This window comes from Hydrogenophaga soli (assembly GCF_054777695.1).
Genome location: NZ_BAAHAK010000003.1, coordinates 1 through 226,692 on the forward strand (window position 1 = coordinate 1; position 226,692 = coordinate 226,692).

210 protein-coding genes, 3 tRNA genes, 2 pseudogenes and 1 riboswitch (1 of these 216 only partly in view) are annotated in these 226,692 nt (G+C 65.0%); of the genes and pseudogenes, 84 read left to right on the plus strand and 131 right to left on the minus strand.

Annotation, left to right across the window (positions count from 1 at the left end; all coding sequences use genetic code 11):
* From ACYVB7_RS05820 to ACYVB7_RS05830, 3 genes are all read right to left on the minus strand, one after another.
* A partial coding sequence (locus tag ACYVB7_RS05820) for a methyl-accepting chemotaxis protein (protein ID WP_460505716.1) occupies window positions 1-1,045 on the minus strand: 1,045 nt, incomplete at its 3' end.
* Between the two features lie 223 nt (window positions 1,046-1,268).
* A complete protein-coding gene (locus ACYVB7_RS05825) occupies window positions 1,269-2,054 on the minus strand; it encodes a LytR/AlgR family response regulator transcription factor (protein ID WP_460505718.1) in 786 nt (261 codons plus the stop codon).
* Window positions 2,051-3,094, minus strand: coding sequence for a sensor histidine kinase (locus tag ACYVB7_RS05830; protein ID WP_460505719.1), 1,044 nt, complete (start codon window positions 3,092-3,094; stop codon window positions 2,051-2,053). Before ACYVB7_RS05830 ends, ACYVB7_RS05825 begins: the two co-directional genes overlap by 4 nt.
* A gap of 86 nt (window positions 3,095-3,180) precedes the next feature.
* Here ACYVB7_RS05830 and argH point away from each other — a divergent pair, with 86 nt between their 5' ends.
* Entirely contained in the window at window positions 3,181-4,638 is a 1,458-nt protein-coding gene (gene argH, locus ACYVB7_RS05835) for an argininosuccinate lyase (RefSeq protein ID WP_460505720.1), read from the plus strand.
* Window positions 4,639-4,658: 20 nt separating this feature from the next.
* On the opposite strand, the gene ACYVB7_RS05840 is transcribed toward argH, so the two are convergent.
* The 9 genes from ACYVB7_RS05840 to ACYVB7_RS05880 form a co-directional block, all read right to left on the minus strand.
* A complete protein-coding gene (locus ACYVB7_RS05840; RefSeq protein ID WP_460505721.1) occupies window positions 4,659-6,587 on the minus strand; it encodes a methyl-accepting chemotaxis protein in 1,929 nt (642 codons plus the stop codon).
* Window positions 6,588-6,709: 122 nt separating this feature from the next.
* Complete coding sequence (locus ACYVB7_RS05845; protein WP_460505722.1) at window positions 6,710-8,080, minus strand: hypothetical protein; 1,371 nt, start codon at window positions 8,078-8,080, stop codon at window positions 6,710-6,712.
* Window positions 8,081-8,317: 237 nt separating this feature from the next.
* Entirely contained in the window at window positions 8,318-8,581 is a 264-nt protein-coding gene (locus ACYVB7_RS05850) for a helix-hairpin-helix domain-containing protein (protein ID WP_460505723.1), read from the minus strand.
* A 61-nt stretch (window positions 8,582-8,642) separates the two neighbouring features.
* A complete protein-coding gene (locus tag ACYVB7_RS05855; protein ID WP_460505725.1) occupies window positions 8,643-9,581 on the minus strand; it encodes an alpha/beta hydrolase in 939 nt (312 codons plus the stop codon).
* Between the two features lie 22 nt (window positions 9,582-9,603).
* The gene (locus tag ACYVB7_RS05860) at window positions 9,604-10,335 is read right to left on the minus strand and encodes an ABC transporter ATP-binding protein (protein WP_460505726.1); all 732 of its coding nucleotides are present in this window, start codon (window positions 10,333-10,335) and stop codon (window positions 9,604-9,606) included.
* Window positions 10,332-11,126: an ABC transporter ATP-binding protein gene (locus ACYVB7_RS05865; protein ID WP_460506259.1), complete on the minus strand. Its 795-nt coding sequence runs from the start codon at window positions 11,124-11,126 to the stop codon at window positions 10,332-10,334. The genes ACYVB7_RS05860 and ACYVB7_RS05865 overlap by 4 nt, the downstream gene beginning before the upstream one ends.
* A gap of 10 nt (window positions 11,127-11,136) precedes the next feature.
* Window positions 11,137-12,114 (minus strand): branched-chain amino acid ABC transporter permease, encoded by a 978-nt coding sequence (locus ACYVB7_RS05870; protein ID WP_460505728.1) that lies wholly within the window; start codon window positions 12,112-12,114, stop codon window positions 11,137-11,139.
* A 7-nt stretch (window positions 12,115-12,121) separates the two neighbouring features.
* A complete protein-coding gene (locus ACYVB7_RS05875) occupies window positions 12,122-13,036 on the minus strand; it encodes a branched-chain amino acid ABC transporter permease (RefSeq protein WP_460505730.1) in 915 nt (304 codons plus the stop codon).
* A 24-nt stretch (window positions 13,037-13,060) separates the two neighbouring features.
* Window positions 13,061-14,266, minus strand: coding sequence for an ABC transporter substrate-binding protein (locus tag ACYVB7_RS05880; RefSeq protein WP_460505733.1), 1,206 nt, complete (start codon window positions 14,264-14,266; stop codon window positions 13,061-13,063).
* A gap of 108 nt (window positions 14,267-14,374) precedes the next feature.
* Here ACYVB7_RS05880 and ACYVB7_RS05885 point away from each other — a divergent pair, with 108 nt between their 5' ends.
* The 5 genes from ACYVB7_RS05885 to ACYVB7_RS05905 all read left to right on the plus strand — a co-directional run bounded on the left by ACYVB7_RS05885 (window position 14,375) and on the right by ACYVB7_RS05905 (window position 18,305).
* The gene (locus tag ACYVB7_RS05885) at window positions 14,375-14,896 is read left to right on the plus strand and encodes a hemerythrin domain-containing protein (protein ID WP_460505735.1); all 522 of its coding nucleotides are present in this window, start codon (window positions 14,375-14,377) and stop codon (window positions 14,894-14,896) included.
* Between the two features lie 145 nt (window positions 14,897-15,041).
* Entirely contained in the window at window positions 15,042-16,199 is a 1,158-nt protein-coding gene (locus ACYVB7_RS05890) for an alpha-hydroxy acid oxidase (RefSeq protein WP_460505737.1), read from the plus strand.
* 176 nt (window positions 16,200-16,375) lie between these two features.
* A complete protein-coding gene (locus ACYVB7_RS05895) occupies window positions 16,376-17,308 on the plus strand; it encodes an exopolyphosphatase (protein ID WP_460505739.1) in 933 nt (310 codons plus the stop codon).
* 11 nt (window positions 17,309-17,319) lie between these two features.
* Window positions 17,320-17,757 (plus strand): large-conductance mechanosensitive channel protein MscL, encoded by a 438-nt coding sequence (mscL, locus tag ACYVB7_RS05900; protein ID WP_460505740.1) that lies wholly within the window; start codon window positions 17,320-17,322, stop codon window positions 17,755-17,757.
* 89 nt (window positions 17,758-17,846) lie between these two features.
* Entirely contained in the window at window positions 17,847-18,305 is a 459-nt protein-coding gene (locus tag ACYVB7_RS05905) for a DUF3617 domain-containing protein (protein ID WP_460505742.1), read from the plus strand.
* 4 nt (window positions 18,306-18,309) lie between these two features.
* Here the strand turns inward: ACYVB7_RS05905 and pdxA are convergent, their stop codons facing one another.
* From pdxA to ACYVB7_RS05920, 3 genes are all read right to left on the minus strand, one after another.
* The gene (gene pdxA, locus ACYVB7_RS05910) at window positions 18,310-19,392 is read right to left on the minus strand and encodes a PdxA family dehydrogenase (RefSeq protein WP_460505743.1); all 1,083 of its coding nucleotides are present in this window, start codon (window positions 19,390-19,392) and stop codon (window positions 18,310-18,312) included.
* Window positions 19,393-19,395: 3 nt separating this feature from the next.
* A complete protein-coding gene (locus tag ACYVB7_RS05915) occupies window positions 19,396-20,190 on the minus strand; it encodes a Nif3-like dinuclear metal center hexameric protein (protein ID WP_460505744.1) in 795 nt (264 codons plus the stop codon).
* Between the two features lie 99 nt (window positions 20,191-20,289).
* Window positions 20,290-20,442 (minus strand): DUF3149 domain-containing protein, encoded by a 153-nt coding sequence (locus ACYVB7_RS05920; RefSeq protein ID WP_460505745.1) that lies wholly within the window; start codon window positions 20,440-20,442, stop codon window positions 20,290-20,292.
* Window positions 20,443-20,620: 178 nt separating this feature from the next.
* Between ACYVB7_RS05920 and ACYVB7_RS05925 the strand changes: the two genes are divergently transcribed.
* The 10 genes from ACYVB7_RS05925 to ACYVB7_RS05970 all read left to right on the plus strand — a co-directional run bounded on the left by ACYVB7_RS05925 (window position 20,621) and on the right by ACYVB7_RS05970 (window position 31,157).
* The gene (locus ACYVB7_RS05925) at window positions 20,621-21,259 is read left to right on the plus strand and encodes an L-threonylcarbamoyladenylate synthase (protein WP_460505747.1); all 639 of its coding nucleotides are present in this window, start codon (window positions 20,621-20,623) and stop codon (window positions 21,257-21,259) included.
* A gap of 30 nt (window positions 21,260-21,289) precedes the next feature.
* Window positions 21,290-21,958, plus strand: a complete 669-nt coding sequence (locus ACYVB7_RS05930; RefSeq protein WP_460505748.1) for a site-2 protease family protein — start codon at window positions 21,290-21,292, stop codon at window positions 21,956-21,958.
* A 77-nt stretch (window positions 21,959-22,035) separates the two neighbouring features.
* Window positions 22,036-23,340: a tryptophan--tRNA ligase gene (locus tag ACYVB7_RS05935; RefSeq protein ID WP_460505750.1), complete on the plus strand. Its 1,305-nt coding sequence runs from the start codon at window positions 22,036-22,038 to the stop codon at window positions 23,338-23,340.
* Between the two features lie 89 nt (window positions 23,341-23,429).
* Window positions 23,430-24,320: a M90 family metallopeptidase gene (locus tag ACYVB7_RS05940; RefSeq protein ID WP_460505751.1), complete on the plus strand. Its 891-nt coding sequence runs from the start codon at window positions 23,430-23,432 to the stop codon at window positions 24,318-24,320.
* Window positions 24,321-24,422: 102 nt separating this feature from the next.
* Window positions 24,423-25,568: an FIST signal transduction protein gene (locus tag ACYVB7_RS05945; RefSeq protein WP_460505752.1), complete on the plus strand. Its 1,146-nt coding sequence runs from the start codon at window positions 24,423-24,425 to the stop codon at window positions 25,566-25,568.
* Window positions 25,565-28,510: an EAL domain-containing protein gene (locus ACYVB7_RS05950; protein ID WP_460505753.1), complete on the plus strand. Its 2,946-nt coding sequence runs from the start codon at window positions 25,565-25,567 to the stop codon at window positions 28,508-28,510. Before ACYVB7_RS05945 ends, ACYVB7_RS05950 begins: the two co-directional genes overlap by 4 nt.
* Window positions 28,511-28,910: 400 nt before the next feature.
* Window positions 28,911-30,287, plus strand: a complete 1,377-nt coding sequence (locus tag ACYVB7_RS05955; protein WP_460505754.1) for an integrase arm-type DNA-binding domain-containing protein — start codon at window positions 28,911-28,913, stop codon at window positions 30,285-30,287.
* A 19-nt stretch (window positions 30,288-30,306) separates the two neighbouring features.
* Window positions 30,307-30,630, plus strand: coding sequence for a type II toxin-antitoxin system RelE/ParE family toxin (locus ACYVB7_RS05960; RefSeq protein ID WP_460505755.1), 324 nt, complete (start codon window positions 30,307-30,309; stop codon window positions 30,628-30,630).
* Window positions 30,627-30,902, plus strand: coding sequence for a helix-turn-helix domain-containing protein (locus ACYVB7_RS05965; protein WP_460505756.1), 276 nt, complete (start codon window positions 30,627-30,629; stop codon window positions 30,900-30,902). The genes ACYVB7_RS05960 and ACYVB7_RS05965 overlap by 4 nt, the downstream gene beginning before the upstream one ends.
* Before the next feature lie 9 nt (window positions 30,903-30,911).
* On the plus strand, window positions 30,912-31,157 hold the full coding sequence (locus ACYVB7_RS05970; RefSeq protein WP_460505757.1) for a hypothetical protein: 246 nt from the start codon (window positions 30,912-30,914) through the stop codon (window positions 31,155-31,157).
* 672 nt (window positions 31,158-31,829) lie between these two features.
* On the opposite strand, the gene ACYVB7_RS05975 is transcribed toward ACYVB7_RS05970, so the two are convergent.
* The 7 genes and pseudogenes from ACYVB7_RS05975 to ACYVB7_RS06005 all read right to left on the minus strand — a co-directional run bounded on the left by ACYVB7_RS05975 (window position 31,830) and on the right by ACYVB7_RS06005 (window position 37,369).
* Window positions 31,830-33,470 carry a YfjI family protein gene (locus tag ACYVB7_RS05975; protein WP_460505758.1) on the minus strand — a complete coding sequence of 547 codons (1,641 nt, stop codon included), beginning with the start codon at window positions 33,468-33,470 and terminating at the stop codon, window positions 31,830-31,832.
* A complete protein-coding gene (locus tag ACYVB7_RS05980) occupies window positions 33,467-33,949 on the minus strand; it encodes a CHC2 zinc finger domain-containing protein (protein ID WP_460505759.1) in 483 nt (160 codons plus the stop codon). The genes ACYVB7_RS05975 and ACYVB7_RS05980 overlap by 4 nt, the downstream gene beginning before the upstream one ends.
* Window positions 33,939-34,406, minus strand: coding sequence for a hypothetical protein (locus ACYVB7_RS05985; RefSeq protein ID WP_460505760.1), 468 nt, complete (start codon window positions 34,404-34,406; stop codon window positions 33,939-33,941). Before ACYVB7_RS05985 ends, ACYVB7_RS05980 begins: the two co-directional genes overlap by 11 nt.
* The gene (locus ACYVB7_RS05990; RefSeq protein ID WP_460505762.1) at window positions 34,406-34,660 is read right to left on the minus strand and encodes a helix-turn-helix domain-containing protein; all 255 of its coding nucleotides are present in this window, start codon (window positions 34,658-34,660) and stop codon (window positions 34,406-34,408) included. Before ACYVB7_RS05990 ends, ACYVB7_RS05985 begins: the two co-directional genes overlap by 1 nt.
* A gap of 391 nt (window positions 34,661-35,051) precedes the next feature.
* Window positions 35,052-36,044 (minus strand): hypothetical protein, encoded by a 993-nt coding sequence (locus ACYVB7_RS05995; RefSeq protein ID WP_460505763.1) that lies wholly within the window; start codon window positions 36,042-36,044, stop codon window positions 35,052-35,054.
* 465 nt (window positions 36,045-36,509) lie between these two features.
* Window positions 36,510-36,962 (minus strand): annotated as a pseudogene (locus ACYVB7_RS06000) (JAB domain-containing protein); the annotation flags it as partial.
* Between the two features lie 137 nt (window positions 36,963-37,099).
* Window positions 37,100-37,369 (minus strand): hypothetical protein, encoded by a 270-nt coding sequence (locus tag ACYVB7_RS06005; protein WP_460505764.1) that lies wholly within the window; start codon window positions 37,367-37,369, stop codon window positions 37,100-37,102.
* Between the two features lie 442 nt (window positions 37,370-37,811).
* On the opposite strand from ACYVB7_RS06005, the gene ACYVB7_RS06010 reads away from it, so the two are divergent.
* Together ACYVB7_RS06010 and ACYVB7_RS06015 are read left to right on the plus strand one after the other, a co-directional pair.
* The gene (locus ACYVB7_RS06010) at window positions 37,812-38,066 is read left to right on the plus strand and encodes an AbrB/MazE/SpoVT family DNA-binding domain-containing protein (protein WP_460505765.1); all 255 of its coding nucleotides are present in this window, start codon (window positions 37,812-37,814) and stop codon (window positions 38,064-38,066) included.
* The gene (locus ACYVB7_RS06015; RefSeq protein ID WP_460505766.1) at window positions 38,063-38,407 is read left to right on the plus strand and encodes a type II toxin-antitoxin system ChpB family toxin; all 345 of its coding nucleotides are present in this window, start codon (window positions 38,063-38,065) and stop codon (window positions 38,405-38,407) included. The genes ACYVB7_RS06010 and ACYVB7_RS06015 overlap by 4 nt, the downstream gene beginning before the upstream one ends.
* A gap of 131 nt (window positions 38,408-38,538) precedes the next feature.
* Here ACYVB7_RS06015 and ACYVB7_RS06020 read toward each other — a convergent pair.
* The 4 genes from ACYVB7_RS06020 to ACYVB7_RS06035 form a co-directional block, all read right to left on the minus strand.
* A tRNA-Ser gene (locus ACYVB7_RS06020) sits at window positions 38,539-38,630 on the minus strand.
* Between the two features lie 35 nt (window positions 38,631-38,665).
* Window positions 38,666-40,003 carry a serine--tRNA ligase gene (serS, locus tag ACYVB7_RS06025; RefSeq protein WP_460505767.1) on the minus strand — a complete coding sequence of 446 codons (1,338 nt, stop codon included), beginning with the start codon at window positions 40,001-40,003 and terminating at the stop codon, window positions 38,666-38,668.
* Between the two features lie 68 nt (window positions 40,004-40,071).
* The gene (gene ispH, locus ACYVB7_RS06030) at window positions 40,072-41,031 is read right to left on the minus strand and encodes a 4-hydroxy-3-methylbut-2-enyl diphosphate reductase (protein WP_460505769.1); all 960 of its coding nucleotides are present in this window, start codon (window positions 41,029-41,031) and stop codon (window positions 40,072-40,074) included.
* Window positions 41,031-41,477, minus strand: a complete 447-nt coding sequence (locus ACYVB7_RS06035; protein WP_460505770.1) for an FKBP-type peptidyl-prolyl cis-trans isomerase — start codon at window positions 41,475-41,477, stop codon at window positions 41,031-41,033. Before ACYVB7_RS06035 ends, ispH begins: the two co-directional genes overlap by 1 nt.
* 80 nt (window positions 41,478-41,557) lie before the next feature.
* Between ACYVB7_RS06035 and radC the strand changes: the two genes are divergently transcribed.
* Window positions 41,558-42,232 carry a JAB domain-containing protein gene (gene radC / locus ACYVB7_RS06040; protein ID WP_460505772.1) on the plus strand — a complete coding sequence of 225 codons (675 nt, stop codon included), beginning with the start codon at window positions 41,558-41,560 and terminating at the stop codon, window positions 42,230-42,232.
* Between the two features lie 30 nt (window positions 42,233-42,262).
* On the opposite strand, the gene ACYVB7_RS06045 is transcribed toward radC, so the two are convergent.
* Window positions 42,263-45,370 (minus strand): bifunctional diguanylate cyclase/phosphodiesterase, encoded by a 3,108-nt coding sequence (locus ACYVB7_RS06045; RefSeq protein WP_460505773.1) that lies wholly within the window; start codon window positions 45,368-45,370, stop codon window positions 42,263-42,265.
* 123 nt (window positions 45,371-45,493) lie between these two features.
* Between ACYVB7_RS06045 and ACYVB7_RS06050 the strand changes: the two genes are divergently transcribed.
* Window positions 45,494-46,132: a Smr/MutS family protein gene (locus ACYVB7_RS06050; protein ID WP_460505775.1), complete on the plus strand. Its 639-nt coding sequence runs from the start codon at window positions 45,494-45,496 to the stop codon at window positions 46,130-46,132.
* Window positions 46,133-46,221: 89 nt separating this feature from the next.
* Here the strand turns inward: ACYVB7_RS06050 and ACYVB7_RS06055 are convergent, their stop codons facing one another.
* From ACYVB7_RS06055 to ACYVB7_RS06110, 12 genes are all read right to left on the minus strand, one after another.
* A complete protein-coding gene (locus tag ACYVB7_RS06055) occupies window positions 46,222-46,596 on the minus strand; it encodes a nuclear transport factor 2 family protein (protein WP_460505776.1) in 375 nt (124 codons plus the stop codon).
* A 5-nt stretch (window positions 46,597-46,601) separates the two neighbouring features.
* On the minus strand, window positions 46,602-46,907 hold the full coding sequence (locus tag ACYVB7_RS06060; protein WP_460505778.1) for a hypothetical protein: 306 nt from the start codon (window positions 46,905-46,907) through the stop codon (window positions 46,602-46,604).
* A gap of 541 nt (window positions 46,908-47,448) precedes the next feature.
* On the minus strand, window positions 47,449-47,862 hold the full coding sequence (locus ACYVB7_RS06065) for a group II truncated hemoglobin (RefSeq protein ID WP_460505780.1): 414 nt from the start codon (window positions 47,860-47,862) through the stop codon (window positions 47,449-47,451).
* 24 nt (window positions 47,863-47,886) lie between these two features.
* On the minus strand, window positions 47,887-50,451 hold the full coding sequence (locus ACYVB7_RS06070; protein ID WP_460505782.1) for an ABC transporter permease: 2,565 nt from the start codon (window positions 50,449-50,451) through the stop codon (window positions 47,887-47,889).
* A complete protein-coding gene (gene upp / locus ACYVB7_RS06075; protein ID WP_460505784.1) occupies window positions 50,448-51,083 on the minus strand; it encodes a uracil phosphoribosyltransferase in 636 nt (211 codons plus the stop codon). Before upp ends, ACYVB7_RS06070 begins: the two co-directional genes overlap by 4 nt.
* A gap of 100 nt (window positions 51,084-51,183) precedes the next feature.
* A complete protein-coding gene (locus ACYVB7_RS06080) occupies window positions 51,184-52,080 on the minus strand; it encodes a formate dehydrogenase accessory sulfurtransferase FdhD (protein ID WP_460505785.1) in 897 nt (298 codons plus the stop codon).
* A gap of 2 nt (window positions 52,081-52,082) precedes the next feature.
* Window positions 52,083-52,406 carry a hypothetical protein gene (locus tag ACYVB7_RS06085; protein ID WP_460505787.1) on the minus strand — a complete coding sequence of 108 codons (324 nt, stop codon included), beginning with the start codon at window positions 52,404-52,406 and terminating at the stop codon, window positions 52,083-52,085.
* Between the two features lie 31 nt (window positions 52,407-52,437).
* A complete protein-coding gene (locus tag ACYVB7_RS06090; RefSeq protein WP_460505788.1) occupies window positions 52,438-53,619 on the minus strand; it encodes a formate dehydrogenase subunit gamma in 1,182 nt (393 codons plus the stop codon).
* A 13-nt stretch (window positions 53,620-53,632) separates the two neighbouring features.
* Window positions 53,633-53,905: a hypothetical protein gene (locus tag ACYVB7_RS06095; RefSeq protein WP_460505790.1), complete on the minus strand. Its 273-nt coding sequence runs from the start codon at window positions 53,903-53,905 to the stop codon at window positions 53,633-53,635.
* Window positions 53,902-54,540 carry a formate dehydrogenase FDH3 subunit beta gene (gene fdh3B, locus ACYVB7_RS06100; protein ID WP_460505792.1) on the minus strand — a complete coding sequence of 213 codons (639 nt, stop codon included), beginning with the start codon at window positions 54,538-54,540 and terminating at the stop codon, window positions 53,902-53,904. The genes ACYVB7_RS06095 and fdh3B overlap by 4 nt, the downstream gene beginning before the upstream one ends.
* An 87-nt stretch (window positions 54,541-54,627) precedes the next feature.
* Entirely contained in the window at window positions 54,628-57,588 is a 2,961-nt protein-coding gene (locus tag ACYVB7_RS06105; protein ID WP_460505793.1) for a formate dehydrogenase subunit alpha, read from the minus strand.
* Window positions 57,589-57,610: 22 nt separating this feature from the next.
* On the minus strand, window positions 57,611-57,832 hold the full coding sequence (locus ACYVB7_RS06110) for a formate dehydrogenase (protein ID WP_460505794.1): 222 nt from the start codon (window positions 57,830-57,832) through the stop codon (window positions 57,611-57,613).
* A 371-nt stretch (window positions 57,833-58,203) separates the two neighbouring features.
* Here ACYVB7_RS06110 and ACYVB7_RS06115 point away from each other — a divergent pair, with 371 nt between their 5' ends.
* Window positions 58,204-59,574, plus strand: coding sequence for a sigma-54-dependent transcriptional regulator (locus tag ACYVB7_RS06115; RefSeq protein ID WP_460505795.1), 1,371 nt, complete (start codon window positions 58,204-58,206; stop codon window positions 59,572-59,574).
* Entirely contained in the window at window positions 59,571-61,589 is a 2,019-nt protein-coding gene (locus tag ACYVB7_RS06120) for a sensor histidine kinase (protein WP_460505796.1), read from the plus strand. Before ACYVB7_RS06115 ends, ACYVB7_RS06120 begins: the two co-directional genes overlap by 4 nt.
* A 49-nt stretch (window positions 61,590-61,638) precedes the next feature.
* On the opposite strand, the gene ACYVB7_RS06125 is transcribed toward ACYVB7_RS06120, so the two are convergent.
* The 8 genes from ACYVB7_RS06125 to ACYVB7_RS06160 form a co-directional block, all read right to left on the minus strand.
* The gene (locus tag ACYVB7_RS06125) at window positions 61,639-62,259 is read right to left on the minus strand and encodes a TorD/DmsD family molecular chaperone (protein WP_460505797.1); all 621 of its coding nucleotides are present in this window, start codon (window positions 62,257-62,259) and stop codon (window positions 61,639-61,641) included.
* Between the two features lie 24 nt (window positions 62,260-62,283).
* On the minus strand, window positions 62,284-64,398 hold the full coding sequence (locus tag ACYVB7_RS06130; protein ID WP_460505798.1) for a 4Fe-4S binding protein: 2,115 nt from the start codon (window positions 64,396-64,398) through the stop codon (window positions 62,284-62,286).
* The gene (locus tag ACYVB7_RS06135; RefSeq protein WP_460505800.1) at window positions 64,325-64,942 is read right to left on the minus strand and encodes a DUF3306 domain-containing protein; all 618 of its coding nucleotides are present in this window, start codon (window positions 64,940-64,942) and stop codon (window positions 64,325-64,327) included. The genes ACYVB7_RS06130 and ACYVB7_RS06135 overlap by 74 nt, the downstream gene beginning before the upstream one ends.
* Complete coding sequence (locus ACYVB7_RS06140) at window positions 64,932-65,516, minus strand: DUF3305 domain-containing protein (RefSeq protein ID WP_460505801.1); 585 nt, start codon at window positions 65,514-65,516, stop codon at window positions 64,932-64,934. The genes ACYVB7_RS06135 and ACYVB7_RS06140 overlap by 11 nt, the downstream gene beginning before the upstream one ends.
* A 9-nt stretch (window positions 65,517-65,525) precedes the next feature.
* A complete protein-coding gene (gene apbC / locus ACYVB7_RS06145; RefSeq protein ID WP_460505802.1) occupies window positions 65,526-66,629 on the minus strand; it encodes an Mrp/NBP35 family ATP-binding protein in 1,104 nt (367 codons plus the stop codon).
* A gap of 82 nt (window positions 66,630-66,711) precedes the next feature.
* On the minus strand, window positions 66,712-67,479 hold the full coding sequence (locus ACYVB7_RS06150) for a coniferyl-alcohol dehydrogenase (RefSeq protein ID WP_460505803.1): 768 nt from the start codon (window positions 67,477-67,479) through the stop codon (window positions 66,712-66,714).
* Window positions 67,480-67,497: 18 nt separating this feature from the next.
* On the minus strand, window positions 67,498-68,637 hold the full coding sequence (locus ACYVB7_RS06155; RefSeq protein WP_460505805.1) for an ABC transporter substrate-binding protein: 1,140 nt from the start codon (window positions 68,635-68,637) through the stop codon (window positions 67,498-67,500).
* Window positions 68,638-68,657: 20 nt separating this feature from the next.
* Complete coding sequence (locus tag ACYVB7_RS06160; RefSeq protein ID WP_460505806.1) at window positions 68,658-70,130, minus strand: benzaldehyde dehydrogenase; 1,473 nt, start codon at window positions 70,128-70,130, stop codon at window positions 68,658-68,660.
* Window positions 70,131-70,385: 255 nt separating this feature from the next.
* Between ACYVB7_RS06160 and ACYVB7_RS06165 the strand changes: the two genes are divergently transcribed.
* The gene (locus ACYVB7_RS06165; protein WP_460505808.1) at window positions 70,386-72,203 is read left to right on the plus strand and encodes a sigma 54-interacting transcriptional regulator; all 1,818 of its coding nucleotides are present in this window, start codon (window positions 70,386-70,388) and stop codon (window positions 72,201-72,203) included.
* A 50-nt stretch (window positions 72,204-72,253) separates the two neighbouring features.
* On the opposite strand, the gene ACYVB7_RS06170 is transcribed toward ACYVB7_RS06165, so the two are convergent.
* On the minus strand, window positions 72,254-73,258 hold the full coding sequence (locus ACYVB7_RS06170) for a GGDEF domain-containing protein (RefSeq protein WP_460505810.1): 1,005 nt from the start codon (window positions 73,256-73,258) through the stop codon (window positions 72,254-72,256).
* Window positions 73,259-73,431: 173 nt separating this feature from the next.
* Here ACYVB7_RS06170 and metG point away from each other — a divergent pair, with 173 nt between their 5' ends.
* Window positions 73,432-75,573, plus strand: coding sequence for a methionine--tRNA ligase (gene metG, locus ACYVB7_RS06175; protein WP_460505812.1), 2,142 nt, complete (start codon window positions 73,432-73,434; stop codon window positions 75,571-75,573).
* Here metG and ACYVB7_RS06180 read toward each other — a convergent pair.
* On the minus strand, window positions 75,567-76,520 hold the full coding sequence (locus tag ACYVB7_RS06180; RefSeq protein ID WP_460505814.1) for a DMT family transporter: 954 nt from the start codon (window positions 76,518-76,520) through the stop codon (window positions 75,567-75,569). The genes metG and ACYVB7_RS06180 overlap by 7 nt on opposite strands.
* Before the next feature lie 86 nt (window positions 76,521-76,606).
* Here ACYVB7_RS06180 and ACYVB7_RS06185 point away from each other — a divergent pair, with 86 nt between their 5' ends.
* On the plus strand, window positions 76,607-77,566 hold the full coding sequence (locus ACYVB7_RS06185) for a LysR family transcriptional regulator (RefSeq protein WP_460505815.1): 960 nt from the start codon (window positions 76,607-76,609) through the stop codon (window positions 77,564-77,566).
* On the opposite strand, the gene ACYVB7_RS06190 is transcribed toward ACYVB7_RS06185, so the two are convergent.
* Entirely contained in the window at window positions 77,551-78,186 is a 636-nt protein-coding gene (locus ACYVB7_RS06190; protein WP_460505817.1) for a YitT family protein, read from the minus strand. The genes ACYVB7_RS06185 and ACYVB7_RS06190 overlap by 16 nt on opposite strands.
* Before the next feature lie 163 nt (window positions 78,187-78,349).
* On the opposite strand from ACYVB7_RS06190, the gene ACYVB7_RS06195 reads away from it, so the two are divergent.
* The 8 genes from ACYVB7_RS06195 (at window position 78,350) to mmuM (ending at window position 84,798) form a co-directional block, all read left to right on the plus strand.
* Window positions 78,350-78,562: a DUF3460 family protein gene (locus ACYVB7_RS06195; RefSeq protein WP_460505819.1), complete on the plus strand. Its 213-nt coding sequence runs from the start codon at window positions 78,350-78,352 to the stop codon at window positions 78,560-78,562.
* Window positions 78,563-78,575: 13 nt separating this feature from the next.
* Entirely contained in the window at window positions 78,576-79,397 is an 822-nt protein-coding gene (locus ACYVB7_RS06200; protein ID WP_460505820.1) for a segregation and condensation protein A, read from the plus strand.
* Between the two features lie 50 nt (window positions 79,398-79,447).
* Window positions 79,448-81,067 carry an L-aspartate oxidase gene (gene nadB / locus ACYVB7_RS06205; protein WP_460505821.1) on the plus strand — a complete coding sequence of 540 codons (1,620 nt, stop codon included), beginning with the start codon at window positions 79,448-79,450 and terminating at the stop codon, window positions 81,065-81,067.
* A gap of 10 nt (window positions 81,068-81,077) precedes the next feature.
* Window positions 81,078-81,725, plus strand: a complete 648-nt coding sequence (queE, locus tag ACYVB7_RS06210) for a radical SAM family protein (protein ID WP_460505822.1) — start codon at window positions 81,078-81,080, stop codon at window positions 81,723-81,725.
* A gap of 8 nt (window positions 81,726-81,733) precedes the next feature.
* Window positions 81,734-82,126 carry a 6-pyruvoyl trahydropterin synthase family protein gene (locus tag ACYVB7_RS06215; RefSeq protein ID WP_460505823.1) on the plus strand — a complete coding sequence of 131 codons (393 nt, stop codon included), beginning with the start codon at window positions 81,734-81,736 and terminating at the stop codon, window positions 82,124-82,126.
* 76 nt (window positions 82,127-82,202) lie between these two features.
* Window positions 82,203-83,033 (plus strand): basic amino acid ABC transporter substrate-binding protein, encoded by an 831-nt coding sequence (locus ACYVB7_RS06220; RefSeq protein WP_460506260.1) that lies wholly within the window; start codon window positions 82,203-82,205, stop codon window positions 83,031-83,033.
* A gap of 27 nt (window positions 83,034-83,060) precedes the next feature.
* Entirely contained in the window at window positions 83,061-83,816 is a 756-nt protein-coding gene (locus tag ACYVB7_RS06225; protein WP_460505825.1) for an amino acid ABC transporter permease, read from the plus strand.
* A 25-nt stretch (window positions 83,817-83,841) separates the two neighbouring features.
* On the plus strand, window positions 83,842-84,798 hold the full coding sequence (gene mmuM / locus ACYVB7_RS06230) for a homocysteine S-methyltransferase (RefSeq protein ID WP_460505827.1): 957 nt from the start codon (window positions 83,842-83,844) through the stop codon (window positions 84,796-84,798).
* Window positions 84,799-84,833: 35 nt separating this feature from the next.
* Here mmuM and ACYVB7_RS06235 read toward each other — a convergent pair whose 3' ends face one another.
* The 8 genes from ACYVB7_RS06235 to ACYVB7_RS06270 form a co-directional block, all read right to left on the minus strand.
* Window positions 84,834-86,183 (minus strand): sigma-54-dependent transcriptional regulator, encoded by a 1,350-nt coding sequence (locus ACYVB7_RS06235; RefSeq protein ID WP_460505828.1) that lies wholly within the window; start codon window positions 86,181-86,183, stop codon window positions 84,834-84,836.
* Window positions 86,180-88,099, minus strand: a complete 1,920-nt coding sequence (locus ACYVB7_RS06240; protein ID WP_460505829.1) for an ATP-binding protein — start codon at window positions 88,097-88,099, stop codon at window positions 86,180-86,182. Before ACYVB7_RS06240 ends, ACYVB7_RS06235 begins: the two co-directional genes overlap by 4 nt.
* 26 nt (window positions 88,100-88,125) lie before the next feature.
* Window positions 88,126-89,682 (minus strand): methyl-accepting chemotaxis protein, encoded by a 1,557-nt coding sequence (locus ACYVB7_RS06245; RefSeq protein ID WP_460505830.1) that lies wholly within the window; start codon window positions 89,680-89,682, stop codon window positions 88,126-88,128.
* Window positions 89,683-89,689: 7 nt separating this feature from the next.
* Window positions 89,690-90,424, minus strand: coding sequence for an amino acid ABC transporter ATP-binding protein (locus tag ACYVB7_RS06250; protein WP_460505831.1), 735 nt, complete (start codon window positions 90,422-90,424; stop codon window positions 89,690-89,692).
* Window positions 90,425-90,442: 18 nt separating this feature from the next.
* The gene (locus ACYVB7_RS06255) at window positions 90,443-91,108 is read right to left on the minus strand and encodes an amino acid ABC transporter permease (RefSeq protein WP_460505832.1); all 666 of its coding nucleotides are present in this window, start codon (window positions 91,106-91,108) and stop codon (window positions 90,443-90,445) included.
* 1 nt (window position 91,109) lies between these two features.
* Window positions 91,110-91,847 (minus strand): amino acid ABC transporter permease, encoded by a 738-nt coding sequence (locus ACYVB7_RS06260; protein WP_460505833.1) that lies wholly within the window; start codon window positions 91,845-91,847, stop codon window positions 91,110-91,112.
* 46 nt (window positions 91,848-91,893) lie between these two features.
* The gene (locus ACYVB7_RS06265; RefSeq protein ID WP_460505834.1) at window positions 91,894-92,793 is read right to left on the minus strand and encodes an amino acid ABC transporter substrate-binding protein; all 900 of its coding nucleotides are present in this window, start codon (window positions 92,791-92,793) and stop codon (window positions 91,894-91,896) included.
* 122 nt (window positions 92,794-92,915) lie between these two features.
* Window positions 92,916-93,806 carry a transporter substrate-binding domain-containing protein gene (locus tag ACYVB7_RS06270; protein ID WP_460505835.1) on the minus strand — a complete coding sequence of 297 codons (891 nt, stop codon included), beginning with the start codon at window positions 93,804-93,806 and terminating at the stop codon, window positions 92,916-92,918.
* Window positions 93,807-94,131: 325 nt separating this feature from the next.
* Here ACYVB7_RS06270 and ACYVB7_RS06275 point away from each other — a divergent pair, with 325 nt between their 5' ends.
* Window positions 94,132-96,015, plus strand: a complete 1,884-nt coding sequence (locus ACYVB7_RS06275) for an Ig-like domain-containing protein (protein WP_460505836.1) — start codon at window positions 94,132-94,134, stop codon at window positions 96,013-96,015.
* Window positions 96,016-96,037: 22 nt separating this feature from the next.
* Here the strand turns inward: ACYVB7_RS06275 and ACYVB7_RS06280 are convergent, their stop codons facing one another.
* Window positions 96,038-97,630 carry a methyl-accepting chemotaxis protein gene (locus ACYVB7_RS06280; RefSeq protein WP_460505837.1) on the minus strand — a complete coding sequence of 531 codons (1,593 nt, stop codon included), beginning with the start codon at window positions 97,628-97,630 and terminating at the stop codon, window positions 96,038-96,040.
* A gap of 54 nt (window positions 97,631-97,684) precedes the next feature.
* The gene (locus ACYVB7_RS06285; protein WP_460505839.1) at window positions 97,685-98,119 is read right to left on the minus strand and encodes an EAL domain-containing protein; all 435 of its coding nucleotides are present in this window, start codon (window positions 98,117-98,119) and stop codon (window positions 97,685-97,687) included.
* 31 nt (window positions 98,120-98,150) lie between these two features.
* Between ACYVB7_RS06285 and ACYVB7_RS06290 the strand changes: the two genes are divergently transcribed.
* The 7 genes from ACYVB7_RS06290 (at window position 98,151) to ACYVB7_RS06320 (ending at window position 108,104) form a co-directional block, all read left to right on the plus strand.
* On the plus strand, window positions 98,151-98,948 hold the full coding sequence (locus ACYVB7_RS06290; protein ID WP_460505840.1) for a hypothetical protein: 798 nt from the start codon (window positions 98,151-98,153) through the stop codon (window positions 98,946-98,948).
* Window positions 98,949-98,970: 22 nt separating this feature from the next.
* A riboswitch (TPP riboswitch) is annotated at window positions 98,971-99,096 on the plus strand.
* Between the two features lie 106 nt (window positions 99,097-99,202).
* Complete coding sequence (gene thiC / locus ACYVB7_RS06295; protein ID WP_460505841.1) at window positions 99,203-101,122, plus strand: phosphomethylpyrimidine synthase ThiC; 1,920 nt, start codon at window positions 99,203-99,205, stop codon at window positions 101,120-101,122.
* Window positions 101,119-102,231: a glycine oxidase ThiO gene (locus tag ACYVB7_RS06300; RefSeq protein WP_460505842.1), complete on the plus strand. Its 1,113-nt coding sequence runs from the start codon at window positions 101,119-101,121 to the stop codon at window positions 102,229-102,231. Before thiC ends, ACYVB7_RS06300 begins: the two co-directional genes overlap by 4 nt.
* A 39-nt stretch (window positions 102,232-102,270) precedes the next feature.
* Entirely contained in the window at window positions 102,271-102,507 is a 237-nt protein-coding gene (thiS, locus tag ACYVB7_RS06305) for a sulfur carrier protein ThiS (protein WP_460505843.1), read from the plus strand.
* 4 nt (window positions 102,508-102,511) lie between these two features.
* On the plus strand, window positions 102,512-103,309 hold the full coding sequence (locus ACYVB7_RS06310; RefSeq protein WP_460505844.1) for a thiazole synthase: 798 nt from the start codon (window positions 102,512-102,514) through the stop codon (window positions 103,307-103,309).
* Window positions 103,310-103,392: 83 nt separating this feature from the next.
* Window positions 103,393-104,568: a thiamine phosphate synthase gene (gene thiE / locus ACYVB7_RS06315; RefSeq protein WP_460505845.1), complete on the plus strand. Its 1,176-nt coding sequence runs from the start codon at window positions 103,393-103,395 to the stop codon at window positions 104,566-104,568.
* Window positions 104,569-104,774: 206 nt separating this feature from the next.
* Window positions 104,775-108,104 (plus strand): EAL domain-containing protein, encoded by a 3,330-nt coding sequence (locus ACYVB7_RS06320; protein ID WP_460505846.1) that lies wholly within the window; start codon window positions 104,775-104,777, stop codon window positions 108,102-108,104.
* Here ACYVB7_RS06320 and ACYVB7_RS06325 read toward each other — a convergent pair.
* The 3 genes and pseudogenes from ACYVB7_RS06325 to nadC form a co-directional block, all read right to left on the minus strand.
* A pseudogene (locus ACYVB7_RS06325) lies at window positions 108,051-109,828 on the minus strand (chorismate-binding protein). The gene ACYVB7_RS06320 and the pseudogene ACYVB7_RS06325 sit on opposite strands and share 54 nt — an antisense overlap.
* Window positions 109,828-110,985 (minus strand): quinolinate synthase, encoded by a 1,158-nt coding sequence (nadA, locus tag ACYVB7_RS06330; RefSeq protein WP_460505847.1) that lies wholly within the window; start codon window positions 110,983-110,985, stop codon window positions 109,828-109,830. The pseudogene ACYVB7_RS06325 and the gene nadA overlap by 1 nt, the downstream one beginning before the upstream one ends.
* A 3-nt stretch (window positions 110,986-110,988) precedes the next feature.
* A complete protein-coding gene (nadC, locus tag ACYVB7_RS06335) occupies window positions 110,989-111,876 on the minus strand; it encodes a nicotinate-nucleotide diphosphorylase (RefSeq protein WP_460505848.1) in 888 nt (295 codons plus the stop codon).
* A 126-nt stretch (window positions 111,877-112,002) separates the two neighbouring features.
* Here nadC and panB point away from each other — a divergent pair, with 126 nt between their 5' ends.
* A complete protein-coding gene (gene panB, locus ACYVB7_RS06340) occupies window positions 112,003-112,914 on the plus strand; it encodes a 3-methyl-2-oxobutanoate hydroxymethyltransferase (protein WP_460505849.1) in 912 nt (303 codons plus the stop codon).
* Between the two features lie 6 nt (window positions 112,915-112,920).
* The gene (gene panC, locus ACYVB7_RS06345) at window positions 112,921-113,775 is read left to right on the plus strand and encodes a 4-phosphopantoate--beta-alanine ligase (RefSeq protein ID WP_460505850.1); all 855 of its coding nucleotides are present in this window, start codon (window positions 112,921-112,923) and stop codon (window positions 113,773-113,775) included.
* Here panC and ACYVB7_RS06350 read toward each other — a convergent pair.
* The gene (locus ACYVB7_RS06350; RefSeq protein ID WP_460505851.1) at window positions 113,731-114,876 is read right to left on the minus strand and encodes an AraC family transcriptional regulator; all 1,146 of its coding nucleotides are present in this window, start codon (window positions 114,874-114,876) and stop codon (window positions 113,731-113,733) included. The two genes, panC and ACYVB7_RS06350, sit on opposite strands and share 45 nt — an antisense overlap.
* 76 nt (window positions 114,877-114,952) lie before the next feature.
* Here ACYVB7_RS06350 and ACYVB7_RS06355 point away from each other — a divergent pair, with 76 nt between their 5' ends.
* Together ACYVB7_RS06355 and ACYVB7_RS06360 are read left to right on the plus strand one after the other, a co-directional pair.
* Window positions 114,953-116,557: an FAD-binding dehydrogenase gene (locus ACYVB7_RS06355; RefSeq protein ID WP_460505852.1), complete on the plus strand. Its 1,605-nt coding sequence runs from the start codon at window positions 114,953-114,955 to the stop codon at window positions 116,555-116,557.
* A 25-nt stretch (window positions 116,558-116,582) separates the two neighbouring features.
* Complete coding sequence (locus ACYVB7_RS06360; protein ID WP_460505853.1) at window positions 116,583-118,298, plus strand: acetolactate synthase large subunit; 1,716 nt, start codon at window positions 116,583-116,585, stop codon at window positions 118,296-118,298.
* 4 nt (window positions 118,299-118,302) lie between these two features.
* Here the strand turns inward: ACYVB7_RS06360 and ACYVB7_RS06365 are convergent, their stop codons facing one another.
* From ACYVB7_RS06365 to ACYVB7_RS06380, 4 genes are all read right to left on the minus strand, one after another.
* Complete coding sequence (locus tag ACYVB7_RS06365; RefSeq protein ID WP_460505854.1) at window positions 118,303-119,325, minus strand: NAD(P)H-dependent glycerol-3-phosphate dehydrogenase; 1,023 nt, start codon at window positions 119,323-119,325, stop codon at window positions 118,303-118,305.
* A gap of 53 nt (window positions 119,326-119,378) precedes the next feature.
* Entirely contained in the window at window positions 119,379-119,825 is a 447-nt protein-coding gene (gene secB, locus ACYVB7_RS06370) for a protein-export chaperone SecB (RefSeq protein ID WP_460505855.1), read from the minus strand.
* Between the two features lie 111 nt (window positions 119,826-119,936).
* On the minus strand, window positions 119,937-120,194 hold the full coding sequence (gene grxC, locus ACYVB7_RS06375) for a thioredoxin domain-containing protein (RefSeq protein ID WP_460505856.1): 258 nt from the start codon (window positions 120,192-120,194) through the stop codon (window positions 119,937-119,939).
* 16 nt (window positions 120,195-120,210) lie between these two features.
* Window positions 120,211-120,621 (minus strand): rhodanese-like domain-containing protein, encoded by a 411-nt coding sequence (locus ACYVB7_RS06380; protein ID WP_460505857.1) that lies wholly within the window; start codon window positions 120,619-120,621, stop codon window positions 120,211-120,213.
* Between the two features lie 156 nt (window positions 120,622-120,777).
* Between ACYVB7_RS06380 and gpmA the strand changes: the two genes are divergently transcribed.
* The 3 genes from gpmA (at window position 120,778) to ACYVB7_RS06395 (ending at window position 123,884) form a co-directional block, all read left to right on the plus strand.
* On the plus strand, window positions 120,778-121,521 hold the full coding sequence (gene gpmA / locus ACYVB7_RS06385; protein WP_460505858.1) for a 2,3-diphosphoglycerate-dependent phosphoglycerate mutase: 744 nt from the start codon (window positions 120,778-120,780) through the stop codon (window positions 121,519-121,521).
* Between the two features lie 102 nt (window positions 121,522-121,623).
* On the plus strand, window positions 121,624-123,102 hold the full coding sequence (locus ACYVB7_RS06390) for a S41 family peptidase (RefSeq protein ID WP_460505859.1): 1,479 nt from the start codon (window positions 121,624-121,626) through the stop codon (window positions 123,100-123,102).
* A gap of 5 nt (window positions 123,103-123,107) precedes the next feature.
* The gene (locus ACYVB7_RS06395) at window positions 123,108-123,884 is read left to right on the plus strand and encodes a HesA/MoeB/ThiF family protein (protein ID WP_460505860.1); all 777 of its coding nucleotides are present in this window, start codon (window positions 123,108-123,110) and stop codon (window positions 123,882-123,884) included.
* Here ACYVB7_RS06395 and ACYVB7_RS06400 read toward each other — a convergent pair.
* Window positions 123,869-124,561, minus strand: coding sequence for a YitT family protein (locus tag ACYVB7_RS06400; protein ID WP_460505861.1), 693 nt, complete (start codon window positions 124,559-124,561; stop codon window positions 123,869-123,871). The two genes, ACYVB7_RS06395 and ACYVB7_RS06400, sit on opposite strands and share 16 nt — an antisense overlap.
* A gap of 124 nt (window positions 124,562-124,685) precedes the next feature.
* On the opposite strand from ACYVB7_RS06400, the gene ACYVB7_RS06405 reads away from it, so the two are divergent.
* Window positions 124,686-125,057: a thioredoxin family protein gene (locus tag ACYVB7_RS06405; RefSeq protein ID WP_460505862.1), complete on the plus strand. Its 372-nt coding sequence runs from the start codon at window positions 124,686-124,688 to the stop codon at window positions 125,055-125,057.
* Between the two features lie 9 nt (window positions 125,058-125,066).
* On the opposite strand, the gene ACYVB7_RS06410 is transcribed toward ACYVB7_RS06405, so the two are convergent.
* From ACYVB7_RS06410 to ACYVB7_RS06515, 22 genes are all read right to left on the minus strand, one after another.
* Window positions 125,067-125,507 (minus strand): acyl-CoA thioesterase, encoded by a 441-nt coding sequence (locus ACYVB7_RS06410; RefSeq protein WP_460505863.1) that lies wholly within the window; start codon window positions 125,505-125,507, stop codon window positions 125,067-125,069.
* 30 nt (window positions 125,508-125,537) lie between these two features.
* Window positions 125,538-126,389, minus strand: coding sequence for a DUF429 domain-containing protein (locus ACYVB7_RS06415; protein WP_460505864.1), 852 nt, complete (start codon window positions 126,387-126,389; stop codon window positions 125,538-125,540).
* Window positions 126,386-126,811, minus strand: coding sequence for a BLUF domain-containing protein (locus tag ACYVB7_RS06420; RefSeq protein ID WP_460505865.1), 426 nt, complete (start codon window positions 126,809-126,811; stop codon window positions 126,386-126,388). Before ACYVB7_RS06420 ends, ACYVB7_RS06415 begins: the two co-directional genes overlap by 4 nt.
* Before the next feature lie 3 nt (window positions 126,812-126,814).
* Entirely contained in the window at window positions 126,815-127,516 is a 702-nt protein-coding gene (folE, locus tag ACYVB7_RS06425; RefSeq protein ID WP_460505866.1) for a GTP cyclohydrolase I, read from the minus strand.
* A gap of 55 nt (window positions 127,517-127,571) precedes the next feature.
* The gene (gene clsB / locus ACYVB7_RS06430; protein WP_460505867.1) at window positions 127,572-128,819 is read right to left on the minus strand and encodes a phospholipase D-like domain-containing protein; all 1,248 of its coding nucleotides are present in this window, start codon (window positions 128,817-128,819) and stop codon (window positions 127,572-127,574) included.
* Window positions 128,816-129,553, minus strand: a complete 738-nt coding sequence (locus ACYVB7_RS06435) for an endonuclease/exonuclease/phosphatase family protein (RefSeq protein ID WP_460505868.1) — start codon at window positions 129,551-129,553, stop codon at window positions 128,816-128,818. The genes clsB and ACYVB7_RS06435 overlap by 4 nt, the downstream gene beginning before the upstream one ends.
* A gap of 15 nt (window positions 129,554-129,568) precedes the next feature.
* Entirely contained in the window at window positions 129,569-130,717 is a 1,149-nt protein-coding gene (locus ACYVB7_RS06440) for a diguanylate cyclase (protein WP_460505870.1), read from the minus strand.
* A complete protein-coding gene (locus ACYVB7_RS06445) occupies window positions 130,714-131,874 on the minus strand; it encodes an FIST N-terminal domain-containing protein (RefSeq protein WP_460505871.1) in 1,161 nt (386 codons plus the stop codon). The genes ACYVB7_RS06440 and ACYVB7_RS06445 overlap by 4 nt, the downstream gene beginning before the upstream one ends.
* Window positions 131,875-131,927: 53 nt before the next feature.
* The gene (gene nudB / locus ACYVB7_RS06450; protein ID WP_460505872.1) at window positions 131,928-132,386 is read right to left on the minus strand and encodes a dihydroneopterin triphosphate diphosphatase; all 459 of its coding nucleotides are present in this window, start codon (window positions 132,384-132,386) and stop codon (window positions 131,928-131,930) included.
* 13 nt (window positions 132,387-132,399) lie between these two features.
* Window positions 132,400-132,708 carry a YqjK-like family protein gene (locus ACYVB7_RS06455; RefSeq protein WP_460505873.1) on the minus strand — a complete coding sequence of 103 codons (309 nt, stop codon included), beginning with the start codon at window positions 132,706-132,708 and terminating at the stop codon, window positions 132,400-132,402.
* 16 nt (window positions 132,709-132,724) lie between these two features.
* Window positions 132,725-133,141, minus strand: a complete 417-nt coding sequence (locus ACYVB7_RS06460) for a phage holin family protein (RefSeq protein WP_460505874.1) — start codon at window positions 133,139-133,141, stop codon at window positions 132,725-132,727.
* Window positions 133,142-133,157: 16 nt separating this feature from the next.
* Window positions 133,158-133,478, minus strand: coding sequence for an ElaB/YgaM/YqjD family protein (locus ACYVB7_RS06465; protein ID WP_460505875.1), 321 nt, complete (start codon window positions 133,476-133,478; stop codon window positions 133,158-133,160).
* Between the two features lie 147 nt (window positions 133,479-133,625).
* Window positions 133,626-135,422, minus strand: coding sequence for an aspartate--tRNA ligase family protein (gene aspS, locus ACYVB7_RS06470; protein ID WP_460505877.1), 1,797 nt, complete (start codon window positions 135,420-135,422; stop codon window positions 133,626-133,628).
* Window positions 135,423-135,478: 56 nt separating this feature from the next.
* A complete protein-coding gene (locus ACYVB7_RS06475) occupies window positions 135,479-136,114 on the minus strand; it encodes a DUF502 domain-containing protein (RefSeq protein ID WP_460505878.1) in 636 nt (211 codons plus the stop codon).
* Window positions 136,115-136,134: 20 nt separating this feature from the next.
* Window positions 136,135-136,473 carry an FmdB family zinc ribbon protein gene (locus ACYVB7_RS06480; RefSeq protein ID WP_460505880.1) on the minus strand — a complete coding sequence of 113 codons (339 nt, stop codon included), beginning with the start codon at window positions 136,471-136,473 and terminating at the stop codon, window positions 136,135-136,137.
* A gap of 95 nt (window positions 136,474-136,568) precedes the next feature.
* Window positions 136,569-138,122, minus strand: a complete 1,554-nt coding sequence (gene ubiB / locus ACYVB7_RS06485) for a ubiquinone biosynthesis regulatory protein kinase UbiB (RefSeq protein ID WP_460505881.1) — start codon at window positions 138,120-138,122, stop codon at window positions 136,569-136,571.
* Entirely contained in the window at window positions 138,119-138,718 is a 600-nt protein-coding gene (locus ACYVB7_RS06490) for a hypothetical protein (RefSeq protein ID WP_460505882.1), read from the minus strand. Before ACYVB7_RS06490 ends, ubiB begins: the two co-directional genes overlap by 4 nt.
* Window positions 138,719-138,779: 61 nt before the next feature.
* Window positions 138,780-139,781, minus strand: coding sequence for a Tim44 domain-containing protein (locus ACYVB7_RS06495; protein ID WP_460505883.1), 1,002 nt, complete (start codon window positions 139,779-139,781; stop codon window positions 138,780-138,782).
* Window positions 139,782-139,849: 68 nt separating this feature from the next.
* The gene (ubiE, locus tag ACYVB7_RS06500) at window positions 139,850-140,581 is read right to left on the minus strand and encodes a class I SAM-dependent methyltransferase (RefSeq protein WP_460505884.1); all 732 of its coding nucleotides are present in this window, start codon (window positions 140,579-140,581) and stop codon (window positions 139,850-139,852) included.
* Between the two features lie 17 nt (window positions 140,582-140,598).
* Window positions 140,599-141,012, minus strand: coding sequence for a gamma-butyrobetaine hydroxylase family protein (locus ACYVB7_RS06505; protein WP_460505885.1), 414 nt, complete (start codon window positions 141,010-141,012; stop codon window positions 140,599-140,601).
* 43 nt (window positions 141,013-141,055) lie between these two features.
* Window positions 141,056-141,481 carry an HIT family protein gene (locus ACYVB7_RS06510; protein ID WP_460505886.1) on the minus strand — a complete coding sequence of 142 codons (426 nt, stop codon included), beginning with the start codon at window positions 141,479-141,481 and terminating at the stop codon, window positions 141,056-141,058.
* Between the two features lie 35 nt (window positions 141,482-141,516).
* A complete protein-coding gene (locus tag ACYVB7_RS06515) occupies window positions 141,517-145,494 on the minus strand; it encodes a DUF3683 domain-containing protein (protein WP_460505887.1) in 3,978 nt (1,325 codons plus the stop codon).
* 232 nt (window positions 145,495-145,726) lie between these two features.
* Here ACYVB7_RS06515 and ugpB point away from each other — a divergent pair, with 232 nt between their 5' ends.
* The 6 genes from ugpB to ugpQ all read left to right on the plus strand — a co-directional run bounded on the left by ugpB (window position 145,727) and on the right by ugpQ (window position 151,359).
* Window positions 145,727-147,043 carry a type 2 periplasmic-binding domain-containing protein gene (ugpB, locus tag ACYVB7_RS06520; protein WP_460505888.1) on the plus strand — a complete coding sequence of 439 codons (1,317 nt, stop codon included), beginning with the start codon at window positions 145,727-145,729 and terminating at the stop codon, window positions 147,041-147,043.
* A 122-nt stretch (window positions 147,044-147,165) separates the two neighbouring features.
* The gene (ugpA, locus tag ACYVB7_RS06525; protein ID WP_460505889.1) at window positions 147,166-148,047 is read left to right on the plus strand and encodes an ABC transporter permease; all 882 of its coding nucleotides are present in this window, start codon (window positions 147,166-147,168) and stop codon (window positions 148,045-148,047) included.
* A gap of 84 nt (window positions 148,048-148,131) precedes the next feature.
* Window positions 148,132-148,986 carry an ABC transporter permease gene (gene ugpE, locus ACYVB7_RS06530; protein ID WP_460505890.1) on the plus strand — a complete coding sequence of 285 codons (855 nt, stop codon included), beginning with the start codon at window positions 148,132-148,134 and terminating at the stop codon, window positions 148,984-148,986.
* A gap of 71 nt (window positions 148,987-149,057) precedes the next feature.
* Window positions 149,058-150,080, plus strand: a complete 1,023-nt coding sequence (locus tag ACYVB7_RS06535) for a sn-glycerol-3-phosphate import ATP-binding protein UgpC (protein WP_460505891.1) — start codon at window positions 149,058-149,060, stop codon at window positions 150,078-150,080.
* On the plus strand, window positions 150,077-150,568 hold the full coding sequence (locus ACYVB7_RS06540) for a GFA family protein (protein WP_460505892.1): 492 nt from the start codon (window positions 150,077-150,079) through the stop codon (window positions 150,566-150,568). The genes ACYVB7_RS06535 and ACYVB7_RS06540 overlap by 4 nt, the downstream gene beginning before the upstream one ends.
* Window positions 150,565-151,359, plus strand: coding sequence for a glycerophosphoryl diester phosphodiesterase (ugpQ, locus tag ACYVB7_RS06545; RefSeq protein WP_460505893.1), 795 nt, complete (start codon window positions 150,565-150,567; stop codon window positions 151,357-151,359). Before ACYVB7_RS06540 ends, ugpQ begins: the two co-directional genes overlap by 4 nt.
* Before the next feature lie 36 nt (window positions 151,360-151,395).
* On the opposite strand, the gene ACYVB7_RS06550 is transcribed toward ugpQ, so the two are convergent.
* The gene (locus ACYVB7_RS06550) at window positions 151,396-151,677 is read right to left on the minus strand and encodes a hypothetical protein (protein ID WP_460505894.1); all 282 of its coding nucleotides are present in this window, start codon (window positions 151,675-151,677) and stop codon (window positions 151,396-151,398) included.
* A gap of 60 nt (window positions 151,678-151,737) precedes the next feature.
* Between ACYVB7_RS06550 and hemA the strand changes: the two genes are divergently transcribed.
* Both hemA and prfA read left to right on the plus strand, forming a co-directional pair.
* Window positions 151,738-153,027 carry a glutamyl-tRNA reductase gene (hemA, locus tag ACYVB7_RS06555; protein WP_460505895.1) on the plus strand — a complete coding sequence of 430 codons (1,290 nt, stop codon included), beginning with the start codon at window positions 151,738-151,740 and terminating at the stop codon, window positions 153,025-153,027.
* Between the two features lie 85 nt (window positions 153,028-153,112).
* Window positions 153,113-154,207 carry a peptide chain release factor 1 gene (prfA, locus tag ACYVB7_RS06560; RefSeq protein WP_460505896.1) on the plus strand — a complete coding sequence of 365 codons (1,095 nt, stop codon included), beginning with the start codon at window positions 153,113-153,115 and terminating at the stop codon, window positions 154,205-154,207.
* Between the two features lie 77 nt (window positions 154,208-154,284).
* Here the strand turns inward: prfA and ACYVB7_RS06565 are convergent, their stop codons facing one another.
* On the minus strand, window positions 154,285-156,870 hold the full coding sequence (locus ACYVB7_RS06565; protein WP_460505898.1) for a beta strand repeat-containing protein: 2,586 nt from the start codon (window positions 156,868-156,870) through the stop codon (window positions 154,285-154,287).
* Window positions 156,871-157,113: 243 nt separating this feature from the next.
* Here ACYVB7_RS06565 and prmC point away from each other — a divergent pair, with 243 nt between their 5' ends.
* From prmC to ACYVB7_RS06580, 3 genes are all read left to right on the plus strand, one after another.
* Window positions 157,114-157,974 (plus strand): peptide chain release factor N(5)-glutamine methyltransferase, encoded by an 861-nt coding sequence (gene prmC, locus ACYVB7_RS06570; RefSeq protein WP_460505899.1) that lies wholly within the window; start codon window positions 157,114-157,116, stop codon window positions 157,972-157,974.
* Window positions 157,975-158,076: 102 nt separating this feature from the next.
* Entirely contained in the window at window positions 158,077-158,403 is a 327-nt protein-coding gene (gene grxD / locus ACYVB7_RS06575) for a glutaredoxin family protein (protein ID WP_460505900.1), read from the plus strand.
* Between the two features lie 96 nt (window positions 158,404-158,499).
* Window positions 158,500-159,504, plus strand: a complete 1,005-nt coding sequence (locus tag ACYVB7_RS06580) for a P-loop NTPase family protein (protein WP_460505901.1) — start codon at window positions 158,500-158,502, stop codon at window positions 159,502-159,504.
* Between the two features lie 10 nt (window positions 159,505-159,514).
* Here the strand turns inward: ACYVB7_RS06580 and ACYVB7_RS06585 are convergent, their stop codons facing one another.
* Window positions 159,515-160,144 (minus strand): lytic transglycosylase domain-containing protein, encoded by a 630-nt coding sequence (locus ACYVB7_RS06585; protein ID WP_460505902.1) that lies wholly within the window; start codon window positions 160,142-160,144, stop codon window positions 159,515-159,517.
* Window positions 160,145-160,152: 8 nt separating this feature from the next.
* Window positions 160,153-161,898 carry a proline--tRNA ligase gene (locus ACYVB7_RS06590; RefSeq protein ID WP_460505903.1) on the minus strand — a complete coding sequence of 582 codons (1,746 nt, stop codon included), beginning with the start codon at window positions 161,896-161,898 and terminating at the stop codon, window positions 160,153-160,155.
* A 162-nt stretch (window positions 161,899-162,060) separates the two neighbouring features.
* Between ACYVB7_RS06590 and ACYVB7_RS06595 the strand changes: the two genes are divergently transcribed.
* Entirely contained in the window at window positions 162,061-162,690 is a 630-nt protein-coding gene (locus ACYVB7_RS06595; protein WP_460506261.1) for an RNA pyrophosphohydrolase, read from the plus strand.
* Between the two features lie 3 nt (window positions 162,691-162,693).
* Here ACYVB7_RS06595 and proB read toward each other — a convergent pair whose 3' ends face one another.
* The 4 genes from proB to rplU all read right to left on the minus strand — a co-directional run bounded on the left by proB (window position 162,694) and on the right by rplU (window position 165,636).
* The gene (gene proB / locus ACYVB7_RS06600; protein ID WP_460505904.1) at window positions 162,694-163,851 is read right to left on the minus strand and encodes a glutamate 5-kinase; all 1,158 of its coding nucleotides are present in this window, start codon (window positions 163,849-163,851) and stop codon (window positions 162,694-162,696) included.
* A 46-nt stretch (window positions 163,852-163,897) separates the two neighbouring features.
* Window positions 163,898-164,974, minus strand: coding sequence for an Obg family GTPase (gene cgtA / locus ACYVB7_RS06605; RefSeq protein WP_460505905.1), 1,077 nt, complete (start codon window positions 164,972-164,974; stop codon window positions 163,898-163,900).
* Between the two features lie 80 nt (window positions 164,975-165,054).
* Window positions 165,055-165,312, minus strand: coding sequence for a bL27 family ribosomal protein (gene rpmA / locus ACYVB7_RS06610; RefSeq protein ID WP_460505906.1), 258 nt, complete (start codon window positions 165,310-165,312; stop codon window positions 165,055-165,057).
* Between the two features lie 12 nt (window positions 165,313-165,324).
* A complete protein-coding gene (rplU, locus tag ACYVB7_RS06615) occupies window positions 165,325-165,636 on the minus strand; it encodes a bL21 family ribosomal protein (protein WP_460505907.1) in 312 nt (103 codons plus the stop codon).
* A 159-nt stretch (window positions 165,637-165,795) separates the two neighbouring features.
* Between rplU and ACYVB7_RS06620 the strand changes: the two genes are divergently transcribed.
* From ACYVB7_RS06620 to yacG, 8 genes are all read left to right on the plus strand, one after another.
* The gene (locus tag ACYVB7_RS06620; protein WP_460505908.1) at window positions 165,796-166,779 is read left to right on the plus strand and encodes a polyprenyl synthetase family protein; all 984 of its coding nucleotides are present in this window, start codon (window positions 165,796-165,798) and stop codon (window positions 166,777-166,779) included.
* A 25-nt stretch (window positions 166,780-166,804) separates the two neighbouring features.
* Window positions 166,805-166,881, plus strand: a tRNA-Pro gene (locus ACYVB7_RS06625).
* A 120-nt stretch (window positions 166,882-167,001) separates the two neighbouring features.
* Window positions 167,002-168,741 (plus strand): type IV-A pilus assembly ATPase PilB, encoded by a 1,740-nt coding sequence (pilB, locus tag ACYVB7_RS06630; RefSeq protein WP_460505909.1) that lies wholly within the window; start codon window positions 167,002-167,004, stop codon window positions 168,739-168,741.
* 34 nt (window positions 168,742-168,775) lie between these two features.
* Window positions 168,776-169,990 carry a type II secretion system F family protein gene (locus ACYVB7_RS06635; protein ID WP_460505911.1) on the plus strand — a complete coding sequence of 405 codons (1,215 nt, stop codon included), beginning with the start codon at window positions 168,776-168,778 and terminating at the stop codon, window positions 169,988-169,990.
* On the plus strand, window positions 169,990-170,844 hold the full coding sequence (locus ACYVB7_RS06640; RefSeq protein WP_460505912.1) for a prepilin peptidase: 855 nt from the start codon (window positions 169,990-169,992) through the stop codon (window positions 170,842-170,844). Before ACYVB7_RS06635 ends, ACYVB7_RS06640 begins: the two co-directional genes overlap by 1 nt.
* Entirely contained in the window at window positions 170,844-171,446 is a 603-nt protein-coding gene (gene coaE / locus ACYVB7_RS06645) for a dephospho-CoA kinase (RefSeq protein WP_460505914.1), read from the plus strand. The genes ACYVB7_RS06640 and coaE overlap by 1 nt, the downstream gene beginning before the upstream one ends.
* Window positions 171,447-171,482: 36 nt before the next feature.
* Window positions 171,483-172,238: a cell division protein ZapD gene (gene zapD, locus ACYVB7_RS06650; protein WP_460505915.1), complete on the plus strand. Its 756-nt coding sequence runs from the start codon at window positions 171,483-171,485 to the stop codon at window positions 172,236-172,238.
* Window positions 172,239-172,240: 2 nt separating this feature from the next.
* Window positions 172,241-172,438 carry a DNA gyrase inhibitor YacG gene (yacG, locus tag ACYVB7_RS06655; RefSeq protein ID WP_460505916.1) on the plus strand — a complete coding sequence of 66 codons (198 nt, stop codon included), beginning with the start codon at window positions 172,241-172,243 and terminating at the stop codon, window positions 172,436-172,438.
* A gap of 37 nt (window positions 172,439-172,475) precedes the next feature.
* Here yacG and ACYVB7_RS06660 read toward each other — a convergent pair whose 3' ends face one another.
* The 5 genes from ACYVB7_RS06660 to ACYVB7_RS06680 form a co-directional block, all read right to left on the minus strand.
* On the minus strand, window positions 172,476-172,910 hold the full coding sequence (locus ACYVB7_RS06660; RefSeq protein WP_460506262.1) for an NUDIX domain-containing protein: 435 nt from the start codon (window positions 172,908-172,910) through the stop codon (window positions 172,476-172,478).
* A gap of 31 nt (window positions 172,911-172,941) precedes the next feature.
* Window positions 172,942-173,841 carry an ATP-binding protein gene (locus tag ACYVB7_RS06665; RefSeq protein ID WP_460505917.1) on the minus strand — a complete coding sequence of 300 codons (900 nt, stop codon included), beginning with the start codon at window positions 173,839-173,841 and terminating at the stop codon, window positions 172,942-172,944.
* Entirely contained in the window at window positions 173,838-175,067 is a 1,230-nt protein-coding gene (gene argJ / locus ACYVB7_RS06670) for a bifunctional ornithine acetyltransferase/N-acetylglutamate synthase (RefSeq protein WP_460505918.1), read from the minus strand. The genes ACYVB7_RS06665 and argJ overlap by 4 nt, the downstream gene beginning before the upstream one ends.
* An 18-nt stretch (window positions 175,068-175,085) precedes the next feature.
* Window positions 175,086-177,848: a preprotein translocase subunit SecA gene (secA, locus tag ACYVB7_RS06675; protein ID WP_460506263.1), complete on the minus strand. Its 2,763-nt coding sequence runs from the start codon at window positions 177,846-177,848 to the stop codon at window positions 175,086-175,088.
* A 135-nt stretch (window positions 177,849-177,983) separates the two neighbouring features.
* Window positions 177,984-178,937 carry a M23 family metallopeptidase gene (locus ACYVB7_RS06680; RefSeq protein ID WP_460505920.1) on the minus strand — a complete coding sequence of 318 codons (954 nt, stop codon included), beginning with the start codon at window positions 178,935-178,937 and terminating at the stop codon, window positions 177,984-177,986.
* A 54-nt stretch (window positions 178,938-178,991) separates the two neighbouring features.
* Between ACYVB7_RS06680 and ACYVB7_RS06685 the strand changes: the two genes are divergently transcribed.
* Complete coding sequence (locus ACYVB7_RS06685; protein WP_460505921.1) at window positions 178,992-179,297, plus strand: hypothetical protein; 306 nt, start codon at window positions 178,992-178,994, stop codon at window positions 179,295-179,297.
* Between the two features lie 7 nt (window positions 179,298-179,304).
* On the opposite strand, the gene ACYVB7_RS06690 is transcribed toward ACYVB7_RS06685, so the two are convergent.
* From ACYVB7_RS06690 to petA, 6 genes are all read right to left on the minus strand, one after another.
* A tRNA-Thr gene (locus ACYVB7_RS06690) sits at window positions 179,305-179,380 on the minus strand.
* Window positions 179,381-179,392: 12 nt separating this feature from the next.
* Complete coding sequence (locus tag ACYVB7_RS06695) at window positions 179,393-179,800, minus strand: stringent starvation protein B (RefSeq protein ID WP_460505922.1); 408 nt, start codon at window positions 179,798-179,800, stop codon at window positions 179,393-179,395.
* A gap of 19 nt (window positions 179,801-179,819) precedes the next feature.
* Entirely contained in the window at window positions 179,820-180,431 is a 612-nt protein-coding gene (locus ACYVB7_RS06700; RefSeq protein WP_460505923.1) for a glutathione S-transferase N-terminal domain-containing protein, read from the minus strand.
* Window positions 180,432-180,519: 88 nt separating this feature from the next.
* Window positions 180,520-181,275 carry a cytochrome c1 gene (locus ACYVB7_RS06705; RefSeq protein WP_460505924.1) on the minus strand — a complete coding sequence of 252 codons (756 nt, stop codon included), beginning with the start codon at window positions 181,273-181,275 and terminating at the stop codon, window positions 180,520-180,522.
* 22 nt (window positions 181,276-181,297) lie between these two features.
* On the minus strand, window positions 181,298-182,704 hold the full coding sequence (locus tag ACYVB7_RS06710; RefSeq protein WP_460506264.1) for a cytochrome b: 1,407 nt from the start codon (window positions 182,702-182,704) through the stop codon (window positions 181,298-181,300).
* A gap of 38 nt (window positions 182,705-182,742) precedes the next feature.
* Window positions 182,743-183,339, minus strand: coding sequence for a ubiquinol-cytochrome c reductase iron-sulfur subunit (gene petA / locus ACYVB7_RS06715; protein ID WP_460505925.1), 597 nt, complete (start codon window positions 183,337-183,339; stop codon window positions 182,743-182,745).
* A gap of 161 nt (window positions 183,340-183,500) precedes the next feature.
* Between petA and ACYVB7_RS06720 the strand changes: the two genes are divergently transcribed.
* The 5 genes from ACYVB7_RS06720 to ACYVB7_RS06740 all read left to right on the plus strand — a co-directional run bounded on the left by ACYVB7_RS06720 (window position 183,501) and on the right by ACYVB7_RS06740 (window position 189,194).
* Window positions 183,501-184,358 carry a 3-hydroxybutyryl-CoA dehydrogenase gene (locus tag ACYVB7_RS06720; protein ID WP_460505927.1) on the plus strand — a complete coding sequence of 286 codons (858 nt, stop codon included), beginning with the start codon at window positions 183,501-183,503 and terminating at the stop codon, window positions 184,356-184,358.
* 94 nt (window positions 184,359-184,452) lie between these two features.
* Window positions 184,453-185,043, plus strand: coding sequence for a hemerythrin domain-containing protein (locus tag ACYVB7_RS06725; RefSeq protein ID WP_460505929.1), 591 nt, complete (start codon window positions 184,453-184,455; stop codon window positions 185,041-185,043).
* A gap of 27 nt (window positions 185,044-185,070) precedes the next feature.
* Window positions 185,071-186,474, plus strand: a complete 1,404-nt coding sequence (gorA, locus tag ACYVB7_RS06730) for an NAD(P)/FAD-dependent oxidoreductase (protein WP_460505930.1) — start codon at window positions 185,071-185,073, stop codon at window positions 186,472-186,474.
* A complete protein-coding gene (locus ACYVB7_RS06735; protein ID WP_460505931.1) occupies window positions 186,471-187,997 on the plus strand; it encodes an AMP nucleosidase in 1,527 nt (508 codons plus the stop codon). The genes gorA and ACYVB7_RS06735 overlap by 4 nt, the downstream gene beginning before the upstream one ends.
* Before the next feature lie 9 nt (window positions 187,998-188,006).
* Window positions 188,007-189,194 (plus strand): GGDEF domain-containing protein, encoded by a 1,188-nt coding sequence (locus ACYVB7_RS06740; protein ID WP_460505932.1) that lies wholly within the window; start codon window positions 188,007-188,009, stop codon window positions 189,192-189,194.
* On the opposite strand, the gene ACYVB7_RS06745 is transcribed toward ACYVB7_RS06740, so the two are convergent.
* From ACYVB7_RS06745 to ACYVB7_RS06765, 5 genes are all read right to left on the minus strand, one after another.
* Window positions 189,166-190,368: an acetate/propionate family kinase gene (locus ACYVB7_RS06745; RefSeq protein WP_460505933.1), complete on the minus strand. Its 1,203-nt coding sequence runs from the start codon at window positions 190,366-190,368 to the stop codon at window positions 189,166-189,168. The two genes, ACYVB7_RS06740 and ACYVB7_RS06745, sit on opposite strands and share 29 nt — an antisense overlap.
* A gap of 37 nt (window positions 190,369-190,405) precedes the next feature.
* Window positions 190,406-191,830, minus strand: a complete 1,425-nt coding sequence (locus tag ACYVB7_RS06750) for a bifunctional enoyl-CoA hydratase/phosphate acetyltransferase (RefSeq protein ID WP_460505935.1) — start codon at window positions 191,828-191,830, stop codon at window positions 190,406-190,408.
* A gap of 9 nt (window positions 191,831-191,839) precedes the next feature.
* Entirely contained in the window at window positions 191,840-192,274 is a 435-nt protein-coding gene (locus tag ACYVB7_RS06755; RefSeq protein ID WP_460505936.1) for a hypothetical protein, read from the minus strand.
* 97 nt (window positions 192,275-192,371) lie between these two features.
* Window positions 192,372-193,232, minus strand: coding sequence for a phosphatidylserine decarboxylase (gene asd, locus ACYVB7_RS06760; RefSeq protein ID WP_460505937.1), 861 nt, complete (start codon window positions 193,230-193,232; stop codon window positions 192,372-192,374).
* An 86-nt stretch (window positions 193,233-193,318) separates the two neighbouring features.
* Window positions 193,319-194,605, minus strand: coding sequence for an NAD(P)/FAD-dependent oxidoreductase (locus ACYVB7_RS06765; RefSeq protein WP_460505938.1), 1,287 nt, complete (start codon window positions 194,603-194,605; stop codon window positions 193,319-193,321).
* Window positions 194,606-194,735: 130 nt separating this feature from the next.
* Between ACYVB7_RS06765 and ACYVB7_RS06770 the strand changes: the two genes are divergently transcribed.
* Entirely contained in the window at window positions 194,736-195,686 is a 951-nt protein-coding gene (locus ACYVB7_RS06770) for an ATP-binding cassette domain-containing protein (RefSeq protein WP_460505939.1), read from the plus strand.
* A 6-nt stretch (window positions 195,687-195,692) separates the two neighbouring features.
* Here ACYVB7_RS06770 and ACYVB7_RS06775 read toward each other — a convergent pair whose 3' ends face one another.
* Entirely contained in the window at window positions 195,693-196,367 is a 675-nt protein-coding gene (locus tag ACYVB7_RS06775) for a dihydrodipicolinate reductase (protein WP_460505940.1), read from the minus strand.
* Window positions 196,368-196,395: 28 nt separating this feature from the next.
* Entirely contained in the window at window positions 196,396-197,622 is a 1,227-nt protein-coding gene (gene purT / locus ACYVB7_RS06780) for a formate-dependent phosphoribosylglycinamide formyltransferase (protein ID WP_460505941.1), read from the minus strand.
* Between the two features lie 98 nt (window positions 197,623-197,720).
* On the opposite strand from purT, the gene ACYVB7_RS06785 reads away from it, so the two are divergent.
* A complete protein-coding gene (locus tag ACYVB7_RS06785; protein WP_460505942.1) occupies window positions 197,721-198,554 on the plus strand; it encodes an ABC transporter permease in 834 nt (277 codons plus the stop codon).
* Window positions 198,555-198,640: 86 nt separating this feature from the next.
* On the opposite strand, the gene ACYVB7_RS06790 is transcribed toward ACYVB7_RS06785, so the two are convergent.
* From ACYVB7_RS06790 to ACYVB7_RS06830, 9 genes are all read right to left on the minus strand, one after another.
* Window positions 198,641-199,375: an HAD family hydrolase gene (locus ACYVB7_RS06790; protein WP_460505943.1), complete on the minus strand. Its 735-nt coding sequence runs from the start codon at window positions 199,373-199,375 to the stop codon at window positions 198,641-198,643.
* Window positions 199,372-200,982 carry a methyl-accepting chemotaxis protein gene (locus tag ACYVB7_RS06795; RefSeq protein ID WP_460505944.1) on the minus strand — a complete coding sequence of 537 codons (1,611 nt, stop codon included), beginning with the start codon at window positions 200,980-200,982 and terminating at the stop codon, window positions 199,372-199,374. The genes ACYVB7_RS06790 and ACYVB7_RS06795 overlap by 4 nt, the downstream gene beginning before the upstream one ends.
* Before the next feature lie 56 nt (window positions 200,983-201,038).
* Window positions 201,039-202,085 carry an ABC transporter ATP-binding protein gene (locus ACYVB7_RS06800; protein ID WP_460505945.1) on the minus strand — a complete coding sequence of 349 codons (1,047 nt, stop codon included), beginning with the start codon at window positions 202,083-202,085 and terminating at the stop codon, window positions 201,039-201,041.
* 36 nt (window positions 202,086-202,121) lie between these two features.
* On the minus strand, window positions 202,122-204,323 hold the full coding sequence (locus tag ACYVB7_RS06805; RefSeq protein ID WP_460505946.1) for an ABC transporter permease: 2,202 nt from the start codon (window positions 204,321-204,323) through the stop codon (window positions 202,122-202,124).
* 85 nt (window positions 204,324-204,408) lie between these two features.
* The gene (locus ACYVB7_RS06810; protein ID WP_460505947.1) at window positions 204,409-205,425 is read right to left on the minus strand and encodes an ABC transporter substrate-binding protein; all 1,017 of its coding nucleotides are present in this window, start codon (window positions 205,423-205,425) and stop codon (window positions 204,409-204,411) included.
* 43 nt (window positions 205,426-205,468) lie between these two features.
* Window positions 205,469-206,551: an ABC transporter ATP-binding protein gene (locus ACYVB7_RS06815; protein WP_460506265.1), complete on the minus strand. Its 1,083-nt coding sequence runs from the start codon at window positions 206,549-206,551 to the stop codon at window positions 205,469-205,471.
* Window positions 206,552-206,598: 47 nt separating this feature from the next.
* Window positions 206,599-208,041: a sensor histidine kinase gene (locus ACYVB7_RS06820; protein ID WP_460505948.1), complete on the minus strand. Its 1,443-nt coding sequence runs from the start codon at window positions 208,039-208,041 to the stop codon at window positions 206,599-206,601.
* Window position 208,042: 1 nt separating this feature from the next.
* Entirely contained in the window at window positions 208,043-208,723 is a 681-nt protein-coding gene (locus ACYVB7_RS06825; RefSeq protein WP_460505949.1) for a response regulator transcription factor, read from the minus strand.
* Window positions 208,724-208,863: 140 nt separating this feature from the next.
* Window positions 208,864-213,126 (minus strand): coiled-coil domain-containing protein, encoded by a 4,263-nt coding sequence (locus ACYVB7_RS06830; protein WP_460505951.1) that lies wholly within the window; start codon window positions 213,124-213,126, stop codon window positions 208,864-208,866.
* A gap of 356 nt (window positions 213,127-213,482) precedes the next feature.
* Between ACYVB7_RS06830 and ACYVB7_RS06835 the strand changes: the two genes are divergently transcribed.
* A complete protein-coding gene (locus ACYVB7_RS06835) occupies window positions 213,483-214,460 on the plus strand; it encodes a porin (RefSeq protein ID WP_460505952.1) in 978 nt (325 codons plus the stop codon).
* A 133-nt stretch (window positions 214,461-214,593) separates the two neighbouring features.
* On the opposite strand, the gene ACYVB7_RS06840 is transcribed toward ACYVB7_RS06835, so the two are convergent.
* The 3 genes from ACYVB7_RS06840 to ACYVB7_RS06850 are packed head-to-tail and all read right to left on the minus strand — an operon-like array spanning window position 214,594 to window position 217,839.
* Window positions 214,594-215,712: a glutamate--cysteine ligase 2 gene (locus tag ACYVB7_RS06840; protein WP_460505953.1), complete on the minus strand. Its 1,119-nt coding sequence runs from the start codon at window positions 215,710-215,712 to the stop codon at window positions 214,594-214,596.
* A gap of 24 nt (window positions 215,713-215,736) precedes the next feature.
* A complete protein-coding gene (locus ACYVB7_RS06845; RefSeq protein WP_460505954.1) occupies window positions 215,737-216,942 on the minus strand; it encodes a cation:proton antiporter in 1,206 nt (401 codons plus the stop codon).
* A gap of 21 nt (window positions 216,943-216,963) precedes the next feature.
* A complete protein-coding gene (locus tag ACYVB7_RS06850) occupies window positions 216,964-217,839 on the minus strand; it encodes a class I SAM-dependent methyltransferase (protein WP_460505955.1) in 876 nt (291 codons plus the stop codon).
* Between the two features lie 62 nt (window positions 217,840-217,901).
* On the opposite strand from ACYVB7_RS06850, the gene ACYVB7_RS06855 reads away from it, so the two are divergent.
* Window positions 217,902-218,933 carry a stress response kinase A gene (locus ACYVB7_RS06855; RefSeq protein ID WP_460505956.1) on the plus strand — a complete coding sequence of 344 codons (1,032 nt, stop codon included), beginning with the start codon at window positions 217,902-217,904 and terminating at the stop codon, window positions 218,931-218,933.
* Window positions 218,934-218,942: 9 nt separating this feature from the next.
* Here ACYVB7_RS06855 and ACYVB7_RS06860 read toward each other — a convergent pair whose 3' ends face one another.
* Both ACYVB7_RS06860 and ACYVB7_RS06865 read right to left on the minus strand, forming a co-directional pair.
* Window positions 218,943-221,543, minus strand: a complete 2,601-nt coding sequence (locus tag ACYVB7_RS06860; RefSeq protein WP_460505957.1) for an EAL domain-containing protein — start codon at window positions 221,541-221,543, stop codon at window positions 218,943-218,945.
* Entirely contained in the window at window positions 221,530-222,294 is a 765-nt protein-coding gene (locus tag ACYVB7_RS06865) for an MgtC/SapB family protein (protein WP_460505959.1), read from the minus strand. Before ACYVB7_RS06865 ends, ACYVB7_RS06860 begins: the two co-directional genes overlap by 14 nt.
* Window positions 222,295-222,369: 75 nt before the next feature.
* Here ACYVB7_RS06865 and ACYVB7_RS06870 point away from each other — a divergent pair, with 75 nt between their 5' ends.
* The 5 genes in view from ACYVB7_RS06870 to ACYVB7_RS06890 are tightly spaced (at most 38 nt apart) and all read left to right on the plus strand, a layout consistent with a single transcriptional unit that may run on beyond the window.
* Window positions 222,370-222,606 (plus strand): acyl carrier protein, encoded by a 237-nt coding sequence (locus ACYVB7_RS06870; RefSeq protein WP_460505961.1) that lies wholly within the window; start codon window positions 222,370-222,372, stop codon window positions 222,604-222,606.
* A 5-nt stretch (window positions 222,607-222,611) separates the two neighbouring features.
* Complete coding sequence (locus ACYVB7_RS06875) at window positions 222,612-223,799, plus strand: acyl-CoA dehydrogenase family protein (protein WP_460505963.1); 1,188 nt, start codon at window positions 222,612-222,614, stop codon at window positions 223,797-223,799.
* Between the two features lie 38 nt (window positions 223,800-223,837).
* On the plus strand, window positions 223,838-224,749 hold the full coding sequence (locus ACYVB7_RS06880) for an amino acid--[acyl-carrier-protein] ligase (protein WP_460505964.1): 912 nt from the start codon (window positions 223,838-223,840) through the stop codon (window positions 224,747-224,749).
* Window positions 224,750-224,762: 13 nt separating this feature from the next.
* Complete coding sequence (locus ACYVB7_RS06885) at window positions 224,763-225,752, plus strand: DUF1839 family protein (protein ID WP_460505965.1); 990 nt, start codon at window positions 224,763-224,765, stop codon at window positions 225,750-225,752.
* Window positions 225,749-226,692, plus strand: the 5' portion of a protein-coding gene (locus tag ACYVB7_RS06890; protein WP_460505966.1) for a glycosyl hydrolase 2 galactose-binding domain-containing protein. Its footprint extends 1,609 nt past the window's final position; only the first 944 of its 2,553 coding nucleotides appear in the window; its start codon is at window positions 225,749-225,751; its stop codon lies off the right edge, out of view. Before ACYVB7_RS06885 ends, ACYVB7_RS06890 begins: the two co-directional genes overlap by 4 nt.

Here is a 226,692-nt window from a genome sequence, read left to right on the forward strand (position 1 = left end):
CCACCACTTGGCTCACCACTTCCCCACCTTGCACGGCCACGGTGGAGGCGCTCATGGCCAGTTGGTTGGCCTGGCGGGCGTTGTCGGCGTTTTGTTTGACGGTGGAGCCCAGTTCTTCCATGCTGGAGGCGGTCTCTTCCAGGGCGCTGGCTTGGCTTTCGGTGCGGCCCGAGAGGTCTTGGTTGCCTTGGGCAATCTGCGTGGAGGCCGTGGCCACGCCGTCCGAGCCTTGGCGCACCGAGGAGACCACGCGGATCAGGGATTGCTGCATGCGTGCCAGCGAGGCCATCACGCTGGTGGTGTCTGTGGCAGAGACGTTCAGGCGTTCGCTCAGGTCACCGTCGGCCACTCGGCCCAGGGCGTCGGACAGTTCGGACGGTTCGGCGCCCAGTTGGGCCAGGATGCTGCGAGCCAACAAGAAACCCAAACCACCCGCCAGCACAAACAACCCAATGCCACCAAACATCAATGTGTTGGTGGTGGTGGACGCCGTCGAGTCCAACGCCTTGGAACGGGAGCCAAGCAGTGCGGACTCAGCTTTCTCAAATTCGGCGACCCCTGCGCGAAAGGCATCCATCGCAGCCTTGTCTTTGGCGGCCCCGAACTCTTTCAGAAGGTCCTCCAGAGGAACCTTGCCAGCAGTGACCTCACGCCGCAAGGCAACCAGAGCCCCGGCCACATCCATGAACTGTTTGTGGTTGCCCATCATCTTGTCAAGGCGTCCTTGCTGCGATGGGTTGTCCGAGGTCAGCGCCTTGGCTTCGTTAAAACTGGATGAGAAAGCCAGCTGCCCTTGTTTGAACGGTTCGAGAAACTTGTCGTCGCCACTGGCGACAAACCCACGCAGCCCGGTCTCGATGTTGACCATGGCCAACAACATCTTGTCGGAAGCATCCAGCACCTGGTAGGTGTGGGTGTTCCAACCCACTGTTTCAAGCAACTTGTTGGTGTTGACCAAAGCCACCCCCATCAGCAGCCCGGCCAGCACCAAGATGCTGGAAAACGTGGCGATCAGCTTCTTTTTCAGTGTCCAGTGAGCAAACATGTCCCCTCCAAAAAATGAGACTCAGAATTCAGTGAAAACCGACATCCAGTATAGGAATCCGTACCACTCCAGCCATCCTCTTTTGGCCTTTTAAGAAATCAGTTGCCGGTGCGTGACAGTTTTTTCAGGGTAAACCCGCGAACGCAGTTCTGCCTGGGCAAGGCCGATGACTTTGGAGGGGAAGTAGAAGATTGGCTGACGAGGTCGACGCGTGGTTTTGCCCTCAGGGCCGCGCCAGCGCGTCCCGCACTGCGGGCAGTTGGCGCCGCGACACCGCCAACAACTCGGGCACCCCCTGCACGCGCAAGGCCCAGCCTTCTCCGCCCTCGGCGGGATCGTGGTGCTTTTCCAGCGCCCGGATGGCGTGGCGGGCCACCAGCGCGTTGCGGTGGATGCGCAGCCAGTGCTCGCCATGGCGCTCTTCGAATTCGGCCAGCGAGCCGTCGTAGATCAGGTTGCGCTGCGCGGTGCGAACGGTCACGTACTTGAGTTCGGCCTTGAGGTACAGCACCTCCATCAACGGCACCCGCTCGGTGCGGCCCCGGTCGTGGATGACGATCACATCCCGCGCCAATGACGCCCCTGAATTTGAAGAAAAATCAGGCTCTGGCGCTTTATTCAATTGAACACTTCGCTCTGCTTTTTTAAGCGCTGCCTGCAAGCGCTCCAGCCGCACGGGTTTGGTCAGGTAGTCCACCGCGTCCAGCTCGAAGGCCTGCACGGCGTGCTCGGCATGGGCGGTCACGAACACCACCGCGGGCGCGGGCGTCAGCGCCCGCAGGGTGTGGGCCAGCTTCAGGCCATCGGCCCCGGGCATGTGGATGTCCAGCAGCACCACGTCACAACGCTGCCCAGCCAAGGCGGCCAGGGCCGCCGCCGCATCGCCCGCCTCGGCCACCACGGTGGCCCCCGGTTCGCGGCAGTCGCCCAGCAAGGTGCGCAGGCGCTGGCGGGCCAGGGGCTCATCGTCCACCACACACACGTTCAACACGGTCGTTGGCAAGGTCATGACAAAGGCACCTCCAGGCGGGCTTGAAACACCCCATCAACCTGCGCCGTGCGCAGGCTGGCTTGCAAATCGTGCATCAGCGCCAAGCGCTCTTTCACGTTGGACAAGGCCAGCCCCATGCCCGGCTCGCCGGACCCGGCGGGCACGGTGTTGGTGACCTTGATCAGCACATGCTCCCCACGGCGCTGGGTGCTGATGCGGATGTCGGCCCCCTCAGCGCTGGGTTCCACGCCGTGCTTGACGGCATTTTCCACCAGCGGCTGCAGGATCAGCGGCGGCAACCGGGCGCCGTGGGTGGACGGGTCCAGCGCCAACTCCAGCCGAAGGCGTGGACCAAAACGCACCTGCTCGATGGCCAGGTAACGCTCGGCCAGCTGCAGCTCTTCGGCCAGCGTGGATTCGGTGTGGGGGTTGGCCAGGGCACTGCGGAACAGCTCGCTCAGGTCTTCCAGCATGGCCTCGGCCCGCGCGGGTTCGGCGCGGATGAGGGCAATGGCGCTGTTGAGGGTGTTGAACAAAAAATGCGGCCGAATGCGCGACTGCAACTCGGCCAAACGCGCCGACGTGCCCGCAGGCAACTGCGCCCGCGCCCGCCACACCAAACCGGCCACCAGCACCCCGGCCATCAAGGCCCCGGCCAGCACACAGGCCAGCCAACGCGGCCCGGAGGTCAGCCCCAGCCACACCAGCAGTGCTTGCGCAAACGCCCCGGCCACCGCGCCCAGGCCCACGCCCACCGCGGCCTGTACGGGCATGGACCACCGCCCCAAGCCCTGTTTGAGCAGGCAGGCCGTGGTCAACCACAGCAACACCGCCGTCTGCGCCGACACGCTCCAGGCCAGCAACTCCAGCAGCCCGTCCCACCCCAGGGGCGTGGCAAACAGGCTGCCCACCCCCACCACCGCTTGCACGAACAACACCGCCCGCAGCACCACGCCCACATGGCAGGCGTCAAACACCAAGGGACGCACCGCGCCCACCGCCCAGGCGTTCGGCCCGGGCACGGGGTGCAGCGTCGATAAAATCTCGGTGTCTTTCATGGGGCTCCCGGTCGGGTGCGTGGTGCACAGCAGGATCGTGATCAATTGATTATTGGTCAGACACGCCCCACAAGCCAGCCTACACCATGTCCACCCCCAACCAACTCGACACCAAATCCCAAGCCTGGTCCGCCCTGTTCTCCGAACCCATGAGCGAGCTGGTCAAGCGCTACACCGCCAGCGTGTTCTTCGACAAACGCCTGTGGCAAGCCGACATCCAGGGCAGCCTGGCCCACGCCGAAATGCTGGCTGCGCAGAACATCATTTCTGTAGCAGACTTCTCAGCCATACAAAGCGGCATGGCCCAAATTTCTTCGGAAATTGAGGCGGGCACCTTCGAGTGGAAGCTGGACCTGGAAGACGTGCACCTGAACATCGAAGCCCGGCTGACCCAACTGGTGGGCGACGCGGGCAAGCGCCTGCACACCGGCCGCAGCCGCAACGACCAGGTGGCCACCGACGTGCGCCTGTGGCTGCGCAGCGAGATGGACATCATCAGCGGCCTGCTGACCGAGGTGCAGACCTCGCTGGTGGACGTGGCCGAAAAGAATGTGGACGTGATCCTGCCCGGCTTCACCCACCTGCAAGTGGCCCAGCCCGTGAGCTTTGCCCACCACCTGCTGGCCTATGTGGAAATGTTTGCCCGCGACGCCGAGCGCATGGCCGATGTGCGTCGCCGCACCAACCGCCTGCCGCTGGGCAGCGCCGCTTTGGCCGGCACCACCTACCCGCTGGACCGCGAGCGCGTGGCCCGCACCCTGGGCATGGTGGATGACGCGGGCAACGCCCAGGTGTGCCAGAACAGCCTGGATGCCGTGAGCGACCGCGACTTCGCCATCGAATTCACCGCCGCCGCCAGCCTGTGCATGGTGCACATCAGCCGCCTGAGTGAAGAGCTGATCGTGTGGATGAGCCAGAACTTTGGCTTCATCAAGATTGCCGACCGCTTCACCACCGGCAGTTCCATCATGCCGCAGAAGAAAAACCCCGACGTGCCCGAACTGGCCCGCGGCAAGACCGGGCGCGTGGTGGGCCATTTGATGGGCCTCATCACCCTGATGAAGGGCCAGCCCCTGGCCTACAACAAGGACAACCAGGAAGACAAAGAGCCGCTGTTCGACACCGTGGACACGCTGAAGGACACGCTGCGCATCTTTGCCGAAATGATCGGCGGCCAGCTCAACCCCGCCACCGGCCAGAAGGAAGGCGGCATCACCGTCAACCCCTCACCCATGCGTGCCGCAGCCCAAAAGGGCTATGCCACCGCCACCGACCTGGCCGACTACATGGTGAAAAAAGGCCTGCCCTTCCGCGACGCGCACGAGGCCGTGGCCCACGCCGTCAAGGTGGCCAGCCAGCAAGGCAAGGACCTGAGCGAGCTGACCCTGGCCGAGCTGCAATCGTTCAACCCCGCCATTGAGGCCGATGTGTTCGATTGCCTGAGCCTGGAAGGCAGCCTCAACGCCCGCAACACCCTGGGCGGCACCGCCCCGGTCCAGGTGCGCCAGCAACTGGTGCGGCACCGGGCGCGGCTGGCGGGCTGAAGCGCCCGAACCTTCAACGCTCAATCCCCGGCCAGGCGCCCCAGCAGGGTGATCTGGTCGATGCTTTCGTGCATGGCGTCCATGTTCTTGGCCATGTCCTTCAGGTTGCCCAGGCACACCGCAATGTTGCGGCGCTCTTCTGCCGTGTCCGCGCTCATGGTGGCGATGCGCTCGGCGGCTGAAATGCTCTGCTGAGCCATTTCCTGCGTGGTGTCCACCGTGCTGGTGGCCACGCTGCGGATGCGTGAGATGGCCGCCACCGCCGCATTGATGTCGTTGCGGGTGGCGTCGGCCTGGTCTTTGGACGAGCGGGCCAGGCGGCGCACCTCGTCGGCCACCACCGCAAAGCCCCGGCCCGTGTCACCGGCTCGCGCTGCTTCCACCGCGGCGTTGAGGGCCAGCAGGTTGGTCTGATCGGCAATGCGGCTGATGCCCGAGGTGATCTGGCTGATGCCCTTGGAAATGCGCTCCAGCTCGGTCAGCTCCTGCTCCAGGTGGTCTTGTGCCGCCCGGGTCTGGGTGGCCGACCCGCTGAGCGAGCGAATGCTGTTTTCCGCCACGTCCAGCGCTTGCGATTGCGTCTGTGTGGCGTGTTCCAGCTGCGGCAAGGCCTGCAGCAACGGCGCCACACTTTCCTGGTAGGCCACCACACGCTCCATCATCCCGGCCTGGATGCGGTGCATGGCCTCCCAGCGGTACAGCGCCCGCTGGGTGTAGTGCCCGGCATAGGCGGCGTAGGTGGCCGGAAAGCCTGCCATGGCGCGCACGTCGCGGTCAAAAAACACCAGGGCCGACAGCGTCTGGTTGATGGGCACGCCCAGGATTTCGCCAAAGCTGGAAAAACCCGCCGCCGCAATGCGCTCGAAAAAGCGGGCCTGCCCCACCGCCGTGGCATTGTTGACGCGACGCAGCACACAGTCGTTCAGCAGCAGCCCCACGGGCTGGGGCTTGTGGGCCATGAACTGCGTCCAGTCCTTCTGGGTGCTTTCGGCAAAACCCGTGGCCCGCATCAGGTGCAGGCGGTCGCCAAACTCCAGGTCGCAAAAGAAGGTGATGTGGTCGTCCTGGATGCTGGCCACCGAGCGGATGAAGTATTCGTCATCCACCTTCACGGCAAAGGTGTGCTCATTGAGTTGCTGCGACAGCTGGTCCGGGCGGCAATGGAACTGCTCGCACAACACCTCCACCACCGGACGGGGGCGTTGCTGGGCATCAAACACCGAGGTGACGGTGCGGGCCACTGGGTCGGCCTCGGCCACCAGCCAGCTGTGGGCGGTGGCGGCAAAGTTCTGGCTCTTGAACGGCGCAAACGACTTGCCCTTGGCCATTTCGCAAAACACCAGCAACGCCTTTTGCTGGTGCACCCCAGCCGCGGTGCCGATGTAAGTGGCCTTGAAATCCAGCGAGCCCCCAGCCGACCCGCCAATGGCCAGGCACGGAAAACGCCCGCTGGCGTACCAGGCCTGCATCAAAAAACCCTCGGAGGCGGACAGCCCGTCGCAATACACCAGGGCAAAGGTCCGGTCGGCGGACAGCGGCAGACGCAGTGGCAGGCGGTCCAACTCGCGCTGGATGGCGGTCACGCGCACCTTGGCCGAGGGTGGGTCGTTCACATGCAAGTCCACCAGGTGAACCTCGTGCTGTCCCACCAAGCCCTTGGGCAGCCACAACCAGCTGCCCTCCTGGCCCGAAGCGTCGCAGTAGGTGGACGCCGCGCGGGCACTGCACAGGGCGCCGCTGGACGACAGCGTCAGCACCGTCATGCCCGGCGTGGCCAGCTGCTGCCAGGCACTGTTGACGCGGGCAAAGTCCGCCTGGGGCGGCACAAAGGCCATCAACACCCCACCACCCCCCTTCACCCCCAGGCTGCGCAGCGAGCGGGGCGGTTGGTTGCAGTCGAACGTGCCACTGGCGGGTGATGCGGAAGACAAAAAGGGCAGCAGGGACATGGGCAGGACTCGCGGTGAACCAGACCAGAAAAACCTGGGTTCCACCATGGTTGCGGCCTTGCGCCGGGCGCTCGTTGATTTACGTCAACGGAAACCGCCAACTGTCAAAACGTGGAACACCGTCACGCGGCAGGCGTTGGAGCCGGATCGGCGGGGGGGCTGCGTGGCGTCACCACCGCCGGGCGCGTCTGGTGGTTGAGGTGGGCGGCCTCGTGTCGGATGGCGTCGAGCGTGGCCTGCTTGGTGGCCTGACCCACGCTCAGGTTGTAGGCTTCGCGGCCCGCACCAACGGCCATGATGTCGGCAGACAGCCGCCCGGCCTGGGCGAGGTTCTGGGCGGCGGCTTTCGCAAATTGGGGGCTCACCACCTGCACCTCGTTCCACTCGACATACAGGCTCTGTGCGGGCAGTGCGGCAAGAACGGCCTCGGTGACCACGCGCCCCTCGCCACCGGGCGAAAACTTCTTCTGGGCATCCAGCATCCTGTCCATGGCCTGCCGCCCCGACGTGGCATCGAAGGTCTCCATGGGCTTCATGGCGTCACCCAAGGACGCATAAACGCTGTCGCCACGCCTGACCGCGGGGCCGTTGGCCCAGCTGTCCATCACCACGGGCGGAGGACTTTCCGCAACGTTCTGCGTCGTGCCGTCCTCTTGCTTGTTCCAGCCCGTCCTCGGTCGGCCATGGGCTTCCGAAAACGTGTGGCCGGTGGGGCCGTTCAACGACGCCATGGCGGCTTGATCAAGGTAGACCGTTTGGGTGCGCTCTCCAGGGCGCAGCTTGGGGGCGTGCAGGCGCGAATTGATGCCCCCATGCTGATCGCAGCTGCCAGCTCCATACGCCAGTGCGGTGCCCCAACCGATGTCGTTGCCAAGCCGCTGCTGGATGCCATACGACACCATGGTCCGTTGTGCACTGGCACCCCCGGTCAGCTCGACATCCTGGAGGATGTTGCCGCGCCCGTGCTTGAGCGCCAGGCGCGTCTGATGCATGGTCTGGCTGGCCTGCGCCAGCCGCCGCCGATCCACCGGATGATCGACAGGGTCGCCATTGAGTTTGGCCCCCAGCTGGTAGCCCGCCTGCTGCGCCTCGTGGTGCCGCAGGGGCTGCGTTCGGCTGGGCGAAGCCGTGGCCACAGCCGCCGGGCCGTTCCACTTGCCCGTGGCCACAAAACCCCCGTCGGCGGTCTGGGTTCCCAGATGCATGGCCAACGGGTTGGCAATCGGCTGATTCTTCCCCGCCGTGGTGCGTGGCGGGACGCTCAGCCCGTGCGCCGACAGCGCAACGCGGGGGCGCAAGTCCGCGGGGGCCTGGGGAGGCCCTCCGGCAGACGGCACCACCGTCAGTTGTGCCAGGCGCGGTGCCAGACCTTCAAACCCGGAGCCGCGAGTGGACCGTTCGGGCAATGGCGAGGGGTGGCTCGGCCCGTGCTCGCCATGAACCGCAGGCGGGGTGATACCGGGCGCGGACGCGGTGCGATTGATGACGGTCATGTTCCACCCTGGACAGAAGCACTGCCACGCGTACCGACCGATGGCAAAGGAAATTCAGGCGACTCAGGCAAGCCCCCAGCATCCAGGCATTGGCCCCTGAAGGATCACCCCCAAGCGAAAACACGCATTCGCACGCGAATGCCATGGCCGCATCCGTGTCGCCCGGGACACCCCCACCGGGTTGGCCGTGCTCAACGCCCTGTGGCTGGAAATGCGGCACGAGGAGGCTTGAATGCCTCAGCCCTGGGGCGAACGGGGCGACGCATGCACATGCGCCACCGCCGCCTCAATGGCCGCCTGGATGGCTTTTTTCGCCTGCGGGCTGTTCTTCCAGCAGCTGGAGCCCGTGAGGGCCGCCCCCTGGCGCAGCACATCGGTGGCATCGGCCTCGGCCAGCTGCGCCAGCGACGCCAACCCCATGCTCTCCAAGCGCAGCACCACGGTAGGGCCCACGCCTTTCACCGCCAGCAACACGTTTTTTTCAGCTTCTGAGAAAGGCATTTTTACTCCCAAATTCATAGCTATTTACGCTTTCATAAAAAGCGCCAGGTGCCGTTTTGATTCACAACTTTTCCGCCACCCAGGCGCTCAGGCGGCTGGCGGGTTGGGCCAGTTCCTCCACCACGCTGAAGTGGTTGAGCCCCGGCAGCACCTCGGCCACGGGGGCCGCGGCCTCGCCCCAGGCTTGGCGCAACAGGCCGTTCTGGCGCAGGAATTCTTCACTCTCGTCGCCGCCCACCACCGCGGTCAGCGGTCCGCCGGTGGGCGGGTGGTGGATGGGGCTTTGGGCCTGGGCCTCCTCGGGCGACAACCGCAGGTCGGCCAGGAAGGGCGTGTGTGCAATGGGGGCCAGGTCGAACAGGCCGCTGATGCTCACCCCGTGCCGCACGGGTGACGTGCCCCCCGCCTCCGTCGCCACCCCCAGCGCCTGCCAGTGCGCCAAGGGCGTGGCCAGCAGCATGCCCACCCCATGCCCCCCGGCAGAATGACCCGCCACGGTGATGCGCTGCGGGTTGCCGCCGTGGCGGGCAATGTGCCGCCACGTCCAGGCCACGGCCTGCTGCATTTGCGCGGTGATGGTGCCGACCGTCACCGCCGGGCACAGCGCGTAGTTGGGCACCACCACGATGGCACCCGGGCCAACGGCGGCATTCACCCACGGCGGGGCGATGAAGCTGTGGTCGGCCTTGTCCAGCGCCCGCCAGTAGCCGCCGTGCACAAACACCAGCACCGGCCAGCCCCCGGCAGGCGGCGTGGCGCTGGCGGGCGGGGTGAACACGTCCACCGTCTGCGCGGCGGGGCTCAGGCCGGACTGGTCCATGTAGGGCACATCCAGCACGGCCTGGCCGCGGGCCAGCAACTCGGCGCGGGCGGCGGCGGAGTCGGCGGCCCAGCGCTGGAGGTGCTGCACCGCCTGGGGCACGCGGGCGCGGTTGTTGTACTGGGCGTCCAGCCAGGCAGGGGAGCCGGGGGAATCGGGGGCGGCGGTGGATTCGGTCATGGAGGACTCCAGGGACTGGGCGTCAAACCCCCAGGTAGCGGTGCCACAGCGAGGGGTCGGCGGCCAGCGCGGCAGACGGTCCCTGCCAGGCCACCCGGCCTTTTTCCAGCACGGTGTGGTGGTCGGCCAGCTGGATCAGGCGCTGGATGTACTTGTCGATGACCAGGATGGTCTGCCCCTGCTGGCGAAGCGTGTCCAGGCAGCGCCAGATGTCCTCGCGGATCAGCGGGGCCAGGCCCTCGGTGGCCTCGTCCAGGATCAGCAGGTGGGGGTTGGTCATCAGCGCCCGGCCCACGGCCAGCATCTGCTGTTCACCCCCCGAGAGCTGGTTGCCCATGTGGCCCAGGCGTTCGCCCAGGCGGGGAAACAGGTGCAGCACCCGCTCCAGCGTCCAGGGCGTGGCCTGGGCGCTGACGCCGTTGCGGCGGGCGGCAAAGGCCACCAGGTTTTCGCGCACGCTGAGGTTGGGAAACACCTGCCGCCCCTCGGGCACCACGGCCACACCCATGCGGGCGATGCGGTCGGGGGCCAGGCCGTCGATGCGCTCGCCCAGAAAACGCAGGCTGCCGCCCTCCCGGTGGCCGTTGGACGGCATCAGCCCCAGGATGCTGCGCACCGTGGTGGTTTTGCCCATGCCGTTGCGGCCCACCAGCGTGGCAACCTCGCCCACGCCAATGCGCAGGCTCACCCCGAACAGCACCTGGCTGGGGCCGTAGGCGGCTTCCAGGTCACTGACCTCAAGCAAGGCCGTCATGCGTGTTCCTCCCCCAGGTAGGCGCGTTGCACCTCGGTGTTGGCGCGGATGGCGTCAGGTGTGCCGGTGGCGATGACGCGCCCGCCCACCAGCACCGAGATGCGGTCGGCCAGGCGGAAGACGGCGTCCATGTCGTGCTCCACCAGCAGCAGCGTGGCCTCGCCGCGCAGGTCGGCCAGCAGGTCCACCATGCGTTCGCCTTCCTCGGGACCCATGCCGGCCAGGGGTTCGTCCAGCAGCAGCAGTTTGGGGCGCAGCGCCAGGGCCAGGCCCACCTCCAGCTGCCGCTGTTCGCCGTGCGACAAGGCCCCGGCCAGGGTGTGCAGCGCCGCGCCCAGGCCCACGCGCTCGGCCACCTCGGCGGCTTGCTCGTAGCGTTCGGTGTGTGAGCGGGCGGGTTGCCAGAACTGCCGCAGCAGCCCCCCGCCGGTGCCCCCCGGCCCGGTCTGGTGGGCCTGCACGGCCAGGGCCAGGTTGTCCAGCACCGGCAGGCGGGGGAAGACGCTGGTGATCTGGTGGCTGCGCACCAGGCCCATCAGCGCCCGTTGGTGGATGGGGGTGTGCGTCACGTCCACGCCGTCGAACACCACGCGGCCCGAGGTGGGGGCCAGCGCCCCCGACAGCTGGTGGATGAGCGTGGTCTTGCCCGCGCCGTTGGGGCCGATGAGGGCATGCACCTCGCCCGCCGTCACGGCCAGGTGGGCGTGGTCGGTGGCGCACAGGCCGCCAAAACGCTTGACCAGGTCGTGCGTCTGCAGAATGTGCGGGTGGTGGGGGTGGCCTTGGGTCATGTCGCTCATGTCATTTCCTGGGCATGAGCAAACTCAGCACGCCATTGGGTGCCCGCAGCACCACGGCCAGCAGCACCAGCCCCAGGCCCAACTGCCAGTGGATGGTGTGGGTGGCCAGCAGTTCTTCGGCCACCAGGAACACCGTGGCCCCCACCAGCCCGCCGTACAGGCGCCCCACCCCACCCAGGATGACCATGACCATCAGCATGCCCGACTGGCTCCAGGCCATGCCCGCCGGGCTGACAAACCCGGCCTGGTTGGCCAGCAGCGCCCCGGCCAGCCCGGCCAGCGCACCGCCCAGCGCAAACGCGGTGAGGCGGATGCGCCGCACCGGGTGGCCCAGCGCAGCCATGCGGGTGTCGTTGTCGCGCACGGCTTGCAGGGCGTGGCCGAACGGCGCGTTGAGCAGGCGGTAAAGGCCCAGGAACACGGCGGCCCCCAGCGCCAGCACGGTGTAATAAAAGGCGTTGTCGCCCGCCAGGTCCACCAGCCCCAAGGTGTTGCGGGCGGCCAGCATCAGGCCGTCGTCACCGCCGTACACCTTGAGCGACACCGCCAGGTAGTACAGCATCTGAGCAAAGGCCAGGGTGATCATGATGAAGTACACCCCCTGGGTGCGCAGGCAGATGGCCCCGATCAGCACCGCCGCCAGCCCGCCCACCAGCGCGGCCAGCGGCCACGCCAGCCAGGCCGAGGCCAGCCCGTACTGCATGAGCACGCCCACGGTGTAGCCGCCCAGCCCCACAAACGCCGCATGGCCAAAACTGACCATGCCGCCAAACCCCAGCACCAGGTTGAGGCTGCTGGCGGCCAGCGCAAAAATGAGGATGCGGCTGGCCACACCCACATAAAAATCCTGCTCCAGCGCTTTCAGAACAAGCGGAAGCAGCAACAAAAACAGGAGCAAAACACCCGCCCAGCGGGGGTGCAGGGGGTGGTCCAGCGGGCTGCGCAGGCTCTGCGCAAGGGAAAGGGTTGGTTTGCCCATGCGTGCCTCAACCCTGCGCCGGAAACAGCCCACGCGGCTTGAACACCAGCACCCCCGCCATGAGCACGTAGATGAGGATGCTGGCCACCGCGGGGCCGGCCTGGTCGGCGGCCTCGGGGCCCAGCGCCAGCCCGAACAGCCAAGGCATGGCCACGCGGCCCAGGGTGTCCACCAGCCCCACCATCAGCGAAGCCAGCAGCGCCCCGCGGATGGAGCCGATGCCACCGATGACGATGACCACAAACGCCAGAATCAGGATGTTCTCGCCCATGCCCACCTGCACCGCCAGCAGCGGCCCCAGCAGGCCCCCGGCCACGGCGCACAGGGCCGCGCCCAGCGCGAACACGCCGGTGAACAGCCGGGACACGTTGACGCCCATGGCCAGCGCCATGTCGCGGTTGGACGCCCCGGCCCGCACCTGCATGCCCAGCCGGGTGCGGGTGACCAGCAGGTACAGCCCCAGCGCCACGGCCAGCCCCACGGCGATGATGAGCAACCGGTAGGCCGGGTAGAAAAAGCCGGGCATCAACTCCACCGGCCCGGCCAAGGCCTCGGGCGGGCTCAGCGGCACGGGTTGCGAACCCCACACCATGCGCACGCCTTCGTTGGCCATGAGCAGCAGGGCAAAGGTGCCCAGCACCTGCGAGAGGTGGTCGCGCCGGTACAAGTGGCGCAGCACCAGCGCCTCCAGCACCACGGCCAGCACGGCCGTGCCCGCCACGCCCGCGGCCAGCGCCAGCACGAACGAGCCGCTGGCCCCGGCCACGGCGGCCACCAGGTAGGCCCCCACCATGTAGAGCGAGCCGTGGGCGAGGTTGATCATGTCCATGATGCCGAACACCAGCGTCAGCCCGGCGGCCAGCAGGAACAGCATCAACCCGAATTGCAGGCCGTTGAGCGCCTGCTCCAGCAGCAGCACCATGTCAGAGGGAGTCAGCGCGGTGAATCAAAGGTCGGCGGGCATCTTGCAATCGCCCACGTAGGCATCGCCGTGTTTTTCGAACACCTTGCCCAGCATGCGGTTGGTGATGCGGCCCTGGGTGTCGCGGGTGATGACGCGCAGGTAGTAGTCCTGGATGGGGAACTGATTGGTGTTGAACTTGAAGGCCCCGCGCACCGAATCGAAGCGTGCCGCCGCCAGCGCCTTGCGCACCGCGGCCTTGTCGGCCAGGTTGCCCTTGACGTCGCGCACGGCGGCGTCCATCAGGCGGGCGGCGTCGTAGGCCTGGGCCGCGTACAGGGTGGGCAGGCGGTGGTATTCCTTCTGGAAGTCGGTCACGAACTTCAGGTTGGCCGGGTTGTTCATGTCGTGCGCCCACTGCGAGGTGTTGAACATGCCCAGCATGGGTTCGCCCACGGCCTTGATGACGTCTTCGTCACCCGAGAAGCCGGGGCCGAACAGCGTCATGTCCTTCGACAGACCGGTGCCCACAAACTGCTTGATGAAGTTGATGCCCAGCCCCCCGGGCAGGAAGATGTAGACGGCATCGGCCCCCGAGGCGCGGATTTTGGACAGCTCGGCCCCGTAGTCCAGTTGGTTGAGGGCGGTGTAGGTCTCCAGCACCACCTCACCCTTGAAGTAGCGCTTGAACCCGGCCAGCGCGTCCTTGCCCGCAGGGTAGTTGGGGGCGAGGATGGCGGCTTTCTTGAAGCCCTTGTCCGTCACCGTCTTGCCCACGGCCTCGTGCATGTTGTCGTTCTGGTACGAGGCGCTGAAGAAGTAGGGGTTGCACTGCGCCCCGGCGTACTGGCTGGGGCCTGCGTTGGCGCTCACGTAAAAGGTCTTGCTGGCAAAAATGGGCTGCCCCACCGCCAGCATGATGTTGGAGAACACCACGCCGGTCATGAAATCGACCTTGTCGCGCTTGAGCAGGCGGTCGGCCGTCTGTTTGGCGGCGTCGGGGCTCATCTGGTCGTCGGCCACGATCACCTCAGCAGGCAGCCCGCCCAGCTGGCCGCCGGTGTGTTTGATGGCCAGGTTGAAGCCGTCGCGAATGTCCACGCCCAACGCGGCCCCCGGGCCCGACAGGGTGGACAACAGGCCCACCTTCACCTTGTCAGCCGCCAGCGCGGTGTGTGCGGTACAGGCCAAAACAGCGGCCAGGGCCAACGGGGCAAGTGCAGGAACAGCGCGACGGGCGTCAGACAACATGGGGGCTCCTCAAGGGGTTCAGGCTGGACAAGGGGCAAAGAACACCAAGCTTACCCGCTTGACCGCTGTCAACGGTGGGGCATGGCGCTTGAGGTAACCTTGCAGCGCATGAGCACCGACACCCTCACCCCGCCTGCTGCCCCTGCCACCGCCGCCCAGCCCCAGGGGCTGAACTGGGCCCCCGGCCTGCACACCGGCGATGCGCGCATGGACGACACCCACCACGAATTCGTGGACCAGCTCAACACCCTGCTGGCCACCCCGTTGCGTGACCAGTTGCCCCTGTACCGCGAGTTCCTGGCCCACACCATCGAACACTTTGCCCAGGAAGAACGCTGGATGGTGGCCACTGGTTTTGCGCCGGACAACTGCCACGCCAGCCACCACGCCACCATCCTCGACACCATGCGGGCGGTGGAAGAGCATTACCTGAAAGGCGACAACGAAATCATCCAGCGCCTGGCCGAGGCTCTGGCGGAGTGGTTTCCGCAGCACGCCGCCAGCATGGACGCGGGCTTGGCGCTGCACCTCAAGAGCGTGGGCTTTGACTCCGCCACCGAAACGCTGGCCGACCCCTCGGTCATCCGCCCCGCCACCATGAGCGGCTGCGGCAGCGTCAGTTGCAGCTGAAGTGTCGGCAGTCCGCGCCGCGGCGATGGCCTCAGATCAAATTATTTCAATCCGCCCACGCAGGCTTTCACGCAAGCGAAGACCATCCATGACTAGCATGCCAAGCCACACCTGACTTTCTGGCTTTGCTTTTGGAGACCGCTGCATGACCGTCATCACCCACATCGAGGACCTGCGCGTCCTGGCCCAGAAGCGCGTGCCGCGCATGTTCTACGACTATGCCGACTCCGGCTCGTGGACCGAAAGCACCTACCGCGCCAACGAGAGCGACTTCCAAAAAATCAAATTCCGTCAGCGCGTGGCGGTCAACATGGAAAACCGCAGCACCGCCACCACCATGGTGGGGCAGGCGGTCAGCATGCCGGTGGCCCTGGCCCCCACCGGGCTCACGGGCATGCAGCATGCCGATGGGGAAATCCTCGCCGCCCGAGCGGCCCGCCAGTTCGGGGTGCCCTTCACCCTGTCCACCATGAGCATCTGCTCCATTGAAGATGTGGCCAAACACGCCGGTGAAGGTTTCTGGTTCCAGCTGTATGTGATGAAGGACCGCGACTTCATCGAGCGGCTGATCGACCGCGCCAAGGCCGCCCATTGCGGGGCCCTGGTGCTGACGCTGGACCTGCAAATCCTGGGGCAACGGCACAAGGACCTGAAGAACGGCCTGTCCGCACCGCCCAAGCTCACGCTGGCCAACATGGTCAACATCGCCACCAAGCCCCGCTGGGCCCTGGGCATGCTGGGCACGCCGCGCCGCCAGTTCGGCAACATCGTGGGGCATGTGAAGGGCGTGGCCGACATGGGCAGCCTGTCGTCGTGGACGGCGCAGCAGTTCGACCCGGCCCTGAACTGGGGCGATGTGGAGTGGATCAAGAAGCGCTGGGGCGGCAAGCTCATCCTCAAAGGCATCCAGGACAACCTGGACGCCCGTCTGGCGGTGGACAGCGGGGCCGACGCCCTCATCGTCAGCAACCACGGGGGTCGCCAGCTGGACGGGGCCGAAAGCAGCATCAACGCCCTGCCCCGCATCGTGGCGGAGGTGGGCAACCAGATCGAGGTGCACATGGACGGTGGCGTGCGCAGTGGCCAGGACGTGCTGCGCGCCTGGGCCCTGGGGGCCAAGGGCGTGTACATCGGCCGCCCCTTCCTCTATGGCCTGGGGGCCATGGGTGAGGCCGGGGTCACCAAGTGCCTGGAAATCATCCACAAGGAACTGGACCTGAGCATGGCCTTCAGCGGCCACACCCAGTTGAAGAACGTGAGCCGCGACATCCTGCTGCCGGGCACCTTCCCCACCGCAGGCTGAACCGGCTGCATCGGCTGACGTGGCCTGCGCGCCACCCGTGGCGTGAAACGTGTCACGCCCCCGCCCCCGAGGCCAGCCCCTGTGCTGGCCTCTGGCGTTATGGGGTACGATGATTTGCGCCTTGCAGTCGCGGGGCGAAGCTTTCAGTCCAACAAAACCGCCACCCGAGTATTCCGATGAGCAACCCCAAATACAGACTGGTCACCCGCAGCGACTTTGACGGCCTGGTGTGCGCCGTGCTGTTGAATGAACTGGGCCTGATCGACGAAATCAAGTTCGTCCACCCCAAGGACATGCAGGACGGCAAGATCGACATCACCAACCGCGACATCACCACCAACCTGCCCTACGTGCCCGCGGCCTACCTGGCGTTCGACCACCACGAGTCGGAAACCATCCGCAACGCGGGCCACCACCCCAACCACATCATCTCGGCCACCGCCCCCTCCGCGGCGCGGGTGGTGTACGAGTACTACGGTGGCGCCAAGACCTTCCCCAACATCTCCGACGAGATGATGGACGCCGTGGACAAGGCCGACTCCGCCCAGTTCACCCGCGACGAAATCCTGGAACCCCGCGGCTGGGTGCTGCTGAATTACCTGATGGACTCGCGCACCGGCCTGGGGCGTTTTCGCGAGTTCCGCGTCAGCAACTACCAGCTGATGATGGACCTCATCAAGTACTGCCGCAACCACACCATTGCCGAAATCCTTCAGCTGCCCGACGTGAAGGAACGCATCGACATCTACCACGCCCACGCCGACCTGGCCCACGACCAGCTCAAGCGTTGCAGCCAGGTGCATGGCAACTTGGTGGTGCTGGACCTGCGCCACGAAGACACCATCTGGGCCACCAACCGCTTCATGATTTACGCGCTGTACCCGCAGTGCAACATCAGCATCCACGTCATGTGGGGTGTGCAGAAGCAGAACACCGTGTTTGCCACCGGCAAGTCCATCCTGGACCGCAGCAGCAAGACCGACGTGGGCGCCCTGATGCTGACCTTTGGCGGCGGTGGCCACCAGGCCGCTGGCACCTGCCAAGTGGCCAATGACCTGGCCGAAGGCACGCTGGCCAAACTGATCGACCGCATCAACGCGGACGGCTGAAAGGAACCCTCATGAGCATGCTCAAAGAATTCAAGGAATTTGCCGTCAAAGGCAATGTGGTCGACCTGGCCGTGGGCGTGATCATCGGCGGGGCGTTCGGCAAGATCGTCAGCTCGCTGGTGGACGACGTCATCATGCCGCTGGTGGGCCGCGTGGTGGGCAGCCTGGACTTTTCCAACCTGTTCGTGGTGCTGGGCAAGGTGCCCGACGGCGTGGGCCTGACGCTGGCCGAGTTGAAAAAGGCCGGTGTGCCGGTGCTGGCCTACGGCAACTTCATCACCGTGGCCGTGAACTTCCTGATCCTGGCCTTCATCATCTTCATGATGGTCAAGCAGATCAACCGCTTGAAGCGCGAAGAACCCGCTGCCGAACCCGCGCCCGAGGTGTCACCGCCCACACCGGAAGACATCCAGCTGTTGCGTGAAATCCGGGACAGCTTGAAAAAATAAGAGCATCCTACGCTTGTATGCAAAGCGCTAGAGCCGATTTTCTTTGTTGAAAATCGGCTTTTTTCTTAACCCGGAGAAAGGACAACGCCATGAAACCCGTCGTCTCGCTCATCGGCCTGGGTCTGACCCTGGCCTGCGTCTGGCCCGCCAGCGCGCAGCAGGGGCCGCGCATCAAGGAGATGAAGCCGGGCAAATACGCCTACAGCATCGAGATGCAGAACCCGGGCATGCCCATGAAGATGCCCCCCATGACCTTCACCCAGTGCGTGACGCCCAAGGACATGGACGAAGGCCGCGCCTTCCAGGCCCAGAAGGACGCAGGCGTGGACTGCACCTACAGCAACATGAACAGCAGCGCAGGACGCTTCCAGTTCAGCGCCAGCTGCAAGATGCAGGGCGGCATGTCCATGGAGGCCGACTACGACGGCACCGTGGCCGGTGACGTGGTGACCCTGAACGTCAAGCAAAAAATGCAGGGAGGCCAAATCCCCGACAACATGCGCCACTCCACCATGAAGATGGTGATGACGCGCCAAGGCGACTGCTGAGGCGTCAGCCCGCCTCAGGGTCCGCCTCGGGGCCCGCCTGACGCGCCCAGTCCACCGCCGCCAGAAGGCTGGACGGGTCGGCCCGCCCGGTGCCCGCCAGGTCAAACGCCGTGCCATGGTCGGGGCTGGTGCGGATGAAGGGCAGGCCCAGCGTCACGTTGACGCCCTGCTCCACCCCCAGGTACTTCACGGGGATCAGGCCCTGGTCGTGGTACATGGCCACCACCACGTCAAACTCGCCGCGCCGCGCCCGCATGAACACCGTGTCGGGCGCGAACGGGCCATGCACATCCAGGCCCTCGGCCCGGGCCTGGGCCAGCGCCGGGGCGATGGTGTCGATCTCCTCCCGCCCGAACAAGCCGCCTTCACCCGCATGGGGGTTGAGCCCCGCCACCGCAATGCGCAGCCCCCGGCCCCGGTGCTGCTGCACCGGCTGCAAGGTGCGGTGGGTGATGCGCAGGGTGTCCAGCACGTTGTTGAACGTCACCGCATCCAGCGCCTGGCGCAGGCTGATGTGGATGCTGACCAGCACGGTTTGCAGCTCGGGGTTGGCCAGCATCATGCGCACGGGCACCTGCCCCACCGGCAGGCCCGCATGCTCGGCGGCCAGGGCTTGCAGGTACTCGGTGTGGCCGGGGTGGTGCAGCCCCGCGGCGCTGAATGCCTCTTTGTGAATGGGGGCGGTCACCACGCCCGCGGCCTGCCCGTTCAAGGCCGAACGGGCGGCCCAGGCAATGCTCTCGGCGGCCATGCGGCCCGCTTCGGCACTGATGAGCCCCCACGCGGGCAGCACCCCGTGGGCGGCGGGTGCACACGCCTGCACCACAGGCACGCAGCGCGGGGGCAGCGCCGTCGGCGCACCCAACCCGGCCAAGGCGCTGGCGGGGCCTACGGCGTGGCCCGCGGGTGTGCAGTCGGCCACCGGCAGCAAGCCGCCCACGGTGGCGGCGGCACGGCGCATGACAGCCACGTCACCCGCCACCACACAACCGGCCATGCGCTCGGGCGCATCGCGAAAGGCCAGGGCAATGATCTCGGGGCCGATGCCCGCAGCATCGCCCTGGGTGATGAGCAAGGGAAGGGTCATGGGTCAGGCCGGGTTGTCGATGTCGATGAAGGTGTGGCGCAGGCCCAGCGTGGCGGCCAGGTGGTCCCCCACGGCCTGAACGCCGTAACGCTCGGTGGCATGGTGGCCGCAGGCCAGAAAGGCCACGCCGCACTCCCGCGCGTAGTGGGCCTGGGGCTCGGAGATTTCACCAGTGAGGAAAGCGTCGGCCCCGGCGGCCATGGCCGCCTCAAAGTAGCCCTGCGCCCCACCGGTGCACCAGGCCACGGTGCGCACGGGTCGGTCGGTCTCGCCCACGCAGGTGACGGCGCGCCCCAGGCGCTGCTGCACGCGCTGGGTCAGGTCGGCCACGGAAAAGGTGGCTTGGGCACCATCCCCCACGCGTCCCAGAAAACCCAGGCTCTGCTCGCCAAAACGGCGAAAGCCCTGGGCAGCCCGGGCGTCGTCGGCAGGCAGGTCGGACTCGAACCCCAGCACCCGCGCCAATTGGGCGTTGTTGCCCAGCATGGGGTGGGCGTCCAGCGGCAGGTGGTAGGCCAGCAGGTTGAGGTCGTGCGTCATCAGGGTTTTGATGCGGCGGTGCATCCACCCGGTGATGCGCCCCTCGTACCCCCGCCAGAACAGCCCGTGGTGCACCAGCAGGGCATCGGCCCCCACCTGCACCGCGGCCTCGATCAGCGCCAGGCTGGCAGTGACCCCAGTCACCAGGTGGCGCACCGTGTCTTTGCCCTGCACCTGCAGCCCGTTGGGGCCGTAATCACGAAAAAGGCCCGGGCTCAGGACGTCGTCCAGCCGGGCCAACAGGGTGTCCCGCCCCATGCCGACTCCGCCTGAATGAAGCGAAGAAAACGAAGCCGGTGGGGAGGGTGTTGTGGAATTCATGGGTGGATTGTGCCAAGGGCACCCCACCCGGCCCCATCAGGGCTTGGCTTTGGCCGCGGCTGCAGCGTCTTCGTTCATCTTGCGGGTGAAGTACCGGATGTACCAGCCCGCCATGCCCAGGGTGATGGTCAGCACCACCACACTCAGAAGGCCATAGTCGGTGGAAAACAAATCGACGAGTGCTTTCATGGGATTTCTCCTTCCGTGTCAGTTACACGCCAGCCATTGCACCCCCGTTCCAGGCCCGCCGGATTGACCAAAATCAACCCCACGTTTGACAGGGTTGATCTGGATCAGAAGTCGGGTGAATTGGTTTTCGAACGGCCCCATTTGAGACCTGCCCGTCGGTGTGCGGGACAATACCGCCATGTCCCAGTTTTTCGAAGTCCACCCCGACAACCCCCAGCCCCGCCTGCTCAAGCAGGCTGTGGCCTTGCTGGGCCGGGGCGGTGTGCTCGCCGTGCCCACCGACTCCAGCTACGCGCTGGTGTGCCACCTGGACGACAAGCCCGCCGCAGACCGCCTGCGCCGCATCCGCGGGGTGGACGACAAGCACCACCTCACGCTGCTGTGCCGCGACCTGTCGGAACTGGCCAACTACGCCCGTGTGGACAACCGGCAGTTCCGGCTGCTGAAAGCGGCCACCCCCGGGGCCTACACCTTCATCCTGGAGGCCAGCAAGGAAGTGCCGCGGCGGGTGAGCCACCCCTCGCGCAAGACCATCGGCCTGCGGGTGCCGGACCACCGGGCGCTGCAAGAGCTGCTGACCCTGCATGGTGCGCCCCTGTTGGCCACCACACTCATTCCCCCGGGTGAAACGGACGCCTTGAACGACCCGCACGACATCCGCGACCGCTTCGAGCACGAGCTGGCCGCCGTGATCGACGCCGGGGCCTGCTCGCTGGAACCCACCACCGTCATCGACCTCACCCCCATGGGCCAGGGGGACGAACCCGAGGTGGTGCGCCAGGGTCAGGGGCCGTTGGCCCCGCTGGGTTTGGACTGACGCCACGCCCCAACACCGAAAGCCTTTCGCATGGACTTTGCCGACATCATCCAGACCGTGGCCATTTACGCCCTGCCCGTGCTGTTCGCCATCACGGTGCACGAGGCGGCGCACGGCTACGTGGCGTTCAGGCTGGGCGACGCCACGGCCTACATGCTGGGCCGCGTCACCTTCAACCCCGCCAAACACATCGACCCCGTGGGCACGGTGCTCATGCCGCTGGTGCTGTACTTCGCCACCTCGGGTGCCTTCCTGTTCGGATATGCCAAACCGGTGCCCGTCAACTTTGGCCGCCTGCGCCACCCCAAGCGCGACATGGTGTGGGTGGCCCTGGCCGGCCCGGCGTCCAACTTTGCCATGGCGCTGGCCTGGTCGGTGTTGGCCTATGCGCTGGTGGCCTTGGGGGTGACCGAGCGGTTTTTCCTGGAAATGGGCCGCGCCGGCGTGCTGGTCAACCTGGTGATGTTTGCGTTCAACCTGTTTCCCATTCCACCCTTGGACGGTGGCCGCATCCTGGTGGGCTTGCTGCCGATGAAGGCGGCGCTGGCCCTGTCCCGGCTGGAGCGCTGGGGCTTTTTCATCGTGATGGCGCTGGTGGTCAGCGGCGTGCTGGGCAACCTGTGGATGCGCCCGCTCATGGCCGTCACCGCCGGGGCGCTGGACCTGATGCTCGCCCCCCTTCGCGCCTTGCTGTTTTAGCCCAAAAAAATCAATTTTGATAGCTGCTTTCGCTTGATTTGAAAGCGGTAGAGCCCAATTTTCTTGTTGATTCTGTCATGACCACTGTCCCCACCCGCGTCCTCACCGGCATCACCACCTCCGGCACCCCCCACCTGGGCAACTACGTGGGCGCGGTGCGCCCCTCCGTGCAGGCCAGCCACCGCGCCGGGGTGCAGAGCTTTTACTTCCTGGCCGACTACCACGCCCTCATCAAGACCGGCGACCCGGCACGGGTGCAGCGCTCCACACTGGAGATTGCCGCCACCTGGCTGGCCGCCGGGCTGGACCCCGACAAGGTGCTGTTCTACCGCCAGTCCGACATCCCGGAAATCCCCGAACTCACCTGGTTCCTCACCTGCGTGTGCGGCAAGGGTTTGCTCAACCGCGCCCACGCCTACAAGGCCAGCGTGGACAAGAACACCGCCGCCGGTGCCGAGCCCGACGACGGCGTGACCGCCGGCCTGTTCATGTACCCGGTGCTGATGGCCGCCGACATCATCCTGTTCAACGCCCACCAGGTGCCGGTGGGGCGCGACCAGATTCAGCACATCGAAATGGCCCGCGACATGGCCGCCAGCTTCAACCACCTGTACGGCGAACACTTCACGCTGCCCGAGGTGGTCATTGACGAGCAGGTGGCCACCCTGCCCGGCCTGGACGGTCGCAAGATGAGCAAGAGCTACGACAACACCATCCCGCTGTTCGCCCCGCGCGAACAGCTGCGCAAGCTGGTGATGGGCCTGCTGACCGACTCCCGCGCCCCTGGCGAACCCAAGGACACCGAGGGCAGCGCCCTGTTCCAGATCTACCAGGCCTTTGCCACGCCCGAGGAAACCGAGGCCATGCGCCAAGCCTACGCCAGCGGCATCGCCTGGGGCGAGGCCAAGGAACGGCTGTTCGAACGCCTGGACGCCGAAATCGCACCCATGCGCGCCACCTACGAACACTTCATGGCCCACCCCGAAGCCGTGGAGGCCATCCTGAAAAAAGGTGCCGAAAAGGCCCGTGCCATCGCCACACCATTCTTGCAACGCCTGCGCCATGCGGTGGGTTTGCGCAACCTCGCCCAAGCGGGTGGCAGCACCCAGACGGCCAAGGCCGAGAAAGTGGCCTTGGTCACCTTCAAGCAGTACCGCGAAAAAGACGGCCTGTTTTACTTCAAGCTGGCCGACGGCTGCGGGCAACTTCTGGTGCAAAGCACCGGGTTCGACCAGCCCAAGGTGTGTGGTGCCGCGATTGCCCGCCTGCAGGCCGAGGGCAGCGCAGCACTGGCAGAACTGGGCCAAAGCCTGCAACCCGGCGTCACCGCCCAGGCGCTGGATGCCGCCCTGGCCGCCTTACGCGAAGCCAAGGCCGCGTGACGATGGGCCGCCACCAGACGCCTTGCACACGGCCTTGAAAACCCCGGCCACAGCTCCAGCTGGGGGGTTTGCAGCTTTCCCCCTGTGCAGTGGCTCCTGAACTTGTTTTTGCCCTGATGGGCGCGCTGGTGTTGGCCGCGTTGATCGGCGGCCCCTGGTGGGCCCGCCAACGCCGCCAGCGCCTGGGCAGCACCCCCTTCCCGCCCGCCTGGCGCAAGCTGCTGCGTCGGCAATTCCCCCTCTACAACCACCTGCCACCGCCTTTGCAGCACCGCCTGCAGGCCATGGTGCAGGTGTTTGTGGCGGAAAAACCCATCATCGGCTGCCAGGGCCTGACGGTGACGGACGACATGCGCGTGCTCATCGCCGCCCAGGCCTGCGTGCCCGTGCTGGCCCTGCACGGGCGCCCCGAGCGCCTCAACCCCTACCCCGACCTGCGCCATGTGCTGCTCTACCCCGCGCCGTTTGTGGTGGACGCCAAACACCACCAACCCGGTGGGGTGGTGAGCGAAGGCCGCGAGGTTCGGTTGGGCGAATCGTGGCAAGAGGGCGTGGTGGTGCTGTCGTGGCCCGATGTGCAGGCCGGAGCCCGCTCGGGCCAATGGGCCGCCCCGTTGGGTCGCCCCACCGGGCACGACACGGCGCCAACCGCCCAGGCGCACAACGTGGTCATGCACGAGTTTGCCCACCAGCTCGACCAGGAAAACGGCCCTGCCAACGGTGCGCCCCCTTTGCGCAACGGCCAGTCCCCCACCGGGTGGGCCCGGGTGTTTCAGCGGGCCTATGAAGACCTCCGCTGGCTGGCCGATGCGGGTGAGCCGACGCTGATCGATCCGTATGGCGCACAGGCCCCGGAAGAATTCTTTGCAGTCATCACCGAGACCTTCTTCATGTCGCCTTCGGCGCTGCGGGAACAGCATCCCGACGAATACCATCAACTGCAGGTGTTCTACGGGCTGGACCCAGCCAACTGGACCTGAGCCCCGGCCAGGCCCGGGTCACACCCCTGGCACGCCACACTCGACGCCCGAACCGCCTGTCGCCTAAACTGGGGACCACACGACAGTGGGATGCTTCAGATGATGGCCACAACACAAACCCACGTACCCTTTGACGAGGGTGCCCTGCACAGCGTTCTCGATGCTTGGCGCACCCGGTTTCCCCAGGCGGGCATCTTTGCCCTGGTGGCCGAGGCCGACCGCCAGCACCTGCCGCTGTTGCAAGCGGCGTGCAGAGAGCGCCAGCTGCCTCTCATGGGCGGCGTGTTTCCGGCGCTCATCACCCCCTCCGGCTTCGAGTCGCATGGCGTGTGCCTGTGCTGCTTGGCGCAACGCCCCGAATTTTTTCTGCTGGACCCCGACGCATTGGGTTCGGGAGGAACGGCCATGGCCCAGGCCACGCTGAAAGCGCTGGAGACAACGTCCACTGGCGGTGAGCAGCCCACGCTGTTCATGGTGTTCGACGGTCTGCTGCCCGACATTGCCAGCCGACTGGACGAGCTGTACCTGGAACTGGCAGACCGCGTCAAATACGCAGGCGTCAACGCGGGCAGCGAAACCTTCAGCCCCATCGGGTGCGTGTTCACCACCGATGCATGTGTGGCTGGGGGCATGTTGGGCATGTTGTGGCCCACAGACGTTCAAACCGTGGTCGAACATGGCTACCCGGCCCCGGACAGTTTTGTGCTGGCCACCACCACCGCAGGCAACCGAGTTGCACAGATCGACTGGCGCCCCGCCTTCGACGTATACCAGCAGCTCATCCGCGACCATTACGGCGTGGCATTGACGCCCGACAATTTCTACCAATACGGCGTGCACTTTCCCATCGGACTGGTCCGGGCCAGCGACCAGGTGCTGATCCGCATCCCCGTCGGCCTGGAGCCGGATGGATCGTTGATCTGCATCGGGGAGGTGCCCGAAAACTCCATGCTCATGCTGATGCAGGCGCCCCCTCCGGATGACCCGGCGTGCATGGCCCGGGTGGTCTCCGCCCTCCCACCACTGGCCCCGGACGAGTGCGCCCCACTGCTGGTGTTCTACTGCGCCGGTCGACGCCTGCACATGGCCAACGGTGCGTCACAGGAGTTGGCGACACTGGCCCGGCACACCGGAACCCGCTCGGTGGTTGGCGCACTCACGCTGGGGGAAATCGGCACTGGGGCCCAGGGAGGTTATCCCTTGTTCCACAACGCAGCCCTGGTGATCAGCGTGGGGGCGTGTGCATGAAGCGCGAAAGGGCCCTGGCCGTTCTGTATGACCTGACGCTGACCATCGGTGCGGAAGTCACCCTGGCCCGCTTGTTGCCCCGCGTGCTCCAGCGCTTCCTGTTCCACCTGTCCTACCCGGTGGGCCTGGTGCTGCGACGCGCCGACCCAGGCGCACCCAACTGGGTGCTGGAGCACGCGGTGGGCGACCACACCCTGGCTTTGCGCAAGGGGCAAAACATCCTGACGCCCCCGCAAGGATGGGGACGTCAGGCCCTCAAGATCCAGGACAGCGAGCTGCTGACCCCTTTGTGCCAGCACCGCGCCTACCGACACGCGTTGTGGCTGCCGATTGACGGTGTGCATGGCTTCCTGTTCCTGGCCGAGCACGATCAGCCCTCCGAGCTGCCGCTGACCGAGGTGTTCGCCCCGGTGCTGCGAAACCTGGCACGCGCGATCGAGTTGTGCCAACGCTCTGAAAAGCTCACCCAGGGGCTGGAGCACGACCGGGACGACGCACGGGCCCGGCTGGCCATGGCGCTGGAAGCGTCGGAACGGGAGCGAACCTTCCTGTCCAACCTGAAAAACGCCATCCCGGACCTGATTTGGCTGAAAGACCCGGCGGGGGTCTATCTGGCCTGCAACGCCCGTTTCGAACAGCTGTTTGGTGCCTCGGAAGCCGAGATCGTCGGAAAGACCGACACCGCCTTTGTCAGCCCCGAACTGGCCGAATTTTTCCGCAGCCACGACCTCAAGGCCATGACCGCGGACCAACCCACACAGAATGAGGAGTGGCTGACCTTCGCCGCCAACGGCTACCAGGGCCTGTTTCAGACCACCAAACTGCCCATGCGGGACGAGAAGGGCCAACTGGTTGGGGTGCTGGGGATCGCCCACGACATCACCGAACTCAAGGCGGCCCAGGAACGCTTGCAACTGTCGGCCAGCGTGTTCAGCTCCGCCAGGGAAGGGATCCTGATCACCGGGCCCGACGGCCAGATTGCGGAAGTGAACGACATGTTCACCCAGATCACCGGCTATGAACGGGGTGAGGTGATGGGCCGCAACCCCCGCATGCTCAGTTCCGGCATGCACCCGGCCAGCTACTACCAACGCATGTGGAACACCATCGCCCAACGCGGACATTGGAGTGGGGAAATATGGAACCGCCGCAAGAGCGGCGAGGTGTATCCGCAGCAACTGACCATCAGCGCCGTCAAAACCCCCGCGGGGGAGGTCACGCACTATGTGGCGCTGTTTTCCGACATCAGCGAACTCAAGACCCAGCAACGCGAGCTGGAACGGGTGGCCCACTACGACCCGGTGACCGGGCTGGCCAACCGCGTGTTGCTGGCCGATCGGCTGGCGCAAGGCATGTCCGGGGTGCGCCGCCGCGGGCAGGCCCTGGCCATCGCCTTCCTGGACCTGGACGAATTCAAATCCGTGAATGATCGGCATGGTCACCACGTGGGGGACCTGCTGCTGGCCAAGCTGGCCGACCGCATGTCGTCCGTGCTGCGCGATGGCGACACCCTGGCGCGCTGGGGTGGGGACGAATTTGTGGCGGTGTTCATTGACCTGCCCCATCACGCCCACGGCCAGGCCCTGGTGCAACGGCTGATGGAACAGATCGGACAGCCCGTGACCCTGGAGGGCGTCGCACTGAACGTGACGGCCAGCATCGGCGTGACGTTCTACCCCCAGCACGACGAGGTTGACGCGGACCAGCTGTTGCGCCAGGCGGATCAGGCCATGTACCAAGCCAAACTGGCGGGACGGGAGCGGGTCCATCTGTTCGACTCCCAGGCCGACAAGGAGGCCCGCGGGACCAACGAAACCTTGGCCAATGTCCGCCAAGGACTGCTGCACGACCAGTTTGAGCTGTACTACCAACCCAAGGTGAATTTGCGCTCGGGAGAGCTGATCGGCGTGGAAGCGCTGATCCGCTGGCGTCACCCTGAACGGGGTTTGCTACCGCCAGCCATCTTCATTCCCGTGGTCGAAAACCACCCGATTGCGGTGGAGCTGGGAGACTGGGTGCTGCGCCGAGCCATGCAGGACCTGAAAGCCCTGCACGCCATGGGCATCCACACCCGGGTGAGCGTGAACGTCAGCGCCCTGCAGTTCCAACAGCCTGACTTTGTGGGCCATCTGCTGGACCTCATGTCCAAGCACCCCCACGTCAAGCCCGACGATCTGGAGCTTGAGTTGCTGGAAAGCAGCGCGCTGCGCGACATGGCCCAGGTGTCCGACGTGCTGCGGGCCTGTCAGCGCATGGGCATCTCCAGCGCCATTGACGACTTTGGAACCGGTTACTCGTCCCTCACCTACTTGAAACGACTACCGGCCGAAACCCTCAAGATCGACCAGAGCTTTGTGCGGGGCATGTTGGCCGATCCGGAGGACGTGGCCATCCTTGAAGGCGTCATCGGCCTGGCGGCGGCTTTCAACCGGACACTGATCGCCGAAGGGGTGGAAACCGTGGACCACGGCCTGATGCTGCTTCAGTTGGGCTGCGAACTCGGCCAGGGTTACGGCATCGGACGCCCCATGCCCCTGCAGCAACTGCAGGCCTGGCGAGATGAGTGGAAGCCAGACACCCGATGGAAACACGTCCGCCCCTTGCGTGCGGACGAACGCCCCCTGCTGTATGCAGGCATTGAGCATCGGGCCTGGGTCTTGGCGTTTGAAGACTACCTGCGCGGCACCCGCAAGGTGCCACCGCCGCTGGAAGTCCACCAATGCCAGTTCGGCCAATGGCTGACCGCGAAGCGACGACTGAACACGCGCGAGGCCCAAAACCTGCACGAGTTGGAACGGGTGCACGACCGCATCCATGCCGTGGCCACCGAACTGGTGTCCCTGCTGACCGACAACCGACAACAGGAAGCCCTGACTCGACTGCCCGAGATCCACGACTTGCGCGATCAGCTGCTGACCCTGATCAGCGACCTCCTGAACTGAACGCCTGCCTGTGCGCGGCGCTGGAAGCTCGTGGGCGGACTGAATCAGGGTGACCAAAACCCCTGACATCGTGTTTTAAGGCCACCCCAAAAAGCAAAAAACCCGCTTCATTTCTGAGAGCGGGTTTTCTATGTCTACTGGCGGAAAGAGAGGGATTCGAACCCTCGGTACAGGAGAACCTGTACGCCGGATTTCGAATCGCCCGTACACGGTGTTTTTCTGCATTTGCTTGTGTTGATTAAAGCCCCGTAAAATCAATACAAATCAACAGCTTGCATGCATTTGACGCAAAACATGCGTTGATTTGAATTCGGGAAAATTGGGGGTTTTTGGCTACACAGTGGCTACACCGTGGCTACACAGCCTCCCGGTGTAGCCAAACCCAACGGGAGTAATCAGCATGGCACGGCCCAAGAAAACAGACGCACCAGACACCACCCAGGCCATTGAATTGACGGTGGGCGCAATCGAGCGCCTGACCTGCCGAACCGACACCAAGGCGCAAGCCTTCTTGCGCGACGCCAAGGCCCCCGGGCTGCGGGTTCGGGTCACCAACACCGGGGCCAAGTCGTTTGTGTTCGAAGCCAAGCTGAACCGGCAGACCATCCGTCGCACCATCGGCGACGTGAAATCGTGGACCATCGAGCAAGCCCGCACCGAAGCCCGCCGATTGGCCGTGCTGCTGGACGCGGGCACCGACCCCCGGGAGCTGGACAAACAGCAGAAGGCAGAACGAGAGGCCGAACACCAGCGCCAGCAAGCCGAACAGGCCCGCCAAAGCGTCACAGGGCTGCAAGCATGGGCCGACTACGCCAAAGAGGGCACCGAGGTGGGCTTCACCAGCCGTGGGCCTTGGGGGCAACACCACGCCCGTGACCATGTGGACATGGTGGCCCCAGGCGGTGAGCCCTACCGCCGCAAGCGCGGCATGGTCACCCAGCCCGGCCCCCTGCATGCCCTGCTGGCACAGCCCTTGGTCAACATCGACGCTGACGCCGTGGCCGTGTGGCTCAAGGCCGAATCAGCCGCCCGGCCAGCCCGCGCTGCGCTGGCATTCCGGCTGCTGCGCGGCTTTCTGAACTGGTGTGCAGCCCACCCCGCCTATGGAGCCATTGCCCAGGCCGACGCCCACAAGCCCAAGGACGTGCGCCGCCTGGTGCGCAAGCAGACCCCCAAGACCGACGCCCTGCAACGCGAACACCTGCCCGGCTGGTTCGAAGGCGTGCAACAGCTCAACAGCCCCATGGCCCGCGTGTACCTGCTGGCGCTGCTGTTGACGGGTGCCCGGGCCAACGAGGTTGCCGGGCTGCGCTGGGCGGACGTTGAATTCAAGTTCGGCGGCTCCCTGACCCTGCATGACAAGGTAGAGGGCTTGCGGGTCATACCCCTGCCGTCCTTTCTGGCCCACCACATGGCCACCCTGCCCCGCCGTGGCCCATGGGTGTTTGGCGTGGACGAAGCCCGCCCCACCATTGACAACGATGCCACCTACCACCACCGCAAGGCCCTTGCCGTCACGGGCCTGCCGCATGTGAGCCTGCACGGGCTGCGCCGCAGCTTCAAAAGCCTTGCTGAGTGGGTGGAGTGCCCATCGGGCATCGTGGCGCAAATCATGGGCCACAAGCCCAGCGCCACCGCCGAAAAGCACTACACCGTGCGCCCGGTGGACCTGCTGCGGGTGTGGCACCAGAAGATTGAGGCATGGATGCTGGAGCAAGCCGGGGTGCAGTTCGAAGCCACGGCACAGCCGGGCAAGCTGGCACTTGTGGCCGCGTAAATAGCAAAAAAGCTATATCATGAAAGCGTGGACAGTTGCACTACACCCACAGGCTGAACCTGAGTTGCTGGCCCTGCCGTCAGACATGCAAGCTCGATTCATCCGCATCGCTGAACTGCTTGAGGACATGGGGCCGCAGCGTGTCGGCTTACCGCACATTCGACCGTTGGAAGGCAAACTGTGGGAAATGCGAATGCAAGGGCGAGACGGTATCGCCCGTGCCGTGTATGCCGCTGTTCATGGCCGCCGCTTGTTGGTGCTGCACGTCTTCGTGAAGAAGACCCAAACCACCCCGCGCAGCGCACTGGAAACCGCCCGCAAACGACTGGATGCACTCGAATGAAAACACTGGCTGAACTCAAACCTAAATTGCTGGCCAACCCTGCAACAAAGGCCGAATACGACGCATTGGCCGATGAGTTCGACATGGCCCATGAGCTGATTGCCGCCCGCAACCGCGCAGGGTTGACACAAGCCGATGTGGCCCAGCGCATGGGCACCACACAAAGCGTGATTGCACGGCTAGAAGGCGGCAAGCGTCACCCGTCCATGAGAACCGTGCAGCGGTATGCACAGGCATGCGGTGCGCGAGCAGTGGTACGGCTGGAGATGTGACAGCACCCCATGGCCGACCAGCAACGACACACCAACGCGGCGGACTTCATCATTGATTTGCTCAAGGCAAACCGCAAGCAAACAGCCGCTGAACTCATGAGGCCTTTTTCCCTCGCGGAGCGCACCATCCTCCAAGAGCTTGAGGCAAACCACAAGCTAACAGCCTCTGACCTCATGATGACTATTCCGGACTTCTTCCGCAAACAGGGCATGACTCCAGAGCAAGCGGCAGAGCTGATTAGGCTCATTCGTTGACATGGCCGCCACGGCTGGCATGTCGCCCACCGTGAAGGTGTAGAAGCCGAAGTGACCACACAAACGCACTGGCGGGCAATGGGCAGCTCAGGGACGCAAAGCTGCCATGCAACCCCCTTAGGGACACCCCCAAAACAGTCCGACAGGGCGGCTCGCATTACCCGCGTTGCCCCCCCCAGGAAGAACCTGACCCAGGGGGGCCACCTTCACCACCTGCCCCCTCCCCCCTGCCCATTTCGCGGTTGTGCACACGAAGGGAACCGAGCGGTCTAGGGGCATGAAGGCCCAGACTTTCGACCACCCCCTGCCCCGGTGAGGGTGGGCACTGCATGCACTGCGCAGCCGTCAGGCCAGCCACACACCCTTACCCCCTATGACACATGACATTAATGACGTTTTACCCTTCCATCCCCACAAACACCCCACCAGCACCCGACCGAACATCACCGCCCGACTGCCTGCCCATGCACCTCAGAAGGAAGAACGTCATTAATGTCATGTGTCATAGGGGATAGGCGCTTATTCGCGTAAGTCATTGAAAATAAATAAAATATTCCAAATTTCATTTCTAGGACAAAGCAGACTTTGTGACAGTCCTAAGCCCGCTTTGCCCTGATTCAGCCCGTTCATGGGCTGGGCCTTGGCATTGACCGCCCGCAAAGCCGATTAATGTCATGGAGCCAATGACATTAATCCGGGGTTGACCTGCACCACCGTGGCAGGCTTCTTGGCCCCCTCAGCCCGGCGCTTGACCAGGCGCACACAATCCCACTCCATCAGCTTGACCAAAGCCTTTTGCAGCTTCTCGGACGAACTGAACCTGCTTTGCATGGCCCGCTGCGCGTCTCGCTGGGTGAACTCATGCACTCCGCTGGCCTCCACCGTGGCCCTGACCCACTTCAGCAAGGCCACGGCATCGGCCTCGGTCTTGTCGGCCCCCAGAAGCCCGAATGCGGCCTGTGTGTGGGGCACCAGCAGCCATGCAAGCCTGATGGCATTGCCCATGGCTTCCCATCCGATTTCCCGGGCATCCAGGCCACTGGCGGCCAGTTGCAGCGCCGCAGCCACCCGGGCCACTGCACCGGGCAGCTTGCTGGTCCAATCCCGAATGGCGTCCAACGGCCCGCCTTCGCCATGCTGGTCTTCCACTTGCTGGGAAAACTCAAGCCAAAGCTCCATGGCTGAGTCGCTCAGCGTGAGGGCAATGGGCTTGGTGTCCCCTTGGGTGGGTTGGGCTCCATCGGTCGTGTCTGGAAGGTGCCCCTCCAGCATGGCCAGCACGGCGTTTTCATACTCTGCCTTGACCTCGGGAGGCACCTTGTGGCGGTCGTACACGTTGCGCTTGCCCACGTTGGTAACGGGTACGGCGTACAGGAAACGAGCCATCAGCCCACTGGCCCGGAACTGGTTTGAGCCCGCCAAATCCTTCATCAAGTCGGGCTGAACCATCAGACTCATGCTGACCGCTGGCCGGTCCACGAAGACCGACCTGCTGGCCCGATGCACCTTGAGGGGCGAACCGGCATGGCCCTTCAAAAACACTTCCAAGCTGGCCCCGCCGCTCCCGCTGTAGAGCCCGGACAAGATGCGAAACAAGCCCGGTTCATCGCTCAAAACCCCCATGCGTCCGCCATGGTCGCCCAGCATCTTTTGCAGGCTCTCGGGCGTAATGTCTTCGACAAAAAGCAGGGGAGCCCGCAACTCGTCGGGCATGCTGGTCAGCTCCCGCTCAATGTCACGCCGCAAGGCTTCCAAGTCGGCTTCGCTGGCCTTGGCCGCTTGCGCCTTGAGGTGTTCGACACGCTTCAGTGCCGTCTCACGAATGGCGGTATTGCGGGCAATGGGGCCACGCATTCGGTCAGCCTGCCGCTTTTCCCAGGCCACCAACGGCGCTTGAAATGCAGAGGCCACCCCTGTCTTTCGCGTGCCGCTGGGCGAAACGGAAACCGTCCACAGCGCCAGCGGCTCGGCGAAGGTTTCGAGGTCCACCACAAAACGGCGTTGCAACAGCACACCCAGCACCCCCAGCGCACAGGCCACAGCCATTGCTGGCGGCGTCTGAGTGGAGCGGGAAACGTGTTCGGCCATGGCACCCCACGCACCCGGCAGGATGGTTGCGGGAATTTCAGGCGTGGCCATGACCCCAGGCAGCGAAGGGTCGGGCCAGCCTTCGGGCTCGGGGGGAAGGCCCACCCCGTCTTCAACGGCTGGCTCGGCCTCCCAGGACTCCTGCGGTGGAAATGTGCTGCCCTTGGGCACAGGCCCGGCCTGTGCATCCACCGCGGCCCGCAGTGCGTCAATGTCGCCGCTCATGCGTCACCCTCCCCCAGCGCTGCCCGTGCCACCACGCCAATGCGGGCGCAAGCGGACAGAACCGATTTCTTCGCGGCCTCGTCCACCTGCCCGAGCTGAAACGCCCGGGCAACTTCGATGCCGACCATCAACCCATCGTGGGCCATCAGGCGCAGCGCGTCCCGGGCAGAGAGCCCAGCGGGCCGGAACTGGCGTGCTGGCGCTGATTTCGGGTCATCCACCCAGGCCCCAAGCTGGCGGGCTGCTTCCATGAATACGAGGCTGTGCAGGGCCATGTGAAAGCTCAACGAGTCCCCCCCAGAACCGCAGCCCGCCATGCAACACCATGCGCCCGTGCGGCTGTTGATGCGAAGGCTGGTGCCCCCGTGCCAAGGGCACTTGGCGGTGCGCCACAGCCCGCGTTTTTCGCGGAACTGGAGCCCGGCGGTGTCGGTGTAGTAGCTCAGGGGGTCGGGCAGTCGGTCACGTTCAAAGCCCATGGCGTGCCTCCCCTGCCAGTTCGGCCAGTGGCCCCTCCACGAGAACGCGCCCGGACACGCCGCACACGATGCGGTAAGCCCCATCGGCACTGACCCGCAGCACCTTGCTGCCGTCGGCATCGAAGCTGGCGCGATACAACTCGCAAGGCCCCGTGCCCTCGAAAAGCCGTTTCACCACCGTGGCCAGTTCACGCCCCGTGTCGTGCCCCGAACTCAGCTCGGCCAACTCGCCTTCGATGCACACATGCCCATCGTCCAAATACGCCACGCGGTATCGCCCAGAGGCAAACACCCGCAACAGCATTTGCGCGTCGCCATACCCGAAGTTCAGCCGGAAAAGCTCCCGCGGGGCCAAACCCAGGTACAAGGTGCCAGCTTGCTCGACCAGCTCGGCCCGGCGTTTTGCGCGAGTGGCATCGACTTGCTGCTGGTGAATTTTTTGGGCGTCGGCGTCCATCAGTGCACCGCCTTTCGCCAGGCAGCCACCAGCCGACGCGCACGGCGCGACAGGCTGTACTGCGCCACAGGTTTAGGCCAGCCGCTGACCTCCACCCGAGTGCGGCGCACCTGCCACCCGAGGTAATCCAACTCCTTAACGGTGGCGGCCAATCGCCAGCCGTTGCCCATCGTCAGCCATTCGAGTTGGGTCAGAGCCTTGCGGCTGGCCAGCGTGTGCAGCAGGGCTTCAGCACGGCTTCCGGGGGCTGGCACCGTTGGAGCGAAAGGGGCTGGGATTAGGCCCGGCAGGGTGAACTGATGATGGGTCATGCCGCCACCCCCAACGCCCGCTTGATTTCGCTCACAGGCCAGGCCAGACGGCCATTGACGCGGACAGGTCGAACCGGACCGCTTTCAAAGCATGCCCAGGTGCGAAGCGTTTGCGGTTTGCGCGTGAGGTAGTAGGCAGCTTGGTTCGTGCCCACCGCAGGTCGCGTTTCAGCGTGTAGCGGGGGGTACGGGGTAGACCCCAAGGGGATGATGTTTGCCATTGAAAACCGTCCTTTGCCATCTGGCAGTTGTTGAAGACGGTTCCGAAGTATTCGCACCCCGAACTTTCCCGAGAAAGTCCGCAAAACCCCGAATTTCGGGACGAACGCTAGCCCTACATTCGGTGAACCAGCGAAGGAAAAATTGAACTCCCCAGGTTGCTGGGTGGGGCTTCCTTGTACTTTCCGCGACTCTTGGCCCAAGCAACAGCGGCATTCTTGCGATAACGGCCATGCCCGGCGTGCGCAACCTCTTTCAGCCCATTTCGTGAGGCTTCAGACAAGTCGTTTTCAATGCTCGGCCAACGAGGGCGCAAGGCATCAATCAAGTCCCCCCTCTTCAGAATTTCGTCTTCCGGGTCATCGGCTGGAGCGTTGGATGCAGTGGCAACAGCAGAGGCTTCAGGTTCGCCCTTTTCAGCAGCCTGCCCTGCTGGTCGGCCCCAGCCCCAAAGGCTGTGCGCGGTTGCAAAGTCCACAGCCACCAGACCCGCGCCATGCGGCTCTCGCTCGTAAAACTCGAAAGGGGTTTCGGTGCCCGAGTCGTACTCGGTCGGGAAGCCCGGCGCATTCACGCCCCGAGAGAGTTCACGGGGGTCCATCAACCAGCTTTGCAGGCCATGCACTGAAGCCACGGCAGGCGTGAATTTCTCCAAGTATTCAGCGTCGTGAAAATAGCGGGCACCAGCGTCCCATCCGCTGGGCATGGGCCGGGCGAAATCCACTTGGTCCAACCCATAGGCAACAAAGCCGCTCCCCGCTTGTTCTACCTTGGAAATCACCTGTCGGACCGCCTCGGCAAGAGGCAATTCATGGGGTGGACGCATCAACCATTTGACGACTTCAGCCAAACGCACCAGACGCCCGGCAGGGCCTGCCTTGAACCGCAATGCACGGCCATTCCAGGTTGACACCCACCCTTCCTCTGGCTCAATGGCTGGCGCTGGAATCGCCACCTCTGGGCTTGGTGCCTGTGCCAACACCTGTACTCCTGCCGAAACGCCGCGCAACTTGAACCAATGGGCCACATGGGCGCTGGGTTCTTCGCCTTGCTGCTGGAGCCAGTTTGCGATGGCTTGGGCCTTGATGCGAATGACCTCAATGTCCATGTATTGGGCGGGCTCTGTGTAGGCGTATCTCCGACCATTGCGGGTGTATTTCTCGGGCCATGACCCAAACTCTGAAGGGTGTACGTCTCGTGCTGGCGCTGTTTGCTGCCGATGAGTGGAAATTTCGCTCGGTAGCGCCTTTGTGTGACACGCCTCAGTGATGGCCTGAACGAGCGACGCGCACCTGTTTCGCGCTGTGATGTCGCCTTTGACCCATGGGCGTTGAAGCCGTCCAAGCTGCGCAGGTGTCATGCACAACGGCCATCCACTTTGTCGTTCTTCAGCGGTGAAGGCCCCGCCAGCAACCGCCATGGCATCGTGCCACTTCAAATCAACAACCATGTGCATCCTCCCGAATGCAGCCCCCGTGTGAAAGGAGCCCCGGCAAGTCAGCGGGAGGTCTGACGGTTCGGCAGGATTGCGGCCCTGCCTAGCCGAGGCGAAACCGATGTTACAAGCCCACCATCAAACAAGCCCGAGCTCGGCCAAGCTGGTGGAACCTCCCGCCGACACCACAAAATGGTCCAGCACCTTCACTTCCACCAGCGCCAGCGCGTTTTTCAGGGTCAGTGTCAACTGGCGGTCGGCTGCCGACGGTTGCAGGCTGCCGCTGGGGTGGTTGTGGGCCAACACCACGGCTGAGGCCCCGTGGTGCAGGGCGCGAATGACCACTTCACGCGGGTACACGCTGGTCTGTGTGACCGTGCCGCGAAACATTTCCTCAAACGCCAACAGGCGGTGCTGGCTGTCGAGAAACAGCACCGCGAACACCTCGTGGGGCCGGTCCCCCAGGGCCAAAGCCAGGTAATTGCGCACCGACTGCGGGCATTCAAACAGCGGCCCGCGTGTGCGCAGCCTTTGACCCAGGATGGCCAGGGCGGCATTCACCACAGCCTGTTCATGCGCGGGCATTTCGGGCTCCCCAAACCGATTCACGGGCTTGCCGACTGCAAACGCCGTGGCCACTTCTCGGGCCTCGGCCTTGCGCCGGGTGCGGGGTTTGGCTGTGGGTGTGGCTGGCGCTGGAAAAGGGGCTTCGGTGACTTGTGCCATGGTCAGCCCTCCCCGCCCTGTTGCAGCAGCGTACAGCCCTGCTTCAGGGCACTGAGGCCCCGGTGTGCCTTGGCTGTGGCCGTGGCCCAGCCGCTGGGGCTGCAATCTGGCCCGGTGAGCTGGCGCAGGGCGTGGCCCAGGGCGTTGACGGCCTGCATGTGCAGGTGCACCAGGTCGGCAGGTTGGGGGCTGTGGGCGGGTTGGCGCACGGCGTGGGCCGGGGTGTGTGCGGGCGCAGCGCGGCGGCTGGCCAGGTGAATGACCGTGGTCATGGGGCAGGCTCCTTTTCGAGACTGGAAACCCACTCGGCACCGTGTTCAGCGGCAACGGGTGGACGGGATGTTGAACACACGGGAAAAGCCGTGCCGCCAGCCTTACGGACAGACGCATCCCGCCCAAAACAAACGCGGCAGGGGTAACCCCGGCCACAGCGCCAGCTTTGACCATGGGCCAAGGCAGGCAGTGTTCAGACGTGACAAAACCCCGCTTGTCGGTGGGGGTAGCAACCGCTTTTCCGAAGGTGTGTTCAGCACCGGGCCTTTCGGCTTGCGGGCATTGTGCCATGGGGTGCGGTGGGGGCGTCAAGGGGGTGGGGAGAACGAACCTCTGCCCCCAGCCGCCCCCTTGCTCCCGCCGCACACAGCGCCAGCGGGTGGCCCATGGTTGCAAGGATTGTTAAACTTTGTGCTACTTCAACCAACCAAGGGGCAGCGCATGCACACATCAACACTTCGGGCTGCGGGCGGCTCCATCGCCTTGACCATTCCGCAGCCACTGGCCCGGCTGCTGTCGCTGCACGCTGGTGAAGCCGTCACGCTGGAAGCAGAGGGTGGACGGCTGGTGGTGGCCCCCCAGCGGCGCAAGCGCTACACGGCGTCCGACCTGGTGGCCATGCAGGGCAAGGCCCCGCTGCTGGTGGATGCCGAATGGGATGCCATGCCCGCCACGGGTACTGAGGCAGCGCTTTGACCAGGCGCACGTTTGAACGGGGCGACATCATCGCCTTGGGCTTTGACCCCACCAAGGGCCGGGAACAGCAGGGCACACGGCCTGCCCTGGTGCTGACCCCAAAAGCCATCAACCGACTTGGGTTGGTGGGGGTGTGCCCCATCACCCAGGGCGGCGGCTTTGCCCGGGATGTGGGCATGGCCGTACCGCTGATGGGCGCAGGCACCCAAACGCAGGGCGTGGTGCTGGTGCAGCAGTTCCGCATGATTGACGCCACAGCCAGGGGCGCACGCCTCATTGAACGCGCCCCGGATGATGTGACCGAGGAAGCCCGAGCCCGAGTGGCCGCACTGGTGGACTGACAGCCACCCAGCACCCACACGCCCAAAGAAACCCTGTACTGGCGGCTACACAGTGGCTACACGGCCAAAAACACCCCCAGCAAAAAGCAAAAAACCCGCTTCATTTCTGAGAGCGGGTTTTCTATGTCTACTGGCGGAAAGAGAGGGATTCGAACCCTCGGTACAGGAGAACCTGTACGCCGGATTTCGAATCCGGTGCATTCGACCACTCTGCCATCTTTCCGGGTCGTTTCAGGTAAGCCAGCGATTCTAGCAGCCTCAGGCCTTGAGGACTTCCACGCCGCCCATGTAGGGGCGCAGCACGGCGGGCACGGTGATGCTGCCGTCGGCGTTCTGGTGGTTTTCCAGCACGGCCACCAGGGCGCGACCCACGGCCAGGCCGGAGCCGTTGAGGGTGTGCACCAGCTCGTTCTTGCCCTGGGCGTTCTTGAAGCGGGCCTGCAGACGGCGGGCCTGGAAGGCTTCGCAGTTGCTGACCGAGCTGATTTCACGGTAGGTGTTCTGCGCGGGCAGCCACACCTCCAGGTCGTGGGTGCGGGTGGCACCAAAGCCCATGTCGCCGGTGCACAGCACGATGACGCGGTAGGGCAGCTCCAGCTTTTGCAGCACGGCCTCGGCGTGGGCGGTCATCTGCTCCAGCGCCTCGTGGCTTTTTTCGGGGTGGGTGATCTGCACCATTTCCACCTTGTCGAACTGGTGCTGACGGATCAGGCCGCGGGTGTCGCGCCCGGCGCTGCCCGCTTCGGAGCGGAAGCAGGGGGTGTGGGCGGTGAGGCGGATGGGCAGGTCGGCCTCGGCCACGATCTCGTCACGCACGAAGTTGGTCAGCGGCACTTCGCTGGTGGGGATGAGGTACAGCGCCTGGGTGTCGGGCACCTCTTCGCCGTCCTGGCCGCCCTTCTTGGCGGCAAACAGGTCGCCCTCGAACTTGGGCAGCTGGCCGGTGCCGCGCAGGCTTTCGCCGTTGACGATGTAGGGGGTGTAACACTCGGTGTAGCCATGTTCCTGCGTTTGCACGTCCAGCATGAACTGCGCCAGCGCCCGGTGCAGGCGGGCCACCTGGCCCTTCATCACGGTGAAGCGGGACCCGGCCAGTTTGGCGCCGGTTTCGGGGTCCAGGCCCAGGGGCAGGGCCAGGTCCACATGGTCCTTGGCCTCGAAGCCCAACGGGGCGGGCTGGCCGCCCAGCCCACCTTGGGGTGACCAGCGGCGCAGCTCCACGTTGGCGTGTTCATCGGCCCCCACGGGCACGCTGTCGTGCGGCAGGTTGGGCACGGCCAGCAACAGGGTTTGCAGCTCGGCCTGGATGACGTCGAGCCGGGCGGCAGAGGCTTCCAGCTCGGCCTTGGCGGCGCTCACCTGGGCCATGACGGCTTCGGCCTCGGCGTGCTGACCCTTGGCCTTGAGCCCGCCGATCTGTTTGGACAGGCTGTTGCGCTGGGCTTGCAGCTCTTCGGTGCGCATCTGGAGGGTTTTGCGTTCGGTCTCCAGGGCGGTGAAAGCGGCCACATCCAGGTAGGGCTGTGGGTTCTTGCGGGTCTGGAGTTTGGCGATGACGCTGTCCAGGTCTTTGCGCAGCAGGGAAATGTCGAGCATGGTGAGGTCAGTTTTACAAGGTTTTTTGGCATCCAGCGCTTTCAAATAAAGCGCAAGCAGCTACAAATTCAGGAGTTATCAGGAACCGAGGCCTCGTCGTCGAGTTTCAGCCCCTTGGGCAGGGGAAAGCGCACGGTTTCTTCAATGCCGTCCATTTTGCGCACGGCCACCGCCCCCAGCTCGCGCAGGCGTTGCACCACGCCTTGCACCAGGTGTTCCGGGGCCGACGCCCCGGCGGTGATGCCCACACACGCACGGCCCTCAAACCACTGGGGCTGCAACTGGCTGGCGTCGTCCACCATGTGGGCGGGGGTGCCCAGCTTGGCCGCCAGCTCGCGCAGGCGATTGCTGTTGCTGCTGGTGGGACTGCCCACCACCACCACCACGTCCACCTTGGCGCTGAGGAGCTTGACGGCGTCCTGGCGGTTCTGGGTGGCGTAACAGATGTCCTGCTGCTTGGGCGAGCGGATGTGCGGAAACCGCGCCTTCACGGCGGCGGTGATCTCGGCAGCGTCGTCCACGCTGAGGGTGGTTTGCGTGACCACGGCCAGGCGCTCGGTCTGGCGGGGCTGGACGCGGGCCACGTCTGCCACGTCTTCCACCAGGTGGATGCCCTCGCTCAGCTGCCCCATGGTGCCTTCCACCTCGGGGTGGCCCTTGTGGCCGATCATGATGAATTCAAAACCCTCTTTGGCCAGCTTGGCCACCTCCACGTGGACCTTGGTCACCAGCGGGCAGGTGGCATCAAACACCTGAAAGCCCCGCGCCTCGGCCTCCTGCTGCACGGCCTTGCTGACGCCGTGGGCGGAAAAGATCAGCGTGGCCCCGGGCGGCACATCGGCCAGGTCTTCGATGAAGATGGCGCCGCGGGCCTTGAGGTCGTTGACCACATGGGTGTTGTGCACGATCTCGTGGCGCACGTAGATGGGCGCGCCGAACTTGGCCAGCGCCCGGTCCACGATGTCGATGGCGCGGTCCACCCCGGCGCAAAAGCCGCGGGGCTCCGCAAGCAGAATGTCAACCGCCATCACAGCACCCCAATCAGCTTCACCTCGAAGCGCACCGGCTTGCCGGCCAACGGGTGGTTGAAGTCGAACTGCACGGCCCCGTCGGCACGCACCGCCAGCACCGTGCCGGCGTAGCTGCCCAGGCCGTCGGGGGTGGGGAACTGCACCACGTCACCGGGCTGGTACTGCTCGTGCGGGTCGCCCAGCTGGCTGAGCAGCTTGCGCGCCACCCACTGCACCATCTGCGGCTGGTGTTCGCCAAAGGCCTCGCCCGCGGGCAGTTCGAACACATGCTGGCTGCCTTCTTCCAGGCCCAGCAGGCGTTCTTCCAGCGAAGGCGACAGCTCGCCCGAGCCCAGGCTGAGGGTGGCGGGTTTGTCGGCAAAGGTGTTGACGATGTCACGCCCCTGCGCGTCGGACAGGCGGTAATGCAGGGTCAGGAACGATCCGGATTCAACAAGGGGCATGGTGCAAGGGGGGTGAGGGGGCCGGGCGCGGCAGGCACCTGCCGCTGGCTAAACTGCCGCTATTGTAGAAAGTTGGCCCCATGAACCTCAAAGCCCTGCCCGCCGACGCCCGTCCGCGCGAAAAGCTGCTGGCCCGCGGGCCCGGGGCCCTGTCCGACGCCGAACTGCTGGCCCTGCTGCTGCGCACCGGCATCCAGGGCAAAGGCGTTCTGCTGCTGGCGCAAGACCTGCTGGACCGCTTTGGCGGCATGGCCGGGCTGCTGCACACCTCCACCGACGCGCTCAAGGCCATCAAGGGCCTGGGGCCGGCCAAGCGGGCCGAGGTGGCCGCCGTGCTGGAGCTGGCCCGCCGCGCCCTGGCCCAGACGCTGCACGAGCGCCCGGTGTTCGACAGCCCGCAGGCCGTGCGCGACTACCTGCAGCTGCAACTGGCCGCCCGGCCCCACGAGGTGTTTGCGGTGCTGTTCCTGGACAGCCAGCACCGGCTGCTGGCGTTTGAAGAGCTGTTTCGCGGCACGCTCACGCAGACCAGCGTGTACCCGCGTGAGGTGGTGGTCCGCGCCCTGCACCACCAGGCCGCCGCCGTGGTGCTGGCGCACAACCACCCCAGCGGCAGCCTGCAACCCTCGGTGGCTGACCAGCACCTCACCCAAACCCTCAAGGCCGCACTGGCCCTGGTGGACGTGCGTGTGCTCGACCACTTCGTGGTGGGGCGGGAAGGTGCCACCAGCATGGCCGAGCTGGGGCAGGTGTGACGGCGGTGGGGGCTGCGGGGCCGTGATGCCTCAAGCCGCCCGCAATTCGCCCCACCCCGCCTGCTGAGGCCAGCCCTGCACCCATTGGGGCACATCGGCCGCGGGCATGGGCCGGGCAATGCCGTACCCCTGGCCGTGCACACAGCCCAGCGCCAGCAGCGCCAGGCCGTGCTGCACCGACTCCACCCCTTCGGCAATCACCTGGCAGCCAAAGGCCCGGGCCAGGCTCACCACACCGTCGATGATGGGGCGGTTCTCCGGCTCGTGGGTGAGGGTGCGGACAAAGCCCTGGTCGATCTTGAGCTGCGACACCGGCAACTGCTTGAGGTAGGCCAGCGACGAATACCCCGTGCCAAAGTCGTCCAGCGAGAACTTGACCCCCAGGTCCTGACAACCCAGGATGACGCGCCGCACGTGCGCGGTGTCTTCCAAGGCGCTGGTCTCCAGGATCTCCATTTCCAGGTAGTGGGAGGGCAACTGCGGCTGGGTTTGCAGCAGCGCTTGCAGGCGCTCCAGGAAATCGGGCTGCTGCAACTGCCGTCCGCCCACGTTGACGCTCACCGGCAGGTGCAGGCCTTGCGCCGCCCACTCGGCCGCCTGGGCCAGCGCGGTGCGAATCACCCATTCGCCCAAATCCACCGCCACCAGATCGTCCTCCACCAGGGGAATGAACACGCCCGGTGACAGCAGCCCCTCCACGGGGTGCAGCCAGCGGATCAGCGCCTCCACCCCCACCACCTCCCCGGTGCGCATGTTGACCTTGGGCTGGTAGTGCAGCACGAACTCGTCGCGGGCCAGGCCTTGCTTGACGGCATCCACCCACTGGCGAACCGTGCGTGCCGCCGAATCCTGCGCCAGATCGAACAGGTGGAAGCGGTTGCGTCCGTCCTGTTTGGCCTGGTACATGGCCTGGTCGGCGTGGCGCAGCAGCTGCTCCGGCTCGGAAGCGTCCTGCGGGTACACCGTCACGCCGATGCTGGCCGACACCTGCAAGGTCAGCGGCCCCACCGCGATGGGGGCCGAGGCCGCGTCCAGCAGCCGCTGCAGCACCTGCGTGAAGTCGGCGTGGGCGCCCAGGTCGGTGAGCACGGCCACGAACTCGTCACCCCCCACCCGGGCCAGGGTGTCACCCTCGCGCAGGGACGCGGCCATCTTGCGCCCCAGCGCCACCAGCAATTGGTCGCCCACCTCGTGGCCGTGCTGGTCGTTCACCTGCTTGAAGCCATCCAGGTCCAGGTAGACCACCGCCATGGACTGCTCGTGGCGCTGGCAGCGGGCCATGGCGCGGTTGAGCCGGTCGTTGAGCAGCACCCGGTTGGGCAGATCGGTCAACGGGTCGTAGTGGGCAATGTGCTCCAGCCGCTGCTGATGCTCCTTGATGGAGGTGATGTCGCTGAACAACCCCACGTAACACTGGAGCTTGCCCTGGGCATCGGTGACGGCGTTGATGCTCAGCATCTCGGCATACACCTGCCCGTCCTTGCGGCGGTTCCAGACTTCGCCGTACCAACGCCCGTGTGCGGTGATGTCGCTCCACATGGCCGCGTGGTATTCGGGCGGGTGGAGGCTGGACTGCAACATGCGAGGGTTCTGGCCCAGCGCGTCGTCGCGGGTGTAGCCGGTGATGCGGGTGAACGACTCGTTCACGTCGATGATGACCCCGTCTGGGTCGGTGATCACGATGCCCTCGTGCGCGTGGCTGAACACGCTGGCGGCCAGCTGCTGCTGCCGCTGCGCACGCTTGCGCTCGGTCACGTCGCGGGACGACGCCACCGTGTACGGCTCCCCGCCCATGTCAAACCGATTCAGGCTGACCTCCACCTCCAGCAACTGGCCCGAACGGGTGCGGTGCTGGGTTTCGAACACCTCGGACCCGTTCATCGCCAACCGTTGCTGCCAATTGGCGGGAGGCAGGCGCTCTTCCCACAGGGAGAAGTGAACCCCCAGCAGCTCGATGCGCGAATACCCCAGCATCTCGCAAAAGCGGTCGTTGGCCTCCACCAAATGGCCGCGGCGGTCCAGGATGTGGATGCCGTCACTGGCGTGTTTGAGGATGGCCGCGGTCTTGTCGTACTCCTTGCGCAAGGCCCGCTGGGCCTGATCGGCCTGCACCTGGGCCACCACCAGGGACTTGCGCCGCCCCCAATACACCCAGGCCGCAGCCCCCAGGGCCACACACAGCGCCAACACCGTGCCCCAGACCAGGCGACGCTCCTGCCGCCAGTCGGCCAGGTAATCGAACTCGGACAAGCCCACGTTGACATACAACGGGTAGCGCTGCGAACGCACAAACGACACGGTGCGCTCCACCCCGTCGATGGGGGTAACCGCGCGGTAGGTCCCCACCGTGCGCCCCTCGTCCAACAACGCCTGAAGCTGGGGCGAAATGTTGCGCACCCCCACCGCCTTGCCAATGCCCTCTTTCTCGGGCAGCCGCAGGATCACCCCCATCTGCTCGTCGCGCAGCGACACGGCCCCTTGCTGGCCCACCGGCACCTGCGCCAGCAGCCGCTCCAGTTGCTCCAGGTCCACCGACGCCACCAGCACCCCCAGCAGGTGGCCATTGACATCCACCACCCGACGGGCCAGGTTGATCGACCACCGCCCCGAAATGCGCCCCACCTGGGGCCCGGAAACGGCCAGCTCCACCGCCCCGGACAAGGCCTTGAGCACGTAGTCGCGGTCGGTCACGTCCACATCCACCTCCTGGTAGCCGGTGGACAGCGAGAAGGCATGCCGCAAATGCCCGTCGGGCATCATGAAATAAAACGCATTGGCCTCGGGAAAGTGCCGCCCGTGCTCCGACAGCGTCCAGCGGAAATCCGGCACGCACCCCTTGCGGTCGCCCGCACAAGCGGCCAGATCGGCCGCCATGGAACGCATGCCCAACTCCACCCCGCGAACGGTCAGGGTGATGGACGTTTCCAGCATGCGCGCCGCGCTGGCCGAATCGGTTTCGGCCACCTGGCGGTAGCTGGCCTTGCTGATGTCCAGGCCCAACGTGGCCAGCAGGGCCAGTGCACAGGCACACAACCCCACCCAGCCGCACAGACGCCAGCGCAAACGCGTCAGCTGCTGGGCCACGGCCTGCTCAAGTTCACTCATGTCTTCCCAACGGGTGCGTGTTTTGATCGTCATTTTTTTTTCATATCTCCCCAGACCGGATCATGACACGGTTGCTTCAGCGGATGAAGATACAGTCGCGGACTGGCCACGGATTCACCCGACCGCCCCCTCTTCGCACAGCACATCAGCGCCCCGATGACTTCCGCGATCCAATCGCAACTCAAGCTGATCCGGCAAACCTTGCAGGACCGGGTTCGCGCCCGCGCCGCCGCCCAGGCGGCCGCGCAAGCCGCCGCGCGCGCCGCCCAGGCCGACACCCTGCTGTTCCGCCAGGCCGTGGGGCCGGTTCGTCCCTTGCGCACGCCCACCCGGGTGGTGACCCGCCCCACGCCCGCAGCCCCGGTGGCCCGCCAGCGGGAGCTGGATGAACGCGCCGTGATGCACGAGGCCATTTCCGACGAATTCGACGTGGAAAGCCTGCTCGACACCGACGAAGCCCTGAGCTACCGCCACCCCGGCGTCAGCCCCGAGGTGGTGCGCAAACTGCGCCGCGGCCACTGGAGCCTGCAAGGCCAGATCGACCTGCACGGCCTGCGCTCCGACGAAGCGCGCACCGCCCTGGGCCAGTTCATCCGCGACGCCCAAAAAACCGGTTGGCGCTGCGTGCGCGTGGTGCACGGCAAGGGCCTGGGTTCACCGGGCCGCACCCCGGTGCTCAAAGGCAAAACCCAGCGCTGGCTGGTGCAGAAAAAGGAAGTGCTGGCCTTTGTGCAGGCCCGGGCCTCCGACGGCGGCGCGGGCGCCCTCATCGTGCTGCTGGCGCCCAGCCCCTGAGTGGGGGGTGGCGCACCTGCACACGATACAAAATCAGTAGCTGCTCACGCTTTATCAAAAAGCGCTAGAGCCCATTTTTCTTCAAGTTCTCACCACGGCACCGCCGCGGGCGTGCCTTGGTGGTACAGCAGCTGCCATTGCGCCCCAACCTGCCGCCACACCGACGAACGCAAGGTGTGCAGCGTCAGCCCGCCCTCGGGCGAACGGTGCGCCGAGCGGTAGCTCAACAACACCGCCCCGGGTGCCAGGGGCGTGAGCGCAAAGTGACTGGACTCCACCGCGGGCGGCGACGGCTGTTCGCTCAAGAAGCGCACAACCGTGGCACGGCCATACGCCCGCCCGGAACGCCCCACCTCGTGAAAGTCGGGGTGCAGCAAGGCCTCCAACCGGGCCGCCGAACAGCGAACACCCGGGTGATGCAGTTCGACTTCCAGGGCTTGCAGGGTGGACAGGAGATCGGTCATGGCACTCACCAGAACACACAGGTGGCAAAAAAAACGGCAGCGAACAGAAATGCTCCCCAAAACCATCGTTGCGTCAGCGCGGGAGGCTCGGTGCCAAACACTTGAATACACAGAATGATCCACTCGGGCATGAGCGCTGCCACGACGCCGCCCGCCATGGCGCCAGATTTCACAAGCAAGGCCCATGGCACCGAAACCACTGTGACCTCCGTCCAATGCACCCAGAGTGCAGCCACCGCCAATGTGGCGCAGGCACCCAGCAACGCACCCAAAAGGGCGATCGCACCTCGGTACACCGCTTCATCAAGCATGCTGAATGTCTTGGTCCGCAATCGTCACCTCCCCATCTGAACCCGGTTCGTTCCCCGGGTTGACACATGATGCCCGCTCCCGCCCCGGTTGCAGCACAGGTCAGCATCGACCCAAATACTACAAAATCAATAGCTACTCACGCTTTCATTACAAGCGGTAGACGCCAATTTTCCTCAAAGAATGGCCGCCCTCTGGCCCGGGGCGCGGCGGGCGGGGGCCTGGGCGCTGGCTGGGGGCTTGAATGCTGGCCCCTTCGGGGTTCCCTGCGGAAATAACGGCCCCCACGCTCCCTGCGGTCGCTGCCCCCCAAGGGGGCGTTCACCGCCTTGGGAACGGCCCTGCGGCGGTTCATCGGGCGATGGGAGCGTCGCGGAACTCACGCCGCTTTGCTGCGCAAAGCTCTGTTCAGACAACCGCGACAAGTCAGACCACGAAGCACGCTGCGCGTGCCTCCCGCCACCCTGTGCTTCTCGGCTGCGCATGTGCGCCCCCACCCAGCGCCCAGGCCCCCGCCCGCCGGGCCCCGGGCTCGCCACCGCTTCAGGCACCCGCGCGGTTGCGCATCCAGTCGGCGGTCTGGAAAAAGCTCTGCCGCAGCCGTTGCCGCAGCTCGGGGTCCACGTCCACCTCGCCCATGGCCTGGTCCATGCAGGCCAGCCATTGGTCGCGTTCCAGCACCCCAATGGAAAACGGCATGTGCCGCATGCGCAGGCGGGGGTGGCCAAAGCGTTCCACGTAATGCTGCGGCCCGCCCAGCCAGCCGCACAAAAACCAGAACAGCTTTTGCCGCGCCTCGTCCAGCGTGCTGCCGTGCGCCGCCCGCAGCTCGGTGTAGGCGGGCTCCAGGTCCATCAGGTCATAGAACCGATCCACCAACGCCTGGATGGCCGCCTCGCCCCCGATCCATTCGAACGGGGTGATGCCGGGTTGGGAGGGGGTGTCGTCGTCGGTCATGTCGTTGTGGTCGTCTCGCAGGGGTTACAGCGCAGCCCGGCGCAACGTAGCCACCACCGGGGTGCGCAGCACCGGGCGCAGGGCCCACCAGCCGGCCAGCCAGGCCAGGGCGCCACCGGCCAGCGCGGCCAGCAGCGGCACCAGGGGGGAAGGCCGCCACGCAAACTCGAACACCCAGTGCGCCAGCCCCCAGCCCACGGCCAGGGCCACGCCCGACGCCAACAGGCCCGCCAGCAGGCCCACACCCAGCAGCTCGGCCCGTTGCACCCGGGCCAGCAGGCGCGACGAGGCACCCAGCGCCCGCATGATGGCGAATTCGCGCTCACGCTCGCCCCGTGTGGCCGACACGGCGGCAAACAGCACCACCAGCCCCGCCGTGAGGGTGAAGCCGAACAGGAATTCCACCGCCCGGATCACCTGCCCCAGCACCTGCTGCACCTGGGCCACGGTGGCGCTGGTGTCCACGGCGGTGATGTTGGGAAAGTCGCGCACCAGCGCGTTGTCGAACCGCGCCGTCTGGGCCGATGGCACGGTCTGCCCCGGCACCGACCCGGGGGCGCGGAAGGCGGCGATGTAGGTCACGGGCACTTCGGCGTCGGTGCCCGCGCCCATGTCGGCCACGGGGTACATGACGAAGAAGTTGACGCGCATGCTGGCCCAGTCCACCTTGCGCAGGCTGGTGACGGTGGATTCGCGCAGCACGCCCGCCATGTCGAAGGTGATGCGGTCGCCCAGCTTCAGGCCCAGTTCCTTGGCCAGGCCCTCTTCCACGCTGGCCCCTTGGGGGTCGTTGGCGGTCCAGGTGCCGCCCGCCAGGGTGTTGTGGCCGGGCATCTGGGCGGCGTGCGACAGGTTGAACTCGCGCTCCACCAGCCGTTTGGCCCGGTCGGTCTTGAAGCTTTCGGGCTGCACGGGCTGGCCGTTGAGGGCCACCAGGCGGCCCCGGATCATGGGGTACCAGTCGTGTCGGGCCACACCGCCTTGGGCCAGCGCGGCCTGGAAGGCCTCGGCCTGGTCGGGCTGGATGTTGATGACAAAGCGGTTGGGCGCGTCGGGCGGGGTGGCGGCGCGCCAGCTGTCCACCAGGTCGGTGCGCAGCAGCACCAGCAATACCAGGGCCATGAGGCCCACCGCCAGGGCGCTGACCTGCACCACGGCGTGGGCGCTGCGGGCGCTGAGCTGGCGGGTGGCCAGCGACAGCCACTGCGGCGCGGTGGCCTCGTTGACCAGGCGGCGCAGCAGGCGCACGGCCAGCCAGGCAGCCCCTGCAAACAGCAGCACCGCCCCGCCAAAGCCGCCCACGGCCAAGCCGCCCAGCACCGGGTCACGGCCCACGGCCATCAGCATGGCGGCAAACCCGGCCAGCCCCAGACCCAGCACGCCCGCCGAGGCGGGTTTGAGCCCGCCCACGTCGCGTCGGATGACGCGCAGCGGCGGCACCTGCGCCAGTTGCAGCACCGGCGGCAGGCCAAAGGCCACCATCAAGGTGAGCCCCAGGCCCAGGCCCAGGGCAGCGGGCCACAGGCTGGCGGCGGGCAAGGCCACGTCCAGCAAGCCGCCCAACAGGCCCACAAAGGCATGGTGCACGCCGTAGCCCAGCAGCACGCCCAGGGCGCTGGCCAGCAGGCCCACGCCCAGGAACTCCAGCGCGTGGGCGGTGGCCATCTGCCGTTGCGACAGGCCCAGCACGCGCAGCATGGCGCAGTCGTCCAGGTGGGCCTGGGCAAAACCGCGGGCGGCCATGGCCACGGCCACGGCGCTGAGCAAGGCGGCCAGCAGGGCCACGAGGTTGAGGAATTTTTCGGCGCGGCCCAGGGTTTGCGTCATTTCCGGGCGGCCCGATTCCAGCGACTCCAGCCGCGCACCACGCAGGCGGCCTTGTTCGATTTCGGCCTGCGCCCAGGCGGAAAAACCGCGCACCGCGGCCTCCGGCCCCACCAGGGCCAGGCGGTAGGCAATGCGGCTGGCGGGTTGCACCAGCCCGGTGGCTGGCAGGTCGTCGGCCCGCACCATGACGCGGGGGGCAAAACTCATGAAGCCCGCGCCCCGGTCGGGTTCCTGGGTGATGACGCCGGCAATGCGAAAGCGGGCGTCGCCCAGCCACAGCTCCTGCCCCACCGCGAGGTTGAGGGCGCTGAGCAGCCCGGCGTCCACCCAGGTGGTGCCTGCCGGGGGCACGTCGGCCACGGGCTGGCCTGCCGCCTCGGGCTGGGGGGCCACCTGCAACTGGCCGCGCAGGGGGTAGCCCGGGGCCACGGCCTTCAGGGCCACCAGCCGGGCGGTGCCGCCCTGTTCGTCGGGCGCACGGCCCATGGTGGGGAAGCTGAGGGTCTGCACCGCCTGCAGGCCGCGCTGGCGCAGCTGCTCAGCCACCGCAGGCGGGGCGGGCTGGTCGGAGGCCAGCACCGCGTCCCCCCCCAGCAGCTGGCGGGCGTCGCGCTGCAGGCCGCCTTGCAGGCGGTCGGCAAAAAAGCCCACCGAGGTGAGCGCGGCCACGGCCAGCGCCACGGCCACCACCAGCAGGCGCAGCTCGCCCGCACGCCAGTCGCGCCACAGCGAACGCGCGGCCAGCCGCCAGACGCGGGTCACTTGGTGCCGAAGATGCGGTCGCCCGCGTCACCCAGGCCGGGCACGATGTAGCCGTGGCTGTTGAGGCCGCGGTCCACCGCGGGGGTGTAGATGGGCACGTCGGGGTGGCGGTCGTGGAAGGTCTTGATGCCTTGCGGGCAGGTCACCAGGCAGGCAAAGCGGATGGAGCGGGGGTTGGTTTGTTTGAGGCGGTCCACCGCGGCCACGGCGCTGTTGCCGGTGGCCAGCATGGGGTCGAGCACGATCACGTCACGCTCGTGCATGTCTTGCGGCATCTTGAAGTAGTACTCCACCGCCTGCAGGGTGTCGGGGTCGCGGTACAGGCCGATGTGGCCCACCCGGGCGCTGGGGATGACGTTGAGCATGCCGTCCAGAAAGCCGTTGCCCGCCCGCAGGATGGAGGCCAGCACGATCTTCTTGCCGTCAATGACCGGCGACATCATGGTTTCGAGCGGGGTCTCGATCTCGATGTTGTGCGTGGGCATGTCGCGGGTGATTTCGTAGGCCAGCATGGCGCTGATCTCGTGCACCAGTTGCCGAAAGCTCTTGGTGCTGGTGTCTTTCTGGCGCATCAGCGTCAGTTTGTGCTGCACCAGGGGGTGCTGGATGACGTGGACTTGGGGCTGGGACATGGCAGGCTTTCAGGCAAGGGGGCGGTTTTTCCCGAGGAAAAAGCCGCCCGCAACGGACATGCGCCAAGTGTAGGGGCTGGGAGAAACCCTGAGAGCGCACTCAGGCCACCGACCGTACCGATGCGTCGGCCCCCGTGTCGGGGCGGGTGGGAACGGCGTCGTAAATGAGCCGCTCGGGGTGCGAAAAGCACAGAAAACGCCGGTGTGTGGCCCGTCCAATGGCGCACAAGCCCACGCGCTGGGCCACCTCCAAGCCCATTTGCGTGATGCCGCTGCGCGACACCACCACGGCAATGCCCATCTGCGCGGCCTTGATGACCATCTCGCTGGTCAGGCGGCCGGTGGTGTAGAACACCTTGTCGTCCCCGCGCTGGGTGGCGGCATCCTGCAACCACATCCAACCGGCAATGGCGTCCACGGCGTTGTGCCGCCCCACGTCCTCGACGAACAGCAGCTGCTCGTGCCCGCGAAAGAGTGAACAGCCGTGCACCGAGCCGGCCTCCTTGTACACGCTGTCCTGCAGCCGGATGGTGTTGACGATGGCCTGCAATTGACTCTGCCGGACCTGGGCCTGGTCGGGCAGGCGGATGCCATCCACCGATTCCATCAGACTGCCAAACACGCTGCCCTGGCCGCAGCCGGTGGTGACCACCCGGCTGGCGGTGCGGGCTTCGATGTCGTCGATGCCATGGCGGGTGCGGACGGCGGCGGCACCCACCTCCCAATCCACCGTGATGGACTCGATGTCGTTCACCGACTGCACCAGCCGCTGGTTGCGCAGGTAGCCCAGCACCAGCCACTCGGGCTGGCCCCCCAATGTCATCAGCGTGACCAGCTCGCGCTTGTCCACGTACACCGTCAGCGCCCGCTCTGCCGGAATGGACAGCGAGCTGATGTCCCCCCACTCGTTGACCACCTGGACGGTGCGCGTCAGCGGCGCACGGGCGTGGGTCAGCGTGGGGCCACTCGGCACCAGCTTCAGGTGTTCAGCAGGCATGCTCAGGACTTCTTGGCCGGTTCTTTCGCAGCCGGGGCTGTGGGCGCGGAGGCCGCCGCAGGCACAGGGGGAACGAAAGGCCCCGGATCGGCACACGCGGGCATGGACGGTGCCGACTTGGAATCCTTCTTGGCGGTCTTGAAGTAATGCGCCACGGCCCGGTCCTGGGCCTTGCAGCTCAGATAGGCCTCGACCTTGCTGCCATGGGCCGCCTTGGCAGCGGCCTCGGCGGCCTTGGCCTTGGCTTCGTCGGACGGGGCGGGCAGCTTGGCCCAGGCAACACCGCTGACCAGGGCCAGCGACACGAGGGTGATCGGGAGTTTCATCGCAGGTTCACCTGAAAAAAGGGTTGGGCCTTCAGGCCGAAGCGGCAGACGCCGGGGACTGCGGTGCCTGGGGCGCCGCACCGCCACTGCGCTGCGCCGGGATCTTGCCCGCCTTGATGTCGTCGTACCACAGCTCGTGGTGTTCCTTGGCCCAGCCTTCGTCGACATAGCCGGTCTTCATGGCACCGTACGCCCCCTTGACGCCCACCGTGCCCATGTAGATGTGGCCGATCAGCAGCGTCAGCATCACCAGCGCCGCCACGGCGTGGATCATGTGCGCCACCTGCATGTCGCCCCGCAGCAGGCCGAACCCAGGCACCAGCTTGTCCAGCACCAGGCCGGAGCCCACCACCACCAGGCCGGGGAAGCAAACGCCCCACCAGAACATGCCCTTTTCGCCCGCGTTGAAGCGGTGCGACGGGATTTCGTGGTCGCCCAACATGCCACCGGCCTTGGACAACCAGACAAAGTCGGCCTTGTTGGCGATGTTGTCCTTGACGAACGTGACGATGACGATGATCAGCGACACCGCAAACAGCGGCCCCATGAAGTTGTGCACGTTCTTGAGGACGTAGGTCAGCCAGCCGAACAACGTGCCCCCGATCACCGGCAGGACGAAGAACTTGCCAAAGGCCATGACGATGCCCGACAGGCCCAGCATCAAGAACGCCGCGGCGTTGGCCCAATGGGCCACCCGCTCGAACGGGGTGAAGCGCTCGATCTTGCGGCCCGTGTCAGGCACATGCCCGCCCAGCACGCCTTTGGTCTTGTAGAAAATGCCCAGCGCCAGCAGCGTGATGAGCAGCAGCGACCCGCCATAGGGCAGGATCCACTGGTTGCGCACCTGCCGCCAAGCCTCGCCGGCATTGGTGGGGCGCAGGCCGGGGTAATCCACGGTGGCCTGGATGAGGTTGCCGGCCTCGGGCGCCTGCGTCAGCGGCAAGCTGCTGTAGCCGGTGACCCCAGACCCGACTTGGCGCCACATGGGCGCGTTGTTGCCGGGTTGGACCTTGGCGCGCTCGCCGTTGGTCTGCGTGGCATAACCCGGCTGCTCGCTGGCCTCGGGTTTGACCTCGAAGATGTTGGCGCTTTGCACACCGTTGGTGGCACTCGGGGCCGGTGCCGGGCTGCTGCCCTGCGCCAGGGCCATCGGCGCGGCCAGCGCAACCGCCAGCGACGCGGCCAGCAGCCAGGGGGTGAAACGTGGGCTCATGGGGAACCTCCGTTCAGTTGGTCACGCGCTGGTAGTCGCTCATGCCGTACTGGGCACGGGCCTTGAGCTGCTGGGTCCAGGCGTTGGAATCACCCGCAGCCCAACTGCCCTGCTTGAAGACCGTGGACTCGGTCCCCGTTGCAGGGGAAGCATCTTGCCCAGCAGCCGAGCGCCGCCCTTGAACCTGAGGGGCTTCGCCACAGGCCGCCAGCGCCAGGCACAGGGTTGCCAGCACGGCCACGCCGCCCAGCCGAACCTTGGATGAGGAAGTGTTGCGGACGGTCATGATGCTTTGCCCTCCTTGGCAGGCGTGGCAGCGCCAGGCTTGCCTGCGGTCTGCGAACCATAGGCCGTGCCCCAACCCCAGACCTCGGCCCCCTTGCCACGCTGCACCACGCGGGCACGCAGGATGTCGGCCACCACGTCGCCGTCACCCGCCAGCAGGGCCTTGGTGGAGCACATTTCGGCACAGGCGGGCAGCTTGCCCTCGGCCAGGCGGTTGCGGCCGTACTTCTCGAACTCGGCCTCGCTGCCGTTGGCCTCAGGTCCCCCGGCACAGAAGGTGCACTTGTCCATCTTGCCGCGCACCCCAAAGGTGCCTTGGCCCGGGAACTGGGGGGCGCCAAACGGACAGGCGTAGCTGCAATACCCGCAGCCAATGCACACGTCCTTGTCGTGCAGCACCACGCCTTCGTCGGTGCGGTAGAAGCAGTTGACGGGGCAGACGGCCATGCAGGGCGCGTCGGAGCAGTGCATGCAGGCCACCGACAGGGATTTTTCGCCCGGCAGGCCGTCGTTGAGGGTCACCACCCGGCGGCGGTTGACGCCCCAGGGCACCTCGTGTTCGTTTTTGCAAGCGGTGACGCAGCCGTTGCACTCGATGCAGCGCTCTGCATCGCAAATGAATTTCATGCGTGCCATGGTTCAAGCCTCCTGCCGAGCCGCCTCAAAGGACGCTTGCGCCCCCTCGGGGGGCAGCGAATGAATGTGAGCGTGGGGGTTCATTCTTTACGCCTTCTCGATGTTGCAGATCTGAGTCTTGGTTTCCTGCATCATGGTCACGATGTCGTAACCATATGCGGTGGCGGTGTTGACCGCCTCACCACGCACCACGGGCATCGCGCCTTCGGGGTAGTGGTCCTTCAGGTCCTGCCCTTGCCAACGGCCCGAGAAGTGGAACGGCAGGAACACCGTGTCCGGCCCCACACGTTCGGTCACCAGTGCTTGCACGTTGATGCGCGCCCCGGTGGGCGACACCACCCACACCCGGTCGCCATTGCGGAAGCCGCGTGCCGCCGCGGTGGCCGGGTTGACCTCGACAAACATCTCCTGCTGAAGCTCGGCCAACCAGGGGTTGGAGCGGGTTTCCTCGCCACCGCCTTCGTACTCGACCAGACGGCCCGAGGTCATGATGAGCGGGAACTTCTCGTACAGCTTGTCTTCGACGTTCTTTTTCTGTAGCGACTTGTACAGAATGGGCAAGCGCCAGCGGTTCTTTTGGTCGTCATGGCTGGGGTACTTTTCAACCATGTCGGGCCGCGTGCCAAAAATGGGCTCGCGGTGTTGGGGAATGGCGTCGGGGAAGTTCCAGACCACCGCCCGCGCCTTGGCGTTGCCGAAGGGGTGGCAGCCGTGGTTCTTCATGAACACGCGGATCATGCCGCCGCTGGCGTCGGTCTTCCAGTTCTTGCCTTCGGCCTTGGCCTTCTCGGCATCGGTCAGCTCGTCCCACCAGCCCAGCTTCTTCAGCAGCACATGGTCCAGCTCGGGGTAGCCGGTGGTGATGTCAGCCCCTGCAGAGTGGGAACCGTCTTCCGCCAGCAAGCTCACCCCCTCGCGTTCCACGCCGAAGTTGGCGCGGAAGTTGCCCCCGCCCTCCATCACGTGTTTGCTGGTGTCGTACAGGTTGGGCGAACCCGGGTGCTTGAGTTCCGGCGTGCCGTAGCAGGGCCAGGGCAGGCCGAAGTAGTCCCCGGTCATGTCGTAGCCGGTTTCCTTGTCCACCACGGTGCCCTTGCACTTGAGCGTCTTCACGTCAAAGGCGTGCATGTTGCGCATGTGGGCCTTGAGGCGTTCAGGGCTGTGGCCGGTGTAGCCAATGGTCCAGACGCTGCGGTTGATCTCGCGCAGGATGTCTTCCACCACCGGCTCGTCCTGGCCCTTGACCTTCTGCATCTGGTAGTTCTTGACCAGTTCCTTGCCAAACCCCAGTTTTTCGGCGAACTGGTACATGATCATGTGGTCGGAGCGGCTCTCCCACAGCGGCTCGATGACCTTTTCGCGCCATTGGACCGAGCGGTTGGATGCCGTGCAGGACCCGCTGGTTTCGAACTGCGTGGCCGCAGGCAACAGGTACACCGCCCGGTTGGGGTTGAGGTCTTCGGCCTTGCCGGGCATGGCCGCCATGGCCGCGGTGGCCGACGGGTAGGGGTCCACCACCACCAGCAGGTCCAGCTTGTCCATGGCGCGTTTCATCTCCAGCCCGCGCATCTGCGAGTTGGGGGCGTGGCCCCAGTAGAACACCCCGCGCAGGTTGCTGTCCTGGTCGACCAGCTCGTTTTTCTCCAGCACGCCGTCGATCCAGCGAGACACGGTGATGCCGGGTTTTTCCATCATGCCGGGGGCGTACTGGGCCTTGATCCAGTCGTACTCCACCCCCCAAGTGGCGGCAAAGTGCTTCCAAGACCCCGCGGCCAAGCCGTAGTAACCCGGCAGCGAGTCGGGGTTGGGCCCCACATCGGTGGCGCCTTGCACGTTGTCGTGGCCGCGGAAGATGTTGGTCCCGCCACCGGTCTTGCCGATGTTGCCCAGTGCCAGTTGCAGGATGCACGACGCGCGGACCATGGCGTTGCCAATGCTGTGCTGCGTCTGGCCCATGCACCACACGATGGTGCCGGGGCGATGGTCGGCCAGCATCTTGGCCACCTTGATCATCTGCTCTTCCTTGACGCCACAGACCTCTTCAACCTTGTCCGGTGTCCACTTTTCCAGCACGTCGGCACGCACCTTCTCCATGCCGTACACGCGGTCGTTGATGTACTTTTTGTCTTCCCAACCGTTCTTGAAGATGTGGTGCAGCAGACCGAACAGGAAGGGAATGTCGGTGCCGGACCGGATGCGCACGTACTCGTCGGCCTTGGCGGCGGTGCGGGTGAAGCGTGGGTCCACCACGATCATCTTGCAGCCGTGCTCCTTGGCATGCAGCATGTGCAGCATGGAGACGGGGTGCGCCTCGGCCGCGTTGGAGCCAATGTACAGAGCGACCTTGCTGTTTTGCATGTCGTTGTACGAGTTGGTCATGGCCCCGTAACCCCAGGTGTTGGCCACACCGGCCACCGTGGTGGAGTGACAAATGCGGGCCTGGTGGTCGCAGTTGTTGGTGCCCCAGAAGCTCACGAACTTGCGCAGCAGGTAAGACTGCTCGTTGCTGTGCTTGGACGAGCCGATGAAGTACACGCTGTCCGGGCCGCTGGCCTCGCGCAGGGTCTTCATCTTGGCGGTGATTTCGTCCAGCGCCTGGTCCCAGCTGATGCGCTGGTACTTGCCATTGACCAGCTTCATGGGGTAGCGCAGGCGGTACTCGCCATGGCCATGCTCACGCAAGGCCGCCCCCTTGGCGCAATGGGCACCGAGGTTGATGGGCGAATCGAACACCGCCTCCTGCCGCACCCAGACGCCGTTTTCCACAATCGCATCGGTCGCGCAGCCCACCGAGCAGTGGGTGCACACCGTGCGTTTGACTTCCACCTTGCCCTTGCCAACCGCCGCACCGGCGTTGGAGGCCTGGGCCTTTTTCACCAACGACAGCTGCGTGGCGGCCAGGCCCACCCCCACGCCCAGGCCGGAACGGCGCAGAAACCCCCGCCGATCCATGGTGGGCAGGGCATTGGCCAGGCCACGGCCCAGGTGATGCACCATCGCTGAGGCACCCGCGCGCGCGGTGCCCGAAGACTTTTTGGTCAACAACATGCGTGTCTCCTCTGGCCGGGGCTCAAACCCGGGTGGTTTCGTAGTACTTCTTGACCCGTTCGGTCAGTGCGTAGCCACCGCCCCGCTCCGGAAGAGGCAAAGGCTCCACCACCGCCTGGGTTTCAGGGGCAGAGGGGCGTGACCCGATGGTGGCCACGGCGGCGAGCGCACCGACAGCGCCGGCACCGGCAAAAAAACGACGTCGCTGCACGGTGGGCGCAGCGGTCTGGACGGGTTGGGTCATGTGGAGTCTCCTGAGGACGCAATGAACGGCATCACCCCCGAATCTACGCGCCAACCCCACCCACTCACAAGGGCCTGAAGATCGCCCTCACCCGTTGCCTGCGGCTCAAGCGCCAAGCAGTGCCCCTTGTGTTGGCCAATGAGATGCCCCCAGGCGTTGTCCCAAGCAAATTTCAGACCAGACCACACCACCGACGTATGCACGCTTGTGCCAATGTTCGAGCAAGCGTTGCCACATCGACACCGACAACCCGCCCACGTGTCGCGACAATTTGTCGCACCCCCTTGCGGCACCATTGCAAACGACCTCCTGGGGTTTCCACTGACTCGCCAACCCCAATACCCAAGTAATTTACTCAGCTGAATATCGGCATGAACACCCCCCTCTTCCCCGAAAAATTGGCCGAAGGCTGGCCCGATTGGTCCATCCTCATCGTGGACGACGAGCAGGGCATGCGAAATTTCCTGGTCAAAACCCTGGCCCCGAGATGCCATTTCGTGATGAGTGCGGGCAGCGCCGAAGAAGGCATGGAGTGGTTGAGCAGCCACCATGTGGACCTGGTCATCCTCGACATCTCCTTGCCCGGCCGGGACGGGGTGACCTGGCTCAAGGAACTGCGTGCGCAGGGTTGTTCGGCCGAGGTGATCCTGATCACCGCGTTTGCCGACCTGGACACCGCCATCGAGGCCTTGCGGGCTGGCGCATCCGACTTCATCCTCAAGCCATTCCGCGTGCCGCAAATCCTCAATGCGGTCAAGAAATGCGTGGAGCGCAGCCACCTGCGCCGCGAGAACTACGTGCTGCGCCGCGGGCTGCACGAAGCACAGTCCCAGCACAGTGCGCTGGTCGGCCAATCGGCCTGCATGCAGCAGCTGCGCGACGCCATCGATCGCGTGGCCCAGGTGGACAGCACCGTACTGATCCAGGGCGAGTCGGGCACCGGCAAGGAGCTGGTGGCCCGTGAACTGCATGCCCGCAGCCCGCGCCGGGAGGGGCCCTTCGTGCCGCTCAACTGTGCGGCGCTGTCGCCCGAGCTGATGGAGATGGAGCTGTTCGGGCATGCACACCAGCATGCAAGCCGCGGCATGGAACCCGCCCGCAACGGCCTGTTCTACTACGCCCAAGGCGGCACGCTGTTCCTCGACGAAGTGGCCGAACTGCCGTTGACCGTGCAGGCCACGCTGCTGCGCACCATCGAAGAACTGACGTTCCGCCCCGTGGGCGGTGTGCAGCGCGTGCCGGTCAACGTGCGGCTGATCGCGGCCACCAACCGCTCGCTGGATCAGGCGGTGGCCCAGGGGCGTTTTCGTGCGGACCTGTACTACCGCCTGCAGGTGGTGGACCTTCGCCTGCCCCCGCTGCGCGACCACAAGGAAGACCTCGCCCCGCTGTTCAACCACTTTGTGCAGCAGTTGGCCCCGCGGCTGGGGCAACCGCCTTTGCTACTGTCTGACGCGGAGGCCGCGTACCTCAGCCAATACGACTGGCCCGGCAACTGCCGCGAACTGCGCAACCTGGTGGAACGTTCACTCATCCTCGGTTCGCTCAACGTGTCGGCGCTGTACCCCGGCTCGGGCAGCCCCAAGGCACTTCCCGCCACCACCGACCTGGCCACCCTGGAAAAGCAGCACATCCTGTCGGTGCTGGAGTCTGTGGGCGGCGACAAGACCCAGGCGGCCCGCTTGCTGGGCGTCTCGCGCCGCACGCTGGAGCGGCGGGTGGCCGACTGGAGCCAGGCATGACGCCCCCTCCCCATCGCCCCAGGGGGGCCATGCGCCACTGGCTGGAACGCTCGGTGCGCCACAAGCTGCTGGCCATGGCGCTGGGGCCGCTGGTGGTGGTGTTTCCCTTGTTGGTGCTGGCGCTCAGCCTGTGGGGGTCGGTCACCTATGACCGCCTGCTGATCACCAAGGTCCGCAGCGACCTGGCGGTGGCCCGCGGCCATTTCGATCAGGTGCTGGGCAACGTGGGCGCAGGCACCCGGGCGGTGGCCGAATCACACCGGCTGCACCAGCTGCTGGACCACACACCGGTGCCGGACGCGGTGCAAGCCCTGCTGCACACCGAGCGCGAGCGGCTGGGGCTGGACTTCCTGCGCTGGCAGCCCCTGGGAGGGCCAGCCCCCGATCCCGCCCAGCAGCTGCCTGTGGCCGTGCTGAGTGCGCTGCGTGACGACGCCAAACCCGAACGGGCGCAACTGAAAGTGCTGGCCCCGGCGGACCTGCAGCAACTGGCACCCGAGCTGATGCACCGCCTCGCCATCCCGCTGCTGCCCACGCCCAATGCCGCCCACAGCGACCGGGAGCGCGAGAACCGGGCCATGGTGGCCGTGGCGGTGCGACTGGTTCACGATGGGCAAGACCGCCCCGTGGGCCTGCTGGCGGGCGGGGTGCTGCTCAACCAGAACCTGGACTTTGTGGACCACATCAACCACCTCGTCTACCCCGAAGGTTCACTGCCGTTTGGCAGCCAGGGCACGGCCACGCTGTTCCTGGACGACGTGCGCATCACCACCAACGTCCGGCTGTTTCAGGACCAGCGCGCCATCGGCACCCGGGTGTCGCAAGCCGTGCGCCAGGCGGTGCTGGACGAGGGGCGCACCTGGCTGGACCGCGCCTTTGTGGTCAACGACTGGTATGTCAGCGCCTACGAGCCGCTGCTCGACGCCGACGACCAGCGCATCGGCATGCTGTACGTGGGCTTCCTGGAACAGCCCTTTCGCTGGGTGCGACTGGCGTTGCTGGGGCTGATGGCCTTGATCTTTCTGATCACCATGGCGTTCGCCGCCCGCTTCTCGCTTCGCTGGGCACGCAGCATCTTCCGCCCCGTGGAGCGCATGAACCGCACCATGCAGCGCGTGCAGGACGGCAACGACGCCGCCCGCGTGGGCCCGCTGGCCGCGCAGGACGAACTGGGGGCCCTGGCCAGCCACCTGGACCAATTGCTCGACCGCATGGCGGAAAAAACCGATGCCCTGCAACGCTGGGGCCAGGAGCTGGACCAGCGCGTGGCCGAACGCACGGCCGAGCTGGCCGCCAGCAACGCCTCGCTGCAACGCACGCAGCAGCAACTGGTCAAGAGCGAAAAGCTGGCCGTCATGGGCCAGTTGGCGGCCAGCGTGGCGCATGAAATCAACAACCCCATCGCCGTCATGCAGGGCAACCTGGACTTGATGCGCGACACCCTGGGGCCCGCAGCCGCACCCGTGCTGGCCGAAATGCGGTTGCTGGACGAACAGATCGAGCGCATGCGGCTGATCGTGCAACAGCTGCTGCAACACGCCCGTCCGGAGGAATACGCGGGGTACGTCGAGCCGCTGGACGTCAACGACACGGTGCGTGCCTGCCTGGTGCTGGTCAACCACCGGCTGGCCCAGACGCGCATTGCGGTGGTGCAGCGGTTGGAGGCCCGACACCGGGTGGCGTGCAACCGGCAGGAGCTTCAGCAGGTGGTCATCAACCTGCTGATCAACGCCATCGGTGCCATGCCCCAGGGCGGAACGCTGACCCTGGCCACCCACGACACGCCCGAGGGCACCTGCATTGAAGTGCACGACAGCGGCCCCGGCCTGAGCCCCGAGGTGCAGCAGCGGCTGTTCCAACCCTTCTTCACCACACGGCGTGACGGCAACGGCCTGGGGTTGTGGATCAGCCTGGGGCTGGTGGAACGTTACGGCGGCGACATCCGCGCCGCCAACCACATCGACGGCCCGGGCGCGGTGTTCACCATCTGCCTGCCAGATTCAACAAATCAATAGCAAACAATTCAATCAAATAAAGCGGTAGAGGCAAATTTTTATTCAAAACTCAGGCCAGCATATCGAAGCCCTGGGCCTCGACGCTGACAAAGGCCTGCGTCAGCACCGCCAGCGCGGCGTAAAAGCGCGCCCGCGGGTGGGCGCCCACCTCCTCGCACAAGGCAGGCACCCAGGTTTGCACATGGGTCGTGAAAAACCGGCGTTGCTCGGTGAGGTTGGCCACCGCCACGTCGTCGCCCGCGATGAGGTAGCGCATGACCTCGAACACATAGGCCACGTGGTCTTCGGTTTCGGGCATCTGCTCGTCGCGGGTCAGGCCCAGGCGATCCAGGTCCGCCCGAAGCGCGGCCAGGGGCTTCTCGTTCAGGAAGCCCGCCAGGTGGTGTGACGCATAGGGGGCCACCTCGGGCTTGCCCACACCGCCGAACAAGGCGTCAAACTCGTCGGCCACGGCCGCCGCATCCAGCGTGCGGGCCACGCCCACCAGCTGTTGCCAAGGCTCCTGCAGAAAACCACCGGGCACGGGGGTCTCGGTCACCGCCACCTGGAGCTGGGCCATCAGCTCGGTGTCGGGCGGGGCGTAATACAGGTGCGACAGCAAACCGTACAACTCGGCGCGGGCCACCTCCTCGTCCAGGGCGGCTTGGGCATGCAGGTTCAGATCGGTCATGGCGGATGGACGGGGAAAAAGGAATCAAAGGTCGGTGATGCGCACTTCGCCGGAGGACGAATACAGGTCCACCACACGGCAATCGCCGCACATTTTCAGCCGCTCCAGCGCCTCCCCCTGGAACATGGCGTGCCCGGCCAGGCGGCCCAGCATGGCTTCGATGCCTTGCAGGGTGCCAAAGGGCTTTTGGCAGCGAACGCAGCGGTAGGGCTGTGCCTCGTGCAACACCCGGGCGCGCGAGCGGGCCTCGTTCAGCCACAGGCGCGGCTGCAAGCTCAGGGCCTGCTCGGGGCAGGTCTTGACGCACAGGCCGCACTGCACGCAGTTTTTCTCGATGAAACGCAGCTGTGGCGACTCGCGGTTGTCTTGCAGGGCCGACGCCGGGCAGGCGCTCACACAGGCCATGCACAGGGTGCAGCGTGACGCCTCCACCGCCACCGCGCCCCACGGGGCCACGGCGGGCAAGGGCACGGCGTCGGGTGGGGTCTGCGCCTGCAGCACCGGGGCTTGTTGCTGCAAGGCATCCAGCGCCAGCTCCAGGGTGGCCCGTTTGTCGGCTTGCCAGCCGAAGCCCGCGGGGCGTGCCACCGTCTGCGCCGGTGGGGCCTGAAGGGCTGCGTCCAGCTCGGCCAGGTCACGGGCATCCCTCACCTCCAGCAGGCGCAAGTGCTCGCCCGAGTAGCCCAAGCCGGTCATCAGCGCCTGGGCAACGGCCATCTGTTGGCGCAAGGCCTCGCGGTATTGGGGGGCCTCGGCCCCGGTCATCAGCACCCAGACCTGCGACGCGCCTTGGGCCAGGGCAGCCAGCCAGGCGTCCAAGCCCAGCGAGGCGGCGTGCCACACCGCGAAGGGAATCACACGGGCAGGCACCCCGTGCACCGCAGGGTCGAGCGAGGCGGCACGGCCCAGGTCTTGCAGCAACGCGGCCCCGGCCTCTTGCTGGTGAATCAACAACACCGCGTCGCGCCCACCGGCGCGGGCATGGGTTGACAGCAGGGTTTTGATGCGCACCCCCTGGTCCGGCACCCGGGGGTAGGCGTAGGTCAGCGCCCCCGTGGGGCACACGGTGGTGCAGGTGCCACACCCCACGCACAGGTGGGGGTTGACCTCGATGCGCTGCTGCCGCAACTGGCTGGTGATGGCCGACGCCGAGCACAGCTCCACGCAGGCATTGCAACCCAACTGCGCATTGCGGCCATGGGCGCACAGCGCGGCCTTGTATTGGAAGAATCGGGGTTTTTCGAACTCGCCCACCGCGTCGCGCAGCGCCACCACGGTGGACAGGGTGCGGGACACGTCGGCGTTTGCAGGCAGGTGCCAGTACCCCTGGGGCGGTTGGTGCTGGCTGAACGCGGGGCTGTCGCGAAGGTCCAGCACCAGGTCGAACCGGTCTTCCGGCTGCTGTGCCGCCCGTCCGAAATGGATGGCCCCCGCCACCTCGCAGCGCTGCACACAGGCCCGGTGGTTGTCACAACGGGACAGGTCGATCTGGTAGTCCAACCCGATGGCCCCTTCGGGGCAGGCCGCCACACAGGCGTTGCAGCGGGTGCACAGGTCCAGGTCAATGGGGTTGGTGGTTTCGCGCACCAGGGTGAACGCCCCCAGCCAGCCAGTGAGCGACTGCACCCGCCCGGCCAACACCGGCCAGGGTCGGGCCTGTTGCCCTGCGCCGCCCGTGGCCAGCAGGGTCACGTCCAGCACATCGGCCACCTGGCGGGCCAGGGCCTCGGCGCGTTCCAGCGGGCCGATGACCAGCAGACGCCCCTGGCTGGCAAACGTCACGGTGGGCACCGGTTCGGGATCGGGCAAACGTGCAGCGGCCAGCAGCGCGGCCATCTTGGGGGTGGCGGCCCGCCCTTGTCGGCCCCAGCCTGCGGTTTCACGCAGGTTCACGAAGCGAATGGGCCGCACGTCCAGCGGAACCGCCCCTTCGGTCTGCTCGGCCAGTTCGGTGAACAGGCGCTGCTCCTGGGTGCAGGCCACCACCAACGCGTCGGGGCGACAGGCGGCTTTCTGGAACGCAGGCGCGTCGCGACGGCACAGGGCGTGGTGAACCGTCAGCGGCTCATCCAGCACCCGGCCCAGGGCCTGGGGGTCCAGCGGCAGGGTCTGGTTGCAGGAGCAGATCAGCGTGGTCATGGGGCGTGGTCGTGGGTTCGGGCGGAGGGGACGGCTCGGCCAGCGCCGTCTCGCCAGGGAGGTCGGCGGCGGGCATGGCAGGCGCTTCAGCCGTGGGGGCCGGCGGGTTCGACAGGCGGGTGTGATCGAAGAAGGGCGAGGACAGCATCTCCGCCACCACCTCGGGTTCGATGGGGCTGGGAATGGAGTAGTCGTCGATGTAGATGTCCAAGCCGTCCATGACGTTGAAGCGCGGATCGGCAAACAGCTTCTTCATCGCGGCATTGCGGACCTGTGTGGACACGCCACGGGCCACAAAGCGGGAAAAGTCGGCTTCGGGGGTCAACGCCGCCACGTCGGCCAGGGTGGGCAGGTCGGGCGTTGGAGTGGCCGTGGCGAGGGTGGGCGGCGGCTCTAGCAGCTCTAGCGGAGCCGGGGTGGCCTCGGCCTGCGCCACTGGCGGCGGCGCGGACACGGCCACCGCAGGCACCACCGGAGCCGCGGGTGGCCGGGACTCGGCCTTGCGCCGCGACCACCGGCTGAAAAAACCGTCTTCAGCCGCCATGACCATCCCCCTCGCCGCCTTGGCCACGGCCCCCTTTGCGTCGGCCTGACGCATCGGTGGAAATGCTGACCGGGTTGCCAAAGCGATCCGTCAACGACTGGAAGCTCTGGGGCCGCTGGCGTCGCTTGGGCTCGGGGCGGTAGTGGGTGTCGGTGAAGTCGCGCAGCCAGGCCACCACGTCGGGCGGGGCATCCACGCGGTCCACCTGCTCCTGGGCGTCCAGCCAGCGACCGGCGTCGTGGTAGCTGAGGGTGACCTCCAGCGGCACGGCCACGGGCTCAGGCTCGCCGGGCAGATCCTCCAGCCGCCACATCACCCACCAGCAGGGCTGGTCGGTGCTCAGGTTGAGGAACAGGCCTTCGGCATCGTCGCGGTGCAGCGCCACTTCGCGCCCGGTGTGCATCCACAGCGCGCCGTCGTCGTGCCGCTCCACACACGCCGAGTGGGGCAACCCGGGGGCGTGCGGCCACACGCCCACCAGCACCCAGCGCCAGGGCTGCCAGCGCGCCATGGGGCCGGGCACCCGCTCGCGGCGGAACTGCACCTGCACAGGAAGGACCGGAACGTCGGCCATGGCCTGCCTTCAGGTCTCTTTGGAAATCTTGATGCTGGGGAACTTGGACGAAAAGTCCTTGGCCCGCTGCGCGATCTTGATGGCCACCTGCCGCGCCACCGCCTTGTAGATGTGGGCGATTTCGCCGTCAGGATCGACCACCACCGTGGGTTTGCCCGAGTCGGCCTGCACCCGAATCTGCATGTTCAGCGGCAGCGCACCCAGGTGGTCCATGCCGAATTCGGCCGCCATGCGCTTGCCACCATCGGCACCAAAGATGTGTTCGGTGTGGCCGCAGTTGGGGCAGCAGTACACGGCCATGTTTTCCACGATGCCGAGGATGGGCACGCCCACCTTCTCGAACATCTTGATGCCCTTGCGGGCGTCCAGCAGGGCAATGTCCTGCGGCGTGGTGACGATGACCGAGCCCGTGAGCGGCACCTTCTGGCTCAGGGTGAGCTGGATGTCGCCCGTGCCGGGGGGCATGTCCACCAGCAGGTAGTCCAGGTCTTTCCAGTTGGTCTGGCGCAGCAGTTGGTCCAGCGCCTGGGTGGCCATGGGGCCACGCCAGATCATGGCCTCGTCCTTGTCCACCAGGAAGCCGATGGACATGACCTGAAGGCCGTAGTTTTCCAGCGGCTCCATGGTCTGGCCGTCCAGGCTTTCGGGGCGGCCTTCGATGCCCATCATCATGGGTTGGCTGGGGCCGTAGATGTCGGCATCCAGAATGCCCACGCGGGCCCCTTCGGCGGCCAGCGCCAGCGCCAGGTTGACGGTGGTGGTGCTTTTGCCCACCCCCCCCTTGCCCGAGGCCACGGCCACGATGTTCTTGACGTTGGGCAGCAGGTTCACGCCCCGCTGCACCTGGTGGGCAATGATCTTGGAGCTGATCTGGACCGACACGTTGCCCACGCCCGGCACGCTGCGGGCGGCGGCAATCAGCGCCTGACGAAAGCCCGGGATCTGGCTGGCGGCGGGGTAGCCCAACTCCACGTCGAACGACACGTCGCCGTCCTGCACCTGCAGGTTTTTCAGGGCTTTGGTGGTGACGAAGTCTTTGCCGGTGTTGGGGTCAATCACCGTCTGAAGGGCGGCTTGAAGGGCGGACAGGAGCGTCTGGGGTTCGATGGTCATGCCCCAAAGTCTAGCCCGGCACGCCACTGAACCCCCACCCGCCCTCACGTGCCCTTGAAGCATGCAGTGGTTTTGCGTCCGCTCAGAGGTAGGTGGACGCCAGTCCGCCATCCACCGGCAGGTTGATGCCGCTGACCCACCGCGACTCGTCGGCGCACAAAAAGGCCACCACCGGGGCCACCTCGTCGGCCAGGGCCGGGCGTTTCATGCGGTGGGCGTCGGCCTGCACCCGGTCCTGACCCAGCATTTGCACAAAGTCGCCCAGGATGGGGGTGAACACCGGGCCGGGGGCCACGCAGTTCATGCGCACCCCGTGCTTCAGGAACCACGCCTGCGACTGGGTCACGGTCCAGACGATCAGCGCCTCCTTGAAGTACTGGTAGCAGGTCTCCTGCACCACCGGGTGTTTGGCCAGCCAGGCCAGCCCGGCTTCGAACGACGGGGTTTGGCCCAGCGCCTTGTGCACGTCCAGCCGCTGCGGCCACTCCGTCCCCAGGATGGACGAGATGTTGACGATGGCCCCGCCCTCGGGCAGGCGCTCCAGCGCCCGGGCGCACAGGTGGCGCAGGCCCAGGTAGTTGACGCGGGCCACCAGGTCCACCGGGGCGGTGCCGGGCACCCCGGCGATGTTGCACAGCGCATCGAAGCGCTCGGGCAGTTGTTTGAACGCCGCGTCAATGGTGCTCTGCTCCGACAGGTCGGCCTTGACGAAGCCGTCCAGCGTGATGGATGGGTCGTTGCGGTCCACGCCCACCACGCGGGCCCCGTTCAGGCGGAGGTAGCGGGCCGTTTCGGCCCCGATGCCCGAGCTCACGCCCGTGATGACGATGGTTTTGCCTTGCAATTGCATGGGGATCTCCTTGGGGGTTCAGGGCAGCAGCTCGAAGCGGCCATCGGCCACGCGCAGCATCACCGCGCCGCGGGGGTCGAAGCCGTTGTGGTCGTCGCGCGTGTAGTTCAAAACGCCGTGAGACACGGCCAGCTCTTTCTCGCTCTCCAGCGCCTCACGCAGCGCGGCGCGGAAGACCGGGGTGCCGGGTTTGGCCTTTTTCAGGGCCAGCGGCACGATGCGTTGCAGCACCAGCAGGGCGTCGTAGGCGTGGGCGCCAAACTGCGTGCGCGACAGTGCGCCGTGTTTGGCCTCGTAGGCCCCCACATACGCCAGCGCCGGGGCCTTGATGGGGCTGGTGCCCGCCAGTTGCTCGGCCACCAGCATGGGACCGGCGGGCAGCACGGTGCCGTTCATGGCCTTGCCGCCCACCCGCAGCAGGTCGGGCGAGGCCGCGCCGTGGGTCTGGTAGATGGGGCCGCTCCAACCCCGTTCGCGCAGGTTGATCTGCGGCATGGCCCCGGCCGACCCGGCGGCCACGATCAGCACCGCATCGGGCTTGGCCGCCGCCACGCGCACCGCCTGGGCGGTGATGGCGGTGTCGGTGGGCGCAAACCGCTCGGTGGCCACCACCTCCAGCCCGGAGGCCTTGGCAGCGGCCCCAAAGGCGCCCAGCCACATCTCGCCATACCCCTCGTTCCAGCCCAGGAAGGCCACGCGTTTGACCTTGTCGGCCCCCATGCGGCGCACCAGGGTGTCGGCCATCAGCGGCACCGGCTGGGCCAGTGCGTAGGTCCAGCTGTCGACCCCGCCCTTGAGGGGCAGCGGGGCAAAGGCCAGTTGAACGGTTTTGGCCTCGGTGGCCACCTGGGCCACCGCCATGCCTTCGGGCACGCCCGAGGGGCCCAGCAGCAGGTCCACCTTGCTTTCGGTCAGCAGGCGGCGGGCGTTGCGGGTGGCGCCCACCGGGTCGGAGCCATCGTCCAGCACCACCAGCTGGAGTTTTTCGCCCGCGATCTGGTCGGGCCACAGGGCCAGCGAGGCCTTTTGCGGCAGGCCCAGCGAGGACAGCGGCCCCGTCAGCGACAGGTTGACGCCGATGTTGATGTCGGCCTGCGCCACGCCCAGCCCCAAGGCCAGGCCCACAGCCACACACACGCGTTGAAGTGAATGTTTCATGTGCACGTCTCCCATCGGGTTCAGAACGGGTACTGGGGCGCACGCGCCTTGATGGTGACCCACTGCCACTGCGTGAAGTCCTCCAGGTTGGCCGGGCCGCCAATGCGGCTGCCGTTGCCCGAGCAGCCGGTGCCGCCAAAGGGGTTGATGCACTCGTCGGCCACGGTCTGGTCGTTGATGTGCAGCATGCCGGCCTTGATGCGGTCGCCCACGGCCATGGCGCGGCCCATGTCGGGCGAAATCACGGCGGAGGACAGGCCGTACTCGGTCTGGTTGGCCAGGGCCACGGCCTCGTCGTCGGTGCTGAAGGTGGTGATGTTGGCCACGGGGCCGAACACCTCCTCCTCGAAGGCGCGCATGCCGGGCTTGACGCCCGAGAGCACGGTGGGCTTGAAGAACAGGCCGTCGTGGGTGCCCCCGGCTTCCAGCTTGGCCCCGGCGCGCACGCTGTCGTCCACGATGGCCTGGGCACGCGCCACCTGTTTGGCGTTGATCATGGGCCCGATGGCCACCTGTCCCGTGGGGTCGCCCACCGGCAGGTGGGTGGCCTTGGCCACCAGGCGTTCGATGACGGCGGGGGCAATCTTCTCGTGCAGCAGGATGCGGCCCGAGGCCATGCAAATCTGCCCCTGGTGCAGCCAGGCCCCGAAGGCGATGTTGCTGGCGGCCAGGTCGGGGTCGGCATCGTCCAGCACGATGAGCGGGCTCTTGCCGCCCAGCTCCAGCGACACCTTCTTGAGCAAACGGCCACAGGCCTCGCCGATCAGTCGCCCCACGGCGGTGGAGCCGGTGAACTGCACCATGCGCACCTCGGGGGCGTTGACCAGCGCCTGCCCGGCCTCGGGGCCGCCGGGCAGCACATGCAGCAGGCCCTTGGGCAGGCCAGCCTTTTCAAAGGCGCGGGCGATCAGCAGGCCACCGGTGATGGGGGTTTGCGGATCGGGCTTCAACACCACGGCATTGCCCACCGCCAGCGCCGGGGCCACCGAGCGCATGGACAGGATGAGCGGGAAGTTGAAGGGCGAAATGACGCCCACCACCCCCATGGGCACACGGCGGGCCAGGTTCATGCGCCCGGGCGTGCTGGGCAGGATGACACCCGCCGACTCCAGCACCTGCCCCGAGGCCAGGTAACACAGCGTGGCCGCCTCGTTCACCTCCAGCTGGGCCTTGGGCATGATGCCGCCGGTTTCGCGGGCGATGTGCACCGCAATGGCGTCGAACTCGGCCTTGAGGGCGTCGCCCGCGGCCCGCAGGATGTCGGCACGCTCACGCGGCGGGCGGGCCGCCCAGGCGGCTTGGGCGGCGGCGGCGTCGCGGGCGGCCTGGGCCACCTCGGCGGCGCTGGCCTGGCCCACGGTGCACAGGATCTGGCCGCTGGCCTTGTCCACCACGTCCAGCGTGGCGGCGGTGGCCACCCAACCGGCGGTGGTGTAGACCTTGTGGTGGAACACCTGGGGGTCGATCAAGGGGCTGGCGGGGGATGCACTCATGGCTTGTCTCCTGAACAAAAAGTGAGCAACGGGTTGGCGAACGGCGCGTTGTTTCGCAACGCATGTGCCAACCCCGCGCCACCACGTCCCTGCCGCGCCTCTTCACCCCAACCCGCGCCCTGCGAAACACCCGCCAAAACGGGGGTTTTCCCCAGGCAGCGGTGTTGCGATGCAGCACAGGGTTATCCCCAGCGCGGGCATTTCACCTCTGCATCAAACAATCAGGCCACCCCGCCCCCGCCTTTTCACCATTTGATGAACTCCCCCACCAAGAAGTCAGGCCGCATTTCGCTGGCCGAAGTGGCCCGCCAAACGGGCACCATGCTGCGCCGGGGGGACATTGCCCACTTCGACCGGGGCCAGGCCCCCACGCTGGCCGACCTGACGGAATCGCTGTTCTTCTCGCCGGGTGACGGGCGCATCTGGCTCAACGACCAGCGCATGCTGCTGCTGCACAGCTCGGCCATGGGGCACCTGCGGCGTGAACTCATCGACACCCTGGGCCTGGACCGCGCCCGGGGCTTGCTGACGCGGGCGGGTTACGTCTCGGGCGCACGCGATGCGCAACTGGTGCGCGAGCGCTGGCCCGAGCGCGATGCCGCCGCCGTGTTCATGGCCGGCACCCGCCTGCATTCGCTGGAAGGGGTGGTGAAGGTCACGCCGGTGGACTTTGATTTCGACATCGACAAAGGCACCTACCACGGCGAGTTCCTGTGGGAGCACTCCAGCGAGGACGATGAACACATTGCCGCCTACGGCCTGGGCACCGAACCGGCGTGCTGGTCGCAAGTGGGTTATGCCACCGGGTACGTGACCAGCCTGTTCGGACAGCTGGTGGTGTTTCGGGAGCTGGAGTGCCGCTCCATGGGGGCCAGCGTGTGCCGGGTGGTGGGCAAACACGCCGCCGCCTGGGGCGACGTGAGCGAGGACCTGCGCTACCTCCAGGCCAAAGACTTCCGCCGCCTGAACGAGGCACCCGCAGCCTCCACATCGCTGCCCCTGCCCGCCGCCGCCACGCCCTCCAAACCGGCGGACAAACACGAGCTGGTGGGGGCGTCGTCCGCCTTCAACGCCGCGTGCCACCAGCTGGCCCGCGTGGCCACCACCCAGGCCACGGTGCTGTTCACCGGTGAATCGGGCGTGGGCAAGGAGGCGTTTGCCCAGCGCCTGCACCACATCAGCCGCCGGGCGGCGCAACCGTTTGTGGCCGTGAACTGCGCGGCCATTCCTGAGACGCTGATCGAATCCGAGTTGTTCGGGGTGGAACGGGGGGCCTTCACCGGGGCCAGCCAGTCACGCCCAGGGCGGTTCGAGCGGGCGCATGGCGGCACGCTGTTCCTCGACGAAATCGGCACCCTGAGCCTGGTCAGCCAGGGCAAGCTGCTGCGGGCCCTGCAAGAAGGTGAGGTGGAGCGCGTGGGCGGCACCAAGACCCTGCGGGTGGACGTGCGCGTGGTGGCCGCCACCAACGTGGACCTGCAGGCCGAGGTGAAGGCCGGGCGTTTTCGGGAGGACCTGTACTACCGCCTCAACGTCTACCCCATCCACCTGCCGCCGTTGCGCGAGCGGCGCGACGACATCCCGCTGCTGATGAACCACTTCCTGCGCAGCGAGGCCCTGCGCCACGGGCGCACGGCCAGCGGCTTCACCCAGCGGGCGGTGCGGGCGCTGCTGCACTACCCGTTTCCGGGCAACATCCGCGAGCTGCAAAACCTGATCGAACGGGGCGTGATTTCGGCGGAGGAAGGCTCGGCCATCGACGTGGCCCACATGTTCCGCCGCGAGCAGCTCAACGACGAAGCCCTGCTGGCCATTGGCGGCCAAGGCCTGCTGACCACGGCCACCACCACCGACCCGACCCGAGCCCCCGGCCTGCTGGACCTGCTGCACCGCGCCCTGCCGGGCGACGCCACGGCGTCCGGCCCGCCCAGCGTGTCCTTGCACGCCCTGGAGCAACGCCTGCTGAACGAGGCGGTAGAGGCCGAAAACGGCAACCTCTCGGCCGCCGCCCGGCGCCTGGGGCTGACGCGTGCACAACTGGCGTACCGGCTGCAACACACGCCGCGCCAATGAACACTACTGTTTTGATAGCTGCTTACGCTTGATTTGAAAGCGCCAGAGGCTCAAAACAGGTCCACGTCCATGCCTTCCTTGACCTGTTCGATCAGCTCGCCGCGGGCCACCAGATCCTGGTAGCTGCACACCTGGTTGCGGCCATGGGATTTGGCGTAGTACACCGCCTCGTCGGCGCGGCCAAAGGCCTCGCTGGGGATGTCGTTGGGGTAGACCTTGGACACCCCGATGCTGGCGGTGATGGTGCCCACCTGCGGAAACCGGTAGCCCTGGATGGTGGTGCGCAACCGCTCCAGCACGCGCAGGGCGTCGGGCTCGTTGTCGCAGCGCATGAGCATCACGAACTCTTCGCCACCAAAGCGGTACAGCTGGTCGCTGTAGCGAAAACACGAGCGCATGAGGCGGGCCACCAGCAGCAGCACCTCGTCACCGATCAGGTGGCCGTAGTTGTCGTTGACGCGTTTGAAATGGTCGATGTCCAGCACCGCCAACCAGGCCCCACGCTGGGCCGCCGCCTGCCGCCGCTCGGGGTTCAGGGTGGGCGACTGCACAGCCCCCAACCCCGCGGCGGCCTTGATGAAGGCCAGGTCGAAGGTCTTGCGGTTGAGCAGCTCGGTGAGGGTGTCTTTCTCGCCGTAGTCCAGCAGCGACACCACGTTGCCGTAGAAACGGAACAGGCCATGGAGCACCTCGCTGTTGGCAGGCTCCAACGCCTGGGCCGACTGCACCTCCATCAGCACCGACGACAGGCCCGACAGCGCAAACACCGTGGTGAACGGCCCCGAGCCCTCGGTCTGGATGTGTCCGGTCACCACCGCCTGTTGCAGCAGCGGGCGCGACGCCAGCAGCGGCAGGCTGGACCACAGCGGGTGCGGGTCCATCAGCGTGGCGTGTTCGTCGGTGACGGATTGGCTGAGCACCGGCATGCAGCGGTTGACCAGCCCTTCGGCCACCACCCGGTACAGGACCACGTGTTGAATCTGGCCTGGCAAGCACTGAAAAGCCAGCTTGACCAGGGCCTGTTCCAAGGCATCCCGGTCTCGCAGGCCTGTCATGGTGGCCAAACTGTGGGTCAGCGCTTTCATTTTTGTCATTGTTGAAGTGACACCAGCGTATCACGGGCTCCAACGCGCACCAATTCAGGGATTCACCCATCTGTGACCGCCAGACCACAGCAAGACGCGAGCCAATCCCTAAAATGCCTGGCTTTCCAGCCTGCATCTGCACCATGAGCACCCCACGCCGCCTGTTCGTCACCACCGCCCTGCCGTATGCCAACGGCCATTTCCACATCGGCCACATCATGGAGTACATCCAGGCCGACATCTGGGTGCGGTTCCAGCGCATGCGCGGGCACGAGGTCAACTTCGTCTGCGCCGACGACGCACACGGTGCGCCCATCATGATCGCCGCCGAAAAGGCGGGCGTCACGCCGCAGCAGTTCGTGGCCAACATCGCCGCGGGCCGCAAGCCCTACCTGGACGGTTTCCACATCAGTTTCGACAACTGGCACAGCACCGACGGCCCCGAGAACCACGAGCTGGCCCAGGCCGTCTACAAGGACCTGAAGGCCAACGGCCTGATCGAGACCCGCACCATCGAGCAGTTCTTCGACCCCGACAAGGCCATGTTCCTGCCCGACCGCTTCATCAAGGGCGAGTGCCCCAAGTGCGGCGCCAAGGACCAGTACGGCGACAACTGCGAGGTCTGCGGCGCCGTCTACGCGCCCACCGAGCTGAAGAACCCCTACTCCGCCCTGTCCGGGGCCACACCGGTGCTGAAACACTCGGACCACTTCTTCTTCAAGCTGTCGGACCCGCGCTGCCTGGATTTCCTGAAGACCTGGACCACCAGCGGTGCCGTGCAGCCCGAGGTGCTGAACAAGATCACCGAGTGGATCGCCCCCGGCGACGACGGCAAGCCCAAGATGGGCGACTGGGACATCAGCCGCGACGCGCCCTACTTCGGCATCGAGATTCCCGACGCGCCGGGCAAGTACTTTTATGTGTGGCTGGACGCGCCCATCGGCTACCTGGCCTCGCTGAAAAACCTGTTCGGCAAGCAAGGCAAGGATTACGAAGCCTTCATGGCCGACCCGGCCACCGAGCAATATCACTTCATTGGCAAGGACATCATCACCTTCCACACCCTGTTCTGGCCCGCCATGCTGCACTTCAGCGGTCGCAAGGTGCCCAACGCGGTGTTTGTGCACGGTTTCCTGACCATCAACAATGGCGAGAAGATGAGCAAGAGCCGGGGCACCGGCCTGGACCCGCTCAAGTACCTCAAACTGGGCATGAACCCCGAGTGGCTGCGCTACTACCTGGCCGCCAAGCTGAGCAACAAGAACGAAGACGTCGACTTCAACCAGGACGACTTCATGCTGCGCGTCAACAGCGACCTGGTGGGCAAGTTCGTCAACATCGTCAGCCGCTCGGCGGGCTTCCTCACCAAGCGTTTTGACGGCGTGCTGTCCACCGCCGCCGACGAGCAAGGTGCCGCGCTGCTGGCCGACATCCGCTCGGCAGCCGACACCGTGGCCACGCTCTACGAAGGCCGCGAGTACGGCAAGGCCATGCGCGACATCATGGCGCTGGCCGACCGCGTCAACGCCTACGTGGACCAGCACAAACCCTGGGACCTGGCCAAGGACCCTGCACAAAGCGAACGCCTGCACCAGGTGTGCTCGGTGCTGGTCAACGCCTTCACCCTGCTGGCGCGTTACCTGGCCCCCGTGCTGCCCTCGCTGGCCACCCGCGTGGCCGAGCTGACCGGGGCCGACCTGGGCACGTGGGGCGCGGTGGCCGCCGACGTGGCCCGCATCAACCCCTACCAGCACCTGATGCAGCGCGTGGACCCCAAGCAACTTGAAGCACTTTTTGAGCCTCCAGCGCTTGCAAATCAAGCGCAAGAAGCTACCAAAACAGAAGCAAACAACACCAAGAAGCCCGCGAAAGCCGCGGCCGCCCCCGCGGCTGATCCCAACGCCCCTGGCGGTGAAGCGCTGGCCCCCACCATTTCCATCGACGACTTTGCCAAGGTGGACCTGCGCATTGCCAAAATTCTGGCCTGCGAAGCGGTGGAAGGCAGCACCAAGCTGCTGCGCCTGACGCTGGACGTGGGTGAGAAGGACGAAGCCGGTCAGCCCAAGACCCGCAACGTGTTCAGCGGCATTGCCAGCATGTACCAGCCCGAACAACTGGCGGGCCTGCTGACCGTGGTGGTGGCCAACCTGGCCCCGCGCAAGATGAAGTTCGGCCTGTCCGAAGGCATGGTGCTGGCCGCCAGCCACGCCGATGAAGGGCAGACCCCCGGCATCTTTGTGCTGCAACCCTGGCCCGGTGCCACGCCGGGCATGCGCATTCACTGAGCGGGCACGGCACCGCTGGGCGTGGGTTGGACCCGGGGGACCCGGGTCACCCACCACGACGCCACCACCATCAACACCCCACCCAACCAGCCTTGGGGCGTGAGCGACTCACCCAGCCACACCACCGCCAGCAGCGCACCAAACAGCGGTTCGCTGCCCATCAGCAGCGCCACCTGGCTGGGCGGCGTACGCACCACCGCGTGGTTCTGGGCAAAAAACGCAAACACCGTGCACAGCAACACCAGGTAGGCCATGCCACCCCAGAACGCGGGCTGCACGGGCACAGGGTGGAAGGTCCACCCCTGCTGCACCACCAGCAGGGCCAGGGTGCCCAAGGTCATCGCCCCCATCTGCACGGCGGTGAGCGTGAGGGCGGGAAGCGGGTGGCGTTGACCATGCCGCCGCGTCAGGCACACCATCACGCCCCGCAGCAAGGCGGCCAGCACCATCAAGGCGTCGCCCCAGGCCCAGTCACCGCCACCGCCGTGCTGAAAGGCCAGCAACCCGGCCCCCACGCAGCACACGCCTGCCGCCCCCCACACCGCGGCGGCAGGCCGCTTCCCCAACAGCACCCATTCGCACAGCGGGGTGAAGGCCACGCACAGGCTGATGAGGAAGGCCGCCTTGGCCGCCGTGGTCAGCGACACGCCAAAGGTCTCCGCCACAAAAATGGCCAACAACACGCCCCCCAAACCGGCAGCGCCGCCAACCGCACGCCAATCCGGCTGGTGCAGCAAGGGCCGCAATGCGGGCAGCAGCACCAGAAAGGTCAGGCCAAAGCGCAGCACCAGAAACTCCAGCACCGGCAACTGCTGGGTGGCCACCTTGGCAGCCACGTAGCTGCCACCCCAGATGGCGGCCACCAGCAGCAACATGAGCTGCGCGGTGGTGTCCCCCGCAAAGACGGGGGCGGGGGCCGAGGTGGCGGGAGCAGCGGGGCGGGACATGCGGTTTTCTCCGTGTGAAACAAGGTGGGGATTGTCAAAACGCCACCCCAGCCGCACTAGACTGCCCGCCTGAACAGGAGATGTGCGTGGCGGGAACAAATGAGTGGGCAGGCGTGCTGCAAGAGCTGGTCACCTTCGTTCAGGTGGTGGAAGCAGGCGGGTTTTCTGCCGCGGCAAGGCGCTTGGGGCAGACGCCGTCGGCGGTCAGCCGCCAGATGGCCCGGCTGGAGCGCACGCTGGGGGTGCAACTGCTGCGCCGCTCCACCCGGCTGGTGCAGCCCACCGAGGCCGGGTTGGAGGTGTTTGCTCAAGGGCGCCAGATGGTGGCCGCCGCCCAGGCCGCGCTGGAAGTGGCCGAGGGCCACCAGCGCCTGCCCCAAGGGCAGGTGCGCATCAGCGCGCCCAAGGCGTTTGCCCGCCATGTGCTGCACCCGCACCTGCTGACGTTCATGGCCCAACACCCGGCGGTGGACGTGCACTTGGTGGTGACCGACCGCGACGTGGACCCGGTGCGCGAAGGGGTGGACCTGGTGGTGCGCCTGACCGAGCAGCCGCCACTGCACCTGGTGGCCCGACCCCTGATGCCGGTGCGCCAGATCCTGGTGGCCAGCCCCGCCTACTTGGCCCCACGGCCCGCCGTGGCCACCCCGCACGACCTGCTGCTGCACGACTGCCTGGCCCTGGGCGAACTGGAGCGCGATAACCGCTGGCAGCTGCAACGCGGCGCAGAAAGCGTGGAACTGTCGGTGAAGGGCCGCTACACCACCAACCACAGCGAGCTGCGGCTGGACGCCGCCTGCTCCGGGCTGGGCGTGGCCTGCGTGCCCGACTTCTTGGCCCGCAACGCCTTGCAGGCGGGCACCGTGGTGCCGGTGCTGCCCGACTGGAAGGTACAGGCCAACTACCAGGGCCTGGCCTTCCTGCTGTTTGCCCCCACCCGCCACAAGGTCCCCCGGGTGCGGGTGCTCATCGACCACCTGCTGGACGCCCTGGCCGCCCCGGTGGCCCCGACGATCCCCGATGCCTCAGATCAGCCCCCGGTGTAACGCCCCGGGCGGTGGTTGATCCACAAAAACACGTTCATCACCACCGCCGCCAGCACCGAGTAGGCCACCCGCTCCAGCGGCACGGCAAACACGGCCAGCATCAACACGGTGCAGTCGATCATCAGCTGCACCTGTCCGGCGCGGATGCCGTGGCGGTTTTGCACGTACAGCGACACGATGGTGGCCCCGCCCAGGCTGGACTTGTGCCGCGCCAGGAACAAGCACCCCGCCCCCAGCAGCAGCCCGCCCAGCACGGCGGCAAACACCGGGTTGAGGTGGTCCACATGCATCACATGCGGAAACAACTCGGTCAACGCCGACAGCAAGGCCACCGAGCAAAAGGTCTTCAGCGTGAACTCGCGGCCCATGCGCGTCCAGGCGAACCAGTAAAACGGCAGGTTGAGGGCAAAAAACAGCTTGCCGAAGGTGATGTCGCTGACGTAATGCAGCAAAAACGCCACGCCCGCCGTGCCCCCGGTCAACAGCCCCGCCTGCTGGAACAGCATGAGCGCCATGGCCACGAACAAGGTGCCCGCAAACAGGGCCTGCACGTCTTCGTGCAAGCTGTGGTGCAAGGTTGGAACCGGGGCGGCGGGTGTGGCAATGGACGAGGTGGACATGGCGACCAGGGATGGGGAAGCAAAATCAGGGTTTACCCGAATTGTGGCCGGGGCGCGTAGTGTCCTGCAAATGCCATGCCAGAAACCGACTGGCCACTGCACCGTCAGGGTTGTGCGCCGCAACCCGCCTTAAAATCGCGGGCTTCCCAGACCGCACTGCACCATGTCCATCTTCGCCCGCCCCCACTACACCTCCGACGCCACCGATTTCCTGGAGTCGCTCAAGGCCAGCCGCCCCGACCTGGAGCAGCGTCAGCGCGAAGGCCGCGCCCTGTTGTGGGACAAGGCCATCGACCGCACCGTGCAACAAGACCTGCAAGCCGGTCAGGTGGCCCAGAAGCCCTACCCCTACCAGGCCGGTCCTTCCGAGCACTGAGCCCCGCACCTGAATGACCGAGCCGACCGCCACCGACCTGCCCGAGGTGGTGGACCATGTGGCCGTGGCGCGGCTGTATGGCGAACCGCTGTTCGCCATGCCGCAGGACCTGTACATCCCGCCGGATGCGTTGCAGGTGTTCCTGGAGGCCTTTGAAGGGCCGCTGGACCTGCTGCTGTACCTGATCCGCAAGCAGAACTTCAACATCCTCGACATCCCCATGGCCGCCGTCACCCGGCAGTACCTGGGTTATGTGGAGGAAATCCGCGCCCGCAACCTGGAGCTGGCGGCGGAATACCTGCTGATGGCGGCCATGCTGATCGAAATCAAATCACGCATGCTGCTGCCCACCCGCACCACGGCAGAAGGTGAAGAGGTGGATGATCCCCGCGCCGAGCTGGTGCGCCGCCTGCTGGAGTACGAACGCATCAAACTGGCCGCCCAGCGCCTGAACGAGGTGCCGCAAATGGGCCGCGACATGCTGGCCGCGCAGGTGTATGTGGAGCAGTCGCTCACCCCGCGTTTTCCCGACGTGTCTGCCGACGACCTGCGGGCTGCCTGGGCTGACATCGTGCAGCGGGCCAAGCTGGTGCAGCACCACCACATCAGCCGCGAGGAACTGTCGGTGCGCGAGCACATGAGCCTCATCCTCAAGTCACTGCAGGGGCGGCGCTTTGTGGAGTTTGGCGACCTCTTCGACCCCAGCCGCGGCCTGCCCGTGCTGGTGGTGACCTTCATTGCCATGCTGGAACTGGCCAAGGAAACGCTGCTGGAGCTGACCCAGGCCGAGGCCTTTGCCCCCATTTACGTGCGCCTGGCCTACAGCCCCAGCTGAAATGGCCTCCAGCGCTTGTATTCATTGAACCTTTTGCTCTGGTTTTTGAAATGACTCAAACCCTGGATTTCGACGTGGTCATCGTCGGCAGCGGGCTGGCAGGCCTGACCGCCGCCCTGCAGCTGGCCCCCACCCACCGCGTGGCCGTGCTGACCAAGCGTGAACTGGCCGACGGCGCCAGCGGCTGGGCACAAGGTGGCATTGCCGCGGTGATGGACACCACCGACACCTTCGACAGCCATGTGCAGGACACGCTGGTGGCCGGGGCCGGTCTGTGCGACCTGGAGGCCACCCAGCAGGTGGTGGAAAACGCCCCCACCGCCATCCGCTGGCTGCGCAGCCTGGGCGTGCCCTTTTCCACCCAGGACGGCACCGAGGACGGCGAGCTGCACCTGACCCGCGAGGGCGGCCACAGCCACCGCCGCATCGTGCACGTCACCGACGCCACCGGCGCGGCGGTGCAGGCCACGCTGCTGGAGCACGTGCGGGCCAACCCGCGCATCCAGGTGTTTGAGCACCACATGCTGGTAGACCTCATCACCAACCGCCGCATGGCCAGCGGGCTGCCCCGCCCCGGCCAGCCCGTGCGCTGCCACGGCGTGTATGCACTGGACGAAGAGCGCGACGAGGTGGTCACCTTCCGCGCCCCGCACACCATCCTGGCCACCGGCGGCGCGGGCAAGGTCTACCTGTACACCACCAACCCCGACACCGCCACCGGCGACGGCATTGCCGCCGCCTGGCGCGCCGGTTGCCGGGTGGCCAACATGGAGTTCATCCAGTTCCACCCCACCTGCCTGTACCACCCGCACGCCAAGAGCTTCCTCATCAGCGAAGCGGTGCGTGGTGAAGGCGGCAAGCTGCTGCTGCCCCCCGAAGTGGGCGGCGGACGCTTCATGCCCCAGCACGACCCGCGCGAGGAACTGGCCCCACGCGACGTGGTGGCCCGCGCCATCGACTTCGAGATGAAGAAACACGGTGTGGACTGCGTGTACCTGGACATCAGCCACCAGAGCCCGCAGTTCCTGGAAGAGCACTTCCCCAACATCAAGGCCCGCTGCGCGGAGCTGGGCATCGACATCACCCGCCAGCCCATCCCCGTGGTGCCCGCCGCACACTACACCTGCGGCGGCGTGGTCACTGACCTGGCCGGGCGCACCGACATTGCGGGCCTGTACGCCGTGGGCGAAACCACCTGCACCGGCCTGCACGGGGCCAACCGGCTGGCCAGCAACTCGCTGCTGGAATGCATGGTGTTTGCCAGCGCCACGGTGCAGGCCATCGGCCAGGAGGCCGCCGCACCGGTGCCCGAGTTGCCCGGCTGGGACGACAGCCGCGTGACCGATGCCGACGAGCTGGTGGTCATCCAGCACAACTGGCACGAGCTGCGCCGCTTCATGTGGGACTACGTGGGCATTGTGCGCACCACCAAACGCCTGGAACGGGCGGCCCACCGCATCACCCTGCTGCAACGCGAAATTCAGGAGTTCTACGCCCAGTTCCACGTCACCCGCAACCTGCTGGAGCTGCGCAACCTGGTGCAAGTGGCCGACCTCATCGTCATGTCGGCCCTGATGCGGCGCGAAAGCCGGGGCCTGCACTACAGCCGCGACTTCCCCGACACCGACCCGGTGGGCAAACCCACGGTGCTGGTGCCCCCTCCGCGCTGAGCGTGAACGCATGACCTACAGCGTCAAGGAAATTTTCTACACCCTGCAAGGCGAAGGCGCACAGGCGGGCATGCCCGCGGTGTTCTGCCGTCTGGCGGGCTGCAACCTGTGGTCGGGCCGCGAGGAAGACCGGGCTCAGGCCGTCTGCCGTTTCTGCGACACCGACTTTGTGGGCACCGACGGCACCCTGGGTGGCAAGTACCCCACGGCCCAGGCCCTGGCCGATGTCATCGCCGCCCAGTGGCCGGTGGCCGAGCACACGCACCGGCTGGTGGTGATCACCGGGGGTGAGCCCTTGCTGCAACTCGATGCGGCCCTGCTGGAGGCGCTGCACGCCCACGGTTTTCGGGTGGCGGTGGAATCCAACGGCAGCCTGCCCGCCCCCGAGGGCATCGACTGGCTGTGCATCAGCCCCAAAGCCGGTGCGCCCTGGGTGCAGCGGCAAGGACAGGAGTTGAAAGTGGTGTGGCCTCAAGCCGGGCTGGACCTGGACACCCTGGCCACCGAGGGCCACTTCACCCACCGCTTTCTGCAACCCCTGGATGGCCCGGCCATGCCGGGCCGCCCCGATGCCTTGACCGAGTGCATCTCCCATTGCCTGCGCGACCCGCGTTGGCGACTCAGCCTGCAAACCCACAAGATCAGCGGCATCCGCTGACCCCTGGCATGACCTCACCCTTGACACCTTCCACGCCACCGCAGATGACGGTGAGCCAACGGTTCTTTTTTGACGCCGCCCACACCCTGGAGCGCGACATCGAAGCCGAAGGCAGCCGCCGCATCCACGGCCACACCTACCACGCCGAAGTCAGCGTCCGCGGCCCGCTCAACCCCCAAAGCGGCATGGTGCTGGACCTGGGCTGGCTGCGCCAGCACCTGCAGGCCGTGCGCGAGCAACTGGACCACCACCTGCTGGACGAGGTGCCCGACCTGGGTACCCCCACCCTGGAAAACCTGTGCTTGTTCATTGCCCGGCAACTGGCCCATGTGCAGCCACCGCTGGCCCAGGTCCGGGTGTGGCGCGACGCCGTGGGCGACAGCTGCACCCTGCACCTGTGAGCCCCCTGGCCGTGCACACACGGATAATCGCCGCTTCGTTTTTTTCAAAGGAGCCACGGTTGTGGCTGTTCACCCCATGCTGATGTCCCGTCGTCTCGCCCTGTCCCTGGTGGCCGCTTCTGCCGGTCTGCTGCTGGCCGCCTGCAACAAGCCCGCCCCCGAAGCCGCAGCCCCTGCGCCGACCCCGGCACCCGTGGCCGCCCCCGCGCCTGCACCGACCCCCAAAGCCCTGACCGTGGGCACCGACCCCACCTACGCCCCGTTTGAATTCCAGAACGAAAAGGGCGAGATCGTGGGCTTTGACATCGACGTCATGCGCGCCGTGGCCGAAAAAGCCGGCATCACCGTGGAATTTGTGTCCACCCCCTGGGAAGGGGCCTTCAACGCCCTGGCCCAAGGCGACCGGGACCTGCTGATTTCCGCCGTCACCATCACCGACGAGCGCAAGCAGACGCTGGACTTCAGCGACAGCTACTTCGACGCCCACCAGCTCATCGCCGTGCCTGAAAAGTCCACCGTGACCAAGCTGGACGACCTGAAAAAGCGCAAGGTGGGCGTGCAGACCTCCACCACCGGCGAAGAGGTGGTGGCCAAGCTGCAAGGCAAGAACAGCGCCAACATCAAGCGTTTTGAATCCACCCCGCTGGCCCTGGCCGAACTGGCCGCTGGCGGCGTGGACGCGGTCGTGGCCGACAACGGCGTGATCGACAACTACGTGGTCAACAACCCCGGTGCCAAGTTCAAGGCCATCAACGACACCAGCTTTGCCCCTGAGCAATACGGCATTGCCGTGAAGAAGGGCAACACCGAACTGCTGCAAAAGATCAACACGGCCCTGGCCGCCATCAAGGCCGATGGCACCTACCAGAAGATCCACGACCAGCACTTCAAAGGCGCGGCCAAGTAAGCCGCGGCACCACCGAAGGACGCGGCCATGACGTGGCGTTGGGACATCCTGGCGGGCTACGGCCCCTTGTTTGCGCAGGGGCTGTGGATGACGGTGCAGCTCACCGTGATTGCACTGGTGGCCGGGTTGCTGCTGGGCGTGTCCGTGGGGCTGGTGGGGGCCGATGCGCTGCCGTCCACACCCCACCCCTCGCCGCTGGCCCGGTGGGGGCTGCGCACCCTGCGCGTGCTGACCACGGCCTACGTCACGTTTTTCAGGGGCACGCCCCTGTTCGTGCAAATCCTGCTGGTGCACTTTGCCCTCATGCCCACCCTGATCCACCCGGACCACGGTTGGCTGCTCAGTGGCGAACTGGCGCGGGAATTTCGCCAAAGCCATGGCGCGTTTTTCTCCGGTGCCTTGGCCCTCAGCCTCAACGCGGGGGCCTACATCTCTGAAATTTTCCGCGCAGGCATCCAGAGCATCCACGGCGGACAAGCCGCGGCGGCCCTGAGCCTGGGCATGACGCCCTGGCAAGGCATGCGCCATGTGGTGCTGCCCCAGGCGTTCCGGCGCATGGTGCCCGCGCTGGTGAACGAGGCCATTGCCCTCGTCAAGGACTCGTCGCTGGTCTCGGCCATCGGGCTGTTGGAGCTGGCCATGGCGGCCCGCACCGTGGCCGGTGCCTACTCCCGCTACTGGGAGCCCTACCTGGCCATTTCTGCGCTGTACCTGGTGCTGACCTGGCTGTTGTCGCTGCTGGCCAAACGGCTGGAAGCCCCTGAGCACACCCGGGGCCGCTGACCCCTTTTTTCTCCCCGCCCCCACCATGACCCAGGCTGCCCTGCACGACTTTTTGAACCAACGCCCCCTGGTGATCCTGGACGGGGCCCTGGGCACCGAGCTGGAGCGGCGTGGGGCCGACATCAAAGACCCGCTGTGGTCGGCCAAGCTCCTGCTGGAGCAGCCCGACCTGATCCGCGAGGTGCACCTCGACTATTTCAAAAGCGGGGCCGATGTGGCCACCACGTCGAGCTACCAGGCCACCTTCGAGGCGTTTGCCCGCCGGGGCCTCAACGCCACCGAAACCGCCGACCTGATGCGCCGCTCGGTGCAGCTGGCCGCCGAGGCCCGCGACGCCTTCTGGGCCGATCCCGCCCACCGGGTGGGGCGGCGCAAACCCCTGGTGGCCGCGTCGGTGGGCCCGTATGGGGCCATGCTGGCCAATGGGTCGGAGTACACCGGCCAATACGACCTGGACGAAGCGGCGCTGATGGACTTCCACCGCCCCCGCCTGGCCGTGCTGGCCCAGGCGGGGGCCGATTTGCTGGCCTGCGAAACCATCCCCTGCCTGGCCGAAGCCCGCGCCTTGGCCCGGTTGTTGACCGAGTGGCCGGGCGTGGCCGCGTGGATCAGCTTTTCGTGCCGCGATGGCCAGCACAACAGCCTGGGCGAGCGCATGGCCGACTGCGTGGCGGCGCTGGAGGCTTTCGAGCCGGTGGCAGCCATCGGCGTCAACTGCACGGCCCCCGAACACATCGCGTCGCTGTTGGAACAGATGCGCCCCCACACCACCAAGCCGCTGCTGGTGTACCCCAATTCCGGCGAGCACTACGACGCCACCCACAAGACCTGGCACGGCAACGCCAGCGCGTCCCACTTTGCCGACCAGGCCCGCCAATGGCATGCGCGTGGGGCCCGGCTGATCGGCGGCTGCTGCCGCACCCGCCCGGACGACATCCAGGCCATCTTCCACTGGGCCCACAGCAGCCTGCCCGCGGCCTGACACCGGCCACCCCGCCAGCGGTGGGGTCTTGGCCCTCAGCCTTTGCCCAGCCCGTGCTTGCGGATCTTGTCGGCCAAGGTGGTCTTGGGCACGCGCAGGGCCCGGGCCGTCTGCACCACGTTGCCCGCGTGCCGTTTGAGGGCGTCGGCAATCAGGCCACTTTCGAACCGATCCACCATGTCGGTCAGGGACACGTCCGCCTCCGGTGCCGCAGCGGCATCGATGCGGGATGGGGGTGACACCCACTGCGGCCCCACCCCCAGCACCAGGGCATCGGCCACGTTGCGCAACTCGCGCAGGTTGCCCGGCCAGTCGTGGGCCATCAGCTGCTGCATCTGGGCCGATGAAATGCCGGGCTGCACCCGCCCGAAGCGGCTGGCGGCCATCAGCATGAAATGCTCCAGCAGCAAGGGAATGTCCTGGCGGCGCTCCCGCAAAGGCGACAGCTCGATGTTGACCACATTGAGCCGGTAGACCAGGTCGGCCCTGAAGCTGCCTTGCCGGGCTCGGGCCAGCAAATCGTCCTTGGTGGCGGCCACCACCCGCACATCCACCGGCACGCCCTGGTTGGAGCCCAGGCGCTCGATGGAACGCTCCTGCAACACCCGCAGCAGCTTGACCTGCACGCCCATGGGCATGCTTTCCAGCTCGTCCAGGAACAAGGTGCCGCCATGGGCATGCTCGATGCGCCCGATGCGCCGCTTCTGTGCCCCGGTGAAGGCACCGGATTCGTGCCCGAACAACTCGCTGTCCAGCAAGGTGTCGGGCAGCCCCCCGCAGTTCAGGGCCACATACGGGGACTGGGCGCGGCGCGAATAGTCGTGCAGCGCCCGGGCCACCACCTCCTTGCCCGTGCCCGTCTCGCCGTGGATGAGCACGTCCACCGGCGAATCGGCCAGTTCCAGCACCAGTTCGCGCAGGCGACGGATGGCCGGGGCGTTACCCACCAGCCGCCCCTCCAGGCCTTCTTGCAGCGACAAGGCGCGCCGCAGCTTGGCCACTTCCAAGGTCAGGCGGCGTTTTTCCAGCGCACGCTGGACCACCTCCACCAGTTGCTCGGCAGAGAACGGCTTGGGGATGAAGTCGTAGGCGCCACTGCGCATGGCTTCGACCGCCAGTTCCACATTGCCGTGGCCGGTGATCATGATGATGGGCACATCCACGTCCACGTCCCGCACCTCGCTGATGACCGCCAGGCCATCGGCCCCGGGCAGCCGCATGTCGGTGACCACCACCCCGGCCATGCCCGGGCGCAGGTAAGGCAGCAGCGCCTCGGCTGAATCGAAGGCCTTGACCGGAATGTCGGCCAGCTGAAGCGCTTGCACGCAGCCCAGTTGGACGGCGGCATCGTCCTCCACCAAATAGACCGTGAGCGCTGAGTTCATGAGGGGGAATGGGCGGGCATCAGGGGAACCGTGAGGGTGAAGCAGGCCCCACCATCCTCGGCATTCGAGGCGGTGAGGCTGCCCCCGAATTCTGCGGCAATGTCGCGGCTGATCACCAAACCCAGCCCCAGCCCCGCGCCGCTGGCCTTGGTGGTGTAGAAGGGCTGGAAGATGTGGGCCAGGTCGGCCTCGCTCAGGCCCTTGCCAGTGTCACGCACCTGCAAGGTCAGCACGGGCTCAGCGGGATCGGGCCCGGTGTGTGCGGTGATGAGCAATCGGCGCTGCGGAGCCTCGCGCATCGCGTCCAGTGCATTGCCCATCAGGTTGATCAGCACCTGCTCCAGGCGGTTGCCATCACACCAGACCGTCCAGGTGCCCACGGGGCATTGGTTGTCCACCTGCACCTTGTCGTGTTTCAAGCGCAACTGGAACAGGAACAGCGCCCGCTCCACCACCCGCCCGGGGTCGGTGGCTTCGGGGTGAGCTGCCGACTTGCGGGCAAAACCCTTGAGGGGGTCGATGATGCTGGCCATCTGCCCCACCAGGCGGTCCACGATGGACAGGTTGTCCAAGGCCACCTCTTGTTTGCCCCGGCGCAGAAACTCGGCGGCGTTGCCCGACAGCGTGCGAATGGCCCCCAGGGGCTGGGTCAACTCGTGGGTGATGCTGGCAGCCAGTTGGCCCAGCACCGCCATCTTGCCGGCGTGCACCAGCTCGTCCTGCGCGGCACGCAGGTTCTTTTCGGTCTGCTCACGCTCGGCCACCTCCTTGCGCAACAGGGTGTTGGCATCGGTCAGTTCCTGGGTGCGGCGACCGACCTCCTGCTCCAGCGCGGCGTTGGCCTGTTCCAGCATGTGCTTGGCCACCTGCTTCTGACGCTCGATGCGCCGGCGTTGCCCCCAGAACAGCCCCAACAGGATCAGGAAGGCCATGGACACGGCACCCCCCACACCATCGATGAGGGCTTGCTGATGCACCGCTGTCAGGTTGGTGAAGATCAGCACCCGCCAGTCCATGCCATCCAGCGACCGCCCCAGCACCAGGTGACCGGCCTTGCTGGGCACGAGACCCGATGAACGGGTCAAGCCTTGGTCGTGGATGCGCACACGGCCGTTCATGGCTTGGGAATCCTCGTCCACCCGGAGGTCGATGTTCACCGGGAATGGCGGCAAGTGCATGGCGCCGTAGATTCGGGTGAGGTGCAAATCCACACGCTGCTCGGCCGACAGCGGCACGATGGTGGTGTACAGCCACTGGGGCTGGGACGACAGGATGACCACGCGGTTGGCATCGGCCACCAAGGCCGAGGAACCCAGCATGTCCCAGGTCTGGTCCAACGCCCCCAGCGAAATTTTGATGGCGGCCACCCCCACCACCCGGGCCCCTTCATGGATGGGGTGAGACACGAAATACCCCGCTTGACCGCCGCTGCCAATGGCGAAATGGCGTGTGGCACGCCCCGCCAGTGCCTCCAGGTAGTAGGGACGGTGGGACACGTCCTCACCCAGTCGGCTGTCGTCGGGCTGGGTGCCGTTGCTGGAGGCTCGGACCACCCCCCGTTCGTCCATCACGAACACGGCTTCACTGCCCAGATGGGCGTTGAGCCGCACCAGGTAATGGTTGGCCTCGGCCACCCGGGCCGGAACGGGGTTGTGCAACATGTGCACCACCACCGGGTTGAGCTGGATGGTGGCGGGCACGGGTTCCAGCCGACGCACATGCGCTTCCACCACCGAGGCAAACAAATCCAAACGACTGTTGGTGGCCTGGCGCAAAGCCTCTGTCCCGCGGGCGTGGCTGCGCTGATAGACCCCGTAACCACAGACCGCCACCACCACCACACCCGCCAGCAAGACCAGGAAACGCCACACCGTCCCCCGCATGCGCAACGGGGCTTGAGCGGCAGAGACCTCCATGGCGTTCAACGAAAGAGACACAAGGGCTATTGAGGGCTGTGCAACCGGAACGAGGCCACCGAAGCCACCAACCGATGGGCCTGCTCGTTCAGCGAATCGGCCGCCGCAGCGGACTGTTCAACCAGCGCAGCATTCTGCTGGGTGACCTGATCGAGCCGGATGATGGCCCCGTTGACGACGCTGATGCGCTCACTTTGCTCGGTCACGGCAAGGGTGATGTCGCCAATGGTGTCACACACGCGTTGAACACTCTCCACGATTTCGGTCATGGTGCTGCCCGCCGCCTGCACGAGCCGCGCGCCCGCATCCACCCGGGTCACGCTGCTGTCGATGAGGCCCTTGATTTCACGCGCGGCCTCGGCACTGCGTTGCGCCAGGCTGCGCACCTCCCCCGCCACCACGGCAAACCCGCGCCCCTGCTCACCCGCCCGGGCCGCCTCCACCGCCGCATTGAGCGCCAGGATGTTGGTCTGGAAGGCAATGCCGTCAATCACGCCAATGATGTCGGCAATCTTGGCCGAACTGGTGTGGATCTCGGACATGGTGGACACCACCTCGGCCACCACCGAACCGCCCCGCCGCGCCACGTCAGACGCCGAGGTCGCCAACTGGTTGGCCGCATGGGCCGACGTGGCGGAATGCTGCACATTGGCCGTGAGTTGCCCGATGACATCGGCAGCCTGCTGGAGGTTGGCGGCCGCCTGTTCGGTGCGTCGGCTCAGGTCCATGTTGCCGGTGGCCACCTCGCTGCACGCGGTCTCGATGCTGTCCGCGCTGGCCCTCACTTCGCCGACGATGCGGCGCAAGGCCTCGGTCATCTGTTGCAGCGATTGCAAGGTGCGTGCGGCCTCGTCGTGACCGGTGGCGTCCACGTCATGCGCCAAGTCCCCTGACGCAATGCGCATGGCCTGGGATTGCGCCGCCGCCATGGGCTGGACGATGGAGCGGCTGACCGCCAAAGCCACCCCCACCCCCACCAACAGGGCACCGGTCAGCACCACGGCCAGGGTGATGCCCACCGCCTGGACCCGCTGCGACACCCGCACCTCAATGTCCACCGCGGTGTCGTCCACCCGCTTCTGAAGGGCCGCCAGCCCTTGCTCCATGTGGACGAACGCACCATTCACCGGCCCCATGGCCTCGGTGGCCTCTTTCACATCTGGAAAACTGCCCTTGACCAGGCTGCGGTGGAACGCCTCGTAAGCCTCGCGATAGGCCTGCAGAGCGCGACCCAAAGCCTGAACCCCGTCTTGTGCTTCGGGGGAATCCATCAAGACCGTCAGAGCGGCCACTTCGTGACCGCTGTCCGCCAAGGCTGCGTCCCAGCTCTTTTTGTAACCCTCGATGGCGGTGTTGTCCAGGTTGTTGGCCACCATGCTCTGCTCGGCCACCCGGGCCCTCAACAGGGCCCTGAGCGCGTGGTCGGAGTGGCGTTGCAGGGCGTTGACCTGGCCGGTGATGCGCTCCAGCCCATTGAGCGCACTGACCACCCCAAACCCGCCCACCCCGGCGACCGCAAACACCAGCACAAGCACCAGGCCAAAAGCTGCCAGAAGCCGATTTCGAATGGACAGTTGAGGCATGGCGGACTCAGTGCTGGAGGATCTTGGACAGGAACTCCTTGGCCCGGGGGGAACGTGCGTCCGGGTGGCCAAAGAACTCTGTCTTGGGACAGTCCTCCACGATGCGACCGGCGTCCATGAAGATCACCCGGTGGCTCACCCGCTTGGCAAAGCCCATTTCGTGGGTCACACACATCATGGTCATGCCCTCGTTGGCCAGCTGCACCATCACGTCCAGCACCTCGCCCACCATTTCGGGGTCCAGCGCCGAGGTGGGTTCGTCAAACAGCATGACGATGGGGTCCATGCTGAGCGCACGCGCAATGGCCACACGCTGCTGCTGCCCACCGGACAGCTGGCCGGGGAACTTGTCCTTGTGCGCCATCAGGCCCACCCGGTCCAGCATCTTCAGGCCGCGAGTCTTGGCGTCGTCCAGGCTGCGCCCCAGCACCTTCACCTGGGCCAGGGTCAGGTTCTCGGTGACCGACAGGTGTGGAAACAGCTCGAAGTGCTGAAACACCATGCCCACGTGGCTGCGCAGCTTGGGCAGGTTGGTCTTGGGGTCGGCGATGCTGATGCCGTCGACCACGATGTCGCCCTTCTGGAAAGGCTCCAGCGCATTGACGGTCTTGATGAGGGTGGACTTGCCCGAACCCGACGGGCCACAGACCACCACCACCTCCCCCTTGTGGATGGTGGTGGAGCAGTCGGTCAGCACCTGAAAGCTGCCGTACCACTTGGAAACGTTCTTGATTTCAATCATGGGGTGCTCTCCGAACCTTCAGCGAATGATGGCAATCTTCTTTTGCAGCCGACGCACCAGCATCGACAGCGAGAAACAAATGGCGAAATAGACCACAGCCGCCACCAGGTAGGCTTCCACCGGGCGGTTGAAGTTCTTGCCCACCACCTCAAAACCCTTGAGGAGGTCATAGGCACCAATGGCGTACACCAGCGAAGTGTCCTGGAACAACACGATGGTTTGCGTCAGCAGCACCGGCAGCATGTTGCGAAACGCCTGGGGCAACACCACCAGCTTCATGGTCTGGGCGTAGGTCATGCCCATGGCGTACCCGGCAAACACCTGGCCACGCGGCACGCTCTGGATGCCCGCCCGCATGATTTCGGAGTAGTAGGCGGCCTCGAACACCGTGAACGTGATGATGGCCGACAACTCGGCCCCCATGGGCTGACCGATCAGCAACGGAATGAGCAGAAAGAACCACAGGATGACCATCACCAGCGGAATGGAACGCAGCGTGTTGACGTAAAACGCCGCCGGGGCCACCAGCCACGGGCGCCCGGACAGGCGCATCAACGCCAGCACCGTGCCCAGCGCAATGCCCCCCACCATGGCCACCACGGTCAGCTGAAACGAGAACAACAAGCCCTTGAGGACAAAGCTGGACAGGACGGACGCGTCCAGAAACGAAAAATCCACCACCATGTCAGTGCCCCCCCGTGCCGGGCACATGCACCCGGTGTTCGATGACCAATGCCAAACGGTTGATCACAAAGGCCGAAATGAAGTACAGCCCGGTGACCGCCAGGTAAACCTCGATGCCCCGCGAGGTTTCCTCCTGCGCCTGCATGGCAAACAGGGTCAGTTCGGAAATGGACACCGCAAAGGCCACCGATGAGTTCTTGATGATGTTCATGCTCTCGCTGGTCAGCGGCGGGATGACGATGCGAAACGCCATGGGCAGCAGCACATAGCGGTAGGTCTGGGGCAAGGTCAGCCCCATGGCCAGACCGGCGTAGCGCTGGCCACGCGGCAGGCTCTGGATGCCCGCACGAACCTGCTCCGCAATGCGGGCCGACGTGAAGAAGCCCAGGGCCAGCACCACCAGCACAAAGCTGGGCACCCCCTTGAGCACCGGCACCAGGGCCGGCAGCACGTGGTACCAAAGAAACACCTGCACCAGCAGCGGAATGTTGCGAAACAACTCGGTCCACACATTGCCAACGGCCACCAGCGCCTTGCTGGGCGTGGTGCGCAGGATGCCGATGAGGGAACCCACCCCCAGCGCCACCACCAGCGCCAGCAGCGCCACCGACAGCGTCCACCCCCACGCCGACACCAGCCAATCCAGGTAGGTGATGCTGCCACCCTTGCCGAAACAAGCGGGGGCCACCTCACCGTCGATGGTGTCCTTGCAGAACACCTGCCAATCCCATGAGCTCATGGCGAAATCCTTGATCAAGAAGAAACAACCCGGGCGTGAGGAGCGCTTACTTCTTGGCGTACTCTTCCATGGGCTTGTCGTTGGGGGTGGCCCATGCGGCCTTGGTGTTTTCATTGGCGGGCATGCCCACCTTGGTGTTGGCCGGCGGAATGGGCTGCTCAAACCACTTGGTCCACAGCTTGGCGATGTCGCCCGACTTCATCATGGCCTTGATGGAATCGTCCACCGCCTTCTTGAAGGCCGCGTCGTCCTTGCGGAACATGATGGCAATGGGTTCCACCGACAACACCTCGCCCACCACCTTGAAATCGGCCGGGTTCTTGGCCTTGGCGATGCTGCCCGCCAGGATGGCACCGTCCATCACGAACGCGTCTGCACGGCCGGACTCCAGCAGCAGGAAGCTGTCGGCGTGGTCCTTGCCAAACACCTCTTCAAAATCCACGCCATTTGCACGCTCGTGCTTGCGCAGCGTTTGCACCGAGGTGGTCCCGGTGGTGGTGGCCACCTTCTTGCCAGCCAGCTGGTTGATGGAGGTGATGCCCGAATTGGCCTTGACCGCGATGCGCACTTCTTCCACGAAGGTGGTCACGGCAAAGGACACGTCCTTCTGGCGCGTGGCGTTGTTGGTGGTGGAGCCGCACTCGATGTCCACCGTGCCGTTCTGCGTGAGGGGAATGCGGTTTTGCGAGGTCACGGGCTGGTACTTGATGTCCAGCTTGGCCAAGCCCAACTGCTTCTGGATGTCGGCCAGCACGCGTTGGCAGATTTCAACGTGGTAGCCCACGTACTTGCCGTCACCCAGGGTGTAGGACAACGCACCCGAGCTTTCACGCACCCCCATGGTCACCGCACCGGAGTCCTTGATCTTCTTCAGGGTGTCGGTGGGCTGGGCCACAGCCGATGCGGTCGCCAGCACGGCGGCAAAAGCAAGCACGGTTTTTTTCATGAGGACTCCTTTGGAGGGGGTTGGAAAAACAGTTGAACAAAACGTGGGCCACAGCCACCCCTGCCGCTGGGGCACAGCACCCATCAGGTCAAGGTCAGCCAGGGAAAGTGGAAGGGGAGTGATCAGTCCAAGGGCTGATCGGACGGTTGTCGGTACAACCGAAGCAGCGGCTCTGGTGGTGGCCAGTTCAGGTTGATGCCCAGGCCTGGAATGGGACTCTGGAACCACCGTCGGTAGATCTTCAGGGCCTCGCCCGACTGCATCAACCGTGTCAGGCTGCGGTCCACCAGCAACTTGAAGCCGGGGTCGTCCTTGCGCAGCATGCAGGCATACACCTCGGGGGCCATGGGTTTGCCCACCACCTGCCAGTCATCGGGTCGGTCGGCTTTGGCCCGCAACCCATGCAACACGGCCTCGTCCATCAGGAAGGCATCGGCCCGGCCCTGCTGGAGCAAGGCAAAGGCATCGCCATGGTCCTTGGCGGAGACCCGCTCGAACCGGGTGCCGGTGGACTCGGTGTGCAGCATCAGCGCACGTTCGCTGGTGGTGCCCGCGGTGACCAGCACCCGCCGCCCCTGAAGGTCGAACAACTCGTTCACCCCCGAATCCCGGCGGGTCAACAGGCGAGAACTGGTCTGAAAGATGGACACCGAAAACGCCACCTGCCGCGCCCGCTCCCGGTTGTGCGTGGTGGAGCCGCACTCCAGGTCCACCGACCCGTTTTGCACCAGCGGAATGCGGTTTTGCGAGGTGACGGGCACCAGCCTCACCACCAGCGCGGGCAGTTTCAACTCGGCTTTGATGGACTCCACCACCTTCAACATGAGGTCGTGCGAGTAACCCACCACCTGCCGCCGCGCATCGAAGTACGAAAACGGCACGGAGGATTCCCGGTGCCCCAGGTTGATGGTGGCCGTCTGCGCGATCTTGTTCAGAGTGCCCGATGCAGGCACCTCGGCCCGCGCCACAAAGGCACAGCCCAGGAACAAGAGAAAAAGCATGAGGCGTTTCATGGTTGGCGTCGGTTGTGCATCCGTTATCGCAAGCGCCATGCCATCAAGGGCAAACCCTAGGTTTTGCACAGCAATGGAACGGATTTTCCCCTTGCTGGTGCAGAAATCAGGGCATGCACGCCCACCCAGTGACGGAAAAACGGACACCTGGCCACCAGGATGACGGTTTTCCGTTTTTCACGCCATTGCCCCTTCAAACCACGGCATGGCGTGGCATGTGCATTCCGTCACACAACGAGGCCTACGCCTTTGAGAGATGGGATGACTGGAATAATTCACTAATTAAAATCCTGTGTTTCGAAATCCATACCCCACGGGCTTCATCATGTTTCTGTCACGCGCGACTCCCTGCCTCCCCCCGCACAGGTCCACCTCCATCCTGGCGGCCCTGTGCCTGTGGGGTCTGACCAGTGTGTCGGCCCACGCCGCAGTGCAACGAAGCTTTTACAACGGCAGCTTTGAAATCCCGGCATTGGCCTCCAACACCGCGTGTTGGACACAGGTGCCCGACAGCACCATCCCCGGCTGGACAACCTCCCACACCTCCCAAGCGCCATCGGGCGGCTCCTGTCCCGCCCCGCTGGCCCCCGCCACGGGCAAACTGATTGAGCTGTGGGCCAACGGACAAGCAGGCGTCTTTGCACGTGCAGGCAAAGTGCTGGCCGAACTCAACGCGGAACAGGCCTCCACGCTGTCGCAAACCCTGTGCATCAACAACGGCGAGCAAGTCACCTGGAGCCTGAGCCACCGCGGGCGCACCGGCGTGGACCAGATGCAGTTTTACGTCGGGGCCACCCCGGCGGTGGGCATGGTGCTGACCGCTTCCACCGGCCTCGCGGCCAACACCTCCATCGACGCCTGCCAAAACGGCACCTCCATCACCACCAACACCGCGTGTGCGGCCTCAGGCGCCAACGTCAGCGGCACCCAGTGGGGCGATTACAGCGGCGCATTCACCTGGAACGGAGCCTCGGGGGACACAGCCTTCAACTTCGGCGCCTTGGCATCGAATGGCGGCAACCTGACCTTCGGCAACTTCCTGGACAACATTTCCGTTCGCCTGACGCCGTTCATCGAGTTGTCGTCGGGCACGGCAGACAACGTCCTGGCCAGTGAGTCGGCTGGTGCGCTGAGCCTGGGGATCAAGGTGTCGGGCGACTTTCCCAGCGCCCAAACCGTGTCCGTCAGTGTCACAGGTGGCACCGCCACACTGGGCTCCGACTTCACCACGCCCAACGGGCTCGCAACCTTCAACGTGACCATTCCCGCGGGAAGCTACGACGGCACCACCTCCATTCCGCTGGGCATCACGGTGCTCGACGATGGCCTGCTTGAAGGCAGCGAAACCGTTCAACTGACCGTCAACCCCAACCCCGGCGCGTTCCAGATCCAGTCCACCAGCGTGTGCGGTGGTGCCCAAAACGCCAACATCACCTTCACCATCCAGGACAACGACAGCCTGGCCGCTCCCCAGGCATCCAACGACGCAGCCACCACCAACTTCAACACCGCCATCACCTTGTCCGTGTGGTCCAACGACACCGCCCCCTCGGGCAGCACCCTGAGCGGCAACACGGTGGACCTGGACCCCGCCACTCCGGGGGTGCAAACCACCACCACGGTGGCGGGTCAAGGCACCTTCACCTCCAACAACAACGGAACCGTCACGTTCTCACCTGTGGCCGGATTCGTCGGCACGGTGAGCGTGCCTTACACCATTTCGGATTCGCTCAACCGCGTGAGCAACCAGGCCACCATCAGCGTCACGGTGCGCAACCTGGCGTCCAGCAGCGTGCCAGTGGCCAACAACGACACGGCCTCCACGGCCCCCGTCACCCCCGTCAACATCAGCGTGCTGAACAACGATGTGCCCGGCACCGGCAACACCCTGACGGTGGGCACCGTCACGCTGGCCAACACCATCGCCGGTCAGGGCACGTGGTCGGTGAACGCCGCCACGGGCGTGGTGACCTTCACCCCGGCGGCAGGTTTCACCGGCACGGCCACCGCCACCTACACAGTGTCTGACTCCGGGCCCGGCGTCAGCAACTCGGCCACCATTTCGGTCACCGTGCCCAGCGCGGCCAGCGGGTCGGTGTCGGGTGTGCCCACCCTGACCCAATGGGCGCTGATGCTGGTTACCGCCTTGCTGGCGCTGACCACGGTGCCTCACCTGCGTCGCACGGCCAGCACACGCCGACAGCCCTGAGGTTGAGCAGGGTCGTTGCAGCTCAGGTCCGGTGGCTGAGCCGCAAAGGGGCTCCGGCGAGCGATACCCCTTCATTCACCCGAAACACGCTGACCGCCTGAACCAGTGTTTGGGCTTGTTGTTTCAGACTGGCCGCTGCGGCGGCGCTCTCTTCCACCAGCGCGGCGTTCTGCTGCGTCACCTGGTCGAGCTGGCTGACGGCGTTGCCCACGGCGGCCACACCATCGCTTTGTTCGGTGCTGGCACTGGCAATCTCTCCCATGATGCTGGTCACGCGCTGAATGGCCTGCACGATTTCCTCCATGGTGTGACCGGCCTTGTCGGCCAGGGCCGAGCCCTGCCCCACCCGCTCCACGCTGGTGGTGATGAGGTCCTTGATTTCCTTGGCCGCCTGGGCACTGCGCTGGGCCAGGGTGCGCACCTCGCCCGCCACCACGGCAAAACCGCGACCGGCCTCGCCCGCGCGTGCGGCTTCCACCGCGGCGTTGAGGGCCAGGATGTTGGTCTGGAAGGCAATGCCGTCGATGACCGTGATGATGTCGGCAATCTTGCGGGAAGCCTCGTCAATGCCCTTCATGGTCTGAACCACCTGCCCCACCACATCGCCCCCGTGAGACGCCACCGTGGATGCTTGCTGGGCCAGTTGATCGGCCTGACGGGCATTCTGGGCGTTTTGCTTGACGGTGGAACCCAGCTCTTCCATGGTGGCCGCGGTTTCCTCCAGTGACGAGGCCTGTTCTTCGGTGCGCTGGCTGAGATCGGCGTTGCCGGTGGCAATCTGATCAGACCCCGTGGCAATGGAGTCGCTGGCGCCGCGCACCGTGGCCACGATGCCAGTGAGGTTGCGGGTCATCTTCTCCATGGCCCGCAGCAGGGTGCCCATTTCATCCCCCCGGTTGGCCTGGATGCTCACCGTCAGGTCGCCCTCGGCCACGCGCTCGGCCACGTTGACGGCCTGTTCCAACGGCGCACTGATGGAGCGGATGATCCATGTCGCCATGACCAGTGCCAGCACCACGGCCACCAGGGTCACGCCCCCCATGACGGTCAACGCGGTCTGGTAGGTCCGGCCCGCGCTTTTGCTGGATGCCGCCCCGCCCTTGACGTTCTCGTCCACGTCCTTCTGCAGCAATTCCCCCGCGTGGTGGAACACCTTGGCCGCCTCACCTTCCAGCAAGGCCTTGGCCTCGTCATTCTTGTTCTGGCGGGAAAGCTCGACCACCTTGCCGTGGATTTCGAGGTAACGCTTCCATTCGGCCTCGAAACTGTCCCAAATTGCTTTTTCCTCGGGGCTGGAAATCAACGAGACGTAGGCGTTGCGTTGCTGATTGAAGTCAGCCAACTCTGCATTCAGCTTGGCCTCGATCTGGCTCATGGCTTTGTCATCGGTGTTGAGCACATGCTGAAACTCCGTCAAACGGAAGTCGCTGGCCTTGGTGTTCATCGTGCTCAGGTGCTGAATGCTGGGCATCCAGTTGTCCGACAGGTCCAGCGAGGCCGCTCGCAAACCCTGCATCTGCAAGGTGGCGCTGGCCACCAGCACCAGCAACAGCGCCACCATGGCCCCAAAACTCAGTTTGAGCCGGGCGGAAATCGTGATGTTCTGAACGTTCATGGTTGTCGTCTCCTGAAGAAGCCCTTTGTTCTGTTCCGATCACTGCGGGGCACTTTACGCCGAAGAGGCTTTAAGCAGGTATTCATCAACCTGCTTGACATCCATCGGGCGGCCCCAGAAGTAGCCTTGGGCCTCGTCACAGCCCAAATCACGCAGCTGCTGGCTGGTGTTTTCGTCCTCCACCCCCTCGGCAATGGTGACCAAGCCCAGAGAATGCGCCATCTGGATGATGGCCTGCACGATGACGGCATCGTCCGGGTTGTCCCGCAAATCGCGGACAAACGACTGGTCGATCTTGAGCCGATCCACCTTGAAGCGCTTGAGGTAGGCCAGGCTGGAGTACCCGGTGCCAAAGTCGTCGATGGACAGGCGCACCCCCATGGCCTTGAGCCCGTTGAGCGTGGTCAGGGCGTGTTCCGGGTCTTCGATCAACAGCGACTCGGTCAGCTCCAGACGAGTCGGAAAGCCCGTAAAAACGTGCCCTATCATCCAATTTTGGCTTTACTTTGGGAGGAACGACATGTCTTCAGCCAGCGACGCCACATCCCGTTGGTGGGAGTTCTATGTCGTGCGCTACGGTATGGGCACCGTTGTGGGCGCAGTCATCGTTTTCATGTTGTGCAAGCTCAGCCCAACATTGGCTCCAATGCTGTTCCAAGCAGGCAAGGAAACTAACCCCACACTGGACAGCGCCACCTTGGTTTTGCTGGGTGTCTACGGCCTTGCGTACTGCTACTTGGCCAGTGCACCAATCCTGGTTTTTCATGCCGCACGTCATCAGATGTTCGTTGAGCTCCCCTCGAAAGACAGGACACTCAGGTTGCTTGTCTTGACACTGGCATCAGCGATTGCAGTATGTGTGTTCCCCCAACCGACATCTGTGGAGACAAACACGCAATGGTTGCTGAAATTGGCCATTGGCATCGGCTCGATGGTGATGCTTGTGCAGTGGCATGACGTGGTGTCACTGCTTCGCAAAGACGGAGCCCAAAAGAACTTCGATTTCTACAAAACACTCACCCTGCAGCGCAACGCGGAGAAAACCAGCATCGTCGAGTCGTATCGGCACTTGCGCGAGCATGGGAACTCATTCTTGATTGTGGTTTTTGAACTCTTGCTGGCGTTCGTCATGTTTGCCATCAGTCGCGCTTATGGGCACATGACGGGTCTCTATCTGCTGACCACCGTGTTCTTGTGGGTTCTCCCGGCTGCGCTCATTTGGTTTGTGGGTTCCAAGCTTGAACACTTGTTTGCCCATTCCCCAACAGCGGCCATCCAAACCCCAGCAAGCCCCTCGCAGCCCCAGTCGGGGACGTAAGGACCGTCCCGGCGCTACAATCCCGCCCGCTCCGGGGTGCAACCCGCCGCGTGCCACCCGCACCGGCCCCAGTTGCTGAGATGGTCAGACCCAAACCCGTGAACTTGAACCGGTTCGTACCGGCGTAAGAAGAGCCCGATCCGCGCGTTGCCCCCACCGGGGTGGCGCACCACCCCCCGTTCATGGGGTGCGGATCTGCCCATCCTTTCGGAGCACCCTGCCACCCCGGCTGCCCCACCGCAAAGGATGCCCGCATGAACGCCCCCGACAAACTCGCCCAGCTGCTGTCGCTCACCCGTGAGCCCTTTCCCGCCTCCACCAAGGTGCACGAAGCGGGGCGCATCCACCCCGGCATCCGCGTGCCCCTGCGCGAAGTGCGTCTGACCAACGGCGACACCGTCAGCCTGTACGACACCAGCGGCCCCTACACCGACCCCAGCGCCACCATCGACGTGCGCCGCGGCCTGCCCGACCTGCGCGGCCCCTGGCTCGACGCCCGCGCCGACACCGAAACCTACGAGGGCCGCGCTGCCCAAGCCCTGGACGACGGCCACCGCCGTGGTGGCGACAGCACCGATCCCGAGGTGCAACGCATCGAACAGCTGCGGGCCGAAGCCGCCGCGCTGCAACGCGCCCCGCGCCGGGCCAAATCCGGTGCCAACGTGACCCAGATGCACTACGCCCGCAAGGGCATCGTCACCCCCGAGATGGAATACGTGGCCATCCGCGAAAACGCCCGCGCCGCCGCCTGGACCGACACCTACCTGAACAACGCCGACGGCGACCCCAGCCGCCACCAGCGCCTGCAAGGCAACCCCATGGGCGCACTGCTGCCCCGGGTGATGACGCCTGAATTTGTGCGTGACGAAGTGGCCCGGGGCCGCGCCATCATCCCCGCCAACATCAACCACACCGAGCTGGAGCCCAGCGCCATCGGGCGCAACTTCCGCGTCAAGGTCAACGCCAACATCGGCAACTCGGCCGTGACCAGCAGCATTGAAGAAGAGGTGGAAAAACTGGTGTGGGCCATCCGCTGGGGGGCCGACAACGTGATGGACCTGTCCACCGGCAAGAACATCCACACCACCCGCGACTGGATCGTGCGCAACAGCCCCGTGCCCATCGGCACCGTGCCCATCTACCAGGCGCTGGAAAAGGTGGGCGGCGTGGCCGAAGACCTCACCTGGGCCATCTTCCGCGACACCCTCATCGAACAGGCCGAGCAGGGTGTGGATTACTTCACCATCCACGCCGGACTGCGCCTGGCCCACGTGCCGCTGACGGCGCGGCGGCGCACCGGCATCGTCAGCCGCGGCGGCAGCATCATGGCCAAGTGGTGCATCGCCCACCACCGCGAGAGCTTTCTGTACGAGCACTTCGAAGACATCTGCGACATCATGAAGGCCTACGACGTGTCCTTCAGCCTGGGCGACGGCCTGCGCCCCGGCAGCGGGGCCGACGCCAACGACGAAGCCCAGTTTGCCGAGCTGCACACCCTGGGCGAGCTGACCCAGGTGGCCTGGAAGCACGACGTGCAGACCATGATCGAAGGCCCCGGCCACGTGCCCATGCACCTCATCCAGGCCAACATGGACGAGCAGCTGCGCCACTGCCACGAAGCGCCGTTCTACACCCTGGGCCCGCTGACCATCGACATCGCCCCCGGGCACGACCACATTGCCAGTGCCATCGGCGCGGCCATGATCGGCTGGATGGGCACGGCCATGCTGTGTTACGTCACGCCCAAGGAGCACCTGGGCCTGCCCAACCGCGACGACGTGAAGGCCGGGCTGATCGCCTACAAGATTGCCGCCCACGCCGCCGATGTGGCCAAGGGCCACCCCAGCGCCCGGGCGCGGGACGAAGCCATCAGCCAGGCGCGGTTCGAGTTCCGCTGGGAAGACCAGTTCAACCTGGGCCTGGACCCCGACACCGCCCGCGAATTCCACGACGAAACCCTGCCCAAGGACAGCGCCAAGACCGCCCACTTCTGCTCCATGTGCGGCCCCAAGTTCTGCAGCATGAAAATCACCCAAGAAGTGCGCGACTACGCCGCCCAGCAAGGCCTGAGCGAAGCCGACGCCCTGGCCCAGGGCATGCAAGCCAAGGCCAGCCAGTTCCGCGAGCGCGGCGGCGACCTGTACATCCCCATCCAGCCCGAAGGCAAAGCATGAAATTCCAGCACTTCGGCGTGGCCGGCGCGGGCCTTCTGGGCCGCCTGCTGGCGTTTGAACTGCTGCAACAAGGCCACCGCGTCAGCCTGTTCGACCCCGCCCCCAGCCTCACCCAGGCCCCCGCGGGTGGCGACCCGGCCCGCGCCGCCGCCTGGACGGCGGCGGGCATGCTCAGCCCCACGGCCGAGCTGGAGTGCGCCAACGAGGCCGTGTACCGGCTGGGGCTGGACAGCCTGGAACGCTGGCCCGCCCTCGTGGCCACGCTGCGCCAGGCCGGACACGAGGTGGCATTGACCCATGCCGGCAGCCTGCTGCTGGCCCACCGGGGCGACGAAGGGGCCGCCCAGCGCACGCTGTCGGTTTTAGAGAAAAAATCGCCTCTACCGCTTTCATTGAAAGCGCTGACAGCTACTGAATTGAGAGCAATGGAGCCGGACATCCACGGCCCTGCCCACGGCTGGCTGCTGCCGCACGAGGGCCACATCCACACCGTGCAGGCCCTGACGGCGCTGGGGGCCTGGGCGCAGGCGCACGGGGCAGACTTCCATGGCGGCGAGGCGGGCCGCGTGGTGTCGGCCCAAGCCCGCCAATTGCACACCGCCCAGGGGGTGCATCGGTTCGACCATGTGTTTGACGTGCGCGGCGTGGGCGCACGGGAAAACACCTCCGGCCCCGGCGACGCCCCCTCCCCCACGGCGCAGGTGCGCGGTGTGCGCGGCGAGGTGTTCTGGCTGCACGCCCCCGGCGTGGTGCTGCACCGCCCGGTGCGGCTGCTGCACCCACGCTGGCGGGTGTATGTGGTGCCTCGTCCAGGCGACCTGATCGTGGTGGGGGCCACCGAAATCGAGAGTGAAGACCGCTCACCCGTGTCGGTGCGCAGCACGCTGGAGCTGCTGAGCGCCGCGCACAGCGTGCTGCCCGGCCTGGCGGAAGCCCGCATCGTCCACAGCGAGGCCAACCTGCGCCCTGCCCTGCCCGACAACCTGCCCCTGCTGCACACCCAGCCCGGGCTCAGCCGCATCAACGGCCTGTTCCGCCACGGCTGGCTGATTGCCCCCGCCCTGGTGCAACAGGCCCTGGCCGAACTCGCAGCCCTGCCCGCACGCTGACCCCAACCGCCGCCACAACCCATTCAGACCACGCTGCCCATGCCCACCCCACCCCTGACCCTCAACGGCGAACCCTGGCCTGTGACCAGCGAGGCCGCTGCATCCCCCGCCACCGTCCCCGATACCCTGGCCGACCTGCTGGCCGCGCTGGGCGTGCCCCCCGACGCGGTGGCCACCGCCGTCAACGGCCAGTTTGTCCCCCGCGACCGACGGGCCGACCACCGCCTGCACGCGGGCGACAGCGTGACCACCTTCCAACCCATCGTCGGAGGCTGAAGCCATGAGCGCACTGAACATCGGTGGCGTGTCGCTGACCAGCCGCTTTTTCCTGGGCACCGCGGGCTACCCCTCGCCCGCCGTGTTGCAACAGGCCATAGCCGCCTCGGGCACACAGGTGGTGACGGTGGGCCTGAAGCGCCAACTGGCCCACGGCCAACCCGGCACCCCCGCCGCCGGACCGGGCGACTTTTATGCGCTGATCCGCGCCAGCGGGGCCCGGCTGCTGCCCAACACCGCTGGTTGCCGCACCGCCCGCGAGGCCGTGACCCTGGCCCACATGGCCCGTGAGTTGTTCGGCACCGCCTGGATCAAGCTGGAGGTGGTGGGCGACGACCACACCCTGCAACCCGACCCCTTCGAGCTGGTGGCCGCCGCCACCGAGCTGGTGCGCGAGGGCTTCGAGGTGTTTCCCTACTGCACCGACGACCTCGTCACCTGCCAGCGCCTGCTGGACGCGGGCTGCCGCATCCTCATGCCCTGGGGCGCGCCCATCGGCTCGGGGCAGGGCCTCATCAACCCCTGGGCCTTGCGCACCCTGCGCGAGCGCCTGCCCGACGTGCCGCTGGTGGTGGACGCAGGCATCGGCTCGCCCGCCCACGCCGTGCAGGCCATGGAGCTGGGGTTTGACGCCGTGCTGCTCAACAGCGCCGTGGCCCAGGCCCACGACCCGGTGGCCATGGCCCGCGCCTTCGGCCTGGCCATCGAAGCCGGGCGACTGGCTTGGGAGTCCGGGGTCATGGCCCCCCAGGCCATGGCCCGCGCCACCACCCCCGTGACAGGAAGACCTTTTTTGCTATGAATTCAATAACTACAACTGACGCCCATAAAGCGCTAGATATCATTTTCATCATTCAAAACGACATCCTGGGAACACCCACCGCCGTGCCCGCCATCGTTGGCCCCCAGAGCATCGGGTGGACCCAGGCGGCGCTGCTGCTGGCCACCCCGGCCCAGGCCCAGGCCCTGCTGGGCGAGGACGGGCTGCGTTCCGCCCCCGAACTGGCCGCGGCCCTGCGCCAGCGCGGGGTGGGCAGCGTGCTCATCCTGGGGCACCCGCAGACCCCCGACGTGGCCCTGCGCGGGCACGACTGGATGGACACCCCCCACGCCAGCGGCTGGCTGAGCCGCCCGGTCACGCCCACCGCGGTGGACCCCTCCGCCACCGCCACGGAAGCCGAACGCCTGGCGCACACCACCGCCCAAGCCCTGGCCCACGGGTTTGTGGCGGCCGATGCCCTGGTGCTGGCCCGCATGCACACGGCCAGTGGCCAAGGCTGGCCCCAACCCTGGCCAGCCACCGACGCCCCGGCGCTGGGCTTGAACATCGCCCACCTGCCCCGCCTCAGCCTGCCCGGCCATGCCCTGCCCACGCCGCCGCTGCTTCCGCCGCTGCCACAGCTGGACGACGCCCACCGCACGCTGGGTCTGTACCCGGTGGTGGACAGCGCCGACTGGGTGGAACGTGTGCTGGCCGCCGGGGTGCGCACGGTGCAACTGCGCATCAAGGACCCGACGCAGCCCGACCTGCGCCAGCACATCCGCCGCAGCGTGGCCGCCGCCCGCGCCGCCAGCGCCCAGCTCTACATCAACGACCACTGGCAACTGGCCATGGAAGAAGGGGCGTTTGGCGTGCACCTGGGCCAGGAAGACCTGGGCCACGCCGACGTGCAGGCCCTGGCCCAGGCCGGGCTGCACCTGGGCCTGAGCACCCACAGCCCGTGGGAGGTGAGCCGGGCCTGGGCGCTGCGGCCCAGCTACATCGCCTGCGGTCCCATCCACGCCACCACCACCAAGGACATGCCCTGGCGGCCCCAGGGCAACGGCAACCTGGCGTTCTGGAGCCACCTGCTGCCGGTGCCCGTGGTGGCCATTGGCGGCATGGATGCGCAGCGCCTGCAAGAGGCGGTGCAACACGGGGCCGCCGGGGTGGCGCTGATCACGGCCATCACCGCCTCGGCCCACCCCGAAGAGGCGTTGGCACACTTGCAGGCGGTCTGGGCGCAAGGGCTTGCGGCCCCCCGAACCCTGGCACCGGGCTGGCCCCGGTCCACACGCTGACGTTCGAGACCGGCCCGCCACGGCGGGGCATCGGCGTGTTGCGCGTTTGCATCAAGCCCGTTCCCACGGACATCCACCTTGTTTGACCCACGTCAAACAAGCGGTGGGCCGCGCACGAGGCGATGCGCCTTAAGGGCTCAATGGCCCGTTAACAAAAGGGAGTTGATGTATGCAACACCCCAGGCAATCACCCTCTGGTTTCCATGATGTCCTCCCTGCCCCCCACACCCACCTGGTCCGCAGACGAACAATTGGCTTTGCTGGAGCAAGCCATCCACCTCGCCATGGATGGCGTCTTTCTGGTGGATGAGCAGGCCCGCATCTGCTACGTCAACCAGGCGGCCTGCGCCAACCTCGGCTACACCCGAGACGAGTTGCTGAACATGGCCGTGACGGACATCGATCCGTGCATCACACGAGCACAGGTCATTGAACTGGTCACCCAGCAACTGCCCCACGAGGTGCAACGGTTGGAAACCTGCCATCAGCGAAAGGACGGAACGCTGCGGCAGGTGGAGATCGCCGCCTCCATGGTCGTCCACGGCCATCGGAAGTTGGCCATGACCGTGGTGCGGGACATCACCGAACGCAAACGGCTGGAAGCCACCCTGCACTTCATTGCCCAGAGTGGCAGCGGTGTGGACTACCTGCCCGCCTTGGCCCAGCACCTGTTCCACGTGCTGGGCTGCGAACACGTGCTGATTGCTCGGCTGGCAGACCAACCCGGCCATGCCGACGCCCAGGTGGTCCTCGCTGACGGTGCGCCACAGCCCACTTTCCGGTATGCCCTGGCGGGCACCCCGTGTGAGGCGGTGTTCAACCGCCAGCTGTGCTGCCATGTTAAGGGGGTGCAGGCCTTGTTTCCGAACGACCACTTCCTGGTCGAGCACGGCCTGGACAGCTATGCCGGGGTGCCCTTGCTGGATTCAGACGGCGAGCCCATCGGCCTCATCGCCGTGCTGGGCACCCAGGCCATGGCCGAGCCCGAGCGGGTCCAGCAGACCTTGCAGCTGGTGGCCCCCAGAGCCGCCGCCGAACTGGAGAGGGACCGCCACCTGGCACAACTCAAGGCCAGCGAGGCGCGTTATCGGGGCTTGGCAGAAGCGTCCCCCGACAACATCGTGCGCTACGACCTGGAAGGGCGGATTTGTTACGTCAACCCGCAGTTCGAACACACCCTGGGCATGCGCAGCGAACACCTGCTGGGGCAACGCCCGCACGAGGTCTGGCCCGATGGCCGTTTCGACGCCATCGAACGCGCCGCGCAGCAGGTGACCCACAGTGGCACGGCGGCTGACCTCACCATCCTCACGCCCAACGCCACCCCTTACCCCTCGGTCCACCGGATCCGCATTGCGCCCGAGCGGGACGCAAGCGGCAGCATCATCGGCACCGTGGCCTACGGCAGTGACGTCACCGCCATCCGAGAAACCGAGCAGCGCCTGAGGCATTTTGTGGACAACCTGCCGGGGGTGGCCTTCACCCACCGCACCCCGGCCCGTGGGGAGGGTGGCTTCAGCCACCTCAGCCCGCGGGTGGAGGACTACTTCGGCATCCGCCCGCAAAGCGGCCTGGACGATGCGCAGCAGGTGTTTGGGGCCTTGCATGCCGACGACCGGGAGCTGCTGGCGTCCACCCTGCAAGCCACCAAACCCCTGCACACCACGCTGTCGCTGGAGGTGCGAACCGCACCCACCACGCCACTGGCTCGCTGGCTGGATGTGCGCGTGGTGGCCGAACCGCTGCCCGACGGTTCGGTGGCCTGGCATGGCCTCATGCTGGACGTGTCCGAACGCAAGCGCATGGCCACCGAGGTGGCCGCCTCACGCGACCTGCTGCATCGGGTGATCGATGGCATTGCCGACCCTGTGTTCGTCAAAGACCCGCAGCACCGCTGGCACATGGTCAACCAGGCGTTTGTCGATTTCGTGGGCATTCCCCGCAAATCACTGCTGGGCCAGACGGATGACGCCTATTTCCCCAGTCGGCAGGTCCATGTGTTCTGGGACACCGATGCCCAGGTGTTCGCCACCGGGCAGAACAACGTCAACGAGGAACAGGTCACCACACGCCATGGCCACACCCGGACCGTGCAGACCAAGAAGTCCCTGATCCAGACCGCCTGTGGAGAACCGCTGCTGGTGGGCGTCATCCGCGACATCACCGACCTGCAAACCTACCGCCAGCGCGTCCACGACCTGGCCTACAACGACACCCTCACCAACCTGTCCAACCGCACCCTGTTCCTGGAGCGTGCACAGCAGGTGTTCGACGAAGCCACCCTGCACGACCAGCAAGTGGGTCTGATCATGCTGGACGTGGACCACTTCAAACGCTTCAACGACTCCTTGGGTCACCCCGTCGGCGATGACCTGCTGCGCAAGGTGGCCGCACGGCTGACCCGCAGCATCCCGCACCACGACGCGGTGGCACGCCTGGGGGGCGACGAGTTCGGCATCCTGCTGACCCAACGCCACAACGACCTGGACCTGGGTGCCGTGGCCCGCAAGATCCTGGAGGCCGTCAACCGCCCCATGACGCTCAATGGCCAGGAGGTGGTGGTGACGTGCAGCATCGGGGTGTCGGTCTACCCCAACGACAGCACCGATCTGTCGGACTTGATGAAGTTTGCCGACGCCGCCATGTACCAGGCCAAGCGACAGGGGCGCAACACCTTCAGCTTCCATTCGCAAGACCTGCACAAGGACTCCATGGAGCGCCTGTGGCTGGAAGGGGACCTGCGCAAGGCCCTGGTCCGCCAGCAGTTGGAGCTGCATTACCAACCCAAGGTGAGGCTGAGCGACGGGGTCATCTGCGGCAGCGAAGCCTTGTTGCGCTGGCGGCACCCCACCAAGGGCATGATTCCCCCCAACCGGTTCATTGCCATTGCCGAGGAGCTGGGTCTGATCGTGCCCATGGGCGAATGGGTGCTCCGAACCGCCTGCGAAACCGCACGTGACTGGAACCGACGCGGACCGGGACCGCACACCATTGCCGTGAACCTGTCGGTGCGCCAGTTCAAGGAAGACCACCTGCCAGAACTCATCGCCCGCACCTTGGCCGAAACCGGGTGCCAGCCGGACTGGATTGAGCTGGAGATCACCGAAAGCCTGCTGCTCGACGGCGCACCCGACGTGCAGCACACCCTGCAAACCCTGCGGGACATGGGGTTCTCCATCGCCATCGACGACTTCGGCACCGGCTATTCAGCCCTGAGTTACCTGGAGCGTTTCCCCATTGACGTGCTGAAGATCGACCAGTCCTTCATCCGCAACACCGCCAACGCGGGCACCCGTGCGGAGTTGGTCAAGGCCATCATTTCACTGGCCCATGCCTTGTCGTTGAAGGTGGTGGCCGAAGGGGTGGAAGAGCAGGTTCAGCACGAGTTCTTGCGCACCCACCACTGCCAGATGGCACAGGGCTACGCCTACGGCAAACCGGTGCCCAAACCGGAGTTTGAACTGCTGCACTGGGCTTTGGTCTCAGACCCGAACGGCCGACAACCAGCCGCGCAGGCTGTTGACGAAAGCCCATGACTGCACGCGGGGCACGTCGTCCAGGCGCACCACGGCCTCTTGCACCCGCCCTTGCGCCAGGGCGTGCTGCCGCCCCACCCCAGGCAACAGGCCGCAAGCCACGGGTGGGGTGACCCAGCGCCCGTCCAACAACACCGCCACGTTGCCCCGGGTGCACTCGGTCAGCTCGCCGGCGGTGTTCCACAACACCGTGTCGAACACCCCAGCCTCGGTGGGGGTGAAGGCGTCGTAGTGGGCGCGGTGTGTGGTCTTGTGGCGCACAAACGGGCTGTGCGCTTCCACCAAGGGTTGGGTGGCCAGACGCAAGCGCACGGGTTGGGGGGTGTCGGTCAGGGCATGGGCTTCGGCCCGCACCTGCCCTTGGGCCGTCAGCAGCAGGCGGCCACGCCACAGGCCCTGGGCATGGCTTTGCGCCACCTCGTCCAGCGCGGCCTGCACCTGCGCCTCGGGCCAAACCCAGCCAAAGCAGTGCGCGGCCTCGGCCATGCGCGCCACATGCGCCGAACGGTGTGGCCACTGGCCCTCGCACAGGGCCAGGGTTTCCAGCAAATCAAACGATACGGGGGGAGCAGTGTTCATGCGGTGGCCTGTGCCAGAAAAGCCTGTTTGTGCCCCCATTCGGCCCATTCGCCGTCGGGGTGGGAACCCAGGGTGATGCCGCTGCCCACGCCGCAACGCGCTTCGGTGCCGCGCAGCGTCACGGTGCGGATGGGCACGTTGAAACGCACCTCGCCGCCCGGGGCCATGACCCCCACCGCCCCACAGTACACCCCGCGCGGGCCGGGCTCCAGACGGCGAATGTGGTCCATGGCCGCGACCTTGGGCGCACCGGTGACCGATCCACAGGGGAACAAGGCACCGAACGCGGCCGACAACGTGAGCCCCGGGCGGGCCTGGGCACACACATCGGAGGTCATCTGCCACACCGTGGGCAGGGGCTGCACCTCAAACAGGTGAGGCACCTTCACGCTGTGGGGCACGGCAATGCGCGACAGGTCGTTGCGCAGCAGGTCCACGATCATCACGTTCTCGGCCCGTTCCTTGGGCGACGTGCGCAGGCCCTGGGCCAAGGCCTGGTCGGCGGTGGGTTCGGGGCTGCGCGGTGCGGTGCCTTTCATGGGACGGCACAGCAACTCATCGCCCCGCCAGGCCAGGAACAGCTCGGGCGAGACCGACAGCACCTGCTCGTCGCCATCGCCCGCCAGCCAGGCGGCATACCCACCGGGCTGCGCCTGCAACAAGGCGGCAAACAAACGCGGGCCCACGTCCGCCGGGGCCGCATCAGGCAGCGTGGCCACCACCGCCGACGTGAGGTTGAGCTGGTACAGCGCCCCGGCCTCGATGGCTTGGCGAATGTCGTTCACATCCTGTTCAAAACGAGCGCGGTCGGTTTGCAAGGCCCAGGCCAGCCGAGGGCGTGGCCCCGCCTCCGTCCCGGGGAGCGGGCCTTCCTCCACCTCGTCCCATGCGGCAAACCACGCCAACGGCCCCTGGGCGGGGTGGGTGCGCAAGGCGGGATCGAAAGCCGCCGCCGCTTCGTAACGCACATGGCCGGCGCACCAGGCACCCTGGCGGGCGGCATCGTGGGCGGCATCGAGCACGCCCGCCACCTCGTGGGGCCGGTGGGCCACCCAGGTTCGGTCGGGTCGTCCAGCCGACCAGCACCAACGCGCCCCGGCCCGACGCCAGGGGTTGGCAAAGTCCACCTGCACCGCGGGCTGCATCAAGCCGCGCCGATGTTGGGCACCAGACCCGATCCAGACACCAAGTGCGCCGTGGGCTGCCCGGCCTTCTGCGCCGCGGTGAAGGCCAGCATGCGGTCAATGGGCACACGGGCGCGGGGAATCAGCGCCGGGTCCACGTGGATCGCGTTGTGTCCCTGCTCCAGCACCTGCACCAGCCCGGCCAGGCCGTTCATGGCCATCCACGGGCAGTGGGCGCAGCTCTTGCACGTGGCGCTGTTGCCAGCGGTGGGGGCTTCGATGAAGGTCTTGCCCGGGTTCTGCTGGCGCAGGCTGTGCATCATGCCGTTGTCGGTGGCCACGATGAAGGTGGTGGCGTCCAAGGTCTTGGCCGCGTTCAGGATGGCGCTGGTGGAGCCCACCGCGTCGGCCAGGGCCACCACGTCGGCCGGGCTTTCGGGGTGCACCAGCACCTTGGCGCCGGGGTGCTCTTTTTTCAGCGCTTCCAGCTCGAACGCCTTGAACTCGTCGTGCACGATGCAGCTGCCGTTCCACATCAGCATGTCGGCCCCGGTTTCGCGCTGGATGTAGCTGCCCAGGTGGCGGTCGGGAGCCCACAGGATTTTCTGACCCTGGTCTTTGAGCGCGCGCACGATGTCCAGTGCGCAGCTGCTGGTCACCAGCCAGTCGGCGCGGGCCTTCACCGCGGCGCTGGTGTTGGCGTAGACCACCACGGTGCGGTCGGGGTGCTGGTCGCAAAAGGCGCTGAACGCATCCACCGGGCAGCCCAGGTCCAGCGAGCAGTTGGCCTCCAGATCGGGCATGAGCACGGTTTTTTCGGGGCTGAGGATCTTGGCCGTCTCGCCCATGAACTTCACGCCCGACACCACCAGCGTCCGGGCCGCATGGTCGCGGCCGAAGCGGGCCATTTCCAGGCTGTCGGAGACGATACCGCCGGTCTCCAGCGCCAGGTCTTGCAGGTCGGGGTGCACGTAGTAGTGCGACACCAGCACGGCGTTCTTTTGCTTGAGCAGCTCGCGCACACGGGCCTTGAGCTGCTCGCGTTCATGTTGCGAGGGTTCACGCGGCACCCGCGCCCAGGCATGGCCGGTGCCGCACACCGGCGCAGAGGGTTGGGCGGCCTGCGGTTGGTCGTAGGTGACGTCGATGAACGCCTCGCCAGGGATGGATGGGGTCATGGTTCAGAGCCCTTCAAAACGCATGGAGTAGTCGGTGGCCTTGACGTCCTTGGTCAGGCCGCCAATGGAAATGCGGTCCACCCCGGTCTCGGCCAGGGCACGCACGGTGTCGAGTGACACGCCGCCCGAAATTTCCAGCACCGCCCGCCCGGCATTCAAGGCCACGGCCTGGCGCAAGGTGGGCAGGTCCATGTTGTCCAGCAGGATCATGGTGGCCCCACAGTCCAGGGCCTCGGCCAACTGATCCAGGCGCTCCACCTCGATCTGCACAAACTTCGCTTGAGGCGCTGCGGCATGGGCCTTGGCCAGCACCGCGGCCACCCCACCGGCGGCGGCAATGTGGTTTTCCTTGATGAGGATGGCGTCGTACAGCCCCATGCGGTGGTTGGCCCCGCCGCCCACGGTCACCGCGTACTTCTGGGCGATGCGCAGGCCGGGCAGGGTCTTGCGCGTGTCCACGATGCGGGCTCGGGTGCCCTGCACCGCGTCCACAAACTGCGCGGTTCGGGTGGCCACACCACTGAGCAGTTGCAGGAAGTTGAGCATGGTGCGCTCGGCGGTGAGCAGTTGCGGGGCCGGGCCCTGCATCTCCATCACCACCTGGTCAGGACTGCAACGCTGGCCTTCGCTCACCCGCCAGCTCAGTTGGCCGCCGGGCACCACGCGGGCAAAGGTTTCGTTCACCCAGGGCGCACCGCAGACGGTGGCGGCCTCGCGGGCCAGCACGCGGGCGCGGGCGGTGCGCCCGGCGTCCACCAGCGAGGCCGTCAGGTCACAAGCGCCCACGTCTTCGGCCAGCGCCCGCGACACATCGGCGGCCACCGTGGCGAGAAAGGTGGGGCCGCTGTAAATGGGATGGGAAACAGGGGGGGAAACGGGCGTCTCTGGCATGGCTGGGCACCCGGGCTTGTACCCGGCGTGAGGGAATGGGGGTTCGAATAGACTCGCCATTTTCCCGCCAAATCCGGGCGGGGCCTGGCCTCGCGGTCATTTCCTGTCATTGCTTGCTGTTTCACCATGAGCGATCCCCTGCCCGCCTCGTCCGCCGCACCGGCTTCCTCCCCCATGGCCACGCCCTACGGCACGCTGCCCAATGCGTCCCCCATGCCGCAGCGCCGCCCCATCAGCCTGCCGCGCCTGCAGGAAATGCGCGACCGGGGTGAAAAAATCACCATGCTCACCGCCTACGACGCCACCTTTGCCGCCGTGGCCGACGCGGCCGGGGTGGAGTGCATCCTGGTGGGCGACTCGCTGGGCATGGTCTGCCAAGGGCTGTCGAGCACGGTGGAAGTGACGCTGGAGACCATGCGTTACCACACCCGCAGCGTGGTGCGCGGGCTGCGTCGGGTGCAGGGCACGGCCTGGGTGATTGCCGACCTGCCCTTCGGCAGCTACCACGAAAGCAAGGAACAAGCCCTGCGCAGCGCCACCGCACTGATGCAGGAGGGCGCCCACATGGTCAAGTTGGAAGGCGGTGGCTGGACCACCGAAACCGTGCGCTTCCTGGTGGAGCGGGGCATTCCGGTCTGCGCCCACCTGGGCCTGACGCCCCAAACCGTGCATGCCCTGGGGGGCTACCGGGTGCAAGGCCGTGGCGAGCAGGCCGACACCCTGGTGCACCACGCCCTGGCGCTGCAAGACGCCGGTGCCAGCATGCTGGTGCTGGAAATGGTGCCCGTGGGCCTGTCGGCCCGTCTGACCACGCAACTGCCCACCTGCCACACCATTGGCATTGGTGCGGGCAAGGGCACCGCGGGCCAGGTGCTGGTGATGCACGACATGCTGGGCATCAACCTGGGCAAGAACCCAAAATTCGTGCGCAACTTCATGGCCGAGTGCAACAGCGTGCGCGACGCCATGGCCGCCTACGTCAAGGCCGTGAAAGACGGCAGCTTCCCCGACGACACCCTGCACGCGTGGAGAGACTGACCCCTCATGCAAATCGTTCACACCCCCGCCGAACTGCGCGCCGCACTGGCCCCCTACCAACGCCCGGCCTTTGTGCCCACCATGGGCAACCTGCACGACGGCCACCTGGACCTGGTGCGCCAAGCCGTCCCGCTGGGCGACGTGACCGTGGCCAGCATCTTCGTCAACCGCTTGCAGTTTGGCCCCAACGAAGACTTCGACAGCTACCCCCGCACGCTGCAGGCCGACTGCGACAAGCTCGCCGCCGTGGGCTGCAACGTGGTGTTCGCCCCCAACGAGCGCGACCTGTACCCCATGGCCCAGACCTTCACGGTGCAGCCGGACCAGTCGCTGTCCAACATCCTGGAAGGGCACTTCCGCCCCGGCTTTTTCACCGGCGTGTGCACGGTGGTGATGAAGCTGTTCCAGTGCGTGTTTGCCGAGGCCAAGGGCCCGCGCCACGCCCTGTTCGGCAAGAAGGACTACCAGCAGCTGATGGTCATCCGCCGCATGGTGGAGCAGTTTGCGTTGCCCATCACCATCGTGGCCGGTGAAACCTGCCGGGCCGACGACGGGCTGGCCCTCAGCTCCCGCAACGGCTACCTCAGCGCCGCCGAACGGGCCGAAGCCGTGCAACTGTCGCAGGCCCTGCGCCGTCTGGCCGAAGCCGCCCGCGCCCTGCCCGAGGCGGGCTTTGCCGCGGCGCTGGAACACCTGGAGCACGACGCCATGCACACCCTCAATGGCCGAGGCTGGCGCACCGACTACCTCACCGTGCGCCGCCGCCGCGACTTGCAGGCCCCGTCTGCCCACGACGAAATGGTGGTGCTGGGGGCTTCACGCCTGGGGGCCACCCGCCTCATCGACAACCTGGAATTCTGACCCCCGGGCATCGGCCTGGCGCTGGGTTTCGCGCCAGCGCCCTGGGGTCTGCCCCGTCCAGCGGACAAAGGCCCGGTGCAAGGCGGCTGCGTCGCCAAAACCCAGCCGCGGGGCCACCGCGGCCAGCGCGGTGCCTTGGCGCAAGGCGTCGCAACACATCTGACAGCGCACCTCGTCCAGCAGGGCGCTGAAGTGCACCCCCTGGCGCTGCAACAGCCGCCGCAACCGCCGATCGCTCAGCCCCAGGGCCGCAGCGGCCTCGGCCCGCCCGGGCAACCCCAGGGGCAGGCGGGACAGCAACCAGCGGCGAAGGGCGGACAGCACCTGCTCCGGGTGGGACACCCCCGCCCCTGCTGCGCTGGCGGCTTCCAGCGCCTGCAAACGGGCCTGTGCATGGTCGGTGTGCACGCGGGCCAACTGGGCGTCGGCCTGGGGCAAGGGCGCGTCCAGCATGCGGTGCGGCAGCAACATGCCGTTGAAGGCCTCGCCAAAGCGGGGCGTGCACCCCAGGGCCGCCTGGTAGGCCTCCATCGGTGCCAGCGCCCCGTGGGCAAACTGGACTTGCAGCGCCTCGAACCGCCCGCCAGTGACCCAGCGCCCAAACGACACCACCGCGGCCAGCACGGCCTCGATCTGGTGCGGGCTGAAGGCCAGGTCGCCCTGCATGGGGTGGTAAATCAGCCAGACATGCTCACCCACCGACAGCATCTGAAAACGCCCCCCGTCGCTGATGAGGCGCTGGAAGCGCTGCACCAAACCCAAGGCCTCCCGCAAGGTGGCCGCCGATTGCACCAGGTAGCCCACCACGTTGAAGCTGGCCGGTCCAACCTGCGCCCCCACCCGCAGCCCGAAGGCCCGGTCCCCGGTCAGGGCTGCCGCCGCCCGCCACAGCCGGGTGATGTCGTCGATGGGCCAGCGCTCGGCCTCGGCCAAGCCGGGCGGCAGGCCGGCGTGGCGCAGCAGCGCTGCCGCATCCAGCCCGGCCTGCGCCGCCGTCAACAAGATGGTGTGGGCCCAGCTGCGCGAGGCCGTGGGGCCTTGGACCCAGCCCAGGGCGGCGTCATCGTCAATCGGCGCGAAAAATGGGGTCTGCAAAGACAATGGAAAGGTCCGCAAAGACAATGAAGAAGCCATGGTAGCCCGGTATCGTGGCCCCCACACCAACCAAGGAGACAACATGGCCACACGGAGTGACGTGCTGGTGATCGGTGGCGGGCTCGCAGGCCTGGTCACCACGCTGGAATGCCTGCGCGCCGGGCGCAGCGTCACCCTGCTGGACCGGGACACCCCCGAGCGCCTGGGCGGCTTGGCCCGCTGGGCCTTTGGTGGCATGTGCCTGGTGGACACGCCGTTGCAGCGGCGCAAGCGCATCCCCGATTCGCCCGAACTGGCCCTGGAAGACTGGCTGAGCTTTGGCGAACTGGACCCCACCGACCTCTGGCCCCGCCGCTGGGCCGAACAGTACGTGGCCCGCAGCGCCCCCGACGTGTACGAGTACCTCACTGCCCTGGGGCTGCGCTTCATGCCTGCGGTCAACTGGGTGGAGCGTGGCCTGCACGGCAATGGCAACCGCGTGCCGCGCTACCACATCGTGTGGGGCACTTCGCGCCACCTGACCGACACCGTCATTGCCGCCGTGCGTCAGGCCGCCACCCCCGCCTTTCGCCTGCTGCACCAGCACCGCGTGACCGACCTCACCACGCACCAGGGCCGCGTGAACGGAGCCCGGGCCATTGATGAAGCCACGGGAGCCGAAGTGCTCTTGGAAGCCGAACAGGTGGTGGTGGCCACCGGGGGGCTGAATGGCAGCCTGGAGCAGGTGCGCCGCCACTGGCCCGCCAACCGCCCCCAACCGGGCGAGATGCTCAACGGTGCCCACCCCTTTGCCGACGGGGCCGCCCACGCCCTGGTGCAGCAGCACGGTGGCCTGGTCACCCACGCAGGTGAAATGTGGAACTACGCCGCCGGGGTGCCGCACCCGCAGCCACATTTCGAGGGGCATGGCCTGTCGCTCATCCCCTGCAAATCGGCCCTGTGGCTGGACCACACGGGCCGACGCCTGGGACCGGAGCCGCTGGTCACCGGTTTTGACACCCACGACCTGTGCCAGCGCGTGGCGTCCGCGCCCCAGGGCTACACCTGGCAGCTGCTGAACTGGCGCATTGCCGCCAAGGAGCTGGCCATTTCCGGGGCCGAGCACAACCCCCACATCCGCGACCGGCGCTGGCTGCCCTTCCTGAAGGAAACCCTGCTGGGCAACCACCGCCTGGTGCGGCAGATGCTGGACGAATGCCCCCAGTTCATTGCCGCCGACACCCTGCCCGAACTGGCCCAGCGCATGAACACCCTGACCGGCCAGCACCATGTCCACGCCCACACCCTGCAAGCCACCGTGGCCGCCTGGGACCGGCAGTTCACCAGTCCCACCGACACGGCGCTGACCTTCACCAACGATGACCAGGTGCGCCGCATCCAACACGCCCGCCAGTGGGGTCCCGACCGCCTGCGCACCTGCGCACCCGCCCCTTTGGGCCGACCGGGGGCGGGCCCCTACATCGCCATCCAGGTGCGGCTGATCACCCGCAAGAGCCTGGGCGGCTTGCAGACCGACCTGCACAGCCGCGTGCTGGACGCCAGCGGCCAGCCCCTGCCCGGCCTGTACGCCGTGGGTGAGGCGGCGGGCTTTGGCGGCGGCGGGGCCAGCGGCAAACGCTCGCTGGAAGGCACCTTCCTGCCCGGCTGCATCCTCACGGCGCAAGCCGCCGCCCGCCACATCGGCTGACCCCCACACACCCCGAGGAACCCCCATGAACGGCGCACAAGCCCTGATGAAAACGCTGGTCGATGCCGGCATCGACACCTGCTTCAGCAACCCCGGCACGTCCGAAATGCACTTTGTGGCCGCGCTGGACAGCACGCCGCAGATGCGGGCCGTGCTCACCCTGTTCGAAGGCGTGGCCACCGGTGCCGCCGACGGCTATGGCCGCATGGCCGACAAACCCGCCGCCACCCTGCTGCACCTGGGCTGCGGCCTGGGCAACGGCCTGGCCAACCTGCACAACGCCCGCAAGGGCCGGGTGCCGGTGCTCAACATCGTCGGCGACCACGCCACCCACCACGTGCAGTACGACGCCCAGCTGCAATCCGACATCGAAACCGTGGCCCGCAACGTCTCGCCCGGCTTTGTGCGCACCTCAACCAGCACCGCCGCCCTGAGCCAGGACGCGCTGGACGCCGTGGACGCCGCCACCGGGGCCACAGGGGTGGCCGGCAGCTCGGGCCAGGTGGCCACCCTCATCCTGCCCGCCGACGTGTCCTGGGGCGAAGGCGGCGTGCCCGCCCGCCGCGCCCCCCGCCCGACTCCACCTGCCGCCGACGCGGCGACGCTGGTCACCATCGCCCAGGCCTTGCAAGGGCCAGGCCGCAAGGCCCTGCTGCTGGGTGGACACGCCCTGCGCGAACCCCTGCTGAACGCCGCGGCCCGCATCGCCGCCCAGACCGGGGCCAAGCTGTTCGCCGAAGTCTTCCCCACCCGCCTGCAGCGCGGCGCGGGGCTGCCCGCGGTGGAACGCATCGCCTACCTGGCCGAACTGGCCTCGGTGCAATTGGCCGGGCTGGACCACCTGGTGCTGGTGGACGCCAGGCCGCCTGTCTCGTTTTTTGCCTACCCGGGCAAGAAGAGCTGGCTGGTGCCCGAGGGCTGCACCCTGCACAGCCTCACCCACCCGGGGCAGGACGTGGCCGCCAGCCTCAACACCCTGGTGCAGGCCGTGGGCGCACAGGCGCAGGTGCCCGCGCTCCAACCCCTCAAACGCCCGGCGCGACCCAAAGGCAAGTTCAACGCCGCCAAGGTGTGCAAGGCCGTGGGCCACCTGCTGCCCGACAACGCCATCGTGGTGGACGAGGCCCAGACCTCGGGCCTCATGCTGCCGCTCTACACCGCCACCGCGCCGCGACACGACCTGTTGACCCTCACCGGCGGGGCCATCGGGCAGGGCCTGCCCTGTGCGCTGGGCGCGGCCATGGCCAGCCCGGGGCGTCAGGTGATTTCGCTCAACGGCGACGGCTCGGCCATGTACACCCTGCAAGCACTGTGGACCATGGCCCGCGAGAAGCTGAACGTGGTCAACATCGTGTTCAACAACCGTTCCTACGCCATCCTCAACCTGGAGTTGCAGCGTGTGGGCGCTACACAATCAGGAGCTATTCACGCTTTGAATGAAAGCGCTGGAGGCCAAAAAATGCCTGCATCCCAGGCCCAGCTGGACCTGTCCACCCCGCCGCTGGACTTTGTGCGCCTGGCCGAAGGCATGGGCGTGCCCGCCCGGCGGGTGGACACCACCGACGGTTTTGTGGCAGCCCTGGAGCACGCGCTGCGCACGCCGGGACCCCACCTCATTGAAGCGGTGGTGCCGCCCTCGGTCACCGGGCTCAAGTTGCGGGTGCTGCCGCACCTGCTGCAATCCCTGCAAAACCTGCCCCAGCCCCTGGCGCGGGCGCTGAAAAAGGCCATCGCGCCCTGAGCCCTCAGGACTCGGCCTTGGCGTTGCGCCCCATCAGGGCGGTCACAGCCTGGGCCGGGGTGGTGCGGCCATCGAGCAGGTCCACCACCGCGTGGACGATGGGCATGTCCACCCCCACCGCCTGGGCGCGTTGCAGCACCGTGCGGGCGCTGTACACCCCTTCGGCCACATGGCCCAGCGAATCCACCGCCTGTTGCAGCGACAAGCCCTGGGCCAACAGCAAGCCCACCCGACGGTTGCGGCTGAGGTCACCGGTGGCGGTCAGCACCAGGTCGCCCAGGCCCGACAGGCCCATGAAGGTGTCGGCCCGTGCGCCCAAGGCCAGGCCCAGGCGCGACATTTCGGCCAGACCCCGGGTGATGAGGGCGGCGCGGGCGTTCAGGCCCAGTTGCAGGCCATCACACAGGCCGGTGGCCAGTGACAGCACGTTCTTGACGGCCCCGCCCACTTCCACGCCGATCAGGTCGTCGTTGGCGTAGACGCGCAGCGTGGGGCTGTGGAAGGCGGACACCAGGGCCTCGCGCACGTGGGCATGGCGGCTGGCGGCCACCAGCGCGGTGGGCTGCCCGATGGCCACTTCCTGCGCAAAGCTGGGGCCGCTCAGCGCCCCCGCCCGGAGTTGGGGGGCCACCTGGGCCTGCACCTCGTGCGGCATCAGGCCCTGGCCCGCCGTGGCCGAAGCCTCGAAGCCTTTGCACAACCAGGCCACGGGCAGGGTGAATGCCGGGTCCTGGGCCAAGGCGGTCAGGGTGGGGCGCAACGCCGCCATGGGGGTGGCCACGATGCACAGGTCCGCGGCCTCGGCCACGGTGGCCGACAGGTGCTGGGCGGGCCAGGCGGCCACCGTCAGCGACGCTGGAAACGCCACACCCGGCAGGTAACGGCGGTTTTCGCGGTGGGCCTGCATGTCGGCCACCTGGGCCGCGTCACGCGCCCACAGGCTGACCTGGTGCCCAGCCGGGTGGCGGCAGGCGCTGAGGGCCATGGCGGTGCCCCAGGCCCCCGCACCCAATACCATGATTTTCATAGCTGTTTGCGCTTATGCATCAAGCGCCAGAGGCCAAAAAGAGGCTCAGAAAATTACTGCAGTGCGCCAGTGGCTTCGGCCTGCTGCTGCTCGTACATGGCCTGGAAGTTGATTTCCGACAGGTGCACGGGCGGGAAGCCTGCGCGGTTGACCAGGTCGGCCACGTTGCTGCGCAGGTAGGGGTAGACGATTTGCGGGCAGGCGATGCCCATGATGGGGCCCATCTGTTCCTGGGGCAGGTTGCGGATTTCGAAAATGCCGGCTTGTTTGCACTCCACCAGGAACACGGTGCGGTCGCCGATGGTGGTTTGCACGGTGGCGGTCACGCAGACCTCGAACATGCCCTCGGCCACGCCTTCGGCCGACACGGCCAGCTGGATGTCCACGGCGGGTTGCTGCTGTTCCAGCAGGATGGCGGGCGAGTTGGGTTGCTCCAGCGACGCCTCTTTCAGGTAGATGCGTTGGATCTGGAACACGGGCTCTTGATTCGCGTCGGACATGGCGTTGCTTTCGGGAAAAGGAAAGGGTCAAAACAAAGCCTGCCGAACCCGTCTGTCGTGACGGGCTCCCCGGCAGGCCATGGGGTGATTATGACGGCAGGGCTCCGTGGCTCAGGCCGCCAGCAGCGGCACCAGGCCACCGCGGGCGTCCAGGGCGTGCAGGTCGTCGCAGCCGCCCACGTGCTGGCCGTCGATGAAGATTTGCGGCACCGAGGTGCGCCCGGTGATGGCCGTCATTTCCTGGCGGCGCTCGGGGTGCAGGTCCACGCGAACTTCGTCCAGTTGGGTGACGCCGCGGGCCGCCAGCAGCTGCTTGGCGCGGATGCAGTATGGGCAGGTGGCGGTGAGGTAGATCTGAACGGCGGCCATGGCGGGTTCCTGGGTGTCAGGCTTTTTCGACCGGCAGGCTGGCTTCACGCCAGGCCGCCATGCCACCGCCCAGGGACTGGGCCTTTTCGTAGCCCAGTCGCGTGGCCACGGCCAGGGCGCGGCGCGAGCGCACGCCGCTGGCACACACCAGGATCAAGGGCACGGCCTTGTTCTTGACGGTGGTGGGCAGCTTGCTCTCCAGGTCGGCCAGCGGGATGTTCTTGGCACCGGAGACGTGGCCGGCGGCGAATTCGGCCGGTTCACACACGTCCACCACCACGGCCTTTTCGCGGTTCATCAGCATCACCGCCTCGTTGGGACTGAGGCCGCCGCCCTGTGCCCCCTTGGTGATGACCGGCCACAGCAGCATGCCGCCCGAAGTCAGCGCCAGCAACACCAGGGGCCAGTTGTCGATGAAAAAGCTCACGTTGATCCTTCACGTCGTTCGAGGCTGGCACAGACGCCAGGGCCACCTTGGCCCCCTCCGTCAGCCCCGTCAAAACCGCGCATTTTAGAATGCGGGAGATTTCCCCGCTCCGCTGGCCCCCACCGGAGTCCACCTCCAAGCCCTCCCTGCTGCGCCATGTACAAACTCGTCCTCATTCGCCACGGCGAATCCACCTGGAACCTCGAAAACCGCTTCACCGGCTGGACCGACGTGGACCTGACGCCCACCGGCGTCTCCCAGGCCATGTCCGCCGGCAAACTGCTCAAGGCCGAGGGCTACGAGTTCGACCTGGCCTACACCAGCGTGCTCAAGCGCGCCATCCACACCCTGTGGTACTGCCTGGACGAGATGAACTGCACCTGGCTGCCGGTGGTGAAGCACTGGCGCCTGAACGAGCGCCACTACGGTGCGCTGCAAGGCCTCAACAAGGCCGACATGGCCAAGCAGTACGGTGACGAGCAGGTGCTGATCTGGCGCCGCAGCTACGACACCCCGCCGCCCGCCCTGGAAGCCACCGACCCCCGCAGCGAGCGCAGCGACCGCCGCTATGCCCAGCTGCCCGCCGACCAGGTGCCGCTGACCGAATGCCTGAAAGACACGGTGGCCCGCGTGGTGCCGTTCTGGAACGACGTGATGGGCCCCGCCATCCGCTCGGGCCAGCGCATCGTGGTGGCCGCACACGGCAACAGCATCCGCGCCCTCATCAAGCACCTGGACGGCATTTCCGACAGCGACATCGTGGGCCTGAACATCCCCAACGGCATTCCGCTGGTGTACGAGCTGGATGCCGACCTGAAACCCATCCGCCACTACTACCTGGGTGACGCCGAAGCCGCCGCCAAGGCCGCCGCTGCGGTGGCCAGCCAAGGCAAAGCCTGAGCCGACACCCTGAAATTCCAAGGGCCTTGCAGGGAACTGCAAGGCCTTTTTGGCATTCTGAGGCGGTATATTGGCTGACCGTTTTTTGAAAGCGATACACAGATGGGGCAAAAGCTCAAGATTGCAGGTTGGGTGGCCATTGGGGCCGTGGCCGGTGCACTGACCACGGTGCAGTTGCAGGCCACCGCACGCGGGGCCTTGTCGCCCCTGCCGCTGGAGGAGTTGCAGCAGCTGGCCGCGGTGTTCGGCATGGTCAAGACCGACTATGTGGAGCCGGTGGACGACAAGAAGCTGATCTCCGACGCCATCTCGGGCATGGTGTCCAGCCTGGACCCGCACTCACAGTATTTCGACAAGAAGTCGTTCAAGGAATTCCGCGAAGGCACCTCGGGTCGTTTCGTGGGCGTGGGCATCGAAATCACCATGGACGACGGGCTGGTGAAGGTGGTGTCCCCCATCGAGGGCTCCCCCGCCTTCCGTGCCGGTCTGAAAACCAACGACCTCATCACCAAGATCGACGACACCCCGGTCAAGGGCCTGTCCATCAACGACGCCGTCAAGCGCATGCGCGGCGAGCCCAACACCAAGGTCACACTGACGGTGTTCCGCAAGGACGAAAACAACCGCACGTTCACCACGACCATCACCCGCGAAGAAATCAAGACCCAGAGCGTCAAGGCCAAGCTCGTCGAACCCGGCTACGGCTGGCTGCGGGTGTCGCAGTTCCAGGAGCGCACGGTTGAAGACTTCGTGCGCAAGCTCGACGACATGGTCAAGGCCGAGCCCAAGCTCAAGGGCCTGGTGCTGGACCTGCGCAACGACCCCGGCGGCCTGCTCGACGCCGCCGTGGCCATTTCCGCCGCCTTCCTGCCCGAAGGGGTGACCGTGGTCTCCACCAACGGGCAGCTGGAAGAGAGCAAGTTCGTCTACAAGGCGTCGCCGCAGTTCTATCAGCGCCGTGGCGGCCCGGACATCATCAAGCAGCTCACCCAGACCACCCAGGGCGTGTTGAAGACCGTGCCCATCGTGGTGCTGGTCAACGAAGGCTCGGCCTCGGCCAGCGAAATCGTGGCCGGTGCGCTGCAAGACCACAAGCGCGCCACCATCCTGGGCAGCCAGACCTTTGGCAAGGGCTCGGTGCAGACCGTGCGCCCCCTGGGGCCGGACACGGGCATCAAGCTCACCACGGCGCGTTACTACACGCCCAGCGGCAAAACCATCCAGGCGCGGGGCATCGTCCCTGACGTGATGGTGGACGAAACCGAAGACGGCAACCTCTTCGCCGCCCTGCGCACCCGCGAGGCCGACTTGACCAAGCACCTGAGCAACGCCGCCAACGGCAGCCGCGAGCCCACGGAAGAAGAAAAGACCGCCGAGAAGGCCCGTGAGGCCGAACGCGAAAAAGCCCGCCTCCGCCTGGAAGAAGAAGCCAAGAAGAACCCCAATGGCCGCCCCTTGCCCGAGTTTGGCAGCGACAAGGACTTCCAGCTCCAGCAAGCCCTGAACCAGCTCAAGGGCAAGCCCGTGCTGGTCAGCAAGACGCAGACCGAGCGCAAGGACGAGGACAAGAAGGACAACTGATCGTCATGAACGACGAACAGCTGCTTCGGTACTCCCGCCACATCCTGCTCGACGAGCTGGGCATCGAAGGGCAGCAACGCCTGCTCGACGCCCATGTGCTGATGGTGGGTGCCGGGGGACTGGGTTCTTCGGCGGGGTTGTACCTGGGCAGTGCAGGGGTGGGCCAGCTCACGGTGGTGGACCACGACCATGTGGACGCCACCAACCTGCAACGCCAGATTGCCCACAACCTGGCCCGCGTGGGCCAGCCCAAGGCCCTGTCCCTGCGCCAAGCCATTGCGGCCCTGAACCCCGACGTGACGGTGCACGCCCTCACCGAACGGGCCGACGACGCCCGCCTGGACCAACTGGTGGCCCAGGCCGACGTGGTGCTGGACTGCACCGACAACTTTGCCACCCGCCACGCCATCAACCGCGCCTGTGTGGCGGCCCGCAAACCGCTGGTGTCCGGTGCCGCCATCCGGTTCGACGGCCAACTGAGTGTGTTTGACCCCCGGCAGGCCACTTCACCCTGCTACGCCTGCTTGTTCCCGCCCAGCACCGACGTGCAGGAGGTGCGCTGCGCCACCATGGGCGTGTTCGCGCCGCTGGTGGGCATCATCGGCAGCATGCAGGCCGCGGAGGCGCTGAAAATCGCCAGTGGCATGGGTTCACAACTGGCAGGACGGCTGCTGATGCTGGATGGCCGCTGCATGGAGTGGACCGACGTGCGCCTGCCCCGCCACGCGGGGTGCCCGGTGTGCGGGCAGGCCCCGTCCGCCCCCGCTCACACCGCCATGTAACGCCCGGGCCGGTGGTTGATGGCCAGGGTCAGGTTGAGGGCCATGGCCCCCAGCACCGACCACACGATCTGCGGCCAAGGCACGAACCAGAACGCGGCGATCACGATGCTGCAATCCAGCGCCATTTGCAGGTGACCGGCCCGCCAGCCCCGCGTGTCCTGCAGGTACAGCACCAGCACGTTGAAACCACCCAGGCTGGCCCGGTGCCGAAACAGAATGAGCATGCCCGTGCCCGCCAGCAAGCCCCCCATCACCGCGGCAAACGGCGTGGCCAGGTGGGCAATGCCCAGCCAATGCGGCACCCCTTCGGCAAACACCGACAGCAAGGTGACCGCCGACAGCGTCTTGAGGGTGAAGGCCCGCCCCATGCGCCGCCAGGCCAGGGCATAAAACGGCAGGTTGATGGCGAAAAACACCGCGCTGAAGTTCCAGCCCGTGGCGTAGTGCAACACAAAGGCAATGCCTGCGGTCCCCCCGGTCAACAACCCGGCCTGACGGAACAGCACCACCCCCAGGGCCACGAACAAGGTGCCTGCCAGCAGGGCCTGCACGTCCTCGTGCGGGCGGTGGCGGGGTGGCACGGGTGGGGCTGCCAGCGATTCGACGGCGGGCGAAGACGCCTCGGGACCGGGTTCAGGGGCAGCAGACGGTGTGACAGGCGAAACAGGGGTGGACATGGCGGGCTCGAACATCAGCGAGGGCGGATTGTCCCTGCGATTGCCACCCCCGCACCCTGACGCAGCGCAAACCCTGGCGCTGTGGCCCCGTTCCCGCTCACCAGGCCCTGATACGCTTGGGGCGATGCAAGACGCCCTGCCCTCGGCCCCTCAAGCCCCTGAGCCCGTCCACATCGTGGTGCTGTGCGCCGACTGGTGCCACATGTGCCGCGGCCTGGAAGAGGCCTGGCCCACCCTGACCGCCACCCTGCCCCAAGCCCGCTGGCAGTGGGTGGACATTGAAGACGAGCCCGATTGGACCGACCCGCTGGACATCAACACCTTCCCCACGGTGCTGCTGGCCGTGGGCGATGCGGTGATGCACTGCGGCCCCGCACCCAGCACGCCCGAGCGTCTGGCCCCGGCCCTGGCCGACCTGCACCGCCGCGCCCGCGAAGGCCGCCCCAGCGGCCCGGTGGACGCCGCCGTGACGCGGCTGTGGCAGCACCTGCGCTGACCGCCGCCTTCAAGGCCCGCGGCGGGCTCGGCGCAACAGCGCCATGTCGCTGCGGCGAAGCTGATCGGGCGTGACCAGCTCCAGTGTCGGCACCGCCACCTTGCCGCCGTCACCCGTGACCGCCACCATGGTGAAGAAGCAGCTGTTCACGTGCCGCACTTCCTTGGTGACGATGTTCTCGGCCACCACCTTGATGCCCACCTCCATCGACGAGGTCCACACGTGGTTGACCGAAGCCAGGAAGGTCACCAGCTCCCCCACGTGGATGGGCTGACGGAACACCACCTGGTCCACGCTGAGGGTGACCACGTAGCTGGAGGCATACCGGCTGGCACAGGCGTAGGCCACCTGGTCCAGCAGCTTGAGCAAGGCCCCGCCGTGGACCTTGCCGGAAAAGTTGGCCATGTCCGGCGTCATCAGCACGGTCATGGTGAGTTCATGGGCTTGCATGTCAGGCTTTCTAAAACGAGTCAAAAGGAGTCAGGCCGTGACGATCCAGCCTTCCAGCGGATCGACGGCGGCGGGCAGCCCGTAAGGGTGCAAAGGATCATCCCGGCGCTGCCAGGCCCAGGCGGCCTGCAGCAGGCACAACACGGCGTCCACGCTGTCGCCGTTGGGGTCGTCCACCAGCGCCCCAGCCTGGGCGGCGGTGAGTTTGAGGCGCAGCCCCAGCCGCGTGCGGCCCTGTTCCAGGGCCTCGACCAGGGTCTTGCGGGCCAACAGGCGGGCGGTGTCCTGACGGGCCGCGTCATCGGCCTTGTACGAGGTCCGGCCCAGCACCTCCCGCGCCAGCAAGCCGGGGTAGGCCTCCAGCGCCACCCGCAAGGGAGCGTCGGTGCGGGTACCCGAAGGGGGTGGCTCATGCGTCACAAACCAGGCCCCCAGGTGCTGCAGCACAGGTACACCCGCGTGCATCATCCACGCCACGGGCGGGTTGACCCATTTCATGCTGGGGCTGGAACCGGCCAGGCCGTCGGTGGCCCGGTGGGCAAACTTGGCCCCTGTGGGGCGGGCGTCGCAAAAGGCCTTGAAGCGCTGGCGCAGCTCGGTCCGGTCGGTGGCGGCAAAGCGGTCCATGCACGCCCGCCATTCGGTGGGCCAACCGGCTTGGGACAGCACCCATTCCCGCGGCAGGCCGAAGGGCAGGTCGAAACCGCCCACCCAGGCTCCGTGCTGCAGGCGGTCTTGCCAGGCGGCCAGGGAGGTGAAACGCTCCAATTTCAGGAGCTTCACACGCTTTTGGAATAAGCGCCCGAAGGCCAAAACAATCTGTTTTTTGGCGCTGGGGCTGCTGCTGAAGTCGCAGCCCAGCAGCTCCACCTCGGCGGTCACACCCGGCCGACGATGCAGGCCGTGGCCATCAGTTCTTCCAGCAGGGCCAGGCTGACTTCGCCCGACACACCGTAGGGGTCGAACTCGGGCCGCTCCGAGTACTTCAACACGATGGACGTGTTGAGCTTGCTGAGGTTGACCTGCCCCATGGTCCAGCCGCCAAAGCGCCGCTCGTTGATTTCTTCGTAGTGCAGCAGTTGCACGTCGGTGTGGCGGGGGTCGCGGATGATCTGGCCGTACAGGTCGTTGACCGCCTTGCGCCCGCCCTCCAGGGCCTGCATGAAAATGCCGCCCCCAAAACACAGCACCCCGGTGATGCCGTTTTCCGGGTTGTGGGTGCGGCCACTGGCCAGGATGGCGTCGATGGCCGCCTTGTCGTCCTTGTTCACGGCGCGGCTCACATACAGCAGTCGGACGAGCATGGTTCAGCCTTTTTTGGGGATGAGGGACAGGAATTCGCGGCGCAGGTTGGCGTCTTTCAGGAACACGCCGCGCATCACCGAGTTGATCATGCGGCTGTCCAGGTCCTTGACGCCACGCCAGCCCATGCAGAAATGGGTGGCTTCCATCACGATGGCCAGGCCATCGGGCGAGGTTTTTTCCTGGATCAGGTCGGCCAGCTGCACCACGGCTTCTTCCTGGATCTGGGGGCGCCCCATGATCCATTCGGCCAGCCGGGCGTACTTGGACAGGCCGATGACGTTGGTGTGTTCGTTGGGCAGCACCCCGATCCAGATCTGGCCGATCACCGGGCACAGGTGGTGGCTGCACGCGCTGCGCACCGTGATGGGGCCGACGATCATCAGCTCGTTGAGGTGCTCGGCATTGGGGAACTCGGTGACCGCCGGGCCTTTGACGTAGCGGCCTTTGAACACCTCGTTCAGGTACATCTTGGCCACACGCCGCGCGGTGTTGGCGGTGTTGTGGTCGTTGTCGGTGTCGATGACCATGCTGTCGAGCACGCCCTGCATCTTGGTGGCGACTTCGTCGAGCAAGGCCTCCAACTCGCCAGGCTCGATGAACTCGGCAATGTTGTCGTTGGAGTGGAAGCGCTGGCGTGCGGCCTTGATGCGCTCGCGGATCTTGACGGACACCGGGGTGCCCTGTTCGTCGTCGGCTGTGGCCATGGCGGTGCAGGTTGGTCTTTGAGCGCAGGATGCTAACACCCGCCCCAAAGACACCTCAGTACCTGTGGCCACTGAGGAAGATGGCCAGGCGCATCAAGGCAAACGCCAACCGGTCCTGCAAGCGTTGCATCCAGGGTCGGTCGAGCAAGGCCTGGTGGTCCACGGGGCGGGAGGCATGCGCCAAGGCGTCGTGCAGGCGTTCGCGCAGGTCGGCGGCAAAGCGGGCATCGCTGGTGACCACATTGGCCTCGCGGGCCAGCAGCAGGCTCAGCGGGTCCAGGTTGCTGGAGCCCACGGTGGCCCAGCGCCCATCGACCACCGCCACCTTGGCATGCAGGTCGCTGGGGGTGTATTCGCGGATGTCCACCCCCGCATCCAACAAACCCCGGTACACCGGGCGCGCCGCGTGGTACTGCATGAAGCCCTCGTAGCGGCCCTGCGTCAGCACCCTCACTTGCACCCCCCGGGCCACGGCCTGCGCCAGGGCGCGCCGCAGCCGTCCCCCGGGCACAAAGTAGGCGTTGGCCAACAGCACCTCGTGACGGGCGGTGCGGATGGCCCACAGGTAGGCCCGTTCGATGTCTGAGCGGTGCCACACGTTGTCGCGCAGCACCAGCGTGGCCTGGGCGTTGTCCACCTGGGGTGGGGGGCGCCGCCACAACCAGCCCGACAAGGGCGTTGGCACGCGCCAATCGGAAAAATCACCCACGGGCCGTCCCGCCTTCAGTGCCTGCCACGCGGCCCGGAAGGCATGCTGGCGCACGCGCCGCAGGGCCAACATGCGCCACCACAGTTGCAACATGGTGTCGGACATGGTGTCCACCAGCGGCCCCGCGCAACGCACCGCAAAGTCGAACCGGGGCTGCGGCAGGCTGCCGTCAGGCAGGACCACCCGATCGTCCAACAGGTTGATGCCGCCGCAAAACCCCAGCACGCCGTCGATCACACACAGCTTGCGGTGCAAGCGCCGCCACCGGCTGGGCAGCAGCAAGCCCAGCTTGCCCAGCGGGGCGTACACCTTCACATCCACCCCGGCATGGGCAAACCGCGTGGCCCACTCGGGTGGCAAGGCCCCGGTGCCCACCCCGTCCACCACCAGCCGCACCGTCACGCCCCGGTGGGCCGCCCGTGCCAAGGCCTCGGCCACGCGCAATGGGGCACCCGCAAAGTGAAAGATGTAGGTTTCCAGGTGCACGGACACCTGGGCTGCGTCCATGGCCTGCTCCAGCGCCGCAAACAGCGCATCGCCCCCGGGCAGCAGGCCCAGGCGGTGACCGGAGGACAGTTGGACGTTGGGGCTCACAGACCGAACTCGGCAATCAGCGGCAAATGGTCCGACATGCGGGGCCAGGCCCGCCCGTGGGGCACATGGGCGCTCAGCGGTCGCAGGCCGCGCACGTAGATGCGGTCCAGGTGCAGCACCGGCAGGCGCGACGGGAAGGTGGCCAGGCGCACCCCCTCGAAGGTGCGCAGGTCCAGCGCGGCCATGGGGGCGTGCAAACGCCCGCCCCAGTCGTTGAAGTCCCCGGCCACCACCAGGCGTTCATGGGCGGGCACTTCGCGGTCCAGGTAGGCAGCCAGGCGCTGCACCTGCCGCTCGCGGCTGGCCGCCAACAGCCCCAGGTGCACCACCACCACATGGATGGGGTGTGCCTCGACCTGCACGCACACATGCAGCAGGCCGCGCTGTTCGAACGGGTGGTCGGACACATCCTCGTGGCCCACGGCGCTCACCGGCCAGCGGGTCAGCAGCGCGTTGCCGTGCTCGCCATGGCGGGTGCGGGCGTTGGTGCGGTAGACGGCCTCGTACCCCTCGGGCAGCAGGTAATCGGCCTGCCCTTGTTCGGGCCAGCGGTCGAAGCGGTGGGCCAGCTTGCGATGGTGACTGCGCACCTCTTGCAGGCAGATCAGGTCGGCATCGAACTGCTCCACCGCGTGGGCCAGGTTGTGGATTTCCAGCCGCTGGGCCGGCCCCAGGCCTTGGACGCCCTTGTGGATGTTGTAGGTGGCAATGCGCAACGTGGGCAGAGTGCTCATGCACCCATGATGCCATCACGCGCCATGAACGCTGGGGTCGCTGTGCACCTGGTTGCGTCCACCCGCCTTGGCGGCGTACAGCGCGGCATCGGCCTGGTTGATGAGCTGGTCCGCGGTGCTGCCATCGTCCGGGAAACAGGCCACGCCGAACGAGGCGGTGACCGCAATCGCCTGGCCATGGGCTTGCACCGGAGCGGCCTCCACCTTGCGGCGCACCGCCTCGGCCCGGGCATGGGCCGCCGTCCGGTCCACGCCCGGCAGGATCAGCAGGAATTCTTCCCCGCCATAACGAAAGCACCAATCGGTGCTGCGGACCTCTTGCACCAGACAGCGTGCAAACTGGCGCAAGACCTCGTCGCCTGCGGGGTGACCGTAGCGGTCGTTGACGCGCTTGAAGTGGTCCAAATCGCCCATGACCACGCCCACGCGGCGCCGATCGGCCTGGGCCTGGCGCAACTCACGCTCCAGGGAACTCATCAGGTCGCGGCGGTTGTACAGGCCCGTGAGCGCATCCCGCACCGACTGCTCCTTGAGCTGGGCCTGCAGCACCTGAACCGCCCGCTCGGCGCGGCAGCGTTCAGACACGTCCAGCACCACGTTCACCAGCAGGGGCTTGTCGTCGGTCAGGATCACCCGGCCAAACACCTCGATGTCCAGCAGGTGCCCATCCCGGTGCTGGCCCTGCAATTGGTAATGGGCCTGCTCCACTTCGCGCGTCAGGCCCTGGCGGATTTTCTCGGCCAGGGTCCACTGCACTTCGGGCGGGGCCAGCGCCAGCGGAGACAAGGCCATCATCTCGGCCTCGCTGTAGCCGAACATGTCGGCCAGGCGCGGGTTGCAGTAGTTGAATCCCGCCTCGGCCACGATGGCAATGCCCACCAGCGACTGCTCCACCACCGCCCGGAACCGGGCTTCCGATTCCGTGAGTGCCCGGTTGATGCGGGCAATGTCCTGAAACGCCGTCTGCAACGCCGCCGTGCGCTGCTTGACCTGCTCGTCCAGCATCACCGCGGTCTGGAACAGGCTGAACTCGGTCCCTTGTAACTCGGTGCTGCGCTCGGCCCGGTCCACCAGGGCGCGGATGATCTTTCGCAGCCGGAGGTTTTCGGCCTTCAGCTGGGCGGGGTCGGCCTGGCCGGTGGGATCGATCTCGTCGAGGCTCATGCCGCACCTCCCGACGACTCACCGATGGCCAGACCCGTGAACGTCTGGTTGACGTGCACCCCGCGAAACTGCTCGCCATAGGTGCTGAAACCCACCACCCCGTGCTGCACCAGCAAGTCGGCCACCTGGGGCAGGACACCCGCCTGCTCCTGGTGCATGCGGCGAAGTGTGCAGTCGAAACCCAGTGAAAACACCTCGCCCCCCAACGCCGCTTGCATCCCCTCCAGGGTGTGGCGCAGGTTGTCCAGCACGTCGGTGGCCTGGCCCACATGCAGCACCATGCCCTCGTCAATGGCGCAAAAGAACTTCAGGCTGCCGTCCGGCAGGGCCTGGCCAATGGAGCGCACATGGCTCATGCCCCCGATCACCACCACCAGGGGGTAGCGGGCAAAGTGCGCCGGTCCCAAGTCCGACAGGGCCACCCCCGTCAGGCGGGCGTAGGCGGTGGCGGCGGGGTAGCCGTCGATCTCGTGGACCAGGCGGCGGCTCGGATCGGCGGACGTGACCACCACCCGCTCGGGCATGGCCACGAACTGCTGCGCCATGAAAGGCCGAAACGGGCGGTGGGTGGACACCAGGGCCAGCACCGCGTGGTCCGACAGGAACTGCCCCCCGTGGAACACCGCCGTGCGCTGGAAGTTCAACCCGTCTCCCGCCGAACCGCCCACCAGGGGAATGCCACCCAATGCGGCCTGGAGGGAGCGGGTCACCACCTCCTCCTGGCCCGACAGGCCATCCACCAGCAACAGGGCAAAGGTGTTGCCTGGCCCCACACCCGGGGCCTTGGCCTCCAGCGCGTGAAGCAAGGCCTGCACATGGGCATGTCCGGCGGTGGCATCCCACCGGCTCAAGGGCCCGATGCACCGGGTGACCGCCGAAAACGCCTTGGCGGGCAGCACCACGCCCACCAGGCTGTCCTGTCGGTAGCCCAGGGGCCCCATTTCCCCAGCGGTGGTGCACCCCACCACCGGCGCAGGGCAATCGACCTTGGCCCAGGCCTGGGCCAACTCGTCCCACGGGTAACGGGGGGCGCAAAAACACAACACCAGCGCAGGCGAGCTGTGCGCCAGCGCAGCCCCCAAGGACGACACCGCTTCAGCGGCGCTGTCAGCCGACACTTGCACCCGCACGATGTCCTGGCGGGTCTGAATGGCCACTTCTGTCTTCACGTTTCCCAACCGATTGAAGTGTGTCTCCCTGATCGACCTTATCACGCCCGCCCCAGGCGCGGAAGCCACAGGATGGCCTCGGCGTTGGATGCCGAATGGCACCGGTCTGCAGCCTCCAGCCATGGCAACCACAGGCTTTGCGTGTGTTCCCTCGGGCTCAGCCGCACCAGGCTTGGGGCAGGCACGCACAGGCCCAGCACCCGTTCCCGGTTGACATCCACCCCCGGTGCGTACCGATGGCGCCATTCGGGGTAGATGGCATAGGTGTTCTCCAGCCGCCAATCGGTCAACACATGACCCGGCGCGTCGGCGCGCAAGCCGGTTTCTTCCCAGACTTCGCGAGCGGCGGTGTCGGCCCAGGGCTCGTCCACGTGGTCTTTGGAACCCGTGACCGACTGCCAAAACCCGGGGTGATCGGCCCGCTCCAGCAACAACACGTCCCACGCGGGCGTGTGGATGACCACCAACACCGACTGAGGAATTTTGCAGCAATCTTTCAAGACAGAAAAAGCGCTAGGCCCTCATTTTCTTGATGAAATCCACCCAACGCCGGGCGGTTTGCCACCACCCCCACAGCCGCCACCCGGCAGACAGCGTTTTGCGCGGGCGCCACGCCACCAGCAGGGCCACGGCGGCCCCCACCCACAGGGGATGGCGCTTCACCCACAGGACGCCGTCCTGCACCTGGTTGGCCACCATCCCCAGCGGGGCCAGGGCCTCCACGTCTGCCGCCAGTTGCTCACGCAGCAGCGCAGAACTCACCAGCAGCGCTTGGCGGCGTTCGGCCAGGGTGGGCAACGCAGGGGCTGCAGAAGACGGCATGACCGACGCCCCCGCCTCAGGTGGATGGCCCGGCTGGCGACCGCGGGCGCAGGCGCTCCCGGTCTGCCCGCAGCTCGGCCACGCTGGCCGAGAACGGCCGTGTGGTGTGGCGCAACAGCCGTTGCACCTGCCACACCGCCCCGCCCCCCACGGTGAGGAACAGCACCGAAAACGCCATCAGGGCCAGCAGGCGGTGCTGGTCCCACAGCGCCACCGTGATCAACACCGACACGAACACCAGCCCCACCGCCAGCGCCACCGCCGCGACAAACAGCCACGACAGCACCGCCACCGCGTGGCCCAAGGCCTCGCGGGCTTCCACCCCCAGCAGTTCCAGCCGCACCTGGCACAGCGCCAGGCCGTGGTCCACCACGCCCCGCAGGGCGCGGGTCAGCGGCACGGACCCCGGGTCGTCGGAGGTGTCGGTGGTCATGGGTGTTCCGTCAGGGTCAACGGCGGCCCAGCAGCAAGCCGACGATCAGGCCAAAGCCCGCCGCCGCACCCACGGCTTTCCAGGGGTGTTCGTGCACATAGTCGTCGGTGGCGCGGGCCACTTGTTTGGTCTTGGCCACCAGGGCTTCTTCGGCGTCCAGCAGTTTGTGGCGGGCGACCATCAGGCTTTCGGTCATGCGTTCGCGCAGGGCCACCACCTTGGCCTCGGTGCTGCCGGACGTGGCTTGCAGCAGTTCCTCGGCGTCGCCGATGACCTTTTTGAGGTCGGCAACCAAACGCTCGCGGGCCTGGGTGGTGTCAAGGGTGTCGGTGGTCATGAAGTGCTCCCGGTTGAGTGAGAAAGGAGTTTCAGGATAGCCCCTCGGAAGTGGCCTGCGGTCGTCCTGGATCAAAGACCCCAAAAAAAAGCCGCCCGAAGGCGGCTGGCGTGTACGCGTGCAGCCCGTTCATGGGCGTCCGCCCGGTCAGGCGGGCTGTTGCACGTTGCGCAGGCGGATGTGCAGTTCGCGCAGCTGCTTTTCGTCCACCGGGCTGGGGGCCTGGGTCAGCAGGCACTGGGCGCGCTGGGTCTTGGGGAAAGCGATCACGTCGCGGATGGACTCGGCCCCGGTCATCAGCGTGACGATGCGGTCCAGACCGAAGGCCAGGCCGCCGTGCGGGGGCGCACCGTATTGCAGGGCGTCGAGCAGGAAGCCGAACTTGAGCTGGGCTTCTTCGGGCGTGATCTTGAGGGCGTCGAACACCTTCTGCTGCACGTCGGCGCGGTGAATGCGGACGGAGCCGCCACCGATTTCCCAGCCGTTGAGCACCATGTCGTAACCCTTGGCAATGCACTTGCCGGGGTCGGTGACCATCCAGTCTTCGTGGCCGTCCTTGGGCGCGGTGAAGGGGTGGTGCACCGCCGTCCAGCGGTCGTCTTCCTCGTCGTATTCGAACATGGGGAAGTCCACCACCCACATCGGGGCCCAGCGGTCGTCGAACAGACCGTTCTTCTTGCCCAGGGCGCTGTGGCCGATCTTGATGCGCAGGGCACCGATGGCGTCGTTGACCACCTTGGCCTTGTCGGCACCGAAGAAGATGATGTCGCCGTCCTGCGCACCGGTGCGGGCCAGGATGTCGGCCACGGCCTTGTCGTGCAGGTTCTTGACGATGGGGCTTTGCAGGCCGTCACGGCCCTTGGCCACTTCGTTGACCTTGATCCAGGCCAGGCCCTTGGCCCCGTAGATCTTGACGAACTCGGTGTAGGCGTCGATTTCGCTGCGGCTCATTTCGCCACCGCCACGCACACACAGGGCCACCACGCGGCCATTCTTCATCTGGGCGGGGGCGCTGAACACCTTGAAGTCGACGTCGGCCATGACGTCGGTGAGTTCGGTGAACTCCATCTTCACGCGCAGGTCGGGCTTGTCGGAGCCATACCGGTGCATGGCTTCGCTGTAGGCCATGACCGGGAACTCGCCCAGGTCAATGCCCAGGGTGTTCAGGAACACGGTCTTGATCATGCCCTGGAACATGTCGCGGATGTCCTGCTCGGTCAGGAAGGACGTCTCGATATCGATCTGGGTGAACTCGGGCTGACGGTCGGCGCGCAGGTCTTCGTCGCGGAAACACTTGGTGATCTGGTAGTAGCGGTCGAAACCGGCCACCATCAGCAGCTGCTTGAACAGCTGGGGCGACTGGGGCAGCGCGAAGAACTGGCCGTCGTGCACGCGGCTGGGCACCAGGTAGTCACGCGCACCTTCGGGCGTGCTCTTGGTGAGCATGGGGGTTTCGATGTCAATGAAGCCGTTGGCGTCCAGGAACTTGCGCACCTCCATGGCCACGCGGTAACGCAACATGAGGTTCTTCTGCATGGCCGGGCGGCGCAGGTCCAGCACACGGTGCGTCAGGCGGGTGGTTTCGGACAGGTTGTCGTCGTCGAGCGTGAACGGGGGGGTGACCGACGGGTTGAGCACGGTCAGCTCGTGGCACAACACCTCGATCTTGCCGCTCTTCAGGTTGTCGTTGGTGGTGCCTTCAGGACGTGCGCGCACCAAGCCTTTGATTTGAATGCAAAACTCGTTGCGCAGGCCTTCGGCGGCCTTGAACATCTCGGGGCGGTCAGGGTCGCACACCACCTGCACATACCCCTCGCGGTCGCGCAGGTCGACGAAGATCACCCCGCCGTGGTCGCGGCGGCGGTTGACCCAGCCGCAAAGGGTCACGGTTTGGCCCAGCAGGGCTTCGGTCACCAGACCGCTGTAATGGGTGCGCATGGTCATGTTGGGGTCTTTCGATACGGAATGTGGAAACCCGCCCGAACCGGGCAGGTGAAAGGTCAGGCGGACGGAGCTCCCGCCGCGTTCAGGGTCTTGGGGCCGCCGGGCACGATCACGCCCATGGACACCACGTAGGTGAGCGCCTCATCGACGCTCATCTTCAATTCAACGCAGTCGGCTTTTCTCACCATCACGAAATAGCCACCCGTGGGGTTGGGCGTGGTGGGCACGTACACGCTCAGGCAATCGTCGGGCAGGTGGTCCAGCAGCTCGCCACCGGGTGCCCCGGTGAGGAAGGCCACCGTCCACATGCCCGGCTGGGGCCATTGCACCAGCACCGCCTTGCGAAACGCATTGCCCTTGTCGGAAAACAGCGTGTCGGAAATCTGCTTCACGCCCGAATAGATGGGCCGCACCACCGGGATGCGGTGCAGCAGCGCATGCCACCAGTGGATGAGCTGCTTGCCCACGATGTTGGACGCAAGGGCACCGATGCTCAGCACCACCCCCAAGGCAAACAACACCCCCAGCCCGGGAATGCGCACCCCCAGCCAATGCTCGGGCTGCCAGGCAGAGGGCAGGATGTTGAGGGTCTGGTCCAGCGTGGACACCACCCATTGCAGCACCCACAGGGTGATGCTCAGCGGGGCCAGGACCAGCAGTCCTGCCAACAGCCATTTGCGAATCGAAGCCACGGGCAATCCGTCCGTTCAGGTCAGTGGCAGGAGCAGGAGCCACCACACGACGCCGCGGGCGTTGCTGGGGCAGCAGCAGAGGTTTCGGCCGCAGGCGCTGCGGCAGGGGCGGATGATGCAGCACCGGCCGTAGCGCCTGAGGCCGGGGCGGTTGCCGGAGCAGCCGTGCCGCCTGAGCCACCGCGGAAATCGGTCACGTACCAGCCCGAACCCTTGAGCTGGAAACCCGCCGCAGTGACCTGCTTGCGAAACGCATCGGCCCCGCACTGTGGGCAGGTGGTCAGCGGGGCATCGGAAATTTTCTGGAGCACGTCCTTGGCGTGGCCGCAGGACTCGCATCGGTAAGCGTAGATAGGCATGGGGCTTGAACCAGGAAAATTTAAACTCGGAAAGGGAGCAAAACCCTCAATTATAGGTAGCCCCCCGAGTTTCAAGCCCCGGGGTCAGCCAGTCGTCACCACAGCGAAATGCGCAGGTAGAGCTGCATGACGATCAAACCCAATGCAAAACCCACACCAGCCGACACGATGTTGCGCAACAGGCGGTTGGTGCGGCGCTGCTCGGCCAGCAACTCCTTGAGGGTGTCGGCCTCGGGTTGGGCGCGCTGGCGCAACGCGTCGTGCAACAGACGCGGCAACGCGGGCAGCAGCTTGGCGTACTGCGGGGCCTCGGCCTTGATTTGCTGCCACAGGCGCTCTGGCCCCACCTGTTCCATCATCCATTTCTCAAGGAAAGGCTTGGCGGTGCTCCACAGGTCCAGGTCGGGGTCGAGCTGGCGGCCCAGGCCTTCGATGTTGAGCAGCGTCTTTTGCAGCAGCACCAGCTGCGGTTGGATTTCCACGTGGAAGCGGCGGGACGTCTGGAACAGGCGCATCAGCACCATGCCCAGGGAGATTTCCTTCAGCGGGCGGTCGAAATACGGTTCACACACGGCGCGGATGGCAGCCTCCAGCTCGTCCACCCGGGTGTCGGCGGGCACCCAGCCCGACTCGATGTGCAGTTGCGCCACGCGCTTGTAGTCGCGCTGGAAAAAGGCCGTGAAGTTCTGGGCCAGGTATTCCTTGTCGAACTCGGTGAGCGTGCCGACGATGCCAAAGTCCAGCGAGATGTAGCGCCCGAACGTGGCCGCGTTCAGGCTGACCTGGATGTTGCCTGGGTGCATGTCGGCATGGAAAAAGCCGTCGCGGAACACCTGGGTGAAGAAGATGGTCACCCCGTCGCGGGCCAGTTGCTTGAAGTCCACCCCGGCCTGGCGCAAGCGGTCGATCTGACCGATGGGCACGCCCTTCATGCGTTCCATCACCATCACGTCGGTGCGGCAGAAGTCCCAGAACATCTCGGGGATGATGACCAGGTTCAGGTCCTGCATGTTGCGGCGCAACTGGGCGGCGCTGGACGCCTCGCGCAGCAGGTCCAGTTCGTCGTGCAGGTATTTGTCGAACTCGGCCACCACCTCGCGGGGCTTGAGGCGCTTGCCGTCGGCAGACAGGCGCTCCACCCAGCCCGCCATCACACGCATCAGCGCCAGATCACTTTCGATGACCGGCAGCATGCCGGGGCGCAGCACCTTGACGGCCACCTCGCGCCCATTGGCCAAGGTGGCAAAGTGCACCTGCGCGATGGACGCACTGGCCACGGGTTCGCGGTCGAAAGTGGCGAACACCTGGTCCACCGGGCGGCCAAAGGCCTTTTCGATGGTGGCCACCGCAATGTCCGACGAGAACGGGGGCACGCGGTCTTGCAGCCGGGCGAGTTCGTCGGCAATGTCGGGCGGCATCAGGTCACGGCGGGTGGACAGCACCTGCCCGAACTTGACAAAGATGGGCCCCAACGACTCCAGGGCCAGCCGCAGCCGTTCGCCCCGGGGTCGGTCCAGGCGCCGACCCAGTGTCACCAGCCGGGTGAGACGGCGCAGCCAGGGGTGATCGAAGCTGGAGAGCACCAGCTCGTCCAGCCCGTGCCGCAACACCACCCACAGGATGAAGGCCCCGCGGAACCAGCGCATCATGCCTGGGCCGGGGGTTGTGCCCCCGGCTGCCAGCGTTGCCCGAACGAGCGCACGGCCAGGGCCGCAGCCTTGAGGCCACCCATCAGCCAATGGGCGGGGGCATCGCCCATCAGGCGGGCCAGGTCTTCTTCCACGTCCCAACGCAGGTTGTCCACCAGCCAGGCCACTTCTGACGCCAGTTGCACATCGCCCTCGATGCCCACGGCGGGCTTGTCGCCACGCGCCAGGGCTTCGACGATGGAGCCGATTTGCGTGTCGGTGAGGGTGACGGTGAGGTCGGCCGGGGCATGGGCCGTGTCGGGGGTGTAGGGGGCTGGACGCTCCAGCAAACCCGCGGGTGTGGCGCGCAGGCCCAGTTCAAAGCGGCCCCAGACCAGGCGGGCCGTCTTGCCCCGCTGACGCCGGATGCGTTCCTGCGCCACGGGTTCGGCCTGTACGATGTGGTTGAGCAACAGCACCACCCGGTTTTGCACCTCGTCCACCACCCACGGCGGGGGCTGGACCGAGTCCAACAGGTTCTGGAACAACGCGCCACCGGGCAACGACGACAGGGGTGGCAACGGCGGCAGGAAGGAAAGGGGCGGCGTCTTGTTCATAACCCCGCGATTCTGACCGATTGGCGCGACACCTTGGCGCGCCAGGGTCAGCCCGTGGACGTCACTGCAGGGCCTGAACGCCCGCCACCAGCCAGCCGCCAGGGCCGGCCTTGGGCCGGGTGATGTTCCACACCTCGCGGAACGGGTTGGGGCCCGCGGAGGCGTCTTCGCGGATCATGCCGGAGAACTCCACGCTGGCCATGTACTCGACCTCGGTCTCTTCGATGCCCAGCAGGCGGGCGTCGAGCATCACCACCTCGGTGACGTTGACGGCCCCCGGGGCCTGGCGCTCGCGGTCGGCCAGCTGGGCCTTGATCTGGTCCAGCATCTCGTCGGTCATCATGGCCCGCAGGCTGGGGATGTCCGCCCGGTCCCAGGCGGCCTGGAGGTTGACGAAATTGGTCTTGGATGCCTTCAGGAAGGCGTCCACGTCAAAGTCCTGGGGAATGCCCCAGGCCGATGCACTGGGCAGTGCGGAACCGATCAGGCTGCCGGGCGCCTCCTGGAAGCGGCTGGATTGAAACCCCGTGGTGTTGCGCTCCCAGGGACGGGCCGACGCGTCATTGCCCACGTTTTTGGGGCTGTAGTCCCGGGCCTGGTGCATGCCGCCCCCCGAAGCCGCCCCCTGATAGGCCAGCCCATCGGCGGACACGGCCTGGCGCTGCTGGCGAGACCGCATCCAGGCACCGACCACGCCCATCACCAGCAAGGCCAGCAAGCCCACCAGCAGCAGCTGGGCAAAACCCTCACCCAACCCCAGGGACGAGGCCAACCAAGCCAGACCCAGACCCGCCGCCAAGCCCCCCAGCATGGCCCCCCAGGGACGGCGCTGAGGTTGTGCCGCGGCCGGCGCACCCGCCGTGGCCGGGGCCGAAGCCGATTTGGTTGGAGCCGCGGCAGGGGCCACGGCCGGAGCAGGGGTCGATGCAGGCGCGTCTGCGCGCTGGGTGACATTGGAGGATTGCTTGCCCACCGAGCCACCGCCGCCCAGCCGTTTGGCTGCCAGCGCGGTGTCGGTGAACAACACCATGGACAGAGCAAACAAGAGGGACAGCAGTTTCATGGAGGTCTCCTGATCAGGTGTTCTTATGGGGGTCATCGGCCTGGGGCCTGCTTTTTGAATCCGGGGTTTCAGCATTTGATGCCGACGTGCAAGGCCACCACACCGCCGGTGAGGTTGTGCACGTCCACATGGCCGAAGCCCGCGGTTTTCATGAGGGCACGCAACTCTTCCTGCCCGGGGTGCATGCGGATGGACTCGGCCAGGTAACGGTAGCTGGCCTCGTCGTTGGCGATCCAGCCGCCAAGTTTGGGCAGCAGGTTGAAGGAGTACCAGTCGTAGGTTTTTTCCAGCGGCTTGGCCACGCGGGAGAACTCCAGCACCAGCAGCTTGCCGCCGGGCTTGAGGACGCGGCACATCTCCTTCAGGGCCAGGTCCTTGTGCGTCATGTTGCGCAGGCCGAAGGCCACCGACACCAGGTCGAACTGGCCGTCGGGGAACGGCAGTTGCTCCGCGTCGCACACCAGGGTGGGCAGCACCACGCCCTTGTCGAGCAGGCGGGCACGGCCTTCGCGCAGCATGGCTTCGTTGATGTCGGTGTGCACCACCCGCCCGGTGGGGCCCACGCGGGGGGCAAAGCCCAGCGACAAGTCACCCGTGCCCCCGGCAATGTCCAGCACCTGCTGGCCGGGGCGGACGTTGGCCACGGTGAGCGTGTAGGCCTTCCAGATGCGGTGCAGGCCCATGGACATGACGTCGTTCATCAGGTCGTACTTGGGCGCGACCGAATCGAACACGCCGCGGACCTTGCGGGCCTTCTCGCGTTCGTCAACCGTCTCGAAACCGAAATGGGTGGTGCTCATGGGGGCATTGTCCAACGTCAAGGGTGGCCGCAGCTGTGTCCACCCTTGGGGGGCATGGGGGTATCGCGGTCAACCCCGGCTGCGGCCAAGCGGTCGTTGTATTCCTGCCACAAATCGGCCTCGTGGCGGCCCAGTTGGTACAGGAGGTCCCAGGTGAAGATGCCGCTGTCGTGGCCGTCTGAAAACGTGGGTTGCACCGCGTAGTTGCCCACAGGTTCCAGCGCCACGATGTCCACCTGCCGCTTGCCGGTCTGCAGCACCTCCTGCCCGGGTCCGTGGCCCTGCACCTCGGCCGAGGGCGAGTAGACGCGCATCAGCTCGAAGGGGATGCGGAAGGTTTCTCCATTGCTGAAGCCCACCTCCAGCACACGGGACTGGCCGTGCAGCGTGAGGGACTCGGGCAACGGGGTGTCGGGCTTCAATCCGGCCATGGTCAACGCTCCTGGGAAAAGGTGGGGACAAAGAGGAAACGGCTCACCAGGGCAGCAGGCGCTGGCGCAACACCTCGTCCACGCGGGGCATCAGGTGCTCCAGCACGGACAGCTGGCCGGGTTCGACCGTGCGCTGCGCCTGGCCCCAGATGGGGGCGGGGAAATGGCTGTCCCAGTCGAAACGGGCAATGACGTGCCAGTGCAGGTGCGGCACCACATTGCCCAGCGCGGCCAGGTTGATCTTGGTGGGGTGCAGGTGCTCGCGCACGGTCCGCTCCACGGTGTTGACCACCCGCATGGCCTCGATCTGGTCGGCGTCGGACAGGTCGCTCCACTCCACCACATGGTCGTTCCAGACCACGCGGTACAGCGCAGGAAAACCGGGCTCCTGGGCCCGGATCACACGGCAGCGGTCCAGCCGCGCCACCAGCAGGCCACCATCGGCCTGGCACAAAGGACAAGGATTCACAGGAAACAAACTTTCAGACGGGGGCACCCGGCCCCTTACACCAGCACGCGTTCGATGCCCCCGGCATTGGCCCGGGCCACGTATTGCGGCATCCAGTCTTCGCCCAGGATGTGCCGAGCCATTTCGACCACGATGTAGTCGGCTTCCAGCAGGCCGTTTTGCAGGTCGTTGCCATAACGGGTCAGGCCTTGCAGGCAGCTGGGGCAGGATGTGAGGATCTTCACATTTTTGGCCTCTGCCGCTTTATTGGGTTGGCTTTGTTGCTGCAAATTCCGGAGTGACTGCTCGTTCTTGCGCAGCTCTTCTTCCTTGCGGAAACGCACCTGGGTGCTGATGTCGGGGCGGGTCACGCCCAGCGTGCCCGACTCGCCGCAGCAGCGCTTGGCCTCGATCACCTGCTCACCCACCAAGGCCTTGACGGTCTTCATGGGGTCTTGCTGCTTCATGGGGCTGTGGCAGGGGTCGTGGTAAAGGTAGCCACCGGCCCCGGGCTGATCGGCCCCGGGCAGGGTGATGCCTTTTTCCAGCAGGTACTCGTGGATGTCGACGATGCGGCAGCCAGGGAAGATCTTCTCGAACTGGTAACCCTGCAGCTGGTCGTAGCAGGTGCCGCAGCTCACCACCACGGTCTTGATGTCCAGGTAGTTGAGGGTGTTGGCCACGCGGTGGAACAGCACCCGGTTGTCGGTGATCATCTGCTCGGCCTTGTCGAACTGGCCGCTGCCGCGCTGCGGGTAGCCGCAGCACAGGTAACCCGGCGGCAGCACGGTCTGCACACCCGCGTGCCACAGCATGGCCTGGGTGGCCAGCCCCACCTGGCTGAACAGGCGCTCGGACCCGCAGCCGGGGAAGTAGAACACCGCCTCGGTCTCGGCCGTGGTGGCTTGCGGGTTGCGGATGATGGGGACGTAGTTGCGGTCCTCGATGTCCAGCAGCGCCCGCGCCGTGCGCTTGGGCAAGCCGCCCGGCAGCTTCTTGTTGATGAAGTGGATCACCTGCTCCTTGATGGGCGCGGTGCCCACGCTGGCAGGGGGCGCACTGGTCTGCTTGCGTGCGGCCAGCTTGAACACGTCGTGCGCCAGGCGCTGCACCTTCATGCCCACGCCCACCATGGCCGTGCGGGCCAGCTTGATGGTCTCGGGGTTGGTGGCGTTGAGCATGAACATGGCCGCGGCGTTGCCGGGGCGGAAGCTCTTTTGCCCCATCTTGCGCAGCAGGTTGCGCATGTTCATGGACACGTCGCCGAAGTCGATCTTGACCGGGCACGGCGAGAGGCACTTGTGGCAGACGGTGCAGTGGTCGGCCACGTCCTCGAACTCTTCCCAGTGCTTGATGCTGATGCCGCGGCGGGTCTGCTCCTCGTACAGGAAGGCCTCCACCAGCAGCGAGGTGGCCAGGATCTTGTTGCGCGGGCTGTAGAGCAGGTTGGCGCGGGGCACGTGGGTGGCGCACACGGGTTTGCACTTGCCGCAGCGCAGGCAGTCCTTGACGCTGTCGGCAATGGCGCCGATGTCGCTCTGCTGCATGATGAGCGACTCGTAACCCATCAGCCCGAAGCTGGGGGTGTAGGCGTGGCTCAGGTCGGCGTGGCGCACCAAATCATCAGAAAAATCAGCCTCCACCGCTTTACCTGAAAGCGAAGCGCGCTCCTTGTTTCGGAGCAACTTGCCTTTGTTGAAGCGCCCTTGCGGGTCCACACGCTGCTTGTACTGGGCAAACGGAGCCAGTTCCTCGTCGGTGAGGAACTCCAGCTTGGTGATGCCGATGCCGTGCTCGCCAGAGATCACGCCGTCCAGGCTGCGCGCCAGCACCATGATGCGGGCCACCGCCTCGTGGGCGGTTTGCAGCATGGCGTAGTCGTCGCTGTTGACGGGGATGTTGGTGTGCACGTTGCCGTCACCGGCGTGCATGTGCAGCGCCACCCACACCCGCCCCTTCAGCACCCGCTGGTGGATGGCGTTGCACGCCTCCAGCACCGGGGTGAAGGCGGACCCGGCAAAAATGCTTTGCAGCGGGCCGCGGATCTGGGTTTTCCAGCTGGCGCGCAGGCTGTGGTCCTGCAGCTGCGGGAACAGGCTTTCCACCTCGGCCAGCCAGTGGGCCCACTGGGCCTGCACGTCGCCGATCAGCGTCAGCGCCTGCTGCACGCGGTCTTCCAGCAGCTCGGCGCTGGCGATGTCGTTGGCGTCGTCGGTCTTGCCCAGCGGCAGGTCGCCCTTGCGGAAGAAGGCCAGCAGCTCGTCGGCCAGCTGCAGCTTGTTGCGCAGGCTCAACTCGATGTTGATGCGCTCGATGCCGTCGGTGTACTCGGCCATGCGGGGCAGCGGGATCACCACGTCTTCGTTCACCTTGAAGGCGTTGGTGTGCCTGCTGATGGCGGCGGTGCGCTTGCGGTCCAGCCAGAACTTCTTGCGGGCCTCGGGGCTGATGGCCACAAAACCCTCGCCACTGCGGCTGTTGGCAATGCGCACCACCTCGCTGGTGGCGCGGGCCACGGCGTCGGGGTCGTCGCCCACGATGTCGCCCACCAGCACCATCTTGGGCAGGCCGCCACGTTTGCTCTTGGTGGCGTAGCCCACGGCCTTCAGATAGCGGTCGTCCAGGTGCTCCAGGCCGGCCAGCAGAACCGGGGAGGGACCCGGTTCTCCCGATTCACCGCCACCAGGCGGCTTCATCAGGGTGAACATGAAGTCCTTGATCTCCACGATGCTGGGCACCGCGTTGCGCGCATGACCAAAAAACTCCAGGCACACCGTGCGGGTGTGGCTGGGCATGCGGTGCACCACCCAGCGGGCGCTGGTGATGAGGCCGTCGCAGCCTTCCTTTTGCACGCCAGGCAGGCCGCTCAGGAACTTGTCGGTCACGTCCTTGCCCAGGCCCTCCTTGCGGAAGCTGGGGCCAGGAATGTCCAGCCGCTCGGTGCGGATCAGGGTTTTGCCATCGGCTTCGAAGTACTTCAGCTCGAAGCTGGCCATGTCGGCGTCGTGGATCTTGCCCAGGTTGTGGCCGATGCGGGTGACCTCCAGCCACTGCGCCTCGGGGGTGACCATGCGCCAGCCGGCCAAGTTGTCCAGCGCCGTGCCCCACAGCACGGCCTTCTTGCCGCCCGCGTTCATGGCGATGTTGCCGCCCACGCATGAGGCTTCGGCACTGGTGGGGTCCACCGCAAACACATAACCTGCACGCTCGGCGGCATCGGCCACCCGCTGGGTGACCACACCGGCCTCGGTCCAGATGGTGGGCACCGGGTGGCCCACGCCGGGCAGGCTGACCTGCTCGACCTCGGTCATGGCCTCCAGCTTTTCGGTGTTGATGACGGCGCTCTGCCAGGTGAGCGGAATGGCCCCGCCGGTGTAGCCGGTGCCGCCCCCACGGGGCACGATGGTCAGCCCCAGGTCGATGCAGCCCTTGACCAGACCGGCCATTTCGGCCTCGGTGTCGGGCGTCAGCACCACAAACGGGTATTCCACCCGCCAGTCGGTGGCGTCGGTCACGTGGCTCACGCGGGAGAGGCCGTCGAACTTGATGTTGTCTTTGGCGGTGTACTTGCCCAGGGTGCGCACCACCTTCTGGCGCAGGCGGGCCATGTGGTCGAACTGCTGGGCAAACCGCTGCACGGCACCGCGGGCGGCATCGAGCAGTTGGGCCACCAGGGCGTCGCGTTCGGCGTCTTCACCCGGGGTGCGGCGCTTTTGCACCTCGGTCAGGCGGTGGTGCAGCGCCTCGGTCAGGGCGTTGCGGCGCTTGGGGTTGTCCAGCAGGTCGTCTTGCAGGTAGGGGTTGCGCTGCACCACCCAGATGTCGCCCAGCACCTCGTACAGCATGCGGGCCGAGCGGCCGGTGCGCCGCTCCTGGCGCAGCTGGTTGAGCACAGCCCAGGCCCCTTCGCCCAGCAGGCGAATGACGATTTCGCGGTCTGAGAACGAGGTGTAGTTGTACGGAATCTCGCGAAGCCGGGCGGGGGCTTCGTCCACAGGCTGCATCAGGTGCTGGAGGGGGGTGGGAGCATTCATGACCAGGGCCATTTCCGGGGAGCGCAACCCGGGCGGCAGACGAACTTTTGGGGGAGGGGGATGTTACCGCAGTGCAACATACACCCACCCGGGGCATGGAAACCCCCGATGACACTTGGCTGAAAGCCCGATGCAATGGTTTTGTCACATGAGCGGCATACGCTTGCCCCCGTTTGGCGGACGATGGTGCCCCCTGGCGAGCGACCGCCCCTTCTCCACAAGGACCCCTGACATGCAGATTCGACACACCCTGACCGCGGCCACCCTGGCCTGCGGTGCACTGATGGCCTCCAGCGCCCACGCACAGACCGAAATCCAGTGGTGGCACTCCATGGGCGGCGCCCTGGGCGAATGGGTGAACGACCTGGCCAAGGACTTCAACGCCAGCCAGAAGGACTACAAGATCGTGCCCACCTTCAAGGGCAGCTACGACGAGTCCATGACCGCCGCCATTGCCGCCTACCGTGCGGGCAATGCACCGGCCATCCTGCAGGTGTTTGAGGTGGGTACCGCCACCATGATGGCCAGCAAAGGGGCCATCGTGCCCGTGGCCGAGGTCATGAAAAAGGCCGGTGTGGCCTTCGACCCCGCCGCCTATGTGCCCGCCGTCTCCGGTTACTACACCGCCCCCAACGGCCAGATGCTGAGCTTCCCGTTCAACAGCTCCACCCCGGTGTTCCACTACAACAAGGACGCCTTCAAGGCCGCTGGCCTGGACCCCGAGAAGCCCCCCACCACCTGGCCCGAAGTGGCCTTGGCCGCGGCCAAGCTCAAGACCGCCGGCCACAAGTGCCCCTTCACCACCAGCTGGGTGAGCTGGACGCAGCTGGAGAGCTTCAGCGCCTGGCACAACACCCTGTTTGCCACCAAGAACAACGGTTTCGGTGGCCTGGACACCCGCCTGGCCTTCAACAGCCCGCTGCATGTGCGCCACATTGAAAACCTGGGCAACATGGCCAAGCAGGGTCTGTTCGTCTACAAGGGCCGGGGCAACGCAGCCGACGCCACCTTTGTGTCGGGCGAGTGCGCCATGATGACCGGCTCGTCCGCGCTGTACGGCAACGTCAAGCGCAACGGCAAGTTCGGCTATGGCATTGGCACCCTGCCCTACTACCCCGATGTGCAGGGCGCACCGCAGAACACCGTGATCGGCGGGGCCAGCCTGTGGGTCATGTCGGGCAAGAAGGACGCCGAATACAAGGGCGTGGGCCAGTTCTTCGCCTACCTGTCCAAGCCTGAAGTGGCCGCCGCCAGCCACCAGCGCACGGGTTACCTGCCCGTCACCAAAGCCTCTTTCGAGCTGACCGACAAGGCCGGTTTCTACAAGCAGAACCCGGGCACCGACGTGTCGGTGAACCAGATGATCCGCAAGACCACCGACAAGTCGCGGGGGGTTCGCCTGGGCAACTTCGTGCAGATCCGCACCATCGTGGACGAAGAGATGGAAGGCGTCTGGAGTGGCAAGAAGGGGCCGCAGGAGGCGCTGGACTCGGCGGTCAAGCGCGGCAACGAACAGCTGGAGCGCTTCGAAAAAGCCAACAAGTCCTGAGCCAGGGGCCGCGCTGGCGGCCTTGATCCCCCCCTTCAACACCCACAGCCCTGGCGGCTTGGGTGTTTTGTGTTTTGCGGGGCTGTGAGCCCTTCCCTCTCCTGCCTGGACGGTTTCCCCTCATGGAAAAACGTGTTCGCTTTCGGTCGTGGTGGCTGCCCTGGGTGCTGATCGCGCCGCAGATGGCCATCGTGCTGGTGTTCTTTTTCTGGCCCGCGGGCCAGGCGCTCTACCAAAGCCTGCTGCAACAGGACGCCTTTGGCACCAGCACCGAGTTTGTGGGTTTGGAGAACTTTGCGCGGCTGTTCGCCGACGCAGGCTACCTGGATTCGTTCAAGACCACGGCGGTGTTCTCGCTGCTGGTGGCCTGCATCGGCCTGAGCCTGTCGCTGTTGCTGGCCGTCATGGCCAACCGCGTGGTGCGCGGAGCGGGGTTCTACAAGACGCTGCTGATCTGGCCTTACGCCGTGGCCCCCGTGGTGGCCGGTGTGTTGTGGCTGATGATGTTCGCCTCCCCCTACGGCGTGGTGGCCTACGCGTTCAAGGCCATGGGGCTGGAATGGGACCACCTGCTCAACCCCAACCATGCCATGGCGCTGATCGTGATGGCGGCGGTGTGGAAGCAGATTTCCTACAACTTCCTGTTCTTCCTGGCCGGGTTGCAGAGCATTCCCAAGTCGCTCATCGAGGCCGCGGCCATTGACGGGGCATCACCCTGGCGGCGGTTCTGGACCATCGTGTTCCCGCTGCTGTCACCCACCACCTTTTTCCTGCTGGTCATCAACGTGATCTACGCGTTTTTCGACACCTTTGCCATCGTCGATGCAGCCACGCACGGCGGACCGGGCAAGGACACGGCCATCCTGGTCTACAAGGTGTATTACGACGGCTTCAAGGCACTGGACATGGGCGGATCGGCAGCCCAGTCGGTCATCCTCATGGGCATCGTCATCGCCTTGACGGTGGTGCAGTTCCGCTTTGTCGAGAAGAAAGTGCAGTACTGACATGTTGACCCCCACGCTCCCTCTGGTCGCTGCCCCCCAAGGGGGTCGGCCTTTCTCGGGACGGCCCAGCGAAAGGCCGCTGCCATGATCGAACGACGCCCCTGGCTCACCCTGCTGGCCCACTGCATCCTCATCGTGGGGGTGTTGGTGGTGGCGTTTCCGGTGCTGGTCACGCTGATCGGCTCCACCCAGACGGCCGAGCAGATTTCCAGCAGCCACCCGCTGTCGCTCTGGCCCGGCAGCAACGTGTGGGAAAGCTACCGCCTGGCGCTGTTGGGTGGCAAGACCAGCGGGGGCAGCACCATTGCCCCCGTGCTGCCCATGCTGTGGGTCAGCTTTGTCAGCGCCATGACCATCGCGGTGGGCAAGATCGCCATTTCGCTGCTGTCAGCGTTTGCCATCGTGTACTTCCGCTTCCCGCTGCGCAGCCTGGTGTTCTGGATGATCTTCGTCACGCTGATGCTGCCGGTGGAGGTGCGCATTGGCCCCACCTACGAGGTGGTGTCCAACCTGAAAATGCTCAACACCTATGCGGGCCTGACGGTGCCGCTGATCGCCTCGGCCACGGCCACCTTCCTGTTCCGCCAGTTTTTCCTGACCGTGCCCGACGAGCTGGCCGAGGCCGCCCGCATCGACGGGGCCGGGCCCATGCGCTTTTTCTGGGACGTGCTGCTGCCGCTGTCCAAGACCAGCATGGCGGCGCTGTTCGTCATCCAGTTCATCTACGGCTGGAACCAGTACCTGTGGCCGCTGCTGGTCACCACCGACGAAACCATGTACCCGGTGGTGCTGGGCATCAAGCGGGCCATCTTCGGCGAGGTGTACACCGAATGGAACGTGGTCATGGCCACGGCCATCATCGCCATGGTGCCCCCCGCGGTGGTGGTGATGCTGATGCAGAAATGGTTTGTCAAAGGCCTGGTGGACACCGAGAAGTGATTCCACCCAAAAATCAACAACAAAATTTGCCTCTACCGCTTTACATATAAGCGTAAGCAGCTATCAAAATCATGGCATCCATCTCTTTTCGCAATGTCGTCAAACGCTATGGCCACGGCCCCAAGGCCGTGCCGGTGATCCACGGCCTGAACGCCGAGGTGGCGGATGGCGAGTTCATCGTCATCGTCGGCCCGTCGGGCTGCGGCAAGTCCACGCTGATGCGCATGGTGGCGGGCCTGGAGGACATCACCAGTGGCGACATTGCCATCGGCCCCCGGGTGGTCAACACGCTGGAGCCGGCCGAGCGCGACATCGCCATGGTGTTCCAGAACTACGCGCTCTACCCCCACATGAGCGTGTTCGACAACATGGCCTACGGTCTGAAGATCCGCAAGACCCCGGTGGAGGAGATCAAGCGCCGCGTGGACAAGGCCGCCGCCATCCTGGAGCTGGGCCACCTGCTGGAACGCAAGCCACGCGAACTGTCGGGCGGCCAGCGCCAGCGCGTGGCCATGGGCCGGGCCATCGTGCGCGAGCCGCAGGTGTTCCTGTTTGACGAACCGCTGTCCAACCTGGACGCCAAGCTGCGCGCCCAGACCCGGCTGGAAATTGAAAAGCTGCACCGCGAGCTGCGCATCACCAGCCTGTTTGTCACCCACGACCAGGTCGAGGCCATGACCCTGGCGCACCGCATGATCGTGATGAACGGCGGCCACATGGAGCAGTTCGGCACGCCCGAGGAGGTGTACGCCCGCCCCGCCACCACCTTTGTAGCCAGCTTCATCGGCTCGCCGCCCATGAACCTGCTCAAAAACGCCCCCGGCACCCGCCCCGGCCACCTGCTGGGCATCCGCCCCGAGCACCTGGACCTGACACCGGACCAAGGCTGGGCGGTCACGGTGGAAACGGTGGAACTGCTGGGGGCCGAACGGCTGGTGTACGCCCGCCTGAATGGCGAGGCGCTCATCATCCGCATGGACGAGGCCCAGCCCGCCCCCGCCCTGGGCAGCACGGTGCACGTGACCCCACGCCCCAACCGCGTCCACCACTTTGATGCGGACAGCGGGCGGCGCATCGACACCGAGTCGGCATGAGCCCCGCAGACACACCCTGCAAGCCCGAACGCTTCACCGGGCAATGCCAATGCGGGCAGGTGGTCTACGAAGTCACCGGCCAGTCGGCCACGCTGTTTGCCTGCCACTGCACCGAGTGCCAGCGCCAGTCGTCCAGTGCGTTTGGCATGGCGCTGTGGATCGAAAATCCCGTGGTGCAGTTGCACCAGGGTGAACTGGCCGAGTGGGTGCGAACCACCCCATCAGGCCAACGGCTGGCCGGGCGTTTCTGCCCGCAATGCGGCACACGGCTGTTTCACCAAGCCTTGGGGCAACACCGCTTCCTCAGCATCAAGCCCGGCACCCTCGACGACACCCGCGGCTTGTCGCCGGTGGGCCACCTGTGGACCCAAAGCAAACAAGCCTGGGTCCAATTGCCCGAAGGCAGCCTGTGCTACGCGCAGAACCCGCCCTCGTTCGAGGCGCTGATCCAACGCTGGCAAGAATCTCGAACCGCCCCTGACGCATGACCGCCCCCCTGCCCTCAAGCCCCTGGCCCTACCCCCGCTGGATCGCCCACCGCGGCGCGGGCAAGCTGGCCCCCGAGAACACCCTGGCTGCCTTCCGGCTGGGCGCATCGCATGGCTACCGCATGTTTGAATGTGACGCCAAGCTCAGCGCCGATGGCGTGCCCTTCCTGCTGCATGACGCCACGCTGGAACGCACCACCAACGGGCACGGCGTGGCGGGCACCCGGCCCTGGGCCACACTGAGCCAACTGGACGCCGGGCAATGGCATTCCCGCGCCTTTGCGGGCGAGCCCCTGCCCACGCTGGAGGCGTTGGCACGCTACTGCCTGGCCAACGGCTTTGCCTTGAACGTGGAAATCAAACCCACCCCGGGGCAGGAAGCCGACACGGGCCGTGTGGTGGCCCGCACCCTGCAAACGCTGTGGGCCACTCAGGCCGAAAGCGCTCCGCATCGGCTGGACGCCCAACGTCCGCCATGCCCCCCCTTGCTCACGTCGTTCCAACCTGACAGCCTGGCCGCCGCACAAGCCACGGCCCCCGAGCTGCCCCGCGGCCTGCTGCTGGACACGCTGTGGAGCGGTTGGCTGGACCGCGCCCAGGCACTGGGCTGCGTGGCCGTGGTCTGCAACCACGCGCTGTGGTCAGCCGACACGGTGGCGCAGGTTCACGCCGCAGGCATGCGCTGCCTGAGCTACACCGTCAACGACGAATGGGCCGCGCAGCGGCTGTGGGACCTGGGCACCGACGGCATCATCACCGACCGGGTGGACCTGTTCAGCCCTGTGGGCTGAGCGACGCGAGAACACGCACCCCCGCGCCGGGTGCACTCAACGCCGGGTGCGCCAGGCTGCCAGCAGGCCCAGGCTCAGCACCAGAGCGGTGTAGGTCAGCATCTTGCCGTCACGCTCCAGCAAGGCCAGCCCCAGCATCAGCACCGCGCCCCCCACGGCGGTGTGCTGCGCCCAGGCCGCGGCCAACTGCCGCATCCAGCTTGGCCCGCCGCCCTGCCGCCGGTGTGCCAGCACCTCGGCCACGCCCATCAACAGCCCCACGCCACAGGCGGGTGCCAGGAAATTCAGCAGGTGGGTGAGGGCCAGTGTCGAGGTCATGCTCCGAAATTTTATAATTCGCACTCGCTCAACCGCCCACCCCCTACCAAATCCTCATCCATGGCCGTCTGGGCACTTGGCATCAACCACCACACCGCACCGCTGGACTTGCGAGGCCGTTTTGCGTTTGCCATCGACCGGGTGCCCGAAGTCCTGAGCGGTTTGCGCCAGACCGTGGCCCGCCAGCCCGAGGCCACGCTGCTGTCCACCTGCAACCGCACCGAGGTGTACTGCGCCAGCGAGCACGACAGCATCGAGCCCACGCTGCACTGGCTGGCCCAGACCGGTGGCGTCAGCCCGCAAACCCTGCTGGAACACAGCTACACCCTGCAAGGGGACCAGGTGGCCCGCCATGCCTTCCGTGTGGCCAGCGGGCTGGACAGCATGGTGCTGGGCGAAGCCCAGATCCTGGGTCAGCTGAAAGACGCGGTGCGCGCCGCCGAACAGGCCGGGGCCCTGGGCACCACGTTGCACCAGCTGTTCCAGCGCTCGTTTGCGGTGGCCAAGCAGGTGCGCACCTCCACCGAGATCGGGGCGCACTCCATCAGCATGACGGCGGCGGCCGTGCGGCTGGCAGGCCAATTGTTCGAAGACCTGAAGGACATCCGCGTGCTGTTCGTCGGCGCGGGCGAAATGATCGAGCTGGCCGCGACCCACTTCGCGGCCAAAAACCCCAAAAGCATGGCCATTGCCAACCGCACGCTGGAGCGCGGCGAGGCACTGGCCGCCCGTTTCGGCGCCGAAGTGCTGCGCCTGTCAGACATTCCGGACCGGTTGCCTGAATTCGATGCCGTGGTCAGCTGCACCGCCAGCACCCTGCCCATCATCGGGCTGGGCGCGGTGGAACGGGCGCTGAAAAAGCGCCGTCACCGCCCCATGTTCATGGTCGATCTGGCCGTGCCGCGCGACATCGAGCCCGAGGTCAAGGCCCTGGACGACGTCTACCTGTACACCGTGGACGACCTCGCCAGCGTGGTGCAGACCGGCAAGGAAAACCGCCAGGCCGCGGTGGCCCAGGCCGAGGCCATCATCGACGCTGGGGTGAAAAGCTTCATGCACTGGATGGACCAGCGCGACCCACGCCGTGGCGGTGTGGTCCCACTCATCCAGCAGCTCAACGCCCAGACCGATGCCTGGCGCGAGGCCGAACTGGCCCGTGCCCGCAAACTGCTGGCCAAGGGTGAACCCGTGGACGCTGTGCTGGAAGCCCTGGCCCGCGGCCTCACCCAGAAAATGATGCACGGCCCGCTGGCCGAGCTGCACGCGGGTGACGCCGACGCCCGCGCCGCCACCGCCCACACCCTGTCGCGGCTGTTCCTGCGCTCCGACGGGCGCGACAACCGCCGCTAGCCCCTTCGGCCCGTGCCCGTCCGGCTCGGTCCCTGCGTGCACGCAGCAGGCCTGGGCCGGTACTGCAAGCCTTTGTTGCCCGCCCATGAAACCCTTCATCCGCCACACCCTTGAACGCCATCGGCTGCGCCTGCACGAACTGGATGCGCTGCTGAGCGCACACGACGTGGTGTCTGACCTGGAGCGCTTCAAACGCCTCACCCGTGAACACGCCGACGCCCAGACCGTGGCCGACGCCTACGACCGCTACCGCCAGCGGGAAGCCGACCTGGCCGCTGCCCTCGAACTGGCCCACGACCCCGACCCCGAACTGGCGGCCATGGGCACAGAAGAACAAGCCCAGGCGCAGGCCGACCTGGACGCGCTGGACCAGCAGTTGCAACTGCTGCTGTTGCCCAAGGACCCGGACGACGAACGCCCGGCCTTCCTCGAAATCCGCGCCGGGACGGGCGGGGACGAATCCGCGCTGTTTGCCGGTGACCTGGCCCGCATGTACACCCGTTATGCCGCCACCCAAGGCTGGCAGGTGGAGCTGGTGAGCGAGTCTCCGTCCGAGTTGGGGGGCTACAAGGAGGTGGTGTTTCGCCTCTCAGGCCATGGCGTCTATGGCAAGCTGCGGTTTGAATCGGGCGGGCACCGCGTGCAGCGGGTTCCGGCCACTGAAACCCAGGGCCGCATCCACACCAGTGCCTGCACCGTGGCCGTGATGCCCGAGCCCGACGAGGCCCAGGCGATTGCCCTCAACCCAGCCGAACTGCGCATCGACACCTTCCGCGCCAGTGGTGCGGGCGGGCAGCACATCAACAAGACCGACTCGGCCGTGCGCGTCACCCACCTGCCCACCGGCCTCACCGCCGAGTGCCAGGACGGGCGCAGCCAGCACAGCAACAAGGCGAGGGCCCTGCAGGTGCTGCAAGCCCGCCTGCAAGAAAAGGACCGCAGCGAACGCGCCGCGAAGGACGCCGCCTTGCGCAAAGACCTGGTGGGCAGCGGCGACCGCTCGGACAAGATCCGCACCTACAACTTCCCCCAAAGCCGCCTGACCGACCACCGCATCAACCTGACGCTGTACAAACTGCAACAGGTGATGGACGGCGACTTGGAAGACGTGGTCCATGGCTTGCAAGTGGCTCGTGGTGCCGAGCAGCTGGCAACTCTGGAGAAGCAGGCGGCGGTGTAAAGACAACAACTCCTTTTTCCACTCACCGCACACCCCACAAAAAAGCCCACCGAAGTGGGCTTTTTCTCTATCAACAATCAGAGCGCATTGGTACAGACAGCAGATGTACCAAACGGGCTGACCAAGTTGGGGGGGGTCGTCGACTGAGAGGTAACGTCAGCAGTCAACACCGGCAACAAGAACGGCAAGGTTTGTACCGACTCCGTGCCCGCCACGGTGGCCCGCGCTGTGATTTTGACCTTGGCCCACCATGCCAAGTTCTTGCCATACAACAGGTTGAAAGTTGCGATGCCGTTGGAGTCCGTGGTCACGGAGCTGGGAGCCAGACTGGCCACCCCACCAGGGGTCAGCTTGCCGTCGTTGTTCGCAATGCCTACCGCGGTGTCCTCACCCGAATCCAGCACCCCATTCAAGTTGAGGTCTTCGTTCAAACAGCTTGCGGTGATGCTTTGGACCCACACCGAACTGACGGCACTCCAAGACAGTGAACCCTTGTAATAAGCGCTGCCGTCCCCCTGGGGCATGGCCGTTTGGGACAAGGTGACCGTTTGGTTAGCCACTGCAGCTCCGCTGGCATCTGTCACATAGACCGAAAATGGCATGCTGTAAGTCGAGGCGTTGTACACCTGAACGGTGTTGCCAAAGCCAATTTTGATGAACAACGCCTTGCCACTCACGGTCAACGTGGCAGTGGCATTGACTGCGGCGTTGGATGCCATGGCTGCGGTGATGCTCACACCGTTGTTGGCCGACGTACCGGCACCAGAAATGTAGTTCACTTGCGCCAAGCCGTTGCTATCCGTGGTGGCAGTACCGGCAGACAAAGTCCCGCCACTGGTATCCGTCAGGGTGAAATTAACTTGCTGACCCGATACCAAATTGCCAGTGGCATCCCGTGCCACGGCCTGCACCGCGGCTTGGTTGGTGGTGCTACCGGAACTGTTGGGTGCCACGGTACTGGGGTTGATCTGCAGGTTCAACGCAGCAGCTGTGGTGGCCTGGAAAGTCACCGGCAATGTCGCGGAAACCGAGTCAGACAGCACCTGCGCCGTGATCGTGGCAGACCCCGCCGTAGTTGAACTGATGTTGACCGTGGCCACGCCGCTGGCGTCGGTAATGGCAGTACCAGCCGACATAGTGCCTCGAGTGGTCGAGAACGTCACCGTTTTGCCGGGAACCCCAACACCTGCACTGAGGTATGTCACAGTCACAGCGGTGCTGGCTCCTACGTTGATGGCACTGTTGGCCGTCGGTGCTGTGATCGAGAAATTGACCGCAGACACCGTCACCGCCAAGGACGACGTGGCCCCCAAGCCCGTGACTTTCAGCGTCTCGCTGCCGGCGGTGACTGGTGTATAGGTGAAGGTCGCACTCCCACTGGAATCGGTGGTCAACGCCGTCGAAGAAACCGTGTTACCCAGTGTGGATGACACCGTCAACGCAGCCCCCCCGATCGCGGTCCCAGCCGAGTCCTTGGCATACACTGTGTACGTGGAGGCCCCTGAACCAGACACCAGAGAAGTGCTCCCGCTCAACGTCAGCGTTGTACCTTGAACCGCCACAGTCAAGGTTTGCGTCACGGTGCCCGCCTTGGCCGTGACGGTGATGGTCCGCTGAGCTTTGTTGCTACCGGCGCTCAAGGTACCCGAAACCGTCCCGGAGGACGACGTGGTGGTGGATGACACAGCCAACAAGCCCGACGACGCACTCAAAATCACCGTTTCTCCAACCATGGCGACGTTGTTGGCATCTTTTGCTACCGCAGTGATCGTCGCAGTGCCACCGCTGGAATTGATGGATGCCGCCGTAGTGGTCAGTTCCAAAGTGGCCACATTGGTACTCCCAGTACCACTGGTAGAAGTGACCGTCACGGCCAGAGACAAAGTGGCTCCAGCAGAGTCCATCAGCTTAATCGTCGCCGTTCCTTTGGCCACAGGTGTCAAAGTCAGCGCCGATCCCGATACGGATGTTGTGACCACGGACGTATCACTGGAACTGGCCGCGTAAGGTGCCGTCCCCCCCCCCATGGTGAAAGAACGGGGCGTTCCCCCTTGCATGGACACACTGGACGGTGCATCGGAATAGAACGCCTGCGAACCCGATGAGCCACCGCCGCCAACCGTGACTGCAACAGACACCGCGGTGCCCACCGAATCCATCAGACTGACGGTTGCCGTGCCCGCTGCCACTGGGGTAAAGGTCACAGAAGACCCCGTCACAGATGTACTCACCACACCAGTGTTGCTGGAGGTTGCCGTATACGGGGCCACTCCTCCAGACATTGTGAATGTTCGAGGCGAACCAACTTGCATGGACAGCGTAGCCGGAGCGGTCGTAAATAGCGCTGTGGTACTGCTGCCCGAGGTGACTTTCACCTTCACCTTGACGGTGTTGTTTGCCGAGTCGGTAACCGCCACATCCATCTCCGCGACTTGCAGTGCGGTCAGCACCACCACATCGGAGCCGCGCCATGCGACACTGAGGGCTTGGGGAAAAGTTGAAACCACGGTGTAAGGCGCGGCACCCCCAGTCACCCGCACTTGGGCTTGTTCCCCGACTGGCAAGGAGATGTCAGTTGCACTCAAAGTCAAGGCCGTGTTTGCCGTGGTTGTCCCCGGGCTCCCACCACCACCACCACAGGCCGCCATCAGACTGGCAACCATCCAAATCATCCAAAGTTTGAACCAGCGCATCATCGTTTCGCCCCATTCATCACAGCGTCCCCGGCGGGCACGCACACTTGCGGGGCATCATAGCGGACTCATGAAGTAAACCCAGATCGCCCATTACAGGAACAACGCTCGGGGGGCACCTTTGTTCTGCGCAGACAACACTGTTTCGCCGTTTTGCACAGGCACCCCGCTCATGAAATCTTGCGTTGACACCCCATCGACAAGGACGGCCCCATGCCCGAAACCATTGCACATCATTTGAGGCAGGCTCAGCATGTCGGTCTGACCCCATTAGAGGCCGACATCCTGATGTTGCAGTCATGTACCCAGGACCTGAACAACCGAGCTTGGCTACGCTTGGCGGCTTGCCAATCCCTTTCCACTGAAGCCGCCCACCAATTCACAGTTTTTTGCCAACGAAGATTGAATGGTGAACCGGTGGCATACATCACCGGACACAAAGAGTTCTATGGACTGGATCTGAGCATCAACACCAGTGTTCTGGACCCCCGCCCCGACACCGAATGTTTGGTGGACTGGGCACTGGAGGTTTTGCCTGCGCCCGCGTCCGCACCCCACCCCCTTAGCCTGGCCGACCTGGGCACCGGCAGCGGAGCCATTGCGCTGGCTGTGGCCGGACAGCGGCCCGATGTGTCCGTGTGGGCGGTGGATGCCAGTGCCGATGCCCTGGCCGTGGCCTCCCACAACGCACAGCGCCTGCAACTGCCGGTGACCTTCTTTCTGGGCAGCTGGTTGCAGCCCCTGGTGGACCATTCCATCCAGGTGGACGTGCTGGTGTCCAACCCGCCGTATATCCGAGAAGATGACCCGCACCTGCCCGCCCTGGTGCACGAGCCTCGACAGGCACTGGTCAGCGGCACAGACGGTCTGGACGACATCCGCCACATCGTGACCCACGCACCGCAGGTGCTGAAACCCGGTGGCTGGCTGCTGTTTGAACACGGCTTTGACCAGGCCGATGCGGTGGCACAGCTGTTGACGCAACGCGGGTTCGAATCCGTCCAATCGAGAAAAGACCTTGCAGGCCATCTGCGTTGCACCGGCGGACAGTGGCCCCGAGCCGCCAAACCCTGATAATTCCCGTTTTTGGTGGAAACCCTGAGAACAGGGCATCACCATCGTGACCAACCCGGGGCCTGCATGCCCCGTTGTGGGGCGTCCCCCCTGGAGAACACCGTGAGCGACACGCAACAACGCATCGACGACCTGGTCAAGCACAACGACGTGGTGCTGTTCATGAAAGGCAGCGCCAGCTTTCCCATGTGCGGCTTCTCCGGCCGCGCCGTGCAGATCCTGAAAGCCTGCGGCGTGGACCCCAAGTCCCTCAAGACCGTGAACGTTCTGGAAGACGACGCCATCCGCCAGGGCATCAAGGAATACAGCAACTGGCCCACCATTCCACAGCTTTACATCCGCGGCGAATTCATCGGCGGCTCGGACATCATGATGGAGATGTACGAGTCTGGCGAACTGCAGCAGACGCTGGCCAACCCTGCGGCCTGAACTTCAAAAACCCCGCCTTTGCGGGGTTTTTTCCGGTGAACACCGGCACGCCTTGTGCTTGAATGAACGCATGTTCATCTCTTGCAGGAGGCGTTCATGTCCACCCACAGCCTGATTCCTTCCACCGGTCTCGGCCTGCCCATTGCCCGCATGCGGGCAGTGTTCCAGCCTGCTGAAGTGGAGCGCAAGTTGCAAACCCTGCAAGCCCAGGGTGGCGACAAAGAGCACAGTGCCCTGTGCCAGACCTACCAGCGCATGCTCGAGCGCGGCCCGGATCGGTTTGCGGTCAAACCGTCGGGCGTGCCCGACATGGCCTCGCTGTACGAACAACTGCCCAACTTCACGGAGCCGCTGGACGACGTCAAACGCCATGTGGCGCTGAGCCATGCCAGTGCCGACAGCCTGGAGCTCACCCCCATGCTGCTGCTGGGCCCTCCCGGCGTGGGCAAAACCCACTTTGCACGCCTGCTGGCGGAGATGCTGGGCACCCAGACCAGCCTGGTGCCCATGAGCGCCATGACCGCAGGCTGGCTGCTGTCGGGCTCTTCCTCCCAGTGGAAAGGGGCCAAGCCAGGCAAGGTGTTCCAGGCCCTGGTGGACGGCGAGTATGCCAACCCGGTGATCGTGGTGGATGAAATCGACAAGGCCGCCTCCGAAGCGCAGTACGACCCCTTGGGGGCGCTGTACAGCCTGCTGGAGCACGACACAGCCCAGTCGTTTGTGGACGAGTTTGCCGAAGTGGCCGTGGACGCCAGTCAGGTGATCTGGATCACCACCGCCAACGACGAGCGCCACATCCCCAAACCCATCCTGAACCGGATGAACGTGTTCCAGATCGAGCCGCCGGATGCCGACGCGGCCCGTCGCATCGCCGCGCAGCTGTACCGCAGCATCCGCAACGAACACGATTGGGGTCGCTGGTTCGTGGACGAACTGTCCCACGATGTGCTGGACCTCCTGGCCCCGCTGCCGCCGAGAGAAATGCGCCGAGCCTTGATGACGGGGTTCGGCAATGCGCGGCTGGATGGCCGGGACCACCTCACGACCGACGACTTGCCCCGTGGCGGCCCCGCCAAAGCCCGCATGGGCTTTGTTCAGTGACCAAAATGGATCAGCCGCCGGTGTAGCCCCAGCGCTGCGCGGCGGCCAGCACGGCATCGGGGTATTCGGCGCGCCCCCGGCTGCCGTTGTAGCGCCCCAGCGCCATGAACAGGTTGCCGTTTTCACGGTCCAGGTAGTGGCGCAGGATCACGCAGCCAAAACGCAGGTTGGTCTGCATGTGGAACAGCTTGGACACGTCGCCGTCACCGATCACACGGACCCAGAACGGCATGATCTGCATGTAACCTCGCGCCCCGGCAATGGACACCGCGTACTTGCGAAACGCGCTTTCCACTTGCACCAAACCCAACACCAAATTGACATCCAGCCCCGCACGACGAGCCTCGTACCAGATGGTCTGCAAGAACTCGGTGCGGGTGTTCAGGTCGTCCTTGTAACGCTTGAGTCGGTCGTTCGCTTGGGTCAACCAGCGCAGGTAGGCAATGCGCGCCTCGATGCTGGCGAACTCGGGGACCGGAGGGGCATGGTTGGCAATGGCCGAACTCAGCGCAGTGCGCACCGAGTCAGCCAACGGCTCCTCCACCTGGGCACCCGCCCACAACCACTTCGGTAAACAGAGCAAACTTCCCGCACCAACCAAGCGGAGAAGGCCATTTCTTCTTGAAATTCCCATGGGCATGGGACTGTTCACAGGCCCAAACGTTCCTTCAGCAGGGGCAACACATCGTTCAGGGCGAGTTTGGTGGCGGCCGCATCACGGCGGTGCTGGTACTCCACCTGCCCCTCTTTCAGGCCACGGTCACCAATGGTCACGCGGTGGGGCACGCCGATCAGCTCCCAGTCGGCAAACATGGCACCGGGACGCTCGTTGCGGTCGTCCAGCATCACGTCCACGCCCAATGCGGCCAGCTCGTCGTGCAGCTTCTCGGCGGCGGCCTTCACTTCGGCGCTGCGGTCGGCACCGATGGGACAGATCACCACGGTGAACGGCGCAATGGCGTCGGGCCAGATGATGCCGCGCTCGTCGTGGTTCTGCTCGATGGCCGCAGCAGGCAGGCGCGTCACGCCAATGCCGTAGCAACCCATTTCAAACAGCGCCGGCTTACCGTCTTCGCCCAGGAAGGTGGCATTCATGGCCTTGCTGTATTTGGTGCCCAGGTAGAACACATGGCCCACCTCGATGCCGCGCTCAATGGCCAGCACACCCTTGCCGTCGGGCGACAGGTCACCCGCCACGACATTGCGCAGGTCGGCCACCACCTCGGGTTCAGGCAGGTCACGGCCCCAGTTGACGCCACGGATGTGGTGGTCCTCCTGGTTGGCACCGCAGATCCAGTCGGCCATGACGGCCACTTCGCGGTCCACCACCAGCCCCACGGGCTTCTTCAGGTTCAGCGGCCCCAGGTAGCCCGGCTTGCAGCCGAAGTGGTCTTCGATTTCGGCCACAGACGCAAAGCGGTAGCCTGCCGCAAACGGCGCCAGCTTGCCCACCTTGACTTCGTTCATGTCGTGATCGCCACGCAGCAGCAGCAGCCACACCTTGACCGCGGTGATTTCACCGGCATCGTTCAAGGTTTCGGTGGCCAACACCAGCGATTTGACCGTGCGCTGCAGCGGCAACCCCAACTGCTCGGCCACGGCGGCACAGGTGCTGTTGCCGGGCGTGGGAATCACGGCCATGGACTCGGTGGCTGCACCGCGCGGACCGGCCGGCGGCAGGGCCTCGGCCTTTTCGATGTTGGCGGCGTATTCGCTGCTGGGGCAGTAGACGATGGCGTCTTCGCCCGTGGCGGCAATCACCTGGAATTCTTCACTCAGGTCGCCACCAATGGCGCCGCTGTCGGCGGCCACGGCACGGTAGGTCAGGCCGAACCGATCGAAGATGCGGCGGTAAGCCTGCGCCATGACCTGATAACTGGCCTTGGCACCGGCCTGGTCCTTGTCGAAGCTGTAGGCGTCCTTCATGATGAACTCGCGCCCGCGCATCAAGCCAAAGCGAGGGCGGCGCTCATCCCGGAACTTGGTCTGGATCTGGTAGAAATTCTTGGGCAGCTGCTTGTAGCTCTTCAGCTCCTGGCGCGCCACATCGGTCACCACCTCTTCGCTGGTGGGCTGCACCACAAAATCTCGTCCGTGCCGGTCCTGGATGCGCAGCAGCTCGGGCCCCATCTTGTCGAAGCGCCCGGTTTCCTGCCAAAGCTCCGAAGGCTGAATAACCGGCATGGTCAACTCCACAGCCCCAGCGCGGTTCATTTCCTCACGCACGATCTTTTCCACTTTCTGGATGACGCGCAGCCCCATGGGCATGTAGGTGTAGATGCCAGCACCCAGCTTCTTGATCATGCCGGCGCGGGTCATGAGCTTGTGGCTCACCACTTCAGCATCGGCCGGTGCTTCTTTCAGGGTGGAGATGAAAAATTGGGAAGCTTTCATGGGCAGGCAAGATCCGGCAAAGCACCGGATTCGATGACGGGTCAGGGAAAACGAGGATAAACAGAGGGAACTGCCATCAACCGCACTGCAAATGCCGCGAAAACCTTCGCAGCAGGAACCCGCGGATGCATAATGGTTTCAGTTCAAAAATTGGGGTTGATTATGCTTGACAGGGACGGCTTCAGGCCGAACGTCGGCATCATTCTGCTCAACCAGAGGAATCAGGTGTTCTGGGGCAAGCGCATCCGCACCCACTCCTGGCAGTTTCCGCAAGGTGGCATCGACCGGGGTGAAACCCCCGAGCAAGCCATGTTCCGCGAGCTGCACGAGGAAGTGGGGCTGCACCCCCAGCATGTGAGCATTGTCGCGCGCACGCGCGACTGGTTGCGCTATGAAGTGCCGGACCGCTACATCCGCCGCGATGCCCGCGGCCATTACCGGGGCCAAAAACAGATTTGGTTCCTGCTGCGCCTGATCGGCAACGATTGGGACTTGAACCTGCGCGCCACCAACCATCCTGAATTCGACGCTTGGCGCTGGAACGAGTATTGGGTGCCTCTGGACATGGTGGTGGAGTTCAAACGCGGTGTGTACCAGATGGCGCTGACCGAGCTCGCCCGGTTTTTGCCACGTCAGGACCACCGCAATCGCTACCTGCGTGGAAACGTCCGCCCCAAAGACGGGGGAGGCAGCGGCCCTCATGCCGACTTGGAAGCAATGACCAGCTCACCCGTCCGCCTGGAGTTGCCACCTGGCGGCAGCTTTGACCCCAACCCACCATCCGGTGAATGAGGTTCACACGGGAACGGGCCGAGGGGCCATCACCACGAGGTTGTCGCGGTGGATCATCTCCGGTTCGGCCACATAGCCCAGCAGCGCTTCGAACTCAGTCGATGGTTTGCGGCAAATGAGTCGCGCCTCGGCACTGGCGTAGTTGGCCAAGCCCCGTGCGATCTCGACCCCATCGGGCGAACGGACGGCAATCACGTCGCCCCGTGCAAAGTCCCCGTCGACCGACACCATGCCCACAGGAAGAAGACTCTTGCCCTCTTCCGTGAGCTTGGTCACGGCCCCGGCATCCACCGTCACCGAACCCCGCAACTGGAGGTGGTCGGCCATCCAGCGCTTTCGGGCCTGGGCCTTGGGCGTTTGGGCCAGCAACCAGGTGCCGATGCCTTCGCCTTGGCTGAGGCGGAGCAGGACATCGGGCTCCCGTCCCCAGGCGATCAGCGTGGAGGCACCGGATCCGGCTGCGCGTTTGGCCGCCAAAATCTTGGTGATCATGCCGCCCTTGCCAATGCCGCTCCCAGCCCCTCCGGCCATGCGCTCCAACTCAGGGTCCCCGGCACGCGCGGCATGAACAAACTGGGCGGAAGGGTCCTTGCGCGGGTCGGCGGTGTAAAGCCCCTTCTGGTCGGTGAGGATGACCAGCACGTCGGCTTCCACGAGGTTGGCCACCAGTGCCCCCAAGGTGTCGTTGTCCCCGAACTTGATTTCGTCGTTGACCACCGTGTCGTTTTCGTTGATGACGGGCACGACACCCAATTGCAGCAGGGTCAGCAGGGTGGAGCGCGCATTGAGGTAGCGCTCGCGGTCGGCCAAGTCCGCATGCGTCAACAGCACCTGCGCACTGCCGATGCCACTGGCGCGGAGCTTGGTTTCGTACATTTGCACCAACCCCATCTGCCCCACGGCGGCGGCGGCCTGAAGCTCGTGAATTTCTTTGGGGCGGGCAGCCCAGCCGAGGCGCTTCATGCCCTCGGCCACGGCACCGCTGCTGACCATGATGACCTGTCGACCCTGACGCACCAACGCCGCCAGCTGCTCGCACCAGTGGCCAATGGCTTGTTCATCCAGACCACGGCCTTCGTCAGTCACGAGGCTGGACCCCACCTTGACCACGATGCGGCTGGCGTTCCGCATCAGCTCCGGGTCTTGCACAAAATTTGACATCAAAACAGCCTCTACCGCTTTATCTATAAAGACTTTCAGCTACACATTAAGAAGCATCCGGTGCACCACGGTCAAAGCGTGGATCCACGTCTTCCGGCGGCTGCTGCGCCTTCTGGGTGGCGGCCACGTGTTCGTAGATGGACTGGATCAGCCGCTCACAACCCTCCCGGGTGAGTGCCGAAATTTCAAACACCGGCCCTTTGTGGCGGTAGCGCTTGACAAAGTCCTTCACCACCTCCTCGCGGCGCTCGGCAGGCACCATGTCCAGCTTGTTCAGCACCAGCCAGCGCGGCTTGTCGTACAGCGCCTTGTCGTACTTTTTCAGCTCTGCGACGATGGCCTTGGCCTGGGCCACAGGGTCCACCGAGTCGTCAAACGGGGCCACATCCACCAAATGCAGCAGCAGGTGGGTGCGCTGGAGGTGACGCAGGAACTGATGGCCCAGCCCAGCCCCTTCGGCAGCGCCTTCAATCAGCCCGGGCACGTCGGCCACGACAAAACTCTTCTCTGGCCCGACACGCACCACCCCCAGGTTGGGGTGCAGCGTGGTGAAGGGGTAGTCAGCGATTTTGGGCCGCGCGTTGGAAATGGCCGCAATCAACGTGGACTTGCCAGCATTGGGCATGCCCAGCAGACCCACATCCGCCAGCACCTTGAGTTCCAGCTTGAGTTCGCGACGCTCGCCAGGCCAACCCGGGGTCTTTTGCCGAGGCGCACGGTTGGTGGAGCTTTTGTAATGCAGGTTGCCGAACCCGCCATCCCCACCTTTGGCGATGGTCACGATTTCCCCTGGAACCAACAGCTCGTGCAGCACTTCACCGGTTTCTGCATCGGTGACGATGGTGCCCACTGGCATCTTGAGGAGGATGTCATCCCCCTTGACGCCAAACATGTCCGAGCCCTTGCCATGCTCACCCCGCTTGGCCTCGAACCGGCGCGAGTAGCGGTAGTCCACCAGGGTGTTCAAGTTGACGTCCGCCACCGCCAACACGTGACCGCCACGCCCGCCGTCGCCGCCGTCCGGTCCCCCGAACTCCTTGTACTTCTCATGGCGGAACGACGCGCAGCCGTTGCCCCCATCGCCTGCGGCAACCTCGATGTAGGCTTCGTCAACGAATTTCATGGCGGTATTCTAAAAATGGGAGCCACCAGCAAAAAAGGCCCGCGACGCGGGCCTTTCGGACTGGACGATCAACCGATCGCTCAGGCAGGAATGATGCTCACAACGTGACGGTTCAATGCGCCCTTCACGTCAAAGCTGACCTGGCCATCCGCCGTGGCAAACAAGGTGTGATCCTTGCCGATGCCGACGTTGTTGCCGGGGTGGAAACGGGTACCGCGCTGACGCACGATGATGGAGCCGGCCGACACAACCTGGCCGCCGAACGCCTTGACACCCAGCATCTTGGGCTTGGAGTCACGGCCGTTTCGCGTGGAGCCGCCGCCTTTTTTCTGTGCCATGTTGCTTACTCCTTAGGCGGAAATCGAGGCGATTTCCAGCTCGGTGAAATTCTGCCGGTGACCTTGGCGCTTTTGGTAGTGCTTACGACGGCGCATCTTGAAGATGTGCACTTTGTCGTGACGGCCATGGGCCACCACTTTCACCGTCACAGATGCGCCGGACACCAGGGGAGTACCCACCTTGATCTCGCTGCCGTTGCCAACAGCCAGAACCTGATCGAGCACCAACTCCTGGCCCACATCCGCAGCAATCTGTTCTACTTTGATTTTTTCGCCAGCAGCAACACGATACTGTTTGCCACCGGTTTTTATGACCGCGTACATATGAACCTCTGGATTCGAGTTGAATCGACTTCGACGAACCAATTTCCGCCGAACTTTCGACTGTAACACAGAAATACCCAGCAATCAATACAGGAAGCACCAACGTCTCCCCACCCGATCCACATTGGTTTTTATAATCAGCCAAACTGGAACGCCATCTTGACCCAAGCCCTCACCCCCTCTTCCAACCCGCTTCAAATCATCGCCGATGACATGAAGCTTGTGGATCAAGTGATCTCTTCACGCCTCAGCACCGGCGTTCCTTTGGTGGGCCAAGTCTGCGAGTACATCATCTCCGCAGGGGGAAAGAGGCTGCGACCAGCCCTGACCTTGCTGACCAGCGGCGCCATCGGTTTTCATGGGCCGCAGCAGCACACCCTCGCAGCGGTCGTCGAGTTCATCCACACCGCCACCCTTTTGCACGATGACGTGGTGGATGAGTCCGAACTCCGAAGAGGGCGCGCAACCGCCAATGAACTGTTTGGAAACGCAGCCAGCGTGCTCGTCGGTGACTTTCTGTACTCACGCGCCTTCCAAATGATGGTGGAGGTGGGAAACATGCGCATCATGGAGGTGGTTGCCGAGGCCACCAACGTGATTGCCGAAGGTGAAGTGCTTCAACTGATGAACATGCATGACGCCACCCTCACCCGCGACGGCTACCTGCGTGTCATTCGGTCAAAAACCGCCAAGCTGTTTGAAGCCAGCGCCCGACTCGCCCCCATCATAGCGGGATCATCAGCAGACATGGAAAACGCATGCGCCGAGTATGGACAGGCTTTGGGCACGGCATTCCAAGTGATCGACGACATCCTGGATTACGACGGCGACTCCGCCATCATGGGAAAGAACCTCGGTGACGACCTTCGCGAGGGGAAGGTCACCCTTCCCTTGATCCATGCACTTCAGGAAACAAGCGGAAGCGATCGGCAACTGCTCGTTGACGCCATTGAGCATGCCTCCCCTGAAAAGCTCCCCGATGTGCTGCGCCTGATTCACATCACCGGTGGGGTTGCCGCGGCTCGAACAGCCGCTGACGCAGAAGCCGAACAAGCCGTTCAAGCGGCCCATCGACTCCCTCCCAGCCCGCACCGCGATGCTTTGATACAATTGGCGGCTTCGCTGCAAAGCAGACGCAGTTGACCGCCGCCATGGCGGCATCGACCATCGGGGTGTAGCTTAGCCTGGTAGAGCGCTACGTTCGGGACGTAGAGGCCGGAGGTTCGAATCCTCTCACCCCGACCAGGAATCGATCCTGGTTTCAGTACGTCATTCCAGATTTACCCTTGAGAATGCGTGTCGAATGCGTCAAAACACGGCGTTCAACCTCTGGTGGTCGGCTCGTTTGCGTTAGATTACGCAAGTATGACTTCACCCGAGCCTCAGTCCCCCCCTCAAAGCTCCATGGCTCTGCCTGGACTGGGCAGAGCGCTGATTGCCGCGCAGAAGCTTGATTCGGCAGCTGCAGAAGCCCTGTTTCGCCGAGCCCAAGCCAACCGCACCAGCTTCATCGCTGAGTTGACCGGCTCCGGGGCGGTTTCTCCCGCAGATTTGGCTCATGTGGTTTCGGCGGCCTTTGGTGCACCGCTGCTGGACTTGGATGCACTGGACCCCAGCAAACTTCCCAAAGACCTGCTAGAAAGCAAATTTTGCGCAGAGCACAAGGTTTTGCCGCTGGCCAAAAAGGGAAATCGCCTGACCGTCGCAACGGCCGACCCGGGAGATCAACAGGTTGCAGACAAAATCAAGTTTGCCACCCAGATGGGGGTTGACTGGATCATTGTCGAATACAACAAAATTGGCAAAATCGTCGAAGCCCAGAATGTCTCCGTGTCCAAGGCCATGGACACCATCATTGGCGACGATTTCGAGTTCGATGACGATGCAGCGGCCACGGCAGCAGCCCCTGCAGACGAGCCCGACAAGAATGCCGACGTTGAAGACGCACCTGTGGTGCGTTTTTTGCACAAGATGTTGCTCGATGCCTTCAGCATGCGTGCATCCGATCTTCACTTTGAACCTTATGAGCACACCTACCGTGTTCGATTCCGCATTGATGGAGAGCTTCGGGAAATAGCATCTCCGCCCGTGGCCATCAAAGAAAAACTGGCCTCTCGGATCAAAGTCATCTCTCGGATGGACATCTCTGAAAAGCGGATCCCTCAAGATGGCAGGATGAAACTCAAGGTCGGAACAGACAAGATCATTGATTTTCGAGTCAGCACACTGCCAACCTTGTTCGGAGAAAAGATTGTCATCCGGATCCTGGATCCCAGCAGTGCCAAACTCGGGATTGATGCACTGGGCTACGAACCAGAAGAAAAAGAGAAATTGCTCAAGGCCATTTCCAGACCCTACGGAATGGTTTTGGTCACGGGGCCCACAGGCTCCGGGAAAACCGTTTCACTGTACACCTGCCTCAACATCCTGAATCAGCCCGGGGTGAACATATCAACCGCTGAAGACCCTTCAGAAATCAACCTGCCAGGCGTCAATCAAGTCAATGTCAATGAAAAGGCAGGCCTGACGTTTGCCGCAGCGCTGAAGTCATTCTTGCGTCAAGACCCTGACGTGATCATGGTGGGTGAAATACGGGATTTGGAGACCGCTGACATTGCCATCAAAGCCGCTCAGACCGGGCACTTGGTGCTGTCAACATTGCACACCAACGATGCTCCAACCACACTGACGCGGATGCTGAACATGGGCATCGCCCCGTTCAACATAGCATCATCCGTGATCTTGATCACGGCCCAGCGACTGGCCCGACGGCTCTGCAATCAATGCAAAGCTCCTGCGGACCTGCCACGCAAAGCCCTTCTGGATGCCGGCTACCCCCCCGAAGAGTTGGATGGAAGCTGGATACCCTACAAGCCAGTGGGATGCGCTGCCTGCAACAACGGTTATAAAGGCCGTGTTGGCATTTACCAAGTCATGCCCATCACCGAGGAAATGCAACGCATCATCTTACGGGGGGGAAGTGCCATGGAGATTGCAGAGCAGTCGTCCCGCGAAGGCGTTCGTTCATTGCGGCAAGCTGGTCTTCACAAAGTCAAATTGGGTGTCACCTCGCTGGAAGAAGTGGTGTCCTGCACCAATGAATGATCAGGCGGCGTCCCCGCTGGAGTAAACCTACATCATGGCAACCACCTCACCGAGAAGCAAAGAAGCCGTCTTCGAATGGGAAGGCAAAGACCGCAATGGCAAAGCTGTCCGAGGTGAAATGCGGGCATTGGGAGAGAACCAGGTTCAAGCTTCGCTGCGCCGCCAAGGCATTTTGCCCGTCAAGATCAAGAAGAGGCGAATGTCCAGCGGAAAGAGCATCAAGCCCAAGGACTTGGCCCTCTTCACCCGTCAGCTCGCCACCATGATGAAAGCGGGCGTGCCATTGCTGCAAGCCTTTGACATTGTTGGAAAAGGCAATGCCAATCCCAGTGTGGCCAAACTTTTGAACGACATCCGCATGGACGTGGAAACAGGAACGGCGCTGAACTCTGCCTTTCGAAAGTTTCCCATGTATTTTGACAACCTGTATTGCAACTTGGTCGAGGCCGGAGAAGCGGCAGGTATCCTGGACCAGTTGCTCGATCGACTGGCCGTTTACATGGAGAAAACAGAGGCCATCAAAAGCAAGATCAAATCTGCGCTGATGTACCCCATTTCAGTGGTGGTGGTGGCCTTTGTGGTGGTTGCCGTGATCATGATTTTTGTGATCCCTGCATTCAAACAGGTTTTCAGCTCCTTTGGTGCCGATCTCCCAGCCCCAACCCTTTTTGTGATCGCCATGAGTGAGTTTTTTGTGGCTTATTGGTGGTTGATTTTTGGTGGCATTGGTGGCGGCATTTACTTTTTCATGCAAGCTTGGAAGCGAAATGAAAAAGTCCAAATGTTCATGGACAGGCTGCTTTTGCGAGTTCCCGTCTTTGGCCCCTTGGTGGAAAAATCGGTGATCGCGCGTTGGACTCGAACACTCGCCACCATGTTCGCCGCTGGCGTGCCGTTGGTGGAGGCGCTGGACTCCGTGGGTGGGGCCTCGGGCAACTCCGTCTACCTGCAGGCCACAGAGAAAATCCAGCGAGAGGTTTCCACGGGAACCAGCCTCACCGCAGCCATGGCCAACGCCAACATTTTTCCGAACATGGTGCTTCAGATGTGTGCGATCGGCGAAGAGTCCGGCTCGATTGACCACATGTTGGGCAAGGCGGCCGACTTTTACGAAGCCGAGGTGGATGACATGGTCGCCGGGCTGTCCAGCCTGATGGAGCCCATCATCATCGTGTTCCTGGGGGGGTTGATCGGGGGGATCGTGGTGTCCATGTACCTGCCCATCTTCAAACTGGGTCAGGTGGTCTGATGAACTTTTTGTCGCCCGAACTGGACGTCGCACTTGCCAGCTTGCTGGGGTTGTTGATTGGCAGTTTCCTCAATGTGGTGGTCCATCGGTTGCCCTTGATGATGGAGCGCCAATGGGCACAAGAATGTGCCCAAGCAGGACACGGAGAAGCCCCCAACCCACCCGCGGAACAACCGTTCAATCTGCTCACCCCGCGCTCGCGATGTGGCCATTGCGGGCATGGCATCCGCTGGTTTGAGAACATTCCCGTGCTGAGTTATGTGCTTCTGCGCGGGCGTTGCTCTGCATGCCATGCTCCCATTGGCTTGCGCTACCCATTGATGGAGTTGGCCACCGGCATGGCTTTTGGCTGGTGCGCATGGCAATGGGGCTTGACCTGGACTGGTGGGGCTTGGGCCTGTTTTGCCGCCACGGTGTTGACGTTGGCCGCCATCGACTGGGACACCACCTTGCTTCCCGATGACCTGACATTGCCGTTGGTATGGGCAGGTCTGTGTGTGGCGGCCTTGGGATGGAGTCACACCACTTTGCCCGACGCCCTCTGGGGGGCTGTCAGCGGCTACTTGTCACTCTGGTCGGTGTACTGGGCGTTCAAGCTCGCCACAGGCAAAGAGGGCATGGGTTATGGCGACTTCAAACTCTTTGCGGCATTGGGTGCTTGGTTTGGCTGGCAAGGCTTGATCCCCATCATCTTGATGTCGTCCATCATCGGTGCTGTGGTGGGCATTGCCATGAAGTTCACCTCAGGCCTGCGTGAGGGAGGCTACATTCCCTTTGGACCGTTCTTGGCGCTGGCTGGTTTGACTGCCCTGGTGTTCAGCCCTGCTCAAATGTTGGCTGCGGTTGGTTTGTGATGGGCCGAAATCGGCATCTGGTTGGACTGACCGGGGGGATTGGCAGCGGCAAAAGCACGGTTGCACAGTGGCTGCTCCAGCAAGGGGCGCGCTTGGTGGATGCCGACCTGATCGCACGCTCCATCACGGCACCCCAAGGTTCAGCCTTGGCGCCCATCGCCCAAGCGTTCGGCTCGGAAATGCTGTTGCCCGATGGGGGCTTGAACCGTTCGGCCCTGCGAGAACGCGTTTTCAACGATCCCTCTGCGCGGCAGCAGCTGGAGAACATCACCCACCCCATGGTGGCCCAAGAAATGGCCCACGCCATTGCGCAATGCCCTGGAGGTGTGGTTGTCCTTGACATTCCCCTTCTCGTCGAAAGCCCCCGGTGGCGCAAGCGCTTGGACACGGTGGTGGTGGTGGACTGCACCGAGCAAACCCAGGCGCATCGGGTGCGTCTTCGCAATGGATGGCCCGAAGAAACCATCCAAGGGGTGATGCAGGCGCAAGCCCCGCGAAGTCTGCGTTTGGCCGCTGCAGACATGGTGATCCACAACGACGGACAAGACCTTGATGCATTGCGTCAGCAAGTCACCCAACTGGCGCACTGGCTGGGGCTATGATGGCAACGCCACCACAATGCACTCTCGAATGACACCGTGATCCTCTACGAATACCCGTTCAACGAACGCATTCGCACCTACCTGCGACTTGAACACCTGTTCAACCGTTTGGCCACCCTGGTTGGACGAGATGAACCACTGGATCACCACTTCGCTCTGCACACCCTGTTTGAGATGATCGATGTTGCGTCACGGGCTGACATGAAGTCGGACGTGATGAAAGACCTCGACCGACAAAAGGCCCTGCTCAACAGCTACAGGGGAAACCCCGCCATTTCTGAGCACGCCTTGGACCAGGTCATTGGACAAATCGAAGGCTGTTTCACCAACCTCAGTCAGGCCGTGGGCAAGACTGGCAGCGGCTTGGCGGAAAACGACTGGCTCATGGGCATCCGCAGTCGCATCTCCATTCCCGGTGGCACCTGCGAGTTTGACCTGCCTGCGTACTACGACTGGCAGCATCAACCCGCAGACACACGGCGCAATGCGTTGATCAGCTGGTGCGCCAGCGTACAGCCCTTGGCCGATGCCATTGCACTGCTGCTGCGCATGCTCCGAGACACAGGCATGCCACAAAAGGTGATGGCCACAGGTGGACAGTTTCAACAGAACCTGCCACAAACCAAAACCTTCCAGTTGTTGCGCTTGCGCATTCCACAAGCGCTGGGGCTCATTCCTGAAATCAGTGGCAATCGGCTCATGGTGGCCGTTAGGCTTGTTCGACTCGGTGCCGATGGCCGACTGCACCCAGCCAACGAAGATGCGTCATTCGAAATCACCCTGTGCGCGTGAACATGCCTGAGCCCACCACTGCGACGACATTCGCTGCCACCTGGGTCGACTGCCCCGCGTGCAAACAGTCCTGCGAATACAGCCCTCAAAACCCTTACCGACCGTTTTGCAGCAAGCTCTGCCGGGCCACCGATCTGGGTCGCTGGGCGCAGGAAGACTTCAGAATTGACGCGGAAGCCCCTTCAGAAGATTCTCAGTAAAAAAGCGCTCTAGCGCTTTATATACAAGGTTTGTTTGCTATGCATTCTCATCTTGCATCCACTGCAAGACGGGATACGTCCCAGCCAGAATGGGACTGACACCCACGGGCAGTTGCTGCCATGCATGGCTCTGGCCCTCCCGCATGTCCAATTCACCCGCCCATTGAGTGACCTTGCAAAAGTGCAGGCGCACCAAGGCATGTGGGTAGTCCACACATTGCTCTCGCCAACGAACGATGGTTTGAGCGGTGATGCCCAACTCCTCGTGCAGCTCTCGCACCAGTGCTTGTACCACCGTTTCGCCGGGCTCCACTTTGCCGCCAGGGAATTCCCAATGCCCGGCATACGCTTTGCCCGGCGGGCGGGTGGTCAGCAAGAACCGTCCATCCGGCTGCACCAGCACACCCACGGCCACCTCCGTGACAGGTCGTTGCCCTTCTGCATGGCGAGGCACGTGGGCGTCCACCATCATCACAGCGGCGTCGGGCACGGCGCTCGTCGGGTCAGACACGATCCACCCCAGCACCCGCGGTTTTGGCCATGACATGGTCACGCGCGAACTGCTGGGCCACCCGCCCGCTGCGGGAGCCACGTTCCAACGCCCAGACCAAAGCCTGCGGCCGCGCAGCGTCAATCTCTGCCTCTGACGCACCAAAATGCCGCAGCCATTGCGTTGCGATGGCCCAATATTCGTCTTGGCTGAAAGGGTAGAAACTGACCCACAAGCCAAAGCGTTCGGACAGTGAGATCTTCTCTTCGATCACCTCACCCGGGTGCACTTCAGCATCGGGCGTGTGGGTGTACGTCAGGTTGTCCTTCTGATACTCCGGCAGCAGGTGGCGGCGGTTGCTGGTGGCGTAAATCAGCACATTCGAGCTGCTGGCTGACACGGTGCCGTCCAAGATGGACTTCAGCGCTTTGTAGCCGGACTCGCCTTCGTCAAAGCTCAGATCGTCACAGAACACAATGAAGCGCTCGGGTCGATCCGCCAACAGATCCATCAGGTCAGGCAGATCGACCAGGTCGGCCTTGTCCACCTCAACCAAGCGCAACCCCGTGGGCGCAAATTCGTTCAAACAGGCCTTGATGAGCGACGACTTTCCCGTCCCTCTTGCGCCCGTCAGCAACACGTTGTTCGCAGGCAAACCTTCGACAAATCGCCGCGTGTTGCGGACGATTTTTTCCTTCTGGCTGTCCACCTCCCGCACATCACCCAGGCGCATCAAAGCAACATGCCGCACCGGCTCCAGCCGTGCCTGCCCACTAAGGCGCTTGCGGTAGCGGAAGGCCGTCGAGCTGGACCAATCGGGGGCCACAATGCCCGAAGCCGATGGCACCAGGGCTTCAATGCGCGACACCAGCGCATCCAGCCGACCCAAGAGGGGCATCCAGGGCTCACTCATGAGCGGTAATCGGCATTGATGGTGACGTAATCGTGACTGAAATCGCATGTCCAGACGGTGTCGGCGCAGTCGCCACGCCCCAGATGGACACGCACGGTCATTTCCGACTGAGCCATGACCCGGGCGCCATCGGCTTCTTGGTAGGCGGGATGGCGGCCACCGCGAGTGACCACATGCACGTCATCCAGGTGCATCTCGATGAGAGACTGGTCCAAGTCGGCAATGCCCGCGTACCCCACTGCAGCCAGAATGCGCCCCAAGTTGGGATCAGATGCAAAAAATGCTGTCTTCACCAAGGGTGAATGGGCGATGGCATAGGCCACCTTCAGGCATTCGTCGGGCGTGCCAGCCCCTTCAATGCGGATGGTGATGAACTTGGTGGCCCCTTCACCGTCACGCACCATCGCGTGGGCCAGGTACTGAGCCACTTCCAAGAGCCCTGCCTTCAACGCTTGCGCGTCAGGGCCATCGATGGAATCAATGACGGCATGCGACGCCTGACCGGTGGCCAACAGGACAAACGAATCGTTGGTTGACGTGTCGCCATCCACCGTCACACGGTTGAACGATCGATCGGCCAACCAACGCGTCAAATCCTGAACCGCCGATGGGGACAACTTGGCGTCGGTGGCAATGAAACCCAGCATGGTGGCCATGTTCGGGCGGATCATGCCAGCCCCTTTGGCCATGCCCGTGATGGTGACCTGCGCCCCGCCCACCATGACCTGACGGCTGATCACCTTGGGTTGGGTGTCGGTGGTCATGATGGCTTCGGCTGCCGCCAACCAATTGTCAGATCGGGCATTGGCCAACGCAGCAGGCAGTCCTGCAACCACTCGTTCGACGGGCAGGGGCTCCATGATCACACCGGTGGAGAACGGCAGCACCTGCTCCGCACGAACCCCCAGATGCTGCGCCAAGGCTTGACACGTTTGACGTGCATTGGCCAAGCCCGAGGCCCCGGTGCCCGCATTGGCATTGCCGGTGTTGATGACCAACGCCCGGATGCCATGTGCCATGGCCAAGTGTTCCCGACACACTTGCACGGGTGCGGCGCAATACCGATTTTGGGTGAACACAGCACCAACCACTGTGCCTTCAACGGGCAACAGCACGCACAGGTCTTTTCGGTTGGCTTTGCGGACACCGGCCTCGGTCACCCCCAACGTCAGTCCGGGGACAGGCAACAGATCTTGCTCACGAGGCAAAGGCAAATTCACAGGCATGTCGATCGCTCCTCAACGTCAGGCGAGTTTGCCGTGGCAATGTTTGAACTTCTGGCCACTGCCACAGGGGCAGGGGTCATTGCGCCCCACGCGCGGCATGGCCTGAGCGGCAGAACGGGACTGAGACACGGTGGATGCATCCACCACCGTCTCCGCCTCCCCTGTTTCCGTCGGGGCGGTGTAGGTCACGTTGGCAATGTGCTCCGCTTGGCTTTCGATCTGCTGCGCAGCTTGGTCCAACTGCTCGCTCGACTGGATGCGGACATTCATCAGGGTGCGTGTGACTTCGTTTTTGACACTGTCCAGCAGTTGCCCAAACAGTTCGAAGGCTTCACGTTTGTATTCCTGCTTGGGTTGCTTCTGAGCGTAGCCGCGGAGGTGGATGCCTTGTCGCAGGTAGTCCAATGAACTCAAGTGCTCCCGCCAATGCGAATCCAAACTTTGCAGAAGCACCATGCGTTCGAATGCCAGGAAGTTGGCCTCACCGGCCAACGCCAACTTCGCGCCAAATGCGGCATGGGCGGCATCCAGCACGCGAACCAGAATGTCCTCGTCGGTCAGGTTCGATTCGGAGGCCAACAACCCCACCAGTGCAACATCCACCGACCAGTCGTCCCTCAACACGCGTTCAAGGCTGGCCAGGTCCCATTGCTCCTCCACACTTTCCACCGGTACATATTGGCGGACCAAGTCGGTGAAGCACCCTTCACGCAGCGAACGGATCTGCGCCTGCAGGTCTGCCGCATCCAGGATGTCGTTGCGCTGCTGGTAAATGACCTTGCGCTGGTCATTGGACACATCGTCGTATTCCAGCAGTTGTTTGCGGATGTCGAAGTTGCGAGCTTCCACCTTGCGCTGGGCAGACTCGATGCTCCGAGTGACCATGCCCGCCTCAATGGCTTCACCCTCTGGCATCTTCAGCCGATCCATGATGGCGCGGACCCGATCGCCCGCAAAAATACGCATCAGGGGATCGTCCAGACTCAGGTAGAAACGCGACGAACCAGGGTCGCCCTGGCGGCCCGAACGTCCACGCAACTGATTGTCAATGCGTCGGGATTCATGGCGTTCGGTCGCAATGATGCGCAAGCCCCCCAGTGACTTGACCAACTCATGGTCAGCCTGCCACTGCGCCCGCACTTGCTCCACCTTTGACTGACGCTGCTCTTCCGAGAGAGACACATCGTCTTCCACGGCCTTGAGCAGTTTCTCCAGGTTGCCCCCCAACACAATGTCGGTCCCCCGACCGGCCATGTTGGTGGCAATGGTGATCATCTTCGGGCGTCCGGCCTGAACAATGATCTCTGCCTCACGGGCATGCTGCTTTGCATTGAGCACCTGGTGCGGCAAGCCTGCTTCCGTCAGCAAGCCAGAAATGATTTCCGAGTTTTCAATGGACGAAGTACCAACCAGAACCGGCTGACCACGCTCATGGCATTCGCGGATGTCGGCAATGGCTGCCACGTACTTTTCGCGGGTGGTCTTGTACACGCGATCCAGCTGATCGTCCCGCTTGCTGACCCGATTGGGCGGGATGACGACCGTTTCAAGGCCGTAAATTTCCTGGAACTCATACGCTTCCGTGTCAGCCGTCCCGGTCATCCCCGACAGCTTGCCGTACAAGCGGAAATAGTTCTGAAAGGTGATTGAAGCCAGCGTCTGGTTCTCGGCTTGAATGGTCACACCTTCTTTGGCCTCCACCGCCTGATGGAGCCCTTCGCTCCATCGACGCCCAGACATCAAGCGCCCCGTGAATTCATCCACGATGACAATCTCACCGTCTTGCACAACGTAGTGCTGGTCGCGGTGATACACGTGATGCGCACGCAGTGAAGCGTTCAGATGATGCATCAGCGTGATGTTCGCTGGATCGTAAAGCGAAGCCCCCTCAGGCAACAGCCCGGCTCGCGCCAACAGGGCTTCCGCGGTTTCGTGGCCTTGCTCGGTCAGGAAAATCTGATGCGACTTTTCATCCAATGTGAAGTCACCCGGCTTGGTCACCCCCTCACCGGTGCGCGGATCTGCCTCGCCCTCCTGCCGGGTCAACAGCGGGGCAATTTGATTGATGGCTTGATACAACACCGTGTGGTCTTCGGCTTGCCCACTGATGATGAGGGGCGTGCGTGCCTCGTCAATCAAAATGGAGTCCACCTCGTCCACGATGGCGTAGTTCAAGCCCCGCTGCACACGGTCTTGGGCTTCGTAGACCATGTTGTCACGCAGGTAGTCGAACCCATACTCGTTGTTCGTACCGTAAGTGATGTCCGACCCATAAGCAGCCTGCTTTTCCTCCCGGCTCAAATGGGGCAGGTTGATGCCCACCGTCAAGCCCAGGTAGCCATAGAGTCGGCCCATCCACTCCGCGTCCCGACTGGCCAGGTAGTCGTTCACCGTCACCACGTGCACACCCTTGCCCGTCAGTGCGTTGAGGTAAACAGGCAACGTGGCGGTGAGGGTCTTGCCCTCGCCCGTGCGCATTTCCGCAACCTTGCCGTTGTGCAGCGCCAAGCCGCCGATGATCTGCACATCAAAGTGCCGCATCTTCATGACACGCTTGCTGGCCTCACGCACCGTGGCAAACGCCTCGGGCAGCAAGGCATCCAGCGTCTCTCCAGCGGCCAATCGTCCTCTGAACTCAGCGGTCTTGGCCCGCAACGCGTCATCAGACAAGGCTTCGAAGCTGGACTCCAGCGCGTTGACCTGGGCCACCGTCTTCCGGTAGGTTTTGAGCAGTCGATCGTTGCGGCTGCCGAAGATTTTGGTGAGGATGTTGGTCGCCATGAAAGCCTGAATAGAGGCGCTGCCGAGATGACAGCCTGATCCGGCCAAACAAGCCCTTCGTATAAACACCGAGAGCGCTTGCTTGACGCAAACCGCTGATTTTAAGGCTGCGTGCATGCAGCCCGAAGAGAGCCCTCAGCGAGATCCGGCCGAGCGCGATGCAAGCGGCTTGTTCTTGTCGCTGCCAGCCACAGGAAAAAGGAAATGCTGTGGATCCTGCGCAACGCCGTTGAACCAGACTTCAAAATGCAAATGTGCCCCCGTGGATCGTCCTGTATTACCCACCTCCGCGACGGTTTGCCCCCGCTTGACAATCTGCCCGAGCTTGACGAGCACTCTCGACGCATGGGCGTATCGCGTCACGAGACCATTGCCGTGATCAAGCTCAACCAAATTCCCATACGCTGGGTGAAACTCCTGGCCGGTCACCACCCCCCCGGCTGCCGCAAAAATGGGAGTTCCGGAGTCCGCAGAAAAGTCCAACCCGGTGTGCAACGCGCGCTCTCCCGTGATCGGATCCGAGCGATAACCAAACCCTGAGCCAATCGGGGCATTGGCAACGGGAAGGTTGGTCGGCACAAGAATTTTGCGCATCTTCTCACCAAACAAATCCGCCTCGACACGCGAAAAAAACTGCTCCCGCCCTTCCACACGAGCATCCAGCGTCGCCAAAGCCTCACGAAGGGAAGACAACGTCAGAGCATCCGGGCGAACCAATGGCCCCCCTGAGCCCGGCCGCAGTTTCGAGTCTTGTACCACCACCCCCGCCAGCGAGGCAACCCGCTCCCCAAGTGACTCCAACTGCACCACCCGCGCCTGCAGCGCCCCCACACGCTCAGCCATGGCCGTCAGGTTTTCTTTCATGTAGCGCTCCTGCCCTTCCCTTTCTCGGGTGGTCAGCAACTCAACCAACGGCGCAATCACCGGCCACCCCTGACGAGCACCATGCACAAATAGCAAGTGATAGGAAACCACCGACAAAGTGATCAACGCCGCCACCAGGGCAACCATGAGACCCGCGAGTTGCCATGCATGAAGGTGGACCGCTTGCCGCTTGGCAAACCAGGGATCCGTGATAATGAAGTGCATGCTGTCCCTCTTTGCGCATTCATTCAAACAATGACACACCGTTCGAGCGCAACGTTGCCATTGATGGACGCGCTCAATGCGTCCCCTGACATGGTCCAACTGGCGGCACGCATCCAGCTTTCTCAAAAGCTGCTTGAAGCCGTGCGTCCACTGCTACCGTTCAACTTGAGGGCACAGGTTCAATCAGGCCCCGTCACGGATCAAGAGTGGTGCCTGCTGGTGAATGGCAATGCCGCTTCCGCCAAGATCCGCCAACTGATGCCTGACTTGAAGCAGAGGATCGCCGACATGCTGGGCCGGGAACTGAACATCCGAATCAAAATACTGCAACAACGCAATCAGGCTGTGCAGTCACGTTAGGCATGCATGGTGCCGATTGTCTGACTCGAACAGACGACCTATCGCTTACAAGGCGAGTGCTCTACCAACTGAGCTAAACCGGCAGCTTGGGTAGTTTACTTGATCCGCGTCAGAGTCGGCTTCCCCCGAGAAGGCTCTGAGCCCCCCCCTGAGATGGGCACACCTTTGGGGGGCGGCTCCGGCGCATCTTCCACGGGAAACGCCATTCCTTGGCCATTTTCCTTCGCGTAAATGGCGGTCACCCGCCCCACCGGGACACTCACAGCCTGAGGAACACCGCCAAACCTGGCCTGAAACTCAATGAAGTCATTCCCCAGTCGCAACCCATTGGTTGCGCCGTAGCTGACATTGAGCACCACCTCTCCTTGCGGTGAGACGTACTGCATGGGGACTTGAACCGAGCCATCCACCGCCACCACCATGTAGGGCGTGAAACCATGATCCTCACACCACTGATGAAGTGCGCGAATCAAGTAGGGACGAGTTGAAGGGGCTTCAGTCACAGCAACGTCTCCAACAAGGTCACTTGCGCATGACTTTTTCGGAAGGCGTCAGCGCCTCAATGTATGCCGGACGAGAAAAAATCCGCTCTGCATACTTGAGCAAGGGCGCTGCATTTTTGCTCAGTTCAATGCCGTAATAGTCAAGACGCCACAACAACGGAGCGATGGCCACATCCAGCATGGAGAAGCTGTCGCCGAGCATGAACTTGTTTTTCAGGAACACAGGGGCCAACTGCGTCAGCTTGTCACGAATGTATGCGCGTGATTTCTCAATGGCTTTCTCGTTACCCTTCACGGCACGGGATTCAAGCACCGAAACGTGGGTGAACAACTCTTTTTCGAAGTTCAGCAAGAACAACCGCACGCGGGCCCGATCAACGGGGTCCCCTGGCATCAACTGAGGATGAGGGAAACGCTCATCAATGTACTCATTGATGATGTTCGATTCGTAAAGGATCAGATCGCGCTCAACCAGGATGGGAACTTGCCCATACGGATTCATCACCGCGATGTCTTCCGGTTTGTTGAACAAGTCAACGTCACGAATCTCAAAGTCCATGCCCTTTTCGAACAGAACAAAGCGGCAACGATGCGAGAACGGGCATGTGGTGCCCGAGTACAAAACCATCATGACAGTGATTTCCTCAAAGAAAAAGTGGCGAAGCGGCCAAGGCCGCTGCGCCACTGGTCACGAAACCGGCGACAGCCGATCGTGAATGTTACTTGACGTCTTTCCAATAAGCCGCATTCAAGCGCCATGCAATGACGGAGAACACCGCCAAGAACAGCAGCACCCACACGCCAATGCGCACACGGGTGTTTTGAACCGGCTCCGCCATCCACTGCATGAAGCCCACCAGATCGCCAATGGCCTGGTCGTATTCAGCCGGAGACAGTTTCCCTGGGGTGACCTGCTCCCAGCCTTTAAACTTTTGAACCTCATGACCGTGCTCGGTCACCGTTTCAAAAATGGGCGTGCGCTCACCCTGCAGATCGTACAGAACATGCGGCATCGCCACACTGGGGAACACCATGTTGTTCCAGCCTGTGGCTTTGGTGCTGTCACGATAGAACGTCCGCATGTAGGTGTACAGGTAATCAGCCCCAGTGCCGCTTCCGCTGGCACGAGAACGAGCCACCAACGTCAAGTCAGGAGGGTTGGCACCAAACCAAGCCGTGGCCTGCTTGGGATCAATGGCGGACTTCATCTGGTCACCCACCTTGTCAGTGGTGAACAACAAATTGTCTTTGATCTGCTTGTCGGTCAGACCGATGTCGCGCAACCGGTTGAAACGCATGAACGCCGCAGAGTGGCAGTTCAAGCAGTAGTTGACAAACAACTTGGCACCGTTTTGCAAGGCGGCCAGATCGTTGGTGCGATTGGGGGCCTTGTCCAGCGGGAAGGTGGCTCCTGCGGCATGGGCACCGCCCACCAATCCAACAACGAGAGCGAAGGCTGTGATGAGTTTTTTCATGAATCTTGACTCCGCAACGTGATCAGTGAGGGGCAAAGGTCACGCGGGTGGGAACAGGCTTGCATTCACCAATCCGGCTCCACCACGGCATCAGCAGGAAGAAGCCAAAGTAAATCAAGGTACCGACCTGGGACACCAACTCACCCACGGGGCTCGGGGGTTTGACCCCCAGATAACCCAGGATGAAGAAGTTGATGACAAACACCAGATACAGCCACTTGTTCCAAGACGGACGGTAACGAATGGATTTGACTGCACTGTTGTCCAGCCAGGGCAGGAAGAACATGATGACCACAGCGCCGCCCATCACCACGACGCCCCAGAACTTGGCGTCAATCGAGAGCATCAGGGCAATCACCACCGCGGCAGCCACCAGAAGAGCGCCCTTGATCGGAGCTGCCACCTTTGCCTTGGCTGCTGCCAGGAGGGCCGCCAAAGCCACCACGGCGACCAGCACGTACATCATCTGATCGGTCACGGCACGCAGCATGGAGTAGTAAGGCGTGAAATACCAGACCGGTGCGATGTGCAGGGGCGTCTTCAACGGATCAGCAGGGATGAAGTTGTTGTACTCCAGGAAGTACCCCCCCAGCTCAGGCGCGAAGAAGACGATGGCCGAGAACACCATCAGGAAGAACGACACGCCCACGATGTCGTGCACCGTGTAGTAAGGATGGAAAGGGATGCCATCCAAAGGAATGCCATTGGCATCCTTGTTCGCTTTGATTTCAACGCCATCGGGGTTGTTAGAACCCACGTCATGCAGGGCCAGCAAGTGAGCCACCACCAAACCCAACAACACCAGAGGCACAGCGATCACGTGGAATGAGAAGAAGCGGTTCAACGTGGCATCGCCCACCACGAAGTCGCCCCGAATCAGCAGCGCCAGATCAGGACCGATGAACGGAATGGCAGAAAACAGGTTCACGATCACCTGCGCACCCCAGTACGACATCTGGCCCCAGGGCAGCAAATAGCCCATGAACGCTTCGGCCATCAGCACCAAGAAAATAGCGCAACCGAAGATCCAGACCAGCTCACGCGGCTTGCGGTAGCTGCCGTAAATCAAACCGCGGTACATGTGCAGGTAGACCACCACGAAAAATGCAGACGCCCCGGTGGAATGCATGTAGCGGATCAGCCAACCCCAGGGTACATCACGCATGATGTACTCAACCGAAGCAAACGCCAGATTGGCGTCGGGCTTGTAGTGCATGACCAGGAAGATCCCGGTCACGATCTGGATCACCAGCACCAACAGAGCCAGAGAGCCGAAGAAATACCAGAAGTTGAAATTCTTGGGCGCGTAGTACTCGGACAGGTGCTTTTTGTATTCGTCAAAAGCGGTCGGAAAGCGGTTCTCGAACCAGACCTTGACCTTCTCGCCCGTGGGCGCGTCAGCGGGGACTTCTTTGAATTCAGCCATGATGGACCTTGTTTTTCATCGCAAGTGGGGAGCGTGCGGCCTCAGGCCTTCTTGTCTTCGCCGATCAGCAACACCGTGTCGGACAGGTACATGTGCGGGGGCACCTCCAGGTTGTCCGGAGCGGGTTTGTTCTTGAACACACGACCGGCCATGTCGAACGTGGAACCATGACAAGGGCAGAGGAAGCCTCCCGCCCAGTCATCTGGCAACGACGGTTGGGCACCTGGCGTGAACTTGTCAGAGGGCGAGCAGCCCAAATGTGAACAAATGCCCACACCCACAAACACCTCAGGCTTGATCGAGCGGTGCTTGTTCTTGGCGTATTCAGGAATGGGGTAGGCCTTGCGCTCGGAGTTCGGGTCTGCCAGCTGAGATTCCGTCTTGTCCAGAGAAGCCAGTTGCTCCGGGGTGCGACGAATGACCCACACAGGTTTTCCGCGCCACTCCACTGTGAGTTTTTCTCCGGGCTTGACCCCGGAAATGTCCACTTCCACCGCAGCACCTGCGGCCTTGGCTCGCTCAGAGGGGGCAAATGAGCTGACAAAGGGGACAGCCACGGCGGCAGCACCCGCCCCGCCCATGGCACACGATGTGATCAGCCAATTGCGTCGGCTGTTGTCTACGTTTGCTTCGCTCATGCAGATCTTTCCTGGCTAGGTTCAATGGGGAAACCATACGGTCAACCTGAGGATTGTAGTAAACCCTAGTGGGGTTGAACCAATTTCTGGAGATCGGATCGGCACTGCCGCCCCGCTACCATCTGTATTTGTCACTTCAACCCCCTTGCAGGAGCACACAAATGAGCAATCAGGCCATTCAAACCGTCGGCATTGTTGGCGCAGGCACCATGGGCAACGGCATTGCGCAAGCCTGCGCCGTCCATGGACTGAGCGTGGTGATGGTGGACATCAGCGAAGCCGCCGTGGCCAAAGGTCTGGCCACCATTTCGTCAAGCCTTGACCGCTTGATCAAGAAGGAAAAACTGACCGAAGCCGACAAGCTGGCCGCCATGTCCCGCATCAAGGGCAGCACCCAGTATGACGACCTGAAAGGTGCTCAACTGGTCATTGAGGCCGCCACCGAAAACGAGACGTTGAAGGTCAAGATCCTTCAACAGCTCGATCAAATGTTGGATGCCAGCGCCATCCTGGCCACCAACACCTCCAGCATCTCCATCACCAAGCTGGCGGCGGTTACCCAAAGGGCCGACCGCTTCATCGGGATGCACTTTTTCAACCCCGTGCCCATGATGGCCCTGGTGGAGATCATCCGAGGTCTTCAGACCAGCGATGCCACACACGACACGGTCAAGGCACTGGCAGAACAACTGGGCAAAACCCCCATCACCGTCAAGAACGCGCCCGGCTTTGTGGTCAACCGAATCCTGGTGCCGATGATCAACGAGGCCTTCTTTGTCCTGGCAGAAGGCCTTGCATCCCCCGAAGACATCGACGCGGGCATGAAGTTGGGCTGCAACCACCCCATCGGACCGCTGGCACTGGCCGACATGATCGGTCTGGACGTGTGCCTGGCCGTGATGAACGTGTACTTCAGCGAATTCAACGACTCGAAATACCGCCCCTGCCCCTTGTTGAAGGAGATGGTGGCGGCAGGTTATCTGGGGCGCAAGACCGGACGGGGGGTTTACACCTACTGAGGGGTTCACCTCCGGTTGCGGCAAGTCAACACCCGCAACGCGCCCCCGGCAATAATCTGGCGGCAACAGCCATGCCACACAGGGAGGGACGCTCATGAGGGCATTCAGTGTCACGGTGGGGGCATCAGCGCCCACCGACGAGGTCGACATGTTCCAGTTCCTGGACTCGACCCACCAACAAATCGACTTGCAGCTCCTGCGCCTGACGCTGCTGGTGGAAAGACTGGAACACCGGCCACTCACCCCCGACGAAACGCGCCAGGGGAGTGAGTTGATCGGCTTTTTCCGGAACGACGCGCGAATCCACCACCAGGACGAAGAGCGGCATGTGTTGCCCTCGCTCCTGAGCAGTCCCATCCCCGCCACCGCCGATGTGGCCCGCAAGCTCCAACAAGACCACCAGTGGCTGGAACAACTCTGGCTAACCATTGACCCCTGCATTGACGCCGCGGTCATGGGCAGCCGCTGGTTCGACCAGCAAGAACTGACCCACGCCGTTGGCCTCTACACCGACCTGTACGCGGACCACATGGTGTTGGAGGAAACGGTGGCCTATCCTCAGGCGCACCAACACCTGTCAGCCCAGCTGCTTCAAGGCGCCAGCCGCGACCTGTCACGACGGTGGACCCTGCACCAACGCACCGCCACCCGTGCGGCACACAAGGACAAGGGCATCCTGCGATGATGACAACCCACCTGTGAGGCTCCCCCCATGACTTCTTTTGACTTCGACCTGTTTGTGATCGGAGGTGGCAGTGGCGGCGTCAGGGCTGCACGCATGGCCGCTCAACGTGGTGCCCGCGTGGGCATGGCAGAAATGCTGGGCACCGATGGTTTGGGCGGCACTTGCGTCAACGTTGGCTGCATCCCCAAAAAGCTCTACAGCTACGCCGCCCACTACGCCGAGGCCGCGCAGGAAGCGCATGGCTACGGCTGGGAAGGGCAGCAGCCCACCTTGAATTGGGACACCCTGAAGGCCCACAGGGCCACCGAAATCAACCGACTCAATGGCGTCTACGCCAACCTGCTGAGAGGCTCCGGGGTGACGGTGTTCAATGCCTTTGCCTGCTTCGAAGATGCCCACACCCTGCGTTTGGCGACGCTCAACGCCGATGGCTCCGCCGGACACCAGCAGGTGAGTGCGCATCACATCCTGATCGCCACCGGCGGTACGCCCCATGTGCCGCACTTTGTCGGGCGGGAACACGTCGTCACCTCCGAGGCCATGTTCGACCTCCCGCAGTTCCCTGAACGGCTGGTGGTGGTGGGCGGGGGCTACATCGCCTGTGAATTTGCGTCCATCTTCCACGGACTGGGATCGCAAGTCACCCAGCTTTACCGCGGCGATCAGGTGCTGCGGGGTTTTGACGACGAAGTCCGCCATTTCCTGGCGGCGGAAATGCTCAAAGCCGGGGTGGACCTGCGGCTCAATGCGGGCGTGCTGTCCGTCGAAAAGCAACCCGATGGCCTGCACGTGAGGCTGGAAGACGGCAACACCCTTGTCGCCGATGTGGTCCTGTACGCCACCGGGCGGGTGCCCCTGGTGCAAGGACTCCAGCTCGACCGCGTGGGCGTGGCCCAAGGTGCCCAGGGCGCCATTCTGGTCAACGACCGGTACCAGACCAACGTGCCCCACATCCATGCGGTGGGAGACGTCACCGCACGGGTACAACTCACCCCGGTGGCGCTGGGCGAAGCCATGGTGGTGGTGGACCACCTGTTCGGTCCCGCCCCCGGCAAGACACCGCGACGCATGGGCTATGACCTCGTTCCCACTGCCGTGTTCACCCACCCCAACGTGGGCACGGTGGGGCTAACCGAAGCACAGGCCAGAGAACGGTGCGAAGCCATCACCGTGTTCCGCTCCGAGTTCCGCGCCCTCAAGCACACCCTGAGCGGCAGCAGCGAGCGCACCCTGATGAAGCTCATTGTGGACACCGCCACCGACCGTGTGGTGGGTTTGCACATGGTGGGCGCAGAGGCTGGAGAAATCGTCCAGGGGTTTGCCGTGGCCATGCGGGCCGGGGCCACCAAGGCGGACTTCGACGCCACCGTGGGCATCCACCCCACCGCGGCAGAAGAATTCGTGACGATGCGCGAGCCCACGCGTCAATGAACATCGGACAAACCGTCATGCTGCTGCCCGAGTTCATTGCCCCCACCCGCCACGCCGATGCCCGCAGTGCGCTGCAACAGGTTCAGGCCATCTACCAGTCCGCCATCCATCACCTGCGCCAAGCCATGCAAGCGTATGTGCGTGGCGAGTTGGAGGGACACCAGCGTGTTCGCGCCCACTACCCCCTGGTGCGACTGCACACCCCGCACAGCCGACGCCATGAAGGCGGCCCCCACACACGACTGAGCTACGGCTTTGTGGCAGGCCCCGGGCGCTACGAAACCACCCTGACCCGCCCCGACCTGTTTGCCGACTACCACCTGCGCCAGTTCGAACTGTTGCTGCACAACCATGGGGGTGAATTGGAAGTGGGCACCAGCTCACAGCCCATCCCCATCCATTTTTCTTTTGCAGACCACGACCACGTGGAAGGCCACCTCAGCGCCGAACGCCGGGCGCTGATGCGCGATGTGTTCGACCTGCCCGACCTGACGGTGATGGACGACGGCATTGCCAACGGCACCCATGAACCCGCACCCGGTGAGGCCCTGCCCTTGTCGCTGTTCACCGCGCCACGGGTGGACTACTCGCTGCAACGCCTGAGGCACTACAGCGGCACCGCACCCGAGTGGTTCCAGAACTTTGTGTTGTTCACCAACTACCAGTTCTACATCGACGAGTTCATTCGCCTGGGGCGTGCCGCCATGCAAGACCCGGCCAGCGACTACGTGGCCTTTGTCGAGCCCGGCAACGTGGTCACGCGGCGCGTGGGACTGGCGGCACAGGCTGTGGATGCACTGGGCCAGGAACCGCCCCGCCTGCCGCAAATGCCCGCCTACCACCTGCTGCGCGAGGACCGCTCGGGCATCACCATGGTCAACATCGGCGTGGGGCCCAGCAACGCCAAGACCATCACCGACCACATTGCCGTGCTGCGTCCCCACGCCTGGCTGATGCTGGGCCACTGCGCCGGCTTGCGCAACGGGCAGCAACTGGGCGACTACGTGCTGGCCCACGCCTACGTCCGCGAGGACCATGTGCTGGACGAAGAAGTGCCCTTGTGGGTGCCCATCCCGGCCCTGGCCGAGGTCCAACTGGCCCTGGAAGCCGCCGTGGCCGACGTGACGGGACTCGCACCCCACGAACTCAAAACCGTGATGCGCACCGGCACCGTGGCCAGCACCGACAACCGCAACTGGGAGCTGCTGCCCACCCGCAACGCGGCCACCACCCCGCAGCGCCGCCTGTCGCAAAGCCGCGCCGTGGCCCTGGACATGGAAAGCGCCACCATCGCGGCCAATGGGTTCCGGTTCCGCGTGCCCTATGGCACCCTGCTGTGCGTCAGCGACAAGCCCCTTCATGGGGAAATCAAACTGCCCGGCATGGCCAACCACTTCTACCGGGAGCGCGTGGACCAGCACCTGCGCATCGGCATCCGCACCATTGAACGCCTGCGCCAGCAAGGCACCGAGCAGTTGCACAGCCGCAAGTTGCGCAGCTTTGCCGAAGTGGCGTTCCAGTGAGCCGCGTGCATGCCGCTGTTTGACGTCCGCACCGTCCTGGCCCTGACGGCCCTGAACCTGTTTGCCATTTCCGCCGCCATGTCGCTGGTGATGGGCAAACAGCTCAGTCGCGCCGCTCGGTCGGCGCGGGCCAGTCTGGTGGCGCAGGCATTGGGTTGGAGCGCCATCGTGACCTCGGGCTATTTCTGGGATCGCCCCTTGTCTGTCCTGGCCATGGTCTGCGCCACCGCATCCAACCAACTGATGCATCGGGCGCTGGAAGGCTGGCTGGGCCCGCGCCCCTTCAAACGGACACTCATGCTGTTGAGTGTGGCCATGCCCCTGGGCTACGCCTTGAGCTTTGACAGTTACCCCTTCCGCGTGGGCTGGGCCAACCTGTGTCTGGCCTTGCAGTTTGGCATGTTGGCTGCCTGTGCCCTGTGGCCCACCCACCGTGCACGCCCCAAGGACGGCTGGCGCGTGTTGCTGGCCCTGTGTTACGGAGCCATGACCCTCCTGACCGCCATTCGCGGCATCCTGGGGGCCTGGTTCACCGAGCTCTATCCCACCTTCGCAACCCCTCACCCGGCCAACGTGACCGCACAAGTGGCGGCCAACGTTTGCCTGGTGCTGACCATGATGGCGGTGCTGGTGGCCTGGCGGCGTGAAGTGGAGGTGAAGCTGGAGGAACAGGCCTACACCGATTCACTGACCGGGCTGCTGAACCGCCGGGGCTGGATGAAACACGCCGAGCTGACCCTGGCCCACGCCCGCCGAAACCAATGGAATGTGGCGGTCTTGCTGCTGGACCTGGACCACTTCAAACACGTCAACGACGTCTATGGCCATGAACTGGGTGACCGTGCCCTGCACCTGTTGGGCCGGGCCATCCACGGATGCCTTCGCCAAAGTGACGTCAGCGGTCGCATGGGCGGGGAAGAGTTCGTGCTGCTGCTGCCCAACATCACACCGCCCGATGCCCAGGCGCTGGACCAACGGCTGCGCGACAGCTTTCAGCACCTGACCGCCGACCGCATGCAGCTGGAACTGAACTTCAGCTCCGGGCTGGCCTTTTGCGACCTTCAGGACCCCGAGGGCCTGAAAAAAGCCCTGATCCACGCCGACGGTGCGATGTACCAGGCCAAAGCCAATGGGCGAGGCAGGCTGTGCGCCAGCCCGGCCATCAACATCACGGTGCCAGACGCCCTGATCCACTGAGCAGTTGCGCGGCCTCCTGCGCCGCCACCCGGCCTTCGTCGGTGGGCACCACCCACACTTCCACGGTGCTGCGCTCGGCACTGATGCGGCGCATCTCGTCCCCCACAGCCGCACGGTTGGCATCGGCGTCCAGCACCACCCCCATCCAAGCGAGTTGTGCGCACACGTCCTGACGCAGCTGCACATCGTGCTCGCCAATGCCACCGCTGAAGGCCAGCACATCCAACCCTTGCAGACACGCGACGAGAGCCCCAGCCTCGCGCACCACCCGGTAGGTGAACAGGTCAATGGCCAACCGGGCCGATGGGCTGCCATCGGTGCGCAGGCGGCGAATGTCTGCCGAAATGCCCGACACCCCCAGCAAGCCGCCCTGCTTGTACAGCAGCTTTTCCAGTCGGTCGTGGTCCCAGCCCTGCTCCAGCAGGTACAGCAGCACCCCCGCATCGAGCGAACCGGAGCGCGTGCCCATCATCAGCCCATCCAGGGCCGAGAAGCCCATGGTGGTGGCCTGACTGCGGGCGTCCAGCGTGCCGCACAAACTGGCCCCATTGCCCAGGTGGGCCATGAGCACCCGCCCCCGAGCGTGGGCACTGCGCGCCAGCAGCTGACCCATGATGAACTGGTACGACAACCCGTGGAAGCCGTACCGCCGCACGCCCTGGTCCACCAGGCTCTGCGGCAGTGCAAAACGCCAAGCCACCTCCGGCAAGGAGGCATGAAACGCGGTGTCGAAACACGCGATCTGCGGCAACTGCGGCATCACCTTCTGGAAACTGCGAATGCCTTGCAGGTTGTGCGGCTGATGCAGCGGTGCCAGGGAATGGAATGCGGCCAACGCATCCAGCACCTCCGGGGTGACCACCACGCTGCCCGTGAAGCGCCCCCCGCCATGCACCACCCGGTGGGCCACCGCCTGCGGCGTGGGCAACCCGTGCTGCTGACCCAGCCACTGCACCAGGCTGTGCAAGGCGGTCTCGAACGGGTCTTCCCCGCCCGGGGGCAGGGTCTGCTCGCCCTTCTGTCCCTTCAACGTCCAGCCCATGGTGGGCTGCCCACCCGGCTCCAACCCCTGGATGTTGCCTGACAGCACCGCGGGCAGCACGTCGTCTCCATTCAACGGATGGAGCGAGAACTTGAGGCTGGACGAACCAGAATTGACAGAAAAAATGGCCATGGCGCTTTTACTGAATGCGTAATTAGCTACAAAAATACTAGCAAGAAGCCACCTTGGCCTGCGCGTCACGGTTTTTCTGCACCACCAGCAACGCCAACAGGGCCGAGGCCATGCGGTTCATGGGGCCATCGGCGCGGCTGGTGAGGGCAATGGGCACCCGGGAGCCCAGCACCAACCCCGACCCCGAAGCCCCGGCCAGGTACTCCAGCTGCTTGGCCAGCATGTTGCCCGACTCCAGGTCGGGCACCATGAGGATGTCGGCCTGCCCCGACACGGGGGAAGCGATGTGCTTGACCTCGGCCGCGCGGGCCGAAATGGCGTTGTCAAACGCCAGCGGACCGTCCAGCACGCCCCCTTTGATCTGGCCGCGATCGGCCATCTTGCACAGCGCCGCCGCATCCAAGGTGGACGGGATGGCCGGGTTCACCGTCTCCACCGCCGACAAGATGGCCACCTTGGGCACCGCCACCCCCAGCACCTGGCAGAAGTCGATGGCGTTTTGCACGATGTCCACCTTCTCGGGCAGGGTGGGCTCGATGTTCAACGCGGCATCGGTGATGAGCAGGGGTTTGTCGTACAGCGGCACGTCAAAGCGGAACACATGCGACATGCGCCGCCCCGTGCGCAGGGGCTTTTGCATCAGTACGGCGTGGATGAGCTCGTCGGTGTGCAGGCTGCCCTTCATCAGCATCTCCACCTGGCCTTGCGCCGCCATCGAGGCGGCCCGCTCGGCGGCGGCGTGGCTGTGGGGTTCGTCCAGCAGCTCGGCCCCGGTGAGGTCCACGCCGATTTGCTGGGCCAGCTGGCGGATCTTGGCCACCGGACCGATCAACACCGGCACGATCAGGCCCTGGCGGGCCGCGTCCATGGCCCCGGCGAGCGAACCGTCGTCACACGGGTGCACCACCGCACACCGGGCCGGGGCCAAGCCTTCGCCTTTGGCCATCAGGGCCAGGTAGCGGGCCTCGGGGTCGTACAGCTGAATCTGGGGGGTGCTGGGCTTGGGCAGGCGCACCTTGTCGGTGGGCGCCAGCACACAGGCCGTGCCGTGCAGCACACGCTCCCCTTTCTGGTTGGTGACCAGGCAGTCCAGGTCCACATGTTTGTTCTCGGCGTGTTTGGTCAACACCGTGACCACCACGGACAGCGTGTCCCCCACCCGCACCGGCCGCACAAAGTGCAGAACCTGGTCCACATAGATGGTGCCCGGCCCCGGAAAACGGGTGCCCAGCAAGGCGGAAATGAGCGCCGCGCTCCACATGCCATGGCCCACCACGCCGTGCAGCAGGGTGTCGTTGGCGTATTCGGGGTCCACGTGGGCCGGGTTGGTGTCCCCGGACACCGCGGCAAACGCCTGGATGTCTTCCAGCGTGAGGGTGCGGAACAGCCGGGCGCTCTGGCCCACGCTCAGTTCATCAAAGGTGACGTTTTCCTGCCACTCGGTCGGGAAAGGGGAGTTCATGGTCGGTCCTCAGTCCAGCGGACGCAGGTCCAGGCCATCGGCACCGGGCTTGAATCCGTCGCGGGTCAGGTGTTCTTCGGCCGCAAACAGCAGGTGGCGGGTGGCTTCCAGCCCATAGGCCTCCACGTACTGCTTCTCCACGCCATAACGCAGGATGAGCAGGCCACGCAACTCCACCCATTTGTGGGTCTGGCGGCGATCCTGGCCCGAAAAGGCCACGCGCTGGCGGCGGCGTTCCCCCACACCCTCAGGTGGGGCTGCATTGGCCCTCACGCCAGCCATGCCCAGCACGCGCTGAACGGCGTCGTCGGTTTCCAGCGACACGCCCAGGGCAATGGCCAAGCGGGCGATGCGGGCGTTGAGTTCTTCGAACGAGCCCCCCACACGCTTCATGTGCTCGTCAATGGCGGGCTGGTGGGGGTGAAGACTGTCGGGTTCGGTCATGTCGGGCTCCGTGGCCACAAAAATGCCTACTTTAGTTCAGCCCCATGCGCTCTGAATGACGCCCCCGTGTCAGAACGTCCATGTCGATTGATGCAGGTCAAGGGCTGAGGGTGGGCCGCAGGCCCATCACCTCGCCCAAGCGCACCGGACGCTCCGGCTGCCAGTCTGGCGGGAACTGCAACCCCGCCGCCTTGGGCCACAACAGCACCACGGTCGAGCCCAGCATGAAACGCCCCATTTCCGCCCCCTGGCGCAGCACCACCTCGCCCGGTGCGTAGTGCCAGTGCTTGACGTAGCCGTAGCGCGGCGGATTGACCGTGCCATGCCACACCGTGGCCATGCTGCCGACGATGGTGGCCCCCACCAGCACCAAGGCCATGGGACCCTGGGTGGTTTCAAACACCGTCACCACCCGTTCGTTGCGGGCAAACAGCCCCGGCACGTTGCGCGCCGTGGCGGGGTTGACCGAAAACAGCTCACCCGGCACGTAGGTCATGCGGGTCAACTCTCCGTCACACGGCATGTGGATGCGGTGGTAGTCGCGCGGACTGAGGTAGATGGTGGCAAATTGCCCGCCCTCGAAGTGGCGGGCCAACACCGGGTCGCCCCCCAGCAGCGCCGCGGTGCTGTAGTTGTGGCCTTTGGCCTGGAAGATCTGGTCGCCATCAATCGGCCCCGCCTGGCTGATGGCGCCGTCGACCGGACACACCCAGTCGGCCCGGGCCAACGGACGGGCCCCAGCCTTGAGGGGACGGCAAAAAAACTCGTTGAACGACCCGTAGGCCGACGCCTGAGGGTCTTGCGCCTCGGTCATGTCCACCCGGTAGCGGGCGATGAAGCGCTGAATGGCCCAAGTGGTCAGCCTCCCCCCCTGGGCACGGGCCAAAGCCCCGGCCAAGCGGGTCAGCGCCTGCTTGGGCAACAGGTATTGCGGGGCAACCGCCCAGAAATCAGACACGTTGTACTCCAGACACGCAGGCCCCCGTCCCCCTGGACCGGCCTGCGCGGCATTCTAGGCGGTGTCTGTCAAGGGTTTTGATGAATTCAACGCATGAGCTTGTCTTTGAGCTTGGTGATGCCCATCATGTCCATGACCGCCTTTTCGTAGAAGGGCTCGGACGTGCCCTTCTCCATCTTGTGCATGAAGTACTTCTCAAACGCCACCTTGGCCAGGTGAACCCACTTGCCCTCGCTGAACCAGCTCACGTTGCGTGGCGGAATTTGAGGCAGTGCCACAAAGGCCGCGCCGGTGTCGCCAAAGTCGGCCAGGCACACCGTGTTCCAGGTGGCATGGTGGGTGGGCTCCTTGCCGTCCAGCAGTTCGCGGATGTTGTGGGCGGTGGCGGTGACCATGGATTCGATCATGTAACCCGTCTTGGGCGTGCCGCAGGGGATGGGCGTGGCCTCCACCGGCGGGATGGCCACGCACACCCCCACGCTGAAGATGTTGCGGTACTTGGCGTTGCGCTGGTGCGCGTCGATGGTGATGAACCCCCGCGGGTTGGTCAGCCCCTCGATCCCAAACACCGCATCCACGCCCTTGAAGGCCGGCAGCATCATGCTGTGCTTGAACGGCAGCACATGCTCCTTGATGGGCTGACCCTGGTCGTTGTGCTCGGTCACAAACATCTGGCCGACCTCCACCTTGGTGGTCTTGGCGTTGCAGATCCACTTGATGTGGCGCTGGCGCAGGGCCGACTCCAACATGCCCTTGGAGTCGCCCACGCCCCCCAGGCCCAGGTGGCCGATGTACGGTTCGGGGGTGACGTAGGTCATGGGCACCTGGTCGCGGATTTTCCGTCGGCGCAGGTCGGTGTCCATGATCATGGCGAACTCGTAGGCCGGGCCGAAACACGACGCCCCCTGCACCGCCCCCACGACGATGGGGCCGGGCGCCTTCACGAACTGCTCCCAGGCCGCTTGTGTGGTTTCGGCGTGCGACACATGGCAGATGGACTGGGTGTGCCCGCCGTGCGGCCCCAGCCCTTCCACCTCGTCAAACGCCAGCTTGGGGCCGGTCGCGATCACCAGAAAGTCGTAGGCCACACGGGTGCCGTCGGCCAACTCCACCTCGTTGCTGTCGGGGTGCACCCGCTGGGCGCGCTGGATGATGGACTCGATGCCCTTGCGCTTGAGTGCGGGGGCAATGTCCACCTCGATGTCGCTGCGGTTGCGCCAGTCCACCGCCACCCAGGGGTTGGAAGGCACAAAGTGGAATTTGGGGGCCTCGCTGATCACCGTCACGGTGTCGCCCGGCCGGGCCAGGGCTTTCATTTCGTAAGCCATGGGCATGCCGCCAATGCCTGCCCCCAAAATCACGATGTGTGCCATGCTTGTCTCCGGTTGTGCCTGCAGAGAGAGTCATCTTGATCACTCCCCGGGGTATCTTGCGTGACATCCATCAAACGCACCCCCGGTACATACCCCAATCCGTATATTCGAATCCAATTCGCCCTTGCCCATGACCCCAGACGCCGCCATGTTCGTTGTCGAAGACCTGCACAAACGCTACGGCCCCAACGAGGTGGTGCGCGGTGTGTCCCTCCACATCCAGCCCGGCGAATGCCTGGGCGTCATCGGCCCCAACGGCGCGGGCAAGACCACCACCTTCCGCATGTGCCTGGGGCTGACCGTGCCCGACCAGGGCCGCGTGCGCTTCCAGTCCGCGTCCGGGGGGCCATGGTTGACCATGCCGCAGGACGCCCTGGCCATCAAGGCCCGGCTGGGGGTGGTCAGCCAGTTCGACACGCTGGACCCCGACTTTTCCTGCGCCGAAAACCTCATGGTGTATGGCCGCTACTTCGGGCTGGACCGGGCCACGTTGGCGCAGCGCATCCCCGCGCTGCTGGAGTTTGCGGCCCTGGCCCACAAGGCCGACGCCAAGCCGGGCGAACTGTCGGGTGGCATGAAGCGCCGCCTCAGCCTGGCACGTGCCCTGGTCAACAACCCCGACCTGCTGCTGTTGGACGAGCCCACCACCGGCCTGGACCCTCAGGCCCGCCACCTGATGTGGGAGCGTCTGCAACAACTGCTGCAACAGGGCAAGGCCATTTTGCTGACCACCCACTTCATGGACGAGGCCGAGCGCCTGTGCTCCCGCCTGGTGGTGCTGGACCATGGCCGCCCCATTGCCGAGGGCAAACCCCGCGACCTGATCGCCCAGCACCTGGAGCCCGATGTGGTGGAGGTGTATGGCGTGGGCGCCCTGGCCCTGCAACACGACCCCGCCCTGTGCGCCCTGGCCGCCCGGGTGGAGGTGAGCGGCGAGACCCTGTTCTTCTACACCGCGCAGGCCGCGCCGCTGCTGGCGGCCTTGCAAGCGCACCCGGGCTTGCGCACCCTGCACCGCCCCGCCAACCTGGAAGACCTGTTCCTGAAACTCACCGGGCGGCAGATCCGCGAAGACGGCTGAAGGCCCTCACAGCCAGCCGTTCTCGATGAAGGCCATCACGTCGTACACGCGGGGCTCCAAGGGCTGGTTTTGCACCGCCTGCACGATCTGGCTCACCCCGCTCACGTAGGGCGTGTCGCCCAGCACGCGCGTCTCCAGCCTCAACTGGCAAGCGCCGTCCGAAATGTCAATGCGGTGAAACGCGTGGCGTGCCAAATCCTGCGGGGCCAGCCCCAGGCGTTCGGTCTGCTCTGCCGGGTTGCGCACCGACACGATGTCGGCCACCGGCACGCCCAGCGACTGGGCCATGGCCACTGCCGTGCCGGGCACCGACGACTTGCTGGCCTGGTGCGATTCGGTCAGGCTGATGTTCGCCCCCCGGAACAAGGCCCCGGCCCGCTCCAGCATGCACATGAACTTGAGCATCAGGATGTTGGTGTTGGGGCACAACACCACGGAGAAGCGTGGCTCCGACCCTTCCAGCGCCGAACCCGTGGACAGCTCCACCAACGCGGAGCCGGTGCGTTCACAAAACGCGCTCAGCTCGGGCAGCATCCGCCCCGACCCGGCATGCACCACCACTGCACGGTGTGAGCCGCCCGCATCACCCGCCCAGGGCAACACCCGGGTGGGCGACGACGGCGGCCACGCGGTCAGCAACTCGGTGGCCAGCTTGCCCGAGCCTGCGATGTACACATCCATTCCAGCACCCCCTTCAGGCATTTTTCTGTCAGGCCTTGCGGGGTTTGACCTTGCTGGCCGCCAGCTTGGCGTGGGTGCGGGCGGTGTCGGTGTCGGCCGCGCGGGACAGGGCCACGCCCATGCGGCGCTTCACAAAACTCTCGGGTTTGCCGAACAGGCGCAGGTCGGTGTCGGGCACGCGCAGGGCCTCGTCCACCCCGTCGAACACAATGCCCGCCGCCTCCACACCGCCGTAAATGACGGCGCTGGCACCGGGGTTGCGCAGGCGGGTGTCCACCGGCAGGCCCAGGATGGCGCGGGCGTGCAGCTCGAACTCGCTCTGGTGCTGGGTGCACAGCGTCACCAGCCCGGTGTCGTGCGGACGGGGGCTGACCTCGCTGAACCACACCTGCTCGCCTTTGACGAACAGCTCCACCCCGAACAGGCCCTGCCCGCCCAGGTTGTCGGTCACGGCCTTGGCAATCTGGCGCGCCTTGTCCAGTGCCACGGGGTGCATGGACATGGGCTGCCAGCTCTCCACGTAGTCGCCGCTGACCTGCACATGGCCGATGGGGTCGCAGAAGTGGGTTTCCACCTCACCGCTGGCCCCACGGGCGCGCACGGTGAGCTGGGTGATTTCGTAGTCGAAGTCGATGAAGCCCTCGACGATCACCCGCCCGTGGCTGACGCGGCCACCGGCCATGGCGTAGTCCCAGGCCTTGGCCACGTCGGCTGGACCGTCGATCTTGCTTTGGCCCTTGCCGCTGCTGCTCATCACCGGCTTGACGATGCAGGGGTAGCCGATGGCGGATTGCCCGGGTTGGCCGCCGCTGCCGTCGATGGCAGCCTGTAGCTCGGCCAGCGAGTCGCAGAACACATAGGGACTGGTGGGCAGGCCCAGCGTCTCGGCGGCCAGGCGGCGGATGCCCTCGCGGTCCATGGTGAGGCGGGCGGCGCGGGCGGTGGGGATCACGGTCACCCCACCTGCGGCTTCCAGCTCTTCCAGCATGGGGGTGGCAATGGCCTCGATCTCGGGCACCACCAGGTGGGGGCGTTCGGCCTCGATCAGCGCCTTGAGCTGCGCCGGGTCGCTCATGGTGATGGTACGGCTGTGGTGCGCCACCTGTTGGCCGGGGGCGTGGTCGTAGCGGTCCACCGCGATGGTTTCCACCCCCAGGCGTTGCAAGGCGATCAACACCTCCTTGCCCAGCTCGCCGGAGCCGAGCAGCATCACTTTGGTGGCGTGGGGAGACAAGGGGGTGCCGAGCGTGGTCATGGGCAGGGGTTCCGGTGAAAAGTTGGACACAAGTGCGCAAATGGGCTGGGCCGCCACTGTAAAGCACAGGGTTGCGGCAGTTTGCGCACAATGCGGGCATGTCGAACACCCACCCCACATCCCTGCCCCACCCTGCTGCGCCGTCTGTCTGGCGTGCGCCCCAACTCTCCATGCGCTGGTGGCCGGTGTGGCTGCGCAACCTGCTGGTGTGGAAGAAGCTGGCCATTCCCAGCCTGGTGGGCAACATTGCCGAACCGCTGATGTGGCTGGTGGCCTTTGGCTACGGGCTGGGTGCCCTGGTGGGCCAGGTGCCGCTGGGCGGGCAACAGGTGCCCTACATCCTGTTCCTGGCCAGCGGCAGCATCTGCATGAGCGCCATGAACGCTGCCACCTTCGAGGCGCTGTACTCGGCCTTTTCGCGCATGCATGTGCAAAAGACCTGGGACGGCATCATGAACGCCCCCGTGCGGCTGGACGACGTGGTGCTGGCCGAAATGCTGTGGGCCGCGTTCAAGAGCGTGTTCACGGTGCTGGCCATCCTGGGGGTGATGCTGGTGCTGGGCATCAGCCACAGCCCCAAGCTGCTGGTGGCCCTGCCGGTGCTGGCGCTCACGGGCATCACCTTTTCCTGCATGGCGCTGGTGTTCAACGCGCTGGCCAAGGGCTACGACTTTTTCACCTTCTACTTCACGCTGGGGCTCACGCCCATGATGTTCCTGAGCGGCGTGTTTTTCCCCCTGGAACAACTGCCCCAGGCGGTGCGCTGGCTGTCCGAGGTGCTGCCGCTGTCGCACGCCGTGGCGCTGGTGCGCCCGCTGTTCCTGGACCAGTGGCCCAGCGCCCCGCTGGTGCACCTGGGCGTGCTGGCGGCGTATGCGGTGGTGGGGTTCTGGGTGGCGCTGGCGCTCACGCGCAAGCGGTTTGCCAAGTGAGCAAGCCCAAGCCGCTCGCATAAATTCAAGAAAAATAGCTGCTTGCGCTTTTAAATAAAGCGCAAGCAGCTACACAAAATATAGCATCACACCCGCGACAGATCCGCTGCCGAGTGCACCACGGTCGACCCATCAGGGGATGCGGGCCAGAACCACCGCCGATCGATTTGATGGTAGTTGTCCACACAGGCCAACACATGGGGGCCATCCAGCTCCTGCGGCGTGTGGCTGGAACAAATCCCCACGGCACGCATGCCCGCGCGGCGGGCCGCCTCGATGCCCAGCGGGGCGTCTTCAAACACCACACACTCGCGGGGGTCGACGTTCAGGCGGGCGGCTGCCGCCAAGAAGATGTCGGGCTCGGGTTTACCGGCCAGCCCCTCATCGCCACGCGCAATGGCCCCTGGGGCGGCCGACAAGGCCAAGCGCCTCAGCACAAAGTCGACGTTGACGGCGTCCCCCGCCGTCCCCACGGCCACCCGCATGCCGTTGGACAGCGCCTCTTCGTAAAAGCGAGTGAATCCTTCGACTTCCGTGAAGTTGTTGCTGAACGACTCTCGGTAGATGGCTTCTTTCTCGTGGACAAAGGCACGCGCCTGCGCTTCGGGCAAGTCAGGCGACGACAGCAACAGGCGCATGCACTCCACGCCGGTGCGCCCGGTGGTCATGCGCATCACCTCTTCCATGTTCAGTTGCAGACCGTGGCGACGCAAGAATTCGGCCCACGAAAGGGCGTGGTGGCCCATGGAGTCGACCATGGTGCCGTCCATGTCAAAAATGAAGGCCCGAATGGGACCTCCTGTGGGAGCAAAGGTGCTCATGTCAGGTCTCTCGACGGTGAGGTGTGGGGCAACGACAAGGGGGCGTTCAAGCGGAACGCGTCCATCATCTGGGACAAGGCATTGGATTGATCCTTGAGGCTGGTGGAGGCGGCGGCGCTCTCTTCCACCATGGCGGCATTCTGTTGAACCGTGTCGTCCATGACCGTCACCACGTTGGCCACGGTGTTGATGCCTTGGGCCTGGACGGCCATGGCTGCGGCCATTTCGTCCACCAGACGAGACACCGCCTGGGCCGACTGCACCAGTTGGCCGATGACGCCACCGGCCTCCGTGGCCAGGCCAGAGCCCTCGCGCACCTGTTCGACGCTTCGGTGGATGAGGCCCTTGATTTCCTTGGCCGATCCGGCGGCACGCCCCGCAAGGTTGCGCACCTCGCCCGCGACCACCGCAAAACCACGCCCTTGCGGGCCTGCGCGAGCGGCCTCCACCGCGGCGTTGAGGGCAAGCAAATTGGTCTGAAAGGCAATGCCATCGATCACGCCGACGATGTCGGCGATCTGCTTGGAGCTTTCGCTGATGACGTTCATGGTCTGGACCAGACGCAACACCACCTCACCGCTTTGAACGGCCGTCTGGGATGCCGACGACGCGAGCGCCCGCGCGTCGTGAGCCGCCTGCACAGTGGACTCCACGCCACGGGCCAAGTCGTTCAAACTGGCGCTGGCCGACTGCAGGTTTTGCGAGGCCAACTCTGTTCTGGCACTGAGGTCTTGGGTGGCGGTGGCCACTTCGGCGCTGGAGGCATCGATGCTGTGGGTGGCCACCGAAATCTGCCCCACCAGCGTGCGCAATTGCCCTTGCATGGCATCAATCGCTTGCAACAGGCGACCGATTTCGTCGGCACCACCCGCGGGCACGTCGTGGGTCAGGTCGCCATGGGCAATGGCTTCGGCCACGTGAACGGCTTGATCGACGGGGCGCACCACGCTGCGGGTGATGGACCAGGCAATGCCCAGGCCGATCCCCACCGACAACACCACCAGCACGACCAGCATCAGCGTCACCCTGCGCTGGCTGCGGTCCACGTCTTCCGTCAGCGCATCCGAATGCTTTTGCAGCTGGGCCACGAACGCGGCCACATGGGAACGCCATTGGGCCTCGGACGGCACCACCAGATCGTTGAGGGTGGCCGCCGCTGCGCTGTTGTCCCCCGCATTGCCTTGCTGGGCCGCAGTGGCAATGTGGGCACGGGTGGTCTGGCTCGCCTTCACCATGCGCTCCAGGATCGCCAGGGCCTCGGGATCGGCGTCTCCCGATGCCGCCAGGTCATCTTTCAGGCGCACTTGCAGCGCCACGGTGCTGGCGTCCAGGCGCTTGAGTTCGTTGCCCGCCTGGTCAATCAGGTCCAAGCTGGTCAACAACGCCATGTTGCGCACCTCGGTGGCCATGCGCCCCATGTTGCTCACCAGCTCGTTGGCCAACCCTGATCGGGTGGTGTTCAGTTGAATCACCCGCCGCAAGTCTGCGGTGGATTGTTTGAGGGCAAACACCCCCAAACCGGCCACCGCGCAGAGCAACAGGAGCACACACCCAAAGCCCAGCATCAGACGGCCAGACAACGTCACACCCGCAAGGCGTTTTTTCATGGCGGCACCCTCATTTCATCGTCTCGACACGGGCCTTCAAACAGGGGGCTGTCCGGTCAGACCGGCACCACCGAAATGCCCCGGTCCGGCAAGGTGAGCGTTGCGGACTCGCCCACCGTCCATTCATGTTCGATGTCGGGCGACACCACAAAGATGGGGCCCAAGCCGGTTTCCACGGTCAGTTCGTAATAGCTGCCCAGGTAGGCCTTTTTGGCCACCACACCGGCCAAGCCCTCGCCACCCGGCCCCCCCACGCGCCATGCCTCGGGTCGGATGGCGGCCTTGACGCGCCCCGGGGCCACCGGGTGCAGGGGCTTCAGGCGCAAGGGACCCACCAACACATGGCCATCGGGCAAGGCTTCTGCGTTGAACAGCATGGCCTCGCCCATGAAGCCCGCCACAAACTCGCTGCACGGACGGTCATACAGATCGGAGGGGGTGCCGGCCTGGGCAATGACGCCATGGTCCATGACGATGATCTGATCGCTGACGGCCAAGGCCTCGCTCTGGTCGTGCGTGACGTAGGCCACCGTCAACCCCAGGCGCTGCTGCAGGCCGCGAATCTCTTCACGCATGGAGCGACGCAACCGGGCATCGAGGTTGGACAAGGGCTCGTCAAACAGCAGCACCGATGGCTCCAACACCAAGGCACGCGCCACCGCCACCCGCTGTTGCTGCCCGCCCGACAGCTGGCTGGGCATCCGGTCGTTGTAGCCGCTCAGCCCCACGGCAGACATGGCCTTGGCGGCGCGTTCGAGCATGTCTTCCGGTTTGACCCCACTGACGCTGAGGCCGTAACACACGTTGTCCAGCACAGACATGTGCGGAAACAGGGCGTAACTCTGAAACACCATGCTCACATTGCGCTCGGCCGGGCCGAGCATGGTCACATCTGCACCATCGATGAGGATCTGGCCGGAACTGGGGCTTTCCAGCCCGGCAATCATGCGCAGGGTGGTTGTCTTGCCACATCCCGAAGGCCCCAGGATGGTGGTCAGCGTTCCTTTGGGAATGACAAAGCTGATGCCTTTGACGACCAATTCGGATCGGGCACCGCCGTATCGTTTGGTCACGTTGCGAAATTCGACGCCTGTGGAAGTCATGTGAAATCCTGTGCAAGGGTTGGTGAAAGCGACCGATCAGGCATGGGCACCCACGCTGCGTCGGCCAAGCTTGCGCTCGCCCACCAGACGCTGGATCGCCACGGTCACCGCCGACATGAGAACAATGAGTGCGGTGCAGTAGGCCAGGGCGACGCCGTAGTCCCCGTTGCCCACTCGACCGATGATGTAAGTGGTCGCCAAGTCGTACTCGGCCGTGACCAGGAAGATGACCGCGGACACCGTGGTCATGGAGCGCACAAAGCTGTACACCAGCGCCGTGACGAGTGCCGACTTGAGCAACGGCAAAATCACCCGACGCAATGTGGTCAGGCTGCTGGCGCGCAGCATCACCGAAGCCTCATCCAAGGAACGGTCCAGTTGCTTGAACGATGCGGTGCCCGCCCGCACCCCGACCGGCAGGTTCCTGAACACAAAACACAGGACGATGATGAGCCCGGTGCCCGTCAGCTCCACAGGCGGCACGTTGAAGGCCAGGATGTAGCTGACCCCCAGCACGGTCCCTGGAATGGCAAAGGTCAACAGTGCCGAGAACTCGAACGCCGCCTTGCCGCGGAACTCCGTTCGGGCCAGCAGCCAGGCGATCAACAGCCCCAGAGCGGCACAGATGGGTGCAGAAACGCCGGCCAGGTACACGGTGTTGAACAGGGAGTTCCAGGCCGAACCCACCCAAACCAGCCCGTTTGATCCCAACTGCACATCAAACGCCGAGCGGAAGTGGTCCAGCGTCAGGGTGTAGTCACGCCCCCACACGCGCACAAAGCCCCCGGCAAAGGCAAAGCAATACACCACGGCGGTGAACGCCAGCCACGGCCATGCGGTCCACTGGCAAATCCGTTTGATGCCTGCGGGCAAGGCCATGGGCACCCCGGCGTCACCCTTGCCAGACACGGTGGTAAAGCTGGTGGACCCCAGCACCTTGCGCTGAACAAAAAACACCGTCAAGGCAAACACCGTCAGCACCAGCGCCAAGGCCGCGGCCATGCCCTGGTCCAGCGACGCACCCACAATGGCAAAGAAGATTTCGGTGGACAGCACCGAATACCCGCCCCCCAAGATGATGGGGTTGCCAAAGTCGGCCATGCTTTCAATGAAACCCACCAAAAACGCGTTGGCCAAGCCAGGTTTGAGCAGGGGCAGCGTGACCGACATGAAGGTGCGCATGCGAGAGGCGTGCAAGGTTTGCGCCGCTTCTTCCAGCGACGGACTGACCCCCTGGACCACGCCGCGCATGATCATGAAGGCGATGGGTGTGAAGGCGAACAGCTGCGCCAGCCACACACCCAACACGCCATAGAACCAGCGCGTTGGCGGCACGTCAAAGGCCCATTCGAGCAACTGGTTGGCCACGCCGGAACGGCCAAACAACAGAATCAGGCCCAAACCCACCACAAAGGGCGGGGTGATGATGGGCAACATGGCCAGCACGTTGAGGGGTTTGGCCACGCGTTGGCTGCCACGCTCGGCCAGCAACGCCATCATGGTTCCCAACAAGGTGGTTCCCGCCGCCGTCAGCAGGGCCAGGTACAGCGTGTTCCACGCCACCCCACAAGAACCGCGGCCTGACAGACACCCCACACCCCAGATCCGCTCGGTCAGCACGCGGTCCACCAACGCCTGGACCGAGAACACCCCCGCGTCGTCGTCAAAGCCGGAGACCAGGGACCTCAACACGGGCCACACGACGAACAAGCCCAGGAGTGCCAGACACCCCACCACCGACGATGAAACGAACACGTCGCGCCGGAAAAAACCCAACCGCGCCAAGCCCGCACCCAGCAGCATGAACAAACAGAGCAGGACGACAAATCCGCCCCAGCCCACCCCAAACTGACCGACCGGCAAAGCCCCGAACAAGCGGTTCAGTCCGTCGTGTGTCCAGCCCGCGACGCCAATCAGGTAGCCGCTGCCAACCAAACCCAGCAGGCCGACCAGCGCCCCTGCCACCAGCACCCACCCTTGCCGACGACCTGCCGGCAGCATGGCACCCATGCCGGCAATGACCAGACCCACCAGCCCAGTCCACAGCCAGGAACGTCCGTAAACGGCCGCCTGCATCAGGCCATTGGCCACGGTCTCAGAGGCGAACAGCTGTGGCCATGCCGACATCAGGCTGCCACGCTGAAGGAAAAACCAAGGCAGCGCCACGTAGGCCACCAGCCCCAACAACACCCATGCATGAATGGAACGCTGGGTGCGCTCAGTGAATTTTGTTTGCATCAAATCAGCCCCTACAGGGTGAGCCGGGGCGTCCCGCGCCGTGCAGACGCGGGACGCCCAGAAGGAAAACCAGTCGACCGGAGGGTCACTTGGGCTGGTTGAACACCTTGCGTTCCCAGTTCAGGATCAGTTGCTTGCGCACTGCGGCTTGGCCGAACTTGGCGTAGTCGTAGTCAATGAGCTTGATCTTTTTCACGTCAGGCATGCGCGGATCGGTGGCCGTTCCCTTGTTGGACGGCAAATGGAATTGTTTGGCCGCCACTCCAAATTGCTGCGCAGAAGGCGTCAAAGCCCACTCGTAAAAAGCCTTGGCGCTTTCAAGATTCCGGGCTCCCTTGACGATCGACATGGAGCCAATTTCCGCCCCGGTGCCGTCGGTGGGCGTCACCGAATCCACGGGGAAGCCTTGGGCCTTTTCCCCAGGCACGTCCTGCATGAAACTGATGGACACGGTCGCTTCGCCGCGGGCCACCGCTTTCAACGGCCCCGTGCCCGAGCGGGGGTAGGTGCTGACGTTTTTGTGCAGACCTGCCAAGTATTCGAAGGCCTTGTCTTCGCCCATCAGCTGCACCAGGGTGGCGATCATGGTGTAGGCCGTGCCACTGGCTCGGGGGTCCGCCACCTGAATTTCGCCCTTGTATTCAGGCTTCAACAGATCGGCCCAGGTCTTGGGCACCGGCAATTTCTTCTTGGCCAGCAACTCGGTGTTGTATGCAAATCCCAAGGGGCCCAGGGTCACGCCCACGGTACGGAACTTCGATTGCTCCGCCTGCTTCTGCGCCCAGGGCTGCAATTCGGAAAGACGGTTGGACTTGTACTCCAGGCTCAAACCCAGTTCTGCGGCCACCATGTGGGGGTCACCGGTGCCCCCAAACCAGATGTCGGTCTTGGGGTTGGCCCGTTCAGCCGTGATCTGGGCCAAGGCCTCGCCAGTGCCTTTGTTGGTCATGTTGACCTTGATCCCACTGGTCTTGGAGAACGTGGTCTGAATCAGGTTGCACCAGTCGCCTTGCATGGAGCAAATGACGTTCAACTCCTTGTCCTGCGCCTGGGCGCTCACCGCCAGCATCACTGCTGCCACCGACACGATTGCTTTCTTCATGTTCATGTTTGCCTCGTTGAATGAAAAAGTTAAGAAAAGCCGTTCAGCACGCTGATCCGGCTGGGTCACTGGGCAGTGCAGGCTTGCTGAAGCCGACACCCGCGGTGCGAAAAGCCAGGCTGACCGGTGAGCCTGGCTGAAGGGGTGCGTTGGGCCCCCAAACGGTGACCGGCACACGCCCCCAGTCGACCGCAATCTGGTACTCGGTGATCCGCCCTTGGTAGGCCCGGCTGATCACCCGCCCCGGAATGCCACGCCCCCCCGCAGGCTGGATTTGCCAAGCCTCCGGCCTGACGGTCAGTCGCACCCAGTCACCCGGAGCCTGGTTTGCAGCGGCAAGATGACCGACGCGGTGTCCGTGGACCTCCAGAACCCCGCGTTCGACCACGCGGGCCTGAAGTGATGTGATGTCTGACATCAACACAGCCACGTCTTCACTTGCGGGATGGAGATAAATTTCCTCAGGGACATCGGCTTGCAACACACATCCCCCACGCATCACCACCAAATGGTCACTGACCGCCATGGCCTCGGCTTGGTCATGCGTGACATACACAACGGTGAGGCCCAAGCGCTGCTGCAACGTCCGGATGTTTTCGCGCATTTGCCGCCGAAGGCGTGAATCCAGGTTGGACAGCGGCTCGTCCAGCAACAACAGCCGAGGACGGTGTGCCAACGCCCTGGCCAGCGCAACCCTTTGCTGCTGCCCACCCGACAGGGCCTGCGGGGACCGATCTTCCATGCCCTCCAGGCCAACACTCTCCAACACCTCCCGAGCACGGGCTTGTGCGGTTTGGGAAGACTCGCCGCGCATTCGCGGCCCGTAAGCCACGTTCTCCAACACATTGAGGTGCGGGAAAAGGGCATACGACTGCACCACCAACCCCACATGCCGCTGGGCCGGCCCCAGATCGGACACACGCTCACCATCGATGAAGATGTGACCTTCATCCGGCACGTCCAGGCCTGCGATCAGGCGCAGCAGGGTGGACTTTCCGCAACCCGATGGGCCCAGCACCGATGTGAGGCTGCCGGCGGGGATCGTCAACGAGACATTGTTCAAAGCCGTGGCGCCGTCCGCATGCCGTCGTGTGACACCCTCCAGATGGATGGAAACACCGCCCAACGTTGGCGGGCATGCCCCACGCGCCTGACCCCAAGCCCCGTCGAAGTTCAGCATGGGTGCTTGGCCTCCGACAAGGGGGGCTGTTGACCGACACTCCCCTGTACAAGTGCCGCTGGCCAGCGAACCACGGCGTCGCAGCCAATGACGACCCCGTCTTTCTGACGATTGAACAAGTCAACCGATGCCGACATGGACTCGGCAATTTCCCGACAAATGGCCAAGCCCAGTCCAATGCCGGTTCCCCCGGCTGCTGCGGCAAAGGGTTCAAACAGGCGGGCTTGCACAGACTCACTCACCCCCCCCGCGTGATCCCAGACGATGAGTTCGGCTTCGCCCTGAAGCTGGCGAATGGCAATGCCGATCGAGGCATGGTTTTGTGAATGGTGAATGGCGTTGGCCAACAGGTTGCGAACCAACTCCCCCAGCATCCAACTGTCCGACAACACCACCACCGGAACGGCATCCAATGAAAAATCCAGCCTCTTGCGCACCATCAAAGGCGCCATTTCCAAGGCCATGTCGCTGGCGACACCACTGAGATCGACGGGAACCCAATCCGATTGCCGCACCAACTGGCGGACTTTTTCCAACGAGAGCAATTGATTGGCCAAGCTGGTGGCACGGTCAACGGTCCTCAGCATCTTCGGAAGCGTGTCACCCAGTTCCAACTGCCCCGCAGAAAGGCCTTGGAGTTGGGTCCGCATCACGGCCAACGGGGTGCGCAACTGATGTGAGGCATCCGCCAAGAATTTGTGTTCTCGCTCAGCGGCCTGCTGCTGCGTGTCGATCAGCTCATTCAGCGCCCGCACCAGTGGCAACAACTCCACGGGACGAGCCTCGGAGAGGCGTGATTCACCCTGAAAGCCCCCTTCCACCACCTCATCCTGCAAAGCCTTCAGAGGGCGCAGCGTCAGCCACAAAATGAACCCCATCAGCATCAAGGTCAACAGGGTCCGGACCACCATGTTCAACATGGCCCGCGCCAACGCAGAACCCTGCGCATAGACCCGCGCAGGCGAAGGTTCAACCACCTGCAGCACGTAAGAAGCCCCCTGCAGGCCGGGGTCCGCCCCCTCCACTCGCAGCCACGCCGTCCTGACCCGATCACCGCGGAAAGTGCCCTGGTAAAGATTGGGTTCCTCGGAAGATTGAACGTCCTCCAAACCCAGAAAGGCAATGTCCGGGTTGCCCGAGACCCAGGTGCCATCTGAACGCGACAGCCGGTAGACAAACGGCTCCGACGCCCCTGGCACCGCCGCCACGGTCCGATCTGGCATGGCCAAACCCAGACTCAACGCGGCGGCCAGCAGCTTTGTTTCACGCACCAGCGCACGGTCCTGCAACGCCTGGATTTCAGCGGACTCATGGGTGTAGGACACCCAGGCATCCAGCGAAAACAAGAGGACACAACCCACCACGGACAGCAGCGCCGCCACTCGCTGAACGGAGCGGCGATTCCAGTGAAACCGGAGCTGCTGCCAAAGGGCCATCTCAGGCGTCCTTCTCCATCGCCAGCTGATCAACCAACAGGTAACCCAGGCCACGAAGGGTGACCAACTCCACCGCAGCGTTGTTCAGCCGCTTCCTGAGGCGATGCACCAACACTTCAATGGCATCAGGGGCCTCGGCCGCCTCTGGCCCGAACACCGACCGGTGCAAGGATTCTTTCGATACAGCCAACCCTTTGCGCCGCATCAAGGCCTTCAGCAAGGCGGCCTCGCGCGGCGACAGTTCCAGCGGGCGCATGCCGTTGTAGAACACACCGCTCGCCTCTTCGAGACTCAGGTTGCCACAACGCAATCCTTCATCCCCATGGCGGCGGCGGATCAGCGCCTTGACCCTGGCGACCAGTTCCTCCACGTCAAAAGGCTTGCTGAGGTAGTCGTCCGCACCGGCCTCCAGACCGATGACTTTTTCGCCCACCGCACTTCTCGCCGTCACCACCAGCACCGGCACCTGGCTGCCGCCATCGCGCAGGCGCTGGAGGACATCCAGGCCATCCACACCGGGCAAACTCAAATCAAGGATGAACGCATCAAACTCCCGGCGCCGCGCAAGTGCCAGCCCCTCCAAACCCGAAGAGCAGCAAACCATCTGGAATCCACGGGATGACAACACGCGACTGAGCGCATCACACAAGTCGAGATCGTCTTCCACCAGCAGCAGATTCATTCCGGTTCTCTCCAGAGTTACCCAAGCCAACGCCTGAATCATGAGGGCAGATGTTGCGCCTGTTGAGCACAGAAGGCATCGAGTGATTCACGCACGCCAATTGAAAGGAAGTTGAAAGATCCCGCGATTTCAGTGGCGACTCAAGCGCCTGACCGGTCGGGCGATGGCGTCCGGCGGGTCGTCGTTTCACCCGCGATCCCGGCCGACGTCGCTCGGACCGACGCCAGCGACGTTGCCACCACCCGTTGCTGCCAGTCCGCAAGGGCCTGTTCCTTGGCACGCTCGTCCTTCAGCCGCTGCTCCGTTGGACGAAGCGTCGCGGAACGGGTGTCCGGGATCGGATCCTCCTTCATCGACTTGGCCTCGAAGCGGTGTCCCGCCATGGTGGTGCGTTTGACAGCGTATTCGCCAGCCGCCACAAAGTATTTCACTGCCTGATCGCGGTCCTTGGCCGTCACTGCATCACGCAGCAAAGTGAGCTGTTCGGTCATTGCGGCGTCACCGGAAGCTCGGGCCGAGGCAATGCCTGCATCGAGCCCGCGATGCGCCCACTGCATGCTGGATTCGGCCTTCGTGGAGAAACGATCGGTCTTGTGCTCGCGCAGACGACGGGCAAAGTTCATGATGACCTCGGCCTCGACCAACGCAGTCAGCTCGGGATCCAACTTCAGGCCTTTGCACACATCTTCCACCCGCTTGGCCACCTGGGGGAGTGTGGAGAACACCAGGTCCTGGGCGGCCTTCATGTCGCGACCGAAGAGTCCATATTCGAGCTTGTAGGCACGGTACCTGTCGGTTCCCACGGGGAACTTGAACTTGACCTCCTCTCCCCCCATGTTGAAAGCCACGGCACCGGAAGGTCCGAAACTCAGCGGCACCCCAGCAGCCTTGTCCGTCGTGCGCGGTGCCACGATGTTGGCCATGCCCTCCACGCGCAGTGACTTCTTGTGGGTGACGTACTTTTCCTCGGCGCCCTGCTGGTTCTCGGCACGCATGACATCGCGCTGCATGCCAAAGCGCCCCACAACACCCAGGCCGAGCTTCAGTCGATCGCCAATCTCCAGCTGCGCACCCACGTTCAGCGCAGCCTCTCCACCGACGGACGTATAGGTTCGGGCCTCCTGGTCGATCGTCGGGGGCAGATCCATCTTGTCGCACAAAGCTTCCAAGGGGCTCTCAAAGCCACGACCGGCGCTGTCGGTGAGCGAACGCCAGGTCAGGCTCAGGTCTATCGCCTGCTTGAGTCGCCCCCGAGCGTCCGCCAGGTCTCGCAACCCGTTTTCGGGTTCGATCGAACACTTCAACACCGTGGCAGGGTCGTGCCGATGCTTGTACTCGCCCTTGCCCCCCAGCCCGGGGCCAGCCATTTTGAGCTTGTTGGAATGGTGCGTCCGGAACTGGCCCGTGGCCGCATCCGTGGTCTGCCATTCGTGACCAAAGGGGTGACCCACGTCAAAACCGGAGCTGGCCGCTACAGCAAGGTTGCCCGCCACTTCGCGGGTGGATCCGAGCGTCAGCTGCACACAATCGTTGTTGGCCTGCACGTTGACGATGGCACCACTGGCCGCCTGCATGCTGGGCGTGACCGTGACATTGAGCGCATGCGGCAGCGGCTGCGTGCGAATGGGCACACTGAGCTTGTCGGTGCGACCAATCACCATGTCCATGCGATCACCCAGCTCGGTACGGTCAATCGCGTCATGCAGGAACTTGCGTGCATCCGCCAGGTTCCCCGTCTGCGTGCCGCGGGCCAGCGACAGGCGATCCGAGAGCTCGTCGAGTCGGGCTGCGTCCGGTAGCGTCAGGTCACGCCCGCCCACCACGGACCTCAGACCTTCAGCAGCCAGAGCAAGCATGTGCTCCAACGGATGTTGATTGTCCCCGTCCAGCATCGCCTGAACCGCTGGCCCCAGCGAACGCAGCAGCGCCGGACTCAGGTGTGCACGCTCCAGTTCTGCGGAGGCAGCCTGAAGGATGCGATCCTTCTCGCGCCAGCCCATCGGCTGGGTCCAGGGCTGGGCGCCCGAGTTGTAACTGGCGGTGCCTCCGGTCAGGTGCCGTCTCGCCTTGCTCAACAGCCCTTCGCTGCCCCGATGCGCCGAAATTTGCTTCTCCAAGGCCATCACGACGGCCGCAGTGGCGCGCTGCTCTGGGCTGGCCTGCTCCCGATCAAACAAGGTCCTGGCAGCGTCTGCGATTTGGGTGCGCGTGGCGTCCAACGTGCGCCGGGCGGCATCTGCCGGGTTGCCACGCCCCTTCTGCTCGAACATGCCGTGCACGATACCGACCTCAGTCGGACTGATTTGCAACCCAGCCTGCGCAAGCTGCTCGATCGACGCATTGACGGCCTCGAAAGTCTCCAACCGCCAGACCGCGCTTTTGACCATCGCCGCCCAGCGCCGCTCAGGCGTTCCGGGTTCGGGGCGGCGGCCGTCGGCCACCTCGGCGCTCAGGCCCCGCATGGCATGGTCGAGCCGCTGCTGGTGAGCCTGCTCGCGCGGACTGTCGCCCAGCCGGTCGATTTCCCGGTCACAACGCCAAAAGGACTGCACGTCTCGCCAATCGACCTTGCCGGAACCGGCGTGCTGGGGACTGGCCGCGAGCAGGGACGTGACCGCCTCCGGCACCTGATGGGCTGCGACCTGATAGGCCTGAGCCAGATCGCGTTGCAGTCGAGTCAGCGGCCTCTCACCGGGCCGGATGTGCGCACGCATGGTGTCGCGGATCGAACCTTCGGCCAGCGCCGTGAACAATTCCAGATTGCGCTGCGGATCGCCATCGGTCACGGTGTTCGCAATCCCCACGATGTGCATCAGCTGCATTGGCACCAACGGCGCGTCCTTGCGCAGCGTACCAACCGAAGTGGCCAGCAGCTGATCCGCCACCGTCTGCAACACCTGCGTCGTGGCGTTGCGCAGCTCGGCGGACTGGATCCGGTCCAGCTGCGGCAGGTGCTGGACGAGTTCGGACATGGCGCGTCGGGCCGCGGCATCTGCACGCTGCTCAATGGGCGTCATCTGTTTTTTCAAGCTGTCGATCAACTTGCCGTAGTCCTGCGCCAGCGCCCGCAACGTGTCAGCGTCTTTCTGCCAGGCGGTTGCCTCGGCCGGACTGGGCATGTCCGGCAACTGGCTCGTGCGCCCGGCGGTGAGCTGACGCACCGGCTGGCCGAGCAGCGCATCGGCAATCTCTGCGCGATGCGGAGCGTTGTCGGCCTTGAGCACCTTCGCGTGGATGCGCACCGCCTCCCCGAAGGCGGCAACAGATTCAGCGGTCTGTGACGATTGGGCGCCCTGTCCCAGCACGACCGCCTCCAAAATTTCGCTCACTTGGCCCAGCCGGGCCAAATGCTGCCCCTCGATGCGTTGGGTCAGCAGCTCGGCTCGCTCCAGTGCCGTTCGACCGTCCAGAATTCGTGCGGGCAGGTCCAGTTTGGCCGCCAACTCTCCCAGCACGCGCTGCATGGCTGTGGACCGCCCCCGGTCCGCCTCTTGCTCACGAATGTCGGAATAAGCTTCGAAAAACTGCTGCAAGCTGTCTCGAATGGTGGTGCTGCGCGCCTTGTCATAGCTGGTCCGAGAAGACTCCAGCTGCCGCCCCAGATCGCGGATGGCCTTGCTTGCGGCAGGCAACTCCTCGCGAATGGCCGACAAGCTGTCCGTGGCCTCCTTCAAATGGGCGTCAGCGCGCTCGGCCAGGGTCGTGGCAGCGGTCAGGCGATCCGCGTCGGCCTGCAACCTTGCCAGGGACTCCACCTGCTTGTCGCGCTGCTCCTGGATCAAAAAAAACTCCAGCGACTTGGGACTGATGCCCTGCAACTTCTGCTCCAGGGTCTGCAACGTCTGCTGCATCTGCGCCACCCGGCCTTGCGCTTCTGCGGACGTCATGCCCAAACTTGCACGGAGTTGCTGCAACTCCGTGTTCATCTTCTGCGCCACCCCAGACCAATGTGTTTGCAGTAACGCCTGCATCTGCGCTGCATCTTCAAGTTGTGGCAGCCGTTCCTGAGCCCTGGACAGCGCATCCTGCAGGGCCTCGAATTGCGCCAGCGCCTGGTGGGCGATCACACCACCGGAAATCTGCGCGGCATGGCCGGAACGGTCATGCCGCGCCTGCATGCGCTGCTCGGTGGCCGTGAGGTTCGTGCGACTGAGTGCCGCCAGATTGCGCGGGGGCAGATCGTAGTTACGCCAGTCCTGCTGGATCTTCGCTTCGTCGCCATCTGTCTTGGATGTCCGCTCCGACGCGCGTTGCGTCAGCACATTGGAGCCCAGTGCGAAGGCGACCTTGGACTGGGTGATGCGATTTCCGCCCTTGCGCATGAGCGTGTCGTCCGGCAGTCCACCGTTGAGGGATGCATCCTGGGTCGCCTGACGGCCATTGCGTCTGATTCCAAATGCCATTTCCTACGTCTCCTGGATCTGTGAACGGACATTAGGAGGCTAGGTTGGCAGCACCGTGTCAACAGCGAAGTCTTTCACCGCGAACCGAAAGGCCGCATTCCAATCGGTTGGAAAACCGGTCTCGAATCGGGTCCCGGTTTTCCAACACCTGAGCCAACCGCGCGGACGGCGCCAAAGCCAGGCGACTGGCTGTGACCTGCCCCATCCAGCACTTTCAAGTTGCTTTCACGAAAGCACCGTGATCGTCCGCTTACCGGCACACAAGCCAGGTTGGAGGATTGCCGGAGCGAGACTCTTCTCGCCGACCGTGTGCCCGTCCTGGGCATGACACCTCTCCTCATATTTATGGAAGCCCCATGAAGAAGAAACTGCTTGCACTCACCGCATTGGTGCTCACCACAGGGGCCTTTGCCCAGTCGTCCTATACGCTTTATGGCCGCATTGACACCTCGATTGGCGGGATCAAGGAGCTGGGGAAAGGCACCCAATCCAAGATGTTTCATGGTGGCGTCGGTGGATTGACCACCTCGCGCTGGGGCATTCGAGGGAGCGAAGACCTGGGTGGAGGTCTGAAAGCCGTTTTCAAGTTGGAACAGCGCCTGGACAGTGACACCGGTGCAGCTCAGTCCCCTTCGTTCAAGGGCGAGAGTTCCGTCGGCTTCGCGGGAAGCTTCGGCAAAATTGTGGCGGGGCGGATGACCACGGTGTATGACGACGTGCGCGGTGTGTCGCAGATGCACAGCCTCTGGGATTCGGCGTTCACACCCAACGCCAACGGCGTATTCGGGTCAGGGTCGGACTATGGCAATCGGTTCAACAGCCAAATCAGATACGAAAGCCCTCTGATCAATGGGTTCTACGCCAACGCCTCTTATGCCTTCGAACAAACCACCGGCAAGGGAAACAAGATGGTCGCCCTGGCACTGGGCTACAAAGCGGGTCCACGGCACATCAGCCTGGGTTACCAAGACGAAAAGGGCAAATCGTCTTACACCATGCTTTCGGGTGCATATGACCTGGGTGCCGTCGCAGTGTCAGGCGGCTACAACCACCGCAATGGCAATGCAGCCAGTGGGCATGACAACGAATTGACACTGGGCGTCAACATGCCCATGGGTGCGTGGAACTTTTCTGCCGGAATCGCAAGCGGCAAGACCACCATCGCCAACGCAACCACGGCCAAAGCCAACGGATATGCCTTCGGTGCGACCTACTCCTTGTCCAAAAGGACCACCCTTTACGCCGCCTACCGCAGCCACAACATCAAGACGGGTGCGGGCGTCAAATCCACCGACACTCAGCTGTACGCAATGGGGGTTCGGCACGATTTTTGACCGCCTCCCAGTGATAGCCAAAGCACCGCTTTGGCGCCTTGAGTTTCCAAGGTTGCGCCAGTGAAAATCGCTTCACTGGTGTGACATTCAAGGTCACGAGATGTTCTCTCGTGACCTCTTTTTCAAATCGCTGTCACACCCGCAACAGGTCCGCCGCCGAGCGCACCACGCCCTGCACGCTGCCGTGCTCGGCAAAGCGCTGGCGCAGCCAGGTGGCGTGGTTGCCCTCGTGACCGGCGGTGCGTTCAATCTCATCCAGTGCGGCCAGCGAATCCAGCGCCAGCGCATGGGGTTGCAGCACCCGCAGCGTGGCCAGGATGTCTTCGCGGATGCTGATCTGCTCGCGCGTCTTGGGGTTGACCATCATGCCGTCCAACCCGAAGCGGCAGGCCTGGAAGCGGTTGTAGGTGTAGACGAGGTAGTCGTCTTCCTCGGGCATGGGTTCGGTGCGTTCCAGCAGGTGGCGGCACAGCGCCTGCAGGTAGCAGGCCAACCCGGCGGCGCGCTCCACGGTCAGCGGGGTGTCGCACACCCGCAGTTCGATGGTGCCGTACTCGGGCTTGGGGCGAATGTCCCAGTAAAAGTCCTTCATGGACTTGACCACGCCGGTGGACTCCATCTTGGTGAAGTACACCTCGGAAAACTCATCCCAACTCAGGGTGAACGGTGCCCGACCACTGAGTGGGAAGGCAAACACCGAGTTCAGCCGGGCGGAGTCGAACAACGTGTCCACCCCCTGGAAAAACGGCGACGAGGCCGACAGCGCAATGAAATGCGGCACGTAGCGGTTGAGCGAATGCAGCAGGAACAGCGCTTCGTCCGGGCTGGCACAGCCCACGTGCACATGCTGCCCGAACACCGTGAACTGCTTGGCCAGGTAGCCGTACAGGCCCGACAGCTGCTGAAACCGTGGCCGGGCAAAAATGCGCTGCTCGAACCAGCGCTGGAACGGGTGGGTGCCGCCCCCCGCAATCTCGATGTTGAGGCGGTCACACCCTTGCACCAGGGTGTCGCGGATGGCCTGCAACTGCGCCAGCAGGGGGCCATGGCGGGTGTGGATGCCAGTGGCCACCTCGATCATGCTCTGCGTCATCTCGGGCGTGACCACGCCCGGGAACGGCGCGCGGCCCAGCAGCTCCAGCAGGTCGTCGGCGGTGCTGGACAGGTCGAAATCGTAGGTATTGAGCAGCTGCAGCTCCAGCTCCACCCCCAGCGTGAGCGACTCGGACGATTTGAAGGTTTCCAAGGACATGGCGTGTGGCGTTCCGACGTTCGATCAGCTTTCCTGGGACACATGGGCCTCGTTGGCCGCCATCAACGCCCGTTGCGTGACCAGGGGCCCCAGCAGTTCCAGCACCAACACCATGCCGGTGATGGCAGACAGGGTTTGCTCCGCCAGGTCAAAACCCACAGCCCCCGTCTGGCCCACCAGCAGCACCACAAAGGCCGACATGGGGGCCAGCGCCAGCCCGGTCATCAGCCCCTTGCGCGGGGTGATGCCGCTGACCTGCGCCGTGGCCACATTGACCAATACCTTGCACGCCAGTCGCACCACCACCAGCACCAGCCCCAGCTGCATGCCCGAAAACACATCGCGCCATTCCAGCACCGAGGCCACGTACACAAACAGGAACACGCCCAGCAAGTCCCCCAGGGTGCCGAAGTTGCGCTGGGCATTGGTCAGGTGCACCCGCCGCTCACGGGCCACCACACCAAAGGTCAGGGCCGCCAGCAGCGGCGACAGCTTGAGCCCGTAAGCCGCCGTGGACAGCAACAACACCGACAGCGCAAACACCACCGTGGCCCCGTCGGGCGAGGTGGTCAACCGCCCCTTGAGCAGCTTGGGCACCACAAAGCCCAGCAGCATGCCCACGGCCAGCGAGGTGCCCAGCACATGGATGCTGCCAAACACCGCCTGCATCCAATCGCCCGACACGCGCAGGGTGCGCGACCCCATCACCAGCTTGAGCGCCAGCACCGACAGCAGGCAGTTGATGGCCGTGAGGTGCATGACCCGCTCGGTCACCTGCCCGGCACTGCGCAACTCGTGCACCACCCGCAAGATGCCAGCGGGCGAACTGGCCATGGCCAGGGCCGCCACCGCCAGGTGCACATGCAGTCGCATGTCCGGGTCCAGCCAACCCGCCACCCAGTACACCGCGCCAAAGGTCAGCAGCGACTCCACCACCCCCGCCACCAGCACCCAGGGGTTGGCCCGGAACCAGCGCAGGTTGATGCGGTAGCCCAACTCAAACAGCACCAGGGACAAGGCCACATTGGCCACAAAAGGCAGGCCGGTGATGTCGTCGGTCAGCCCCGGCAGGTTGACCGCACCGGCCAGCATGCCAATGGCCACATAACTGGTCACGCGGGGAATGGCCCAACGCGAATGCAGGCTGTCGGCCAGCAACCAGGCGATCAGCAGCACCAGGGGCCAGGCAATGGTCTGGAGCAGGAACGAAATGTCGGCGGGCAAGGACATGGACTTGAGGCGGAAAAGGGGTCAGACGGCGAAACGCTGCCTCAGTTCCCCCAGGTTCAGCTCGTCCAGCACCTGAGCCAGCCGCTCGCGGGCACTTTGCTTGCCACGCCCCACCTTGGACGCCAGGATGAGTTCGTTCTTCATCGAGTGCTCCCAACCCACCAGCTCGGTCACCGTCACCTGGTAGCCATGGGCTTCCAATTGCAAGCAGCGCAGCACGTTGGTGATCTGGCTGCCAAACTCGCGCGTGTGCAGCGGGTGACGCCAGATTTCGCTCAAGGGCGTGCGCGACAGGCTCAGCGCCTTGTGCTTGCGCAGCACCCCGGCCACCTCGGCCTGGCAACACGGCACCAGCACCAAATGGCGGGCCTGCTTGGCCAGCCCAAAGGCAATGGCGTCGTCGGTGGCCGTGTCGCACGCGTGCAAGGCCGTCACCACGTCGATGGTGGCGGGCAGCTCGGCGCTGGTCATGGAGGCCTGCACCGTCAGCGGCAGGAAATGCATGCGCTCAAACCCCAGGCGGGCCGCCAGATCGCGCGAACGCTGCACCAACTCGGCTCGGGTTTCAATGCCATACACCTGCCCCACGCTTCGGGGCCTGAAGAACAGGTCGTACAGCATGAACCCCAGGTAAGACTTGCCCGCCCCATGGTCGGCCAGCGACACATCACCCCGCTCGTCCAGCACCTGCTGCAACAGCGGCTCGATGAACTGCAGCAGGTGGTTCACCTGCTTGAGCTTGCGGCGGCTGTCCTGGTTGATGCGCCCTTCGCGGGTGAGGATGTGCAACTCCTGGAGCAACTCGACCGACTGGCCGGGGCGCAGGTCCAGCTGCTGAGACACGGAAGGCACGGCCTCGGACGACGGCGGGCGCGAGGGCTTGGCACGGGATTTCATGCGGGGATCATAGTGGCAGGGCCACCGACAGCACCGGAAGCGGCCCAGCGCACAATGGGGCCATGACCGCCTCCCCTGCACCGCACCCTTTCGAAACCCTCACCCCCGACACCGTGCTGGACGCGCTGACCGCCGTGGGCCTGTGGGGCGACGGTCGCCTGACCGCCCTCAACTCCTTCGAAAACCGCGTGTACCTGGCCCACCTGGACGAGCCCGTGGAGGGGCACAGCGCGGTGGTGCTGAAGTTCTACCGCCCCCAACGGTGGACCGAGGCCCAGATCCTGGAAGAACACGCCTTTGCCTTGGAGCTGGTGGTTGACGAAGTGCCCGTGGTCCCCCCGCTGACCTTGAATGGGCGAACCTTGCACCGCCATCAGGATTTTTTGTTTTCGGTGAGCCCACGCCGGGGTGGGCGCCGTCCCGAACTGGACGACCTGGACGTGCTGGAGTGGGTGGGTCGGTTTGTGGGCCGCATCCACGCGGTGGGACAGCGCCAGCCGTTCCAGCACCGCCCGGCCCTCACCCGCCAGACCTTGGCCGACCAACCCAGCCAGTGGCTGGCCCGGCATGAAGCCGTTCCACTGGACATCCGCAGCCGTTGGGAAGACACGCTGGGCCAGGCCTTGGCGGTGTTGAACCGCGTGGCCCCCGAGCTGGGTGCCCCATCCGCCTCCCTGACCACCTTGCGGTTGCATGGCGACTGCCACCCGGGCAACGTGTTGTGGACGCCCACCGACCTGCCCGGCGGAGGCCCGCACTTTGTGGACCTGGACGACGCCCGCACCGGCCCCGCCGTTCAGGACCTGTGGATGCTGCTGCCCGGCGGCGACCGCCGCGAACAGACCCTGGGCCTGTCCGCCCTGCTGGACGGCTACGAGCAATTCCATGCGTTTGACCGCCACGAGCTGCGCCTGATCGAACCGCTGCGCACCCTGCGGCAGATCCACTACAGCGCCTGGCTGGCCAGCCGCTGGCAGGACCCCATCTTCCCGGTCAACTTCCCGTGGTTCGGCTCCAGCACCTACTGGGCTGGGCAGATCCACCAGTTGGAAGAGCAGATGGAGGCCATGCAGGAGCCCCCGCTGCAAGTGTGAGCCACTGCCTCAGCAGCCCGCACTTTCTGAGGCGTGCAGCCAATTGGCTTCGAAATCGGCCCGGGGAATGGGGCGGCTGAAGTAGTACCCCTGGTACTGGGTACAGCCCAGCTCGGCCAGGCGGTCCCGCTGGGCCTCCTGTTCCACCCCCTCGGCAATGGTCTCCAGGCCCAGGGAATCGGCCAAGGCCACGATGGTGCGGACGATGGCAGCCGAATCGCCTTCACCCCCCAGGTCGCGCACAAACGATTGGTCGATCTTGAGCTTGTACAACGGCAAGCGGCGCAGGTAACTCAGAGAGGAATAGCCCGTGCCAAAGTCGTCCAAGGAGAACAGCACCCCCCGCCCCTTCAACACCCGCATGCGCTCCACCACCTGGTCCACGTCGTCCAGCAACAGGCTTTCGGTCAGTTCCAGCTCAACACGCCCCGGGTCCACCTGAGACGACTCCAGGGCGTCGGTCACATGGCGCACGAAGTCGGGGTGGTGGAACTGCTTGGCACTGAGGTTGACCGCCACCCGCCAGCGGGCGTCGGGCTGAACCGCCTGCCACGAGGCCATGTCACGGCAGATGGTGTGCAACGCCCATTGGCCCAGCGGAACAATCAAACCCGTTTCCTCGGCCACCTGGATGAAATGCGCCGGTGACAGCAGACCACGCTCCGGGTGCTGCCAGCGCGCCAGGGCCTCCACTCCACACAGGTTGCCGTCCACATCCACCTGCGGCTGGTAATGCAGCACAAACTGCCCCTGGGCCAGCGCATGCCGGATGTCTTGCTCCAGTGCCACATGGGCGGTGGCCCGGTCCTGCATGGCCGGGTTGAAAAAGCGGGTGGCGTTGCGCCCGCTCAGCTTGGCCTCGTACATGGCCATGTCCGACCAGCGCAGCAAGTCGTCACTGCTGGAGCGCGCATCCGAAAACAGGGCAATGCCCAGGCTGGCCGTGATTTCGTGCGCCACCGCACCCAGATCAAACGGCAAGCGCAACGCCTGCTGCACCTTGTCGGCCACCACCTGGGCCTGCAAAGCGGCCTGCTCGGGCACGATCGACAAGTCGCGCAGCAACAGCACGAACTCATCGCCACCCAACCGCGCCAGCACATCGCTGTCCCGAATGTGGGCCTGCAAGCGGCTGGACAGGGCTTTGAGCAGGTTGTCCCCGGCCTCGTGTCCCCGGGTGTCGTTGACCAGTTTGAAATGGTCCAGGTCAATGAAGATCAGCGCCCCATCGCGCCCGGAGCGCTGGCTGGCCGCATGGGCGGCATGCAACTGTTCGATGAACAGCCGCCGGTTGGGCAAACCCGTCAGCGGGTCAAAAAACGCCAACAGGTGGATTTCTTCCACCTGGCGGCGCAGCTCGGTGACGTCGGTGGCAATGCCGCACAGGGCATAAATCCGCCCGTCGGGCGAGCGCAAGGGCAACTTCAGCGACCGGTAGGTGCGCAACTGCGGAGGATGCCCCGTCTCCCGCGTCACCTCCTGGGAGACCCGCTCCCCCTCAAGCAGCACCCGGCGGTCGCTCTCCTCCTCCGCAGCGGCGACCTCGGGGGACAGGAATGCCGAAGCCGTTTGCCCCACGATCTCGCTCAGCGACCGGGCCTGTGCCTCGCAAAAGGCCCGGTTGGTGTACTGGTAACGCAGTGCCGGGTCCTTGATGAAAATGGCCACGTCCACGCTGTCCAGGATGGTGTTCAGCCGCTCCTCGCTGGCGCGGCTTTCCCGAACTTGCTGCTGCACCTTGCGTCGGAACCCGTACGCCACGGCCGAAGCCAGCAACAACAAGCTGCCGCCCACACCCAGCGCCCACCACCACCACGTGGGCACCGGGTTCGCCGCAGCCCCATCCCCCCAAAGCTGCTGGTTCCGGTGATAGAAGGAGTCCCGGTCGGCCTTCCACCGACGAAGCTGGGCGTCAATGACGTTGAGCAGCTCGGGGTCCCCCGACCGTGGGGCTGCAAAAAACAGGCGTGATGGCTGAAACACAATGGGCGTGCGCACCGCCCCGTGCCGATGGGCTTGCCACTCGCCGTACACATGGTTGGACAGCACCACGTCGGCCTTTCCCTGGGCCACCGCCTGGAACGCCAGTGCCAGGGTGGCTTCTGGCACCCATTGGACCTGCACCCCAAAGCCCGCCAGCAGCGACTCGAAGTAGGGCCGCTGCGTGCCCCCTTCCAGCACCGCCACACGCAAGCCCCGCAGGTCCAGCACCGACTCAACACGCAGGTTCTTGCGCTGGTACACCTGGGACCAGCTGTGCATCACCGGCTCCTGGTGAAATGCAAAGCGAGTGGCCCGTTCGTCGCTGTAGGCCACGTCAGGCATCAGGTCGAGCTTTCCCTGCTCCAGCAGGCTCAGGCATTCCTGCCATTCACAGGCCACCGCCTGCAAGCGCCACCCTTGCAAGGCTGCCAGTTCCCGGGCCAACGCACCAAACGCACCGCTGGGTTGCCCGTCGGGACCCATGAAGATTTTGGGTGGGTTGTCGTACACCCCCAAGCGAACCACACGCTCCGAGGCCGGAGTTTGTGCCCAGCCCGCCAAGGCCCCCCAGCCGAACACGACCAGGGCCAGGACCACCCGCCAAAGGCGACGCTCAGTTGCGCGCATGGCTGATCTGGACACTTTCCACCCCGGCCACCGCCTGCAACCCGCGAGACAACTCGAACAGGGAACTGGGATCGGGGTGGCTGCGCTGCGCCACCATCACGAAATGCCATGAAATGGTTTCGGCGTTGCGGGTGATCTGCAAGGTGCCCTCGGCCACCGAATACCCCCACGACACCACGCGCTGACGCAGCAGGTTTTCGTCGGGTTCGGTCGACGCCCCAAACACCAGGCTCACGCCCATGGCCCGCCGCGAGGGCAGGCGCATTTCGAGTTTGGGCCCCCACATCATCAGCGAGGCCGACAGCACCGTCAGCAAAATGGCCGCGCCATAAAAGCCAATGCCCACCAGCACCCCAATCGCGGAACTGGCCCAAATGGATGCAGCCGTGGTCAGGCCACTGATGTTCAGGCCCTCCTTCATGATCACACCGGCCCCCAGGAACCCCACCCCCGTCACCACGCCCTGGATGACCCGGGTCGGGTCTGCCCCCGCCAACGGCAGGTTGGCCACCGACGCATGCCCGCCCCACCAGTAGGCCGGAAAACCGGAAAAAACGGTCAAGGCCGCAGACGCCATGCACACGATGCCATAGGTCCGCATGCCCGCCGCACGGCCATGGTAGGAACGCTCATACCCCACCAGCAGGCCCAGACACAAGGCCCCCATCAGGTTCATGAACACCAGCAGGTTCACCTCCAGCATCGCGCCCGACCAGAACGACGCCATGTACGAAGAGGTGAGGTTGTGCATCGGGGTCTCCTGACATCACGGCTGTGCAACATACCCAGCGTTACCATGCTTGGGCTGAACCATTATGAGGGACCCATGAAGGAACAAATCCGAACCATTCTGGCCAACGAGGGCAAGCTGGGCGCTGCGGCTGCTCAGCTGGGCGACGACGACGACCTGTATGCAGCGGGGCTGACCTCGTTCGCCTCAGTGCAACTGATGTTGGCTCTGGAAGACACTTTTGAGGTGGAATTCACGGAAAAGATGCTCAATCGCAAAACCTTCCAGAGCATTGCCAACATCGCGGCGGCCATCGCTGAATTGCAGGGTTGAACACCATGTCCCAAGCCCTTGAGCGCTTGCAGCACCATGTGCTGCCCGTGGCGCACGCGCACGCCGACGATGTCGATGCTGCCGCTCGCTTCCCCACCGAAACCTTCGCAGCCCTGAAGGCCCAGCGTCTCATGGGCGCGCTCATCCCCACCGCGTACGGCGGTGAGGGCCTGGGCCTGCGGCAGGTGGCCGAGCTGTGCTCTGCCCTCGGCCAGGCCTGCGGTTCGTCCGCGCTGGTGTACGCCATGCACCACATCAAGGTGTCCAGCCTGGTGGCGCACGGCCCGGGCAGCGCCTGGCACGAGGCTTTCATGCGCCGCGTCTGCGCCGAGCAGTTGCTGCTGGGCTCCGCCACCACCGAAGGCGGGGGCATTGGCGGGGACCTGCGCAGCTCCATCTGCGCGGTGGAACGGCAGGGCTCAGGGGCCGAAGAAACCTTCACACTCCACAAAGACGCCACCGTCATCTCCTACGGGTTGCAGTCCGACGCCATCCTGATCACCGCCCGGCGTGACCGCGCAGCCCCGGCGTCCGACCAGGTGATGGTGGTGGCCGAAAAGCACCAATACACCCTGACGCACACCGGCGGGTGGAACACCCTGGGCATGCGGGGCACCTGCTCCGACGGTTTTGCGCTGTCGGTGCAAGCCCCGGCACAGCAGGTCTTCCCGCAACCCTTTGCCGAGATCGCCGCGCAGTCCATGCTGGGCTACACCCATGTGTTGTGGGCGTCGGTTTGGTACGGCATTGCCACCGAGGCCGCCAGCCGTGCCCACGCCATGGTCAAGGCCGACACCAAGCGGCGCGGCCATGTCATGGGCCCCGGGGTGTACCCCACCCCCGGCATGGCCCGCCTGGCCGAACTGACCACCGCCGTGCAGGCCATGAAGGGGGCCATCCTGGGCGGCATTGACCGGCTGGAACGCGCCCTGCGCCAGCCCGACCAACTGGAAAGCGTGAGCTTCCTGGCCGACATGAACACCCTCAAGGTCAACACCTCGCAGGCGGTGGTGGACATCCTCAACCGTTGCATGCTGATCTGCGGCCTGCCCGGATACCGCAACGACAGCCCCTACAGCCTGGGCCGCCTGCTGCGCGACGCCCATTCCGCCCCCGTGATGATCAGCAACGACCGCATCCTGACCAACACGGCCAACCTGTCGCTGATGAACCGCTTCAACAGCCAGCTCTGACCTCTGCCCCCTGATCCCCCCCAGCCGGAGACTCCCCCATGTGCGACACCCAAAACCCGCTGCTCAACCGCCTGCTGTTCTCCGGGCTGCTGATCGACACCGGCGTGGACGGTCTGTATGGCCGCGGCCATGTGTTTGAAGACGTGGTGGAGCGTTTTGACGCCTTCATCACCCGCTTTGGCGGTGACGACGGCGCCACCCGCGTGCGCTTCCCGCCGGGCATGAACCGCGCCCTGTTCGAGAAATCGGGCTACATGAAGGGTTTTCCGCAGCTGGCGGGCACCGTGCACGCCTTCATGGGCAACGAAGCCGACCACCTCCACCTGCTGGGCCAGATGGACGCGGGTGAAGACTGGACCGGCGGGCAGAAAGCCACCGACATCGTGCTCACCCCCGCCGCCTGCTATCCCCTCTACCCCACCGCGGCCAAGCTGGGGGCGATGCCCGCACAAGGCCACCTGTACGACCTGCTGTCGTACTGCTTCCGCCACGAACCCTCGCAAGACCCGGCCCGCATGCAACTGTTCCGCATGCGCGAGTACGTGCGCATGGGCACGGCAGAACAGGTGCTGGAATTCCGGGAAACCTGGATGAAACGCGGCCAAGAGATGATTGCCGCGTTGGGCCTGCCGGTGGAAGTGGACGTGGCCAACGACCCCTTCTTTGGCCGCAAAGGCCGCATCCTGGCCAGCGGCCAGCGGGAACAGGCGCTCAAGTTCGAACTGCTGGTGCCCATCACCAGCACCGAAAAACCCACCGCCTGCCTGAGCTTCAACTACCACCAGAAACACTTTGGCGACACCTGGGGCCTGAAAACCGAAGACGGCGAAACCGCCCACACCGCCTGCGTGGGCTTTGGCATGGAGCGCGTGGCCCTGGCCCTGTTTGCCCACCACGGCACCGACGTGGCGCAATGGCCCGCCTCCGTTCGCCAAGCCTTGTGGGGTTGATGCCGGAGCCCGCATGAACGCCCTTGTCCCCGCACTGGCCGCGCTGGCGGGCCAGCCCCACACCCTGCATGCCCTGCACCACCCCGAGCGGGCCTGGCCGCAAACCAACTGCTCGGTCGACCTGATGGTGGAACTCGTGGCCGCCCATGGCCACGACCCGGTGTGGATGCTGGCCTTCACCCTCATCCAGGACTTCGAGGGCGACCATTTCAGCTTCTTCAAGGTGCCCAGCGACGACATGGAAGCCCTGTACGGCCTGTCCGTCCACGAGCTGGCCGTGTGGGACGACCTGCAAGGCCATGTGCTGGCCCAACTGAACCTGGACCGCGTGGTGCTGGTCGAGGTGGACGGCTACCACCTGCCCGACACCCAGGGCGTGACCTACCGCGAAGCCCATGGCAAAACCACCATCGGCATCTTCGGCATGGACACCGACGCCCGCACCCTGGACTACTTCCACAACGAAGCCCGGGGCCGCCTGCAAGGGGACGACTTTGACGGCGTGCTGCAACGCCAGCCCGGCCAGCAAGGGCTGCTGCTGCCGTACACCGAAATCGTCAAATCCAGCGGGCAAACCCACCCCCAACCCGCGGCAGAAGCCTGGCGGCAGCTGCAACGCCACTGGCAACGCCGCCCCACCCAAAACCCCTTCCGCGCCTACGCACAAGCCCTGCCCCGGCACCTGGAGGTGCTGATGCAGCGCGGACAGGCCTACTTCCACGCCTACGCCTTCAACACCCTGCGCCAGTTCGGGGCCAACTTCGGCCTGATGGCCGCGCTGCTGATCCGCTGGCCCCACACACCCTTGGCCCAGGCGGCGCAACAGGCCGAACACATCGCCAACGAGGCCAAGGTGCTCCAGTTCAAACTGGCCCGCGCCGTGGCCCGCGGCAAGCCCGATGCCCTGGTGGACGGCGTGCTGGCCCTGGCCGATGTGTACGACACCCTCCAGCAGCACCTGGCCCAGGCACTGGCCCCCAACGCGGCAGCCCCCGCACCATGATCCGCCTGGACCACGGCTGGACGCTGTGCGAAACCCCCGCCAATGCGTGGGACCTGCCCCCACTTGGCGGCACTGGCACCGATGCCCATGCGGATACGCAACGCGAGGCCCCAAGCTGGTGGCCCGCCACCGTGCCCGGCACCGCCGCATCGGACCTGGCCGCCGCAGGCCAATACCTTGCGTCGCAGCCGCGCCCCTTGCACGACCACGACCTGTGGTACCGCCACAACCTCACCGGCCACGGCCCCCACCACCTGCGGTTTGAGGGCCTGGCCACCGTGGCCGAGGTGTTTCTGGACGGTGTGCGCCTGGCCCGCCACACCCACATGTTTGCGCCGCTGGAACTGCCCGTCACCCTGCACGGCAACCACACCCTGCACCTGGTGTTCCGCAGCCTGGGCCAGCACCTGCAAACCCTCAAGCCCCCCCGCGCCCGGTGGCGCGTGGCCATGGCCGAACCGGCCCAACTGCGCGCCATTCGCACCACCCTCATTGGCCACCTGCCCAGCTGGTGCCCCCCGGTGGACGTGGTGGGACCGTGGCAACCCGTCACCCTGGTGCAGCCCGACGACGTGACCGACGTGCGGCTTGCCGCCCAGCTCGACGGCGACACCGGCCACCTGCGCGTGCACCTGCGCAGCGCCCGTGCGCTGCACGGCTGGCAGGTGCATTGCCACGGTCAGCACGCCCCGCTGGTGGCCGCAGCGGTGGCGGACGACCCTGCCGCCCGCCCCCTCTGGCAAGCCCAACTCACACTGCCCACGCCTCCGCGCTGGTGGCCACTAGGGTACGGCCCCGCCATCTTGCTGGACGTGACGCTGTGCCCCCCCGACACGCCTGCCAGCCCAGCCCCCACCGCGCCCACAGGCCCTGACACGCCCGCCCCCCCGCTGCTGCGGCCCATGGGCTTGGGCCGCGTGGGTTTTCGCGACGTGACGGT

Excerpts from the sequence above, each read along its gene's own strand:
- ACYVB7_RS05825 (WP_460505718.1), bottom strand. The coding sequence starts at position 2,054 with ATGACCTTGCCAACGACCGTGTTGAACGTGTGTGTGGTGGACGATGAG.
- ACYVB7_RS05830 (WP_460505719.1), bottom strand. The coding sequence starts at position 3,094 with ATGAAAGACACCGAGATTTTATCGACGCTGCACCCCGTGCCCGGGCCG.
- argH (WP_460505720.1), top strand. The coding sequence starts at position 3,181 with ATGTCCACCCCCAACCAACTCGACACCAAATCCCAAGCCTGGTCCGCC.
- ACYVB7_RS05840 (WP_460505721.1), bottom strand. The coding sequence starts at position 6,587 with ATGTCCCTGCTGCCCTTTTTGTCTTCCGCATCACCCGCCAGTGGCACG.
- ACYVB7_RS05845 (WP_460505722.1), bottom strand. The coding sequence starts at position 8,080 with ATGACCGTCATCAATCGCACCGCGTCCGCGCCCGGTATCACCCCGCCT.
- ACYVB7_RS05850 (WP_460505723.1), bottom strand. The coding sequence starts at position 8,581 with ATGCCTTTCTCAGAAGCTGAAAAAAACGTGTTGCTGGCGGTGAAAGGC.
- ACYVB7_RS05855 (WP_460505725.1), bottom strand. The coding sequence starts at position 9,581 with ATGACCGAATCCACCGCCGCCCCCGATTCCCCCGGCTCCCCTGCCTGG.
- ACYVB7_RS05860 (WP_460505726.1), bottom strand. The coding sequence starts at position 10,335 with ATGACGGCCTTGCTTGAGGTCAGTGACCTGGAAGCCGCCTACGGCCCC.
- ACYVB7_RS05865 (WP_460506259.1), bottom strand. The coding sequence starts at position 11,126 with ATGACCCAAGGCCACCCCCACCACCCGCACATTCTGCAGACGCACGAC.
- ACYVB7_RS05870 (WP_460505728.1), bottom strand. The coding sequence starts at position 12,114 with ATGGGCAAACCAACCCTTTCCCTTGCGCAGAGCCTGCGCAGCCCGCTG.
- ACYVB7_RS05875 (WP_460505730.1), bottom strand. The coding sequence starts at position 13,036 with ATGGTGCTGCTGCTGGAGCAGGCGCTCAACGGCCTGCAATTCGGGTTG.
- ACYVB7_RS05880 (WP_460505733.1), bottom strand. The coding sequence starts at position 14,266 with ATGTTGTCTGACGCCCGTCGCGCTGTTCCTGCACTTGCCCCGTTGGCC.
- ACYVB7_RS05885 (WP_460505735.1), top strand. The coding sequence starts at position 14,375 with ATGAGCACCGACACCCTCACCCCGCCTGCTGCCCCTGCCACCGCCGCC.
- ACYVB7_RS05890 (WP_460505737.1), top strand. The coding sequence starts at position 15,042 with ATGACCGTCATCACCCACATCGAGGACCTGCGCGTCCTGGCCCAGAAG.
- ACYVB7_RS05895 (WP_460505739.1), top strand. The coding sequence starts at position 16,376 with ATGAGCAACCCCAAATACAGACTGGTCACCCGCAGCGACTTTGACGGC.
- mscL (WP_460505740.1), top strand. The coding sequence starts at position 17,320 with ATGAGCATGCTCAAAGAATTCAAGGAATTTGCCGTCAAAGGCAATGTG.
- ACYVB7_RS05905 (WP_460505742.1), top strand. The coding sequence starts at position 17,847 with ATGAAACCCGTCGTCTCGCTCATCGGCCTGGGTCTGACCCTGGCCTGC.
- pdxA (WP_460505743.1), bottom strand. The coding sequence starts at position 19,392 with ATGACCCTTCCCTTGCTCATCACCCAGGGCGATGCTGCGGGCATCGGC.
- ACYVB7_RS05915 (WP_460505744.1), bottom strand. The coding sequence starts at position 20,190 with ATGGGGCGGGACACCCTGTTGGCCCGGCTGGACGACGTCCTGAGCCCG.
- ACYVB7_RS05920 (WP_460505745.1), bottom strand. The coding sequence starts at position 20,442 with ATGAAAGCACTCGTCGATTTGTTTTCCACCGACTATGGCCTTCTGAGT.
- ACYVB7_RS05925 (WP_460505747.1), top strand. The coding sequence starts at position 20,621 with ATGTCCCAGTTTTTCGAAGTCCACCCCGACAACCCCCAGCCCCGCCTG.
- ACYVB7_RS05930 (WP_460505748.1), top strand. The coding sequence starts at position 21,290 with ATGGACTTTGCCGACATCATCCAGACCGTGGCCATTTACGCCCTGCCC.
- ACYVB7_RS05935 (WP_460505750.1), top strand. The coding sequence starts at position 22,036 with ATGACCACTGTCCCCACCCGCGTCCTCACCGGCATCACCACCTCCGGC.
- ACYVB7_RS05945 (WP_460505752.1), top strand. The coding sequence starts at position 24,423 with ATGGCCACAACACAAACCCACGTACCCTTTGACGAGGGTGCCCTGCAC.
- ACYVB7_RS05950 (WP_460505753.1), top strand. The coding sequence starts at position 25,565 with ATGAAGCGCGAAAGGGCCCTGGCCGTTCTGTATGACCTGACGCTGACC.
- ACYVB7_RS05955 (WP_460505754.1), top strand. The coding sequence starts at position 28,911 with ATGGCACGGCCCAAGAAAACAGACGCACCAGACACCACCCAGGCCATT.
- ACYVB7_RS05960 (WP_460505755.1), top strand. The coding sequence starts at position 30,307 with ATGAAAGCGTGGACAGTTGCACTACACCCACAGGCTGAACCTGAGTTG.
- ACYVB7_RS05965 (WP_460505756.1), top strand. The coding sequence starts at position 30,627 with ATGAAAACACTGGCTGAACTCAAACCTAAATTGCTGGCCAACCCTGCA.
- ACYVB7_RS05970 (WP_460505757.1), top strand. The coding sequence starts at position 30,912 with ATGGCCGACCAGCAACGACACACCAACGCGGCGGACTTCATCATTGAT.
- ACYVB7_RS05975 (WP_460505758.1), bottom strand. The coding sequence starts at position 33,470 with ATGAGCGGCGACATTGACGCACTGCGGGCCGCGGTGGATGCACAGGCC.
- ACYVB7_RS05980 (WP_460505759.1), bottom strand. The coding sequence starts at position 33,949 with ATGGGCTTTGAACGTGACCGACTGCCCGACCCCCTGAGCTACTACACC.
- ACYVB7_RS05985 (WP_460505760.1), bottom strand. The coding sequence starts at position 34,406 with ATGGACGCCGACGCCCAAAAAATTCACCAGCAGCAAGTCGATGCCACT.
- ACYVB7_RS05995 (WP_460505763.1), bottom strand. The coding sequence starts at position 36,044 with ATGGACATTGAGGTCATTCGCATCAAGGCCCAAGCCATCGCAAACTGG.
- ACYVB7_RS06005 (WP_460505764.1), bottom strand. The coding sequence starts at position 37,369 with ATGACCACGGTCATTCACCTGGCCAGCCGCCGCGCTGCGCCCGCACAC.
- ACYVB7_RS06010 (WP_460505765.1), top strand. The coding sequence starts at position 37,812 with ATGCACACATCAACACTTCGGGCTGCGGGCGGCTCCATCGCCTTGACC.
- serS (WP_460505767.1), bottom strand. The coding sequence starts at position 40,003 with ATGCTCGACATTTCCCTGCTGCGCAAAGACCTGGACAGCGTCATCGCC.
- ispH (WP_460505769.1), bottom strand. The coding sequence starts at position 41,031 with ATGGCGGTTGACATTCTGCTTGCGGAGCCCCGCGGCTTTTGCGCCGGG.
- ACYVB7_RS06035 (WP_460505770.1), bottom strand. The coding sequence starts at position 41,477 with ATGCCCCTTGTTGAATCCGGATCGTTCCTGACCCTGCATTACCGCCTG.
- radC (WP_460505772.1), top strand. The coding sequence starts at position 41,558 with ATGAACCTCAAAGCCCTGCCCGCCGACGCCCGTCCGCGCGAAAAGCTG.
- ACYVB7_RS06045 (WP_460505773.1), bottom strand. The coding sequence starts at position 45,370 with ATGACGATCAAAACACGCACCCGTTGGGAAGACATGAGTGAACTTGAG.
- ACYVB7_RS06050 (WP_460505775.1), top strand. The coding sequence starts at position 45,494 with ATGACTTCCGCGATCCAATCGCAACTCAAGCTGATCCGGCAAACCTTG.
- ACYVB7_RS06055 (WP_460505776.1), bottom strand. The coding sequence starts at position 46,596 with ATGACCGATCTCCTGTCCACCCTGCAAGCCCTGGAAGTCGAACTGCAT.
- ACYVB7_RS06060 (WP_460505778.1), bottom strand. The coding sequence starts at position 46,907 with ATGCTTGATGAAGCGGTGTACCGAGGTGCGATCGCCCTTTTGGGTGCG.
- ACYVB7_RS06065 (WP_460505780.1), bottom strand. The coding sequence starts at position 47,862 with ATGACCGACGACGACACCCCCTCCCAACCCGGCATCACCCCGTTCGAA.
- upp (WP_460505784.1), bottom strand. The coding sequence starts at position 51,083 with ATGTCCCAGCCCCAAGTCCACGTCATCCAGCACCCCCTGGTGCAGCAC.
- ACYVB7_RS06080 (WP_460505785.1), bottom strand. The coding sequence starts at position 52,080 with ATGCCTGCTGAACACCTGAAGCTGGTGCCGAGTGGCCCCACGCTGACC.
- ACYVB7_RS06085 (WP_460505787.1), bottom strand. The coding sequence starts at position 52,406 with ATGAAACTCCCGATCACCCTCGTGTCGCTGGCCCTGGTCAGCGGTGTT.
- ACYVB7_RS06090 (WP_460505788.1), bottom strand. The coding sequence starts at position 53,619 with ATGAGCCCACGTTTCACCCCCTGGCTGCTGGCCGCGTCGCTGGCGGTT.
- ACYVB7_RS06095 (WP_460505790.1), bottom strand. The coding sequence starts at position 53,905 with ATGACCGTCCGCAACACTTCCTCATCCAAGGTTCGGCTGGGCGGCGTG.
- fdh3B (WP_460505792.1), bottom strand. The coding sequence starts at position 54,540 with ATGGCACGCATGAAATTCATTTGCGATGCAGAGCGCTGCATCGAGTGC.
- ACYVB7_RS06105 (WP_460505793.1), bottom strand. The coding sequence starts at position 57,588 with ATGTTGTTGACCAAAAAGTCTTCGGGCACCGCGCGCGCGGGTGCCTCA.
- ACYVB7_RS06110 (WP_460505794.1), bottom strand. The coding sequence starts at position 57,832 with ATGACCCAACCCGTCCAGACCGCTGCGCCCACCGTGCAGCGACGTCGT.
- ACYVB7_RS06115 (WP_460505795.1), top strand. The coding sequence starts at position 58,204 with ATGAACACCCCCCTCTTCCCCGAAAAATTGGCCGAAGGCTGGCCCGAT.
- ACYVB7_RS06120 (WP_460505796.1), top strand. The coding sequence starts at position 59,571 with ATGACGCCCCCTCCCCATCGCCCCAGGGGGGCCATGCGCCACTGGCTG.
- ACYVB7_RS06125 (WP_460505797.1), bottom strand. The coding sequence starts at position 62,259 with ATGACCGATCTGAACCTGCATGCCCAAGCCGCCCTGGACGAGGAGGTG.
- ACYVB7_RS06130 (WP_460505798.1), bottom strand. The coding sequence starts at position 64,398 with ATGACCACGCTGATCTGCTCCTGCAACCAGACCCTGCCGCTGGACCCC.
- ACYVB7_RS06135 (WP_460505800.1), bottom strand. The coding sequence starts at position 64,942 with ATGGCGGCTGAAGACGGTTTTTTCAGCCGGTGGTCGCGGCGCAAGGCC.
- ACYVB7_RS06140 (WP_460505801.1), bottom strand. The coding sequence starts at position 65,516 with ATGGCCGACGTTCCGGTCCTTCCTGTGCAGGTGCAGTTCCGCCGCGAG.
- apbC (WP_460505802.1), bottom strand. The coding sequence starts at position 66,629 with ATGACCATCGAACCCCAGACGCTCCTGTCCGCCCTTCAAGCCGCCCTT.
- ACYVB7_RS06150 (WP_460505803.1), bottom strand. The coding sequence starts at position 67,479 with ATGCAATTGCAAGGCAAAACCATCGTCATCACGGGCGTGAGCTCGGGC.
- ACYVB7_RS06155 (WP_460505805.1), bottom strand. The coding sequence starts at position 68,637 with ATGAAACATTCACTTCAACGCGTGTGTGTGGCTGTGGGCCTGGCCTTG.
- ACYVB7_RS06160 (WP_460505806.1), bottom strand. The coding sequence starts at position 70,130 with ATGAGTGCATCCCCCGCCAGCCCCTTGATCGACCCCCAGGTGTTCCAC.
- ACYVB7_RS06165 (WP_460505808.1), top strand. The coding sequence starts at position 70,386 with ATGAACTCCCCCACCAAGAAGTCAGGCCGCATTTCGCTGGCCGAAGTG.
- ACYVB7_RS06170 (WP_460505810.1), bottom strand. The coding sequence starts at position 73,258 with ATGACAGGCCTGCGAGACCGGGATGCCTTGGAACAGGCCCTGGTCAAG.
- metG (WP_460505812.1), top strand. The coding sequence starts at position 73,432 with ATGAGCACCCCACGCCGCCTGTTCGTCACCACCGCCCTGCCGTATGCC.
- ACYVB7_RS06180 (WP_460505814.1), bottom strand. The coding sequence starts at position 76,520 with ATGTCCCGCCCCGCTGCTCCCGCCACCTCGGCCCCCGCCCCCGTCTTT.
- ACYVB7_RS06190 (WP_460505817.1), bottom strand. The coding sequence starts at position 78,186 with ATGTCCACCTCGTCCATTGCCACACCCGCCGCCCCGGTTCCAACCTTG.
- ACYVB7_RS06195 (WP_460505819.1), top strand. The coding sequence starts at position 78,350 with ATGTCCATCTTCGCCCGCCCCCACTACACCTCCGACGCCACCGATTTC.
- ACYVB7_RS06200 (WP_460505820.1), top strand. The coding sequence starts at position 78,576 with ATGACCGAGCCGACCGCCACCGACCTGCCCGAGGTGGTGGACCATGTG.
- nadB (WP_460505821.1), top strand. The coding sequence starts at position 79,448 with ATGACTCAAACCCTGGATTTCGACGTGGTCATCGTCGGCAGCGGGCTG.
- queE (WP_460505822.1), top strand. The coding sequence starts at position 81,078 with ATGACCTACAGCGTCAAGGAAATTTTCTACACCCTGCAAGGCGAAGGC.
- ACYVB7_RS06215 (WP_460505823.1), top strand. The coding sequence starts at position 81,734 with ATGACCTCACCCTTGACACCTTCCACGCCACCGCAGATGACGGTGAGC.
- ACYVB7_RS06220 (WP_460506260.1), top strand. The coding sequence starts at position 82,203 with ATGCTGATGTCCCGTCGTCTCGCCCTGTCCCTGGTGGCCGCTTCTGCC.
- ACYVB7_RS06225 (WP_460505825.1), top strand. The coding sequence starts at position 83,061 with ATGACGTGGCGTTGGGACATCCTGGCGGGCTACGGCCCCTTGTTTGCG.
- mmuM (WP_460505827.1), top strand. The coding sequence starts at position 83,842 with ATGACCCAGGCTGCCCTGCACGACTTTTTGAACCAACGCCCCCTGGTG.
- ACYVB7_RS06235 (WP_460505828.1), bottom strand. The coding sequence starts at position 86,183 with ATGAACTCAGCGCTCACGGTCTATTTGGTGGAGGACGATGCCGCCGTC.
- ACYVB7_RS06240 (WP_460505829.1), bottom strand. The coding sequence starts at position 88,099 with ATGGAGGTCTCTGCCGCTCAAGCCCCGTTGCGCATGCGGGGGACGGTG.
- ACYVB7_RS06245 (WP_460505830.1), bottom strand. The coding sequence starts at position 89,682 with ATGCCTCAACTGTCCATTCGAAATCGGCTTCTGGCAGCTTTTGGCCTG.
- ACYVB7_RS06250 (WP_460505831.1), bottom strand. The coding sequence starts at position 90,424 with ATGATTGAAATCAAGAACGTTTCCAAGTGGTACGGCAGCTTTCAGGTG.
- ACYVB7_RS06255 (WP_460505832.1), bottom strand. The coding sequence starts at position 91,108 with ATGGTGGTGGATTTTTCGTTTCTGGACGCGTCCGTCCTGTCCAGCTTT.
- ACYVB7_RS06260 (WP_460505833.1), bottom strand. The coding sequence starts at position 91,847 with ATGAGCTCATGGGATTGGCAGGTGTTCTGCAAGGACACCATCGACGGT.
- ACYVB7_RS06265 (WP_460505834.1), bottom strand. The coding sequence starts at position 92,793 with ATGAAAAAAACCGTGCTTGCTTTTGCCGCCGTGCTGGCGACCGCATCG.
- ACYVB7_RS06270 (WP_460505835.1), bottom strand. The coding sequence starts at position 93,806 with ATGAAACGCCTCATGCTTTTTCTCTTGTTCCTGGGCTGTGCCTTTGTG.
- ACYVB7_RS06275 (WP_460505836.1), top strand. The coding sequence starts at position 94,132 with ATGTTTCTGTCACGCGCGACTCCCTGCCTCCCCCCGCACAGGTCCACC.
- ACYVB7_RS06280 (WP_460505837.1), bottom strand. The coding sequence starts at position 97,630 with ATGAACGTTCAGAACATCACGATTTCCGCCCGGCTCAAACTGAGTTTT.
- ACYVB7_RS06285 (WP_460505839.1), bottom strand. The coding sequence starts at position 98,119 with ATGATAGGGCACGTTTTTACGGGCTTTCCGACTCGTCTGGAGCTGACC.
- ACYVB7_RS06290 (WP_460505840.1), top strand. The coding sequence starts at position 98,151 with ATGTCTTCAGCCAGCGACGCCACATCCCGTTGGTGGGAGTTCTATGTC.
- thiC (WP_460505841.1), top strand. The coding sequence starts at position 99,203 with ATGAACGCCCCCGACAAACTCGCCCAGCTGCTGTCGCTCACCCGTGAG.
- ACYVB7_RS06300 (WP_460505842.1), top strand. The coding sequence starts at position 101,119 with ATGAAATTCCAGCACTTCGGCGTGGCCGGCGCGGGCCTTCTGGGCCGC.
- thiS (WP_460505843.1), top strand. The coding sequence starts at position 102,271 with ATGCCCACCCCACCCCTGACCCTCAACGGCGAACCCTGGCCTGTGACC.
- ACYVB7_RS06310 (WP_460505844.1), top strand. The coding sequence starts at position 102,512 with ATGAGCGCACTGAACATCGGTGGCGTGTCGCTGACCAGCCGCTTTTTC.
- ACYVB7_RS06320 (WP_460505846.1), top strand. The coding sequence starts at position 104,775 with ATGTCCTCCCTGCCCCCCACACCCACCTGGTCCGCAGACGAACAATTG.
- nadA (WP_460505847.1), bottom strand. The coding sequence starts at position 110,985 with ATGACCCCATCCATCCCTGGCGAGGCGTTCATCGACGTCACCTACGAC.
- nadC (WP_460505848.1), bottom strand. The coding sequence starts at position 111,876 with ATGCCAGAGACGCCCGTTTCCCCCCCTGTTTCCCATCCCATTTACAGC.
- panB (WP_460505849.1), top strand. The coding sequence starts at position 112,003 with ATGAGCGATCCCCTGCCCGCCTCGTCCGCCGCACCGGCTTCCTCCCCC.
- panC (WP_460505850.1), top strand. The coding sequence starts at position 112,921 with ATGCAAATCGTTCACACCCCCGCCGAACTGCGCGCCGCACTGGCCCCC.
- ACYVB7_RS06355 (WP_460505852.1), top strand. The coding sequence starts at position 114,953 with ATGGCCACACGGAGTGACGTGCTGGTGATCGGTGGCGGGCTCGCAGGC.
- ACYVB7_RS06360 (WP_460505853.1), top strand. The coding sequence starts at position 116,583 with ATGAACGGCGCACAAGCCCTGATGAAAACGCTGGTCGATGCCGGCATC.
- ACYVB7_RS06365 (WP_460505854.1), bottom strand. The coding sequence starts at position 119,325 with ATGAAAATCATGGTATTGGGTGCGGGGGCCTGGGGCACCGCCATGGCC.
- secB (WP_460505855.1), bottom strand. The coding sequence starts at position 119,825 with ATGTCCGACGCGAATCAAGAGCCCGTGTTCCAGATCCAACGCATCTAC.
- grxC (WP_460505856.1), bottom strand. The coding sequence starts at position 120,194 with ATGGCCGCCGTTCAGATCTACCTCACCGCCACCTGCCCATACTGCATC.
- gpmA (WP_460505858.1), top strand. The coding sequence starts at position 120,778 with ATGTACAAACTCGTCCTCATTCGCCACGGCGAATCCACCTGGAACCTC.
- ACYVB7_RS06390 (WP_460505859.1), top strand. The coding sequence starts at position 121,624 with ATGGGGCAAAAGCTCAAGATTGCAGGTTGGGTGGCCATTGGGGCCGTG.
- ACYVB7_RS06395 (WP_460505860.1), top strand. The coding sequence starts at position 123,108 with ATGAACGACGAACAGCTGCTTCGGTACTCCCGCCACATCCTGCTCGAC.
- ACYVB7_RS06400 (WP_460505861.1), bottom strand. The coding sequence starts at position 124,561 with ATGTCCACCCCTGTTTCGCCTGTCACACCGTCTGCTGCCCCTGAACCC.
- ACYVB7_RS06405 (WP_460505862.1), top strand. The coding sequence starts at position 124,686 with ATGCAAGACGCCCTGCCCTCGGCCCCTCAAGCCCCTGAGCCCGTCCAC.
- ACYVB7_RS06410 (WP_460505863.1), bottom strand. The coding sequence starts at position 125,507 with ATGCAAGCCCATGAACTCACCATGACCGTGCTGATGACGCCGGACATG.
- ACYVB7_RS06420 (WP_460505865.1), bottom strand. The coding sequence starts at position 126,811 with ATGCTCGTCCGACTGCTGTATGTGAGCCGCGCCGTGAACAAGGACGAC.
- folE (WP_460505866.1), bottom strand. The coding sequence starts at position 127,516 with ATGGCCACAGCCGACGACGAACAGGGCACCCCGGTGTCCGTCAAGATC.
- ACYVB7_RS06435 (WP_460505868.1), bottom strand. The coding sequence starts at position 129,553 with ATGAGCACTCTGCCCACGTTGCGCATTGCCACCTACAACATCCACAAG.
- ACYVB7_RS06440 (WP_460505870.1), bottom strand. The coding sequence starts at position 130,717 with ATGAGCCTCGACGAGATCGATCCCACCGGCCAGGCCGACCCCGCCCAG.
- ACYVB7_RS06455 (WP_460505873.1), bottom strand. The coding sequence starts at position 132,708 with ATGCCGTCTTCTGCAGCCCCTGCGTTGCCCACCCTGGCCGAACGCCGC.
- ACYVB7_RS06460 (WP_460505874.1), bottom strand. The coding sequence starts at position 133,141 with ATGACCACCGACACCTCCGACGACCCGGGGTCCGTGCCGCTGACCCGC.
- ACYVB7_RS06465 (WP_460505875.1), bottom strand. The coding sequence starts at position 133,478 with ATGACCACCGACACCCTTGACACCACCCAGGCCCGCGAGCGTTTGGTT.
- aspS (WP_460505877.1), bottom strand. The coding sequence starts at position 135,422 with ATGACCATGCGCACCCATTACAGCGGTCTGGTGACCGAAGCCCTGCTG.
- ACYVB7_RS06480 (WP_460505880.1), bottom strand. The coding sequence starts at position 136,473 with ATGCCTATCTACGCTTACCGATGCGAGTCCTGCGGCCACGCCAAGGAC.
- ubiB (WP_460505881.1), bottom strand. The coding sequence starts at position 138,122 with ATGATGCGCTGGTTCCGCGGGGCCTTCATCCTGTGGGTGGTGTTGCGG.
- ACYVB7_RS06490 (WP_460505882.1), bottom strand. The coding sequence starts at position 138,718 with ATGAACAAGACGCCGCCCCTTTCCTTCCTGCCGCCGTTGCCACCCCTG.
- ACYVB7_RS06495 (WP_460505883.1), bottom strand. The coding sequence starts at position 139,781 with ATGAAACTGCTGTCCCTCTTGTTTGCTCTGTCCATGGTGTTGTTCACC.
- ubiE (WP_460505884.1), bottom strand. The coding sequence starts at position 140,581 with ATGAGCACCACCCATTTCGGTTTCGAGACGGTTGACGAACGCGAGAAG.
- ACYVB7_RS06505 (WP_460505885.1), bottom strand. The coding sequence starts at position 141,012 with ATGGCCGGATTGAAGCCCGACACCCCGTTGCCCGAGTCCCTCACGCTG.
- ACYVB7_RS06515 (WP_460505887.1), bottom strand. The coding sequence starts at position 145,494 with ATGAATGCTCCCACCCCCCTCCAGCACCTGATGCAGCCTGTGGACGAA.
- ugpB (WP_460505888.1), top strand. The coding sequence starts at position 145,727 with ATGCAGATTCGACACACCCTGACCGCGGCCACCCTGGCCTGCGGTGCA.
- ugpA (WP_460505889.1), top strand. The coding sequence starts at position 147,166 with ATGGAAAAACGTGTTCGCTTTCGGTCGTGGTGGCTGCCCTGGGTGCTG.
- ugpE (WP_460505890.1), top strand. The coding sequence starts at position 148,132 with ATGATCGAACGACGCCCCTGGCTCACCCTGCTGGCCCACTGCATCCTC.
- ACYVB7_RS06535 (WP_460505891.1), top strand. The coding sequence starts at position 149,058 with ATGGCATCCATCTCTTTTCGCAATGTCGTCAAACGCTATGGCCACGGC.
- ACYVB7_RS06540 (WP_460505892.1), top strand. The coding sequence starts at position 150,077 with ATGAGCCCCGCAGACACACCCTGCAAGCCCGAACGCTTCACCGGGCAA.
- ugpQ (WP_460505893.1), top strand. The coding sequence starts at position 150,565 with ATGACCGCCCCCCTGCCCTCAAGCCCCTGGCCCTACCCCCGCTGGATC.
- ACYVB7_RS06550 (WP_460505894.1), bottom strand. The coding sequence starts at position 151,677 with ATGACCTCGACACTGGCCCTCACCCACCTGCTGAATTTCCTGGCACCC.
- hemA (WP_460505895.1), top strand. The coding sequence starts at position 151,738 with ATGGCCGTCTGGGCACTTGGCATCAACCACCACACCGCACCGCTGGAC.
- prfA (WP_460505896.1), top strand. The coding sequence starts at position 153,113 with ATGAAACCCTTCATCCGCCACACCCTTGAACGCCATCGGCTGCGCCTG.
- ACYVB7_RS06565 (WP_460505898.1), bottom strand. The coding sequence starts at position 156,870 with ATGGTTGCCAGTCTGATGGCGGCCTGTGGTGGTGGTGGTGGGAGCCCG.
- prmC (WP_460505899.1), top strand. The coding sequence starts at position 157,114 with ATGCCCGAAACCATTGCACATCATTTGAGGCAGGCTCAGCATGTCGGT.
- ACYVB7_RS06580 (WP_460505901.1), top strand. The coding sequence starts at position 158,500 with ATGTCCACCCACAGCCTGATTCCTTCCACCGGTCTCGGCCTGCCCATT.
- ACYVB7_RS06585 (WP_460505902.1), bottom strand. The coding sequence starts at position 160,144 with ATGCCCATGGGAATTTCAAGAAGAAATGGCCTTCTCCGCTTGGTTGGT.
- ACYVB7_RS06590 (WP_460505903.1), bottom strand. The coding sequence starts at position 161,898 with ATGAAAGCTTCCCAATTTTTCATCTCCACCCTGAAAGAAGCACCGGCC.
- ACYVB7_RS06595 (WP_460506261.1), top strand. The coding sequence starts at position 162,061 with ATGCTTGACAGGGACGGCTTCAGGCCGAACGTCGGCATCATTCTGCTC.
- proB (WP_460505904.1), bottom strand. The coding sequence starts at position 163,851 with ATGTCAAATTTTGTGCAAGACCCGGAGCTGATGCGGAACGCCAGCCGC.
- cgtA (WP_460505905.1), bottom strand. The coding sequence starts at position 164,974 with ATGAAATTCGTTGACGAAGCCTACATCGAGGTTGCCGCAGGCGATGGG.
- rpmA (WP_460505906.1), bottom strand. The coding sequence starts at position 165,312 with ATGGCACAGAAAAAAGGCGGCGGCTCCACGCGAAACGGCCGTGACTCC.
- rplU (WP_460505907.1), bottom strand. The coding sequence starts at position 165,636 with ATGTACGCGGTCATAAAAACCGGTGGCAAACAGTATCGTGTTGCTGCT.
- pilB (WP_460505909.1), top strand. The coding sequence starts at position 167,002 with ATGACTTCACCCGAGCCTCAGTCCCCCCCTCAAAGCTCCATGGCTCTG.
- ACYVB7_RS06635 (WP_460505911.1), top strand. The coding sequence starts at position 168,776 with ATGGCAACCACCTCACCGAGAAGCAAAGAAGCCGTCTTCGAATGGGAA.
- ACYVB7_RS06640 (WP_460505912.1), top strand. The coding sequence starts at position 169,990 with ATGAACTTTTTGTCGCCCGAACTGGACGTCGCACTTGCCAGCTTGCTG.
- coaE (WP_460505914.1), top strand. The coding sequence starts at position 170,844 with ATGGGCCGAAATCGGCATCTGGTTGGACTGACCGGGGGGATTGGCAGC.
- yacG (WP_460505916.1), top strand. The coding sequence starts at position 172,241 with ATGCCTGAGCCCACCACTGCGACGACATTCGCTGCCACCTGGGTCGAC.
- ACYVB7_RS06660 (WP_460506262.1), bottom strand. The coding sequence starts at position 172,910 with ATGATGGTGGACGCCCACGTGCCTCGCCATGCAGAAGGGCAACGACCT.
- ACYVB7_RS06665 (WP_460505917.1), bottom strand. The coding sequence starts at position 173,841 with ATGAGTGAGCCCTGGATGCCCCTCTTGGGTCGGCTGGATGCGCTGGTG.
- argJ (WP_460505918.1), bottom strand. The coding sequence starts at position 175,067 with ATGCCTGTGAATTTGCCTTTGCCTCGTGAGCAAGATCTGTTGCCTGTC.
- secA (WP_460506263.1), bottom strand. The coding sequence starts at position 177,848 with ATGGCGACCAACATCCTCACCAAAATCTTCGGCAGCCGCAACGATCGA.
- ACYVB7_RS06680 (WP_460505920.1), bottom strand. The coding sequence starts at position 178,937 with ATGCACTTCATTATCACGGATCCCTGGTTTGCCAAGCGGCAAGCGGTC.
- ACYVB7_RS06700 (WP_460505923.1), bottom strand. The coding sequence starts at position 180,431 with ATGATGGTTTTGTACTCGGGCACCACATGCCCGTTCTCGCATCGTTGC.
- ACYVB7_RS06705 (WP_460505924.1), bottom strand. The coding sequence starts at position 181,275 with ATGAAAAAACTCATCACAGCCTTCGCTCTCGTTGTTGGATTGGTGGGC.
- petA (WP_460505925.1), bottom strand. The coding sequence starts at position 183,339 with ATGAGCGAAGCAAACGTAGACAACAGCCGACGCAATTGGCTGATCACA.
- ACYVB7_RS06720 (WP_460505927.1), top strand. The coding sequence starts at position 183,501 with ATGAGCAATCAGGCCATTCAAACCGTCGGCATTGTTGGCGCAGGCACC.
- ACYVB7_RS06725 (WP_460505929.1), top strand. The coding sequence starts at position 184,453 with ATGAGGGCATTCAGTGTCACGGTGGGGGCATCAGCGCCCACCGACGAG.
- gorA (WP_460505930.1), top strand. The coding sequence starts at position 185,071 with ATGACTTCTTTTGACTTCGACCTGTTTGTGATCGGAGGTGGCAGTGGC.
- ACYVB7_RS06735 (WP_460505931.1), top strand. The coding sequence starts at position 186,471 with ATGAACATCGGACAAACCGTCATGCTGCTGCCCGAGTTCATTGCCCCC.
- ACYVB7_RS06740 (WP_460505932.1), top strand. The coding sequence starts at position 188,007 with ATGCCGCTGTTTGACGTCCGCACCGTCCTGGCCCTGACGGCCCTGAAC.
- ACYVB7_RS06745 (WP_460505933.1), bottom strand. The coding sequence starts at position 190,368 with ATGGCCATTTTTTCTGTCAATTCTGGTTCGTCCAGCCTCAAGTTCTCG.
- ACYVB7_RS06750 (WP_460505935.1), bottom strand. The coding sequence starts at position 191,830 with ATGAACTCCCCTTTCCCGACCGAGTGGCAGGAAAACGTCACCTTTGAT.
- ACYVB7_RS06755 (WP_460505936.1), bottom strand. The coding sequence starts at position 192,274 with ATGACCGAACCCGACAGTCTTCACCCCCACCAGCCCGCCATTGACGAG.
- ACYVB7_RS06765 (WP_460505938.1), bottom strand. The coding sequence starts at position 194,605 with ATGGCACACATCGTGATTTTGGGGGCAGGCATTGGCGGCATGCCCATG.
- ACYVB7_RS06770 (WP_460505939.1), top strand. The coding sequence starts at position 194,736 with ATGACCCCAGACGCCGCCATGTTCGTTGTCGAAGACCTGCACAAACGC.
- ACYVB7_RS06775 (WP_460505940.1), bottom strand. The coding sequence starts at position 196,367 with ATGGATGTGTACATCGCAGGCTCGGGCAAGCTGGCCACCGAGTTGCTG.
- purT (WP_460505941.1), bottom strand. The coding sequence starts at position 197,622 with ATGACCACGCTCGGCACCCCCTTGTCTCCCCACGCCACCAAAGTGATG.
- ACYVB7_RS06785 (WP_460505942.1), top strand. The coding sequence starts at position 197,721 with ATGTCGAACACCCACCCCACATCCCTGCCCCACCCTGCTGCGCCGTCT.
- ACYVB7_RS06790 (WP_460505943.1), bottom strand. The coding sequence starts at position 199,375 with ATGAGCACCTTTGCTCCCACAGGAGGTCCCATTCGGGCCTTCATTTTT.
- ACYVB7_RS06795 (WP_460505944.1), bottom strand. The coding sequence starts at position 200,982 with ATGAAAAAACGCCTTGCGGGTGTGACGTTGTCTGGCCGTCTGATGCTG.
- ACYVB7_RS06800 (WP_460505945.1), bottom strand. The coding sequence starts at position 202,085 with ATGACTTCCACAGGCGTCGAATTTCGCAACGTGACCAAACGATACGGC.
- ACYVB7_RS06805 (WP_460505946.1), bottom strand. The coding sequence starts at position 204,323 with ATGCAAACAAAATTCACTGAGCGCACCCAGCGTTCCATTCATGCATGG.
- ACYVB7_RS06810 (WP_460505947.1), bottom strand. The coding sequence starts at position 205,425 with ATGAAGAAAGCAATCGTGTCGGTGGCAGCAGTGATGCTGGCGGTGAGC.
- ACYVB7_RS06820 (WP_460505948.1), bottom strand. The coding sequence starts at position 208,041 with ATGGCCCTTTGGCAGCAGCTCCGGTTTCACTGGAATCGCCGCTCCGTT.
- ACYVB7_RS06825 (WP_460505949.1), bottom strand. The coding sequence starts at position 208,723 with ATGAATCTGCTGCTGGTGGAAGACGATCTCGACTTGTGTGATGCGCTC.
- ACYVB7_RS06830 (WP_460505951.1), bottom strand. The coding sequence starts at position 213,126 with ATGGCATTTGGAATCAGACGCAATGGCCGTCAGGCGACCCAGGATGCA.
- ACYVB7_RS06835 (WP_460505952.1), top strand. The coding sequence starts at position 213,483 with ATGAAGAAGAAACTGCTTGCACTCACCGCATTGGTGCTCACCACAGGG.
- ACYVB7_RS06840 (WP_460505953.1), bottom strand. The coding sequence starts at position 215,712 with ATGTCCTTGGAAACCTTCAAATCGTCCGAGTCGCTCACGCTGGGGGTG.
- ACYVB7_RS06845 (WP_460505954.1), bottom strand. The coding sequence starts at position 216,942 with ATGTCCTTGCCCGCCGACATTTCGTTCCTGCTCCAGACCATTGCCTGG.
- ACYVB7_RS06850 (WP_460505955.1), bottom strand. The coding sequence starts at position 217,839 with ATGAAATCCCGTGCCAAGCCCTCGCGCCCGCCGTCGTCCGAGGCCGTG.
- ACYVB7_RS06855 (WP_460505956.1), top strand. The coding sequence starts at position 217,902 with ATGACCGCCTCCCCTGCACCGCACCCTTTCGAAACCCTCACCCCCGAC.
- ACYVB7_RS06860 (WP_460505957.1), bottom strand. The coding sequence starts at position 221,543 with ATGCGCGCAACTGAGCGTCGCCTTTGGCGGGTGGTCCTGGCCCTGGTC.
- ACYVB7_RS06865 (WP_460505959.1), bottom strand. The coding sequence starts at position 222,294 with ATGCACAACCTCACCTCTTCGTACATGGCGTCGTTCTGGTCGGGCGCG.
- ACYVB7_RS06870 (WP_460505961.1), top strand. The coding sequence starts at position 222,370 with ATGAAGGAACAAATCCGAACCATTCTGGCCAACGAGGGCAAGCTGGGC.
- ACYVB7_RS06875 (WP_460505963.1), top strand. The coding sequence starts at position 222,612 with ATGTCCCAAGCCCTTGAGCGCTTGCAGCACCATGTGCTGCCCGTGGCG.
- ACYVB7_RS06880 (WP_460505964.1), top strand. The coding sequence starts at position 223,838 with ATGTGCGACACCCAAAACCCGCTGCTCAACCGCCTGCTGTTCTCCGGG.
- ACYVB7_RS06885 (WP_460505965.1), top strand. The coding sequence starts at position 224,763 with ATGAACGCCCTTGTCCCCGCACTGGCCGCGCTGGCGGGCCAGCCCCAC.